Here is a 229582-nt window from a genome sequence, read left to right on the forward strand (position 1 = left end):
TCCTTCCACGCCATGTCGGCGATCTACGACACCCTGCGCTTCGTCACCTGCGAGGTGCAGACGGTCTGCCTGGGCCGGGCCGACGGAACGGCCGCGCTGCTTCTGGCCGCCGGGACGCCGGGCAAGCGGTACGTCCTGCCGGGGGCGCGGCTGGTGCTCCGTCAGCCGGCACCGCCGGAGCCGGCGGAGGGAAGCGCGAGCGACCTGGCCGTTCAGGCGGAGGAACTGTGGCGGATCCGGGACCGGATCGAGGACATGCTGGTCCGGCACACCCACCGCACCCCGGAACAGGTCCGGTCGGACGTCGAACGGGACACCGTCCTCGACGCGCGGGCGGCAGTGGAGTACGGCCTCGCCGACCGGATCCTGGCCGACCGCGAGAGCCCGCGCCCCACTCCCGGCGCGAGGTGAACCACCGATGCTGCCCCCCGAACTGCCGCCGCTGCCCGCGCTGACCCGCGCCGAGGCCGAGTTGATCGACTGTTATCTCGAGGCCGTCGACCTGCTCGGCCGGATCAACCCGGCCCGCGACGGCGACACCTATCGTGGGCTGCGCGCCGCACAGGCGCTGGTCGGTAAGGCCGTCGCACTGCGCGACGCGCTGACCCTGATGCACCGGCGCGGCGAGACCGAACTGCACGCCGCCACACTGACCCGGGCCCTGCGGGTGCTGGACGGCGACCGGCGCACGGCCCGGGTCACGCTGCCGCCGGGCTCCGACAGCTGACGCCTGTACCGGTCCGGCCGGGGACGGCGTCGGCGGCACGTCCGCACCGGAGTTGAAACGGACCAAAGGGGGTACCGCCAACCGGTGTATATGTCGACTCCTTTTCGGGCCGTCACAGTTGCGCACCACGCGTGGCCACTTACCGGAACAGGTCATTCCGATGCTGGTCCGGGACTCCTCGGCACTCCGGACGGCAGCCCGGACATGAGGCTGTCCACTCGAACGGATGAGTGGTGAGTAACAACACAAACCCCCGGTTCCATTGGGATTTCGGGCCGACGGTTGCCAAGATCGCTCACTGACGACAAGACCCCGCCGCCGCGGCGGGGCGATCCGGGCGGACGCCGAATCCTGCCGCCGCCCGGATGACCGGTCGACAGGAGTGGATCGGCAGGAGTGGAGGACCCGAGCAATACGGGCCGCCGGAACGGGAGTTCGATTCCCGCGCCGAGCAGCTCTTGGGGTGAAGCCGCACTCGTGCGGCCGGGCAACTTCGCCAGCCCGAATCCGACAGGTCATCCTTCACAGGCGGCTGACGAAGGGTTGCGCATGACCGCGCTCAATCGCGTCCCGTCTCTCATGGCCAGGGCCGGTACGGCCTCGGCCCTCACCCTCGCCGCCGTGGGCGGCTCGATCGTCCTCCCCGGCACCGCCTCGGAGGCGGCGGCCGCGACTCCGGCCGCCAAGGCCCTCAAGATCGCAGCGTCCAAGAAGGGCGCGCCCTACCGGTGGGGCGCCACCGGACCGAGCCGCTTCGACTGCTCCGGACTCACCCTCTACTCGTTCAAGAAGGCGGGCAAGCAGCTGCCCCGCACTGCGTCCCAGCAGTACAACAAGACCCGCCACATCTCCGCCTCGAACCGCAAGGCGGGGGACCTGGTCTTCTTCCACTCGGGCCAGAACGTGTACCACGTGGGCATCTACGCGGGCCAGGGCAAACTCTGGCACGCGCCCAAGACCGGGGACGTGGTACGCCTGCAGAAGATCTGGACCCGCAGCGTCTGGTACGGCCGGGTGAAGTGATCCGCGTGGGCGGCGGCACCCCTCTGCCGCCGCCCCGCCCAACGCGCCGAACGACGCCCGGGCAACACACCGGTGCGGCGGCTCGAGGATCTGCGTATCGCCCGAACGGGTGAGCAGGTCCTCTTTTCGCTTCTTCCACCTCCGCCCGCCCCTCTTCCCGCCCTCGCCCCGTTCCTGTCGCGACCCCCTACGGTTCCTGCTGTCCTGCCACTTCGACCGCCGTGGCCGGCTCGGCGGGAACGGCCCACGGGAGGACGACGGAGACGGTCTTCCCGCCCTCCCTGGTGGGGCGGACCCTCATCCTGCCGCCGCACTCCACGGCCAGCCAGCGGATGATGACCAGCCCTCGGCCGTTGTCCTGCTGGACCGCGGCGGGGAGCCGCTTGGGGAACCTCGGGTGGCTGTCGGTGACCCCGATGCACAGCTGGTCGTGCCGGTCGAGGACGAGGTCCACGGTGAACGTGGGTGACTGCCCCAGGGTGTGCTGCACGGCGTTGGTCGCGAGTTCGGACACGATCAGCCGGATGGTGTCGGACACTTCCGTGTCCTCCGGCATGCCCCACTCCGCCAGCGTGCCCACCACATGGGCGCGGGCCGCGGAGACCGAGGCGGGATCGCTCGGCAGAGTGATGGATGCTTCCAGATGGTCTGCCATGGCGATGTCGTCCCTTTCCACGGGACCGCAGTCCGACACGGAGCGGCTGATTCGAGTACGGTCCCGCACTGGTGCTTCGTCGCCAGACTGCCATCACCACAGGCCGTCGGCGACGATACGGCCAGGATATGCATATATCTGTCGCTCAAAGCGGTGAACTCTGCGACGGGAAACCGTATTTGGGTGGCCCCGAGGGAGTAAGAGGGGAAGCCATGCAGCACGGTCCCGCGGTACGCCGCCGGAAACTGGGCGCCGAACTGCGCTCGCTGCGCACGTCGGCAGGGTTCACCAGTGGGGAGGCGGCCCGGCTGGTGGGCTGGCACCAGTCGAAGGTGAGCCGCATCGAGACGGGCACGAGCGGAGTGAAACCGGCCGATGTGCGGTTACTGCTCGACGCCTACGGCCTGGCCGATGCCCAGTTGAGGGAGTTGCTGCTGGTGCTGGCGGGATCCGACGACAACGGCGGACGGCACCACTGGTGGCATGCGTACCGCGGGGTGCTGCCGCCCACCTACCGGGACTTCATCAGCCTGGAGTCCCAGGCCGGCGCCATGCGGACCCTGGAGACCACGGTGGTTCCCGGACTGCTGCAGACACCCGAGTACGCGCGGGCGGTGACCGAGGCCGCATTGGAGGGCGTCTCCGAGGAGCGGCTGGACACGCTGGTGGAGGTGCGGCTGGCCAGGCAGGACGTCCTGCGGGCGGATCCGCCGCTGGAGTTGAGCGCGGTCCTGGACGAGGCGGTGCTGCGACGGCAGGTCGGCGGTCCCGGCGTCATGACCCGTCAGCTGGAACGGCTGGTGGAAGCGGCGCGCCTCCCCCAAGTAAGGCTCCAGGTACTGCCGTTCACAGCCGGGGCGCACATCGGCGTCACCGGGCCTTTCGTAATCTTCTCATTTTCGCGCACTTCTGATCTGGATGTTGTAGTTCTCGACCACTTGACGAGTAGCCTCTATCTGGAGTGGAAAGAAGACCTCCGGGCGTACTCGGAGGCTTTCAACGCCCTCTCGGTCCACGCCCTTTCGCCAGAGGACTCGTTGGATTTCATCGCCGGGACAGCTGCCGGCGTGTAAGGAGGCACGATGCCCGCTCCGCCTCGGACCCTTCCCTCCAGCACCGATCTGCACGGTGTGCGGTGGCTGCGCAGCAGCTACAGCACGGGCGCGAACAACTGCGTGGAGACGGCCCGGCCGGCCTTCGGCCCCGGAGCCGGACTGCTCGCCGTGCGCGATTCCAAGAACCCGGCCGGACCCGCGCTGCTCATCTCCCCCGGGAGCTGGGCGGAGTTCGTGGCCGCGGTTCACTGACCCACCGGTCCGCCGGCACCCACCCGACCGTTCGTCATCGGGCGACTCACGGCCGTGTCCCGCCGACTCATGGCCGCGTGTCGCCGATCACCTGTACAGCGCGTTCGATCTCGGCCCCGGACAGGTCCGCGCGGGCGGTCAGTCTGAGCCGTGAGATGCCGTCGGGCACGGAAGGAGGGCGGAAGCAGCCCACGGACAGGCCGGCCGCCCGGCAGTCGGCCGCCCATCGCACGGCCTGCTCCGGGGACGGGGCACGCACCGAGACGACCGCGGCGTCGGGACGTACGGCTTCGAGGCCCGCGGCCGTCAGCCGGTGGTGCAGGTCGCGCGCCACCGCGCCCGCCCGCGCCGCACGTCCGGGTTCGCGGCGCAACAACCGCAGGGCCGCGAGCGCGGCTCCCGCGGCCGCCGGTGCCAGGCCCGTGTCGAAGATGAACGTCCGGGCCGTGTTGACCAGATGCTCGACGACCCGCGCCGGGCCGAGCACCGCTCCGCCCTGGCTGCCGAGCGACTTGGACAGCGTGAGCGTCACCACGACGTCCTCGGCGCCGGCGAGCCCCGCCGCGTGCGGGGCGCCGCGTCCGCCGTCACCGAGCACCCCGAGGCCGTGGGCGTCGTCGAGCACCAGTCCCGCGCCGTGCTCACGGCACGCCCCCGCCAGCGCGGCGAGCGGAGCGGCGTCCCCGTCGACCGAGAAGACCGTGTCGGACACGGCCACGGCGGCTCCGTCGTGCCCGCTCAGCGCCTTGCGCACAGCATCCGGTTCGGCGTGCGCCACGACCTGCGTCCTGCCCCGGGCCAGCCGGCAGCCGTCGATCAGGGAGGCGTGGTTGCCCGCGTCGGACACGATCAGGGCGCCGTGCGGGGCGAGCGCGGTGACGGCCGCGAGGTTGGCCGCGTATCCGGAGGAGAGGACGAGGGCCGCCTCGAAGCCGCAGAAGTCGGCCAGTTCGCGTTCCAGCTCGGTGTGCAGCTCGGTGGTGCCGGTGACGAGCCGGGACCCGGTGGCCCCGCCGCCCCAGGTCCGCGCGGCCCGCGCCGCGCCCTCGGCCACTTCCGGGTGACGGGCGAGGCCCAGGTAGTCGTTGCTCGCCAGGTCCAGGAGCGGCGCGTCGGCGGCCCGCGGGCGCAGCGTCCGTACGAGCCCGGCCCGGCGGCGCAGCTCCGCCTGCTCGTCGATCCAGCCGAACGCCATGGGTCCTCCGGTGATTTTGCAGGCAATGAACAGACAGTAGCGGGGCGGCCTCCGGACCACAGTGTGGCCATGCCCACAGCCGACAGCGCCTCTGTTGTACGAACCGTCCTTGGCCGGGGCGGCCGAATAGGACAGGATCGGCTTTCATGGACCTGCTGAACACGCTGGTGGACAAGGGGCTGCGGCGCGAGACGCCGACCCGTGAGGAAGCGCTGGCCGTCCTCGGGACGTCCGACGACGATCTGCTCGATGTGGTGGCCGCGGCCGGAAAGGTGCGGCGGCACTGGTTCGGGCGGCGGGTGAAACTCAACTATCTGGTCAACCTCAAGTCCGGCCTGTGCCCGGAGGACTGCTCCTACTGTTCCCAGCGGCTCGGTTCGAAGGCCGACATCCTGAAGTACACCTGGCTCAAACCCGGCCAGGCCTCGCAGGCGGCCGCGGCCGGACTGGCGGGCGGCGCCAAACGGGTGTGCCTGGTGGCCAGCGGCCGCGGTCCGACCGACCGTGACGTGGACCGTGTCTCCGACACGATCAGGGCGATCAAGGAGGGCAACGAGGGCGTCGAGGTGTGCGCCTGCCTCGGACTGCTCTCCGAGGGGCAGGCGGAGCGGCTGCGCGAGGCGGGCGCGGACGCCTACAACCACAACCTCAACACCTCCGAGGCCACCTACGGGGACATCACCACCACCCATACGTACGCCGACCGGGTGGACACCGTGCACAAGGCGCACGCGGCCGGTCTGTCCGCCTGTTCCGGTCTGATCGCCGGCATGGGTGAGAGCGACGCGGACCTGGTCGACGTGGTCTTCGCACTGCGCGAGCTGGACCCGGACTCGGTGCCGGTGAACTTCCTGATCCCGTTCGAGGGCACGCCGCTCGCGAAGGAATGGAACCTCAGCCCGCAGCGGTGCCTGAGGATCCTGGCGATGGTGCGGTTCGTGTGCCCGGACGTCGAGGTGCGGATCGCGGGTGGCCGGGAGGTGCATCTGCGTACCATGCAGCCGCTCGCGCTGCACCTGGCCAACTCGATCTTCCTCGGGGACTACCTCACCAGCGAGGGCCAGGCGGGCCGGGCCGACCTGGAGATGATCGCGGACGCCGGGTTCGAGGTGGAGGGCACCGACCGGGTGACACTGCCAAAACACCGGGCGGCGGGCACGGGCGGGTGCGGGTCCCACAAGAACGGCGGCGGGTGCGGGTCCCACGGGGACGGCGGCGGGTGCGGGTCGACGTCCTCCGGCGCGGGGGTGTGCGGGGGCGCGGAGGCGTCCTCGGGCGTGGGCGCAGGCGCAGAGACGGAGGGGTCCTCGGGCCCGGGGGCGGTCACAGAGAGGGCAGGCCCGGCCGACGGGCCGCGTACCGATCTCGTCGCCGTCCGCCGGCGGGGTACCGGAACGGATCTCGCGCCCAATGCCTGAGTGGTCCGTACCCGAACTGCTCGAGCTGGACCGGCGGCACGTCTGGCATCCGTACGGGCCCATGCCGGGCCGCGGGGAACCGCTCGTCGTGGAATCGGCGAGCGGGGTCCGGCTGAGGCTCGCCGACGGCTCGGGCGAGCTGGTCGACGGGATGTCGTCCTGGTGGTCGGCGATCCACGGCTACAACCACCCGGTGCTGAACGAGGCCGCGCGCGACCAGCTCGGGCGGATGAGCCATGTGATGTTCGGCGGGCTCACGCACGAGCCCGCCGTCCGGCTGGCGAAGCTCCTTGTCGACATGTCACCCGACGGCCTCGAGCATGTCTTCCTCGCCGACTCGGGCTCGGTGTCGGTCGAGGTGGCCGTCAAGATGTGCCTGCAGTACTGGCGTTCGCTCGGGCGGCCCGAGAAGCGGCGGTTGCTGACGTGGCGGGGCGGCTACCACGGCGACACCTGGCAGCCGATGTCGGTCTGCGATCCCGAGGGCGGGATGCACGAGCTGTGGGCCGGGGTGCTCCCGGAGCAGGTGTTCGCCGAGGCCCCGCCGGCCGCGTACGAGGAGTCGTACGCCGAGCACCTGTGGGAGCTGATCGGGCGGCATGCCGGGGAACTGGCGGCCGTGATCGTGGAGCCGGTGGTGCAGGGCGCGGGCGGCATGCGCTTCCACTCCCCCGCGTATCTGCGGGTGCTGCGCGAGGCGTGCGACGCGCACGGCGTGCTGCTGGTGTTCGACGAGATCGCGACCGGGTTCGGGCGTACGGGCGCGCTGTTCGCGGCCGGGCACGCGGCGGTGACGCCCGATGTGATGTGCGTGGGCAAGGCGCTGACCGGCGGCTATCTGACTCTGGCGGCGACGCTGTGCACCGCGCGCGTGGCCGACGGCATCTCGCGCGGCGAGGTACCGGTGCTGGCGCACGGTCCGACGTTCATGGGCAATCCGCTGGCGGCCGCCGTGGCCTGCGCCTCGATCGAACTGCTGCTCGGGCAGGACTGGCTCGCGGAGATCAAACGCATCGAGTCGGGCCTGCGGGAGGGACTGGCGCCGGCGGCCGGTCTGCCGGGCGTCCGTGACGTGCGGGTCCTCGGCGCCATCGGCGTCGTCCAGCTCGATCACGACGTGGACATGGAGGCGGCCACACGCGCGGCGGTGCGCCGGGGTGTGTGGCTGCGGCCGTTCCGCGACCTCGTCTACACCATGCCGCCGTACATCACCGGTGACCCGGACGTGGCCCGGATCGCGGACGCGGTGTGCGCGGCGGCCGAGGAGGGATGACATGCCGGTACTGGTGATCACGGGCACGGGCACCGAGGTCGGCAAAACGGTGGTGACGGCCGCGGTCGCCGCGACGGCGCTGGCGGCCGGACGGTCGGTGGCCGTGCTGAAGGCGGCGCAGACCGGGGTGCGGCCGGACGAACCCGGGGACGCCGAGGAGGTCGCACGGCTCGCCGGGGCCGTCACGACCGCCGAACTCGCCCGGTATCCGGACCCGCTGGCGCCCGCCACCGCCGCACGGCGGGCGGGCCGGGCGCCGGTGCGTCCGCACGAGGTGGCCGAGACCGCCGCCAAGCTGGCCGCCGAGCACGATCTGGTGCTCGTGGAGGGCGCGGGCGGGCTGCTCGTCCGGTTCGACGAGGACGGCGGAACGCTGGCGGACGCGGCGGCGCTGTTGTCGGCGCCGGTGCTCGTGGTGGCGGCGGCGGGCCTCGGCACCCTGAACGTGACGGAGCTGACGTCCCGTGAACTGCGCTCGCGCGGGCTCGACCCGGCGGGAGTGGTGATCGGCAGCTGGCCCGCCGAGGCGGGTCTGGCCGCGCGCTGCAACGTGCGGGATCTGCCGGAGGTGACGGGGGCGCCGCTACTGGGCGCGGTGCCGGCCGGTGCGGCAGGCCTGCCGCCGGCCTGCTTCCGCGCGTCGGCGCCACGATGGCTGGCGCCGCGGCTGGACGGCACGTGGGACGTGGCGGAGTTCCGGGGACGGGAGGCCGGCTGATCTCCCGCGCGGCCCCGGTGTTCCGGGCTCCGGCTGCTCAGGCAGCGGCAAGGGGGGCACCGGAGACGGACAAGGTGCCCCTTACACCGGACCCGCGTGATGGTGCCCATACGGGGGATGTCCGGCGTGGGAGCCCTCGCACTACCCTCGGGCTCGACAGGCTCGATCTGCACGGCCCGATGGCCACACGGAGGAGGCGGTCTTGTCCACACCCGCTACGGAGCACGCCCCCGGCCTCGCGTCGGCCGACTCGATCGCGGCCCGCGCCCGCGGGCTGACGAAGGCGTACGGATCCGGTGAGACGACCGTGCTCGCCCTGGACGCGGTGGACGTGGACATCGTCCGCGGCCGGTTCACGGCGGTGATGGGGCCGTCGGGATCGGGAAAGTCGACGCTGATGCACTGTCTGGCCGGGCTCGACACCGTTTCGGCCGGACAGGTGTGGCTCGGTGACACCGAGATCACGGGGCTGAAGGACCGCGAGCTGACGCGTCTGCGACGGGACCGGATCGGTTTCATGTTCCAGTCGTTCAATCTCATCCCGACGCTGAACGCGCTGGAGAACATCACGCTTCCCATGGACATCGCGGGCCGGAAGCCCGACGAGAAGTGGCTGGACCAGGTCATCGACACACTGGGGCTGCGGGACCGGCTCGGGCACCGGCCGGCGCAGCTGTCCGGCGGCCAGCAGCAGCGCGTGGCGTGTGCGCGGGCGCTGGCCTCCCGGCCCGAGCTGATCTTCGCGGACGAGCCGACCGGCAATCTCGACTCGCGCGCGGGGCTGGAGGTGCTCGGTTTTCTGCGCGAGGCCGTGGACCGACTGCACCAGACCGTGGTGATGGTCACCCACGACCCCGGCGCCGCCACCCACTCCGATCTGGTGCTGTTCCTGGCCGACGGGCGGATCGTCGACGAGATGGAGCAGCCCACGGCACAGGCGGTACTCGACCGGATGAAACGATTCGACGGGATCCGCGCCCAGCCCGCCGCCGGCGGCCCGGCGCCCGGCCGTGCTTCCGGCCCCACCCCCGACGGTGCCGTACCGGCCGGCGGGCCGGCCCCCGGCAAGGACTGAGATCATGCTGAGGGCGACGCTCAGGAGCTTCCTCGCCCACAAGGGACGACTGCTGCTGTCCGCGCTGGCTGTCGTCCTGTCCGTGGCGTTCGTCGCGGGCAGCCTGATCTTCTCCGACACCGTCGCACGCACCTTCGACCGGCTCTTCGCCTCCACCTCCGCCGACGTGACCGTGTCGCCCCCGAAGGAACTGGAGGCGGCCGTGCCCACCGGCCAGGTCCGGACCGTGCCCGCCTCACTCGCCGAGCGGCTGGCCGCAGTCGAGGGGGTCGGCTCCGCCCGACCGGAGGTCAGGGCCGGGAACATCACGGTCGTCGACAGCGACAACCGGCCGGTGGGGCCGACGACCGGCACACCGACGCGCGCGGTGGGCTGGTCCGCCGACGAACGCAGTGGCGTAGAGCTGGCCTCCGGCCGTGTCCCGCGCGGTGCCGGGGAGGCCGTGCTGGACGCGGACACCGCCGACGCCGAGGCCGTGAAGATCGGCGACACCCTGTCGGTGCAGGCGCAGCCGGGCACCTTCCACGTCGAGATCGTCGGGATCGCCTCCTTCACCACCCCCAACCCGGGCGCGGCCCTCGTCTTCCTCGATCCCCAGGTCGCCGGCGTCGAGCTGCTGGGATCGGCGGACCGGGCCACGAGCATCGCCGTCGAAGCGGGGCCGGGCGTGACCCCCGAGGAGCTCGACCGCCGTGTCACCGAGGCGCTCGGCGCCGGCACCTACCGGGTGGAGACGGCCGACGAACAGGCAGCGACGGCCACCGACGAGCTGGGCGAATTCCTCGTCGTGATCAAGTACGTGATGCTCGGCTTCGCCGGGATCGCCGTGCTCGTCGGCATCTTCCTGATCGTCAACACCTTCTCGATGCTGATCGCGCAGCGCACCCGCGAACTCGGGCTGCTGCGGGCGCTCGGCGCCGACCGGCGGCAGGTGCGCCGCTCGGTGCTCACCGAGGCGGTGCTGCTCGGCCTGTTCGGCTCGACATCGGGCATGGCGGCCGGTATCGGGCTCGCCTACGGGCTGATCCGGCTGATGAGCGTCTTCGGCATGAACCTGAACACCACGGAAATGGTCATCGGGTGGGTCACGCCCGTCACGGCGTATGTGGTCGGGGTCGGGGTCACCTTCGTGGCGGCGTACCTTCCGGCCCGCCGCGCGGCGGAGGTGTCCCCGATGGCTGCCCTCGCCGACGCCGAGATCGCCGGGACGGGCCGGCCGTTGCGGACCCGCGCGGTGGTGGGGTCCGTCGTCGGGGCGCTCGGCGCCGCTGCCCTGGCGGGCTGCGCCATCTCGACCGGGACGGGGCCGGCGGCGTCCCTGCTGGGACTGGGCGTCGTCCTGACCCTGATCGCGACCGTCGTCGCCGGCCCGTTGTTGGTGCGGCCGGTGATCCGGGTGCTGGGCGGGGCCTTCCCCGCCCTGTTCGGGCCGGTAGGGACGATGAGCCGGCGCAACGCCCTGCGCAATCCCCGCCGTACCGGTGCCACCGCCGCCGCGCTGATGGTGGGACTCGCCCTGGTCGGCGGCATGTCGGTGGCCGGCGCCTCCATGTCCCGCTCCTTCGACGAGCAGATCGACAGGACGCTGGGCGCCGATTTCGTCATCCAGAACGCCAACTTCCAGCCGTTCTCCCAGGAGGTCACCGACCGGGTGCGGGACACGGAGGGCGTGGGCGTCCTCGTACGGCAGCGGTTCGCTCCGGTGGCCGTGCGGCTGCCGGACGGGGAGCGGATCGAGACGACCGCCGCCGGGTACGACCACCGGGTCGACGACGTCGCCCGGCTCACCTACGCGAGCGGCGGCACGGCGGCGGCGCTGGCCGACGGCGGCATCGCCATGGACGCCGGATTCGCCGCGGGCCACGGTGTCCGGACGGGCGATGTCATCCCGGTCGAGTTCCCGGGCGGGCGGCGCACCGAGCTGACCGTGGGCGCCCTCACCGACATGGAAAACGGCGAGGGCTTCGGCGTCCAGGGCGGACTGTTCCTCGGTATCGCGGCGGTCGAGAAGTACGTGCCCGGTGGGCAGGACTCCGCGCTGTACGTGAACGCCGCCGACGGCACGAACGCGGATGAGCTCCGTGACCGGCTGGAGACGGCGCTCGACCCGTATCCGCAGGTCCAGGTACGTGACCAGGCCGACTACAAGGACCTCGTGCATGATCAGATCGCGGTCCTGCTGTACCTCGTCTACGCCCTCCTGGGGCTGGCGATCATCATCGCGGTGCTCGGCGTGGTCAACACCCTGACGCTGTCGGTGGTGGAGCGCACCCGGGAGATCGGGCTGCTGCGTGCCATCGGGCTGAGCCGGCGGCAGCTGCGGCGGATGATCCGGCTGGAGGCCGTGGTGATCGCGGTCTTCGGCGCGGTGCTGGGCCTCGTGCTGGGGCTGGTGTGGGGCATCTGCATACACCAGGTGCTGGCACTGCAGGGCATGACCGCGCTCGCGATCCCCTGGGGCACCGTCGTGGCGGTCGTCATCGGTGCGGCGGTGATCGGCATCGTGGCGGCACTCCTGCCGGCCCTGCGCGCGTCGCGGATGAACGTCCTTGAGGCGATCGCGCACGAGTGACACGCGCGGGCGGGCTCCCTGGGTGTGGCCACTCTTGCGGCGTACACGCCCGAACGGGTGGCGTGCCGTCCGGGCAGGACGGACAAAACGAACAGGACGGGCAAGCCGGGCAGGGTGCGGACGTGCGACGCGTCCGGCTCGTGGAATTCCGTGTCGCGGGCCGGGCCCCGTGCTGGGATCTGCGCATGACCGAGCTGCGTATACGGGCCGCGACGCCCGAGGATCTCGACACCGTGCTGGCCTTCTGGAAGGTTGCCGCAGAGGGCACGAGCATCAGCGACGACCGGGAGGTAGTGGAGCGGCTGGTCGCCCGCGATCCCGGGGCGCTGATCCTCGCCGAGCAGGACACGGAGCCGGTCGGCACCGTGATCGCCGGCTTCGACGGGTGAAGGCGGCACCTTCCAACTGCTCTACGACGGGGCGGACCGGAGCGGAAGGTGCGGTTGCTGTACTTCGAGCGGAGGCTGTTCACGAGCGGAGATCACTGCTGCGGAGCAGCGTCTGTCCCAACGTGGGCAGAGTCCTTGCCGCCGGCGAGGCGTTCAGCCGTCCCGCCCACCACAAGGTCGGCACGAAGCCGCGCCGAACTGGATAAATGACAAGCCGAGTGGGCCTTCATGCCGCCCGCGCTGCTCCCCGGGCACGGGCCGGCTGCCACAGCTCGGTGCGCGCCGCCGACACCGAGCGGGCAGTGTCCCAGTAGGGGTGCCACCACAGGCGCGACAACCGCCGCGAGCCGTGCCCCCGATGCGGCAATGTCCTCCGGGCCTGTGCTGCGCTACACGCGCGCGCCGTGCACGTGCCGCGGTTCGGCCAGCAGACCGTAGATGACCAGCACGGACACCGCCATCGTGAACAGAGACCAGAATGGGTAGACCGGAAGGAAGATCATCTGACCGACGAGACAGAGCGCTGCCAGACAGATGCCCGTCAGCCGCGCCGCTCTGGAACCCACGAGCACACCGAGACCCGCCAGGGCCATCACGATGCCGATGGCGACCCAGATCCAGCCCCAAGCCGTGTAGTTGAAGATGAGCAGCCGGTTGCCCTCGGAATAAACGGTCGAGTAGTAGCCATGATTGAAGATCGCCACAAATCCGTTGAGCAGGTTGAAGAGGGCGCTGACCAATAGCAGGATTCCGGCGAAGGCCACCCAGCGCGATCGCTCCATCGGAGGCACGGCACCGTCTGGTGGAGAGGTTTGTTGCTGCATGGGATCCATGAGATGCAGCACCACCGCAGGCCCGCAATCGGTAGGGGCCCGTGGGTGTTGCGCGGCCGCCTGTGCTCTCGGGCGACCGGCTCGTGGGTAACGCGGGCCGATGGCCCTGTCCGCGGCTCCGAGAGGCGCCCGTATATGGCCTGCCGCCCGCGAGCTGTCCGGCATTGCGCCGGACCGGGTGGTGGCCGGGCCTCTCATCAGCGTCTCCGACGGCACCTCCCGGGCCCGGTGACACCACCCCCCAGGTCATGCCTTCGACAGGGGGACACAGTCATGCCGGGCCCGGAGGCCAGCGGCCCTCTTGCAGGACCGCGAAGAAGTTAACGGGGGGCCACGCTGCCTGGGCAACCTGCTCGCTGAGACGGGCGTGCGGGTACGGCGAGCCGGGCGGCATATTGGGGCGGATCCAGGGGCCGCTCCTGACCTGCAATGGAGCGCCGATTGTGGCTCTGATCAGCTGATCTTGCGATGGCGGGCGTTGGCCTCCAGCGGGAGGTTACGAGCTGCGGACCGCACCCCCTGGCAGCTCAGCCGCTCGGCGGCCTGGCTGCGTCCTCCTCGGTGGCGGGTGCGGCGGTCGGCGGCGGGGTCAACCTGAGCGTGAGGACGTAGGAGCCCACGACCGCCACGATCACCAGCGGCATGACGGTAAGCCCTTCTGGGCCCAGAAGCAGTGTGGCCAGCAACAAGGAGGTCATGGGGAGCTTGAGCATCGCCGCCGACATCGCGCCCACGCCCATCGCGAGCCCAGCGGTCACGCCGAGCCCGGGCAGGTGGGAGAGTGCGATGCCTCCGGCTGCGCCCACGAACATGGCGGGGAACACCGGGCCACCTCGGAAAGCTGCCATGGACACGCAGTACGCCACTGCCTTGCAGGCGACGAGCACCACAAGGGCGCCTGCCGAATACTGCGCGTTCGCAGTGAGAAGGGGACCGAGGCCGCTCTGTCCCGAGTACAGGACTTCCGATGCCGGGTGGCCGGTCCACTCCGCGTAGAGCAGGGCGATCACACCGACGACGACGCCCGCGAGCACGGTGGCCGTCAGCCGTCGCGGTTCGACCAGTTTCAGCAGGCAGAGGGAGAGCCACCGAATCCCGACGCCGAGCAGAGCCGCCGCTACCCCGATCAGGAGCGCCCAGCCGAACCCGGCGGCGTCCGGCGCGGCGGCATGGGGGACGTTCGGCAGGGTCAGCGAGTAGGTGCCCAGGCCGGTCCACGAGCCCAAGCCAGTGAAGATGAGCGCACCGATGCCGGAGGCGAGCAATCCGGGCACCAGGACAACGCCGAGCATCGCTCCACCCAAGCCGGACATTTCCATGAGCAGGAACGCTCCGAGCAGCGGTGAGCCGAGCAGGGTGCTGATCGCGGCGAAGCTCCCGGAGGCTCCCACGACGGTGGTCGCCTGCTTCGGGAACGACTTTCGCGTCAGTCGCAGCACGGCCACGGCGAGGCCGCTGCCCAGGGCGATGAGCGGGGCCTCCGGCCCGATGACAGCCCCGAGGCCGAGTGAGGCCAGCGCGGCGAGCGCCACGCCAGGCAGATTGACTGTCGGGGTCGGGCCCGAGGCCACGAACCCGTGGGCCGGCTCGTGTCCACCGTTGCCGGGGAGGTATCGGACGATCGGACCGACGAGGAGCCCGGCCACGGCCAGCAGCGGCACCGGCCACCAGTTGGGCGTGTCATGGAAGCCCAGGGCCTTGGGCAGGTCCGTGTAGGTGAGCGACTGGAGCTTGTTGACGAGTGCGAGAAAGCCGAAAGCCGCCGCCGAGATCGGGACGCCGAGAACCGCCGCGATCAGGAGGAGAACCGCGTAACCGCGGCTGCGGACGAGTGAGAGCGGGTCCGTGGCGGCTGCAAGGGGCTTTCCGTCAGGCTCGCCCGGACGGCTCGGAGAGGTCACGCCGAGACCTCCGGCATGCGCGCGTCACAGCAGGATTGAGCCATGATTCCGGAGCTGGGGCAGCCGGCCATGATCGCCGCGGCGCCTCGGTAAAACCGGAATGAGGACTCACTGGGTCGAAAGGGAGCGGCACGAGTTCCAGGATCCGGTGGGCGGGCCACTCCTCCGGAATCCGCAAGGGGCCGGGCCGCTCCTCCTACGGTTCGTACTCTGCATGGCGGGGCCGAGAAACACAGCGACGAGTACCCCTGCCACCAGGCCGCCCGCTCCTCGAGAGCGGCGCGCCCCGCTGGGCGTGAGGCAGTGGCTTTCTCCTGTGACATCACTACCCTCCCGGCCGTAACATTGATCCGTGATCGCCCTGGGGTGGTGACTACTGCAGGGGACGATCAGGGCACACAGCGCGGACTCGGCTCCCGCCCACACGCTCACCCTCAAGACCGATCATGGTGGTCAGTGCCCGATTCGGCATCACGGCATATCCGTGCCGAGGATCGCCTGTCGGTAGGGCCGGGCGAGGTGAAGGCACGGGCGGTCTTGTTGTATCGCCTTGTGAGGTCGGACCACTCATAGCCCCCTTCCTTCCGATGGCCGACCGCCCGCCCTCGGCGGGAGTCAGGAGGACCAGGGGTCTCCCGGCTCAGGCAGTGGCGTGCTGCCCTCGGTGACCGGCTTGAGGCGGTCACCGAGGGCAGCACGCCAAAGAGAAGGTCGCTGTCGGGGGGGGGAAGCATCAGTTGATCTTTGCCCGTCTGTTCCTGTCCTTGTCTCCTCAACGCCTGCCTTGAGTGCGCGAACAAGCAGGGAAGGCCAGAACCGGCAGCTCGCGGACGGGATTCGAACCCGGCCGCAGCGGATTTACCTTCCAACGCGCAGAGGCTCGGCCCCCGGTACTTGGGGCGGAGCTTCGGACGGTCGACAGTCGACGCCGGCCTACGCCGGCGGGCTCTCGGTACCCCGCGCGCCCGGGACCAGCAGGACGGCCGTGTCCCCCGGCCGGGGCAGTGGTGTACTGCCTTCCGTGACCGGATCGAGGCGGCCGTCCCGGCGCACGAGGAACAGCAGATCGCTGCCTGGCCGCAGGGCGTCGGCGGCGGGCTGCCCCAGCACGGCTGCCCCGTCCTCGTACCTGCGGGAGAACGTCGGCCAGGTCAGATCCGGGCCGAACAGAACCTCGCCACCGATGAACGGCGCCACCACGCCGTGGCTGTCGGCCGGTGCGTTGAGACGGTGGACCGTACCCTCCACGCTGCCTCGCAGAAGCACCGCCGCCAGTGCGTTGAAGTCGTCCTCGGCGGTGAGGAAGTACACCGCCGTGATGCCCTCCAGCTCGGCGGCCTCGCCCGCGGCGGCGCCCAGCAGCTCACCGGGCGCAAGCTCGATCCCGGCCTGCCGGATACGTTCGCGCTGTTGCTCGCCCCCTGCCCACATCAGCACCTCCAGCCCCGCTGACTTCAGGGCCACGCCCAGGTCGACCACCCAGGGGTCGCCGCCGACCAGCAGGGGCCGCGAGCGGGACGGGCGCACCACGCCCAGGCGCCGGGCGACGGGAGAGGCGGTCAGGCCGTAGAGCGTCACGGTCGCGACGATGACCACGAACGTGGCCGGAAGGATCTTCGAAGCGCCGCCGATTCCCTTGGCCACCAGGTCCGCCGAGAACGTCGAAGCCGTGGCGGCCGCGACGATACCGCGCGGCGCCATCCAGCCGATGAAGCCCCGCTCGCCGCGTGTCAGTTCGGTGCCGAGGGTGGACACGACCGCGACCATCGGCCTGACGACCAGTACCAGAAAGGCGGCGAGCCCGAGCGCGGGCAGCCACACATGGCGCAGCGAGTGCGGGGTGACGGTGGCCGAGATCGAGATGAAGAGCAGGCCGAGGATCAGGCTGACCAGGGTCTCGAAGAAGGGCCGACGCGCGGGTACGTCCATGCTGGGGAGGTTGGCGACGGCCAGGCCCATCACCACGGCGGCGATGAGTCCCGTGTCGTCGCGCAGGACATCGCAGAACGCCGCCACACCGATCACCGCGGCAAGCTGCGCCGTGGTGCCGAGGACCTCGCCGGGCCGCAGCACCCGGAACAGCACCCACAGCAGAGCCGCCCCGACCGCTCCTCCGGCCACTCCGATGCCCATGCTGGCGAGGAAATGCTCCATCCCACTGCCGAGGTGGTGGCGCGAGCTGGCCACGACCGCGTGGAAGACCAGTGCTCCCAGGACGCCGCCGACCGGGTCGATGAGGGAGCCTTCCCAGGTCAGGAGGTGCTGGAGGCGGTCCTTCGGTCGCACGAAGCTGAGCAGCGGTCCGACGACCGTCGGCCCCGAGACCACGAGGATCGCGCCGATCATGACGGCCGCCCGTGAGGGCATCCCCAGCAGCGGCGCGGCGAGGAGCGTGCCGAGCAGCCCGGTGATCGGGACACCGATCCAGATCAGCCGGACGACGACGCGGCGGGTGTGGCCCTTCAGTCTCGCCAGGTCCAGCCCGAGTCCGGCGTCGTACAGGATCACGGCGACGGCCAGCGACACCAGCGGTGAGAACGCCGCCCCCAGCAGCTGCTCGGGGTCGACGTCGTCGATCAGCGCGCCGGCGGCGAAGCCGACCGGCAGCAGGACGATGAGGGCGGGGATGTGCAGGCGGCTGGCCAGGAGCTGCGATCCGACGGCCAGGACCAGGATCAGGCCCACGCCGATGAGAACCTGGTCCGTCGTCACGTGCGGCCCTTTCGGTGCGGGGTGGTGGGACGAGTGGGTGCTCTTGCCGACCGGCTGCGCGGCCGGCCGGGTCAGACCTCCGCCGAGTGCCGCGTGAATGTCGGGCGCCGTGACGGCGTCGTCACTCCCCCCACGGCGTGATCCCCCAGCGGACGGTGTGCTGCTCTCCGGGGCCGAGGCTGACGAGCCCGGTGCCGCTGCGGAAGGCGTCGGGTGGGCAGGTCATCGGCTCGATGGCGACCGCACGACGGCGCTCCCCCGGCGGGAGGGTGTCGCCGGTGTAGAGCTGCACGTAGTCGGCGCCTTCACCGAGCCACACGTCCGTGCCGAACGCACCCGACGGATGGGCCAGGCGCACCACGGCCCGACCGTCCGCGTCCCGGTCGAGGTCGCCGAAGGGGGTGTCCAGCTGGAGCGCACCGACAGCTCGTGGCGTTCGCAGGTCGTACTCGGTCCCGGCGACCGGCTCGGCGGCCACCGGCAGGCCTCGCTCATCGGTGCGCAACCGTGTGCGTGCGGGGACGGTCAGCACGGCCTGGTCGACGACGGCGGTGCCCGCGGTGACGTAGGGATGCTGACCGAAGCCGTAGGGTGCGGCGCTCGCGTCGAGATTGTGCGCGGTGACGGCGACGTCGAGCCCGCTCTCGCCCAGGGCGTACTCGGCGCGGACGTGGAGGTGGAACGGGTAGCCCGGCTGCGGCCACAGCGAAACCTCCAGGACGGCGCGGCTGTCGCTCGCCTCCACGACCTGCCACGCGACCCACCGGAGCAGCCCGTGGATGGCGTTGCCGCCGGTCGGCTCGGTGAGCGGCAGCTGCAGATTCTGCCCGTCCCAGGGGTAGCGGCCGTCGCGGATCCGGTTGGGCCACGGCACCAGGATCTGGCCGCGCCCGCCGGTGATCCGGTCCTGTTCGGCGAATCCGTCGATCACGGTGTGCTCACCGACCGCGTATGACCGAAGGGCCGCGCCGAGCTCGACGACGACGGCACTGTGCGTGCCGTGGCGGAGGGTCAGTTGCCGTCCGGTGCGGCTCTCCTGCATGCGTGACCTCCTCGGTCCGCCCGGCCGGTGTGCTCGGACGTCGGCGTAGTGGTGGCCTGTGGTGCCGGCCCTCCCGTCGGGAGCGTGCGGCCCCTCATGGACCCGGTCAAGCACGACACGTTCCTGTCGGCGCGATCGCCGGGCAGGTTCGCCCGCTGAGGCCACAGGAGCGGGCGGCGGTCGACGCACGGGCGCTCGTGCTGCCTCCTGGGCGGGGACGGCGGCGTCACCCGCTGCCCGCGCGCCCGTCACGACGGGCGATGCGCCGCCAGACAGCCCGTTGGAATCTGATCATCAGCGCGCCCACCAGGATCAGCAGCACGATGTTGAGCAGGAGTTGGACCAGGGATCCGCGCGCCTCGCTCCAGCTGGCGAACGCGCAGGAGACGCCGATGTCGGCGGCGGCCGGGATGGTGGTCACCGAGATGAAGACGCCGAGCAGCGCGCTCGTCCTGGCCTGGGTCAGGGACATGATGCCGACGATGCCGGCCAGCACCGCGACGACGACGGAGAAGGCGTTGGGGGCGTCGATCAGTGTGGAGACCGGCCTGATGCCCAGCTCGAATGCCTTGGGTTGGAGGTCGAGGCCCCGGATCGCCCACGAGAACAGGAAGGTCACGAGGATGGCCAGCAGGAATCCCACGGTCAGGGCGGACAGGCCCTGCCGGATCCTGGTGCCGTTGCCGCGGTCGATGCCCAGTGCGACGCTGGTGATGGCGCCGTACTCCGGTCCTACGACCATCGCCGCGACGATCAGGATCTGGGAGTTGGTGATGATTCCCACTGCCCCGATGACGCCTGCGATGACCAGGTAGATGTAGAAGCTCGGCAGATAGGTGCCCTCGGCGCGAATCCGCGCTTCGACCTCCTCCCAGACCGGCGCGTGCGCGAGCGCCCCGAGCTGCTGCTGCTCGGCTTCGGCCGCTGTACCGGAGAAGGCCATCTCGACCGGTTCGATGACGATGGATCCGCGGCGGTCGAGTTCCAGCTCGCGCAGACCGCGCAGCACGGCGTTGGCCGCACCCGCCAGGATGTCGCACTCGATCGCGTCGCCGTCGGGGTTGTGCGCCAGTTCGGCAAGGACGACCAGGTTGAAGACATAGCGGTCGTCGGTCAGCAGCCCGACCGCCCGAGGGGTGAGGTCAGGGGGGCTCACCAGCCGGACGTGGATCATCTCCATGCGCCACCTCCATCGCTCACCGACGGACCCACCGGGGCGCTACGGTGCCCGAGCGCCGGAGCTCTCCTGCTTGTGACCGACCGACTCCAGCAAGTAACGCCCGGTGGGTGGGGGTCGGCAAGCCGGGTGCGCTGCTCGGCTCCAGCGTCTCCGGTCACTTGGGTCGCTTCCGACGCGCAGAGACCACCCGAGTGGCCGATAGTGGACGTAGGGGGTTCTTTCCGAGACTTCGGAGCATCCATGGATCGCTACCCTCCCATCGCCGAACACGGCCTGGTGGGCGACCTGCAGACCGCCGCGCTCGTCTCGTCGCAGGGCGTCGTCGACTGGTTCGCAGCTCCCCGGTTCGACTCGCCCAGCATTTTCGCCGCCCTGCTCGACCACGACGGCGGCGGGTACATGCGGCTGGCCCCCGAACACCCCGACCTGACGTGCAAGCAGCTCTACTACCCCGACACGGCCATCCTGGTGACCCGGTTCATGTCACCGGACGGGGTGGGCGAGGTGGTCGACTTCATGCCTCCGGACCAGACCCGCACCGCTACCGACCGTCACACCCTGGTCCGCTTGGTGCGTGCCGTGCGGGGGACCGTCGACTTCACCCTCGAGTGCCGGCCGCGCTTCGACTACGGCCGGGCCGAACACCAGCTCGAACTGAGCGAGGACGGCGCTCTGTTCCGGGCCCCCGGGACCGACGGGCACCTGCGCTCCACCTTCCCGCTGGAGCGCGACGGTCAGGACGTGCGCGGAAAGGTGACGCTGAACGCCGGGGAGTCCGGCGGCGTCGTGTTCACCGTCTGCGCGTCCGGCGGCGAGGCGCCCGCACCCCCCACCATCGACGGGCTCAACGGGCAGTTCGAGGAGGTCGGCCGGTTCTGGCGGCACTGGCTGCGCCAGTCCCGCTACCGAGGGCGGTGGCCCGAGCTGGTGCACCGCTCGGCCATCACCCTCAAACTCCTCACCTACGCCCCCACCGGCGCCCTGGTCGCGGCAGCCACCATGGGCCTGCCCGAGCAGGTCGGCGGAGAGCGCAACTGGGACTACCGGTTCACCTGGGTACGCGACAGCGCGCTGTCGGTGCGGGCCATGCTGGACCTCGGCTTCGTCGAGGAGGCCACCGCCTTCGTCCACTGGCTGGTGGACAGGCTGCGGGAGCGCGAGGGCAAAAAGGAGGAGCCGCTCCAGACGATGTACCGGATCGACGGTGATCCCGACCTGCCGGAGCAGACACTCGATCACTTCGAGGGCTATCGCGGCTCCTCGCCCGTCCGTATCGGCAACGGCGCCGCCGACCAGCTCCAGCTGGACATCTACGGCGAGGCCCTCTACGCGGTGTCCCAGGGGGCCGAGATCGCGCAGCAGGCCAGCTTCGAGGGATGGCAGGCGCTCGCCAGGACGTTGGACTGGTTCGCCGATGCCTGGGACCGGCCGGACGAGGGCATCTGGGAGACCCGCGGCGGCCGCCAGGACTTCACCTACAGCCGGGTGATGTCGTGGGTCGCCTTCGACCACGGGCTGCGTCTGGCCGATTCCTTCCGCCGGCCCGCCGACGTGGAGCGGTGGCGCACGGCGCGGGACGCCGTCTTCGAGCAGATCATGGAGCGCGGCTGGAGCGAGAAGGAGCGCGCCTTCGTCCAGCACTACGACGGTGACGTCCTGGACGCCTCGCTGCTGCTCATGCCCAGGGTCGGGTTCATCGCTCCCCGGGCCACGGCGTGGCTCTCCACGCTTGACGCGATGGATCGCAAGCTCGTCTCCGACAGCCTCGTCTACCGCTACGACCCGGCGGCATCGCCGGACGGGCTGCGCGGCTCGGAGGGCACCTTCAGCCTGTGCACCTTCCTCTACGTCGACGCGCTGGCCCGGGCGGGGCGGCTGCCCCAGGCCCGCTACACCTTCGAGAAGATGCAGACCTACGCCAACCACGTCGGGCTGTTCGCCGAGGAAATCGGTCCGAGCGGGGAGCAACTGGGCAACTTTCCCCAGGCGTTCACCCATCTTTCGCTCATCATGGCGGCCACCACCCTCGACCAGGCGCTCGACGCGGAGAACGGGCGCTGACCCATGGTCACCCGTGCCCGTCCGGCAGGACCGCCACGGCTTACCGAGGACGAGTTCGGTGTGCTGTACCGGCGGCTGGTCTCGCGCACCGCCTGGGCCAAGGGTGACCGGGGTGCTCTGGACGCGCTCACTCCCGCCCGGGTGGTGGCCGCCACCCGCGAGGTGCGGACCGGCCGGACGGTGACACTGGCCTCGCCGGTGGAGACGTCACCCGGTCCGGACAATCCGGAGCCGGCGAGGCACCGAATGAGGGGGCATCCGAAGGACGGCGGCTCGGGCGGGCTGCGGTTCGCGATGGACAGCTTCGCGATGAACGTGCACGGTGACGCCGACAGCCACATCGACGCCCTCTGCCACGTGGTCTACGACGGCACGCTGCACGGCGGCGTGGCCGCGAGCACCGTCACGGCGGGCGGCGCCACGGCGCTCTCCATCGAGGCGGCGCGCGACGGGATCGTCGGACGCGGCGTGCTGCTGGACATCCCGCGGCTGCGCGGCGTGCCGTGGCTCGAACCGGGTGATCACGTGACCGCCGGCGACCTCGGCGCGGCCGAGACCGCCCAGCACGTCCGCGTGGGAGAGGGCGACCTCCTGTTCGTCCGGGTCGGCCATCGCCGGCGCCGTGCCGAGCTCGGACCGTGGCACGCGGCGGACGCGCGCGCGGGGCTCCATCCGTCCGCGCTGGAGTTCCTGGCGGACCGGCGGGTCGCCGTGCTCGGCGGCGACGGGAACAACGACACCGCCCCGAGTTCCACCGAGGGCGTCGACTTCCCCGTGCATGTGCTGGCGATCCACGCCATGGGCCTTCACCTGCTGGACTACCTGCAGTTCGAGGACCTGGCACCGGTCTGCGCGGCGGAGGGGCGCTGGTCGTTCCTGTGCGTGATCGCCCCGCTGAGGCTGCCGGACGCCACCGGCTCGCCGGTCAACCCGATCGCCGTCCTGTGACCCGGGTGCCCACGGTCGTGGTGGTCATGGGTGTCTCGGGATCGGGCAAGTCCACCGTGGGACTGCTGCTCGCGCGGCGGCTCGCGCTGCCCTTCCTGGATGCGGACGACCTGCACCCTGCCGCGAACCGCGCCAAGATGGCTGCGGGTCGCCCACTCGACGACGAGGATCGCCGGCCGTGGCTGATGTCGCTCGCCGACTGGATCCGGGAGGCGACCGACTCCGGCCGGGGCGGGGTGGTGGCGTGCTCGGCCCTCAAGCACGTATACCGGGACCTGCTCCGCAGGGCTGGCACAGGCGTGTGGTTCCTGCACCTGGCGCTCGACCGGGCGACCGCCGACCGGCGGGTCGCCGGACGCGTGGGCCATTTCATGCCGGCCCGGCTGGTGGACTCCCAGTACGCCGCCCTCGAACCGTTGCGACCGGACGAGCCCGGGCTGACCGTCGACGCGGCCACTGACCCGCAGGCCATCGTCGACGAGGCGGCGAACGCCGTGCGGGCGACCGGGTGAACCTGTTCGGCTCCCGTCGGGTCGCTGCTCCTGAGGGCGCCCGATAGCTTCGAAATCGGCGCAATATTCCGGTCGTGCGGGTGCACGGCCGGCACGGAGCAGCACCGCGGCCCTCCGGGCGGGCGCGACGGCCAGGACAGCCCACGACTCCGAGAACGGAATCTCCGCATGGTTGATGATCACCACTACGACGTCGTCATCATCGGTACGGGAGCGGGCGGCGGTACGCTCGCCCACCGGCTGGCCCCCACCGGCAAGCGGGTCCTGATCCTGGAACGCGGCGGCTACCTGCCGCGGGAGCGGGACAACTGGGACTCCACCGCCGTCTTCGTCAAGGGCAAGTACCGTGCCCCGGAGTTCTGGTACGACAAGCACGGCAACGAGTTCCCCCCGGAGGTGAACTACTACGTCGGGGGCAACACCAAGTTCTACGGCGCCGCGCTCTTCCGGCTCCGGCCCGAGGACTTCGGCGAGCTGCGCCACCACGACGGCATCTCACCGGCCTGGCCGATCCGCTACGAGGATCTGGAGCCGTACTACACGCAGGCCGAGCAGCTGTACCTGGTGCACGGCCGGCATGGCGAGGACCCCACCGAGGGTCCGGCGAGCGGCCAGTATCCACACCCCCCGGTGGAGCACGAGTCGCGCATCCAGCAGCTCAGCGACGACCTGGAGAGAAGGGGACTGCACCCTTTCCACCTGCCCATCGGCGTGAACCTCACCCAGGGCGAGAACGGCGGGGCCACCCATGACAGCGTCTGCATCCGCTGCGACCGCGTCGACGGCTTCCCCTGCCTGATGGGCGCCAAGTCCGACGCGCAGGTGATCTGCGTCGACCCGGCACTGAAGTACGACAACGTCACGATGGTGACCAACGCCAACGTGCGCCGCCTGGAGACCGACCCGACCGGACACACGGTCACCAAGGTCGTCGCCGAGCTCGGCGACGGAACGACGGAGGAATTCGGCGCCGACATCGTGGTGGTCGCGGCCGGCGCGGTCAACTCCGCGGTCCTGCTGCTGCGTTCGGCCAACGACAAGCATCCCGGCGGCCTGGCCAACAGCTCGGACGTGGTGGGGCGCCACTACATGCGGCACAACAACCTGGCGCTGATGGCGGTGTCGAAGGAACCGAACCCCACCAGGTTCCAGAAGACCCTGGCGCTGAACGACTGGTACCTGGGCGCGGACGACTGGGAGTATCCGCTCGGCGGCATCCAGATGCTCGGCAAGTCGGACGCCGACCAGATCCACGGCGAGGCGCCGCGCTGGGCCGGTGCCGTCATGCCCGACATGCCCTTCGAGGTACTGGCGCACCATGCCGTCGACTTCTGGCTGTGCGGGGAGGACCTCCCGCTGCCCGAGAGCCGGGTCACCCTCGACAAGGACGACCGCATCCACCTGGCTCTCGACGAGAAGAACAACATCGCCGGGCTGAAGCGCCTCCAGCACAAGCTGCGGAGCATGCTCGGGCACCTGGGCATGCACGAGCACCACCTGCTGGATCACAGCATCTACCTGCACAAGGGCATGCCGATCGGAGCCACCGCGCACCAGGCCGGCACCGTACGGTTCGGCGAGGACCCGAGGAGTTCGGCCCTCGACGTCGACTGCAAGGCCCACGACCTCGACAACCTGTACGTCGTGGACACCAGCTTCTTCCCCAGCATCGGCGCGGTGAACCCGTCACTGACCGCCATCGCCAACGCCCTGCGGGTGGGCGATCGCATCGCCGCCCGGCTGCGCTGACGAGAGCGTCGCACGTCCGCCGCACGACCCGGCGGAGCGCCGCTACGGGTTGTCCCCGGGTGCTCTGGCGGCCCGGGTGTCGGCGTCGGTGAGCTCCTCCAGCTCCCCCATGGTGTCGAGCCGGTAGAGCAGCACCAGCGCCGGGCCGACCAGCACGATCGCGATGACCGTGACGATCACCAGCCAGCGCAGGGTGTGCGCGGCGCCGGCCGCCTCGGTCACGGTCAGCGAGGTGGGCAGCAGGTAGGGCCGTTGCGCGAAGCCCCAGGCGCCGACGGTCAGGGCGACGCTCGCCACCGAGGTGTAGCGGGACCAGCCGTGGGAGCGGCGCAGCATGAGCAGCACCGTGGCCAGACCGCAGACCGCGGCCAGGACGACCAGCAGCAGGCCCCAGCCGCCGGTGAGGCCCTCCCAGACGTACCGGGCGTCGTCGTGGGTGACGGGCAGGGCGACGAGCGCGAGGACGACGACGGCGGCGAAGGCGAACAGAGCCCGCACACGAAAGTAGTCGACGAGGTCGTCCGCGCCGAAGCGTCGGGCGTCGGAGCAGAGGAACACCGCCCCGAGGAACGCGGTGGCGGCGATGGCCAGCAGCCCCGTGAGGACGGAGGTCGGATTGGCCCAGGCGTCCGCTGAGGCGGTCGTGCCCACCGCGACCCGACCGGAGGCGATGCCGCCGAGCACCGCTCCGAAGAAGAACGGCGTGAGCAGTGAGGGGATGGCGAACGCCGCGCCGTAGATCCGTCGTTGGGCCAGTCGGCGGGTCGGCTTGCGCAGGGCGAATCCGGCGCCGCGGAGCACCAGCCCGACGGCGGCGAGGGCGAGTGGCAGCCACATGGCCGCAAAAACGGCCTGGAACATCGTCGGGAAGCCTGTCCACATGACGATCAGGACGAAGATCAGCCAGACGTTGTTGGCCTCCCAGACCGGTGCCATGGCGTGGTCGATCAGCCGACGGGGTCGCTCGCCGCGCTCCGCCCCGCCGGCCATCAGGTCCCAGAAGCCGGCGCCGTAGTCGGTGCCCCCGGCGCAGGCGTAGGCGGCGATCGCGAGCACCATCACCCAAGCAATGAGATCGGCCATCAGAGTGCACCGCCGGGGGTGCGGTCGGACCCGCCACCTGGCGCGGCCCCGGTGGCCGTGGGCTCCGGCTCGCCTCTGGGCCCGTAGGGGGTGTCGGTCTCCGGGGCCATGCCGCCGTGCGCGGCGGCATGGCCCTCGTCGGCGATGCGCCAGCGAGTTCGCATCTTCAGGACGACCGCGAGGAACGCGCCGAAGACGGCCACGTACACGACGATGACGATGGCGAGCATCGCCCACAGCGATTCGGCGCGGGTGTCGGTCACTGCCTCCGAGACCCTCATGTGGTTGTAGACGATCCAGGGCTGGCGGCCGACCTCGGTGGTGATCCAGCCGCACTCGACGGTGACCAGGCAGGCGGCCCCCGCGAGCGCGGCGCAGCGGTAGAACCAGCGGCTGCGGGGGTTGTCCCGATGGCGCCACCAGGACCAGGCGTACCAGAGCGCGAGCAGGATCAGCAGGCTGCCGATGGTGACCATGATGTCGAAGGCCCAGTGGGCGATGGTGGCCTGAGTCGCCGTCGGGCGGTCGCTCGCGGCGACCGACGACAGGCCCGTCACCTTGGTGTCGGGCCTGAATCCGGCGAGGATCGAGTCCAGTTGGGGGATCTTGAGTCCGCCGGAGATCGTCCCGTCGGGGTGCAGTCGTCCGAACATGTACTCCGGTACGTGGGTGTCGGTCTCCCAGACGAGCTCCATGGCGGCGAACTTGATCGGCTGCTTGTGGAAGACGGCGCGAGCGGCGGAGTCGCCGAGCATGAACTGGACCGGTGTGAGGATCGCGGCCACGGTGAACGGCAGCGTGAAGCCGAGTCGGTGGTAGCGGTCGCGGCGCCCGCGCAGCCAGCCGACCGCGTACACGCCGGCGACCAGGTAGCCGGCGGTCAGGAACATCGCGACCACGAAGTGCCAGTACTCCGGGCCGAAGATCGGTGTGAAGATCGCCTGTCGCACATTGACGTTGACGGGATTGCCCTGGGCGTCCAGTTCGAACCCCTGCGGGGTGTTCATCCAGGAGTTGGCCGCGATGATGCCGAACGCCCCCATCAAAGCCGTCAGCGGCAGCGGTACGGCCAGCCAGAAGTGTGTCCACGGCTTGAGCCGGCGCCAGCCGTAGAGGTAGATCGCGATCAGGACGGCCTCGAGGAAGAACGCCCAGGCCTCGATGCCGAACCCGAGGCCGAAGACGTCGCCCCAGCGGCCCATCATGCCGGGCCACAGCAGGCCGAGTTCGAAGGACAGCACGGTGCCGGTGACGACGCCGACGGCGAACTGGACGGCCATCACCGCCGACCAGCGCCGGGCGAGCGTGAGGGCGACGGGATCGTTGCGGCGCAGCCCCCGGTGGTGCATGAGCAACGTGATGAACGGCAGTGCCACACCGAACGGGACCAGCAGGATGTGCGAGGCCAGGGTGAAGGCCATCAGCTCGCGAGCCGGCAAGAGCTGGGCCGGGGTGCTGTTCGCCAGAAGGGCAGCTGTGCTGAGCATGTGCACCTCGATGGTCTGCCCTGCGGGGGTGGCGGGGCTGAGGAGGGACAGGATTCGGAGGGGCGCCCGTAGAGGGCCGGCCGGGGCCGTCGTCAGGGAGGCGGCGGAGGCGCCTTCGGCCCGGGCGCCCGGGTGGCCGACGCGTCGGTGTCGGGCATGGTGAAGGCGCGTTCACGGCGCGAGCTGCTGGCGAAGGCGACGGACCAGCTGAGCACCGCTCCCAGCCTGCTGCGGAATCCGGTGAGGAAGGCCAGGTGGATGAAGAGCCAGGCGAGCCAGCCGGTGAAACCCGAAAGATGGAGCGGGCCGGCCTTGACGACGGCCCGGCCGCGGGCGATGTAGGCGGCGCTGCCGAGATCCACGTACTTGAAGGGCTTCGGTTTCTTCGTCCTGCCTTCCACGGCGTGGCGAACCATCCGGCCCGCGTACGCACCGGACTGCATGGCCACCTCGGCCAGGCCCGGCAGCCGGTTCAGGCTCATCACGTCGCCCGTGACGCGGATCTCCGGATGGCCGGGGACGGTGAGGTCGGGTTCGACCAGGATGCGTCCGGCCCGGTCCTGGTCGGCGCCGGTTGCCCGCGCCAGCGCGGCGGCGACGGGTGGCGCCTCGACCCCGGCCGTCCACAACACGGTGCGTGCGTCGAACCGGGTCGTCCTGCCGTCATGGTGACGTACCGTCAGGCCGTGCTCATCGATGTCGGTGACCATCGTGCCCAGGTGAAGCTCCACGCCGAGGTTCCGCAGGGTCCGGGCCGCACGGTGGGCCAGTGGGTGGCCGAATGCCCCCAGCACCTCGTCGGATCCCTCGAAGAGCAGCACCCGGGCCTGGGCGGAGTCGATCGTCTGGAACTCCCGGTCGAGCGTGTGGCCGGCGATCTCCCGGATCTGTCCGGCGAGTTCGACACCGGTCGGCCCGCCGCCGACGAGCGCGAAGGTGAGCCACTGCCGCCGTTCCCGGTCGTCTGCCGCCGTTTCGGCCATCTCGAACGCCCGGTAGATCCGTCGGCGGATGTCCAGCGCGTCGTCCAGCGTCTTCATGCCGGGCGCGTGCGCGGCGAACTCGTCGTGCCCGAAGTAGGACTGGCGCATGCCGACCGCGACGATCAGATCGTCGTAGGGCAACTCGACAGCTCCGCCGTCGGGCCGCCGGGCGTGGACCAGCCGGGCTTTGACATCCACGTCGGTGGCCTCGGCGAGCAGGCAGCTCACGTTGTGGTGACGACGCAGGACCCCGCGGAGCGGTTGCGCGATCTGCCCCTCGGACAGGATGCCGGAGGCGCACTGGTAGAGCAACGGTTGGAAAAGGTGGTGGGCGCGGCGGTCGACCACAGTCACCGCGACCGGTGACCGCCGCAGGGCGCGAGCGGCGAACAGCCCGGCGAACCCCCCGCCGAGGATCACCACCCGGCGGGGCGTGACGTGGTCCTGCATCGGGGATCAGCCTCCGGTGGCGAAGCCGGGGAAGAGCGTCATTCCGCCGTCGACGTAGAGGGTGGTGCCCACGACGTAGTCGAGCAGGTCGGATGCCATGGCGACGACGGCGTTGGCGATGTCGTCCGGGTCGCCCACGCGGCGGTACGGGATGAGGCGCAGCAGGTCGGCCTCAGCCTCGGGGGTGGACCAGGCGTCGCGGTTGATCGGGGTGCGGATGGCGCCGGGTGCGACCGCGTTGACCCTGATCCGCTGGGGGGCCAGCTCCTGGGCGAGGGTCTGCATCAGCATGCCCACACCGCCCTTGGAGGAGGCGTAGTTCACGTGCCCCGACCACGGGACGATCTGGTGGACCGAGCTCATGCAGATGATCTTCCCGGCCGACCGGGACACTTCCTCCACGACGCCGCGCCGGATGAACTCCTTGGCGGCCTCCCTTGCGCACAGGAACTGGCCGGTCAGGTTGACATCGATGACCTTCTGCCACTGGGCGAGCGTCATCTCCGTCACGGCCGCGTCCCGCTGGAGGCCCGCGTTGGCCACCATGATGTCGATGGTGCCGAACTCCTCGACCATCCGCGCGACCATGGCGGTCACCTGGTCCTCGTCGGACACGTCGGCCTCGTGAGCGTAGGCGCGGACCCCGAAGCCCTCGATCTCCGCCACGACCTTGTCGGCATCGTCCGCACCGACGACGTAGTTCACCACGACGTCCGCTCCGGCCCGGCCCAGGGCAACGGCGGTCGCCAGGCCGATGCCCGAGTTGGCACCGGTCACCAGCGCCTTCTGGCCCCTGAGAAGCTGCGCGGACACCACCCCGCGGCTCTCGCTGACGTTTCCTGCCACCACGATCTCTCCTTCTGCGTTGCGGACGGAAGCCCTCAGCAACCGGACGACGCGCAGGAGAATGGCTGGACGTCGGCCGGCCCGTCAGGACCGACACAGGAGCCGTCGCACACCCGGCCCCCCCGACGAAAGCACCCTGCGCCGCGGGTGGGACGGACCGGCGCGCAACGCAGCCGCACTTCGACCGGGCACGTCACACGGTCGGGCTACGAGCTGCTCCCGAACCCTGCCCAGGCTGGTGTCATGAGGGCCTCGTGATGGACACCGAGTTCTTCAGCCATGCGGCGGATCACGGGCTTCGGCTCCGCGGCGCGATACATCCGCACCGCACGCTCACGCAACTCCAGCGGGTACTTCCTCGGGGCAGGCATCAGCAGGGCTCCTCCCTGAGAGTCCTATCTGACCTACTGTCACCACTCCCCGCATCTCGGGGGAACCTCAGCCTGCCGAGTGAGCATGCTGCCCGCGCCGCTGCGGCCGAGCTTTCCGGGATGGGGCACCGTCTGACGGCAGTGCGGGTCCATGATCACTTCCGGTTTGTTCCATCCAGCTTCTGGTACGGCAAGCCGTCGATGGACCCGGAGCTGGAGGGGTGGTGGCAGGTCTTCTCGCTGGCCGTCTGCAGCGGGTACGAGCGCATGGCTCTCGAGCCGTTCCTCCGCGGCGAACGAATTCGGGTGGCCTCCATGGCCCACACCCACGGCGGCTTTCAGCAGGGGCACAGCGAGGGGCATGCTGCGACTCTCGAAGCAGTCTTCACCAGGGATGGCCTGGTCCATGACCAGCCCGGCGCCGAGGTCGCCCTTCCCATTCCTCTGCCCGAGGATCCCGCGCGACCTCCGGCTGGTCCGCCGTGGAATTGCGGCGGAGTCGGCGAGCCCGCAGCGGTGGTCCAGGCCGTGGTGGCGGCCGCAGAACGCATGTACGGCAGTGCGGAGAACGCGCCGGACGCCGTGGGGTGGCTGCTCGATGAGGAGTTCGCGTTCGGCGAGCCCTACGAGACGACGGGCGAGTTCCTCGGCGATCTCGCGGATGCCGTAGCCCACCAAGGCACCTGCACCGACACCACGGCCGAGGCTGTCCCCTTCCTTACGGAGCTGGTCTGTGACGACAGCGTCGCTCCCGGCAGCCGGTTGGCTCTGCTCGGCGACCTGTTGCGGCTCGCTGCCTCGGGGCCGGCGGCAGCAGTCTCCTCGGCCGACCGCGTCACAGCACTCGGGTGCGGCTGGGAGGAATCCGCAGCTGAGTACCTGACACGGCGGGCCATCGTCAGCGAGCTGCCGAGGCTGCTGTCCCGGTGGGAAGACGAGAGCGGTGCCGTCCGATTCGCTCTCGCCGCCCTCACAGCGGTCTGTAAGGCTCATGACCAGCACGCACCGTCGATGTTGGCCACGCTCCCGGCTCCAGCAGACAGCTCCCGCGCCGACGTCGTGTCGCTCATGGCAGCACTTCTCAGTGACGACCGGGAAGGCTTGGTATCGACACTGGACCGGCTGGCCGCCTGGCGTTACCGAGAAGGCCGCCGGCCCGAACGTGGATCTTCAGAATCTGGGACTGTCCATCCTTCCAGCCCTCATCCTCGAAGACGTGAGGCCAGGGATCACAGCGGGGGCGTGATCCATCGAAATCGTGTGTACCCCGTGCCCCTGCACGCAGCGAAACAGCTGGACCTCGACCACCCCCAATACCGGCGGTCGGCGCCGCCCGGGGAACAGGGAGACGAAGCCGCCGACGAGTAGCCGCAGGACGCACGCCATCGGCAGGGCCGGGAGGAGCTGTCCCTCCTCCCGGCCCTGCCTATGACGGGGAGCAGCCCGCGATGTCCACCCTCGGCACGGAAATCGTTCGCCGGACAGGCCGGCGCTCTGCTTGGCTCACCCCATGAGCGATCTTCACATCCGCTGCGCCGCCCTCTCGGACATCGACACCGTGCTGCGGTTCTGGCGCGACGCCGCGGAAGGAACCAGCATCAGCGACGACCACGACGGGGTGGCCCGACTCATCACACGAGACCCCGAAGCCCTGCTCCTCGCAGAACGCGACGGCATCCTCACCGGAACCGTCATAGCCGGCTTCGACGGATGGCGATGCTCCGCCTACCGACTCGCCGTACACCCCGACCACCGTCGGCAGGGCATCGCCACCGCCCTGCTGGAAGCCGCAGAACAACGCTTCGCCGCCCTGGGCGGGCGACGCGTCGACGCCATGGTCCTGGAAGCCAACGAACAGGCCCACCACACGTGGGCCGCGGGTGGCTACCATCGCGAGGACCGCTGGCGGCGCTGGGTCAAACCGTTGTAGGCGATGTTTGTGATCAGCCAGGATTCGACGGCTGGCGCTGCCACCTGTACCGCCTCGCGGTGCACCCGGACCACCGCAGGCAGGGCGTCGCCTCGGCGCTGCCGGCCGCTGCCGAGGAGCGGTTCGCGGGCCTCGGCGGGCGCCGCGCGGACGCCATGGTGCTGCGGCGCAACGAGACCGCGCACCGCGCGTGGGACGCCGCCGGGTACGCGCCCGAGGAACACCGGCGAAGCTGGGTCAAGCCGCTGCCGGGCCGCACCCCGGACGGCAGGCCCTGAACCTGCGGGCGGACGGCGGACGACCTCGCCGGAGACCTTTGCTGGTCCTTTACCCTGGGAGGGTAACTCGGTCCTTCATGAAAGGTTGTGTGCGTCCGCCCATGGGCGAGCCCCCCAGTAGAACGCGGCATCGAAGCACCCGACGTCGCCGCACATCACATCGCATACTCATCCGCTTCCGGTTCGGTCGTGGGGCGGGGGTGGCCCGATGACCGAGGTACTCCTTCTCCTGGTGGCGATCCTGCTCTCCCTCGCGTGCGGCGCGTTCGTCGCGGCCGAGTTCTCCCTCACCACGGTCGAGCGGTCCGACCTGGAACGGGCGGCGGAGCGCGGCGAGCGCGGCGCCCCCGGTGCGCTCAAGGCCGTACGGAACCTGACCTTCCAGCTCTCCGGCGCACAGCTCGGCATCACGGTCACCAACCTGGTGGTCGGCATGCTCTCCGAGCCGTCGATCGCCGCGCTGATCTCCGGCCCGCTGGAGAGCGTCGGTGCCTCCGAGTCGGTGGCGAGCTCCCTGGCCCTGGTGCTCGGCACCGCGCTGTCGACCGTCTTCCTGATGGTGGTCGGCGAACTGGTGCCCAAGAACTGGGCGATCTCGTCGCCGCTGGCCGTCGCCAAGAACGTGGGCAACGCGCAGCGCTGGTTCAGTGCCGCCTTCCGCCCCTTCATCTCGCACCTGAACAACACGGCCAACCGCATAGTGCGCCGCTTCGGTGTGGAGCCCGCGGAGGAACTGGCCTCCGCGCGCGGCCCCCAGGAGCTGGCGGCGCTGGCCCGGCACTCCGCCAAGGCGGGCGCCCTGGAGGCCGACACTGCGGAGCTGTTCGTCCGTACCCTGAACCTCGCCGATCTCACCGCGGAGAACGTGATGACCCCGCGCGTCCAGGTCGTCGCACTGGAGGTCCAGGCGACCTGCGAGGACGTGGCGAACGCGACCCGGGCGACGGGCCTGTCACGGTTCCCGGTGTACCGCGGCACCTTCGACTCGGTGGTCGGCACCGCGCACATCAAGGACGTACTGGCGGTGCCTGCCGAGCGCCGCACCCGGGTCCGCGTGTCGGAGATGATGCGCGAGCCGCTGCTGGTCCCGGAATCACTCACCGTCGACCGGCTGCTGGACCGGCTCTCCGGCCGGCGCACCATGGCCGTGGTGATCGACGAGTACGGCGGTACGGCGGGCGTGGCCACACTGGAGGACATCGTCGAGGAGGTCGTCGGAGAGGTCCGCGACGAGCACGACCCGCACGAGACCCCCGACCTGGCCCGGACGGGTTCGGACGAGGAGGGGCACGACCTGTTCTCGGCCGACGGCTCCGCGCGCGTGGACCAGCTCGCGCGGGTGGGCCTGCGCGCGCCGGACGGGCCGTACGAGACCCTGGCCGGGCTCGTGGCCACCGAGCTGGGCCGGATCCCCGCCGTCGGCGACACCCTGGAGGTAGCCGGCTGGCGGATGGAGGTACTGGACGCCACCGGCCGCCGCGCGGCACGCGTACTGCTGCACGCGCCGCTCGCCGACGCGCACCCGCAGGACGCTGCCGGCGAAAGCGTGGGCGCCAGGTCGAGCACGGGGTCGGACGGCGGGACGGACGGCAGGAGACACGGCACGACGCGTGAGAAGAGGGCCCGGCGATGATTGCCGTACAACTGCTGATCGGTCTGGCGACGCTGGTCGTCAACGCCTTCTTCGTGGGTGCCGAGTTCGCGCTGATCTCGGTGCGCCGCAGCCAGATCGAGCCGTATGCCGAACAGGGCGACCGGCGAGCCAAGAACGTGCTGTGGGGCCTCGAGCACGTGTCTGCCCTGATGGCGGCCGCGCAGCTCGGCATCACGCTGTGCACCCTGGTCCTCGGTGTGGTCGCGGAGCCGGCCATCGCGCACCTGTTGGAACCGGCGTTCCATTCGCTGGGCGTGCCGGCCGGCGCGGGGCACGCGGTGTCCTTCGTGATCGCCCTGTCGCTCGCGACGTATCTGCACATGCTGCTGGGCGAGATGGTGCCGAAGAACATCGCCCTCGCGGAACCCGTGCGCAGCGCGCTGCTGCTCGGTCCGCCGCTGGTGGCGCTGTCCCGGGCGCTGCGCCCGGTGATCTTCACGATCAATGCCTTCGCCAACACGCTGCTGCGGCTGCTGCGGGTCGAGGTGCGCGACGAGATCGTGGCCACCTTCTCCGACGCGGAGCTGGCGCAGATGGTGAAGGACTCCGGCGAGGCGGGCCTGATCGACGACCGCGCGCAGGAGCGTCTGAACGACGTGCTGGAACTCGGCCGCCGGCCGGTGCGGGACGTGGTGCTGCCGCTGGAGAGCGTGGTCTACGCGCGCGTGGGTGTCACTCCCGAGGGGCTGGAGCAGCTCTCGGCCGAGTCCGGGTACTCCCGCTTCCCGGTGGTGGACGAGGGCCGGCGGATCGTCGGCTACCTGCACGTGAAGGACGCTCTCAACGCCTCACCGCGCGACATGCCGTTCCTGCTGCGGGACATGCGCTCCATCGCACGGGTGCGGGAGAGCACGCCGATGGACGACGTCCTCACCGCGATGCGCGGCAGCCGTACGCACCTGGCGGCCGTGCTCGGGTCGGACGGGCGGCTGGCGGGGCTGGTGACGATGGAGGACGTGCTGCAGAAGCTGTTCGGCCAGCGGGCCTGAGCGATGCCCGGCCGGGAGGACCGGCGGGCCCGGACGAACCCGGCCGGGGACGGACGGAACCGGGCCGGGGACGGAGCACGAGGGCCGACATGCCTGGAGCAGGAAGGAAACCGACCGACCGACCGCCGGGTATGCGCACGGGATATCATCTCTGTCGCCATGCAGACGAACCCCACTCACACCAGCCTGGTCGCGGTCGGCGACTCCTTCACCGAGGGCATGTCGGACCTGCTGCCCGACGGCACGTACCGGGGGTGGGCCGACCTCCTCGCCTCACGGATGGCGGCCGTCGCTCCCGGGTTCCGGTATGCCAATCTCGCGGTGCGCGGCAAGCTGATCCGCCAGATCGTCGACGAGCAGGTGGAGGAGGCGGCGGCCATGCGGGCCGACGTGGTCACCCTGGTCGGCGGGCTGAACGACACGCTGCGGCCCAAGTGCGACATGGTCATGGTGCGGGACCTGCTGACCGAGGCGGTGGAGCGGCTGGCCCCGCACTGCGAGCAACTGGTGCTGATGCGCAGCCCGGCACGTCAGGGCCCCGTGCAGGAGCGCTTCCGGCCGCGCATGGAGGCGCTGTTCACCTGTGTCGACGAGCTGGCCGAACGACACGGCGCGCTGGTCGTGGACCTGTACGGGGCGCCCTCGCTCAGCGATCAGCGGCTGTGGGACGTGGACCGGCTGCACCTGACGGCCGACGGGCACCGCCGGGTCGCGGAGGCGGTGTGGCAGACACTGGGCTACCCGCCCGAGGACCCCGAGTGGCAGCTGCCCCCGGCGGCCACGCTGCCGCCGAACTGGTCTGCGCGCCGGGTCGCGGACGCCAGGTTCGCACGGCAGCACCTGCTCCCGTGGATCAGCCGCCGCCTCACCGGCCGCTCCTCGGGCGACGGTCTCCCGCCGAAGCGCCCCGAGCTACTGCCGTACGACGTGCGGTGACGGCGGGGGAGCGCTCCCTCGCCTCGTACCTTCCTCCGAATCACCCGTGGCGCCGACCTGCACGAATCACCAGTAAACTCCGTGCACGTGACTGCTGCGCCCGCCAAGCCCCGTATCCCGAACGTCCTCGCCGGACGTTACGCCTCCGCCGAGCTCGCCACGCTCTGGTCGCCCGAGCAGAAGGTGAGGCTGGAGCGACAGCTCTGGCTCGCCGTACTGCGGGCGCAGAAGGACCTCGGTGTCGAGGTGCCGGACGCCGCGATCGCCGACTACGAGCGGGTCCTCGACACCGTCGACCTGGCCTCGATCGCCGAGCGCGAGAAGGTCACCCGGCACGATGTGAAGGCACGGATCGAGGAGTTCAACGACCTCGCCGGGCACGAGCACGTGCACAAGGGGATGACCTCCCGCGACCTCACCGAGAACGTGGAGCAGTTGCAGGTCCGGCTGTCGCTGGAGCTGATGCGCGACCGTACGGTGGCGGTGCTGGCCCGGCTCGGCAGGCTGGCCGGTGAGTACGGCGAGCTGGTCATGGCCGGCCGCTCGCACAATGTGGCGGCCCAGGCCACCACGCTCGGCAAGCGCTTCGCCACCGCCGCCGACGAGCTTCTCGTCGCGTACGGCCGACTGGAGGAGCTGCTGGGCCGTTATCCGCTGCGGGGCATCAAGGGCCCGGTCGGTACGGCGCAGGACATGCTGGACCTGCTGGGCGGCGACGCGGACCGGCTCGCGGAGCTGGAGCGGCGGATCGCCGGGCACCTGGGGTTCGCCGAGGCGTTCACCTCGGTCGGCCAGGTATATCCGCGGTCGCTGGACTACGAGGTGGTGACCGCGCTGGTGCAGCTGGCGGCGGCGCCGTCGTCGCTGGCGAAGACGGTCCGGCTGATGGCCGGGCACGAGCTGGTCACCGAGGGCTTCAAGCCGGGCCAGGTCGGCTCGTCCGCGATGCCGCACAAGATGAACACCCGCTCCTGCGAGCGCGTCAACGGTCTGATGGTGATCCTGCGCGGCTACGCCTCGATGACCGGGGAGCTGGCGGGCGACCAGTGGAACGAGGGCGACGTGTCCTGTTCGGTGGTGCGCCGGGTGGCGCTTCCCGACGCGTTCTTCGCGCTCGACGGTCTGCTGGAGACGTTCCTGACGGTGCTCGACGAGTTCGGCGCGTTCCCGGCGGTCGTCGCCCGGGAGCTGGACCGCTATCTGCCGTTCCTCGCCACCACCAAGGTGCTGATGGGCGCGGTGCGCGCGGGTGTCGGCCGTGAGGTCGCGCACGAGGCGATCAAGGAGAACGCCGTCGCCACGGCCCTCGCGATGCGTGAGCGGGGCGCCGAGCGCAATGACCTGCTCGACAAGCTCGCGGCCGACGAGCGGATCCCCCTCGACAGGTCCGCACTGGACGCGCTGATGGCGGACAAGCTGTCGTTCACGGGTGCCGCGAGCGCCCAGGTCGCCGCCGTCGTGGGCCGTGTCGACGAGATCGTCAAGCAGCACCCGGAGGCCGCCGGCTACACGCCTGGGGCCATTCTCTGACCCGCTCGCCCGGGTCCTGCCGTCGGCTCGCGTCGTCCGTCGCGTGACGGACGGGAGCGTGACGGACGGGAGCGTGACGGACGGGAGCGTGACGGCAGGACCGGGGAAGGGCCGGGGCCTGATGCGTGCGGGCCCCGCCCTCGGAACCCCCGTGGGGTCCTGAGGACGGGGCCGGGCGCTGCGGCACGGGTCAGATCATGTCCTGGCCGTTGCGACGGGCTTCGAGCCACTCGCGGAAGAATCCACGGCTGATCACGAACAGGACGACGGCCACGACGACGGGCCACATCAGGACGTAGACGCTCAGGGCGACGGTCACGGTGCCTCCTCTTGTCTCACTTGGTGTGTGCGGCGGGCTCGAGGTCGCCCGCGTCCGGGGAGCCTCCGGGCTCCTTCCCCCGGCCCGGGATGCCGGGCGTTTCGACGGCCGCCGCGGCCGCGCCGCCGTCGTCGAAGTCGCCGGTGCGCTGTGCGATGACGGCGAAGTCGAATCCCTGCCGGTTGCGTACGGACATGCCCCAGCAGATGACGGTGCTCACCGAGTAGGCGACGAGCGAACCGCACAGCGTCGCGTACTCGTGCAGGGATCCGATGGCGAACGGCGCGGAGACCAGCACGGCCAGCACACCGACGATCTTGGCCGCCTTGGCGCCCAGGAAGCCGAACACCATCAGGCCGAGGACGACACCGATGCCGATGACCGCCAGCACGTCCACGACGATGCCGAAGGCACCGTCCACGGGGATCCAGCTGAAGCGCACGGGCAGGAACACCGCGAGGGCCGCGAGCACCGAGGTGGTGAAGGCCCTGCTGGTGACCTTCTCCCAGTAGAAACTGGCCAGCACCGGGAAAACGAGCGCGCCCCACAGCGCGCCGACGAAGACCAGCAGGTCGAGGATGCTCAGCTGGAGGCTGGCGAAGGTGACGGCCAGTGCGGTGGCCACCACCATGGTGATCCGGCCGACCAGCAGCATCGTCTTCGGGTCGGCCTTCTCCTTGCCGACACCCTGGCCGTAGACGTCGGCCATGGTGATCGACGCGAGGGCGGCGAGATCCGCGTCGGCGGTGGAGGACAGCGCGCCGACGATCATGATGAAGAACAGGGCCAGCAGCGCGGGCGGCAGGTATTCGGCGGCCATCTCGGGGATGAGGTTGTTGAGGTCGCCACCGGACGGTTCGAAGCCCAGGTAGAGAGCCAGTACGCCGAGCATGCCGATGCCGATCACCATGGCGCCGTATCCGATGGTCGCGGTGATGAAGGTCGGCTTGATCAGGCTCTCCTTCACCGCGAAAAGCCGCTGGGCGATGGTCTGGTTGCCGATCGCGTAGGCCAGCACCGCGGCGATGTAGGGGGCGCCCTGCCCCATGAAGGCCTCGCTGGAGAAGAAGTTGCCCTGCTGCGGGGTCAGGTTGTCCGCGCCGGTCTCGAACGCCGCGGGGAAGCCGGCCGCGAAGAAGATGAACGGGACGATCACGGCCACGGCACCGAGCATCGCGACGACCTGCACGAAGTCGGTCATGACGGAGGCGCGGAACCCGGACCACAGCGTGTAGAGGAGAACACCCGCGGCGACGCAGATGACGCCCTGGATGAAGTTGAACGGTGACAGGAGCGAGATCAGCACGCCGCCGGCGATGAAGTTGGACATCAGGCTGATGAGGCTGCCGACGACGTTGGAGCCCGCGAGCATCAGCTGGCTGGAGCGGCCGTGGCGGGCGTACATGACTTCCGCCAGGGTGTGCGCCTTGGGGGCGACCTTACGGATGCGCCTGCCGAAGGGGTAGATGAAAAGGATCATCAGGGCGCCCCAGAGCCCGTAGTGGATGGGGCCCGAGATGCCGTAGGTGTAACCCGACGTGGCGGACGCGTACATCGAAGCAGCCCAGATCCACGTCGCCGTCATGCTGGCGGCCGAGATACCGAATCCGATGTTGTTGCCGGCCGTCATGTACCCGTCGGCGTTCTCCTCCTTCTTGCCGATACGGGTCGAAATCAGAAAGGTCCCCCCGTAGAAGAGGACCAGCAGACCGACAACGACCAAGGCGCTGAACTGGGCTGTATCCGTTCCGCCCGACACACGCCACCTCCTTCGACTCGTACGAGCCCGGCGTCAGCGACCGCACCGAGGACTCGCCCAGAACACGCCAAACGCACCCCTGCGCCGGAGGCGCAGGGAGGTACTCCAGCCCGCCGCCCGACGTGTCGCCGCTGAAGCCGGGGGCGTTCGCAAAACAGCGGGCCCTTTGGGCCCGCAAACCGGCCGCAAGGCGTCGGCTTCTACCGACGGGGCGACCTTCAATCCAACCGGAGATCCACGGAGAGCTGCCCCGCAGGTATGCGAGGCAGCAACTTGATGTTTACACTTCAACACTGATTCTGTCTAGCTTCGCTGTCCCCGCGTCAGGCCCTTTGCATCTCCTTCTTTACAAGTCACAACTGCGATGTACAGGCCGATTTGACCCAGGATGACTCCCTGACGGCGTGGGGCGTACGCGGGTGACCGGGTGCCGTCGAGTCCCGTGGAAGGGTCCCTGAGGGACCGGCGGCCGAGTCGCCGCGTGCGGTCCGGACCGGGCGCCGGTACGGCGACACGGTGGCCCGGTCCCACGAAGCAGTCGTCCGACGGGCCGTGCTCCACCGGGAAAAGGGCGAAGCACAGCCCGTCGATGAGAGCGACGTGCTGTGCGATGCTCATGGATCCGGTGAACCCGACGGCGCCGGCACTTGACGCGGTATCAGGATCCCGTCCGTCAGGCGTCCCGGCGGCGCAGGCTCCAGACCCCCGCCAGCAGCGCCGCGGCGGTCCACAGGGCGGTCACTCCGAGCCCCGACCAGGGTCCGAGGGGGCCGTCGTACGTCTGCTGGAGGATCACCTGTCCGGCCCGGTCGGGCATGAACTCGATGGCGGTACCGGCCGCGTCCCCGATCACGAACGACACGATCAGGATGAACGGGATCAGCAGGGACAGCGTCGTCACGCCGCTGCGCAGCAGGGTCGCGAGTCCGGCCGCGAACAGGGCCATCAGCATGAGGTAGATGCCGCAGCCCACGACCGCGCGCACCTGCTCGCCCGTGGTGAGCCCGTCCGCCGCCGGGCCCAGCGTCGCCCTCGCCGCGAAGAGGGAGGCCAGGGCGGTCAGCAGGCCGACGGCGAGCGCAGGCAGGGCGATGGCGGTCATCTTGGCCGCGAACCAGTGCCCGCGCTGCGGGACGGCCGCCAGCGACAGTCTCAGCGCACCGTTGCGGAACTCGGCCGACACCGCCATGGCACCGAAGGAGATCGCGGCGATCTGCCCCAGGAAGACCCCGAACTGGGTCGTGAACAACGGGTCGAACTCAGGTTCCGACGTGCTCGACGTACCGGCGAGCGCGGAGAGCGCGGTGGTCGTCACGAACAGCACCGCCAGCGCGCCCAGAAGCGAGCGGAGCGTGCGGATCTTCAGCCACTCGGCGTGGAGTACGGGTGCGAACTGCATGGTCAGGCCTCCTGGGGCGGTGCGACGAACTCGGTCTCGGCTGCTGTGATGTCCAGGTAGGCCTGCTCCAGCGTGCCCTCGTCCGCGGCGAGTTCGAGGATCGGTACACCCGCGGCGGAGGCGAGGCGTCCGATGTCGTCCACCCGCGCGTCCGGCACGGTCCAGTGCCCGTCCGGGTGTTCCGCCATGGCGTGGCCCTCCCTGGCGAGCGCGTCCTTGAGGGCGGTGGGGTCGGAGGTGCGGACGCGGACGGTGGGCCGCACCCGTGCGCGGATGAACTCCCGCACCGGGGTGTCGGCCAGCAGCCGGCCCCGCCCGAGGACGACCAGGTGGTCGGCGAAGGAGGCGGTCTCGTTCATCAGGTGGCTGGAGACCAGGACGGTCCTCCCCTCGTCCGCGAGGCGGCGCAGCAGGGTGCGGATCCACACGATGCCTTCCGGGTCGAGCCCGTTGGAGGGCTCGTCGAGCATGACCACCTCCGGGTCACCGAGCAGCGCGGCGGCGATGCCCAACCGCTGGCGCATGCCCAGGGAGTACGTCCGCACCCTGCGCGTGGCCGCCGAGGCCAGGCCGGTCTCCGCCAGTACCTCGTCGACCCGGCGGTCCGGGACGCGGTTGCTCACGGCCAGGACACGCAGGTGGTCCCGGCCCGTGCGGGAGTCGTGCGCGGCCTGCGCGTCCAGCAGGGCACCGACGCGGCGCAGGGGTTCGCGCAGTGTGGCGTAGTCCTGGCCGCCGATGGTGGCGGAGCCGGATGTCGGCCGGTCGAGACCTAGCAGCAGCCGCATGGTGGTGGACTTTCCGGCGCCGTTGGGGCCGAGAAACCCGGTGACGCGGCCGGGCGGGACGTGGAAGGTGAGATGGTCGACGGCGCGCCGGCTGCCGTACTCCTTGGTCAGGTCGTGGACGTCGATGCTGGTCATGTGTGCCAGCCTGGCCGCCGACAGGAGGCGTGCGCCTCCCCCGGGAGGGGAGAGCGTCTCCCTCCTGCGGGGGAGGCCCGTTGTCGGTGGGGGATGCCACGATGTCCCCCATGGTTCGCATGCTGCGTCCGTTCACCCGGGCGGTGACGTACACCCGGTGGCTGCATCTGTTCGTCGCCTGCGTGTGGCCGACCGTCTGGGCTCTCATCGACAGCTCGCGCATGTACGTGGCGGTGATGGTCCTCGCACTCGCCGGGCTGGTGCCCGCGATGCGGACGATCGAGGGGATGCAGGCCGATGTGCTGCTCCTCGGCCGACGTCCCGGCGTGGACCTCCCTCGCGATCGCAGGAGCGCAGGGAGCCCCGAAGACCCCGGCGTCGCGGGAAGCGCGCGCTACACGGAGATCGTCTCGACGCCGGCCGCGAGCTGGGGCGACCGTGGGCGGACCGTCCTGTGGCTCCAGTGCCGTCTGTTCCTCGGCAGTGCGGTCGCCATCCTGACCATTCACCTCCCCATGCTCGCCACTGACTTGGCGGCGACGGCCCGTGGCGGCACACCGGATCCCTCGACGTTCGTGCAGGTTCCCGGACAGCACTGGTGGCACGCGCTGCTGATTCCCCTGCCGATAGTCCTGCTCGCCGGGGTGGTCGTCGGGGCGGGCAGGCTCATCACCGTGCTCGCCCTGCGGCTGCTGGGCCCCTCCCCCGCCGAGCGCCTGGCCGCGCTGGAGAGCCGTACCGAACAGCTTCTGGAACGGACCCGCATCGCCCGCGAGTTGCACGACACCATCGGACATGCCCTGACCGTCGCCGTGGTGCAGGCCGGTGCCGCGCGGACGGCGCGCGATCCCGCGTTCACCGACCGGGCCCTGGAGGCCATCGAGGAGACCGGCCGGACCGCTCTGGAGGACCTGGACCGGGTCCTCGGCATCCTGCGCGAGCCGGAGAGACCCGTGAGCAGCCGGCCGACGCTCGTGGACGCCGACCGTCTGCTGGAGTCCGCCCGTGCCTCCGGGGTGAAGCTCGAGGCCGAGGTGTCCGGCCCCCTGGAGACCGTGCCGGGCCCGGTCTCACGCGAGGGGTACCGCATCCTCCAGGAGTCCCTGACCAACGCGTTGCGGCATGCGGGGCCGGTTCCTGTGCAGGCGAGGGTGTGCGTCGCCGACGGCACACTGCTGCTGGAGATCCGCAATCCGCTGGCCGAGGCGGTACCGGGCCCCGGCCGCGGCAGCGGGCTGCGCGGCATACGCGAGCGCGCCGCGCTGCTGGGTGGCCGGGCGCGGACCGGCCCGGACGAGGGCGATTGGCGGGTCCGGGTCGAGCTGCCGCTGGGTTGAACAGGGGCGCGTTGATCTAGGCTGACCGGATGCCGATCACCGTTCTCCTCGTCGACGACGAACCCCTCGTACGTGCGGGCCTGCGGGCCGTGTTGGAGGCGCAGCCGGACATCGAGGTGGTCGGGGAAGCGGCCGATGGGGCGGCGGTGATTCCGCTGGTGCGGCGGCTGCGGCCGGATGTGGTCGCCATGGACGTGCGCATGCCGCTCATGGACGGCATCGAGGCCACCCGCGCCGTGCTGCGGACGGTCGAGGACCCGCCGAAGATCATCGTGGTGACGACGTTCGAGCAGGACGAGTACGTGTACGAGGCGCTGCGCGTGGGTGCCGACGGGTTCTTGCTGAAGCGGGCGCGGCCCGCCGAAATCGTGCACGCGGTGCGGCTGGTCGCCGAGGGCGAGTCGCTGCTGTTCCCCGCGTCGGTACGGCAGTTGGCCGCGGAGTACGGCGAGAGCAGCGGCAACCGCGCGGCGCGGGCCGTGCTGGAGCGGGCGCGGCTGACCGAGCGGGAGGCGGAGGTGCTGCGGCTGATGGCGCGGGGCCTGTCGAACGCGGAGATCGCCGGCCGGCTGGTGGTGGGGGTGGAGACGGTGAAGTCGCATGTGAGCGCGGTGCTGGCGAAGTTCGGGGCGCGCGACCGTACGCAGGCGGTGATCACGGCGTACGAGTCGGGGTTCGTGGCGCCCGGGTGAGACGGTCCCGTCGGGGCCGGGCCACGTGACGGAACGCGGGGGCGGATCGCGTGAGCGGTCGGCCGGTCGGTCGGTCGGTCGGGGCGGGATACGGCGGGTTCCGGTCGTGGCCCGGGGTGGTCGTGCCCGGTGGTCGCCGGGGTCCGCCGTGCCGAGTACGATCCGCCCCACACGCGCACGAGCGGGGAGGACGGACCGTGAGTCGGCTGACCGGCGGGGATCCCTCGCTGTTGCGAAGGATCAACTCCGCGGTGGTACTGCACGCGCTGCGGGCCACGCACTGCTCCACGCTGACCGAGGTCACGAGGGTGACAGGGCTGTCCCGGCCCACCGTCGAAGGCGTCGTGGAGGGTCTGATCGAGGCGGGCCTCGTCGTGGAGAAGGCGGCAGAGGAGGGTGCGGCGCGGCGCCAGGGGCGGCCGGCCCGGAGGTTCCGCTTCCGGGCGGAGGCCGGGCATCTGCTGGGCCTGGAGATCGGGCCGCACCGGGTGGCGGCGCTGCTGGCCGACCTCGACGGCCGGGTGATCGGCGCCCAGGCCAAGGACATCGGGGAGACGGCCGACGCCGACGAGCGGCTGGAACGGCTGCGCGCCGCCGTCGCCGAGCTGCTGCGCCGGGCCGGGGTGCCGCGCGACTCGCTGCGCGCCGTGGGCGTGGGGACGCCCGGGATCGTCGAGGCGGACGGCACCGTACGGCTGGGCACGGCGCTGCCCGGGTGGACGGGACTGGGGCTGGGCGAGCGGCTGAGCCGGTCCTTCAAGTGTCCGGTGCTGGTCGAGAACGACGCCAACGCTGCGGTCGTGGCCGAGCATTGGAAGGGTGTCGCCACCGGGACCGACGACGTGGTGTTCGTGCTGGCCGGGCTGAGTCCCGGTGCCGGTTCACTGATCGGGGGCCGGCTGCACCGGGGATACGGCGGGGCGGCCGGTGAGATAGGCGCGCTGCATCTGCTGGGTCGCGAGGCGACCCCGGAGAAGCTGCTGTCCACCACGGACGAGCCGCTGCACCCGCTCGACGAGCAGGCGGTGGCCGAGGTCTTCGCCCGGGCCCGCGAGGGCGACGAACGGGCCCTCGCGGCCATGGACCGCTTCATTCAGCGGCTGGTCCACGACGTGGCGGCGCTGGTGCTGGCCCTCGACCCGGAACTCGTCGTGATCGGCGGCTGGGCGGCCGGACTGGACGGCGTACTGGAGCCGTTGCGGCGCGAACTGGCCCGCTACTGCCTGCGCCCGCCGAAGGTCGCGCTGTCCCGCCTCGGGGAGGCGGCGGTGGCGACGGGCGCGGTGCGATTCGCCCTGGAGCATGTGGAGGAGCAGCTCTTCGCGGTGGAGGGCACGGTGACGGCCCGCCGGTAGGCGGCGCACCGCTCGCGCGGCACCCCGCGTCTTCGCGTGCCCGGCCCCGGCGGCGGTCGGTGTGCCCCGCGGCCGGTCTGCTCGGCTCTCCCGCAGTGCGCACTCCGCCGGTCGCGCACGTCCCGCTCACAGCGGACGGCGCCCGGACGTGCCGGTGCTCAGGAGGCACGGCGCTCGAGACCCCGGCGCTCAGGAGGCGCGGCGCTCGAGACCGTGATGGATCTCCACGCCTCCGAAGTCGCCGAAGGTCAGCCGGCAGGTGTCCGCGCGGTAGGTGGCGACGGACAGCGCGGCGACACGGCCCCGGGCGATGAAGGAGGTGGTGACGACGAGGACGGGCGCGCCCGGCAGCCGGTCCAGCTCCTTGGCGTCGTCCGCGCGGGCCGAGCCGAGTTCCACCGCGTTCTCGTGCCGCTCCAGTTCCAGGTGCTGCAGCTCGCGCAGTACCGCACGCGCGCGGGCCGCCCCCGACGGGGCGTCGATGGCGGAGAGGTCGGGCACCGAGGAAGCGGGGATGTACAGCAACTCGGCGGCGACGGGCCGGCCCTGCGAGACCCGGGACCGTCGTACGGTGTGCACGGGTTCGTCCCGGCCGGTCACCAGGGTCTCGGCGACGGTCGCGGGCGGCGCTTCGAGCGTGCAGTCCACGGCCTGCCAGGCGTCGTCGGGTCCGCCGGGCCAGGCGCGCTGCGCCGTGCCCACGGACACGCCCATGCGCGGCGGGGCCACCGTGGTGCCGACGCCCCGGCGGCGCTGCAGCCTGCCTTCCAGCTCCAGCTGATCCAGTGCCTGGCGGAGCGTGGCACGGGCGACGCCGAAGCGGGCGGCCAGATCACGCTCGTTGGGCAGGATCTCGCCCACCGAGAACTCCGAGTCCAGGGCCTCGCTGAGCACGGTCCTGAGATGCCAGTACTTCGGTTCCGGCACCGTTTCCAACTGCGTGGTCCCCACACTGTCCTCCGCGATCGCCGGGTCCGGTGGCGTTTCAGCGCCCTTGTTTATTAAAGGTTGTTTCACTTCTCTGCGACAATATGGCGGCCTTCACCCTTGGTCAATACCAATCGGACATGACGGCGGGGCCCGCGCCGGACGACACGGGCCCCGTGTGCGGGTGGCCGGCCCCTACCGGGCAGCCCCCAGTGAGCGCAGCTTGTCGGGGTTGCGGATGATGTAGACCGCCTGGACCCGCCCGTCGACGACGTCCAGTTGGAAGACGGTGTCGGGCCTGCCGCCGGTGAGGACCAGTGCCGCAGGGCCGCCGTTGAGCTCCAGGAGACGGACCGAGAAGTCGGGGAACCCCTTACGGGTGATACCGACAAGGAAGCGGCCCACCTTGTCGGCGCTCTCCAGGACACGCAGCGGGGCGCGCGACTTGCCGCCGCTGTCGCCGATGAGCCGTACGTCGGGGGCGAGCAGCTTCATGAGCCCTTCCAGATCACCGCCGGCCGCCGCCGCCAGGAACCGCTCGGTCAGCTCTCGGCGCTGTGCGGGGTCGACGTCATAGCGCGGACGGCGCTCCTCGACGTGCTTGCGGGCCCGCGCGGCGAGCTGGCGCACCGCCGGTTCGCCGCGGTCGAGCAGGGCGGCGATGCCGGAGTAGGGGTAACCGAACGCCTCCCGCAGGACGAACACCGCGCGCTCCAGCGGAGACAGCGACTCCATGACGACCAGGACGGCGAGCGAGACCGAGTCGGTGAGCATCACCTGCTCGGCGGTGTCCGGGGTGGTGTCGCCGAAGTCGGTGAGGTAGGGCTCGGGCAACCACGGGCCGACGTACGTCTCGCCCCGCGCCTTGATCTGACGCAGCCGGTCGATGGCGAGACGCGTGGTGACGCGCACCAGGTAGGCACGCGGCTCGCGGACCTCGGACCTGTTGCCGCCCGCCCAGCGCAGCCACGCCTCCTGGACCACGTCCTCGGCGTCGGCCACCCGACCGAGCATGCGGTAGGCCACCCCCAGGAGGACGGGGCGGTGCTCCTCGAAGGCGTCGGTCACGGTGTCGGTGCTCACCCCTTCATCCCAGCCGACCCGTGCGGCCGTGTCCAGGCGGATTCGGCGCGTCGCGGAACAAGGACGCCGGAGCCGGAGTCCAAGAACCGGGACCCGAGTGCCGAGCCCCGGAAGCCGAGCCCCCGAAGCCGAGCCCCCGAGGCCGAGCCCCGGAGGCAGGATCCGAGCCGGGAGCCCGGGCCAGGACCCGGCGCTCCGGGGCTACCCGCCGGTAGCGATTGCTGACAAGCTGTCTACGGCGTCGGGCGACGTCGACACCGGTGTCCCACCGGGCGTCCCGGCCGCCCCGTGCCCCGGCACCACGAACCCGGACACCCCGAGTCCCAGACGAGGAGCACCTCATGTCCGCGACCGTCTCCTTCGAGGTCACTTCCCCGCACGGCCCGCAGACCGTGACCCTGTCCTACACACGCGCGGGCCGCGGTGAACCGCTGCTTCTACTGCACGGCATCGGTCATCACCGTCAGGCCTGGGACCCGGTCGTGGACATCCTCGCCGCCGAACGCGAGGTGATCGCCGTGGACCTGCCCGGTTTCGGTGCCTCCCCGGCGCTTCCGGGCGGCCTCGTCCACGACCTGCCCACCATGAACGCCGCCCTCGCCGCCCTGTGCGGGAAACTGGAGCTCGACCGGCCCCACGTCGCGGGCAACTCGCTCGGTGGTCTGCTGGCCCTGGAGCTCGGCCGCGAGAACCTCGTACGGTCCGTCACCGCACTGTCCCCGGCCGGGTTCTGGACCCCGGCGGAGCGACGGTACGCCTTCGGCGTGCTGACCGGAATGCGACGGATCGCGGAGCGCATGCCGCTGCCCCTGGTCGAGCGGCTCGCCCGTTCGGCGGTCGGACGCGCGGTACTGACCAGCACCATCTACGCCCGGCCGGGCCGCCGTTCACCCGAGGCGGTGGTCGCCGAGACGCTCGCGCTCGCCGGTGCCGCCGGCTTCGCCGAGACACTGAGGGCGGGCGCCGCCGTGCGGTTCACCGACGACGTGCCCGGCATCCCGGTCACCGTCGCCTGGGGCGCCCGCGACCGGCTGCTCATCCCCCGTCAGGGGGTCCGCGCCAAACGGACGATCCCCGGGGCGCGGCTGATCCGGCTGCCCGGCTGCGGCCACGTCCCGATGAACGACGACCCCGCCCTGGTCGCCCGCGTTCTCCTCGACGGCAGCCGCTGAACGGGACCGCCCGGATCGGCGCGACGCGACCGGACACGGCACGACGGGACGTGACGTGACGTGAGGCGGAGGGAGTCTGAGGATTACGCCAGGAGGCGGTGAGCGGCACCGGCGGCGCGTCGTTCCCCTTGGGGGAGTGGCGAGTTGTTCACTCGGGGTTTGTGTGCGAGCCGTGCCGCCCGAGTACTTGTGGCAGCGCACACCGGCAGGATCTCCCACCCTCTGGAGGCGCATTCATGTCACCCCGTTCGTTCCCCGGCCGCCGCTCCGTCCTGCGCGGCTCGCTCGCGGCCTCGGCGGCCCTGGCCCTGCCCGCCGCCGGACCGACGCCCGCCTTCGCCCGGTCCGGGCGTCCGGAAGCGAAGTGGGGTGTGCAGACGGGCGACGTGACGCACGACTCCGGGCTGGTGTGGGTGCGCTCCGACCGCCCGGCCCGGATGATCGTCGAGACGTCGGCGACCGAGTCGTTCCACCGCCCGCAGCGCCGGCACGGCCCGCTGCTCGGCCCCGGCACGGACTTCACGGGAACCACTCGGCTGCACGGACTGCCGGCGGGCGAGCAGATCCACTACCGGGTGCGGCTCGCCGACCCGGACGATCCGCGCCGCTCGGGCGAGCCGGTCACCGGCACGTTCCGGACGGTGCCCGCGCGGCGGCGCGAGGGCGTGCGGTTCGTGTGGTCGGGCGACCTGGCGGGGCAGGGCTGGGGCATCAACCCCGACTTCGGCGGCTACCGGATCTTCGAGGCGATGGCCCGGACCGACCCCGACTTCTTCCTGTTCAGCGGCGACACCGTCTACGCCGACGGCCCGATCCCGGCGACCGCCGCGCTGCCGGACGGCAGCATCTGGCGGAACATCACCACGCAGGAGAAGTCCAAGGTCGCCGAGACCCTGGCCGAGTTCCGCGGCAACTTCCGGTACAACCTGCTCGACGAGCACTTCCGCCGGTTCAACGCCCAGGTGCCGTCGATCGTGCAGTGGGACGACCACGAGGTGCGCAACAACTGGTACCCGGGCCAGCGGATCGCGGACACGGACAGCCGGTACACGGAGAAGAGCGTCGATGTACTGGCGGCACGGGCGCGGCGTGCGTTCAGCGAGTACTTCCCGATGTCCACGCTGCGGCCGGGCGATCGCGAGGGCCGGGTCCACCGGGTGCTGCGGCAGGGGCCGTTGCTGGACGTGTTCGTACTGGACATGCGGACGTACCGCAACGCCAACTCCCCCGGTGACCAGGCCGTGGACCCGCAGGGAATCCTCGGGCGCGAGCAGTTGGAGTGGCTCAAGCGGGAACTGGCACGGTCCCGGGCGGTGTGGAAGGTGATCGCCGCGGACATGCCGCTCGGCCTGATCGTGTCCGACACCGGCGAGGGCGCCCAGCACGTCGAGGCGGTGGCCCAGGGCGACCCGGGCGCACCGCTGGGGCGCGAGCTGCAGATCGCCGAGCTGCTGCGGTTCATCAAGCACCGGCGGATCACCGGCACGGTGTGGCTGACGGCCGACGTACACCACACCTCGGCCCAGCACTACCAGCCCGCGCGGGCCGCGTTCGGCGATTTCGAGCCGTTCTGGGAGTTCGTCTCCGGGCCGTTGAACGCGGGTGCCTTCCCTGCGAGCGCGCTCGACGGCACCTTCGGCCCTGAGCGGGTGTTCGTGAAGGCGCCGACCGCGGCGAACGTCTCGCCCGCCGGCGGTCACCAGTTCTTCGGCGAGGTCGACATCGACGGCGACAGCGGAGAGCTGACCGTACGGTTGCGGGAGCAGGACGGCACCGTGCTGTACGCGAAGCGGTTGCAGCCGGGCCTGGTCGGTCAGTGACCGGTCGATGGACAACCCGCCGACCGGCGAAGCGACAAAAGGATCATACGCGCCATAGGAACTCTTTACTCGTCAGCCATGGCACGTTAGTGATCACGAAACACACTTCCTTCACAGTGGCTGCATGAGCCGAGACATGCCGGACGAGAAGCACGACCGCCGGGGCCGTTCCCCGCAGGGGCGGTCGGGGGGCGAACGGACCGCACGGTTCACGGCGGCGTTGCACAGTTGGTGGGCACGCCGCCACGGTCACGCGCCCCCCGCATCCGATACCGACGGCGGCCGGGCCCCGGCCGCCGGGTCGCGGGACGGGGTGCCGGCCGCGTCGTCCGCCGACGGGGCCGGGCGCAGCGCCCCGCTGGAGAGCGCCCTGTGGCGGATGCGGACGACGGTGCGGGACGAACCGGGCGCGCTGGCCGCGCTGTGCACGGCGCTGGCCGGGGAGAGCGTCGACATCCTGAGCCTGCAGACGCACCCGCTGGGCACGGCCACGGTCGACGAGTTCCTGCTGCGGGTCCCCGCCCGCCTGACCGGCACCGGCCTCATGGCGGCGGTGTCGGGAGCCGGGGGCACCGACACCTGGATCGAGCGGGCCGACGCCCACGACCTGGTGGACGCGCCGACCCGGATGCTGGGCCTCGCCGCGCGTGCGGCCCTGGACCCCGCGGAACTCCCTTTGGCGATACGGAAGTTGCTGGGGCGGTGCACGATCCGTTCGCTGCCCGCCGCGCCGGGTACCGGCCGGCGGGCGCCGGAGGATGTGCCGGTCGAGGGGGCCCTGGAGGACACCGTGATGCGGCTGCGCGCCCCCGAGGGCGGTGTGATCACCGTGGAGCGGCCGTATCTGCCGTTCACACCCACCGAGTTCGCCCGAGTCAGGGCCCTGGTGGAGCTGGACGCCCGGCTCGGCCCCCGGGTCCCCCGCGGCCAGGACGTCCTCACGCTGCCCGAGGGCAGCGACATCACCGTGAGCCGGGCCTGCACCGGCGACCTGGAGGCGGCACGGGCGATGCACGAGCGGTGCTCGCCCGAGACCCTGCGCCTGCGCTACCACGGGCCGGTCGGCGATGTGGACCGCTACCTGAACCACCTGCTCAGCCCGCGCTTCGGCCGCACGCTCGCCGTGCGGACGGCCTCGGGGCGCATCGTCGGCCTCGGCCACCTGCTGTGGGACGGCGACGAGACCGAGGTGGCTCTGCTCATCGAGGACGCCTGGCAGCGCCGGGGCATCGGCGGTGAGCTTCTCGCCCGGCTGGCGGCGATGGCCGGCGAGGCGGGCTGCGCCCATGTCTACGCCGTGACACAGGCGTCGAACACCGGCATGGTCGCCGCGATGCGCGGCCTGGAACTCCCCCTCGACTACCAGATCGAGGAGGGCACCCTGGTCATCACCGCCCGCCTGGACCGGGAACCGGCCCGCCGCACACCGGAGGAGCGCGGCGAGCAGGAGCACAGCGGCTCCCGCGTCGGTCGCCGACCGTAGGCCGTCGCACCACGGAACACGTAGAGGGGCCACGCAGAGGGGACGGACGCGCGGTCCGGACACGCACTTCGAGCGGACCGAACGCGCAGACGGCCCGGCGGATTCCGCCGGGCCGCTCCGCCGGCGTTCTGTGGCCGCTCCGCGTGCGCGCGTCTCGGCCCGGCCGCCCCGTCCGGTCAGCCCAGCGCTCCGTCCAGGTCGGCCCACAGGTCGTCGACGTCCTCCAGGCCGACGGAGAGTCGCAGCAGCCGGTCGCCGACTCCCGCGGCCCTGCGGTCGCCGGCGTCGACGATGCGGTGGCTGATGGACGCCGGGTGCTGGATGAGGGAGTCCACGCTGCCGAGGCTCACCGCCGGGGTGATCAGCCGTACGCCGCCGATCACCTCGTGCGGGTCCCCGTGCACCTCGAAGGAGACCATCGCCCCGCCGATGCGCGGGTAGTGCACCCGGGCCACACGTTCATCGGCAGTCAGTCTGCGGGCGAGTTCGGCGGCGCTCGCCGAGGCTGCCCGGACCCGGACCGGCAGCGTCGACAGTCCTCGCAGCAGCAGGTAGCCGGCCAGCGGATGCAATACGCCACCGGTGGCGAACCGTATCTGCCGCAGCCGCCCGGCGAACTCCTCGTCGCAGGCCACCACGCCGGCCAGGACGTCCCCGTGCCCGCCGAGGTACTTGGTGGCGCTGTGCAGCACCAGTCGCGCCCCGTGCTCGGCCGGGCGCTGGAGGACGGGTGTGGCGAAGGTGTTGTCGACGAGCAGCGGCACGGAGCCGCAGTCCCGGGCGAGTGCCCGCAGATCGACCTCGGTCAGGGTCGGGTTGGCCGGTGACTCCACCAGCACCAGCCCGGTGTCGGGACGCAGTGCGTCGGCGACCCCCGCCGGGTCGGTCCACGTCACCTCGGAGCCGAGCAGCCCGGCGGTCAGCAGGTGGTCGCTGCATCCGTACAGGGGGCGCACGGCGACGACATGGCGCAGGCCCATGGAGCCGCGCGCCAGCAGGACGGCGCTGAGCGCGGCCATGCCGCTGGCGAAGGCGACGGCGGACTCCGTGCCCTCCAGGCGGGCCAGGGCGGTCTCGAAACGGGCGACGGTCGGGTTGCCGAGCCGTCCGTAGACGGGCGGGCCGTCCGGCTGTACGCCGGTGGCGGCGAAGGCGTCGATCCGGGCGGCCTCACCGCGGCTGTCGTAGGCGGGGTAGGTGGTGGACAGGTCGATCGGTGGGGCGTGCAGGCCCTGCCGGGCCAGGTCGTCCCGGCCGGCGTGCACGGCCTCGGTGGCGAGTGCTCTCGTGGTGCTGCGCGTGCCCATGCGTGCGTCCATGACCGAAGGGTGAACACCGGCCGGGCCGTGAGGGCCGGTTCCCGTGTTACGTTCGGCCGGTGGCCGATTCTGTCGTACTGGATCCGGTGGATCTTCATCTGCTGCGGCTGTTGCAGAACGACGCCCGGACGACGTATCGGGACCTCGCCGCGCAGGTGGGGGTCGCGCCGTCGACCTGCCTGGACCGGGTGAGCCGGTTGCGGCGCTCCGGAGTGATCCTCGGCCATCGGCTGAAGCTGGACCCGGCCAAGCTGGGGCGAGGGCTCCAGGCGCTGCTGTCGGTTCAGGTCAGGCCGCACCGGCGGGAGCTGGTGGGGCCGTTCGTGGAGCGGATCCGGGCACTGCCGGAATCGCTGACCGTCTTCCATCTGACCGGACCGGACGACTATCTGATCCATGTCGCGGTCGCGGACATGGCGGATCTGCAACGGCTGGTGCTGGACGAGTTCACGTCGCGGCGGGAGGTGGCACGCGTGGAGACGCGGTTGATCTTCCAGCAGTGGGACTGCGGTCCGCTGCTGCCGTCTTCGCCCTCGGCTCAATCCGGGTGACGTCCGGCGGGCCTCGTACCAGGATGGTCGCCATGTCTGAGACCCACAGCCCGCTGCCCCGCGAGGTCGCCGACGCATACGTCGACGACCTCATCGCCCTCGACCCGGTCACCGGTACGTATCTCGGCGTGCGGGAGAGTTACCGCCGCCTGCCCGACCTCTCCCCCGCGGGCCAGGCCGCACTCGCGGAGCTTCAGCGGGCCACGCTCGCCCGGCTCGACGAGGCCGAGGCCCGGCCCGGCGCGGACAGCGGCATCGAGCGCCGCTGCGCCCGGCTGCTGCGCGAACGGCTCACCGCGGAGCTCGCCGTGCACGAGGCCGACGAAGGGCTGCGTTCGGTCGGCAACCTGGGCACCGTCGCCCACTCGGTGCGTGAGGTGTTCACCGTGACGCCGACGCAGACCGAGGAGGACTGGGCCGCGGTCGCCGAGCGGCTGCGCGCGGTACCGGCCGCGCTGGCGGGCTACCGGGAATCCCTCGCGCTCGGCCTGGAGCGCAAGCTGTACGCGGCGCCGCGGCCGACCACCACGTTCGTCGGACAGCTCACCGAGTGGGCGGACACCGGCGAGGGCCGGGGCTGGTTCGAGGACTTCGCCGCGCCGGGGCCGGACACGCTGCGCGCGGAGCTGGACGAGGCGGCACGTTCCGCGACCGCGGCCGTGGTGGAGCTGCGGGACTGGATGCGCGACGTGTACGCGCCGGCGATCGAGGGCGCCCCCGACACCGTGGGCCGGGAACGCTACGCCCGCTGGTCCCGCTACTACAACGGCACCGACCTCGACCTGGACGAGGCGTACGCCTACGGCTGGGCCGAGTACCACCGGCTCCTCGGCGAGATGAAGGAGGAGGCCGAGAAGGTCCTGCCGGGTGCCGGCACACCGTGGGTGGCACTGGCGCACCTCGACGAGCACGGCCGGCACATCGAGGGCGTCGACGAGGTCCGCGACTGGCTGCAGGGCCTGATGGACAAGGCGATCGACTCGCTCGACGGCACCCACTTCGAACTCGCCGAGCGGGTACGGAAGGTGGAGTCGCGGATCGCCCCGCCGGGCAGCGCGGCGGCGCCTTACTACACGCCCCCGTCGGAGGACTTCTCCCGGCCCGGCCGTACCTGGCTGCCGACCATGGGGCTGACCCGCTTCCCCGTCTACGACCTGGTGTCGACCTGGTACCACGAAGGTGTCCCCGGCCATCACCTCCAGTTGGCGCAGTGGGCGCACGTCGCCGAGGACCTGTCCCGCTACCAGGCCTCCGTCGGCATGGTCAGCGCCAACGCGGAGGGCTGGGCGCTGTACGCGGAGCGGCTGATGGACGAGCTCGGCTTCCTCGCGGACGCGGAGGAGCGGCTCGGCTACCTGGACGCGCAGATGATGCGGGCCGCCCGGGTCGTCGTGGACATCGGCATGCACCTGGAACTCGAGATTCCGGCGGACTCTCCGTTCCACCCGGGCGAGCGCTGGACGCCGGAGCTGGCCGAGGAGTTCTTCGGGGCACACAGCAGCCGTCCCGCGGACTTCGTGGAGAGCGAGCTGACCCGCTATCTGACGATCCCCGGCCAGGCCATCGGCTACAAGCTCGGCGAGCGGGCCTGGCTGCTGGGCCGGGAGAACGCCCGCAAGCGGCACGGCGACGCCTTCGACCCCAAGGCGTGGCACATGGCGGCCCTGTCCCAGGGTTCGCTGGGCCTGGACGACCTGGTGGACGAACTGTCGGCGCTGTGAGCCGGGCCGCCGTCGGCGGCCGGCCCCGGGACGGCTCCACCGGCGTCAGCGCCGGAAGCCTCCCTCGGAGTCGATGACCTGCCCCGTGATCCTTCCCCAAGCTCTCAACTCCGTTCGAGCAGGGGAGACCCCAATCGCCTCGTCCGTGGCCAGCCACGCGATGAGGCGGGCGGGGTCGTCGGGCACCCCCCACCGCCCGCCGGGGAAGCGTGCGGCGACGGCCTCGTAGGCGTCGCCGGTGAGGTAGCCGGTGTCCACCGGGCCGGGGTTGACGGTGTTCACCGTGACGGCGTGCTCGGCCAGCGTGGTGGCCAGGGAGCGGGTGATCGAGGCGAGCGCGCCCTTCTGGAGGGCGTAGGCGATCTCGCCCGGCATTCCGCCCGCGATGTCCTGCCCGGACGTCATCGTCATCACGCGCCCGCCCGGGGTGCGCGGGGGCAGAGCGGCCCGGTGCCGGGCATGGGCTTGGACGAGCAGGATCACCGAGCGGGTGTCGACGGCCCAGTGGGCGTCGAGCATCGCGGTGTCGATCGCGTCGAGGGTGCCGTCGGAGCCGTTGAGGGCGTGGTTGGCGACGAGGATGTCGAGCCGCCCGCCGAGTGCGGCGGTGGCCCGGTCGTGGAGTTCGGCGGGCACGGCCGGGTCGGAGAGGTCGCCCGGACCCGACACCACCCGGGCCGAGGGGTCTCCGAGGGTTTCCCGTACGGAGGCGGCCACGTCCTCGGGCCGGTCGGCACCCCAGGGCATCGCGGCGTCGTGCGGCACGTGGTGGTGCAGGTAGACGCCCGCTCCGTGGGCGGCGAGGCGTCGGGCGACCGCGTGTCCGATGCCGCCGCGTCGGCTGGCGCCGGTGACCAGTGCGGTCCGGCCACGCAGGGGCAGGGGGTCACGACGGAACGCTTCGGGTGCGGAGTGCGGAAGCCGGGGCATGGTCACCCATGGTGGGCGACCGGGGGACGCAGCGCACACGAATAACGCCGACGGTCCCGCGCGTGTCGGTGGTCTCAGCCCAGGTGACGCAGCTGGACGAGGTCGAGCCAGGTCTCCGGGCCCGGCCGGACCCGGGCCGCGCGGACCGCGTAGCGGCCCGGGGTCAGCGTGAGTCGTATGTGCTCGGTGTCCGCGGAGTGCGGGCCGGGCCAGGCCGCGTCGAACAGCAGGACCGTGCCCGGGACCTGCCAGTGCACCTCCGGCTGCCACGGCGCGGTCCGCAGCGCCTCGGGAACGCTTGCCAGGAGTTCCGCCTCGGATTCGGCGGCGACCCACCGGACGAGGGTGGCGTACTCGGGGAGGAAGGCGGTCGCCGCGGGTTCGCCGCCCAGGGCCAGGGCCGTGGAGTCGCCCACCGGGAGGAGCCCGACGGGGCCGTCCACCTCGCAGGCCCGGTCGTAGTCGGAGGCCGTCTCCTCGCCGTCGGCGCCCGTCCAGAGCGGCAGCACCGTCTCCGGCACCGCGATGAGGGGGCCACCGCCCGATTCCACCCACTCCACCGTGCCCGGCTCCGCATATCGCACCATGCGCGAAACCTGACAAGGCCAACTCCTTTGACGTACCCACGGGTTCGGCTCAGGTGGCCCCGCGCTGCCGCAGCGTCGAACCGGACCGGCCCTTCACGACGGCGAGCTGGGCGTGGATCCGTCGGCGCAGATCGGCGACATGGCTGACGATGCCCACGCTGCGGTCGCGTTCGCGCAGGGAGTCCAGGACGTCCAGTACCTCGTCGAGGGTCTGGTCGTCGAGGCTGCCGAAGCCCTCGTCGATGAAGAGGGTGTCCAGCCGGACCCCGCCGGCCTCGTCGGTGACGACGTCGGCGAGACCCAGGGCGAGGGCGAGCGAGGCGAAGAAGGTCTCGCCGCCCGAGAGGGTCGCGGTGTCCCGCTCCCGGCCGGTCCACGCGTCCACGACGTGCAGCCCGAGGCCGCTGCGGCCGCGCCCGGTGCGGTCGTCGGAGTGCACCAGGGTGTAGCGGCCGGACGACATGCGGTGCAGTCGCGCGGTCGCCGCGGCGGCGACCTGTTCCAGACGGGCGGCCAGGACGTAGGACTCCAGGCGCATCCTGCGTTCGTTGGCGGCCGAGGTGCCGGCGGTGAGGCCCGCCATGCGGGCCACCCGGTCGTACTCGTCGCGCAGTGGTGCCAGCCGGTGCACGGAGGCGGTGGCCCGCGTGGAGAGGCGGTCGAGTTCGGCGCAGCGGCGGGCGGCGGCGTCGCGCGCGGAGGCCGCTTCACGCACCCTGCGGTCCGCGTCCTCGGCGGTGCGCTGCGCGGCGGCGAGGCCGGCGGGTGGCTGCTGGGCGGCGGCCACGGTGTCGGACTCGGCGAGCACCGCGCGTACGGCTGCCTCCTCCTGCTGCCAGGCGTCCAGTCGGTGCTGCAGTGCGCGGCGGGTGGCCGCGTCGAGCAGTGCCTCGGCCGCCGCCCGCGGGGTGTCGAAGCCGGCCCTGAAGGCGGCGTCCGCGAGCCTGGCGTCGGCCTGCTTGAGCCGCTGCGCGGTGCCCTCGGCGAGCCGGACGGCGTCGGCGGCGTCGGCGAACCACGCGGTGTCGCGCTCCAGTTGGGCGGCGCGCGCGGTCACACTGTCCGCGGCGCCCCGCGCCTTGGACAACTCCTCCTCCAGCGAGGCCTGTTCCTGGTCGAGGCGCTCGCGGACACCCGCCCGCGCGGCGGTCCGGACCGCCGCCTCACGCTGTGCGGTCAGCCGCCGCTCGTGTTCGTGCTCCGCCTGCCGCAGCTGTTCCCGCGCGGAGTGCAGCACGGAGGCCGCATCCCGGGCCCGCGCGTACTGCTCCTCCAACTTCGCTACCTCGTGGACGAGTCGGCCGGTCGGCGTGTCCCCCGCCTCCGCTCCGGCGGCGGCCAGCGCCTCGCGGACGACGCCGAGGCGCCGTTCATGACCGGTACGGCGTTCCTCAGCGCTCTGGTGGGCGGCGAGGGCGCGCTCCTCCGCCTCGCGGTCGACGTGGCCGGCGTCCTTGCGGGCGGGTGCGGGGTGTTCGACGGCACCGCAGACCATGCAGGGTGTGCCGTCGGTGAGGTTAGCGGCGAGTTCGGCGGCGATGCCGGCCAGTCGCTGTTCCTTGAGGTCGAGCCAGTGCTGCTTGGCCGCGAGTGCCTGCTCCCGGGCCCGGCGGGCCTGCTCGGCGGCGCGGTCGGTGTCCCCGGCCAGTTGGTCCCGCAGCCGTGCGGCGTTCAGCCGCTTGTGCGCGGGGTCGCGCCGCACCGCGAGTTCACCGGCCGTGGTCGCGGCCTCCTGCGCGGACTCGATGCGGGCCTGGAGTCCGCTCCGGGTCTCCTCCCAGCCGGTGAGCCAGGTGTCCGACTCGTCCAGTACGTCGTCGTCGGCGCGCTCCTGGCGGTCCAGGCCGGCCCGTTCGTCAAGGAGTTCGGCGAGCCGGCGCTCGGCGCGGCGGGCCGACTCGAGGCCGCCCAGTTCCTCGGCGGCCCGGCGCGCGGCAGCCGTGAGCCCGGCCGCGCCCGCCTCCCTGTACGCCTCGGGGAGCACGGCACGCGTGCGCGCCTCGACGGCGGCCGCCTCCCGGTGTTCGGCGTCGGCGGACTCCCGCAGTTCCAGGGCGGGGGCCACCGCCTCGGCCCTGCGGGAGCGGTCCAGGAGCGTCTGCGCCTCCTGCCGGGCGCCGTCTCCCTCCGCCAGCCGCGCCGCGCGCTCCCGCGCCTCGGCGAACCGCCGTTGCAGCCGGTCCCGTTCGCGGGCCTCGTCCAGTGACCGGTCGGCGGCGGCCTGCGCGGATTCGGCGGCGACGAGACGGCAGCGGGCGACGGTGAGCTGTTCGCGGGCGGTGCTGCGGGCGACGGCGGCCGCGGTCAGCACACTCTCGGCCAGTCCCGGCTCGCCCGGCGCGAGGCCGTCGAGGGGCATGGCCTCGCCGGCGGCCTGCTGCATCCGGTGCGCGTCGGCGAGCAGCTCCGCGTCGCCGTCCCGTACCCGGGACTCGGTGGCGCGGCGGCGCTCCGCGAGGTGTTTCTCCACGTCGGCGAAGCGTCGGGTGTCGAAGAGCCGGCCGAGCAGCTTGCCGCGCGCCTCGGCGTCGGCGCGCAGGAACCGCGCGAAATCACCCTGGGGCAGGAGGACGACCTGGCAGAACTGCTCCCGGCTCATGCCCAGGAGCTGGGTGACCTCCTCGCCGACCTCCTGGTGGGAGCGGCTGAGATCCTTCCATGACCGGGCCGCCGGGTCGTACTCGCGCAGCCAGGTCTGCGCCTTGTCGAGGGTGGTGCCGGTGCCGCGCTTCTTCGGTCGCTGCCAGGGCGGTTGCCGGGTGACCTCGAGCCGGCGTCCGGCGACGGTGAGGTCGAGGGTGACCTCGGTGCGGACGGCGGGGGCGGCGTGGTCGCTGCGCAGCGTCATGCCCTGCCCGCTCTGCCGGGCGCCGGGGACGGATCCGTACAGGGCGTAGCAGACGGCGTCGAGTATCGAGGTCTTGCCGGCGCCGGTGGGGCCGTGCAGCAGGAAGAGGCCCGCGGCGGACAGTGCGTCGAAGTCGACGGTGAGCGAGCCGCCGAAGGGGCCGAAGGCGGTGAGGTCGAGCCGGTGCAGTCTCACCGCGCCACCTCCCGTACGGCCTCGTCGGCGCGGACCGCGTCGATGGCGTCCCGCAGGACGGCCCGCTCCCGTTCGTCGGGGCCGGCACCGCGCACATGGGCCACGAAGTCCTCCGCGATCTGCTGGTTGTCGCGGCCGGCGAGGCGGTGGGCGTAGGACACCGCGGGGTCGCCGGGCGCGCGTTCGGGTTCGAAGACGAGGCTGAGGGTGTGCGGGAAGCGTTCGGTGAGCCGGGCCATGGGGTCGGCCGGGCGGACCGGGTCGGTGAGGGTGGCCTCGACCCACGCCTCGCGGTGCGGCTCGAGCCCGGGGTCGGCGAGCAGCTCCTCCAGGGGGCCGCGGATCCGGGCGAGGGCGCGCGGCACCGGGCAGTCGATCCGCTCGGCGGTGACGTCGCCGTCGGCGGCCAGGTCAACGAGCCACATGCTCTTGCGGTGGTCCGCCTCGGAGAAGGAGTACGGGAGGGGGGAGCCGGAGTAGCGCACGCGCTCGGTGAGGGTCTGACAGCCGTGCAGATGCCCGAGCGCCACGTAGTCGATGCCGTCGAACACTGTGGCGGGTACGGCGGCGACCCCGCCGACGGTGATGTCCCGCTCGCTGTCGCTCGGTGCGCCGCCGGTGACGAAGGCGTGCGCGAGAACGACCGAGCGGGTACCGCGCGGGCGGGCGGCGAGGTCGGCGCGGACCCGGTCCATGGCGGCGGCGAGCACTGCCTCGTGGCCGGCCTTCTCCACCCCGAACTCGTCCTTGACCAGGGCCGGTTCCAGATAGGGCAGTCCGTAGAAGGCGACGTCCCCGTGGCTGTCGGACAGCATCACGGGGGTGCCGCTCGCCGAGGGGTCGGTCCGCAGATGGATGCCCGCGCGCCCGATGAGTCCGGCGCCGACGCCGAGACGGCGGGCCGAGTCGTGGTTGCCGGAGATCATCACCGTCGGCACGCCCAGGCCGGCGAGGCGGTGCAGGGCGTCGTCGAACAGCTCCACCGCGGCGAGTGGCGGCACGGCACGGTCGTACACGTCTCCCGACACGACCACCGCGTCGACGGCGTGCTCGCGCACGGTCGCCACGAGGTGGCCGATGAAATCGGCCTGGGCACCGAGCATGCCGACCCGGTGGAACGCCCGGCCCAGGTGCCAGTCGGAAGTGTGCAGCAGTCTCATGACCCCCGAGAGTAACGGCCGGGTCCGACAGCGCGGCTAAAAACTCCTGTATCACCCCGTCACAACCGAAGCCCCTTATGACCGTTATGCACCAGAAGCGAACGGTGTGACGTCGTGAGCCGATGGGGCGTGCGGTCGCGGTCACACGTCGCCGTATGTCTCGCCGCCCGGTTCGAAGCGGGCGGTACCGGCGGTCGCGTCCGCGAGCCAGGACCGGAAGCGGTCCACGTCGGTGTCCGGGAGGGCGATCTCGATCGTGACCTCTTCGCCGTAGCGCACGTCCCGCACCTCGCGCCCCGTCGAGCGCAGGTCGTTCTGGACCTTGCCGGCCCGCTGGTGGTCGACGGTCACCGTGGCCAGCCGGAACCGGCGCCGGGTGAGCGTGCCGACGCTGTCCAGCGCCTCGCCGACGGTCCCGCCGTACGCGCGGATGAGCCCGCCCGCGCCGAGTTTGATGCCGCCGTAGTAGCGGGTGACGACGGCGACGACGTAGCGCATGTCGCGGCGCAGCAGCATCTGCAGCATGGGGACGCCCGCGGTGCCCCCGGGTTCGCCGTCGTCGCTGGCCTTCTGGACGGAGGCGTCCGCGCCGATGACGTACGCCCAGCAGTTGTGGGTGGCGTCGGCGTGCTCCTTGCGGACGGCGGCGACGAACTCCCGCGCCTCCTGCTCGGTGGCCGCCGGGGCGAGCGCGCACCGGAAGCGGGAGCGGTTGATCTCGGTCTCGTGCACACCCGCGCGGGCGACGGTGCGGTACTCGTCCTGCATCCGGCCAGCCTATGCGCAGCCGTCCGGGCGGGCCGCCCCGGCCGGGAGGGTGCGGAAGGCGCCTACCGCGCGGGGCCCCGGGGCACGGTCATCGCGGTCAGCAGGGCGGTGCCGGGGGCGAGGTCCGGCCAGGCGGCGCCGCGCCAGGACAGCACGGCGACCGCCGAGGTCGGGAACTTCACGCGGACCCGGTCAAGGGTGCCGTCCGCGCCGTCGCCGGCCAGGGCCAGGACGAGGTCGGCCAGGCCCGGGTTGTGGCCGACCAGCAGCAGGGTGCCGACGTCGGCGGGCGCCTCGCGCACCACGGCCAGCAGTCCGGGGACCCCGGCGGCGTACAGCCGGGACTCGTACCGGACCGGCGGGGGCGTGTTCCACTCCGCCGCCGCCAGTTCCCAGGTCTGGTGGGCGCGTACGGCGGTGGAGCACAGGACGAGGTCGGGCGTGCCGACGGTGCCGGCGATCGCGCGTCCGGCGGCGGGCGCGTCGCGCTCGCCACGCGCGGCGAGCGGACGGTCCCGGTCGGGCACGCCCTCGGGCCAGGCCGACTTGGCGTGCCGCAGCACCACCAGCCGGCGCGAGGGAGCGGCCCCGCCCGGCCGGGTGAACCCAGGGCGTCCCACGGGCCCGGGTTCGCCGGGGAGCCCGGTCATGTCAGGGACCCCAGGTCCCGGGTGAGGTCGAGGCCGAGCAGCCGGTCGGCGTAGGCGTACGTCTCGAAACGGGCGCCGTCCGGCACCTCCGGATCCTGCTCCACCGCGCGGAGCACGCGGAGCATCCCGGCCGCGTCCAGGTCGTCCTCCCAGGCGGTGCGCAGGTCCACGCGCACCGTGTCGGGTACGGGCCGCGAGGGCCGGTGCGCCCAGGCGGCGACCGCGCCGCGCCAGCGCCCGAGGGTGTCCGCGGCCTCGTCCAGGGCGGCCGGGTCGAGCCTCAGCGGGCTGCTCCTGGGATGCGTGAGCAGGGCGAGCCGCAGGACGGCCGGCTCGGTGGGGCGGTTCGGGGCGACGGGGCCGGTGGCACCGGTGCCGTCCGGTGCGTCACCCAGCCCTTCCTGGTGGACGGGTGCGACGGCGACACGGACTCCGTCGGGTGTCGCGCCGCCCTCGCTCACCACGTGCAGGACCTGGGCCTCCCCCAGCCCTGCGCCGGCGGCATCCCGGCCGTTCTCGAAGGGCCGTACGCCGAGGGCGGCGCCCGCCGCGCGCAGTTCGGGCAGATCCCGTTCTCCGTCGAGCAGCGCCCACACCGGGGTGCCGCCGAGTTCCAGGGCGCGCACGAGCAGGTCGGCGACGAGCAGCACGCGCAGGTTCGTCGGATCGAACCCGCGCGTGTGGGCCTCGACGCGGGTGAGGCCCCGCCGGGCGGGGGTGGCGTCCACGAGTTCGCCGGTCCGGGCGTCGGTGATGCGCAGCACGAGGCGAGCGTAAGCGCACAAGCGGGCCCGCGCAGTCATCTCGCACGCTTTTCGGGAACACCGTGGCATTGGGCGTACCCGCGGCGCCGGGAATCACCCCGCGCTCCGGTTCGTTGCCCGCAGGACAGCTCCCTCACGACTACGACGCTCCAGGAGGCCCCGGTGTACGGCGACGAGGCAACGGTCCGCAAGATCCTCACCGGGCTCGACGACACCTGGGCCGTGGTGGGCCTGTCGTCGAACCGGCAGCGCGCGGCGTACGGCGTCGCCCAGGTACTGCAGCGTTTCGGCAAGCGAGTGGTGCCGGTGCATCCGAAGGCCGAGACGGTGCACGGCGAGCAGGGGTACGCCTCGCTCGCGGACATCCCCTTCGAGGTGGACGTCGTCGACGTGTTCGTGAACAGCGAACTGGCCGGAGCGGTCGCGGACGAGGCCGTCGCCAAGGGCGCGAAGGCGGTGTGGTTCCAGCTCGACGTCGTCGATGAGGCGGCCTACGAGCGGACCCGTGCGGCGGGCCTGGACATGGTGATGGATCGCTGCCCGGCGATCGAGATACCGCGCCTGGGTTAGGGTCAATGCCACTGACTTAACGGCGCGCGCGAGCCTTTGACCTGTGGCGATGTCCTCACTGGCGAGCTCTGGAAGGCTGCAAAGTCACCGGCATTGAGGTTAGGGCCGGCCGGGGGCCGTGTCGGTGACAGGCTTCAGGGCCGGGGTCCCGCGAGACCTGGGGCGCCCCACACCGGGAACCGGCGGGCCAGATCGGCCTCGATGCGCAGGTCGTCCTCGAGGAGCGCCCTGCTCTGAAGTTCCAACGCGTTGTCGCGCCGCTCCGTTCCATCGGGGAGCGGCGCGAAGGGGCAGAAGCTGCCGCGCTTGCGGAGAACCATCAGCCCTCCATGCCCGGCGCACCCCACACGGGGAACCAGCGCGACAGATCTTCCTCGATCCGAAGATCGTTCTTAAGCAGGGCAGCGACCTGTAGTTCAAGGGCGTTGTCTCGTTTCTCCTGACCGGGGCGTATACACACTGGATAAAAGGTGCCGCGCTTGTAGAGGTAAACCAGTGCCAGGGCCCGGTGGTCCGCTGTGGCCCGGAACCCGACCAGGGAGCAGAGGAGTTGCGGGCCGAAGCCCGCGTCCTGGAGGAGCGTGTTGACGGCATGCAGATCGTTGACCAGTGAGGCGGTGTCGTCGGCCGTGTGATGGACGAGGAGCCACGTGTACCCGTACGCGTCCTTGGTGTACTCGACGGGTGTGCCGCCCCGGCCGGTGTCGGCGTCGAGCAGTTCCCGTACCTCCTGCTGGAGCCGGTCGAACGCGCCGCCCTCCACGCTCGCGAAGCAGACCGATCCGGTCCCGGTCGGAGTGAACCCCGCCCCCGCCTGCACGGTGATCGCGGCCGAGGGCAGACTGAAGAGCTGGTCGAGGTCCGGGCGAACCGGCTTGCTGCGGCCGAGGATGGTGTCCAGGAGCCCCACGGCGCGGCACCTCCATGGATCGTCAGGCCCGGCCGAGCTGGGCCGAGATCCGGCCGAGCTGGTCGAGGCGCTGTTCGAGGGTGGGGTGGGAGGAGAGCAGCCGGCTCAGGCTCTCCCCGGAGGAGAAGGCCGGTGCGAACCAGAAGGCGTTGAACGGCTCTGCCCGGCGAAGATCCTTCGTCGGGATCCTCGCCATCTCGCCGGTCACCTTGGTGAGCGCGGACGCGAGTGCGGACGGACGGCCGGTGAGCAACGCCGCGGAACGGTCGGCGGACAGTTCGCGGTAGCGGGACAGCAGCCGGGTCAGCAGGAAGCTGATCACGTACACGACGGCACTGACCAGCGGAATCAGGAGTGCCACGACGGCGGTGGTGCTGTCGCGGCTGGTGCGGCCGAGCCCGGTGTAGAACGCGACGCGGGTCATGACACCGGCCAGCACACCCAGGAACGACGCGATGGTCATCACGGCGACGTCCCGATGGGCGACGTGCGACAGCTCATGGGCGAGGACGCCCTCCAGCTCCTCCGGTTCCAGGCGCCGGAGCAGACCCGTGGTGACGCATACAAGGGCCGTCCTCTCGTTGCGGCCGGTGGCGAAGGCGTTCGGCAGGTCACTGTCGGCGATCGCCACCCGCGGCTTGGGAATATCGGCGAGGGCACAGACGCGGTCCACGGTGCCGTGCAGCCCGGGAGCCTGCTCGGGGGTGACCTCGCGCGCCCCCATACTGAAGGCCGCGATCCGGTCACTGAACCAGAACTGCGCGATGAACAGGACGCCCGCGATCAGCAGGATGACGGGCCACGCGTTCTTCAGGAGGGCCAGCAGAACGCCGACGAAGACCACATAGAGCAGCCCGATCAAGAACATCGTCGTCACCATGCGGGTGGTGAGTCCTCGGTCCGGGGCGTACCGCGACTGCGACCGGGTCTTGGGCATCCGGATCACCTCCAGCGGACATGCACTGCCTCACTGCACATCCCTCTCCTGCAAGTGTGCTCCTTCCGAGCACGACTGGGACGGGCCCGGCCCAGGTCCGGCCGCCGGACGACCGCCGAACGACCGCCTGCCGGGCGACGACACGTACCGGCAGCGATGAGACGACAGGTACCGGGAGCGATGAGCGGCCCCCGAGGCGCTCATCGCTCCCGGGAGGCCAAGTGCCGCAGCCGACTGCTGCCGGTCCGAGGCATGCGTTGTGCCGGTCCCGCGGGGCGTGCCGGCCCTGCCGAGGAGGCCGTGTGGCGCTGCGGTGCCAGAAGGGCCGCCGTGCCGCCATACTGACCGGATGAAGCCGCCCTCTCCGCACTCCGACTCCGTTGCTCCGCAACGGTTTCCGGTCGTCGTCGTGGGTGCGGGTCCCGCCGGGCTCACGGTCGGCAGCATCCTGCGGGCGGCCGGTGTGGAGTGCCTGGTCCTGGAGACCGGGTCGCGGGAGTTCATCGAGAGGCGGCCCCGGGCCGGAGTGATCGAGGAATGGGCGGTGCGCGGCCTGGAGCGGCGCGGCCTGGCCCGGAATCTGCTGGACCGGGCCGAGTTGCACACCGCGTGCGAGTTCCGCTTCGCCGGGGAGCGGCACCGTTTCCCCTACCATGAACTGACGGGCAGTCATCATTGGGTCTACCCACAGCCGTTGCTGGTCACGGATCTGGTGCACGAGTACGCGGACGTACGGGGCGGGCAGATCCGGTTCGGGGTGCGGGACGTGCGCCTGCACGACGTGGACGGCGAGCGGCCGTCGGTGTCGTACACCTGCCCGGAGACCGGCGGGCGGCAGGTCGTGGAGTGCTCCTTCGTGGCCGGCTGCGACGGGGCCCGCGGGGTGACGCGATCCGCGCTGCCGCCGGAGCGGGCACGCGTGGCACGGCACGACTACGGCATCGGCTGGCTGGCGCTGCTCGCCGAGGCTCCGCCGGCCGGCGACAGCGTGTTGTTCGGCTGCCACCCGGACGGTTTCGCCGGTCAGATGCCGCGCAGCCCCGAGGTGACCCGCTACTACCTCCAGTGCTTACCCGGCGAAGACCCCGCCGACTGGCCGCACGAGCGCGTCTGGACGGAACTCCGGCAACGGCTCGGCGCGGCGGGGGCGCCCCCGCCGGTCGAGGGTCCGCTGATCGAGAAGCGTGTGCTGGACATGCACGACTACGTCACCGAGCCGATGGCGTTCGGGCGCCTCTTCCTGGCCGGGGACGCGGCACACCTGGTCGCGCCGATCGCCGCCAAGGGCATGAACCTCGCCCTGTACGACGCCTTCCTGCTCGGCGACGCGCTGACCGCGCATCTCACCAGCGGCAACGACAGCGGGCTGGCCTGCTACTCGCAGACCTGCCTGCGGCGTGTGTGGGACTACCAGGAGTTCTCGCAGTGGCTCTCCGAGCTCTACCACGGCACCGCGGCGGGCGAACCCTTCCGCGCGGGCACCACGCTCGCCCGGCTGCGGCGTCTGTTCACGTCCCGCGCCGCGGCTGTCGCCTTCGCCGAGCAGTACCTGGGCACGGCCGAGGAGTACTGAGAGGAGTACTGAGACGTGCGGACGCGGCACCGACCGGGTCACGGCACATTCGATTCCCGTTCCCGGCGGCGTGCGGCCCCCGTCCCCGGCGGCGTGCGGCTCAGGCCACTCCCAGTCCCTCCAGCACGACCGCGCCGGGCAGTTCGGCGAAGGCCTTGCCCGGCACCAGGAGTTTTCCCCGCCGGCGGCCGCTGCCGACGAGCACGTACGGCAGGTCGACGACGGCCGCGTCCACGAGCACCGGCCAGTCGGCGGGCAGTCCGATCGGGGTGATGCCGCCGTACTCCATGCCGGTCTCCCCCGTCGCCGTGTCCATCGGGGCGAACGACGCCTTGCGGGCGCCGAGCCGGCGGCGCACGAGGCCGTTGACGTCGGCCCGGGTGGTGGACAGGACGACACAGGCGGCGAGGGTGCTCCCGCCGCCCCGCTTGCCCGCCACGACCACGCAGTTCGCCGAGCGCTCGAGGAGGTCCCGGCCGTAGTGCTCGACGAAGACTGCGGTGTCGGCCCAGCGCGGGTCCGTGTCGACGTAGAGGATCTGCTCGGCGGGGACGCTGCCGCTCCAGGCGCGGACGGTCGCGGCGACCGGCGCGGTGAGTTCGTCGAGGCAGTCGGGGGCGGGAGTGGCGTGGTCGAAAGTGCCGATGGGTGCGCGCATGGCGGCAAGGTAACAGCCGGGCGGCGGCTGCCGACGGGGTGTCTCAGCGCACGGGCAGGACCAGAACCTTCATGATCATCTATTTCGGTCCGCCGCTCTCGCCCGCACGGGCCGCCGGTCCCGCGTCTCCCGCGGTCGGGGGCCCCGGCGCCCGCGAGCAGCCGGTGCCGGCTGTCGGCCCGCGGCGCGCCGAAGAAGGGCGTACGGCCCGGTGGGCGAGGATGATACGGGCCTTCGGTCCCTGCTCGTGGTCGAGCAGGGTTTCGACCGCGGTGCGGTGTGCACCCGATCGTTCACCGAACCGTACTGCGGGGCCGGGTCTCAGCTCCCGGGCTCCAGCTCGACCAGCCGATTCGCGCCCTCCCCGGCCGGCCGGTGCGGGTCTTCCCCGGCCGGCCGGTGCGGGTCTTCCCCGGCCGGCCGGTGCGGGTCTTCCCCGGCCGGCTCAGCGAGCCGGGCCACGGCCTCCTCGTCCAGCGCCGACAGCGCCCGCAGCTGCTCCGGTGTGACGCCCTCGGGGATCGGCACCGGCGCCGGCGTGCGCAGCGGCGGCTGCCATCCCCCGTCGGGGGTCCAGCGGCGTACGACCCGGGCCGGGGCTCCCGCGACCACGGCGTGGTCGGGAACCGCGCCCCGCACCACCGCGCCCGCGGCCACCACCACGTTCCGCCCGATCCGCGCGCCCGGGAGGATCACCGCCCCGGTGCCGATCCAGCAGCCGGGACCGATCTCCACCGGGTCCATTCGCGGCCACTGCTTGCCGATGGGCTCGTGCGGATCGTCGTAGGAGTGATTGGTGGAGGTGATGTAGACGTACGGCCCGAAGTAGCAGTCACTGCCGATCGTGACGGTGGTGTCGGCGATGACATGGCTGCCCCGGCCCAGGACGACGCCGTCGCCGAGGCGGAGGATCGGGTCGGGGCCCAGCTCGAGGCCGGGCATCAGACCGGCGGTCAGGGTGACCTGTTCGCCGATGATGCAGTGGGCGCCGAGGTGGATCCAGGGTTCGCCGAAGACGGTGCCGAGCGGGAAGGCCAGCCGGGTGCCCGTACCCATCGAGCCGAAGCGGAGGCGGCCGGGGCGCTCGGCGGTCACCGAGCCCGTGCGCTGCGCCCAGGCCCAGCCCGCGTGGACCGCGCGCTGCGCGAGGCGGCGCGGCCAGGACGAGAACGTGTTCCTGCTTTTCGGCACCCGCTCACCGTAGTCGCCGGGCGTGACGCCCATGCGTCGTGCGCCCTGTGATCTTCACCCCACCGCTCTGGCGTACGGTGCCTGTCATCACCCGACCAGGAGGCGACGATGACGCACAAGGCGCTGATCACCGGCATCGGCGGCAGGCAACCGCAGGTGGACCCGACCGCCTTCGTGGCACCCACGGCCACGGTGATCGGGGACGTGACACTGGGGGCGGGCGCGAGCGTCTGGTACGGCGCGGTCCTGCGCGGCGACGTGGAGGCGATCTCGGTCGGCGCGAGCAGCAACGTCCAGGACAACTGCACCCTGCACGCCGACCCCGGCTTCCCCGTCACGGTCGGCGAACGGGTCTCCGTCGGGCACAACGCCGTGGTGCACGGGGCGACGGTCGGGGACGACTGTCTGATCGGCATGGGTGCCACGGTGCTCAACGGCGCGGTGATCGGTGCCGGTTCCCTGGTGGCCGCGCAGGCACTGGTGCCGCAGGGCATGGAGGTGCCGCCGGGCTCGCTGGTCGCGGGGGTCCCGGCGAAGGTCCGGCGGGAGCTGACCGAGGAGGAGCGCACGGGGCTGACGCTCAACGGGACGATGTACGCGGAGCTGGCGAAGGCGCACCGCGATGTGCACGGTGCGCCTTAGGACCTCCGCGATGTGCACGGTGCGCCTTAGGACCTCCGCGATGTGCACGGTGCGCCTTAGGACCTGCCCGGAACAGTGGTGGGTGGGCCGGGGTGCTCAGGCGTTCCAGCTCCACTCGGCGACCTCGGGCAGGTCGGTGCCGTGGGCTCGGATCCAGTCGTGGTGCCGGGTGCGGACGTCGGCCATCCGCTGACGTACGGCGGCGGCCCGGACCGCGAGGCCCGGGACGCGGTCGATGACGTCCATGACCAGCCGGTAGCGGTCGAGGTCGTTGCGGACCACCATGTCGAACGGTGTGGTGGTCGTCCCGGACTCCTTGTACCCGCGGACGTGCAGGTTCTCGTGCCCGGCGCGCCGGTAGGCGAGGCGGTGGATCAGCCACGGGTATCCGTGGTAGGCGAAGATGACCGGCTTGTCGGTGGTGAACAGACCGTCGTACTCGAAGTCGGTCATGCCGTGGGGGTGTTCCCCACGGGGCAGCAGCCGGGTGAGGTCGACGACGTTGACGACGCGGACCGCCAGGTCCGGGAGGTGGCGGCGCAGCAGTTGGGCCGCGGCCAGCACCTCCTGGGTGGGCACGTCCCCCGCACAGCCCAGCACCACGTCGGGTGTGCCGCCGTTCTCGGTGCCGGCCCACTCCCAGACTCCGGCGCCGCGCGCGCAGTGGACGCGGGCCGCGTCCATGGACAGCCAGTCGAAGCAGGGCTGCTTGCCGGCCACGACGACGTTGACGTAGTCCCGGCTGCGCAGCGCGTGGTCCGCGACCGACAGCAGGGTGTTGGCGTCCGGCGGCAGGTAGACCCGGACGACCTCGGGGCTCTTGTTGAGCACGTGGTCGACGAAGCCGGGGTCCTGGTGGGAGAAGCCGTTGTGGTCCTGACGCCACACGTGCGAGGTGAGCAGGTAGTTGAGGGAGGCGATGGGTGCGCGCCAGGGCAGTTCGCGGGAGGTCTTCAGCCACTTGATGTGCTGGTTGACCATCGAGTCGACGATGTGCACGAACGCCTCGTAGCAGGAGAACAGGCCGTGCCGTCCAGTGAGCAGGTAGCCCTCGAGCCAGCCCTGGCAGAGGTGCTCGGAGAGGATCTCCATCACCCGGCCGTGCGGGTCGAGGTGCTCGTCGACGTCGAGGGTGCCGGCCTGCCAGGCCTTGCCGCTGACGTCGTAGACGGCCTGCAGCCGGTTGGACGCCGTCTCGTCGGGGCCGACGAGCCTGAAGTCCCGCCGGTCGGCGGTGTCCTTCATGATCTGCCTCAGGAGGTCGCCCAGGACGCGGGTGGGTTCGTGGAGGGTGGTGCCGGGTTTGTCGACGGGGACGGCGAAGTCGTCGAAGTCCGGCATCGGCAGTTCGCGGACGAGCAGCCCGCCGTTGGCGTACGGGGTGGCGCCGAGCCTGCGGGCGCCTTCGGGGACATGGGCGAGGACGTCCGCGACGGGCCGGCCCTCGGCGTCGAAGAGCTCCTCGGGCCGGTACGACCGCAGCCAGGCCTCCAGCTGGTGCAGGTGTTCCGGATTCTCGCGGACGCCCGGCAGCGGCACCTGGTGGGAGCGCCAGGTGTTCTCCACGGGTACGCCGTCCACCTCGGCCGGGCCGGTCCAGCCCTTCGGGGTGCGCAGCACGATCACCGGCCAGGACACCCGTTCGGTCGCGCCGCCCTCGCGGGCGGCGCGCTGCGCCGTCGCGATGCGGTCCAGGGCGGTGTCCATGGCCTCGGCCATCGCCCGGTGGACGAGGGCGGGGTCGTCGCCCGTCACGTGGAGGGGCTCGTGCCCGTAGCCGCGCAGCAGCGCGTCGAGCTCGGCCTCGGGAATGCGGGACAGCACGGTCGGATTGGCGATCTTGTAGCCGTTGAGGTGCAGGATCGGCAGGACGGCACCGTCGTGCACCGGGTCGAGGAACTTGTTGGAGTGCCAGGACGCGGCCAGCGGCCCGGTCTCGGCCTCGCCGTCACCGATCACGCAGGCGACCAGCAGGCCGGGGTTGTCGAAGGCGGCGCCGTAGGCGTGGGCGAGGGAGTAGCCGAGTTCGCCGCCCTCGTGGATCGAGCCCGGGACCTCGGGGGCGACGTGGCTGGGGACGCCGCCGGGGAAGGAGAACTGCCGGAAGAGCCGCGCCATGCCCGGGGCGTCCCGGCCGACGTCCGGGTACTTCTCGCTGTAGCTGCCTTCCAGCCAGGAGTTGGCCAGCACGGAGGGGCCGCCGTGGCCGGGCCCCCAGATGCACAGCGCGTCCAGCCCGCGTGCGCCGATCACCCTGTTCAGGTGGGTGTACACCAGGTTCAGCCCGGGCGAGGTGCCCCAGTGCCCGAGCAGTCTCGGCTTGATGTGCTCGGGCCTGAGGGGCTCGGTGAGCAGCGGGTTCGCCAGCAGGTAGATCTGCCCCGCCGACAGGTAGTTGGCAGCCCGCCAGTGGGCGTCCAGCGTGCGCAGCTCGTCGTCGGTCAGTGCGGTCCGGGTGTCCTGGTCCTCGGGCATGACTGGCTCCGTGGGTGATCGACGGGGAATCCGGGTGGTCCGGGTGGTCGAGGCGATCCGGCGCGTGGGACGAGTGGCGGTGGGAAGCGGGGACGACGGGAGAGAGGAACGCGCACGGGATCAGGGGCGGTGGCAGGGACGGGGGGAGTACCAGTTTCCGCCCGCCTCATTCCCCCGGGAGGCCTGACGACGGCATATGGCGCAATCGGAGCACGGGACATCCCTGTCCCTCTCCCCCGTCCCGTGCGCTTCCTCCGGAAGACCGGATCAGTCGTGCGCGACGACCGCGACCGGGGCCGCGGAGTGGTGCAGCACGGCGTGGGTGATCGGCCCGATGCGGATGCCGAACGGGTTGCGGCGGACCCGTCGCCCGACCACGACCAGTGAGGCCTCCCGTGACGCGTCGATGAGCCGGATGGAGGGGCTGCCGCCGAAGGACTCCTCCACGACGTCGACGTCCTCGAACTCCGCCCGCCAGGGGCTGAGCGCCTTCGCGAGCATCGCGGCCTGCTGGTCGGCGACCGCCCGGTACACCTCCGGGTCGGCCGGCAGTCCGTGGACGTAGTAGGGCGGCAGGTTCCAGCCGTGCAGGACGCGCAGTCCGGTGCCCCGCCGGGCGGCCTCGGCGAACGCGAAGCGGATCACCGCGTCGTCGGGCCGTTCGGCGTCCACGCCGAGCAGGACCGGCCGGTAGCGGGTCGCGGCGGACGGGATGCCCGTGGGGTCCGGCTCGTGTTCGTCGGCGGCCTGTTCCCCGGCGCGGACCAGGACGACGGGCCGCTCGGCACGGGCCACGACGGCGAGGCCGACGGAGCCGACCAGGAATCCGGCGAAGCCGCTCATCCCACGGGAGCCCAGCACGAGCAGTTCGGCGTCCTCCGCGGCCTTGACCAGCACCTCGTGGGGCCGGCCGGTGACCTGTTCCGCGGTGACCTCGACCCCGGGGTGGCGCAGCCGCAGTCCCGCCGCGGCCTCGTCCGGAGTCGTCCCCCAGCCGTCGGCCGAAGACGCCTTTGCCTCACCGTCCCCGCTTCCCCGCCGGTCGGTCTCCGCGCCGGGGAACGGGACCCGGGCAATCGGCTCCGGGAGAGGCTCCCGGACCTCGACCAGCCGGAGCGGCAGGCCGCGCAACTTCGCCTCGCGGGCCGCCCACTCGGCGGCGGCCCTGCTCTCGGCGGAACCGTCGAGGCCGATGGTGATGGTGCGGGGCATGGTGTGTACCTCCTGCTGCCAGAACTGCTGTCGCTGCGAACACCTCCAGTATCGGTGGCCCGGGCGGCCGGCCGGCAGGGGCCCCAGATCCCCACGGTGGCCGAAGGTCCCGCCCGGGACGGGGAGTCATGTCCGGGACGGGGAGTCATGTCCGGGTGCCGGCGGGCCCGTCCCGGGCCGGGTGCACCGGGGCAGTGCGGGAAACGTCCTCGATCAGGGCCGTACGGCCCATGGCTTCGGCCTGGGTTCCGCAGGAGGCTGGAACCACACCGGAACCACACCGGCAGTCCACCCGTCCCGTAAGGGAGGCCGCAATGTTCGCTCCCCCGTCCCCCAGCATGCCGCGCGCCCTGCCCGCCGAGCATCGGGCGAAACTCCTGGAGACCGCCCGGGAGGTGTCCTTCCCGCAAGGGACCCGACTGTTCGAGGAGGGAGGCCACGCGGACCGGTTCTGGGTCATCCGTACCGGCACCGTCGAACTCGACATGCACGTCCCCGGCCGCCGGGCCGCCGTCATCGAGCGTCTCGGGCACAACGAACTCGTCGGCTGGTCCTGGCTGTACAGCCCGCACGTCTGGCACCTGGGCGCCGAGGCGTCCACCCCGGTACGGGCCTACGAGTTCGACGCCTCGGCAGTCCGCGCTCTGAGCGAGGACGAGCCGGCCCTCGGGCGGGACCTCGCCCAGTGGGTGGGCAACGTGGTCGCCCACCGGCTGCACTCCGCCCGGGTCCGGCTGCTCGACCTGTACGGCCCCTACGGGGCGGGCAGCGGCGTCTGAAGCGGGCCGCCGGGTCCCGACGACCCGCGCCTCGGCCCGGCCAGGTCACCGCGGGCAGGTGTCAGCCGCCCGGACGCAGGGTCCAGACGACCGTCATCTCGCCGGTCACAGCACCGTCATCGCGCCGGATCTCGATCGACACCGGGAACTCGGGACGCCGGCCCTCGTCCAGTTCGGCCACGACCTCGGCGGCCGGACGGCCCAGGGTCGCGGTGGCGGTGACGGGGCCCATCGCCAGTTTCCGGTAGGCGATCTCGGCGCGGACCGCGAGCGGCACGGCCCGCGTGAGCTGCTCCCCGAACGCGGCGAGTACGACGGCGCCGCTCGCCGACTCACCCAGGGTGAACATCGCGCCGGCGTGCGGGCCGCCCACATGGTTGTGATAGTCGCCCTGGTCCGGCAGGGACACCACGGCCCGTTCCGCAGTAGTCTCCAGGAACTCGAGGTTGAGGGTGCGGGCCATGGGCACCGTGGCGGCGAGCATCTCGCCGATGGTCATCCGATCGTGGCTCATGACCGCATGTTACTCATGAGTAGGAGTCTCTGGCCAGGCCTTGAAGCCGGTGACCCGCCATGCGCCGCCACGCCCTCCTGCCGCACCCCTGCCGCGTTCCGGTCCATGCGGCCGAAACCGGACCGGCAAAGACCGGCGAGGGAGGCACAGCCGTACGGGGCCCGACGCGGTGCGGTCACTCAGGGTTGCCTCCGGAGCGCTTCCGACTCCGGGTTGCTACGTACCTGTCAACGGCCAGTGACCGAATCGTGTCACTGGCCCGGCTAGGGTGACTCACCATGTGGCCAGGAAACCAGCCGCCCGGGGGCGAGCAGAACCCGCAGTCGAACAATCCGCACCAGCAGCCGAATCCGTATCAGCAGCCCGGTGCCCAGCAGCCCAACCCCTACGCACAGCCGCAACAGCAGTGGGGGACGCCGGCCACGATGGGGATGCCTCAGCCGCCGCAGGGCGGGGGCGGCTGGAACCGGACGAAACTGGTGGCCGTCGGGACGGCGACGGCCGTCGTCGTGGCCTCCGGTGTCACCGGTTTCCTGGTGCTGGGCGGTGACAAGGACGACACGGCCGACAAGAAGCCCGGGAAGCCCTCCGCGAGCGCGTCCGAGGACCCGTCCGCGGAGCCGAGCACCTCCGAATCCGGCTCCGGCACCGAGAGGAACCCGCGAGGCGGTGAGGCGGAGAAGGCGACCATTCCGGGCTGGCAGGTCGTCACGAACACCCGTTTCGGCACCCAGTTCGACGTCCCGGCCGACTGGGAGCTCGAGACCCCCGGCACCAGCGTGGGCTTCGAATGGGAGGAGAAGGACGGTGAGCTGGACCGCACCACCGTCACCGCCCCCGCCTATCTGAAGTCCAAGTGGTGCACGAGCGACGACGACAAGGACGGCCGCGAGGACGACACCTCCCTCGTCACCGCCGGCACCCGGGGTGAGAACGGCGCCAAGACCACGGACCAGGCCGCGGAGACCCGTGTGCCGTGGTGGATCTACGGCGGCTACACGCAGCCCGACAAGAAGAGCGTGAAGACCGAGAAGCCGAAGGCGTACACGACCGCCTCGGGCATCAAGGGCAGCGTCGCCACGGCGCACTCGGAGAACACGCCCCAGAACGACAAGTGCGACAGCGAGGGCAAGGCGATCACCTTCGGGTTCAAGAACGGTGCCGGGGACTTCGTCACCTGGAACCTGTACGGCGCCAAGGGCGTCAAGGACGAAATCCCGGAGGAGACCGTGCAAAAGATCCTCAGCACGGTACGCCTCACCGAGGAAGCACCGAGCGAGTCGTAGCAGGCGGGAGAGAGCCGAGGACCACTCCGGCCGCTTCCGCCCCTGGACGAAGGGAATCAGCCGGAGGAGCCCTCGGCCCATGCGGCGGCACATTTGGCAAGTCGGCCCCGCCCCGGCGATAGTCACGAGGTGCCGACCACCATCTCCTCCTCACGCCGTCCCGCCTGGGCGGGCCGCAACTACACACTGCTGACCGCCTCCGCCGTGGCGACGAGCCTGGGCAGTCACGGCGCGCTGATCGCCTCCGCGTTCGCGGTGCTGGGCGCGGGCGGTGACGGCGGCGACGTGGGCCTGGTGGCCGCCGCCCGCACCCTGCCGCTGGTGCTGTTCCTGCTGATCGGCGGTGCCGTCGCGGACCGACTGCCGCGCCACCATGTGATGGTCGCGGCCAATGTCCTCAACTGTGTCTCGCAGGCCGCGTTCGCGGCACTGGTCCTGGCGGGCGAGGCCCGGCTGTGGCAGATGATGCTGCTCAGCGCGCTCGGCGGAGTCGGCCAGGCGTTCTTCGGTCCCGCCGCCGAGGGCATGCTGCTCTCCTCGGTCGAGGGCGAGCAGGCCGGCCGGGCGTTCGCGGTGTTCCGGATGGCGATGCAGGGCGCGACGCTCGGCGGCGTCGCCCTGGGCGGCCTCATGATCGCCGCGATGGGACCGGGCTGGGTACTCGCGGCGGACGCGGCCGCCTTCGCTGTCGCGGCGGCGCTGCGGGCCTTCCTCGACGTGAAGCACATCCCGCCGCGCGCGCCGGGCGGCGGTCTGCTCGCCGACCTCCGGGACGGCTGGCAGGAGTTCTCCAACCGGCCCTGGCTGTGGGGCATCGTCATCCAGTTCTCCATAGCCAACGCCGTGGTCGGCGCCGCCGACGCGGTCTACGGTCCGCTCGTCGCCCGGGACCATCTGGGCGGTGCGGCGCCCTGGGGTCTGGCCCTCGCCTTCTTCGGCGCGGGCACGGTGCTGGGCGCACTGGTGATGACCCGCTGGAAACCGCGCCGCCTGCTGTTCGTGGGCACCCTCTGTGTGTTCCCGCTGGCCCTGCCGTCCGCCGCGCTCGCCGTGCCGGTACCGGTGACGGTGCTGTGCGCGGTGATGTTCGTGACCGGCGTGAGTGTGGAGGTGTTCGGCGTCTCCTGGATGACGGCCCTGCACCAGGAGATACCGGAGGAGAAACTCTCTCGGGTGTCGGCCTACGACTGGTTCGGCTCGGTGGCGCTGGTGCCGGCCGCGATGGCGCTGGCGGGCCCCGTCGAGTCGGTGTTCGGCCGCACGGAGGCACTGTGGGGCTGCGCCGCACTGGTCGTCGTGGTCACGGCGGCGGTGCTGTGCGTACCGGACGTACGCAATCTGCGGCGCCGGACGGTGCCCGTCGCCGGGGCGGCCCCGGACCCCGGTGGCAAGGGATCAGCCGATGCCGAACGCCCCGTCGGGGGGCTCGGGTGACGGTACGGCGTCCGCGTCCCGCACCGGCCGCGCCCCGCCGGTGAAGTCCCGCAGGGCCGCGCCGTGCTCGACGCGGGCGGGGAAGGCGTCGGCGGCGGTGCGCCGGACCAGGGCCGCGATGTCGAGGGGACGGTGCGCGGCGGCGAGAACGGCGTTGCCGAAACGGCGCCCGCGCAGCACTCCCGGCTCGGCGATCAGCACCAGCTCCTCGAACACCGTGCCCAGCGTGGCCAGCTGGGAGCGCAGGAAGGCGAAGGGGGCCCCGTCGGCGAGGTTGCCGAGGTAGACGCCGTCGGGACGCAGGACCCGGGCGGCCTGACGGGCGTAAGCGACGGAGGTCAGGTGCGCCGGGACGCGGGAGCCGCCGAAGACGTCGGCGACCAGGACGTCCGCCGAGGCGTCGGGGGCGGCCTCCAGCCAGGCGCGGGCGTCCGCCGCGTGCAACGTGACGTCCGCCCCCTCCGGCAGCGGCAGCTGCTCGGCGACCAGGTCCAGCAGCTCCCGGTCGAACTCGACGACGTCCTGCCGGGAGCCGGGACGGGTCGCGGCCAGGTAGCGGGGCAGGGTGAGCGCCCCGCCGCCGAGGTGCAGCGCGTCCAGCGGGTGCCCCGGCTCGGCCAGGGTGTCCAGCACGTGCCCGAGCCGCCGGATGTACTCGAACTCCAGATGGGCCGGCTCGTCCAGGTCGACGTACGACTGCGGCGCCCCGTCGACCGTCAGCAGCCATGCCCGTTCGCGGTCGACGTCGGGCATCAGCTTCGCGGTGCCGTGGCCTACGGCACGGGTCACGGGTATCGGCTCGTTCACCGGAAATCTCCCCGAAAGCACAGACTCCCCCACATGGCCGGGTAGGCCGATTGTCGTGCGTTGCGAGAGCCGAGCACGCGCAACTCCTTTGTCCTGAAGGGCAACCGGGCAGGTTCCGTCCCGGCTGGTACTGAGAGCGTCGCGCTCGTTCGCTCGCTGAGCGAACGAGCGGCTTGAGCCAGGAATCCCCCTGCTCCAGCCGGGGGAGGGTCCAACGTCCCATTGTGCCGTCGTCGTGCGACTGTCCGGCCGCGCCCGCGGGTGCCCACCCTGTTTCCGGGGGACACCCGCGCGCACTCAGCCGACCGTCGTCACCGTCCCGGCCCCGACGGTCCGTCCGCCCTCACGGATGGCGAAGCCGAGCCCCGGCTCGAGCGGCATCTCGCGCCCCAGTTCCACGGTCACCGTGACCGTGTCGCCGGGGCGCGCGACCGCCGTCTCCCCGAGGTCGACATCACCGACGACGTCCGCGGTGCGGATGTAGAACTGCGGCCGGTAGCCGGTCGACACCGGAGTCGTACGGCCGCCCTCGCGGGCCGACAGCACGTACACCCGCGCCGTGAAACTCCGGCTCGGCACCACACTGCCCGGCGCGGCCACCACGTGCCCGCGTCGCACCGCGTCCCGCGGCACTCCGCGCAGCAGGAGCGCCACGTTGTCCCCGGCCTGCGCCTCCTCCATCGGCTTGCCGAAGGTCTCCAGGCCGGTCACCACCGACTCCGCCCCGGCACCGAGCACCTCGACGCGGTCGCCGACGCGGATCGTGCCGCGCTCCACCGCGCCGGTGACCACGGTGCCCCGGCCGGTGATGGTGAGCACGTTCTCCACCGGCAGCAGGAACGGCGCGTCCACGTACCTCTCGGGCAGGGGCACATAGGTGTCCACCGCGTCGAGCAACGCGTCGATCGACGCCGTCCAGCGCGGGTCGCCCTCCAGTGCCTTCAGCCCCGAGACCCGTACGACGGGTGCGGATTCGCCGCCGTAGCCGTGCGCGGAGAGCAGCTCGCGGATCTCCAGCTCGACCAGGTCGGTCAGTACAGCGTCCTCGCCGTCCTCGGCCGCGTCGGCCTTGTTGAGGGCGACGACGATGTGGTCGACGCCCACCTGCCGGGCGAGCAGCACGTGTTCGGTGGTCTGCGGCATGATCCCGTCGAGCGCGGAGACCACGAGGATCGCCCCGTCGAGCTGCGCGGCGCCGGCGACCATGTTCTTGACGTAGTCGGCGTGGCCGGGCATGTCGACGTGCGCGTAGTGCCGGGTGTCGGTCTCGTACTCGACGTGCGCGATGTTGATGGTGATGCCGCGCGCCGCCTCCTCGGGCGCCCGGTCGATGCGGTCGAACGGCACGAAGCCGGCGGATCCGCGCTCGGCGAGGACCTTGGTGATGGCGGCGGTGAGGGTGGTCTTGCCGTGGTCGACATGGCCCATCGTGCCGATGTTCAGATGCGGTTTGGTGCGGACGTACGTCGTCTTGGACATGGCGGTACCTCGAAGTCTCTCGGTGATGACGCGTGATCGGCCCCGGCGCGGTCGGACGGGCGCGCGGCCGGGACGGGGACCCCGAGGAACCTGCCGACCCTCCCCCTGGGGGGTCCGCCGGACGATCCGGGGAGGGTCAGCTTCGGGCGCCGTCGGCAGCGGCTGCGAGAGTGGCTGCCGCTGCGACTGCGATCGCGGCTGCGAGAACTGCGAGGACACGGACGGCAGCCTTCGGGGCATCCGCGGTGGCGGATGCTGCGAGGAGGAAGGCTGCGGGCCGGAACATGTAGTCGATCCTGACGGGCACGGAGCCCGGCGTCGAACGGTTTTCCGCGGTACGCGGCCGGGCCGTCGTACGCGGTGTGCCGCGCCCTGGGCGTTCCGGCCGCTGTGGCACGTCTGAGACGCACACTACGGCGGCCGGTCACATTCGTCGGTTATTGTCACCGAATGCTCGATGCCACCAACCGCTCTGGGGGCACCGCTACGGCCTCTCCCCGGGCCTCCGCCGCACAGCTCACCGCCACCGCCGTCGTCGTCCCCGCGGCAACACCCATGGCGACGCCCGCGGCGGGCCTCACCGCCCGTTGCGCCAGAATCCTGCTGTCCCCCTGGTCGCGCCTGTCCCTGCTGGTCGCGCTGCTCGCCTCCGCGGCCTCGGCCATGCTGCTCCTGGAGCCGCAGAAACTGCTGACCGACGGCCTGCCGTCGCAACTCGGCGGTGCCGCGGCGGTCGTCGCGTACGCGGTGGCCTACGGGGTGTGCACGGTGGCGTTCGTACCACGCCCGATCCTGAACCTCGCCGCGGGCGCGCTGTTCGGCAGCCAGTTGGGGCTCGGCGCCGCTCTGGGCGGCACGGTGCTCGGTGCCGGGTTCGCGTTCTGCCTCGGGCGGGCGCTCGGCCAGGACGCGCTGCGTCCGCTGCTGCGAGGGCGCTGGCTGAAGGCCGCGGACCAGCAGCTGAGCCGGCACGGCTTCCGCTCGATGCTGGCGGCGCGGCTGTTCCCGGGGGTCCCGTTCGCCGCGTCGAACTACTGCGCCGCCGTCTCCCGGATGGGTCTGCTGCCGTTCCTGCTGGCGACGGGGCTCGGCTCGATCCCGAACACCGCCGCCTACGTCGTCGCCGGTGCCCGCGCCTCCACGCCGACGTCCCCGGCCTTCCTGATCGCGCTGGCCTGCATCACCGTGCCGGGTCTGGTGGGCGCGGTGGTGGCCTGGCGCAAGCGGCACCGGTTGCGGGCCCGGTGATGCCGGGGCGCCGGGCCGACGACCGGCCCGGCGCCCCGGCATCCGGTGTTCATCTTGGGGCGCTACCCTTCCGACGCGGCACGCCTGATCATCGATCACCGCACATGGCGTTTCGGCGTGCCCGCGTCGTCCCCTCCCGCGATCGGCACTTGGACACCACTGCCTCATGTCTTGGTTCGAATCTCTCATCCTCGGACTCGTCCAGGGGCTGACCGAGTTCCTCCCCGTCTCCTCCAGCGCGCATCTGCGGCTGACCGCGGCCTTCTCCGGTTGGGAGGACCCGGGCGCGGCCTTCACCGCGATCACCCAGATCGGCACGGAAGCCGCCGTGCTGATCTATTTCCGCAAGGACATCGCGCGGATCCTGTCGGCCTGGACGCGCTCGCTCACCGACAAGGAGATGCGCCGGGACCCCGATGCCCGGATGGGCTGGCTCGTCATCGTCGGCTCGCTCCCGATCGGAATCCTCGGCCTGACGCTGAAGGACCAGATCGAGGGGCCGTTCCGCGACCTGCGGCTCACCGCGGCGATGCTGATCGGTATGGGCATCGTCCTCGGTGTCGCCGACCGGCTGGCGGCGCGGGACGAGCAGGGCGGCCGCCACCGCTCGCCGAAGCAGCTCAAGTCGCTCGACAACCTGACCGTCAAGGACGGCCTGGTCTACGGGTTCTGCCAGGCCCTGGCGCTCATCCCGGGTGTCTCCCGCTCCGGCGCGACCATCAGCGGCGGTCTGTTCATGGGGTACAGGCGCGAGGCAGCGGCCCGCTATTCCTTCCTGCTCGCGATTCCCGCCGTCCTCGCCTCCGGCCTCTTCGAGCTGAAGGACGCCACCGAGGGCGGCCATGTCACCTGGGGTCCGACCATCTTCGCGACGGTCGTGGCCTTCGTGGTCGGCTACGCGGTGATCGCGTGGTTCATGAAGTTCATCACCACCAAGAGCTTCATGCCGTTCGTCTGGTACCGCATCGCGCTCGGCGTCGTCATCCTCGTCCTGGTGGCCATGGGCGCCCTCAGCCCGCACGCGGCGGAGTCGGCGAGCTGACCCGACGTCCTCCACGGACGCCCGTGACCCGACGTCCGTGGAGGACGTGACCGAACCCACGGGTAACCGGTAGCCGTCCGGTAGCGCACTGTCAGTGCGTGGCCCTAGGCTGTTCGGCATGTCCCCCGATTGCGTGACCCCTGGTTCCGTGCGGTCGGCCGCCGAGGTCAACGAGCACATCCGAGCACTGTGGCTGCGCGCGGGCGGTTCCCTGTCGGCCCAGGAGCGTGCGGAGTACGAACTCCTGGTGGTCGAGTGGGCGGCGGCGATCCGCGACCAGGTCGTCAAGGCCGCCTGACCCCCCGTCGTCACGTCGGCCGCGCCCCCGCACCGGGGCGGGCATCCGCTCAGCGCCCGCCCGCCACCCGCAGCACCGCCCCCGTCGTGTACGAGGCGTCCGGCGACATCAGCCAGGCGACGGCCGCGGCGATCTCCTCCGGTTGCCCCGGGCGGCGCAGCGGCACCGCGGCGCCGGCCTGCCGGGCCCGGTCCGGGGCACCCATGGCGGCGTGCATCTCCGTGTCGATCACGCCCGGCGCGACCGCGTTGACGCGGATGCCGACCGGTCCGAGTTCCTTGGCGAGCCCCACCGTGAGGGTGTCGACGGCGGCTTTGGTCGCCGCGTAGTGGACGTACTCGCCGGGACTGCCGAGGGTGGCGGCCCCCGACGAGATGTTCACGATCGCTCCCTCGCCCCGGGGTGTCATGAGCTGTGCGGCGCGGCGCGAGCACAGCAGTGTCCCCATGAGGTTGACGTCGACGACCCGGCGCAGGGTCTCGGTGGCGGCATCGGTGAACCGTCCCAGCGGCCCGGTCACCGCCGCGTTGTTCACCAGCCCCGTCACCGGCCCCAGTTCCCGCTCCGCCACATCGAACAGGCGCTCGACATCCGCCTCGTCGGACGTGTCCCCCCGCACGGTGACGGCCCGCGCCCCGGCCGCACGCACTCCTTCCGCCACCCGCTCCGCCGCCGAGGTGTCCCGCACGTACCCCACCACCACGTCGTGCCCTCCCCCGCGAGTCGCAGGCAGACGGCGGCCCCGATCCCCCGACCGCCACCGGTCACCACAGTGACAAGCCTCTTCACACGAACCTCCGAACGCCCACCCGCCCCGACAACCGGAGATCCACAGCCTGGCACACGCACGGCCGCGCCCGTGTCTGCTGCCGGGTGGGTGGAAGCAGGCGTCCACGCCGGGTGAACAACTGCGCAGGGCTCTTGGTTCCGGGCCCGCGATGGCCAACACTGACCCGATGACGCAGCGTGTGGAGCTTGCGACCGTGCGGGACAGGCTGGCCGTGGACGAGGTCGTCACCGAGTACGCGGTGGCGGTCGACGACGGGGACTGGGAGACGTATCGAGGGCTGTTCACGCCGGCCGGGCGGGCCGACTACCGCTCGGCCGGCGGTATCGAGGGCGACGCCGGGAGGGTGGCGGCCTGGCTCGCGGAGAGTCTGCGGGCGTTTCCGATGCGGCAGCATCTGATCGTGAACCGGCGGGTGCGCTTCGGGGTCCGGGAGCAGGACACCGGTGACACGGCCCGGGTGCAGGCGGACTACGTGAACCCGATGGGCGCGGCTGCCGGTGGCGAGGACGAGCCGACCGCACCGGATTTCGTGTGCGGGGGGCGGTACGAGTTCGGGATGCTGCGCATGGACGAGGGCTGGCGGTTGAACGAGGTGATCGTGCGGGAGAAGTGGCGGCGCCTCCCCTCCCGGCCCGCGGCCCCCGTGACCCGCTGAGCCGACGCGCCCTGTCCCGGATCTTGTCCGGGGCGCACACTGGAGACACGCATGGGGCGGGAGGGGTGGGAAGGTGCTGTTGAAGACGTTCGGCCACTGGCTCGTCTCCCCGTGGCGGCGCTCGGCCGTCGCCGCGGTCGCGGGTGCCCTGCCCGTACTGGCCTTCCCGGCGCCGTCCCTGTGGTGGTTCGCCTACGTCGCGCTGGTGCCGTGGATCGCGCTGGCCCGCACCGCGCCCACCGGTCGGCGTGCCGCGTTCGACGGCTGGTGGGGCGGGTTCGGCTTCATGCTCGCGATGCACCACTGGCTGCTGCCGAACCTGCATGTTTTCACGTTCGTCCTCGCGGCCCTGCTCGGCGTGTTGTGGGCACCCTGGGGGTGGCTGGTGCGGCGGCTGCTGGGCGGGGTGCCGTCGCGGGGACGGGTCGCGGCCGCGCTGGTCGTGCTGCCGTCGGCCTGGCTGGCCGCCGAGCTGGTCCGTTCCTGGGAGGCGTTGGGCGGTCCGTGGGGCGTACTCGGTGCGAGCCAGTGGCAGGTGACGGCGGCGCTGCGGCTGGCGTCGGTCGGTGCGGTATGGCTGCTCAGCTTCCTGGTGGTGCTGCTGAACGTCGCCGTGACCGTGCTGTTCGTGGTGCGGCGGGCGAGGGTGCCGGCCGTGGCCGGCCTGGTCGCCGTGGGCGTGGTCACGTCCGTCGCCTGGGTGGGAGCGCCGGTCGCGCAGGCCGACGGACGGACGAGGATCGCGGTCGTCCAGCCGGGCGTCGTCTCCGGGCCGGACAGTGCGGACCGACGCTTCGACCGCGAGGAGAGGCTCACCCGCGGGCTCGCGGGCCAGGGCGTCGACCTGGTCGTCTGGGGCGAGAGCAGCGTCGGGTTCGACCTCGGCGCCCGGCCCGACCTGGCACGGCGGCTCGCCGCGCTGTCCCGCGCTACGGGCGCCGAGATCCTGGTCAACGTGGACGCGCGGCGCTCCGACCGGCCCGGCATTTACAAGAGTTCGGTGCTGGTCGGCCCCGACGGTCTCACCGGGGACCGGTACGACAAGATGCGCCTGGTTCCGTTCGGGGAGTACGTCCCGGCCCGCTCCCTGCTGGGCTGGGCGACGTCCGTGGGTGAGGCGGCGGGCGAGGACCGCAGGCGCGGTACCGAGCAGGTGGTGATGGACGCGGGCGACGGGTTGCGGATCGGCCCGATGGTGTGCTTCGAGTCCGCGTTCCCGGACATGAGCCGGAATCTGGCCAAGGACGGTGCCGATGTGCTGGTCGCCCAGTCGTCGACGTCGACGTTCCAGCAGAGCTGGGCGCCCGAGCAGCATGCCTCGCTCGCCGCGCTGCGCGCCGCCGAGACCGGGCGGCCGATGGTGCACGCGACGCTGACCGGTGTCTCCGCCGTCCACGGCCCGGACGGCGCGCGGATCGGCCCGTGGCTCGGCACGGACGCGAGCACCGCGCGGGTGTACGACGTCCCGCTCACTCACGGCACCACGCCCTACGTCCGCTTCGGCGACTGGCCGCTGCACGTGGCGCTGCTGGTCCTGGCCGTGTGGGGGGCCACCGAGGGTGTACAGGCCGTGCGGCTCAGGCGGCGGCCCGCTCCTGGACCTCACGCACCACACGCTCGCACAGCTCATGGGTCGCCAGCGCGTCCCGGGCACTGAGCGTCCTGCCCTCGCCGACCGCGTCGAGGAAGGCGAGCACCACCTGCTCGATTCCGCGCTGACGCGCCACCGGCACCCAGTCGCCCCGCCGGTGCACGCTGGGCCGGCCCTGGTGGTCGATCACCTCGGCGAGGTTGACCACCTGCCGCTTGGTGTCCTGGCCGGAGACCTCGAGGATCTCCTCGGCCGAGCCGCTGAGCCTGTTCATCACGCCGAGGGCGGTGAAGCCGTCCCCGGCGAGCTGGAGCACCACATGGTGCAGCAGCCCGCCCTCGGTACGGGCCCGCACGGTCACGTCGTCGACCGGGCCGGGAGCCAGGAAGCGCAGGGTGTCGACGACGTGGATGAAGTCGTCGAGGATCATCGTGCGCGGTTCCTCCGGCAGCCCGGTCCGGTTCTTCTGCAGCAGGATCAGCTCGCGCGGGTGGTCGGCGCACTGCGCGTAGCCGGGGGCGAAGCGCCGGTTGAAGCCGACGGCGAGGCTCGTTCCCCGCTCCTCGGCGAGAGTCACGAGGCGCGTGGAGTCGGCGAGTTCGTAGGCGAGCGGCTTGTCGACGTACGTCGGTACGCCCGCCTCGAGCAGCCGGGTCACGATCTCCGGGTGGACCTGGGTCGGGGCGTGCACGAAGGCGGCGTCGAGGCCTTGGGCGAGCAGGGCGTCGAGGTCGGCGTGCCGCTGCCCCGGCGGGAGGTGGAGGCCGTCGGCGACGCGGGTGAGCGTCGCGGGGGTGCGGGTCTGCAGGTGCAGTTCCACGCCGGGCCGGGTGGCGAGCACCGGAAGGTAGGCCTTCTGCGCGATGTCGCCGAGTCCGATGCAGCCGACCTTCACGGGGTGTTCTCCTCCAGGGGTTGCCTGTCACGGGCATGGGCACGGCCGCGGTCACCGGCTCCGTCACCGCCGTGATCGTCACCGCCGTGATCACTGTCGTGGTTCTGCCCCGAAGGATACGGCGTCCGACGTCGGCGGCCGCCAGGAGGCGACCTCGTCGAAGCTTCGCAGGAGCAGTGCCGGGACGGTCCTCGAGAGCACGCTGATCGCGGTGTCGCGTACGGCGATCCCGGCACGGTTGGTCATCAGGTTGAGGCGGGCCGCCTGCACTGCCCGACGGGCGATGCCGGTCGTGCGGGGCAGCCGGTCGGCGGTGTACGCGGCCAGGTCACCGGCGTGGTGTGCGAGGGTGACCGCGTCCTCGACGGCCTGGTTTCCACCCTGGCCGAGGGTGGGCGGCATCGCATGCGCGGCGTCACCGACCAGGGCGACCCGGCCGTGGTGGTAGGCGGGCAGGGGCTCGGTGATGTGGTGGACGTCGTGCCGCAGCACGTCCTCGGGCCGGGCGGCGGCCAGCACGGCGGGGATCGGGTCGTGCCAGTCCCCATAGCGACGCAGCAGTTCGGCACGCTCGTCGTCGGCGGCGCGTTCCCCGGCGGGAGCCAGGGCGGCGGCGTACGCGTAGACACGGCCGTCCTTGAGCGGGTGCGTGCCCCAGAGACGGCCCGGCCCCCAGGTCTCGTGCGAGGCGAACCGCACGCCGGGCAGCGGGACCACCGTCCGCCAGGTGGTGAAACCGGAGTACACCGGCCCGGGGTGGTGCGGGAAGAGCGCGTGGCGCACGGCGGAGTGGATGCCGTCGGCGGCCACCACCAGATCGGCCTCGAGTTCGCCGTCGGCGGTGCCCACTCGGGCGGGCCGGGCGGGGTCGTCGGGGTCTCCCGGATCGACGAGGTGCGCGGCGGCGGCCGTGCGGACGGTGTCCGCCGGGAGCCGTCCGGCCAAGTGGTCGATGAGGGTGGCGCGGTGGAGCAGGACGAGGGGTCCGCCGAAGCGCTCGGCCGTGGCGTCCGCGCCGGTCCGGGCGAGCCAGCGCCCGCCCGGTGCGCGCAGTCCCCCGTCACCCTGCCAGGCGGACAGGGCGCGGATGTCGTCGCCGAGCCCGATGACGTCCAGTGCGCGCAGCGCGTTGGGGGCGAGGGAGATGGCGGAGCCGACCGGCTCCAGGGAGCCGGACCGCTCCAGCACGGTCACCCTCGTCCCGCGCCGGTGCAGGGCGGCCGCCGCGGTCAGGCCGCCGATCCCCCCTCCGATCACGACGGCCCGCTTCACCTGTGCCTGTGCCTGTGCCATGGCTTCTCCTCGGTTCCCGGTCGGCCGGCTTCCGCGCACCCCGTCACTACATCTGTAGTGACCGCTGAGGCCGACTGTACTACAGCCGTAGTGAAGCGGGTAGTTTGACCATCATGTCCGTACGTACCGCACGCACCACAGGCGCTTCCCGCACCGACCTCGTCGCCGACGCCGCTCTCGCCCTGCTCGCCGGGCGCGGGATGCGCGGCCTCACCCACCGGGCGGTCGACGAGGCGGCCGGGCTCTCCCAGGGGTCCACCTCGAACGTGGCGCGTACCCGGCAGGCACTGCTGGAACTGGCGGTGCGGCGGCTCGCCGAGCGGGAAGCGCGGGTTCTCGGACTGCACGAGATGCCGGACCCGCGGGCCGGGGCGGGTTCGTTGACCGACGCGATGGCGCTGGCCGTCCACCGCGCCCTGTCCCGGAACCGCGAACTGACCCTCGCCCGCTACGAACTGGCCCTGGAGGCCACCCGCCGACCCGAGCTGCGGGCCCACTTCGACGCGGCCGGGGCCCAGTTCCGCGAGCTGCTCACCGGCCTGGTCACCGGGCTCGGCTCCACGGAACCGGACCGGCACTCGCTGTCGCTGATCGCCTGGGCGGACGGACTGATGTTCTCCTGTGTGGCCGGCTCGTTCAGCGCGCGTGTACCCACCCTGGAGGAGGTGCGAGCGAGTCTGCGGGAGCTGCTGGACGGAATGCTCGCCCCCCGCCAAGCGCCTGACGGCTGAAAAGCTCTGGCGGCGGGCCTCCGTGACCGGAAAGGATGCGGGCATGACGACTCAGCGCCACGAACCCGCCATGGACGCCGACGACCGCACCATGCTGGAGGGCTGGCTCGACTACCACCGCCAGACCCTCACCCAAAAGTGCGAGGGCCTGACCGACGAACAACTGCGCACCGCCTCGGTGCCGCCGTCCGAGCTGTCCCTGATGGGGCTGGTACGGCACATGGCGGACGTCGAGCGCGGCTGGTACCGCAGGGTACTCGCGGGCGAGGACGCCGCCCCGCTCCACTACGGCGAGGCCGACCCGGACGGCGAGTTCCACCTCACCGGGACGGAGACCTGGCAGGAGGTGTACACCACCTGGCAGGCCGAGATCGGCATCGCCCGGCGCAACGCGGCCGGCTTCGCTCTGGACGACCTGGCCAAGGGACGGCACCGGGCCGGCGAACGGATCAGCCTGCGCTGGATCCACACCCACATGATCGAGGAGTACGCGCGTCACAACGGCCACGCCGACCTGCTCCGCGAGCGGCTCGACGGTGCCACCGGCGACTGACGGCGGCACCGGACCGGCCGGGTGCGCCCCTGATCGCGGTGCACCCGCCCCCCTCCGTTCACCGGCCGGGGCCCGACCTGGGCCCGACCGCGCGTCACCCTCGGTACTCCCATGCCCCCCGTACGGGGTCGGAGATCACCCTTGCGGGGCATCCCTCCGCCCGTCCTCCGGCCCGCGGGCGGCCGGAGGGAGCAGAGTGACGTGGGTGCACCGAAAGACGACCAGAGCAGTGTTGCTGGTGACCGTGGCTGTCTCCGCTCTCGCGGGCTGTGTGACGGTTCAGCGTCCCCCCGTGCCCGGCCCGCCCGCGGGCGTGGCCCGGTTGCCGGAGCCGCGTCCGGACGCCCGGACGCGGCAGGTGGTCCAGGCACCTGCGCGCGAGGCCTTGGAGATGATCGCTCCGTCGCGTCCCACGAAGCCGCCCGCGTCCCCCTCGCCCCGTGCCACCCCTACCGTGCCCGCACCGCAGCGGACCGCGCCGCTGGACGGCCGGAAGCCGCGGTCGACCTCCGACAGCAGGGCCACCTCACCACGAACATCCGCCGCGGAGGTTTCCGAGGCCGCGGACGCGGTCCGCCGCGACCTGCGCGGGCGGGCGGAGGTCTGCGCCCTGGGAAGGGAGTACGGCCACTGGCCCGCGGACAGCCCAGAAGCGGCCATCTGCGAGGAGACGTACGGGCGTTGACCGCCGCGCCCCTGCTCTACGGGCGCCGCCTCGGCGGCCCCCACCACCCGGCCGGACCGCCCTCCTCCAGTCGGATCTCCATGCGCCGGATGGCGGCCCGGACCCTGTCGCCGTAGGTGTCGTCGGCGAGGACGCGGGCGGCCCCACGAGCCTGGTGGAGGTGGGTGCGGGCGGCGTCGGGGCGGGCGAGCCGGGCATAGTCGGCGGCGAGGTTGAGGTGCAAGGAGGGCACGAGGGCACGCACCGCGGGCATGCCCTCGTATCCGGCGGAGCGGTCGCCGGCGGCTTCGCCCTCGGCCTCGTTCGCTGCCGCCAACGCCCTCAGGTCCCAGGCGAGTTCGTCCTCGGGGTCGTCCTGGGTGTCGGCCAGGTAGTGGGCGAGGGTGCAGCGGTGCAGGGCGTCTCCGTGGACGCCGATCTCCGCCCACAGCCCGAGGAGGCGGTGCCTCGCCTCTTCCCGGTCCCCCGCGTGGTGCAGCATCACGACCTGTCCGATCCGCGTCAGCACGGAATCCAGCGCCGTCTGCCCCTGTCCGTCCGCCACCGCGTCCTCCGTACCGCTCGCCGGATCGTCGCTCCCGACGCTACGGCAGGCGAGGACGATCCGGGGCGAACCGCCCCACGACGCACCGGACCGCCCCTGCCACCGGGAAGCGGGCACACCCGGACCGGCGGGCGTCAGCCCAGGTTCGGGATCGTCCAGTCGATCGGCTCATGGCCCTGTGCCGCCACCGCCTCGTCGATCTGCGTGAACGGGCGGGAGCCGAAGAACTTCTTCGCCGACAGCGGCGACGGGTGTGCTCCCTTGACCACCGCATGACGACTCTCGTCGATCAGCGGCAGCTTCTTCTGCGCGTAGTTGCCCCACAGGACGAACACCGCCGGGTCGGGCCGGCCGGCCACGGCGCGGATGACCGCGTCGGTGAACCGCTCCCAGCCACGCCCCTTGTGCGAGTTGGCCTCGCCGCCGCGCACCGTGAGCACCGCGTTGAGCAGCAGCACCCCCTGTTCGGCCCACGGCATCAGATAGCCGTTGTCCGGGGCGGGTGTGCCCAGGTCCGCGTGCATCTCCTTGTAGATGTTCCGCAGCGACGGCGGGATCCGCACGCCGGGACGCACCGAGAAGCACAGCCCGTGCCCTTGGCCCTCGCCGTGGTAGGGGTCCTGACCGAGGATCAGGACCTTCACCTTGTCGTACGGCGTGGCCTCCAGTGCCGCGAAGACCTCCTCGCGGGGCGGGTGGACGGGGCCCTTCGCCCGCTCTTCCTCGACGAACTCGGTCAGCTCCTTGAAATAGGACTGCTGCAGCTCGTCGCCCAGAACCCCGCGCCAGGACTCGGGCAGCATGGCGGTGTCGGTCACGTCAACGTCCTCACGATTGCGGTCACTTCCAGGCCTCAGAACCTACAGGCGACCACTGACAATCAGCTCCCTGGACCGTCTACCAGCTGGTCTTGCGGGAGAGCAGCCACATCATCATGATCGTCGACGGGTCCAGCGCCCGCTCCACGCCCGAGATGTCGCGGCTCGACGCGACGTACTGCCGGCCCTGCCACAACGGCAGCAGCCGCGCGTCGTCCACGAGGATCTGCTGGGCGTCCTCGAAGTCCGCCACAACGTTGCCGCGGTCGCTCTCCCGGCGGGACCGGGGCAGCAGGACGTTGCTGATCTCACGCGCCTCGTAGGGCGTGCCGAGCGCGTTCTGCTTGCCGATGAACGGGGCGATGAAGTTGTCGGCGTCCGGGAAGTCGGGGGACCAGCCGCGCCCGAACACCGGGTACTCGCCCTTCTGGTAACCCTCGACGTACGTATTCCAGGGGCGGCTCTCGAGGGTGATCTCGAACAGCCCGGAGGCCTCCAGTTGGTGTTCCAGCTCCTGGAACTCCAGCTTGGTCTCGGAGCCGTAGCGGTCCGTGGTGTACCAGAGGGTGAGCGGTACCGGCTCGGTGATGCCCGCCTCGGTGAGGATCCGCCGGGCCTTGTCGACGCTGGGGTCGCCGTAGTCGTCGAAGAAGCCGGTGGTGTGACCGGTCAGCCCCTTGGGGACCATCGAGTACAGCGGATCGACGGTGTCCCGGTAGACCTTGTGCGCGATCGCGCTCCGGTCGACGACCTGGGCGATGGCCTGGCGCACCGGCTTCTTGCCCGCCCACGGGTCCTTCGGGTTGAACACCAGGTAGTTGATGCTGGTGCTGGTGCCCTCCACCAGCTTGATCTCCTCCTCCTTGGAGGCCTTGCCCTGGAATTCGACGACGTCGTCCGCGGCGAGGCCCCGGTAGGTGAGGTCGACCCCGCCCTCCCGCAGCGACTTGACCATCTCGGCGGATTCCTGGAAGTAGCGGATCGTCACGGCACTGTTCTGCCGCTCGGCGTAGCCCTTGTACTGCTCGTTGCGGACGAGCCGGGCCTCCTTGCCCTCGTCGTAGGACTGGAGGTCGTAGGGCCCGGAGCCGACGATGCCGGAGTCCTCGCGCAGGGCGTCGGCCGGGTAGGCCTTGGGGGAGACGATCGACAGAGCCGGCGTGGCGAGCACGAACGGGAACGTCGCGTCGGGCTTGTTGAGGTGGAAGACCACTTCGCGGCTGCTCGGCGCCTGCACCCGTTCGAGGCTGCCCAGCAGACCGGCCGGACCGCCGTTGACGTTGATCTTGCGGATACGGTCGACGGAGTACTTGACCGCCTTGGCGTCGAGCGTGCTGCCGTCGGAGAACTGCAGCCCCTCACGCAGTTCGCAGCGGAACACCTGGTGGGATTCGTCGGAGAACTCGCAGCCCTCGGCGGCGTCCGGCTGGGGTGTGCTCGCGCCGACCGGGTAGCTCAGCAACGTCTGGTAGACATTGCGGAACAGTTCCCAGGAGCTGTCCCAGGAGGCGGCGGGATCCAGGGTGCTCGGCGAGCTGGTGGTCCCCACGACGATCGGCTTCCCGTCGTCCGCAGTGTCGGACGTCAGCACACCGCAGCCGGTGGCCAAGGACGATATCGACGCGATGGACGCGATGGTCGCCACCCCTCGCAGGCATCGGTTCCGCTTGAACACGCGCACGCTCCTCGATCTGCCGTCCCAAGAGTCGGCAGACGATACCGCGGTATTTCGTTCTCGCACCCTCCTTCACATGCTTGTTGAGATCAACTCGTTGTAGATCATGTTGTCACTCTGCGTTGACTACGTTGTCATCGGTCCACTCGTCTTCGAAAACACCGGAACGGGCGCCGTTTCACCAACGGACGCCCGTACCGGAGTTCTTGTGCCCGCACCACAGCCGCTCAGCACACGCGTGTTTTACGCGGGCCGGCGCACCGCGTGCCGGGCTCAGCTCACGCCGGCGTTCAGGAGGATGCCGCCGTCGATCACCAGGGTCTGGCCGGTGACCCAGTCCGACTGGTCCGAGGTGAGGAACGCGGCGGCCCCGCCGATGTCGGACGGCACGCCGAGCCGGCCCAGCGGGTAGGACGCGACGACCTCCTCCTCCCGGCCCTCGTACAGCGCCTGGGCGAACTTGGTCTTCACCACCGCCGGGGCGATCGCGTTGACCCGTACCAGCGGCGCGAACTCGTGCGCCAACTGCCCGGTCAGGTTGATGAGCGCCGCCTTGCTCACGCCGTACGCGGCGATGAAGGGCGAGGGCGCGACGCCCGCGAGGGAGGCAATGTTGACGATCGCCCCGCCGTTGTCCTTCTGCCAGGCGTGCCAGGTCCGCTGGGCGAAGCCGAGCGCCGAGATCACGTTGGTCTCGAACACCTTGCGTGCCACGTTCAGGTCGAGGTCGGCGATCGGCCCGAACACGGGGTTGGTGCCGGCGTTGTTGACGAGGAAGTCGACCCGGCCGAAGGCCTCCATCGTGCGCTCGACGGCGACGGCCTGATGCTCCTCGTCGTGCGCCTTGCCGGCGACACCGATGACCCGGTCGGCGCCGAGCTTCTCGACGGCCTCCTTGAGGGTGTCCTCGTTGCGGCCGGTGATGCAGACGCGGTCACCGCGCGCCACCAGCGCCTCGGCGACGCCGAGCCCGATGCCGCGGCTGGCCCCGGTGACCAGGGCGACCTTGCCCGAGAGTTCCACTGAAGTCATGTTCCCTGTCCTCTGATCGTGCCTTGTCGTCCCCGGCCCGCCCATGAGCGGACCCTGGCCGTCCCGGGCCGCGCGGCGCGTCATGCGCGAGTGCGAGCGGTCCCGGGTCACGGCGTTCCTCAGTCGAGCGGTCCGCCCGCCACGTACAGCACCTGGCCGGAGACGAATCCGGCGGCCTCACCGGTGAAGAAGGCGATGGCGTTGGCGATGTCCTCCGGCTCGCCGACCCGGGCCACCGGGATCTGGGTGGCGGCGGCGGCCTTGAAGTCCTCGAAGCCCATGCCCACGCGGTCGGCGGTGGTCTTGGTCATCTCGGTGGCGATGAAGCCGGGGGCGACGGAGTTGGCGGTCACACCGAACTTGCCGAGTTCCTTGGCAAGGGTCTTGGTGAAGCCCTGCAGGCCCGCCTTGGCGGCGGAGTAGTTGACCTGGCCGCGGTTGCCGAGCGCGGAGGAGGAGGACAGGTTGACGATCCGGCCGAAGCCGGCGTCCACCATGTGCTTCTGACAGGCCTTCGACATCAGGAAGGCACCGCGCAGGTGCACGTTCATGACCGTGTCCCAGTCCGAGGCACTCATCTTGAAGAGCAGGTTGTCGCGCAGCACGCCCGCGTTGTTGACCAGGATGGTCGGCGCGCCGAGCTCCTCGGTGATCCTGGCGACGGCGGCCTCGACCTGCGCCTCGTCCGAGACGTCGCAGCCGACCGCCAGCGCCCTGCCCCCGGCGGTGGTGATCTTCTCGACGGTGTCCTTGCAGGCTCCCTCGTCGAGGTCGATCACGGCGACCGCACGACCCTCGGCGGCCAGTCGTACGGCGGTGGCGGCGCCGATACCGCGCGCGGCACCGGTGACGACGGCGACCCGCTGCTGCTCAGTGGTGGACATCGCTGCTTCTCCTCGACCTTGGGATGCGGCTCCTGCGGCCCGCCCGAATGGGGTGAGCGACCGCTTAGTACCTTCAGTAGACGTGACGCTAGAAGCCCTGGCACCCGGTGTCAACGGTCCACCCTGCTGTGTGATCCATTCCCCGGTCCGCCGGGCAGCGGACGGGCCACGTCCGCTCGGTGCCGTCCGCTGCCCGGGGTCCCGCGCCCATCACCCGATCGGCCCACAGTCGCGCGCCCCGGCACGGGGGCGCGCCTAGCGTCGGAGCGCGAGCCATTCGTGGCCGGAAAGGAGGCGCGTCATGCGCCGACGCACCGGTGTCCTCGGCATACTCGTCGCGCTCGCCGCGACACTGCCGGTGGCCCACACCGCTCACGCCCAGGACCTGGACTGCGCGGACTTCACCTACCAGGAGGAAGCGCAGGCCCTGTTCAACCTGGACCGCAGCGATCCCAACCGACTCGACGAGGACCAGGGCCCCGACGACAACATCGCCTGCGAGGCACTTCCCCGCCGGACCGGCTCCCTCACCTCCTCCACCAGCGCTCCCCGTCCGACGGCCACCACCTCTGCATCCGCGACTCCGACCGCACCCGCCACACCCGCGACTCCCCTCGCGCCGGCGACGCCCCCCGCCGTGGCCGCCCCCGCCACGATCGCCCCGACACGGGGTGTGGAGGGCGGGCTGGGCGGCTCGTCGGCCACCGGACCGAGCGACTGGGACACAGGAATCGGCCTGGCCTTCACGGCCGGTGCCCTCGCCACGACCGGTTACCTGGTGAAGCGCCGTCGCGGCTGACGGCCGGACCGGCCCCCGTACGTCCGTACACCGCCCCGCTCCCGCACACCTGTGAGCGGCGGGCCGCAGCAGCGGGAGGCCGCTGCGGCCCGCCGTGGTGGTGCGCCGCAGCGGCCCGTCGGGTCAGCGCACGAGCAGGTCGAGCAGCCGTTGCACCTCGGCCGCCGGATCGGCGGTGAGCCCGGTGTGCACGGGACCGGGCTGGACGATGGTGGAGCGCGGGGCGATCAGCCAGCGGAAACGCCGGCCGGCGTCGTCGAGGGCGGCCTGACCCGCCGCGTCCCCGCCCGCGCACACCCCTTCGGCGGCACGCAGCGCGGCCCGGACGCCGGCCAGGTCCACGTGCGCGTCGAGGGCCAGCAGCCGGGGCGCGTCGAGGTGAGTACCGGCCCCGACGAACGCCTCGTGACGGCAGTACACGATCACCCCGGCGTTGACGCACTCACCTCGCTCGATCCGCGGCACGACCCGCAGCAGCGCGTACTCGAAGACATGCCGCTCGGTCCGGTCGGTCCGGTCGGTCACTGGCTCTCCTTCTCCCCGATGCCGTGGACACGCTCGTGGATGGTGGCCGCGCGGGCGAGCAGGGCGCGCGCGTAGGCCTGCCGGAGCTCGTCCGGCGTGTCGAATCCGGGTTCACCGACCAGCCATACGTCGGGGATCTCCGCGGTGACCTCGGCGAGCAGGTCCGCGGTGACATGCGGCGCGAGTTCCGCCGCCGCGGCGGCCACGTCCGGTCCGAAGGTCTTCAGGACATGGTCGGAGGCGTCGTAGGGCCGGGCGACGGAGCGCTCCACGCCGGGCCAGTTGTGGTGCCAGATCATGGTCGCGCCGTGGTCGATGAGCCAGAGCTCGCCGCGCCGGTGGAGCAGGTTGGGGTTGCGCCAGGAACGGTCGACGTTGTTCACCAGCGCGTCGAACCAGACGACCCGCCCGGCCTCCCCGGGGCTCACCTCGAAAGCGAGCGGGTCGAAGCCGAGCGCGCCGGAGAGGAAGCCCATGCCCAGATTGGTGCCCCCGCTGGACTTGAGGAGTTCCTGGACCTGTTCGTCGGGCTCGCCCAGCCCCAGGACCGGGTCGAGTTCGACCGTCACCAGACGTGGCACCGAAAACCCCAGCCGCCGGGCGAGTTCCCCGCAGACGACCTCGGCGACGAGTGTCTTACGGCCCTGTCCCGCGCCGGTGAACTTCAGCACGTAGGTGCCGAGGTCGTCGGCCTCGATCAGTCCCGGCAGCGAACCGCCCTCGCGCAGGGGCGTGATGTAGCGGGTGGCGGTGACCTCGGTCAGCATTTCGCCAGGCTACGCGATCCCTTGACCTTGCAATCCATGACCTCCTCCAGACCGCCGTGGTGCGGGAAGTCGGCCACGGTCAGCCCTGGGGAGAATCCGGGGGGGGGCGGCCGGCACGCTGGTCTCCCGGCTCCCCGAGCAGTCCGTCGATCACGGTGCGCTCCTCACTCCCGGCCTCCGGCATGAAGTGAGCGCGGTAACCGAGCGTGACGGCCGGCGAGGAGCGCCCGCGCCATCGCGCCCACGTCACCACGGACTCCCCGCCTCCAGAACACGTACTCCTACGCCGCGCCCGCAGCCGCCGACCCTGTTGCCGGTGGGGTGCCGGGAGGGCGAAGCCTCCGGGGCCCGAGGAGGTTTCCAAGGCGTCAGAGCATGAGCAGCAGCCGCGTGTTCGGTACGAGCTTCCGGTTCACGCTGGTGCTCTGCACGAAGATCGTGAAGTCGTCGTTGTGGTCCGGTTTGATGCGAACTTCCACGTCCGGCAGGCCGAGCAGGGCTCGGGCCTCGGGCCCCGTGTACACCCGGTCCGTCTTCTTCTCCAGCACCGAAATCTGCTTCTTCGCCTGGATCTTCTCCGACTTGCTCAGCTGATAGAACGCACCACCGGTGCGGTAGGTGTGCCCGCATTCGACGACCCAGTCCCGGATCGCCGCGTCACGAGCCACCGAGATCAGCTGGTACTTCGACGGATCCACCGGGGTGAGGCCGGCCGCCTTGATCGTGTCCTTGTTGACCGCCTCCGCCCCCATGGAGAACACCGCCCGCGATCCCCGGATGCCCTGAGTGCGGCCCACCATGAACTTCTCGGTGGCCTCCTGGATGACCTGCCCGGCTTCCTGCAGACCCTGTGTGCTCGTGGCGTCCCAGATGGCGATGTTGTCCTTCGGGAACCCGTACTGCATGGCCTCGCGCTTGCCCATCTGGTCCGGCACAAGGACAGCCAGCGTCCAGTTGTCCTCCTGTATTTTGATCATCTCGGCCACGGCCGCAACCAGTTCACGCGGATCCCTGGCAGGAGCGTCCGGGCAGCGATGACTTGCGTTCTCCTGTCCGTCGGTGAGTACGAACGTCAGGAAGCTGTGGTCTCCGTAGAGTTGAGCTGTCTGCGCCAGCTCCCGCTGCGATGTGAGCGTGGCCGCCAGCAGCGCCGTCATCCCACCGACCCGGTACAGCTGCTTCAGCGACGGCATCCGCAGCACGTCCTTGTCGTAGATGACGCACTCCACCTTGTCCGCGAAGACGTACACCGTGACGCGGGTTTCCTGGTCCAGTTCCTGCGATCGGCGGGCCAGATAGGCAATCTGCTGGTCGGCGACTTCGACGACCTTGCCGCTCAGGCGGGACATGGACGAACTGGCATCCAGCACAAGAGCGACGTGATTGATGAAGTTCTGGTTTCCGGACATGACGGCTCCCCCTCTTTCCGACTCGATACTCCTACCGTCTCACCCACCACTGACAATCGGTCTTGGCTCCCGGACCGGATGAAAAGCCCACCCGTCCAGGGACGCGGCACGAGACCCTCGCGCCGGCAGCGGCGGCGCCGGCGAAAGCCGTGGACGACCGGTTGATCAACGAGTTGGTGGGCCGGACCCAGGCCGAGGGCCTTCGACCGACCGGAGGGGCGGGCTGCTGCAGCAGCCCGCCGAGCAACGGTTGGAGTCCGCCCTCGAGGGCGGGAGCACCGACCGCCTCGGTTGTCACAAGCACGACCCGGCGGGCAAGAACGGTGGCAACTCCCGCAACGGCAAACACGGCAAGACCGTGCTGACCCGACGTCGGGCCGGCGGAGGTGACCGTGCCCCGAGACCGAAATGATTCCTTCGAGCCGAAGACTGCCAAGAAGCGGCAGAGCTCGGCAGGTCCACACCGAGGACGTCAGCGGAGTGTGCGGCGACGGGCATCGCGCCGGATCCACGCCGCATGCCGGCCAGCAGGCTCCGCCGCTCCCGCCGCTCCCGCCGCTCCCGCGCTTCGCCCGTCAGATGATCCGGGATCGGCCTCGGCTCGCCGTCCGGTTCCAGCAGCGGGTCGGCTTTGAGGGGCAAGGGAATGCTCCCCGGCTCGCCGCGAGTGACGAGGCCATCGGCTTCTTCCGGCGCCGGGTCCAGCAGTCCCGTCCGTCGCCCTGACCCACGCGAGGGTGGTCAACGACCACTTCCCTGAGCGGCGGCCCAGGCTTCCGGTGCCGTATCACCGCATGTCAAGTCCCTGCCGGGAGGGGAGGGCGGGCCCCGACAGCGGAACGACAGCTGTGGCTTACGCCCGTCCGACCGTGCGCGGGCCAAGCTCGGTAGTGCCTGAACAACGCGGGCCCGCTGACCGTACCTCCCCCCAGATCACCCAACCTCCCGGAAGGGACACACCTGCATGACCAGCGCATCGCATCAGCTCGCATCGGGACCGGCCCGTCGAACCGTCGTGGCGGCGGCCGGAGCGGCGGGCCTCGCCGTCGCGCTGACCGCCTGCGGAGGCACTGACGAGTCCTCCGGCTCGTCCGCGGACTCCGCCGCCACTGGTGGCGGAACGGACAACAACGAAGCGAGCGGCAACGGTTCGGGGGGCGACAGCGGCGCGCCCGCCGGTGCCTCGCTCGCCTCGACCGCCGACATCCCCGAGGGCGGTGGGAAGGTCTTCGCCGACAGCAAAGTGGTGGTCACCCAGCCGTCGGCGGGCGAGTTCAAGGCGTTCTCGGCGACCTGCACCCACCAGGGGTGCGCGGTGAAGAGCGTTGCCGACGGGGTCATCAACTGCCCCTGCCACAACAGCAACTTCTCGATCGCCGACGGCAGCGTGCAGAGCGGTCCGGCGACCAAGCCGCTGCCAGCCATGGAGATCACCGTCAGCGGGGGCTCGATCACCCTCGCGTGAACCGTCGGCGCCGGACCGTACGGCGCCGACGGGCCCGTGCCGGCCGGCACACCGTCCGTGACCGCGTGGGTGGCGACCGGGGCGGAACGTGACGGGCCGTCGCGGGGGCGCAGTCGACGGGCGTCCCGCGATGGCGTCCGTCTGCGGTCGGCGGGTGGGGTCCGGTCACCCTTGCGCGGAGAAGGAGGACGGCTCATCCTTTTCTGACGCGATGTCAGAAGATCTCTCCAGCACGACGCGAGAGAGCACAATGTGAGAGAAGAGGAGGCCGCATGACTGCCACGCAGCGCCGGGGCCGGAAGATCATGATGACGCCGGGCGAACTGGACGACTTCCTCACCACCCAGCGCACCTGTCGGGTCGCCACGGTGTCGGCCGACGGCGCGCCGCATGTGAGCACACTCTGGTTCGCCTGGGACGGCACCTCGCTGTGGCTGTACTCCGTGGTGCGTTCCAAGCGCTGGGCGGACCTGCGCCGGGACCAGCGGGTGGCGATCGTGGTGGACACCGGCGAGGAGTACGACGAGTTGCGCGGCGCGGAACTGTCCGGGCGGATGGAGTTCGTGGGCGAGGTGCCGCGTACCGGCGAACTCCGCGCCGAACTCGACGTTCCCGAGACGCTGTTCGCGCGCAAGAATTTCGGCCTGGACGAGATGCCGCACGACGGCCAGCACGCCTGGATGCGGCTGACCCCGGAGAAGGTCGTGTCCTGGGACTTCCGGAAACTGGGCGCGCGGTAGCGGACGGGGCCGAGGGCCGGGCCCGGTCCTCGGCCCCGTCCGGAGCCTTCCCTCTCCCGGCTCGCTCCTCCCGGGACCACACTCATGGGGCCTGTCCTGCGGACCATGCCGAAGACGCGGGGGCCGGCACGCTCCCCTCGAGCTCTTCGAGCGGGGCCCCAGCGGCGTTGTCGTCGGTCGCCGACTCCCTCCGAGCTTTCGGCTCCTCCCCCACTCTCGGTTTCTCCCCCCAGCTACCGCTGGGAAGTGCCCCCAGAGCGGGGGACCACATGAACGGGAGGTGCACCCTCGCTCCGCGTCGATGCCATCCTCCGCCTTGCGGCTGAACGCTCCCCCGAGCTCTCGGCTCCGCTCGAACAGGGGGGACCCCCATGAACAGGGGACCCCATGAACAGGGAGGGGCCCCACGACCCCGCTCACCCCAGCCGGGCGGAAACCGTCGGCCGTCTCCGGCCTGATCCGCCGGACAGACCTCAGGCATACGTCCTGGGCTCCCCCGCCTCCGGTCCGATCGCCGCGCCGATCGCCTCGCTCAAGGGGCCGATGTCGTCCGCGGTGAGCGTCGACACGGTGACGCGGATGCCGGGTGGGGTGCCCGTCCGGAAGCGGGCACCGGGTGCCACCGCCCAACCCGCGTGCAGCAGCCGCGCGACGGCGCCGGTCTCGTCCCGCACGGGCACCCACACGTTCATGCCGCTGCGCCCGTGCGCCGTGATCCCCTGCCGGGCCAGCGCCCCGATCAGGGCGTCCCGGCGCCGCCCGTACTGCGCCGCCACCGCCGCCGGGTCCACCGCGCCGCCGGTCCAGAGCCGGAGCACCGCGCGCTGGACCGTGCGACTGACCCAGCCCGGCCCGAGCCGCTGCCGTCCCCGGACCCGGTCGAGGGTGACCGCGTCCCCGGTGAGCACGGCGAGCCGCAGGTCGGGACCGTACGCCTTGGCCGCCGAGCGGACGAAGGCCCAGCTTCGGGTGGGGCCGGCGAGGGGGTGCAGGGGGAGGTCGACGATGTGATGACCGTGGTCGTCCTCGATCAGCAGTGTCTCCGGGTGGTCCGCGAGCACCGCCCGCAAGGCCCGCGCGCGCGCCTCGCTCAGTGCGGCACCGGTCGGGTTCTGCGCCCGGTCCGTGACGATCAGCGCGCGTGCCCCGCCGGTCAGGGCCCGCCGTACGTCGTCGGGGAGCGGTCCCTCGTCGTCGACGCCGACCGGGACGACCCGCAGACCCAGTGCCGGGACGAGGTCCAGCACGCTGCCCCACCCGGGGTCCTCCACGGCCACCGCGTCGCCCTGTCTGAGGTGGGCCGCGAGCACCCGCTCCATCGCGTCGAGGGCGCCGGAGGTCACGGTGACGGGGCCGTCAGGGACGCCGTCGGCGTCCAGCGCGGCGCGGGCGAACCGGGCCAGTCCGGGCTCCACGGGTTCGTGCCCGTAGAGCACCGGTTCCCGGTCGCCCTGTTCGGCCGCGGCGGCGAAGGCCTCGGCCAGCGGGGGCAGCAGCGCGGGGTCGGGGTTGCTGTCGGAGAGGTCCCGTACGCCCCGCGGAACCTCCACCCGGACGGCGTCGCGTGCCGTGGTGGCCGGTTTGGGCCGCACCCGGCTCCCCCGGCGGCCCGCGGTCTCGATCACCCCTCGCTCGCGCAGGGTCCGGTACGCGGACGCGACGGTGTTGGGGTTCACCCCGAGCCGGTCCGCCAACTCCCGTATGGACGGGAGCAGTTCGCCCGGCCGGAGCGCGCCTTCACCCACCGCGCCCTCGATGCTCGCCGAAATCTCCGCAGCACGCCGCCCCGTGATCCGATAATCTTCTAGCACAAAGCCCATTATGCACTAGTGCAATGGAGAACACCGTGCCAGCGCCCCGTCCGCAGCAGCCCGCCGACACCGCCCCTTACCCGCCCACCGGGCGCACTGTCCCCACTCGCTCCCCGGAGCGTGCCGCGTACGACAGGGACCTGGTGCACGCCATACTCGACGAGGGCTACGTCTGCCACCTCGGTTTCGTCCGCGACGACGCACCGGTGGTGCTGCCCACGCTGTACGCCCGGGTCGCCGAGCGTCTCTACGTGCACGGTTCGACGGGCTCACGCCCGCTGCGCGCGGCGGGCCTGGCCGACCCCGGGCTCCCGGTCTGCCTGACCGTCACCCACGTGGACGGGCTGGTGCTGGCCCGCTCGGCGTTCCATCACTCCCTCAACTACCGCTCCGTGGTGGTGCACGGTCTCGCGTACGACGTGACCGACCCCGAGGAGAAGCGTCAGGCGCTGGACGCCCTCGTCGACCACGTCGTCCCCGGCCGCGCCGCCGACTCCCGCCCGGCGAACAAGAAGGAACTGGCCGCCACGGCGGTGATCCGCCTCGACCTGACCGAGGTCTCCGCCAAGCTCCGCACCGGCGGCGTGAACGACGAGCCGGAGGACCTCGCCCTCCCCCACTGGGCCGGCGTCGTCCCCTTGACCCGCACATACGGCACTCCGCTCGCGGACCCCTCCCTGCCCGCCGGCACGGAACCGCCGGACTACCTGGCGGCCCTGTGACGCGGCGCCGCCGCCCGGAGGGGGCGCGCCGGGCGTCGTCAAGGGCTACGACTGCCGAGGACAGGGGCATGCCCCTGTCCTCAGGAGAGGCCCGCCCTCGTGGAGGGCCTCTCCTGAGGGCCCGCGCCGTCACGCCCGCGCCGCGTCCCCCTCCACCCGCCCGGTCCGCGCGCTCCGTGCCTCGTCCAGCGCGAGCCCCACGACCGAGCCGAGCATCAGCAGGGTGCCGGCCAGCATGGCTGGGGTGAGCCGCTCGCCGAGCAGGGCCACGGCGAGCACCGCCGCGCTCACCGGCTCAAGAAGCATGATCACGGACACGGTTGCCGACCGCACGACTGCCGCGCCCGCGAAGTACAGGCCATAGGCGAGAGCCGTCGGGATCGCGGCGACGTACACCAGGAGGCACAGCAGCAGAGCGGGATCGCCGCTGTACGGCACCAGCCCTTCGACCGCGGCGAACGGCAGCAGCAGCACGCTGGTGACGGCGAACGCCCCGACGGTCGTACCGGAGGCGTCCAGCCCACCGCCCCGCCCCCACCACCGGGTGAGCAGTGTCATCACCGAGTAGCCGGCCGCGGCCAGGAGTGCGAGCAGGATGCCCCACCGGTCCACGGTCGTCTCCCCGCCGCCGAGGACGAGTACGGCGAGCCCGGCGAGCGCCCCCGCGACGGCGACGGCCCCGCCCCGGCCGAGCCGCTCCCCCAGGAACAGTCGCGCGCCGAGCGCGATCAGCACGGGTCCGGCACCGAGGGTGACGACGGTGGCCACGGCGAGTCCCGTGGCGGCGACGGCCGCGAAGTAGGCCGTCTGGAACACGGCGAGCCCCATTCCGGTGGCCACGGCCCGCCGCACCCGGGAACCCGGCGCCTCGGGCACGACGGTCCGGGCGCGCGGGACCAGCATCCGGGCGCCGAGCAGCAGCGCCAGGCCGGCCGCACAGCGCCAGAAGGAGAGGGCGACCGGTCCCATGTCACTGGTCCGGTAGACCAGTGACGCGGCGGCGCCCGCGGTGCCCCAGGCGGCGCCGGCGACGATCAGATAGAGCAGGCCTCGCCCGACGGGCAGGCCGGAGACGGTGTTCGACACGTGTTCTCTCCGCAGGTACACACAGATACGCGCGCGTACGCACCCCTCGCAGAGGTGCCTGCGCTGCGCGAAGGCCGAATGGGGACCCCGGGATCAGGGCCGGACGGAGCCGGTCCCGTGGGGCCCACGGACTGCGTCTGCGGGCAGCGCCACGACGCCCGGCGGCAACGCGCCGGGCGGGGGGAGCTCAGGGCCCGCCTCAGACCGCGGGCGGCGGAAGAACAAGTACGCGCGCATGCATGATCAGCACCCTAGGTCGGCGTTCCCCGTGTGGACAACTCCCTTTTCCGCGCCCCCGATCACCACCGGGCGGTCGGGGCTCCTGGCCGGTGCCGACGACTGGGCGATGAACGCCCCCGCCAGCACCACCGCGCCGCCGATGATCTGCGGCGCCGACAGGTGCTCGCCGAGCAGGACCCAGGCCAGCACAGTGGCGATGACCGCTTCGAGACAGGCCACCACCCCGGCGACCTGCGGCGAGAGCCTGCGTACCGAGAGCACTCCGGTGCCGTACGCGGCGACCGTGGCGACGAGGACGATCCAGGCGAGCAGCACGAAGGCCGCGACCGGGGTGCCGTCCATGCGCGCGCTGCCCGTGAGCACCGACCAGTCCATGGACCACGGGCGGGCGACGACGGTGAGGACGGCGGCGCCCACGAGCAGGCCGTAGGCGATCACACCGAGCGGGTCCGGCGCCCGGTCGCCGTGGTCGCTGCCCTGGTCGGAGAGGACGAAGTAGCCGACCTGGCAGCAGGCGGCGCCGAGCGCGAGCAGCAGCCCGACCACGTCGAAGCCGAGGCCTGACCACACCTCCACGACACAGGCCAGTCCGCCCACCGCCAGCACCACACCGACCGCCGCCGCCCGGGTCACCGGCCGCCGTTGCACGAACCGCACCCAGCCGAGGACGAGCGCGGGCGCCAGGTACTCGACGAGCAGCGCGACACCGACGGGGATACGGGAGATGGCGGCGAAGTAGAAGGCCTGGACACCGGCGACGGCGAACAGCCCGAACCCGGCCAGCAGCGCCGGATGGCTGCGCAGGAGCCCCCGATGACGTACGGCCAGCGGCAGCATGACCAGGGCCGCGCCCGCCACCCTCAGCCACACGACGTGCAGCGGGTCCAGGCCCGCCTCGATCAGCGGTTTGGCGGCGACTCCCGATCCGCCGAAGGCCACCGCGGACAGGAGCGCGAGGCCGAGCCCGACGCCCTTCCCACGGGTGCTCCGGACGTTCCGAGTACTGACAGAGGTAGGCACCGGCACATGATGCCAGGCACCGACAGGAGCGTCACCCCCCATGACACCTGTCTCACGGGCTGGACGGCGGGCATGATGCTCCGGTGACGGGAAGGAATCCCCTGACCGTCGGGGCCGCCCGCCCCGCGTCCCGCTCTCAGCCTCTCAGCGAGCGGGGTCGCCGGCCCCTGCCTCGAGTCGGGCGAACAGGTCGCGGGAGTCGATGGCGGCGTGTTCGAGCACCTCCACCGCCCGCGCCTGCGGGTCAGCGATGATCGCCGCGAGCAGGTCCACGCCGCTCACGGGCCCGCCATGACGTGCGGCGCGTTCCCGGGCGTACTCCAGGCCGGCCGCCGCCAGCGGCGAGAACCCGGCGGCCCGCGCCACCACCGGGACGGAGCCGGAGTCCTCGACGGCGCTCTGCCAGCGCAGGCCGTAACCGATGCTGCGCTGGACCAGGTAGCCGAGCAGCCGTGCGGTCCGCGGACCCTCGCCGAGGACCGCGCGCACCTCGGCGTCGGACTCCAGCAGCGAGTGCAGCAGATGGGCGGTGTCGATCTGGCGGTCCGCGTCCCTGACCGCCCTGCGGCGGGCACCGCTGACCACCACTGCCAGTTCAGCGCTGAGTCCGGCACCGTGTTCCGCGCGGTGAATTCCCTGTTCCTGGGCCTTGCCGGCCGACGGCCGGGGGATACGGTGTTGCACGTCTCCCACCACATCAGCCCCGCGGGCCCGGGACATCCCCGGCGGGGAGCATCTTCCTGTCCCACAGGAAGTGGACACGTCGGGCCGCGATCTCCTCCCTGGGAAGGAGAATCAGCCCCGCCCCTCGAGGGCCACCCGCCCCCACAGCCCGAGCCGAAGAGGTGGTCGCATGGCCGAAGCCGGCACGGGGCACGCATCGGGGCGCCCACCGGGAAGGTGTGGACACGCCTCACGGTCTGACCCGCGTACGGTGAGTGGAACGCCCTCACCCGGTCTTCCCCGCGGGCGGCCCGGCAACCCTCGTCGCGGGCGCGACCCTCCAGGAGAACGTGCGACTGACGGGCTTCCCGGCAGAGTTCGAATGGACCGCCGGTGAACCCGACCTGCCCTGCCTGCCCTGCCTGCCTGCCTGCCTGCCTGCCTGCCTGCCTGCCTGCCTGCCTGCCTGCCGCACGAAACCACCCACCACCGCACGCAGACGACGGTGCCCCGCGGACCGCTCCACGGGGCACCACGTTCGCGCCGGCCGGCTACCCGGCACCTCAGGCACCGGGCTTCGGAGCTCAGCCGTCGCCCTCAACCTCAGTCGTCGTCGTTGGCGAGGATGAGGTACAGCTTCTTGCGGGCTTCGTTGACGACGGCGAGAGCCTTCTCGCGCTGCTCCTTGCTGCCGGTCTTCCAGACCTGTCCGAAGGCCTCCATCAGGCCGAACCCTGCCTGCCGGATCTCGCTCAGCGCCTCCCAGTCGACCCCGCGGGAGGCCTCCTCCCACGGCACCTCGGGACCTTCCTCGGCCGCCGTGCGACCGGTTTCGGTGAGCGCGAACAGCTTCTTGCCGCCCTCGGACTCGCTGACGATCAGCCCCTCGTCCTCCAGCAGCTGGAGGGTGGGGTACACCGAGCCGGGGCTGGGCTTCCACACTCCGCCGCTGCGCTCGGCGATCTCCTGGATCATCTCGTAGCCGTGCATCGGCCGGTCCTTCAGCAGGGCGAGGATCGACGCCCGCACGTCACCGCGCCGCGCCCTCCCCCTGGGCCCGCCACGCCCTCGTCCGCCCCAGGGACCGTGTCCGAAGCCCGGGCCGAAGCCGGGGCCGCCCGGCCCGCCGGGGCCGAAGGGCCCGAAAGCGGCCCGCAGCCTGTCGAAGTCGCCCCGGCCGCCCCTCGGACCACCGTGACCATGTCCACGCTCGAAACCATGGGTACGCATTACAACCACTCTCCATTCCATCGCTGATCCGTCGCGATAACTCAACGATATATCGGAAGGATGGTGACGACAACCCCTGCCGTCACGACGACCGCTCTGTCTCGTAGCCACGCGGGGCGTGGGGCGCTGAGCGGGAACCGACGGCATCACCGCTGACAGCGCAGTGACCTCTGAGAGGATCGGCGCATGGCCGACTCCTCTCTGCGTATCAACACCCTCATCGTCGATGCCACTGACCCCGAGCGGCTCGCCGCGTTCTGGTCCGAGCTGCTCGGCCGCCCGGTCGTGGGCCGCACGGGGCCCTACGTGTGGATGCGACGCGAGAACGGTGTGGGTCTGGGTTTCCAGCGGGCCAGCGAGCCCAAGTCGGGCAAGAACCGCATGCACTTCGACATCACCTCACCCGACCCGGCCGCGGAGCAACAGCGGGTCGAGGCGCTCGGCGGGCGTCGGCTGAAGGAGTACGCGGACGGCGGTTTCCTGGTGATGGCCGACCCGGAGGGCAATGAGTTCTGCATCGTCCCCGAGGGTCCCTTCGAGCTCGACGACGAGGGGCGGACGGACTATCTCGTCCCCTCCACGCCGCCCTCCGGGCCCGAGGCGGCCTCGGCTCCTTGACCGTCGGCCACCGGATCAACGCCAGGAATCCGGTCCGGTGTCTTCGGATTGGCCTTGGCCTGCGGTTCCGCCCAAGCCCTACCGTCGGGGGATGCGCATTCGAATCGTCGACGCCTTCACCGACCGGCCCTTCGCCGGCAACCCCGCCGGAGTTCTGCTCCTGGACACGGACGCCTTCCCGGACGACGGCTGGCTCCAGGACGTCGCCCTGGAGGTCAACCACGCCGAGACCGCCTTCGCGCACCCGCTGCCCGGGAACGGGGACGCCGACTGGGCGCTGCGCTGGTTCACCCCCGCCGCCGAGGTCGCCATGTGCGGCCACGCGACCCTCGCCACCGCACACGTCCTGCACACCACGGGCTCCCACAAGGGCCCTGTCCGGTTCGCCACCCGCAGTGGCGTCCTCGTCGCAGCGCCGGCCGAGGACGGCTCCGTGACCCTGGACTTCCCCACGGCCCCGCTCACCCCGCTCCCCCTTCCCGAGGGGTTCGCCGAAACGCTGGGGGCCGAGCCGCTCGCGGCCTTCGACACCGGTCCGAACGTCGGCGACCTGCTGGTCGAGGTCTCCGACGAGCGGACGGTCCGTGCCCTGCGGCCCGACCTCAAGGCCCTCGGTGCCCATTCCCGGCGCGGCGTCATCGCCACCGCCCGCGCACAGGATCCGTCCCGGGGCTACGACTTCGTCTCCCGCTGTTTCTTTCCGAATGTCGGCATCGACGAGGACCCCGTGACCGGCAGCGCCCACACCGCGCTGGCCCCCTACTGGTCCGAGCGCCTGGGCCGCACCGCCCTCACCGGTCTCCAGGCCTCACCCCGCTCGGGCCGCGTCCGTACGGAACTGCGCGGCGAGCGCACCCTGCTGGGTGGACGGGCGGTGACCGTCATCGAAGGTGAGCTGCTGAGTGCCGCACTGCCGAGCGGCGGGGCCCTGAGCCGCGACTGACCGAGGGGCTGAGCCTGCTCCTGGGACGGACGAAGGGGGCGTACGGTGCCATCGCGCGCCCCCTTCCCGAATCGGTTCACGCCGTGGGCAGCCAGTCCACCTTGCCCGCGAGCAGCGCGTACCCCACGAACGCCCCGACGTCGAGCAGCGTATGCGCGACCACCAGGGGCCCCACCCGCCCCCAGCGGCGGTAGAGGTGGACGAAGACCACGCCCATGACCATGTTGCCGATGAACCCGCCGATGCCCTGGTAGAGGTGGTACGAGCCGCGCAGTACCGAACTGGTCGCCATCGCGGCACCCGGCGACCATCCCAACTGCTCCAGCCGGCGCAGCAGGTAGGCGAGGACGATGACCTCTTCGAGGATCGAGTTCTGCGTCGCCGAGAGGATCAGTACCGGGAACTTCCACCACACCTCGGGCAGCGCCTCGGGCACCACGGTGAGGTTGAAGTCCAGGCCGCGCATGGCCAGGTAGAAGGCGATGCCGCTGCTGCCGATGGCCGCCGCGACCGCCGCTCCGCGGCCGAGGTCGGACCAGGGCCGGGTCCGGTCGAAGCCGAGGGTGCGCAGCCCCACACCCTCGCGGATCAGGAAGTGGGCGACGAGCGCGACGGGTACCAGCGCGCTGGTGATCCCGAAGAGCTGCCAGGCCAGGTCGAGCCAGGGACGGCCCGGTGCCGCCGAGCCGTTGAGGGTGGCCGCCTGATCCTTCAGGCCGCCCGGCCGGGTGACCGAGCCGACGAAGCTGATCAGCGCGGACACCGCGCTCGCGCCGAGCGACACCGCCAGCACGAGCAGCGTCTCGTCGCGGAGCGTCTTTCGTGTGAACCGCCGCCGAGGATACACATCGGCCTCCGGGCCCGCCTCCGCCTGCACACCTGCCTCCAGATCACCGATCCGTCCGATCGGTTCAGTATGAAGGCACCGGCCGGGCACCCGGCGGGCGGTCCGTGCCGGCGGCTCCGCTCCCTCCCGCGGCCGACCGTGCCGTCGGCGGCCCCCGGGCGGCCGGCCCTCCGGCTGCCCGGGGCCGCCCGCTCGCCCGGAGGGTCAGCCCGTCGTGGGTACCGGCTCCGGCAGCCCGACGGGCCAGGCGTGCACCGGATCGCCCCGCAGCATCAGCTCACGGTAGCGCCGGGTGGTGGCTGCCAGTGCGGCCTCCCGGGACAGGCCTCCGTCCAGCGCCCGGTGGAAGGTCGCGGCCTGCCAGCTCGCGCCGTTCTGCCGGCGTCGGCAGCGCTCCTCGATCACGCCGAGGTACAGGTCCCGGTCCGCGGGTTCGATGCCCCACGCGTCCAGTCCCGCCTCGGCCAGCGGCAGCAGTTCGTCGCGTACGAGGGTGATCGCGTCCACCTCGGCCGTCCCCCCGTAGCGCCCACGCCGGGGCCAGGTGAAGCGGGCGTCGATGCCGTGCCTGCAGGCGGCGTCGAAGTTGGCGGCGGCGGCCTCGAAGGGCAGCCTGGTCCACACGGGGCGGCTGTCCTCCGCGAGGGCACGGACAAGGCCGTAGTAGAACGCCGCGTTGGCGACCACGTCGACGACGGTGGGCCCGGCGGGCAGAACCCGGTTCTCCACCCGTAGGTGGGGTACGCCGTCGGCGACGTCGTAGACCGGGCGGTTCCAGCGGTAGACCGTGCCGTTGTGCAGGACGAGTTCCGCGAGCGAGGGGGTGCCGCCCCGGTCCAGCACGTCGAGCGGGTCCTCGTCGTCGCAGATCGGCAGGAGTGCGGGGTAGTAGCGCAGATTCTCCTCGAAGAGGTCGAACGCCGAGCCGACCCAGCGCTCGCCGAACCAGGTGCGCGGCCGCACTCCCTGCGCCTGGAGCTCGGGCGGACGGGTATCGGTGGACTGCTGGAACAGGGGCGGCCTGGACTCGCGCCACAGTTCACGGCCGAACAGGAAGGGAGAGTTGGCGCCGACGGCGATCTGAGCGGCGGCGACCGCCTGGGCCGCGTTCCACACGTCGGCGAAGCGGGCCGGGGTGACCTGGAGATGCAGTTGCACCGAGGTGCAGGCAGCCTCCGGCGCGATGGACTTGGAGGTACAACTGAGGCGTTCCACACCCTCGATGTCGAGACTGAAGTCCTCCCCGCGAGCGGCCACGATCTGCTCGTTGAGCAGGGTGTAGCGGTCGACGGCAGAGAGATTCGAGGAGACCAGGTCGTCGCGGTCCAGCGTCGGCAGAATCCCGATCATCAAGATTCCGGCGTCCACCTCGGCGGCTTTCCGGTCCGCGTACGCAAGGGAGGTGCGCAGTTCCTCGGCGAGCCGGTCGAATACCCGGCCGTCCAAACGGTGTGGAGCTATGTTGACTTCCAGGTTGAACATGGCGAGTTCTGTTTGGAAGTCGCGGCTCGCAATCCGCTCGAGGACTTGCCCATTCAACATTTTGGGCATCCCGTCGGCGCCCGTGAGATTCAATTCGATCTCCAGCCCCATGAGGTTCCTGGGCCGGTCGAACCGCTTCTCCGCCAGAAGTCGCTCCAAACCCGTCAGACACCTGCGGAGCTTGTCGCGGTAGCGCTGGCGATCGGACAGTTCGAACCCGCCTGCCACGACCTTCTCCCCCATCGAAGCCTCCCTCCTCCTCGAATGGGCGGCCCGACGATCGGCCGCCGGGTCCCGGTCCACAGTGGAGGATGCCCAGCGGATGCGATCAATAACGCCCCGGAGCGACCTGTTGCCCGCTACGCTGAACGAAGGTGACCAGTGGCACATTCACGCGGCATGGCCGGCGCGTGGGCGACAACGCACGTTACAAGGCGACGGCGAACTCGTGAAAAACGCCGACGAAAATAGGCCTACCACTGTGCGGCCATTTATCGAGGTCATCGCCATATACGTGACTGGGAATCGGGATGATTCCCCCGTTTCGCCGTCCGGAAGTACCCTTGTTCCGCAGGCCGAAAACGGCTAGCCGAAACACACTCCGAACACGCGTCGTATAAACTCCGTGGACAAGGCAGAAGGTTGGCGCCCACGGTCGAGTGATCCAGCCGACGAGGTGACGTGCGGCATTCCTCACCCCCACCTCTCGTACTCAGACCCCCTGGCCCCTGCCTCCTGACCTTCGTGAGCTGACAGCGTCGTCCGCCCCGCCTTCGCGTCATTGTGCCTTCGAATGAGAGGCGACCCACCATGCCCCTGCATGTCCCCCCGGCTCCCGCGCCCGCGCTGCGTTCCGTCCTGACCGCGCTTTCCTCTCCCACCGCGGTCAGTGAGGCCCGAACCCCCTCCCTCCTCGGTGCCGAGGGAACTGCTTCGCCCGAACTGCCGCTGCCCGTACACGTCCTGGACCGGGTCACCGCCGAGGGCGTGTCCGCGACGCGACTGGCCGGCTGGCGCTTCCTGATCCGCTGCGGCGACCGGGCGGTGGCCGCAGCGGACACCGTACTCACCCCCGACGGCTGGGCCTTCTCCCGTTTCTTCGAGGGCCCTTACATCGCCTCCACCGAGCTGGCCCTGCGCCAGGCCGAGGCCCTGCCGCAGTCGTACCAGCCCCGCCTGCTGTCGGTCCCCGGCCTCTACATGCTGGCCCTCTGGCTGCACGGCGACCGCACCGCGGACGGCGCCACCGGCCACCCGGCAGCCACCGACCTGCTCGTCCCGCTCGCCCCGGCACCGCCCGGCATCGCGGCCCATCGCCCGCACCGGGCCGCCGAACTTCTCCCGGTGCTGACCCACCGGGTCATGCCGGACCGGCTGCTCGGCTCGCCCGCCTGACGCCCCGCACCCCGAGCCCCCCGCGAGCACCCTTTCCGCGCCCCTCTACCTCTCCCGCATCTCCCTCTTGCGTGTCCCGCCGCCGGACCGCCGGCGGCGGGACACGCCCTCACCGGCACCACCAGGAAGTCCGACGTGGCCCAGGACACCGGAGTGGCCAGGACCCCGGACCGGACTAGCCTCATTCGGCCATGCGGAACCACCCGAAGTGACAGGGCAGTTGAGCTGAACCGTCCACCAGGGTGACGCGTCATCAACCTGTGAGGTGCGGTGCCGCGAAATCCCTGCGGATTGCCGCCCGAGGGGCAACACTTGTTTCCGACCGGCCTGTCTCGACGGGCCCATCACAACGGGGGGCGGCCATGAACGAAGCTTCACGCCGCGGAACTGAAACGACAGCCAGCCCGCAGGTCACGCCAGAGCGAAAGATCCCATCCATGTGCCAGCACCAGTCACCCTGCTCCGCAGCCGATTCCGCCGACCGGGAGTCCGCCCGTCTGGTGGCGCACCACCCGGAGCAGGGTTGGAGCCTGCTGTGCAACGGTGTCGTGCTCTTCGAGGACACCGGTGAACTCCTGCCCGATGGCAGGTGCATCGCCCCGCAGCGTTCCCGGGGCACCATCCAGGCGATGACCACCGCCTAGCTTTGCCGGGCGGAGCAGAGCCCGCCCGCGGAACACCAGGAGCCGGGCCGCGGGACTCCCGCGAACCGGCCCCTATGCGCATCCAGGGTCTGCCACACACCGGACGCGTGTGCGTCACCCCTTGGTCGCGCCCGCGGTCGGGCCGCCGACGAGCCGGCGCTCGGCGACCGAGTGGAAGGCGAGCGCGGGAACCATCGCCAGGACGAGGTACGCGAAGACACGCGCGGTGTCCGCGGATACCGGCCCTGGAACTGCTGGACGCCCAGGGGGATGGTCCATCAGGTGTCGTCGGGGAACATCGGCAGCGGCAGCGGCAGGAAGAAGTTGTTCCAGTCGGTGACCACGGCGAGCACCGAGACGGTACCCAGCGCGGGCCGTGCCATCGGCAGCAGCGCCAGGACGCCGAACAGCACCAGCGCGGGCACCTGGAAGCCGACCGCGATGAATCTGCCTCCGACCCGCACCGCACGCACCGGCGCAGCCGTCGACCGGGTCCGGCCCGAACCCTTCCGCCACTCTCCAGAAGGCGGCGCCCCACCGGCTGGCCGGTCCGGTACCCTCCCGCCGCCACCATCGGCACCCCGGACCACGACCCTCCCTGAAGTCCGGTTCGAAGCGGCCGGTCGGTGCGCGGCGACGGCCCCGAACGCGCCGAGCGGCACCGCTTCACTTCCGCCGAGGCATGCGAAACTTTCGGATCATCCGGCGAACCTCATGATCGAAGACGCGGGAGCAACTCATTCCCACCACCCCCGCGCCGTCCGGCTCCGCCTCCCGCCCTATCGTGATCGGCATGCAGTCCTACACGATCGGCCAGGCGGCGCGGCTGCTCGGCGTCAGCCCGGACACCGCCCGCCGTTGGGCGGACGCCGGCCGGGTCACCACCCACCGCGACGAAGGCGGACGGCGACTCATCGACGGGCGGGATCTGGCCGCGTTCTCGGTGGACCTCGCGAAGGCCGGCACGGCCGAGGAGGGCACTCCGTACACCTCGGCGCGCAACGCCTTTCCCGGCATCGTCACCGCGATCAAGCTCGGCGACGTGGCCGCCCAGGTCGAGATCCAGGCAGGCCCGCACCGATTGGTCTCGCTGCTGACCCGCGAGGCCGTCGAGGAGCTCGGGCTGGAGGTCGGCATGGAGGCCACGGCCCGGGTGAAGTCGACAAACGTCCATATCGACCGCGTCTGACGCCCGGAAACGGCCCTGCTCAGGCCCTGGGCGCCCCGCAAGGCGGGTGGGGGGGTACGACGAAGGGCTCCGCCCCGGCCATGTGTCCGGGGCGGAGCCCTTCCGCTCCCCTGTACCTGTACCTGTGCAGGTACAGGGCGTTACTCCTCGGTCGCCGGTCCCGGCCTCGTAGGGGCGCCCGCCGCGTCAGTCCTCGTACGCCTCCAGCGGGGGGCAGGAGCACACCAGGTTGCGGTCACCGAAGGCCTGGTCGACGCGGCGCACCGGCGGCCAGTACTTGTCGGCGGCGCTCACGCCGGTCGGGAAGACGGCTTCCTGACGGCTGTACGCGTGCTCCCACTCCCCACCGAGCGCGGCGGCGGTGTGTGGGGCGTTGCGCAGAGGGTTGTCCTCCGCGGGCCACTCACCGGAGCCGACCTTCTCGATCTCCGCGCGAATCGCGATCATCGTCTCGCAGAACCGGTCGAGTTCAGCCAGGTCCTCGGACTCGGTCGGCTCGATCATCAGCGTCCCGGCCACCGGGAACGACATCGTGGGCGCGTGGAAGCCGTAATCGATCAGCCGCTTGGCCACGTCGTCCACACTCACACCGGTCGCCTTGGTCAAGGGGCGCAGGTCGATGATGCACTCGTGCGCGACCAGCCCGCCGGGACCGGTGTACAGCACCGGGTAGTGCGGTTCGAGGCGCTTGGCGATGTAGTTGGCGCTGAGTACCGCCACCTGAGTGGCCCGCTTGAGCCCTTCGCCGCCCATCAGCCGGACGTACGCCCACGAGATGGGCAGGATCCCCGCCGAGCCCCACGGAGCCGCCGAGATGGGCCCGATCCCGGTCTCCGGCCCGGCCTCGGGCTGCAGCGGGTGGTTCGGCAGGTACGGCGCCAGGTGCGCCCGCACGCCGACCGGGCCGACACCCGGACCGCCGCCCCCGTGCGGGATGCAGAAGGTCTTGTGCAGGTTCAGGTGCGAGACGTCCCCGCCGAAGTGTCCGGGCTTGGCCAGCCCGACCAGCGCGTTGAGGTTCGCGCCGTCCACGTAGACCTGGCCGCCGGCCTCGTGCACGGCCGCGCAGATGTCGGCGACGTGCTCCTCGAACACACCGTGCGTCGAGGGGTACGTGATCATCAGCACCGACAGCTCTTCGCGGTACCGCTCGATCTTCGCGCGCAGGTCGTCTATGTCGACCTCGCCGTCCTCGGCGGTCTTCACGACGACGACCTTCATGCCGGCCATGACGGCGCTGGCGGCGTTGGTGCCGTGCGCGGAGGACGGGATGAGGCAGACGGTGCGCTGCTCGTCGCCGTTGGCCCGGTGGTAGCCGCGGACGGCGAGCAGTCCGGCCAGTTCGCCCTGGGAGCCCGCGTTGGGCTGGAGGCTCACCTTGTCGTAGCCGGTGACCTCCGCGAGCCGGTCCTCCAGTTCGTGGATGAGCGCGAGGTAGCCCTGGGCCTGCCCGGCCGGCACGAAGGGATGCAGCTGCCCGAACTCGGGCCAGGTGATGGGCTCCATTTCCGCGGTCGCGTTGAGCTTCATGGTGCAGGAGCCCAGCGGGATCATGCCGCGGTCCAGCGCGTAGTCGCGGTCGGCGAGCCTGCGCAGGTAGCGCAGCATCGCGGTCTCGGAGCGGTGCTGGTGGAAGACGGGGTGCGTCAGGTACTCGTCGGTGCGCAGCAGGGCGTCCGGGAGGGCGTTCCGCGCGGCCGCGTCCAGGGATTCGACGTCTCCCCCGACACCGAAGGCGCTCCACACGGCGGTGAGCCGGTCGCGCGTGGTCGTCTCGTCGCAGGCGATCGAGACGTGGTCGGCGTCGACGAGGAGCAGGTTGACGCCGTTGTCCCGCGCGGTGGCGACGACCTCGGCGCCCCGCCCCGGGACCCGTACGGTCAGCGTGTCGAAGTAGGAACCGTGGACGATCTCCACGCCCCCGGCCCGGAGCCCTTCGGCGAGGACGGTCGCGTAGCGGTGGGTGCGCCACGCGATGGTCCTCAGCCCTTCGGGGCCGTGGTACACGGCGTACATACCCGCCATGACGGCGAGCAGTACCTGGGCGGTACAGATATTGCTGGTGGCCTTCTCGCGGCGGATGTGCTGCTCGCGGGTCTGGAGCGCGAGCCGGTAGGCCTGGTGCCCGTCCGCGTCGACGGAGACGCCGACGAGCCGTCCGGGCAGGCTGCGCGCCATCTTCTCCTGTACGGCCATGTATCCGGCGTGCGGTCCGCCGAAGCCCATCGGCACGCCGAAGCGCTGCGTCGTGCCGACCGCGATGTCCGCGCCGAGTTCGCCGGGGGACGTCAGCAGCGTGAGGGCGAGCAGATCGGCGGCGACGGTGACCAGCGCACCCAGTTCGTGCGCCCGGTCGATCACCGGCTTGATGTCGCGTACGGCACCGGAGGCACCCGGGTACTGGATCAGCACGCCGTTGATCTCACGCTCGGCGACCTCGGCGGGGATGCCCTCGCTCAGGTCGGCGACGACGACCTCGACGCCGGCCGGCTCGGCCCGGGTCCGGATGACGGCGACGGTCTGCGGCAGCGCGTCCGCGTCGACCAGGAACATGCCCTTCTTGTTCTTGCCCATACGCCGCGACAGCGCCATCGCCTCGGCGGCCGCGGTGCCCTCGTCGAGCAGGGAGGCACCGGAGGTCGGGAGGCCGGTGAGCTCGGCGACCATGGTCTGGAAGTTCAGCAGCGCCTCGAGCCGCCCCTGCGAGATCTCGGGCTGGTACGGCGTGTAGGCCGTGTACCAGGCGGGGTTCTCCATGACGTTGCGCAGGATGACGGGCGGCGTGAAGGTGCCGTAGTACCCCAGCCCGATCATGGAGCCGAGCACCTCGTTGCGGTCGGCCAGCGACTGCAGCTCGGCCAGCACCTCGGGCTCGGTCCGGGCACCCGGCAGGTCCAGCGCGTCGGCGTTCTTGATCACATCCGGGACGGCGGCGGCCGTCAGCTCATCGAGCGAGCCGTAGCCGACCTGCGCGAGCATCTTGGCCCGGGCCTCGTGGTCGGGGCCGATGTGACGCTGCTCGAAGGGCGTTCCCTGTTCGAGCTCGGAGAGGGGAATGCGATGGGCGGTCATGTGCGGAGGCCTCCTGGTCCGACGACCTTCGAGGGGCACCATGGCGGGTGCCCGGACGGCCTCCCCCTCTGTCATCTCAACCTGAGAGCTTCACCGGCCGCCCGGGGCGGCCGGCTTTCACCGTCGGTGAGAGCGGGAGCCGTCGACACCCGCTCTGCTTTCCAGAGTGACCTCGTCCATGCGGTACGTGGGCCTGAGAGATTCCGGGGAGGATTTGCTCCTTCGGCGCCCTCCGATGGTGCAGAGAGGGCTCTCCCGCACGGGGTCAGCAGCCGCTGCCAGGGTACCAGCGAGGGCAAGACCCACACTTTCGAGTGGCCGCCCCGCCGATTGTGCCGTTTTGTAGTGCTGACGAATCCTTGCGACCAGTGGAGGGCCCGTGCAGACCGACATCGATCCGCGCAACCTGATCGGCCGCAAGGCGTTCGACCGCAATGGCAACCGGATCGGCACGATCGACGAGGTCTATCTCGACGACGCCACCGGCGTGCCGGAGTGGGCGGCGATACGCACCGGCCTGTTCAGCAGGGATGCCTTCGTCCCCCTGGAGCCGAGCGAGCTGATCGACGGCGGCCTCCACATCCCCTTCGAACGCGCCCTGATCAAGGACGCTCCCGACTTCGGGGTGGGCCGCCATCTCTCCCCGGAGCAGGAACTCCAGCTCTACCACCACTACGGCTTGGACACAGCCGCCCCTCTCCCGCTCCCGGACCACGACTTCGGCAGGCTCGCCGGCAGGGACGACTCCGCCTGACGACATCACCCGTGGCGCACTCGAGCCATCGCGCCGGCAGTCGTCGGACCAGGAGGCCTCCGCACATGACCGCCCATCGCATTCCCCTCTCCGAGCTCGAACAGGGAACGCCCTTCGAGCAGCGTCACATCGGCCCCGACCACAAGGCCCGGGCTCTGCCCGTCCGTCCCCGAGACCTGCCTCCGGACTCACCCGGGGCAGCACCTCATTCGCCCGAAGCCCTCAGGCCCGCACCACCGGCCACCGCCCCCGCACCGGCCCTCGAACCCCGGCCGTCCTGGGTGCTCCGGCCGTCGCCGTCGGCCTGGATGCCCTCCCCGCCCTGACCGCTACCGTCGTCCCGACCGTTCTCACCGCTCGGGCCGTCCGCGCTCCCCCTGCCACCCCCAGGCCTTCGCTCCACCAACGGCAGCGGATCCGCGGGCTGCAGGGCCCGGTCGTCGGTCCGGAAGGTCCTCACCCGCCCCGGTGCCGATCCGGGCGTCTCGAATCGCACGGTGACCCGCCCGAGGCCGCTGCCCTGGACCCATCCGTGGCCGTACTCGCTGTGCCTTACATCGTGCCCGGCCGGCCAGCGCCGCTCGGCGCCCGGTTGTTGCCGTTCCTCCGCGGGCACTGCCGCCTCCGCCGCTTCCGCGCCCAGCAGTTCCCTGTCCCGCTCCTCCGCCGCCTGCGCGAACAGATCCTCCTGCGTGTAGTCGGCGAGCCCGCTGACCCCCACACCCAGCAGCCGCACGCCGCCCGTCGTGTCGACCGAGTCCAGCAGCCGCGTCGCCGCCTCACGCACCACCACCGGATCGTCCGTGGGACCTCGCAGGGTCTCGGAGCGGGTGAGTGTCGAGAAGTCGTACCGCCGCACCTTCAGCACGATGGTCCGTCCCGACAGCCCCGCCGCTCTCAGCCGGCGCACGCAGCGGTCGGCGAGGCGCTGTACCTCCACCCCGACCCGCACCCGGTCGTGGATGTCCACGTCGTAGGTGTCCTCGACCGACACCGACTTCGTCTCCCGCTCGGCCACCACGGACCGCTCGTCCCTCGCCAGGGACATGGCGTGCAGGGCGTGTCCGTGTGCTTTGCCGAGCAGACGTACCAGCTCGTCCTCCCCTGCCTCGGCGAGGTCCCCGACCGTGTGGATGCCTGCCCGCCGCAGGTGGTCGCCGGTGGCCGGCCCGACACCCGGCAGTGTCCGGACCGACAGGGGCGCCAGCAGGGCCCGCTCGGTCCCCGGCTCGATCAGCACCAGCCCGTCCGGCTTGGCCTGCTCCGAGGCGATCTTCGCCAGCATCTTGGAGGCAGCCAGCCCCACCGATCCGGTGAGCCCCGTGACCGCCCGTATGTCCGCGCGCAGCTTCGCGCCGGCCAGCCGGGCGGACCGCTCGTCCCGGGCCACCCCTCCGGCCTCCAGATCCACGAACGCCTCGTCCAGGCTCAACGGCTCCACCAGTGGCGACAGCGCCCGCAGCAGCTCCATCACCTGGTCGCTGATCGACCGGTACAGCGCGAAGCGGGGCACGAGATACGCCGCGTTCGGCGCGAGCCGCCGCGCCTGCGTCATGGGCAGCGCTGAACGGACACCGAAGACCCGGGCCTCGTACGAGGCGGTGGCGACCACACCGCGCGGCCCGAGCCCGCCCACGACCACGGCCTTCCCGCGCAGGCTCGGCTTGGACGCCTGCTCCACCGAGGCGAAGAAGGCATCCATGTCGAGATGCAGGACTGTCGGCGCGGATCTCACATCTCCGATGCTGCCCTACGCCACTGACAATGCCCCGTCGTGGGTGCCGCCGACCGCCCCGAGGGCCGCCCCGGCGGTACGGTCCCCATGGCCGGCGCAGAGCGCGGACAACCCAGACGGCACGGACCGCCCGTGTGGCGCAGCGGCTCAGACGGCGCGGTTGCGCCGCCTCGCCAGCTCATCCGCCGGGTTGGGGCCGATCAGTGTCTCCCCGGTGTCGATGCGTTCCCCGTGCAATTGCGACAGCGCGTTCTCGATGTCCCTCCACACCACGCCCACGGCGATCCCGAAGATCCCCTGGCCGCCCTGGAGCAGGGCATGGACCTCGTCCGGCGTGACGCACTCGTAGACCGTGGCGCCGTCGCTCATCAGCGTCATGCGCTCCAGATCGCGGAACCCCCCCTCCCGCAGGTGCTGGACGGTGGTACGGATGTTCTGCAGCGAGACACCGGTGTCCAGGAACCGCTTGACGATCTTCAGGACGACGACGTCCCGGAAGCTGTACAGCCGCTGGGTCCCCGAGCCATGGGCCGGTCGCACACTCGGCTCGACCAGTCCCGTGCGAGCCCAGTAGTCCAGTTGCCGGTAGGTGATACCGGCGGCCGCGCAGGCCGTCGGGCCGCGGTAGCCGATCTCCTCGGACACCATGGACGTCGCCGCCCCTCCGCCGCTCGGCACGGCCGCCGGTCGCTGCGGAGCAGGATCGGCCACACTGCCGTGATGGGCATACGCCCCGCTCGCGCGGAACTGAGAGCCTGGGGGAGGGTACAGACCGCTCACCCCGAGACCATGTCCGGGGGCACCCCCAGCCGTACCGTCGCCGGTGCTTCTCACGCCGACCTCCGTCCTTGACCTGCCTCCTCGACGGTAGGCAGTCACCAAGGGTGCGTCAACGATCGCCACACTCGGCACGCCGAGTGATAATCACCCTAAGAGTGGTTTCCCGTGCCCCACCGCGGGGAAAGGCTAGCCGAACGCCCCCGCGCGGGCCGTGCAAGGCCCTCACACACCGCGGTTACGAGCGGCATTCCGGCGGAACGGCCGCCGCCCCTCACTGGCTGCTGGAGCCGAAATCCTCCGGCGAGATCTGGTCGAGGAACTCGCGGAACTTCTCCACCTCGTCCTCCTGCTCGTCCGGGATGGCGATCCCGGCGTCGTCGAGCACCGTGTCGCTGCCGTAGATCGGCGTACCCGTGCGCAGCGCCAGCGCTATCGCGTCGGACGGCCGGGCGCTCACCTCGACACCGCTGGCGAAGACCAGCTCCGCGTAGAAGACACCCTCGCGCAGGTCTGTGATGCGCACTTCCGTGAGCTCCTGGCCGACGGCTTCCAGTACATCCTTGAAGAGGTCGTGGGTCAGCGGGCGCGCGGGAGCCATGCCCTGCTGGGCGAAGGCGATGGCCGTCGCCTCCCCCGGGCCGATCCAGATGGGGAGGTACCGGTCGCCTCCCACTTCACGCAGCAGCACGATCGGTTGGTTCGAGGGCATTTCGACCCGGACACCTACGACATCGAGCTCGTTCACACAGCAACCCTAGGCCGTGCCCGGGACGTTTGGGTAGTCGGGTCTGCATCGGACGGCCGATCCAGGCCCTCCTGGCCTCATGCCTGGCCTCATGGCAGCCGCACCCCGAGCGCCGCGCTCACCAGCGCGGCGTGCAACTTCACCGTGAGACCGGCGAGCTCCTTCGTACGCGCCTCCGCGTGCGCCCTGGTCTGCGGGTTGCGATGGCGTTTGAGCGGGGCGACGACCTGGTCGACCAGACCGGCCTCCCGGTCGGCGGCGGCCTTCATCGCCCTCAGATGCCGCGGCTCGATCCCGAACCGTCCCAGCTCGGTGATGAGGCCGGCGACGGTGACCGCCTCGGCGTCGTACACCTCGTCCTCAACCGGCGTGAGCAGCCCGTACGACTCCCACTCCGCGAGCCGCTGCTGGTCGACGCCGACCGCCGCCAGCAGCTGCGCCCTCCCGATCCGGGCCGCTGTCGCGGGCGGGTCGGCGAACGGCTCGGGGCCGGCTTCCCCGTCCCGCGGCCGGGACAGTGCCGGAAGCGGGACGGCCTCGCCGCGCTCCATCGCGTCCAAGTGCTCGCGGATCACCTTGAGCGGCAGATAGTGGTCCCGCTGCATCCTCAGGACATGGCCGAGACGCTCCACGTCCCCGGCGCTGAACTTGCGGTACCCCGAGGGGGTCCGCTGCGGCTCGATGAGCCCCTCCGACTCCAGGAAGCGGATCTTGGAGATGGTGACTTCGGGGAATTCCTCGCGCAGCACGTTCAGCACCGTGCCGATGCTCATCAGTCCAGTTTCCGCGGCGGCGGTACCGTGCCCGGTACCGCCGCTCGGTGTATGAAGCATGGACCTTCCCTGGGGTCAGGGTGCCCCGGACGGAGTCCGGGGGAGGGTCAGTAGCCCCGCTGGCTCGCGTAGAAGACCAGCCGGTACTTGCCGATCTGCACCTCGTCACCGTTCGAAAGACCGACCTGGTCGATCCGCTCACGGTTGACGTACGTACCGTTCAGGCTGCCCACGTCGGCCACTGTGAACGAACCGTCCTGGCTGCGGCGGAACTCCACGTGCCGACGGGAGACCGTCACGTCGTCCAGGAAGATATCGCTCTGCGGGTGGCGTCCGGCCGTGGTCAGATCACCGTCCAGCAGAAAGCGGCTGCCCGAGTTCGGACCGCGGCGCACGACCAGAAGCGCGGAACCCATCGGCAGCGCGTCGACGGCCGCCTGCGCTTCCGGGGACAGCGCCGGCACCTGCGTCTGGCCGGTGACCTCGGCGTCGTACGCCTCGAGACCGGAGATGGAGATGGTGGACGTCGTCTCGGAGGGACGCTCCGGGACGGCTCCGGGCCTGAGTGGAGCTCCACAGTTCGAACAGAAACGGCTGTTCTCCGCGTTGCGGTTACCGCACCTCGTACACACCAAGGCCGACATGGACGGATCCTCCTGCCCACCGGGGGCCTGGGACGCGTACGGGGCGGAGAACCCTCCACCCGTACCTGAGGTTGACGGTTGCCCGAAACCTATGCCGCTCGACTGCGCAGGGTCAACCGGCGGCGCGCCCTGACCTCCCGCAACGTCCTCGCCCGGACCGCCGACCTGATCCCGGTACAGCGGACGCGACGCCTCTGCGTCGGGCTGCGCGCGATGGCGAGCGGTCGCATTGTCGCGGCCTTCTCGCGCGCTCTTGCCGAACAACTTCCCAAACAACTTCACGGGCGATTCCCCTTGACCGAAACAGACCCGCCCGTGGGGCAGGACGAACCCTGACTGAACACACTGGCCGACCCGGACATCCTCACAACGTCCGTATCCACCAGACAGTTTCCACCACGCACCACCCATTCGGTGCGCCGACCCCCCGCAACCTCTTGCCCTCGCCGGTCGCCCTCCATCCACCCCCGGTTCACTGCGAGGACGACCGAGCGTAGTCAGGCTGCTTCGCCGGTCGCAAGGCATCCACGACGATCTCGGCCGACCGCTCCACCGAGGCGGTGGCCTGTTCCTTCTCGAGAGTCTGCACCACTCCTCCAGGGATGTTGAGCGCCGGCTCGAGGTCCTGCGGCTTGCCGATGACCTTGAAACGATAGGGAGCAGTGATCTTGTTCCCGTCGACGCTCACTCCGTCGCCGGAATCCGACAGGTAGGTGCCCGCCACGACCCGTACGCCGTTCACCTGAATGGCCTCGGCGCCGGCCGCACGCAGCTCCTGGACCGCATCGAGCAGCATGTTCGACTCGACCATCCCCTTCGGGTCCTCGATGACCAACGTGATACCGGGGCCCTGTGCAGCCACCGTGCCTGCCAGAATCCCGAGTTGGCGTTCCCTCTCGAGCGTCTGCCGGCGGGCCTCCTCTGCCTGGTCCGAGCTGTTCTCGAGCTCGTCACGCTGCTCCTCGAGTCCTTGCTTCTCATCCTCAAGACGTTCTGTGCGGTCGTCGAGTTCATCGAGGATTCGGACCAGATCCTCCTGGCGTGCGCCGCGCAGGGCGCTGTCGCCCTCGCTGTTCGAGGCCACCTGGACGGCCAGGCCGAATCCCAGGCCGAACAGCAGGAGAGCGACGATGAGCTGGGCCCGGGTGATCCGTGGCGGCCACAGGCCTTTCACCAGCCGCTGCCGTCCTGACAGATCAGATCCCGGCCGTTCCGGTGGCGCCGCCTCCTCCGTGGAGGCGCTCGCAAGTACCTCCTCGGGCAGTTCCTTCCGGAAGCCGCCACCGGCTGCCGCGGCGGGACGCTGTGCGGCGGCAGGGGGCGGTGCCGAGGCGGGCCGGGGCCGGGACGCCTGGTGGGCTCCGGGGGCCGTGTGCGGTCCGGTCGGCGGCTCGGGCGTTGTCATGCCGTCCTGACGGGGGTGCTTGTGCTCGTGCTCGTGGTCCTGATCGCTCATCGGTCTCACGCCCGGAACACGTGCCGGCGGATCGCCGCGGCATTGGAGAAGATCCGGATACCGAGAACGACCACCACGCCCGTGGACAGCTGGGCACCCACGCCCAGCTCATCGCCTAGGAAGACGATCAGCGCGGCAACGACCACATTGGACAGGAACGACACCACGAAGACCTTGTCGTCGAAGATGCCGTCGAGCATGGCCCGCAACCCGCCGAAGACGGCGTCGAGGGCCGCCACGACGGCGATCGGCAGGTACGGTTCGACGACCGCCGGAACCTCGGGCCGGACCAACAGTCCGGCCACGACTCCCACGACGAGGCCCAGTACGGCGATCACTATGTGCCTTTCTCAGGTGCAGTCTCGGTTATCGGTTGAGCAGTTCGGACGATCACGCTCGGTGCGGCGGGCAGCCGGAGGTCGTCCTCCACCGAAAGAGCGGTACGGATGTCGTAGCTCTCCTGCAGGGCATGCAGATACAGCCCGTCCGAGCTGTTCTGGAACCGGCTGCTCAACTGCCGGCCGTCCCCCACGGCGAAGACCGTGTACGGCGGCACCAGCGGCCTGTTGTCGACCAGTATCGCGTCCCCGGCGGCCCTGATCGCCGAAAGGGCGGTCAGCCGCTGCCCGTTGATGGAGATCGCCTCGGCGCCGGACTCCCACAGGCCGTTGACCACGCGCTGCATGTCCCGGTCGCGGACCCGCCCGGTGTCGGAGAACCCAGTGGTCGAACGAGCGTCGCCGTCCCCGCCGGTGCTCGTTTCCTTGGCATCGTTCACCACGAGCTTCACGCCGGGGCCGTGCACCGCGACAGCACCGGCCAGGACGCCCACCAGATCGGTGCGGTCGTTCTGGCCGCCGCGTCTGAGCGCCTCGCGCTGCCGCGCGCTCACATCGGCGCGGAGGGCCTCGATGCCGTCCTCGAGTTCGTCCGCCGCCTCGGTTTCCCGGTCGATCCTGTCGATCAGTTCCTCGCGCTCCTTGGCGACGACGGGAGCCTCCACTCTGGCCTGCGCGGCTCCGACGGTCACCACCAGGGCCGCGAGCACCAGACCGCCGGCGAGCCCCAGTTTCGCCCTGAGGGTCTTCGGCATGCCTCCACCGCCGTCGGCCTGCTTTCGCGCGGCCGCCTCGGCATATCCCTCGTCGAGGCTGTGGTCCATCACGTTGGTGATCAACGACATGGACGCGTCCGGACGCGGTGGCCGCTGTGGGGTGCTCCGAACGGGAGGTTGCTGCGGCATGCCGCACATCGTCGCATGCCGTGGGCACTACCTCCGAACGGGCCTGTGTGCGCGCCGGACAGGCCCCGTCGGGGGCACTTGTCCGGGCACGCGCGCAGGCCCGTTCGTCGGACGGTTCCGACTTACGACCTCACCCGCGATGGGGAGTGGATCGGCGAGCGGCGTCCTGCGGCTTCGCCTCCGGCGTTGTCGTCGGGCGCGATGGCTCCGCCATCACTCCCTCCTCCGCCTTGGATCCGAAGCCGCAGGGCGTCGGGAGCCCGCCCCCTATCGCGGGTGAGGTCGTTAGGGTCTGCCGGAGAACAACATGCGGGTGGGCGGCGCGCTGACCTGCGACATCAAGTCCAGAAACCCACAAGTTGTTTCTCTGCACGCCCTTACCGTCCGGCGCTGTCCACCACCACTGCCCACTCGTCGAGCAGAGCCTGGGCAGAGGCGTCGTCGGGGCCCTCGGCCCACAGGTGGGTGACCGCCTCGGCCGGGTCGGGCAGCACCATCACCCAGCGGCCGTCGGCTTCCACCACACGCACCCCGTCAGTGGTGTCCACGAAGCGGTCACCGGCCTCTTCGACGACCCGCCGCATCACAAGCCCCTTGACCGCCCACGGGGTCGCCAGGTCACGCTTGATCACGTGTGCACGCGGGATACGCGCATCGATCTGGCTGAGCGTGAGCTGCGTCCTGGCCACCAGACCGATGAGCCGGACAAAAGCCGCGGTGCCGTCGTAGACCCTGCTGAACTCCGGAACGATGAAACCGCCCTTGCCGTCACCGCCGAAGATCGTGCCCTCCTCACCACCCACGCGGGTGAGGTCGTCGGGCGAGGTGGTCGTCCACTCCACCTGGGTGCCGTGGTAGGCCGCCACCTGCTCGGCGATCCTGGTGGTGGTCACGGGAAGCGCAACTCGGCCGCTGCGCCGCTCGGCCGCGATGAGGTCGAGCAGGACGAGCAGTGCCCTGTCGTCCTCGATGATCTTCCCCTTCTCGTCGACGAGGGAGAGCCTCTCGCCGACCGGGTCGAACCGCACACCGAACGCGGCACCGGAGGATGCCACCATCTCGCCGAGCCGCACCAGTCCCGACCGCCGGACATCTGCCGTCTCGGTCGGCCTGGACTCGTTGAGCCCCGGGTTGATGGTCAGTGAGTCCACTCCGAGCTTGCCGAGCAGACTCGGCAGCACGAGCCCCGCGCTGCCGTTGGAGGCGTCCACGACCACTTTCAGCCCGGACTCCGCGATTCCCGTGATGTCGACGTTCCGCAACAGCGAGCCGGTGTACGAGTCGAAGACGCTCGCCGGGAAGTGCAGATCACCGATCTCGCCCGGGAACGCGCGCCGGTACTCCTGCCGCGCGAACACCCGGTCCAGTTTGCGCTGGCTGCCCTGCGAGAGGTCGGCGCCCTGCTCGTCGAAGAACATGATGTCGACGGAGTCCGGCACCCCGAGAGTGGTCCGGATCATGATGCCGCCCGCACTGCCCCGTGCGGTCTGCTGCCGGGCCACGGGCAGCGGTACGTTCTCCAGGTCCCGCACGTCGATGGCGCTGGCCTGCAACGCGGAGATGACAGCACGCTTCAGGGCACGGGCACCGCGGGAGTGGTCCCGGGCGGTGGTGACCGTCGACCCCTTCTTCAGCGTCGTCGCATAGGCGCCGGCCAGCCGAACGGCGAGTTCAGGCGTGATCTCGACGTTCAGGATTCCCGACACCCCACGGGCGCCAAAAAGGTGCGCCTGTCCTCTGGACTCCCAGATGACCGAGGTATTGACGAACGCGCCGGCCTCGATCGTCTTGAACGGGTAGACCCGTACATTGCCCTGGACAATGGACTCTTCACCGATCAGGCACTCGTCACCGATGACGGCGCCGTCCTCGATCCGCGCCGCGCGCATGACGTCGGTGTTCCTGCCGAGGACACAGCCCCTCAGGTTACTGTGCGGCCCGACGTACACATTGTCATGGACGACGGCCTTGTGCAGGAAGGCCCCGCTCTTCACCACGACGTTGGACCCCACGACCGTGTGCTCACGTATCTCGGCGCCGGCTTCGACCTTGGCGTAGTCGCCGATGTAGAGCGGTCCGCGCAGTACGGCGTCGGGATGCACTTCGGCGCCCTCCGCGACCCATACGCCCGGAGAGATCTCGAAGCCGTCGATGTCGACGTCGACCTTGCGCTCCAGGACATCGGCCTGAGCCTTCACATAGCTCTCGTGCGTGCCGACGTCCTCCCAGTAGCCCTCGGCGATGAAGCCGTAGACGGGCTTGCCTTCCTTCATCAGCTGCGGGAAGACGTCCCCGGACCAGTCGACGGGCACGTCGGCCTCGACATAGTCGAAGACCTCCGGCTCCATGACGTAGATACCGGTGTTCACCGTGTCGGAGAAGACCTGTCCCCAGGTCGGCTTCTCCAGGAAGCGCTCGACCTTGCCTTCCTCGTCCACGATGGTGATACCGAATTCCAGCGGATTGGGCACCCGGGTCAGACAGACCGTGACCAGCGCACCCTTCTCCTTGTGGAAGTTGATCAGCTCGGTCAGGTCGAAATCCGTCAGCGCATCGCCAGAGATGACGAGGAAGGTGTCATCCTTCAACGCCTCCTCGGCGTTCTTGACGCTCCCTGCGGTACCGAGTGGCTTCTCCTCATTGGCATAGGTGAGCTCCATTCCGAGCTCTTCGCCGTCACCGAAATAGTTCTTGACGAGCGACGCCAGGAACTGGACAGTCACAACGGTTTCATTGAGCCCATGCCTTTTGAGCAACCGCAGGACATGCTCCATGATCGGCTGGTTGGCCACCGGCAGGAGCGGCTTGGGCATGCTTGAGGTCATAGGGCGAAGGCGTGTGCCTTCGCCTCCGGCCATCACGACGGCCTTCATGTCGGAAGCGTCCTCCTCCAAGAGACGACGGTCTAGCCGACTTCACCTGCCAAGATTGTCCCGCACTTTTCCACCGCGGGCCATCGCGCGACGTTGCGCGTGCCAATCAGCGAGTTCAGCCGGCCATGGCGTCCGCACGAACCAGGCGGCGGACCTGCACCACGTAGAGGACTCCTGCCCACCAATAGAGGGTTGTACCCCATCCAGCGAACGCCCATCCGAAAATAGCAGCGAGTGACGAGATCCAGCCACTACCGTCACTGAGCAGGAGCAATGGAAAGGCGTACATCAGGTTGAAGGTGGCTGCCTTCCCAAGGAAGTTCACCTGCGGTGGCGGATAACCATGACGCCGGAGGATGCCCACCATCACCAGGAGGAGCAACTCACGGGCCAGTAGTACGGCCGTCAACCAAAGCGGAAGAATCTCGCGCCAGGTGAGACCGACCAGGGTCGAAAGGATGTAGAGCCGGTCCGCCGCTGGATCGAGGAGCCGGCCGAGGCTGCTGACCTGGTTCCATCGCCGCGCGAGCTTGCCGTCCAGATAATCACTGACACCGCTCAGAGCGAGCACCAGGAGAGCCCAGCCGTCACTCTTCGGGCCGCCGAACTCCGGCCGGAGGATCAGCCACAGGAAGAGGGGCACGCCGAGAAGTCGCGCCATGCTGAGGATGTTCGGGATGGTGAGGACACGGTCCGTCTGGACGCGAGTCTCCTGGACCTCCACCCGGGGACCTCCTGTGGGAAATGTGTTGATGATTTTCACTGAGCCTACCTCAAAGCAAAAAAGCTCTGGCTCTTGGGCTGCGTGCCCAAGAGCCAGAGCTCTAAAAGGAGTTCGGCGGCGTCCTACTCTCCCACAGGGTCCCCCCTGCAGTACCATCGGCGCAATAAGGCTTAGCTTCCGGGTTCGGAATGTAACCGGGCGTTTCCCCTACGCTATGACCACCGAAACACTATGAAACAGACAACAACCGCACCACGCCAAGTACGTGGGGTCGTTCGTGGTTTCAGAACCAACACAGTGGACGCGAGCAACTGAGGACAAGCCCTCGGCCTATTAGTACCGGTCAACTCCACACGTTACCGTGCTTCCATATCCGGCCTATCAACCCAGTCGTCTACTGGGAGCCTTACCCCATCAAGTGGGTGGGAGTCCTCATCTCGAAGCAGGCTTCCCGCTTAGATGCTTTCAGCGGTTATCCCTCCCGAACGTAGCCAACCAGCCATGCCCTTGGCAGGACAACTGGCACACCAGAGGTTCGTCCGTCCCGGTCCTCTCGTACTAGGGACAGCCCTTCTCAAGACTCCTGCGCGCGCAGCGGATAGGGACCGAACTGTCTCACGACGTTCTAAACCCAGCTCGCGTACCGCTTTAATGGGCGAACAGCCCAACCCTTGGGACCGACTCCAGCCCCAGGATGCGACGAGCCGACATCGAGGTGCCAAACCATCCCGTCGATATGGACTCTTGGGGAAGATCAGCCTGTTATCCCCGGGGTACCTTTTATCCGTTGAGCGACGGCGCTTCCACAAGCCACCGCCGGATCACTAGTCCCGACTTTCGTCCCTGCTCGACCCGTCGGTCTCACAGTCAAGCTCCCTTGTGCACTTACACTCAACACCTGATTACCAACCAGGCTGAGGGAACCTTTGGGCGCCTCCGTTACTCTTTAGGAGGCAACCGCCCCAGTTAAACTACCCATCAGACACTGTCCCTGATCCGGATCACGGACCCAGGTTAGACATCCAGCACGACCAGACTGGTATTTCAACGACGACTCCCCCACCACTGGCGTGATGGGTTCACAGTCTCCCAGCTATCCTACACAAGCCGAACCGAACACCAATATCAAACTGTAGTAAAGGTCCCGGGGTCTTTCCGTCCTGCTGCGCGAAACGAGCATCTTTACTCGTAGTGCAATTTCACCGGGCCTATGGTTGAGACAGTCGAGAAGTCGTTACGCCATTCGTGCAGGTCGGAACTTACCCGACAAGGAATTTCGCTACCTTAGGATGGTTATAGTTACCACCGCCGTTTACTGGCGCTTAAGTTCTCAGCCTCGCCACCCCGAAGAGTGACTAACCGGTCCCCTTAACGTTCCAGCACCGGGCAGGCGTCAGTCCGTATACATCGCCTTACGGCTTCGCACGGACCTGTGTTTTTAGTAAACAGTCGCTTCTCGCTGGTCTCTGCGGCCACACCCAGCTCACCGAGTAAATCGGATCACCGGACATGGCCCCCCTTCTCCCGAAGTTACGGGGGCATTTTGCCGAGTTCCTTAACCATAGTTCACCCGAACGCCTCGGTATTCTCTACCTGACTACCTGAGTCGGTTTAGGGTACGGGCCGCCATGAAACTCGCTAGAGGCTTTTCTCGACAGCATAGGATCATCCACTTCGCCACAATCGGCTCGGCATCGGGTCTCACCCCCATGTCATCCGGATTTACCTGGATGACGGGCTACACCCTTACCCCGGGACTACCACCGCCCGGGCTGGACTACCTTCCTGCGTCACCCCATCACTCACCTACTACAAGTCTGGTCCGCCGGCTCCACCACTTTCCTTTCCCCGAAGGGTCCGGAACGGCTTCACGGGCTTAGCATCGCCTGATTCAATGTTTGACGCTTCACAGCGGGTACCGGAATATCAACCGGTTATCCATCGACTACGCCTGTCGGCCTCGCCTTAGGTCCCGACTTACCCTGGGCAGATCAGCTTGACCCAGGAACCCTTAGTCAATCGGCGCACACGTTTCTCACGTGTGTATCGCTACTCATGCCTGCATTCTCACTCGTCAACCGTCCACCACTGCCTTCCGGCGCGGCTTCACCCGGCAGACGACGCTCCCCTACCCATCACAGCGGGCGTTGGCCCTATAGCTGCAATGACACGACTTCGGCGGTACGCTTGAGCCCCGCTACATTGTCGGCGCGGAATCACTAGACCAGTGAGCTATTACGCACTCTTTCAAGGGTGGCTGCTTCTAAGCCAACCTCCTGGTTGTCTGTGCGACTCCACATCCTTTTCCACTTAGCGTACGCTTGGGGGCCTTAGTCGATGCTCTGGGCTGTTTCCCTCTCGACCATGGAGCTTATCCCCCACAGTCTCACTGCCGCGCTCTCACTTACCGGCATTCGGAGTTTGGCTAAGGTCAGTAACCCGGTAGGGCCCATCGCCTATCCAGTGCTCTACCTCCGGCAAGAAACACGCGACGCTGCACCTAAATGCATTTCGGGGAGAACCAGCTATCACGGAGTTTGATTGGCCTTTCACCCCTAACCACAGGTCATCCCCCAGGTTTTCAACCCTGGTGGGTTCGGTCCTCCACGAAGTCTTACCTCCGCTTCAACCTGCCCATGGCTAGATCACTCCGCTTCGGGTCTTGAGCATGCTACTGAGACGCCCTGTTCGGACTCGCTTTCGCTACGGCTTCCCCACCCGGGTTAACCTCGCAACACACCGCAAACTCGCAGGCTCATTCTTCAAAAGGCACGCAGTCACGAGAATGAGGCAAGCCTCATTCCGACGCTCCCACGGCTTGTAGGCACACGGTTTCAGGTACTATTTCACTCCGCTCCCGCGGTACTTTTCACCATTCCCTCACGGTACTATCCGCTATCGGTCACCAGGGAATATTTAGGCTTGGCGGGTGGTCCCGCCGGATTCACACGGGATTTCTCGGGCCCCGTGCTACTTGGGTGTCTCTCAAACGAGCCGTTGACGTTTCGGCTACGGGGGTCTTACCCTCTGCGCCGGACCTTTCGCATGTCCTTCGCCTACATCAACGGTTTCTGACTCGTCTCATGGCCGGCAGACCATGAAAGAGAGATCCCACAACCCCGTAGGCGCAACCCCTGCCGGGTCTTGCACGCCTACGGTTTGGCCTCATCCGGTTTCGCTCGCCACTACTCCCGGAATCACGGTTGTTTTCTCTTCCTGCGGGTACTGAGATGTTTCACTTCCCCGCGTTCCCTCCGCATACCCTATGTGTTCAGGTATGGGTGACAGCCCATGACGACTGCCGGGTTTCCCCATTCGGACACCCCCGGATCAAAGTCTGGTTGACGACTCCCCGGGGACTATCGTGGCCTCCCACGTCCTTCATCGGTTCCTGGTGCCAAGGCATCCACCGTGCGCCCTTAAAAACTTGGCCACAGATGCTCGCGTCCACTGTGCAGTTCTCAAACAACGACCGACCACCCGTCACACACCGCTTGCGCGGTGCTGTACCGGGGTCGGCATCGAGGAGCGGGCCTTGCGGCCGTGCCCTCAGACACCCAACAGCGTGCCCGGCACCCCCTGGCGTCTCCTCCGCCGTTCCACGCCCCGAAGGGGCAGTACTGGAAGGAGAAGACGAGCGGGAGTGCCGAAATAATCAACGTTCCACCCATGAGCTGACCACCGCCGGACGGATGCCGGCGTAGTGGCTCTGGCCGCCTTGCGGCAGCTAGATGCTCCTTAGAAAGGAGGTGATCCAGCCGCACCTTCCGGTACGGCTACCTTGTTACGACTTCGTCCCAATCGCCAGTCCCACCTTCGACGGCTCCCTCCCCGCAAGGGGGTTGGGCCACCGGCTTCGGGTGTTACCGACTTTCGTGACGTGACGGGCGGTGTGTACAAGGCCCGGGAACGTATTCACCGCAGCAATGCTGATCTGCGATTACTAGCAACTCCGACTTCATGGGGTCGAGTTGCAGACCCCAATCCGAACTGAGACCGGCTTTTTGAGATTCGCTCCACCTTGCGGTATCGCAGCTCATTGTACCGGCCATTGTAGCACGTGTGCAGCCCAAGACATAAGGGGCATGATGACTTGACGTCGTCCCCACCTTCCTCCGAGTTGACCCCGGCGGTCTTCTGTGAGTCCCCATCACCCCCGAAGGGGCATGCTGGCAACACAGAACAAGGGTTGCGCTCGTTGCGGGACTTAACCCAACATCTCACGACACGAGCTGACGACAGCCATGCACCACCTGTACACCGACCACAAGGGGGCGCCTGTCTCCAGACGTTTCCGGTGTATGTCAAGCCTTGGTAAGGTTCTTCGCGTTGCGTCGAATTAAGCCACATGCTCCGCTGCTTGTGCGGGCCCCCGTCAATTCCTTTGAGTTTTAGCCTTGCGGCCGTACTCCCCAGGCGGGGAACTTAATGCGTTAGCTGCGGCACCGACGACGTGGAATGTCGCCAACACCTAGTTCCCACCGTTTACGGCGTGGACTACCAGGGTATCTAATCCTGTTCGCTCCCCACGCTTTCGCTCCTCAGCGTCAGTATCGGCCCAGAGATCCGCCTTCGCCACCGGTGTTCCTCCTGATATCTGCGCATTTCACCGCTACACCAGGAATTCCGATCTCCCCTACCGAACTCTAGCCTGCCCGTATCGACTGCAGACCCGGGGTTAAGCCCCGGGCTTTCACAACCGACGCGACAAGCCGCCTACGAGCTCTTTACGCCCAATAATTCCGGACAACGCTCGCGCCCTACGTATTACCGCGGCTGCTGGCACGTAGTTAGCCGGCGCTTCTTCTGCAGGTACCGTCACTTTCGCTTCTTCCCTGCTGAAAGAGGTTTACAACCCGAAGGCCGTCATCCCTCACGCGGCGTCGCTGCATCAGGCTTTCGCCCATTGTGCAATATTCCCCACTGCTGCCTCCCGTAGGAGTCTGGGCCGTGTCTCAGTCCCAGTGTGGCCGGTCGCCCTCTCAGGCCGGCTACCCGTCGTCGCCTTGGTGAGCCGTTACCTCACCAACAAGCTGATAGGCCGCGGGCTCATCCCTCACCGCCGGAGCTTTCAACCCCCGTCCATGCGGACGCGGGTATTATCCGGTATTAGACCCCGTTTCCAGGGCTTGTCCCGAAGTGAGGGGCAGATTGCCCACGTGTTACTCACCCGTTCGCCACTAATCCACCCCGAGGGGCTTCATCGTTCGACTTGCATGTGTTAAGCACGCCGCCAGCGTTCGTCCTGAGCCAGGATCAAACTCTCCGTGAATGCTTTCCCGTGATCGGGAAGGACACGCACGAGAGCGGAACGGTCGGGCGGAATAGGCCCGGCCGTTCACAGCGTCCTCGCTGTGTTTTTTTCAAAGGAACCTCGCCCCGGCCGTGGGCCGGGAACGGGGTATCAACATAATCTGGCGTTGATTTTTGGCACGCTGTTGAGTTCTCAAGGAACGGACGCTTCCTTTGTACTCACCCTCTCAGGCTTTCCTCCGGGCGCTTCCCTTCGGTCTTGCGTTTCCGACTCTATCAGATCTTTGTGATCCGGTTTCCTCGGGGTTTCGCCTTCCGGGTTTCCGCTTTTCGCGTTTCCCTTTCCGGCGGCTCCGACTTTATCAGTATTTCCCCTGCTCCCTGACCACCGTTCTGCGAGCATGCAGAAGTGGACCCGGGATAGGATCTGACAAGTTGGATTTGCTGCGGGACAGTGACGCAAGATCGCGTCGTCCAGCCCCAGGCAGGTCCCCGACTGTACATGGAGCCACGGAGTAGGCGCAAATCAATAGGAAGAAGTGGTCTAGACCTATAGCCGGTCCTCTCGTGCGGAACCGGTACTACCTATGACATACGCTGCATCTCAGTGCGCCGTCCGAGACCGACAGTGACGGGCCCCTATCGATCTCCACCCCCGGAGGCTTCCCATGACCACCGTGACATCCCCGCTCGCAGGACGGGCGATCGGACTCGGCTCCGTGCCCGATCCCGTCTTCTCCGGGGCCATGGTCGGCCCGGGTGTGGCGATCGACCCCATACGGGAGCCCTCCACGGCTGTCTCCCCCGTCGACGGTGTCGTCGTCTCTCTGCACCCGCACGCGTTCGTCGTGGTCGACGAGAGCGGTCACGGCGTACTCACCCATCTCGGCATCGACACCGTGCAGCTCAACGGTGACGGCTTCGAACTGCTCGTCAACAAGGGTGACACCGTGACCCGCGGTCAGGGTGTCGTGCGCTGGGACCCTGCCGCGGTCGAGGCCTCCGGCAAGTCCCCGGTGTGCCCGGTCGTGGCCTTGGACGCCACAGTGGAGGCGCTCTCCGAACTGCGTGACGAGGGTGAGGTCAAGGCCGGCGACTCCCTCTTCCTCTGGAAGTGACGCCGGTGCCGTCGCCCGACGGCAAGCAGGGCAACCCACACAGCGGCGGACACCGCCGCGCTATCGGAGACAGGTGAGATGGAGACAACGCTGCAAGGCGTCGGTGTAAGCCATGGTGTGGCGATCGGCGAGGTTCGGCATATGGGAACGGCGGTACTCGAGCCGCCGTCCAGGCAGATACCGGCTGAGGAGACGGAGCGTGAACAGGGGCGCGCCCGCAAGGCCGTGGAGGCGGTGGCGGCCGATCTGACAGCGCGCGGCACCCTGGCGGGCGGCGAAGCCCAGGCGGTACTCGAGGCTCAAGCCATGATGGCCCAGGATCCCGAGCTGATGACGGACGTGGAACGTCGTATCGCCGAGAGCAGCACTGCCGAGCGTGCCGTGTACGACGCGTTCGCCGCGTACCGCGAGCTGCTGGCCGCTGCCGGTGAGTATCTGGCGGGCCGCGTGGCCGACCTCGACGACGTACGGAACCGCATTGTCGCCCGGCTGCTCGGGGTTCCGATGCCGGGTGTCCCGGACAGCGACGAACCCTATGTCCTCGTGGCCCGTGATCTCGCACCGGCGGACACGGCCCTGCTGGACCCGACCCTGGTGCTCGGTTTCGTGACCGAGGAGGGAGGGCCCACCAGTCACAGCGCGATCCTGGCCCGGGCGCTCGGTGTGCCGGCTGTGGTGGCCCTGCCCGGTGCCGGTGAGCTCGCCGAAGGAACACTGATCGCCGTCGACGGCAGCACCGGTGAGATCTTCGTGAACCCGAGCGAGGAGAAGAAGGCGCAGCTCGAGGCCGCGGCGGCCGAGCACCGGGCGGCGCTGAGCACGTCGACCGGGCCCGGTACGACCGCCGACGGTCACACCGTGCCGTTGCTGGCGAACATCGGCGGTCCGGCGGATGTGCCGGCCGCGGTCGAGGCGGGCGCGGAGGGTGTCGGTCTCTTCCGTACCGAGTTCCTCTTCCTGGACGACAGCAAGAACGCTCCCTCCGAGGAGAAGCAGGTCGCGGCCTACCGTCAGGTGCTCGAGGCGTTCCCCGAAGGCCGTGTGGTCGTACGGGTGCTGGACGCGGGCGCGGACAAGCCGCTGGACTTCCTCACCCCGGCGGACGAGCCGAACCCGGCACTGGGTGTGCGCGGTCTCCGGTCTCTGCTCGACCACCCCGAGGTACTGCGTACCCAGCTGTCGGCGCTGGTCAAGGCATCGGAAGGGCTGTCCGTCCACCTTGAGGTGATGGCCCCGATGGTGGCGGACCGGGCCGATGCCAAGGCCTTCGCCGACGCGTGCCGTGAGGCGGGTCTGCACGCGAAGTTCGGTGCGATGGTCGAGATTCCGTCGGCCGCACTGCGGGCGCGCTCGATCCTGCAGGAGGTGGAGTTCCTGTCGCTGGGGACGAACGACCTCGCGCAGTACACGTTCGCCGCGGACCGTCAGGTGGGTGCGGTTTCCCGGCTGCAGGATCCGTGGCAGCCCGCGCTGCTCGACCTGGTGGCACTGTCGGCGGAGGCGGCGAAGGCCGAGGGCAAGAGCTGTGGTGTCTGCGGTGAGGCCGCGTCCGACCCGTTGCTCGCTCCGGTGCTGACCGGTCTGGGTGTCACCTCCCTCTCCATGGGTGCGGCGTCCATTCCCTACGTGCGGGCGGCGCTGGCGAAGTTCACTCTGGCGCAGTGCGAGCGGGCCGCGGCGGCGGCCCGTGCGACGGACAGCGCCGAGGAGGCCCGTAGGGCCGCTCAGGCAGTGCTGTCGGGCGAGTAGCAGGGCACGTAGGACACCGGCGGTGGGCGGGCTGATAACTGCCGCCGCGTTCCCGGAGGGGCGCTCCACTCGAGGGGCGCCCCTTCCTGGTTGCCGCTCTCCGTTTCCGTCTCCGTTCTGCGTTCCCCTTTCCGTTCGGGGTTCAGTGCTGGTGGGTCGGGTCCGGGCGCTCCCCGAGGTCGGGCGGCTCGCAGTAGTCGACGTTGGACTCGGGCGGGATGAGATCTCCCGATTCGACGTCGGTGCAGTAGGCGTCGAAGACCTCCCCGGCGGTGAGGGGCTCGAGACCGTGGGAGCGCAACCGCCAGCCGTGGATGCGGTCGGGGGTTTCGGGGGCGGTGGTCCGCATGACGAGCCCGCCCGGACTGTCGGTGGCGAGGCCTACGGCCAGCACCGTGGTGAATTCGAGGAGCTCGGCGTCGTCCAGTTCCAGGCGTCCGCCGTTGTCGTCGGCGTGGAGGACGGCGATCAGGGTCTCGGGTGGCCCGGAGACGCTGCAGACGAGGTGCCGGTTCCCGGGGCCCGCCGTGTCGAGGATGCGGACGATCAGCCGGGAGGTGCGGGTGAAGGCCTCGCGGCCCAGGTCTTCGCCGCACGTGGGGCAGGCGCCGAGACGGGCGAGGAGCATGGTTGCGTACTCCCAGGTCGCCCGGCGGACGCCCTCGTCGACGAGGGCGGGCAGAAGGTCGGTCAGTGGCTGCCCCTCATAGGGGACGGTGGCTCCGGTGGCCGCGAGTTCGGCCGTGAAGCGGGTGCGGCCGGCGTGACTGTCCGGGTCGAGGCCGCGTTGTGCGCAGAACTCCGCGTACTCCTCGGGGTCGAAGAGGGCCAGTGTGGTGTGGCTGCCCTGCAGGGCACGTGTCCTGAGGACGGCTTCCACGTGTTCGAGATATGTGCCGTGGTCGTCGAAGACGAAGCTTCGGTAATGACGCATGGCACGGAAGTCGTGCTCGTCGGTCAGCAGCCCGATGGTGCCCGCGATCTCACGGCGCAGAACGCGTCGCATGGTTCGGTGGTCGGTGTACGTCATGTCTCCCCCTGCGCAGTCGATCAATGCTCACTCACGGTAACCGGGGGCACTGACAACGGCGTCCGGGTCCGGCGGCTGCGGACCGGGCGGGGTGAGGTCAGCCGCGGTTGCGGGCCAGGTCCTCGTAGAACGTGAGCAGATCCAGATTGTCGACGGAGCCGGCGTTGACCGCCTTCTCCAGTGGTGTGCCCTGGAGAAGGCGCTTGACCGGGACCTCGATGCGTTTGCCGGTCAGGGTGTGCGGGACGCCGGGCACCTCGATGATCTCGTCGGGGACGTGGCGTGGGGACAGTTCCTCTCGGATGGTCCGCTGGATACGGCCCTTCAGCCCCTCGTCGAGCACGGCGCCCGGTGTCAGGTGGACGAACAGGGGCATCCAGTAGCCGCCGTCAGGCTGTTCGATGCCGATGACGAGGGATTCCTTGATCTCGGGAAGGCGCTCGACGGCCTCGTAGATGTCCGCCGATCCCATGCGGACGCCCTGGCGGTTGAGCGTGGAGTCGGAGCGGCCGTGAATGACGACGGAGCCCCGGGAGGTGAGGGTGATCCAGTCGCCGTGCCGCCAGACGCCGGGGTAGGTGTCGAAGTAGCTGTCGTGGTAACGGCTGCCATCGGGGTCGTTCCAGAAGCGGATCGGCATGGACGGCATGGGATTGGTGACCACGAGCTCGCCGACCTCGTCGGTCAAGGGTTTGCCGCTCGGGTCCCAGGACTGCAGGTCCGTGCCTAGGCAGGGTGCCTGCAGCTCGCCGACATGGACGGGGAGGGTGGGTACGGCGCCGGCAAAGCAGGAACACACATCCGTACCGCCGCTGACAGAAGCGATCCACAGGTCGTCGCGCACCTCGTCGTGCAGCCAGCGGAAGCCGTCGGGGGGCAGAGGGGAGCCGGTGGTGGCGACGCACTGCACCGCTGAGAGGTCGAAGTCGCGCGAGGGGTGCACGTCCGCCTTGCGACAGGCCATGACGTATGCGGCGGAGGTGCCGTAGAGGGTGGCGCCGGTGCGTTCGGCGATCCGCCACTGGGCACCTGTGTCCGGATAGCCGGGGCTGCCGTCGTACAGGACGATCGTCGTTCCGGTGAGCAGGCCGGAGACGAGGAAGTTCCACATCATCCAGCCGGTCGACGTGTACCAGAAGAAGCGGTCCTCCGGGCCCAGGTCGCAGTGGAGTCCGAGCTGCTTGAGGTGTTCGACCAGGATGCCGCCCTGGGACTGGACGATCGCCTTCGGCAGTCCGGTGGTGCCGGAGGAGTAGAGCACCCACAGGGGGTGCTCGAAGGGCACCTGCTCGAAGACCGGTTCGGTGTCCGCGGAGGTGAGGGCCTGCCAGTCGAGTGCCCCGTCCGGGGCGTCGGTGCCGAGCAGGGGGATGTGCACGACGGCGCGCAGGGTGGGCAGTTCACGGCGCAGTTCGGCGACGACGTCGCGGCGGTCGTGCTCCTTGCCGCCGTAGCGGTAACCGTCGACGGTGAACAGGACGACCGGTTCGACCTGCTGGAAGCGGTCGAGCACACTACGGGCGCCGAAGTCGGGCGCGCAGGAGGTCCACACGCCGCCCACGGCCGCGGTGGCCAGGAACGCGACGACGGCCTGCGGGACGTTGGGCAGGTAGCCGCTGACGCGGTCGCCGGGGCGTACCCCGAGGGCGCGCAGCTCGGCTGCCAGGGAGCCGACCTGGCGGCGCAGCTCGGCCCAGGTGACGGGCCTCGGGTCGTGGGTCTCGTCGACGTGCAGGAGCGCCGGCTCGTCCGCGCGGGTCGCGGCGGCACGCAGGGCGTGCTCGGCGTAGTTGAGGGTGCCACCGGGGAACCACTGGGCGCCGGGCATCGAACGGTCGCCCAGCACGCGCGCGTAGGGGGTCGAGAAGCGGACGTCGAACCACTGCGTGACGGCCTTCCAGAAGGCTTCCGGCTCGTCCACGGACCAGCGGTGCAGCTCCGCGTAGCCGCCCTCCGCGGGGGCGCCGTGGTGCTCGGCCGCCCACGCGTGGAACGTGGTGATCCGGGCACGCGCGATGCGTTCCGGATCTGGCTGCCAAAGCGGCTGGGGGTTCACGGTCGACATGGGCGGCTCCCGGACTGTGCGCGTCGTGTGCGTCCTGCGCGCACGGGCTGGGGTGTGCGCGTGACGCGGCTGACAGGGACGATGCCACGTGATCGTCTTCCGTACCAGGGCGCAACCCACATAGTCCCGGTCGTGAAGATGTGGTCCGATCATGGGTGAACGGCAGTTGAACAACACACATGCGAGGTGCGGGCAGTGGCAGGGTGAGCATCATGGACGGTCGTGACCTGGTGCGTTCGATGAGATCGGTCGGCTCGGTGGGGACGGCTCAGGGTGTACGTACCGTACGAGCAGCGTGGCGCAGGCGGCGGGCCGATGCCACCGGGCTGCCACCGCGCGGAGCGGAGCGCGCGCGCACTCCCGGGCCGGTACGGGAGGCGGAACCCGGGCCCGGGGGCGGTGTCGTCCGGTTCGGCCGTTCCGAGCTGCGCATTCGCGTCGCCGTGAACGGGGCCGTCTTCTGGGGCTGGGACGGGGCGGCGCCGGAGCCGTCGTACGCGCTGGCCGGGCGCTGTCCCGACCCGGATCCGCGTGCGGTGCTGGAGCCGGACACCAACGGCGGCTGGCGGGTGGTCGCCGAGCGGGTGACGGTCGCCGTCTCGTGGCACGGCGCGGTGGAGGTGCTCACTCCGGGGGGCGTGATGTTGCGCCGGGAGCTGCCGCCGCGGTGGTGGGAGCCGGTGGCGGGGGGCCCGGCGCGCTGGATGCAGCGGTCCGAGGTGCGTGCCGACGCCCGGTTCTTCGGGCTCGGGGGGCGGGCCTCCGGGCCGAGGCTGCGGGACGGCACCTACCGGCTGTGGAACACGGGCCCCGGTCGCGGTTCCGGGCCCGGCGACGATCCGCTTGCCCTCGCGATGCCGGTGCAACTGGTGGTGGCCGACGCGGGTACACATCTCGCGTTCCACGACTGTTCGTGGGACGGCACCGTCACGCTGCGGGAAGGCGCGGAGGGCGCCGGCTCCGGGCACGACCGGGTGGGGGCCAGCGAGTTGCGGATGGACGGGGGCCCGCTGCGCTGCTGGGTGATGGTGGGTACTCCAGCGCGGGTGCTGCTCGCCTGGGCATCACTGACCGGTGCGCCCGCGCTGCCGCCCGCCTGGGCCCTCGGCCATCATCACGTGCGGTGGGGCGACGGCGGTGAGCGGGAAGTGCGGCGGGTCGTCGCCGGTCATCAGGAGCACGGGCTGCCGCTCGACGCCGTCCACCTCGGTAGCGGCCATCACGACGCCCATCAGGGGTTCACCGTGGACCAGGAGCGGTTCCCCAAGCTGCCGGTTCTCGCCGACGAGCTACGACGGGACGGGGTCCGGCTGGTGTCGGCCGTCGGTCCGGCGGTCCCTGTCGGGGACGGCCACTCCGTGTACGACGCGGGGGCGGCCCGGGACGCGTTCGTACGGGATGCCTCGGGAGACGTCGTCCAGGGTGTGTCCTGGCCCGGGGACGTGGTCTTCCCCGACTTCACCCGCCTACGCGTGCGCGCGTGGTGGGGCGGTCTGTACGCGGAGCGGCTGGAGCAGGGTTTCGCGGGCTTCTGGCACGACATGAACGAGCCGACGTCGTTCACCGCGTTCGGGGAACCGACGCTCCCCCGTTCGGCCCGTCACGCCCTGGACGGGCGGGACGGCGATCATCGTGAGGCGCATAACGTGTACGCGTTGTGCATGGCCAGGGCGGCCCACGAGGGGCTGCGGGCGCTGCTGCCCGAGGAGCGGCCGTTCCTGTTCTCGCGCTCGGGGTGGGCCGGCATGCAGCGCTACGGCGGGGCCTTGCCGGGGGAAGTAGCCGCGGGCTGGCCCGGACTACGGGCGTCGTTGGCCCTGGTGCTGGGGCTCGGGCTGTGCGGTGTCCCGTACGCGGGGCCGGACGTCGGCGGCACCGGCCGGAATCCGTCTCCCGAGCTGTATCTGCGGTGGCTCCAGCTGGGCGCCCATCTGCCGCTGCTCCGCACCCGAGCGGGTGCGGGTCACAGGGAGCCGTGGGAATTCGGTGCCGAGGTGCTGGCGCACGCGCGCGCGGCTCTCGTCGAACGCCGGCGGCTGCGACCGTACCTCGTGACTCTGGCGCACCTGGCCCGGCGTACCGGTGCTCCCTGTGTGCGGCCGCTGTGGTGGTCGGCACCGGAGGAGCGTGCGCTGCGCGACTGCGAGGACGCCTTCCTTCTGGGCGACAGCCTGCTGGTGGCGCCGGTGCTGGTGGCGGGCGCGAAACGGCGGACGGTGCGGCTGCCCGGCGGGCGCTGGTACGAGACGGCGACGGGTCGGGCGTTCGACGGGCCTGCCCGGACAGTGGTCGACGCGCCCCTGGACCGTATCCCGGTGTTCGCCCGCGCGGGCGCCGTCATTCCCGTGCACGGGGAGGACGGTGGGCTGGAACTGGAGGTGTGGGCACCCGCCCGAGGGCGGGTCGGTGGCGGGGCGGTCGTCGCGGACGCCGGCGACGGCTGGGAGGAGCTGGGCATCGAGCGGTACACCGTCCGCTGGGCGGGGTCCCGGATCGTCGTCGAGCGGGAGGGTGAGCACGGCACCGGCGCTCCGCCCCACCCGGTGCGTGTCCGCGGGCTCGGACCGGACTGAGCGCGGACGGGGCGGGGAAGATGCCTGCCCCGTCCGCGCCCCTGCGGCCGGGCCGATCCGTGGAATCAGATGTACCGGCCCTCGAACCAGGCCCGCACGGCACGCGTGTGCAGCGGGAAAGCAAGTTCCTCCGCGCGGCGCAGCAGGTGCCAACCCTCCGTCTCGTCCGTGGCGTCCGACGGCGGCAGCCCTTCCGCGGGACGTTCCGGGAGCAGCCCGAACAGCAGCAGGTGTCCGTCGGGCGAGCTCATTGCCTCGGCGAGCCGTACGTCCCGGCTCGCCGCGTCGATGCCGGTCTCCTCCCGGAGTTCGCGGACGACGGCCTGGCGCCAGTCCTCCCGGTCGTCGATGTAACCGCCGGGCAGGGCCGTACCTCCGCGCGCGGGGGCGATGGTCCGGGTGATGACGACCAGGGCGGTGCCCTTCGGGTCGTACACGGGCTGGAGAGCGACCGCGACCGGCAGCGGGTTGCGGTAGGCGGTGGTGCCGCATGCCGGGCAGGTGCGGGGCCAACCGGAGGCGCCCTCGCCGAAGGGCGTGCCGCAGCTCGAGCAGTGGGAGTCCGGCACTGGATCGGGGCCGGGGGTCTGGGTTCTGGGCACGCGCGGACTGTAACCGATCGGGGCGGAGGCGTCTCCGGGGGGCCGGTCAGCGGTGGCCGGCGAGTGATCTCCTGGACACCGGGAAGTCGAAGTAGCTGTCCGGATGGGCCTCCGGTGTGAAGGTGTAGTGCCACCATTCCTCGGCCAGGTTCACGAAGCCGAGGTCCTCCAGGGTGCTTTTGAGGAGCGACCGGTTGGCCCGCTGTTCGCCCTGTATGCGGGGGTCAAGGGTGTGGCTGAGGGTGTCGAAGCAGTCGTAGCCGGTGCCCATGTCGACGGAGTTGTCGGGGAACCGCTCGTCCTGGTCCGCGAAGCAGGGTGTGAGAGGTTCTCCGGGCCGGTAGGGGCGGGTCGGCGTGGCGGGGAGCCGTACGACGGTGAGGTCCACGGTCGATCCGCGGCTGTGGCCGGACTTCTCGGCGATGTAACCGTCGGCGAACAGCCGGGACTTGTCGACGTTCGGGTGGAACTCGGCCTTCATCGCCTGGTCGTCGGGGTCCTTGGCCCAGCGTACGAAGTGGTCCACGGCGCGTTGGGGCCGGTAGCAGTCGTACACCTTGAGGGAGTAACCGCGGGGCAGCAGCTTCCGCTGGGCCTCGTGGAGGGCTCGGGCCGCGGGGCGGGTGAGGATGCACAGCGGCTCCCGGTAGCCGTCGATGCGCTCGCCCACGAAGTTGTGCGGGGTGAAGTAGCGGACCTCCTGGATGATCGTCGGATCCACGCTGCTCAGCGCCACGAAGTCCTTCGGGGCCCTGTGCTCCGGCGTCGCCGGGGCGGATGCTGCGGGGGCGGTCGCGGCGGTCGTCGCCGTCAGCGCGGCGAGTGCGGTGGCCAGAGCGCGTACCGCGGCGGAGAGTTGTGTCATGTCTCCTGCATCTATCAGGAGACGGGTTCAGCGGGGAAGCACCCTGACCTTGTCCGCTCACCCGTGGCACATTCATGACGGACCGTCAGGAATACTGGAGGAGGGTGACGGAGGTGTGCGCACCGGGCAGTGTGACGGATCACCGGCAGGCCGCCGTCCGTCCCGCCCCGCCGAGGAAGGCGGCGAAGCCCTTGGACGGGCGAGCCGGGTACTGGGCCGGGCAGGCGCGGACGGGCACGAGGTCCGCCTCGGTACCGGGAGGGCGCCGATACCGGCGGGAGGAGGCCCGGCCGGATCGCCTCGGGTTCAGGTGGCGACGGCCTGGCGGCACTGCGCTGCCTGTGCCATGGCGTGCTGGACGACCCCGATCAGGATCGCCTTGACCGACTCCCGGTCCCGGGCGTCGCCCATCAGGAGCGGTATGTCCGGGTCGAGATCGAGGGCCCGGCGAATGTCATCAGCCGGGTAACGCGCGGCTCCCTCGAAGCAGTTGACGCCTACAAGGAACGGTATGGAGCGCCGCTCGAAGTAGTCGATGGCCGCGAAGCAGTCCTCCAGCCGCCGGGTGTCGGCGAGGACGACGGCGCCGAGGGCCCCCTCGGCGAGCTCGTCCCACATGAACCAGAACCGCTCCTGGCCGGGCGTGCCGAAGAGGTACAGCACCAGGTCCTCGCGGAGCGTGATGCGGCCGAAGTCCATGGCCACCGTGGTGGTGCCCTTGGCCTCCACCCCGCTGAGGTCGTCGACCGGGCGCCCCGCCTCGGTGAGCAGTTCCTCGGTGCGCAGCGGCCTGATCTCGCTGACCGCGCCGACAAGCGTGGTCTTGCCCACGCCGAAGCCGCCGGCCACCAGGATCTTGAGCGTGACGGGCTCGACCGGGGGCTTCCCGCGCTCAGAACGCCCGAAAATCATCGTACTTTTCTCCTGCTCGATGGGGGTCGGGCGGCGGACCGTAGCCACCGCCGCCGGGGGTCTCGACGACCAGCACGTCGCCAGGGCGCACGTCCGCCGAGTCGTTGCCGTTCAGCGCGGTGACGGTGCCGTCCGCGCGGTCGATCCGGTTGGCTCCGAGCGCTCCGGGCGCGCCGCCCGCCATCCCGTACGGGGGGACCCTGCGGTGCTGGGACAGCGTGGAGACGGTCATGGGCTCCAGGAACCGGATCCGGCGGACCGCACCGTCTCCGCCATGCCACCGGCCGGCCCCGCCGCTGTTCGCGCGCACGGCGAACTCGTCGATGCGGACGGGCAGGCGCCACTCCAGGACCTCGGGGTCGGTGAGGCGCGAGTTGGTCATGTGGGTCTGTACGACGGACACGCCGGGAAAGCCCTCTCCCGCGCCCGAGCCGGAGGCGACGGTCTCGTAGTACTGATGGCGTGCGTTGCCGAAGGTGACGTTGTTCATGGTGCCGGAGCCCTCGGCCTGGATGCCGAGCGCCGCGTAGAGGGCGCCGGTGATGCTCTGGGAGGTCTCCACATTGCCCGCGACGACGGCGGCCGGCGGCCGGGGCGCCAGCATGGAGCCGGGTGGCACGATGATCCGCAGCGGCCGCAGGCAGCCGTCGTTGAGCGGGATGTCGTCGGCCACCAGGGTGCGGAAAACGTACAGGACGGCCGCGTTGACGACCGAGAAGGGGGCGTTGAAGTTGGTGGGCAACTGCGTTGCGGTGCCCGTGAAGTCGACGGTGGCGGAGCGGTCCGCGCGGTCCACGCGTACGCGCACGCGGATGACGGCCCCGGAGTCGGTCTCATAGGCGTACTCGCCGTCGTCGAGGGCGTCGATGACGCGGCGCACCGACTCCTCGGCGTTGTCCTGGACGTGCCGCATGTACGCCTGGACCACGTCGAGACCGAAGTTCCTGATCATCCGGCCGACCTCGTCGACGCCCTTCTGGTTGGCGGCGATCTGGGCACGCAGGTCGGCAAGGTTGGTCCGCGGGTTGCGGGAGGGGTACCGCGCGCCGGTCAGGAGGCGGCGGGTCTCCTCCTCGCGGAACCGTCCGCTCTCGGTGAGCAGCCAGTTGTCGAAGAGGATTCCTTCCTCGTCGATGGTGCGGCTGTCGGCGGGCATGGAACCCGGGGCGATGCCGCCGATCTCGGCGTGATGGCCGCGTGAGGCGACGTAGAAGAGAACACTTCGGTCACCCCGTGCGGTGTCGGCGGACCCGGTACCGAAGACCGGGGTGATCACGGTGACGTCGGGGAGATGGGTGCCGCCGTGGTAGGGGTCGTTCACGGCGTAGGCGTCACCCGGGCGCATGGTGGAGCCGCGCCGCCGGATGACCTCCTTGACGCCGATGCCCATCGAGCCCAGGTGGACGGGGATGTGAGGAGCGTTGGCCACCAGGTTTCCGTCCGGGTCGAAGAGGGCGCAGGAGAAGTCCAGTCGCTCCTTGATGTTGACGGACTGGGCGGTGGACTCGAGGCGGGCGCCCATCTGTTCGGCGATGGACATGAAGAGGTTGTTGAAGATCTCGAGCAGAACCGGGTCGGCCTCCGGGCGAGACTCCTGGTCGCTTTCGGTACCGGAATCGGAACTCTGCGTAATCGCGACACGTTCCATGACCAGATGCCCGTCATCGTTCGGAGCGGCCCGCCAGCCCTCGTCGACGACGGTCGTGGAGCCGTCCTCGGTGATGATCGCCGGTCCGGTGACCGTCCTGCCGGGGGGTAGGTCCTCGCGGTGGTGGAGGGGGACGTCGCGCCAGGTGCCGCCGGTGTGGAGGCGAACGCGGCGCGGGGCGGACGGGCGGCCTTCGTACGGGGCGAGGGCGGAGAGATCGGGGGGTTCGGTGATGCCGGTGGCTTCGACGGAGAGGGCTTCCACGACGATCGGGCGGTCGAGCGTGAAGGAGTACGTGGCGCGATGACGTTCTTCGAAGGCGCGGCGCATGGTGCTGGGGTCGGCCAGTTCGACGGTGAGGGCGGTGTCGGTGCCGTCGTAGCGGAGCTGTGCCCGGCGGGTGACCCCGATCCGGTCCTCGGGGACGTCTTCGGCGAGGAGTTCGGCGCGGGCCGCCGCTTCCAGGTCGTCGGCGATCCGGTGGATGCCGGGCATCGCGGCGGGTTCCAGGGGTGCTTCGGCGGAGCGTTCACGCATCGCCGTGGTGTCGGCGAGGCCCATACCGAGTGCGGAGAGGACGCCCGCCATGGGCGGCACGAGGACGGTGCGAATGCCGAGGGAGTCGGCGACCATGCACGCGTGTTGCCCGCCCGCGCCACCGAAGGTGGTGAGGGCGTAGCGGGTGATGTCGTGGCCCTTCTGGACGGAGATCCGCTTCACCGCGGCGGCGATGTTGGCGACGGCGATCCGCAGGTAGCCCTCGGCGACCTGCTCCGGGGTGCGGTCGTCGCCGGTTCGTTCGCGGATCTCGCGTGCGAGATCCGCGAAGCGGTCGCGGACGAGCCCGGCGTCGAGGGGCTGGTCGCCGTTGGGGCCGAACACCGCCGGGAAGTGGGCGGGCTGGATACGTCCGAGCATGACGTTGGCGTCGGTGACGGCGAGCGGTCCGCCGGCCCGGTAGCAGGCGGGGCCGGGGGCGGCGCCCGCCGAGTCCGGGCCCACGCGGTAGCGGGAGCCGTCGAAGTGGAGGACCGAGCCGCCGCCGGCGGCGACGGTGTGGATGTCCAGCATGGGCGCGCGCAGCCGTACGCCGGAGATCTGTGTGGTGAAGACGCGTTCGTAGTCCCCCGCGAAGTGGGACACGTCGGTGGAGGTACCTCCCATGTCGAAGCCGATGACCTGGTCGAAGCCGGCGAGTTGCGACATACGGGCCATCCCGACGATGCCGCCGGCCGGCCCGGACAGGACGGCGTCCTTGCCACGGAACTGCGCGGCTTCGGCGAGGCCGCCGTTGGACTGCATGAACATCAGCCGTACGCCGTCGAGGGCATCGGCCACCTGCCGGACGTAGCGGCGCAGTACGGGCGAGAGGTAGGCGTCGACGACGGCCGTGTCGCCGCGCGGAACGAGCCGCATCAGCGGACTGACCTCGCTGGACAGCGAGATCTGCGAGAAGCCGATGCGCGCGGCGAGTTCCCCGACCGCCTGTTCGTGGGCGGGGTGGAGGTGACTGTGCATGCAGACCACAGCAACGGCCCGGATGCCGTCGTCGTGAGCCCGGCGCAGCGGCTCGACGAGGGCGTCCAGGTCGGGGGTGCGCAGAACGGTGCCGTCGGCGGCGATGCGTTCGTCCACTTCGACGACCCGTTCGTACAGCAGCTCGGGCAGTTCGATGCGACGGGCGAAGATGGCGGGGCGGTTCTGGTAGGCGATGCGCAGGGCGTCGCGGAAGCCGCGGGTGATGACCAGGAGAGTGCGTTCGCCGGTGCGCTCCAGGAGGGCGTTGGTGGCGACCGTGGTTCCCATGCGTACGGACTCGACGGGATCGCGGGAGCCGGCCAGCAGTTCGCGGACACCCGCGACCGCCGCGTCGGCTGCGGGTTCCGCCCCGCCGGGAGCACGACCGGGCCGGTCGAGGGCCGGGTTGTCCGACAAAAGTTTGCGTGTGAGGAGCCGTCCGTCGGGCCGACGGGCGACGATGTCGGTGAAGGTGCCGCCCCGGTCGACCCAGAACTGCCAGCCTGTCATGTCAGTACCCCGCTTCCGCGCCGATCACAGCGCCCGGAGGCCGTTGATCACGTCGCGCAGAATACTCTCGTCCGGCAGTTCGGCAGGGGGAACGGGCCGGTTCACGTGGACGGATTCGAGGTCGACGAGATCGCCGACGAGGACGCGTACCACTCCGATCGGCAGGTCGAGTTCCGCCGCGAGTTCGGCGACCGTCTGCGGAGTGTCACGGCACAGTTCGACGATGTCCACGTGTTCCGGGGAGAGTGTGGGGTCCGTCTCCGGATCGTCCGCGTCGGGTTCGGTGACGACCACCGCGATCAGGTCGAGGCGGTGCTGGGCCGCACTCGAGGTGCGGCCCCGCGTCATGGCATACGGACGGACGACCGGTCCGGCCTCGTCGTCGAACCAGTGGCTTCTTCCCTCACCGTCAGCACTCATGCCATCCCACTACCCGCCCGGGGGCGGATCGGTACGCGGTTCGGTTCCCAGATGCGGGCCCACCCTCTTCACGAGGAGGGTCATCTCGTAGGCGACCTGCCCGACGTCCGAGTCGACGTCGGCGAGAACGGCGAGGCAGCTGCCGTCCCCGGCAGCCGTGACGAACAGGAACGCCTCGTCGAGTTCGACGATGGTCTGGCGGACGCTGCCCGCCTCGAAGTGACGGCCCACCCCCTTGGCGAGGCTGTGGAACCCGGAGGCGACGGCGGCCAGATGCTCGCTGTCCTCCCGGGTCAGCTCCTGGGAGGACCCCGTGGCGAGGCCGTCGCCGGAGAGCACGACGGCCTTTCGGATATTCGCGACGCGGGCCACCAGGTCGTCGAGGAGCCAGTTGAGCTCCCCCTTGCCGTCGCCGGCGTGGCCGGTCGTGTGCGGTGCGGTCATCGACCGTCCCCCCTTAGTCATTCCTGGTCGTTCCTTGTGGTGCTGCCCCGCCGGGGGCTTCGTCGCCCACGGCGTTCTCCTCGCGGCCCCGCTGCCAGCCACGCTGGAGCGAGGCCATGCGGCTGCGTACTTCCTCCGCGTCCCGTTCGACGGGCTGGGTTCTCTCCTCGTTCCGTCGTGGCACGCTCCGTTTGAGCTGGGGGGCGAGGCTGGCCTGTCGTACGCGTCGGGGCAGCGATGCGGCGTCGGCCGGGCCGGCGCCCGTGTCCTGCGGGGCGCTGCCGGAGCCCGGCTCGGCCGCCGGGTTCGCCGCGGAGTGCTCCTGGCGGGCGTCCGGCGCGCTCGGGGGGTGTCCGGAGCCGCCCGGAGGGCCACCGGCGGCAGGGGCGGGTGGGCCGTCCTCCCGGGCGGAGCCGTGGGACGCCTGCTCCGCGGGCCGGTCGTCGGCGCGTGCGCCGATCCGGGGACGGGAGGCCGCGCCCCGCCGACGGGCGGGCAGGGGCGGCGGTTTCCCCCCGTCGGGTGGCCCCGGGTCCGGGTCCGGGGAGGGTTGCCCACCGCGGCGGCGGGTCGGCAGCCCGGGCGCCGGTTCCTGTTCCGGGCGGGCGGACGACATACCGATGTCCTGGTCCGGCCGCTCCCGGCGGACGTGTTCGTCGCCGACAGGACGTCCGTGCGAGCTGACCAGTTTGGGCGTTCCCCTGCGGGGCGGCGGGGCCGGGGCACCCGCCTGGCCGCGCACGTCCAGAGCCGGCCCGTCATCGTTGGCCTTGCCGATGCCGGTGGCCTGTGGGTGGGGCTCGCCGCGGCGGCGGCCCGGCCGCTCGTCCTTGGTGCGGGACGGGGGGCGTCGGTGACCGAACAGGCCGCCGTGCTCGTCGTCCTCGTCCCCCGGCGCGCCCGGATAGTCGTCGAGGGCGTCCAGGTCGACAGGGGCCTCGAGTTCGACCGGACCGTTCAGGAGCGAGGCGGGCAGTCCGGGCAGCTGGACGGGCGCCTGGGAGAGCGCGAGACGCCGGTTGTCCTCCGATTCCCTGTCCTTGGTGCGCCGGGGCCGGTCGAGACGGAAACCGACGCCGTTGGTGTCCGGAACCTCGTCGCTGAGGAGCGCGTCCGGGATGAAGACGACCGCGGTGGTGCCGCCGTAGGGAGACGGCTGCAGGGAGACCCGGACGTTCTGCCGCTGTGCGAGACGGCTGACCACGAACAGTCCGAGCCGGTCGGTGTCGGAGAGTTCGAACTCCGGTGTCTCGGCGAGCCGCAGGTTGGCGTCGAGCAGCGCCTCGGCGGCCATGCCGAGACCTCGGTCGTGGATCTCCAGGGTGAAGCCGTTGGCGACGCGCTCCCCCAGGACCTGGACGGCGGTGTGCGGCGGGGAGAACACCGTGGCGTTCTCCAGGAGTTCGGCCACCAGGTGAGTCAGGTCGGCGACGGCGGGGCCGGTGACGGCGACCCGCGGCAGTCGGCGGACCTCGATGCGCTCGTAGTCCTCGACCTCGGCGACGGCCGCGCGCACGACATCCATGAGCTGAACGGGTTTGCGCCACTGCCGGGAGGGCGCGGCGCCGGAGAGGATCACCAGACCCTCGGCGTGCCTGCGCATGCGGGTGGTGAGGTGGTCGAGACGGAACAGGTCGGCGAGTTCTTCGGTGTCGTCGGTCCTGCGCTCCATCGTGTCCAGGAGGGTGAGCTGTTTGTGCAGCAGGACCTGACTGCGACGGGCGAGGTTGACGAAGACCTCCGAGACCCCGGAGCGCAGTTCGGACTGTTTGACGGCCGCCTCCACGGCGGCGCGCTGCAAGGTGTTGAGGGCCTGGCCGACCTCGCCGATCTCGTTCCTGTCGTACTCCAGGCGCGGGACTTCGGTCCCGACGTCCACCTGCTCGCCCGCCGAGAGGCGGCGCATCACGCTGGGCAGTCGCACACCGGACGCCTCGTGGGCCTCCAGGCGCAGCTGCCGCAGGTCACGGATGAGGCCGCGGCCGACGCGCACGGACAGGAAGAGCGAGACGAGCAGGGCGATCAGCCCGAGAAGACCGGCGACGACGGCCTGGGTGATGACGCCCATGGCGACGGGGCGGACGCGGTCCTGGTAGCGGTCGGTGGCCTGGTCGTTGAGGGTGCCGAGTTCCTCGAGCACATGGCCGGCTGCGGTGTCCCAGCTCCTCGCGGTGATCCCGTGGGGCGGTCCGGTGCCGGAGGAGATGGCCGCCTCCTCGGCGACCCGCAGCGGCGCGGACGCCGCGTTCTTCCAGAAACTCTCGTAGCGGTCCCGTTCCGGCGCGGGCAGCTGCGGCAGACCGGCGTCGTACAGCAGCGTGCGCTGGGCCACGAAGTCCGAGACGTCCCGGACCTCGGAGCGGGACAGCGCGCCGACGATGAGGGCGGAACCGAGCAGGGCGTCCTCGCGGGCGAGGAGTTCGCGGGCACGGGCGAGGCTGACGAGGGCGCGGTACTGCTTGTCCAGCCCGACGTCGTCGACCACGTGCAACCCGGCCAGCAGGGTGTAGCACGGGTCGATCAGTTGGTTGTAGAGGCCGAGGGCCTGAGAGCGGTCGACGGTGCCGTCCTCGACACTGCGGCGCAGGGGCTCGATGCCCTCGAAGGAGTCCAGTACCGCGCTCAGCGCTTCGGTGTCCTGGCCCATGGCGTCGCGCACATCGGGGTTCGCCACGTTCTCCCGGACGCTGCTGACGGCCTTGTCGGTGGCGGCACGGCTGCGGCGGAGCGCGGCGAGCCCGTTGGAGGCACGCGGGTCGGCGAGATGGACCAGAGTCTGGCGGCGCTCCTGCTGGAGGACACGGACGGTGTCCTCGACGGGGTAACCGACCTCTTCCATCACCGACGACACATCGAACAGATGGCTTGCCTCACGGCCCGTCAGCAGGGTGCTGAAGGCCCAGATCGTCGTCAGGGACACCAGCGGCACGAGAAGCAGCGCCACGATCTTCCGGCGGATGGACTTCCCGCGAAAGCGCATGGCCTCCCCCAGTTCGGCCCCGGGACAGCCGGGGGCACACATGTGCGTCAACAAACGGCGCGAGCCTACTACCGCGCCACGGCCAACTCGAAGAGCTCTCCGGAATCCGAACTTCCGTACCGACGGCGAGACATGGTGAGTTGTCCGGGCATTGGGTGAGATTGACTCCCGGTTCACGGGAGGGGTCGACGGAACGAGCCACAGCACCCGTGAGTAGGATTTGGCCGATTCCTTTCCTTACTCGGGAATCTTTGTGACGCGCCGTTCGTCCTTCTCTGTGGGTAATGGGTGCGGAATCGGCCACAGAAGTCCCGTCCCGTATCCGGTCGGCGTAAATCAGTGCAAGCCGGGCAGTCGTTGGGGAACCGGGTCCTGGGACCCGGGAAGGCGGTCTGCCGGCGGTGGGGAGTGACACATTGATGGGCACGGCGGAGCGGCACAGGTCGCCCGAGGGCGACGCGGTGGCGCAGGTGATGGAACGGCCGGACGGCAAGGCTCCGAACTGCGGCGCTCCCGTGGCAGGCAGAGGCGCGGCCGGCATCCGGGACCTTCCCACGACCAGGACTGACGAGGTGTCGGCGGGCGTGACCGGGACATGGGACGGCGAGGACCGGACCGGGGCTGCCGCGGGCATCGCCGGACCCGGGGCAGGCGCTGCCGGAAGGACCGGTGGGAGCCGCGGCACCGGGGACGAGGCCCGCCGGCAGCCGAACCATCGGCCGTTGTGGGTGGAGGAGCCCGCGCGGCGGCGCCGACTGCCGGATCCGGTGCGTACATCGGCCGTGCGTGCGGTCATCATCGTCGCGATCACGCTGATTCAGGCCATGGTGGCCTTCCTGTGCACGCTCGCCGGTTCCTGGCTCGCGTTCCCCATGGTCATCAGCAGCGTCGTCAGCACCATCCTGGCCACCTGGGGCGTCCTCGACGTGTGGGTGACCCGCCAGGTCTGGAACCAGCGCAACGGCGTGGTGTCCGCACCCAGCAGCACCGCGCGGGCCCTGCGGCGCGAGCGGCGCCGTGTCCGTCGCCAGGAGCGGTCCACGCAGCGTGCGCAGGCGCGAATACGGCGGCAGGGCGGCGGGTCCGGTCGGCTGTCCCATCCCTGAACCGGACGCTCTGCCGCCCTGCGGGACAGGCGGGCAGGCCCCGGACCCGCTCGGACGGGCCGGGGCCCGGGGCGTCGAGGAGGCGCTGCCTGGTCAGCCGTTCGCCGGAGCAGGCCTCTTGAACATCCGGGTGGCCGTGATCTCGCTGTGCACGGCTTGCTCGTCGGAGGTCTCCCTCGGCAGGCCCGGCCTCAAGTGCTCCTCGACACTGATGTACTTGAGGCCCGCCCGTAGGTCGGCATCGTTCCGCAGACGGATGACCAGGGGGAACTCCGCGAGTGCCGTCGTGTCGAACAGACCGGTGGTGTAGAGGAGCTGTACACCGAGCGCGTCGGCCACGGCCCTCTGAAGCTCCAGCAGGTAGGTGGCGTTGGCGCGGCCGATGGGGTTGTCGAGGAACAGGGTGCCGGCGTGCCGGTGCCGGTCGCGGCCCCGGTCGTTGGAGCGCAGCGCGGCCATCGTGCAGTACAGGGCGATGGCCGCGGTGAGCAGTTGCCCTCCGGAGAACACGTCGCCCATCTGTCCGACAGGGACCCGCTCGGCGCGCAGCACGGCGTCCGGTTTGAGGATCTCGACGGCGATGCCCTTCGGCCGGAGGGCGGCGGCGACTCCGCGCAACAGCAGGGACATGCCGTCACGGCGCAGGTCGGAGTTCTTGCGGACGGCTGCGCTGGTCGCCTCGTCGACGACCTCGCCGAGCCGCTCGGTGAGGGTCGCCTGGTCGGTTTCCTCGAAGCGGATACGCAGGAATTCCTGCCCTGACCACTCGCCGAGCCCTTCGGGCAGCCGCGACAGCCGCTGGGCGGAGCGCAGAGTGGCGAGGGCCGATTCGACGAGCCCTCTGAGCCGGTCCACGATCGAGTCGCGGTTGCGTTCCAGCTGTTCCAGTTCGTCGGTGAGGACCCGGAGCCGGGGTGCGAAGGCGTCCGCCCACTTCTGGGCGTGCTCGGGCAGCGCCGAGGCGGGCAGCTCGCGGATCTGCTGCCGGGCGGGGGTGCGGACCTGCTCGTAGCGTGTGGAGTTGGCGTGCCGGACCAGGATGTCGCTGGCCTCGCGCACCGTGGACTCGGCGGCGGACAGGTCGGCGGTGCACCCGCGGAGTGATCTGCGGGCCTCCCCGGCGGACCGGCGGGCCTCTTCCGGGCTGCCGGGATAGGGCTCGGGCTGCTCCGGCTCCTCCTCCGAGGTGTGTTCCCGGAGCAGGTCGCGGAGCATAGCGGCGATCTCGTCGAAGCCTTCGGCCGCGTCCTCGGCGCCGCGGTGCGCGTCGAGGAGATCGCCGTGGATCTCCCTGGCACTGTCCAGTCCCTCCGTCCGGGAGGCCAGTTCGGCCGTGGCGGTGCGCAGCAGCGCCTGTGCGTGCTCGGCGTCGCGCGGCACCATTTCCTCGGGGAGCGCGGTGTGCTGCCCGCCGTCCTCGGGTGCCAGCCGCTCGGTCTCGCCGCGCAGTCGCCCGAGCTGCTCGCTCGCGCTCGACATCCGGGTCTCCAGGAGCTGCACCAGTTCCTCGGCGCGGGCGGCGGCGGCCTGCCGGCTGGGACCGTCCGAGCCGTCGGGTGACTCGAGCAGCTGCTCCGCGCGGTTGCGGACCTTGTTGCTCAGCCGGTCCAGTTCCGCGCGGGCCGCGCTCTCGTCGCTCTCCGCGCGGGCCTGCTCGGCGCGCAGGTCGGCACCTACGCCGACCTTCTCGTACACCTGGGACGCGGCACGGTACGCCTCGCGCAGAGCGGGCAGGGAGATCCGCGACGGTTCGGTACCGACCCCGGCCGCGTCCTCGGGTACGTCCTCGAGGGCGCCCGCGATCTCGGCGCGCTCGGCGCGCAGCGCACGCGCGGTGCGCCGGGCATCGTCGGCTGCCCGCTGCGCGCCGCGCCGGTCCTCGTCGGCGGTCCGCGCGCGCTCCAGACAGGCCTGGGCGCGGGCCTCGGCCTCGGCGGCGTCGTCGGCCAGCTCGCGCAGTGTGGCCTGCCAGCCTGCCCGTTCGCGGAGCCGGAAGGCGAGTCCCGCGAGGGCGTCGGCGGCACGCCGGGCCTTCTGCGCGGTCTCCTGGAGCTCGTCACGCACCCGGACGGCCTCGGCGGCGGCCTCCTCGGCTTCCGCCCGCACGGTGCGTGCCTCGGCCAGCTCCGCCTCGGACTCCTCAGCGAAGACGCGGGCGTCATGCGCCGCGCGGGCCAGTTCGGTGAGCCGGCCGGGCGGGCAGCCGGTGCGCCAGGAGGTGAGCCGCGCGGTCAGCTCGCGGTCCTTGGCAAGCCGTGCCGCGAGCACCCGGATCTCCTCGTCGCGTGCGGTCGCACGGGCACGCAGTGTCTGCCGTTCCTCGTCGGCGGCGTGTTCGTCGTGCATGGCCGGGTTCGGCGGCACCAGGAAGACGTCGCCGGTGTCCGCGCCCGACGCCGGGGCCGGTGCGAGGAGGGCGGCAGCCGTGCCGACTGCGACCGCGGAGCGGGGCAGCAGTGCGGCGTCGCTCAGGGCCGCGCGGGCGCGGGTGTGGGAGTCCGGGTCGGTGATGACGACGCCGTCGACCAGTTCCGGGCGGGCGGCCAGCACGCGCGCGTGGTCGGCGGGGTCGACGGCCTGGGCGAGGTAGCGCCAGCCGGGCAGGGCGGGAATGCCGTGCTCGCCGAGGAACTCGACCGTGGCCAGCACGTCCGGTCCCGGCGGCAGCAGCCCGCCGTCGCCGAGGGCGCCGAGGATGCGGGCGTCGTCGGCGGCGACGGTACGCAGTTCGAACAGCTGGCGTTCGGCGGAGGAGACCGCCTCCTCGAGCAGTTCGCGCAGGTCGTCGGCGAATCGGTCCAGTTCCTTGGCGGTGAGGGCGCCTTCGGTGGCGGTGCCGTCGCCCGGCTCGGCGTCCGTGTCGGGGCGGGGCCATGGAACGCAGGGGCGGGCCTTCGCTACGGGCAGGCCGAGGAGCTCGGCCGGCCGTTCCTCCGCGGCAAGGGCCTCCGCGGTGCGCAGCTCGCTCTCGTGGGCGCGGCCGGCCGCTGTGACCGCATCCGCCGCGCGGGCGGCGGTGAGTTCCGCACGGGCCTCGACCGCGGCGGCTTCGCGCGCGTGCTCGGTCGCCCGGTGGGACGTCTCACGGGCCGTGTCCCAAGCGGTGACCGCGGTCTTCTCCGCGTCGCCGGCCGCGAGCGCGGCGCGGGCCGGGTCGGCGTCGGGGGCGCTGTCGTCGAGCCAGCCGGCCCGGACGGCCTCCGTGGTCTCCTGCTCGACCTCGGCGAGCCGCTGCCTGAGGTGACCGATCTCGCTGCGCGCTCGCTGTGTCTCGGTGGCGGCGGCCGTGGCGTCGCGGTGGGCGGTGTCGCTGACCTCCTGAAGGGCGGCGGACCGCTCCTCCTCCTCGTTGGCGAGATTCTCCGCGTTCTGCGCGGCCGTGTGCAGGACGCGTACGAGGTCGACGGCGGCCTTGGCCCGGGCGGCGAGCGCGGGCGCAGCGTCCCGTTCGGCCTCCTGGATCGCGGCGGAGACCCTGGCCGCCCTGTCGGCGGCGGCGCGGTGGCGCAGCGCCGCCTCGGCGGCCTGCCAGGCCGCGTACAGGGTACGGGCGTCCGCGAGTTCACGCTTCTGGGCGGCGGCGGACTTCTCCGCCGCCGTCAGTGCCAGGGAGGCGTGCCGGTAGGCGATCTCCGCGGAGATCAGCGCGCTGTGCTCACGGGCCGTCCCGGCACGGGTGACGGCGTCGGCGGCGGCGGTGACCCGGTGGGCGAGGTCCGCGGCGCGGACGCGTTCCTGGCGGCCGCGTGCGGAGAGCCTGCGGGCCAGGGTGCGGGTGCGACGCTCGGCCGCGGTGTTGATCTCCCGTGCCCGGCTACGGGCGCCGGTGGCTTCGACGATCCGGCCGAGCAGTTCGACGGACCCGGCGGTGAAGTCCCGCTCGGCGATCAGCTCGGCACGCCGGCCCAGCTTGTTGCCGAAGCCGCTGACCAGGTCGGCGAGTCCGTCGGTGTCACGGCCGTCGGTGACGGCGCGCAGCAGCAGGTCGGTGAAGTCGGAGTCCTTCTTGACCGCGAAGAGACCGGCGGCCTCGCCCTCGTCGGCGTTCATCTCCCGCTGGTAACGGAAGAGTTCGGGGTCGAGTCCCAGGTCACCGAGGTGCTCGGTCCAGCGCTCGTGGGTCTCTTCCCAGTGCACCTCCAGGTGCGGATACGTCTTGCCCGCCTCCGTGAGCGCGTCCCGGAAGCCCTTCATGGTGCGGCGGCGGCCCCGCGCGCCCGACTGGCCGTCGGCGGGCCGCCGTACGGCGGTGGCCTCGGCGACGGGAAGGTTGTCCAGGCTGAGCCCCGGGCCGGGTCGCAGCGAGTACCAGGCCTCGGCGAACTTCCTCGGGTCGTTGGAGACCTGGCGCCCACGCCATTCGCTGACCTTGCCGACGACGACGCACTCGCCGGTCAGCACGTGCTGCCACTCCAGGGCCACATGGCCGCAGTCGTCGGCCAGCAGGAACTTGCGCAGCACGCCGGAGCTGGCGCCGCCGAGCGTGTTGCGGTGGCCCGGGAGCATCACGGAGAAGATCAGTTTCAGCAGGACGGACTTGCCGCCGCCGTTCTCCAGGAAGAGCACCCCGGCGGGCGCGGGGCGACGTGGCGGGCCGACGGGCTCCTCCGCGAAGAACTCCGCCTGCGTCGGCGCGGGTTGCGGCACGGTCTCGCCGACACCGCGCAGGTCAAGCACGGTGTCGGCGTAGCGCGCACCGGCGGGCCCGATGGAGTAGAGGCGGACCCGGGACAGCTCGTACATGGCGGACTCTCGAAGTCTTCGGCAGGTGGGGGGGTTCGGGCAACGGAGAGTGAGGGCACAGGACGTGGTGACGAGAGGGCGGCTCAGGTGGAGTGGAACGGCAGGCCCGCGTCGGCCACCAGGTCCAGGTCGTCGCCGCTGTCCGCGGGCAGCAGCGTGGGGGTGCCGTCGGTGACCGGGACGACGCCCAGCTCCAGCAGTTCGGCCAGGGCCGCGCTGCCGGCCAGGTCGCGCACCTGGAGCTGGTAGCGGGCCGTTGTCCGGTAGGTGCCGCCGTTGTCGTCGCCGGTGCGTTGCAGGAAGCCGGATTCGGTGAGGAAGGTGACGGCCTTGGCGACGATGCCGGTGGTCGAGCCCGCGAGCCTGCGGGCGTCCTTGGTGGCACCGGTCGCGCTGCGTCTCGCCCAGATCCGCCAGGCCGTCTCCAGCCCGGGGGCGTCGCTGGCCGGGTCGGTGTTCTCGCCCTGTTCCGCGGCCCGCTCCTCGAGCCGGTGGCAGGTCTGGCGCACGAAGGCGTCGACGCCGTTGACGGTGACCCGTCCGATGTAGCCGTCGTCGGCGAGGTCCTCGGGGCGCGGGAACGCCATGACAGCGACGGCGAGGTGCGCGAGCCCGTGCAGGAACCTGTCTCCGCCGTCGGCGGAAGTGCGCCGCGCGTAGTCGCCCATACGGACGGCGAACACCGAGTCCTCGGCGGCGGTCACGGCCATTCCGGCACGCGGGGACACCTCCAGGACGATCAGCCCGAGGCCTGTGGCCACGGCGTCGGCGAGCCGCGCGAACAGCGGGTCCTCGCGGTAGCGGCGCAACAGATCCGCGTACTCCTGGTCGCGGGCCGGCTGGAGCTTGGGCTGGAGGCCGAAAGCGACGAGCCGCGCCGCGTCGGCGGCGTCGGCGGGGGTGACGGCGCCGATCGCCGGTGCGACGGCGGGCTCCGCCTCGCTCCACTCGGCATACTCGGTCACGGACACGGTTCCTCCTCGCACGGGACGACGACGGGTGCGGCAGGGACGGCGCCGCGGGCAGTACGGGCAGTGCAAATGGCTGTCACCGGGCCACCGGCCGCGGACGGCTCCCGGTCCCCGGGCGAAAGGCTCGTCACGCCGCCTCCGTCCGGTCCGCCGCCATCCCCGCCGCGTCCAACAGGGCCGTGCCGACGATGAGGTCGGCGCCGCCGAACTCGAAGTCGTCCAGCTCGACGCCGTCGTCCACCGCGAAGAGCAGCCGCCGCTCGCCCTGGCGGTAGGCGGTGCCCACCGGAGGGCTGGCCGCATGGACCGCCAGCAGCGCCACCAGGTACGGCAGTTCGGGGTCCTGACGGCGTGCCTCCGCGAGCAGTCCGGACAGCCGGCGGGGCGCGTCGGCAGGCAGTTCCAGCAGCGCGGTCGCGGCCGCCAGCTGCTTCTCGGTGAAGCGGCTGTCGTCCGGTGTGGCGATCAGGTCGGGTTCCGGCATCTCGGCGCCCAGGTGCTCCCGCTCCACCGGCGGGGTCAGCAGGATGCCGACGAGATCGGCGACCCGGACGGACACCGGTGTACGCAGTCCGGTGCCGCGGGCGAAGAAAGTGTCGGTCACCCGGACCGCCTGCTCCAGAGGAAGGGGGAGCAGCGGTGCCAGGAGGTGTCCGTAGAGGTCGGTGCCCGAGGACGAAGCGGGGGTGGCGAAGGCCTGCCGGTCCTGTTCGGCGCGGAACAGCGGGCCGGCCTCCAGCAGCCGGGACTGCAGCTGGGTGTGCCTGCGGATGCAGTCCTTGACGATGTCCACCAGCTCGGCGGCCCTGCGCTTGTGCTCCGGTTCCTCCGACTCGTCGCGGGCCCTGCGGATGTTGGTGAGGATCGCGTTCTCGTGGCGGTACCGGTCCGCGATGTGGTCCAGGGCCTCGGCGATCATGTCCGGGACGGCAGTGAGCCAGTCCACGGCACGCACATTGCGCCGGGTGGCGTCCAGGGCCCGGCGCAAGGATTCGGAGTACTGCACGGTCCGGTAGCGGGCCTGCTCGGCGGCGAGTTGGGCGTCGGCGAGCCTGCCCCGGCTGATGAGCACCTCGAGTTTGACCTCGGCGGCGATCTGGGCGCTGGTGACGTCGGTGTCCAGGGCGCCGACCAGGACGTTGACCGCCTCGTCCGTGGTGCGGAGGTAGACGGTGCCGCCGAGGCCGGGGACCTCCTCGATCAGCTTGAAGTCGTAGTCGCGGCGGACGTAGGCGCCGTCCGCGCCGAACACGCCGTACACCGCGCGGAAGCCGCGGTCGACGCTGCCGACGTTGATCAGGTTCTCCAGGACCCAGCGGGCCACCCGCTCATGCTCACCGGCGGGCCGGCGCGGGGCATGGGCGGCGATACGCGGGATGAGCCGGGCCACTATCTGGTCATGGTCGGCGCCTGTGTCGAAGTCCATGTTCAGTGTCACCAGGTCGATGGCCGCCAGGGCGATCTCCGCCATGCCGTACACCGAGTACTCGCCGGCCAGGTTGGCCTTGCGCGCGTCGAGGTCGTGCAACGGCGCGGTGCAGGCGAGCGCGCGCAGCCGCCGGGCCAGCCCCTCGTCGGCCGCCGGGCCCGGCGCGGGCCGCGGCCCCGTGCTGAGCTGGGGCGGAGCGCTGTCCGTCGATGCTGGTGAAGTCACGGTGCACAGACTAGGTCCTCGGTCTGACAACGACCCAAACGACGCAGATGCGTCACGGTGTCGCGGTTGTCACACGCCCCGTTCCTCCTCCCTCGTCCTGCGCCGATGCGCCTCCGCTTCACTGCGGCAGGGCGCCGCTGAACCGTTCCTCTTGACTGAGCGGGAGTGAGCCCGTTCAGCCGCACGCCCCGAACGGTCTTGGGCGCTCCCCCACTGCCTCAAGGGCGTGGGAGATACCCCCAGGTCCCCGGCGTACTCAACCCCGGGGCGGCGACACGCATCCCGTGCGTGGTCCGGTTCCAGGAGGCCGGTTCCCTGCACGACCTGCCACGCGGGTAGGGCCGGAGGCGACGGGGAGGCCCCGAACCATCGCTCCGGTGGAGCGGGGCCCCGCACGCCGACGCCGACACCGTCCCGGCGCCGCAGATCGCACGATCACGTCAGCCCGGCCGGCCCAGCATGCCGCAAGCCGTTGAGCACCCGACCACACGATCAAGCTGATTCAACCTCGTACACATTCCCGGCAAGCAGCTACAACCCCCTGGGAGGTGCCCGGTCTCTGCTCCCCCGCCGGCAGCCTCTGCTCCCACGCCGGCAGCGCGGCCAATGCCGCCGACACCGATGCGGAGGCCCGCAGGTCGAGCCGGATGCTCGTGCCACGCGCGCGGTGCCGCAGTTCGTCGACGGCGAGCACGAGGAGCTGGGGCAGCAGGTCGGTGCACCGGCGGGCCACCCATCCGGTGCCGGCGGTGGCCATCCACCACAGGCTCGCCCCCGGGGCGGGTGCCGCGGACTGCGGGTCGGGCGAGGGCGCCGGTCCGGCCTCGAGGCCGCGTTCCACCAGCAGCGCGTGGAACCTCACGGCCAGTTGGCGGTGCCCCCGCTCGCCGGGATGCATCCGGTCCACGCTCCACATCGCGCGGTCGGTGACCCAGTCGCCCTCGCCGGCGTGCAGGTGCACCGCGCCGTACCGGTCGGACAGCGCGTGGACGACGGCGTTGACCGCACTCTGCCGCCGGGCCAGCGGCCTGGCCAGTGCCCCGGGCAGGCCCATGACGCCGCCGGGGTCGGGCAGGCACGCGGTGAGCAGCACGGCACCCTGGGCGGTGCAGGCCGCGTACACCCGGTCCAGCCGTCCGGCCACGGCGTGGATGTCGAAGCTCCGGCGCAGGGTGTCGTTGACCCCGACGACGACCGAGACCAGGTCGGGTCCCAGGCCCAGTGCCACGGGCAGTTGTGCTTCGAGCACGTCGTGCGTCTGCGCCCCGCTCCTCGCGAGGTTGGTGAACCGCGCGGGCTGCTCGCCGAGCGACCCGGCGAGCAGCGCGGCCCAGCCCCGCCATCCGCCGTCGGCGCGATCCCCCACACCCTCGGTCAGCGAGTCCCCGAGAGCCACGAAGCGCACGGGTCTCCCGGCAGGTCTCACAGCGAACCTCCCGGCAGCACCGCGGGCGCCGTCCGGCCCGGTGCCACGCCCTCCCGCGCGTCGTCCCGTACGGCCGCCTGCCCCGGCGCCTCGTGGGCGTCGAGGAACGCCGCCACCGCCGCCGGCCACCCGAAGCGTTCCGCACGCGCGCGTGCCCCCTCCCGCCGCTCCGTCTCCGGCCTTCCCAGCAGGAGTTCGACGGCGTCCGCGAACGACTCCCCCCGGTCTGCCGCGGTCGCCCCGGAGGAGCCGATCACTTCCGGCAGCGCGGAGGAGGAGCTCGCCACCACGGGTGTGCCGCAGGCCATCGCCTCCAGTGCGGCGAGCCCGAAGGTCTCCGCGGGCCCCGGCGCCAGACACACGTCGGCGGAAGCCTGGAGGGCGCCGAGGAACGTCCGGTCCGGGACGTGTCCCAGGAAGACGACGGGCAGTCCGCGTTCCCGCGCGCGCTGTTCGAGCCGCGTCCGCAGTGGCCCGTCCCCGGCCATCACCAGCACCGCCTGGCGTCCGCGCCGCCGCAGCGTCTCCAGCGCGTCCAGCGCCGTACCGGGCCGCTTCTCCACGGACAGCCGGGTGCAGGCCACCAGCAGCGTCTCCGTCGCGCGCGCGTAGCGGGCCCGCACCGAGGGGTCGCGCAGCGCGGGACGCCGCTCCGCCAGGTCGACCCCGAGCGGTGCCCGTACGACGTTGCGAGCCCCGATCCGGGCAAACTCCCGCTCGGCGAACTCGGTGGTGCACACCACGCGCGCGTACGTGTGGGCGGTACGGATGTTGAGGGCGTCGGCGGTGCGCCGCGCGGCCCCCTCGGGCATCCCCCAGGTGCGCAGCACACCGTCGGCGGTCTCGTGGGAGACCATGATCGCCGGCACCCGGGCCCGCCGCGCCCATCTCCCGGTCCAGCGCAGGGTCGTCCGGTCGGACACCTCGAGCCGGTCGGGAGCCAGTTCCTCGAGCAGGGCGGTCAGCCGCCGCTTGTCGGTGAGGACGCGGTAGCCGCCGGTGCCGGGCAGCAGCTGCCCCGGCAGGGTGATCACCCGCCCCTGCTCGGTCTCCCGGTCGCTCGTCCGGTCGCCGGGGACGACGAGCACGGACTCGTGCCCCGCCGCCCGGTAGCCCTTGCCGAGCTCCCGCAGCGCGGTGCGCAGTCCGCCGGAGGCCGGTGCGACGAAGTTCGCGAGCCGTACGATCCGCAGCGGGTCTTCGGCCCCCTGGGCATCGTCCGCCGACGGCGTGGGGACCGCCCGGGCTGCGGCGGACGGGAATCCGGCGGACTGCGCACCGGTCGGCGGAGCCCCCGTTCCCGCGGTCCCGTTCATGCCGCCACCGCCGTCCGGCGCCCGGTCAGCACGTCCGTGTAGTAGCCGATCAGCTGGTCCCCGACGGCGGCCCAGGTACGTCCTTCGACCATCGCGCGCCCCGCCGCCCCGTAGGAGACCCGTAGTGCGGGGTCCGCGGCCAGGGACCGGACCGCGTCCCGTACGGCGACGGCGTCGCGCGGCGGCACCAGGAACCCGGTGCGTCCGTGGACGACCAGGTCCAGCGGGCCGCCCACGGCGGGCGCGACCACGGGTATGCCGCTCGCCATGGCCTCCTGCACGGTCTGGCAGAAGGTCTCGAAGGGGCCCGTGTGGGCGAAGACGTCCAGCGAGGCGAAGATGCGGGCGAGTTCGTCGCCGGTGCGGCGCCCCAGGAAGACCGCGCCGGGCATGGTCCGTTCCAGGTTCGGCCTGCTCGGTCCGTCGCCCACGACGAGTACCCGTACTCCGGGCAGGGTGCTCACCCCGGCCAGCAGCTCGACCTGCTTCTCGGGGGCGAGCCGGCCGACGTAACCGACGATCAGCTCGCCGTTCGGGGCGAGTTCCCGGCGTAGCGCCTCGTCGCGCAGGCCGGGCCGGAAGCGGACCGTGTCCACGCCGCGCGGCCACATCCTGACTCTGGGGATGCCGTGCGCCCGGAGGTCGTTCCGTGCGGCGCCGGACGGGGCCAGGGTGAGGTCGGCGGCCGAGTGGACGGACCTGATCCGGCGCCAGGCCGCGGCCTGACCGGCGCCCATGTACGTGCGGGCGTACCCGGCGAGGTCGGTCTGGTAAACGGCGACGGCGGGCAGTCCGAGGCGCGAGGCCGCCGCCATGCCCCGCACTCCGAGCACGAAGGGGCCGGCCAGGTGGACGAGGTCGGCCCGGTGCTCGGCGATCGCCGCGGCGACGCGTCGGCCGGGGAGGGCGACGCGGACCTGCGGGTAGCCCGGGAGCGGAAGGGAGGGGACCCGGACGACGGGGCACGGAGCCCGGTGGTCGAGCTCGTCACCCGCGGTGGCGGGGGCGACGACGACAGGGACATGACCGCGGTCGACGAGGTGCCGGGCGGTCTGGAGCGCGCAGTGAGCCACGCCGTTCACATCAGGGGGGAAGGATTCGGTCACGATGACGACTCGCATACGGATGTTCTCGTCGCGCCGGACGTGGCCACGTCAACGTGGATCTTTCCGGTGGGAGAACGTCCCGTGAGCGTTGCATCGCACACCTGCGCAGGCCGAACGCCATCCATGCGCACCTGACCCGCGGGGCGTCCCTTGTTCACACTGCGCGTGCCCGGGCGGTCACACGACGGTCTCCCCGGGACCGATCCGGCTGCGTACGGCGGTCTGCACCTCGGCCTCCTCCGCCGGGTCGGCGGCGAGCCTGCGCAGGCGCTCGACGACCCGGGTGTCGCCGGTCTCGGCGTGCCGGGCGGCGATCTCGCGGGTGGACTCCTCGCAGTCCCACAGGCACTCGACGGCGAAGCCGCTGCCGTAGGAGGGGTCGGTGGCGGCGAGGGCGCGGGCGGCCCGGCCGCGCAGGTGGGAGGAGGCGGTCTCGCGGTAGATGTGGCGGAGTACGGGAGCGGCGCAGGCGATGCCCAGGCGTCCGGCGCCGTCGACGAGGGTCCACAGGGTCGGCGCGTCGGGGCCTTCCCCCCGCACCGCCTCGCGCAGGGCGGCGAGGACCGGGTCGCGGTCCTGGAGACCGCCCCGGCAGGCGAGGACGCGGCCGGCGGCGGCGCCCAGGGCGTCGGGCCGGCGGGCCCAGCGGCGCGCGCGGTCGACGGCGGTGAGGCTCTGCATCCGTTCGAAGGCGTCGAGGGCGGCCTCCACGACGGGCGCCGGCCCGGTGGCCACGGCGTGCTCGATCAGGGTGAGGGCGTCCTGGTCATTGCTGTCGGCGAGGTAGCGCAGGGCGGTGCAGCGGGCGCCCTCCGTGCCGTCCTCGGCGGCACGGAGGATCTCGGGCCGGTCCTCGGGGCCGGCCACGGCGGTGAGGCAGCGGGCGGCCGGGACATGCAGGGCGGCGCCGCGCTCGATTCCTTGCTGGGCCCAGGCGAACACGGCCTGCACGCTCCACCCGGGGCGGGGCCCGGTGGGGCGCATCTGCCGCTGCCAGCGGTCGAAGCAGCCGGCTTCCTGGGCGGCCCGTACGCGGGTGGCGACGGATTCGCGCGGATCGTCGGCCCACAGACGCCAGGGGCGCGGTTCGAAGGCGTCACGGACGGTGGCGGCCAGTTCGCCCTCGCCCTCGGGGTCGGTGGCGAACCGCGCGAGCACGGGGGCGGCGAGGGCCCGCAGGCCGGCGTCGTCGTCCCGGAGGGCCAGTTCGTCCAGGGCCCAGGACCAGTTGGCACCTTGGGCGGCGTACCTGCGCAACAGGGCGAGCGCGTCCCGCCTGCCGTAGGAGGCCAGATGTCCGAGCACGGCGAGGGCGAGGCCGGTGCGTGACTCCTCGGTGTCGAGGATGTCCTCGGCATCGAAGAGGTGGGCCTCGATGGCGTCCAGTTCGCCGTGCAGGTCGAGGTAGAGGCGGGCGTAGTAGAGGGAGCGGTTCTCCACCTGCCAGTCGTGGCGCGGGTCGTGGAGCACGCAGTGGTTCAGCGCCTCGAGCGTTTCGGAGCGCGGGGCGGTGAGCGCGTGCAGCGTGCCGTCGCCGCGACCCCGCTGGAGCAGGCCGAGCAGCGTACCGCTGGGCGCTATGACCGGATCGAACATGGGAAACAGCCTCACATCAAGCGTCGACGCAACCGGGGACCTGCATTACCTGGCCGCGTGCCAACACGTCGGGGCGCCCGCCGTTTCCTGCTTGCTGTAGACCATCTTCCTCTGCCTCTCGTCGGGGGCCCACGCGGGCCGCGTCACGGCCCGCGCGGTGCGGCAACATCTGCCCAGCCATCGCGTCCGTGAATCACGTCGTCATGATGACCCGGCGGTCACATCTGCCGCGACCGAATTCCGGCGGCCTTGTACCGCCTCCCCCGTTTACTGTGGGTTTCCGCCGCTGTTCCCGTGTCTTCGCCGGTCGGAGCATGCGCGCCCGTGCGGTTCAGTGTCGTTCGGCACGTTTCGGCGGCACGTTTCGCCGGTGCGCTTCGCCGGTGCGCTTCAGTTCGCGCCGAACAGCTCGAGCAGTTCCGCGCGGGCGAACATCCGGGCCGTGTCGACGGCCGAGGGAGTGCCGGCGGCCGGATCGGCACCGCTCTGCAGGAGGGCCTTGACCACTTCGGTGTCGCCCTTGAAGGCGGCTCCCGCGAGCGGGGTCTGTCCCCGGTCGTTGATCCGGTCGACGTCGGCGCCGCGCTCCAGCAGCGCACGGACCGCGTCGGCGTGGCCGTGGTAGGCGGCGAGCATCACGAGCGAGTCGCCACGGTCGTTGGTGAGGTTGGCCGGCACGCCCGCGTCGACGTAGGCCACGAGCTCCTCGGTCCGGCCGCTCCGGGCCATGTCGAAGATCTTGGTCGCCAGTTCCACGACCTCGGGGTCGGGGGCTTCAGTCATATCGGCCGGACCACCTCTCGCCACGGATCATTCCGCATATCGGGGACAGGGCGTACGTCTGCGAGCGGTGCAGAGCCGTACAGGTGAATCGCCAGCGTACTGGCTCGTGCGGCACATGGGCCGACGTGCCCGAGGTAAAGATCACGGCAGGCCCGGCCGTACGCAACCGCCCACGTCGTTCAGGCCGGGAACAGTCCGCCGACCGGGCGAAATCAGTAGATCTTCACCCACTTGCACCTTTTATCGTATGGATACATTCTGTGATCCTGGAAGTACTCATGGTGACTGTCCCCCCGCGAACCAGGAGAACTCACATGATCCTCTCGATCTCAGGCGTCGTCCTGCTCGGCGTCGTCCTCTTCATCCTCTGCCGCAAGGACGGCCTGAAGCCGTTGCACGCCGTGGTGGCGATGCTGTTCGGCTTCTACCTGGCCAGTACGGCCATCGCGCCGAGCATCAAGGCCGGCGGCGAAAGCCTGGCCGGCCTCCTCGGCGGCATCAGGTTCTGACCCAAGTCCCCAAGCACCCAAGCCCCCGCCCACCCGTATCCACGCCCTGGAGGCAGCAGTGGCCCGGCGTCCCCTCCCCCGCATCCTGAGCAACCGCGGCGTTCACCTCGCCCGGAGCCGGGAGCTGGCCCGGACGGCGGCCGACAGCGCCACCGACGTCCTCCACCCACTGATCACGATCGTGCGCGGACTGCGCCGGCTGGCCTCGGCCGGGCGGCGCAGGCTGGCCGACACCCCCAAGGACCGGCGCGGCGCGCTGCTCTTCCTGGTGGCGTCGGTGATCCTGGTCGTGCTGCTGCTCCCGTACGGTCCGCTGCTCGCCGTCGTCACCCTGATGGCGGCGGCGGCCTGGCAGGGCCGGGACCGCTCCACGGCCGCGCCCGATGGCCCCGACGAGTCGCAGACCCAGCGTCTGAAATCGTTGTACGACGCCCTGGTGCCGTACTTCTCCTCGGCCGGTGACCCCGACCCCCTGTACACCCACGGCGGCTCCTGGGAGAAGGCCTTCCCGGCATACGAGTTCGACGGCACCGGCCGCATCACGCACCTGGTGCTCACCTACCCCGCGTACTACACCGACGGCGAGGCGGAGTCCCGTGCGCGGATCGAGCATCTGCTCGCCGCCAAGTCGGGGCGCGGTCGCGAATACCACTTCGCCTGGGACGAGGAGGGCAACCAGCTCACGGTCCAGGTCCTCGCCCCGCTGCCCGTCGACATCGCCGCCCAGCGCTTCGTCACGTCTCCCGGTGAGACGGTCCTCGGTTTCACCGACCCCACGCAGGTGCGCCGGACCCTGCCACTCGCCCACGGCGAGGAGCAGCGCGACGTCCCCCCTGTCGTCTGGCGCACCGGCGTCCGCTCCACCGAACCTCATCTGCTGGCGGCCGGGCAGCCCGGCAGCGGCACTTCCACCCTGCTGCGCTCCGTCGCCCTCCAGGCGCTGCGCCACGGTGACGTGGTGATCGTCGACGGTGGCGGCACCGGCGAGTACGCGTGCCTGACCGGCCGGGAGGGCGTGCTCGCCGTCGAGTGCGGCCTGGCGGGGGTGTCGGAAAGTCTCCGGTGGGCCGCGCACGAGACGGAGCGCCGCCTGATCGCAGCCAACCGTGCCCACCAGGCGGGCGATCCGCCGCCCGAGGACACCAAGCGTCCGCTGTGGATCCTGCTGGACCGCCCGAGCTCGTTCACGCACCTCGCCGCCGCCGACGGCCGGGAGGACCCCCAGTCCCTGCTCCAGGTCCCGCTGCGGCACGGCCGCCCGGCGAACGTCACGGTCGTCGTCGCCGATCAGCTCGACAGCCTGGAGACCCTCAGCGACGCGGTACGGCAGCACACACGCGCGCGCGTCGTCCTCGGGCCCGCGACTTCGGAGCAGGTGACGGCCGTCCTGGGCGCTCCCCCGCACACCACCCCCCTCGATCACATCCCCTCGGGACGCGGCTACGCCCGCCTGGGCACGGGTCCGGTGCACCGCCTCCAGGTCCCGGCCACACCGAACCCGTACGACGACACGACCAGCGCCGACCACCGGCAGGCGGTACTGGACCTGCTCCCGGCCCGGTCCGCTCAGGACGACGCACGGACGGAGCCGACGCAGCCGGAGCGGAAGGTCCCGGAGCCCGGCCCCGTGCGCAGAACTCCGGCGGACGCAACGTTCCTGGACAAGCACTCCATGGAGAAGAAGCCCGTGGACCCGACCGCCACGGGCAAGACCGCCACCGACACGGACGCGGCGGACGCGGACAAGGCGCCGCTGGAGCCGGTTCCCGCGAAGGCGGCGGCCACGGAATCCTCCTGAGGACCCGGTACGCGCCAGCGGACACGCTCCCGCCGCCGCCGGGCGCAGACACCGCTGCTCCGTCCGTTACGCCACGAAGATGCGCGGCGCCTCCGCCCCCGACGTCCCGCCGTTCTCGACCACCCGTGCCGCGGCGGCCAGCCGTACCGCCGCCTCCTCGGCCACCGCCCCGCCCACGGTGAAGGGCAGCCGCACATACCCCTCGAACGCCCCGTCGACGCCGAAGCGGGGCCCCGACGGTGCCCGTACTCCGACCCGTTCTCCGGCCTCGGCGATCCGCGATCCCGAGAGCCCACCGGTGCGCACCCACAGGGTGAGCCCGCCCCGCGGAACCTCGAACTGCCAGTCGGGCAGTTCCCGGCGCACCGCGCCGACCAGCGCGTCCCGGTTCTCCCGGGCCTGTGCGCGCCGGATCTCCACGGCCCGCTCCCAGCCGTCCGTGCCGAACAGCCAGTTCACCGCCAGCTGTTCCAGAACGGGCGTGCCCAGGTCGGCGTACGCGCGCGCGGCGACGAGGCTGCGGATCACCTCGGGGGCCGCGCGCACCCAGCCGATGCGCAGGCCGGCCCAGAAGGCCTTGCTCGCCGAGCCGACCGTGATCACGGTGGACCCGGCCGGGTCGAAGGCACACACGGGACGCGGCATCTCCACGTCCGGGTCGAGCCAGAGTTCGCTCATCGTCTCGTCGGCGACCAGCACCGTGCCCGCCGAGCGGGCCGCGTCCACGAGCCGGCGGCGCTGGTCCTCGTCGGCCAGCGCGCCGGTCGGGTTGTGGAAGTCGGCGACGACGTACGCGATGCGCGGTGCCGCCTCGCGGAGCACCTGGCGCCAGCGGTCCATGTCCCAGCCGGCCAGCCCCTCCGCCATGGCCACGGGGACCAGCCGGGCCCCGGCCTCCCGCATCAGCTGGAGGATGTTGGCGTAGGACGGCGACTCGACGGCGATGCGCTCGCCCCGCCCGCCGAAGAGGTGGCAGATGGCGTCGATGGCACCCATCGCCCCGGTCGTCACCATGATCTGCTCGGGCATGGTCGGAATGCCCCGCGCGGTGTACCGGTCGGCGATCGTCGCGCGCAGTGCGGGCAGTCCGGCCGGGTAGTCGCCGTGGGTGTGCGCGTAGGGCGGCAGTTCCTCCAGAGCGCCCTGCACGGCGCGGGTGAGCCAGGGCTCGGGCGCGGGCAGCGCGGCGCAGCCGAGATCGATCATCGAACCGAGGGCCTCGGGGGGCAGCGGTTCCAGCCCCCGCGCGGGGACCGGGTTTCCGGCCGGGACGGCGGTCCAGCTGCCGGCACCGCGCCGCGACTCCAGGAACCCCTCTCCCCGCAGCGTCTCGTAGGCGGCCGCCACGGTGGTGCGGCTGACGGACAGGGCCAGGGCCAGTTCCCGCTCGGCGGGCAGTCTGGCGGCCACGGGAACGCGCCCTTCGAGCACCAGGAGCCGGATGCCGTCGGCGAGGGCCCGGTAGGCGGGCGGGCGGCGGGTGCCGGGGCCCGCCGGGCGGTCCTGCTGGGAGCTGAGCAGCCGGGCGAGCTGCGTCGCACCCACCGCCGAGGTCCACTGCGCCACACTAATCAGTCCACCTTCCCCGAATTGGCCATGGATGAGATCTCCATCCACGCCACAGGGTGTCATGCGTCGGTCCACTTCCACCACAGGGGGACACCTTGTCCAGCCACCCGCCCCGGCAAGGACATCTCGTACGACGGCTGTTCCAGCTGTACTCCGGACTGGCGTTGTACGGCGCGAGCTCTGCGCTGCTGGTCAGGTCCGGACTCGGCCTGGAGCCGTGGAACGTGCTGCACCAGGGCCTGTCCGAGCGCACGGGCCTGTCGATGGGCGTGGTGCTGACCGTTCTGGGTGCGGCCGTGCTGCTGCTCTGGATCCCGCTGCGCCAGCGGCCGGGGCTCGGAACGGTCTCCAACGTCCTGTTGATCGGCGCGGCCATGGACGCGACCCTGATGGCAGTGCCCGAGGTGCACGGCACGGTCCCGCGCGTGGTGATGACGGCGGCCGGCATCGTACTGAACGGCGCGGCGACGGGGCTGTACATCGCGGCGCGCTTCGGTCCGGGGCCGCGCGACGGGCTGATGACGGGGCTTCACCGGCGTACAGGGGTGTCGATCCGGCTGGTGCGCACGGTGATCGAGGTCGCGGTGGTCACCACGGGCTTCGTTCTCGGGGGCACGGTGGGCGTGGCGACCCTGCTGTACGCGGTGACGATCGGCCCGCTCGCCCAGCTGTTCCTCCGGCTGTTCTCGGTCCCCCCGGCATCCGACGGCCGCACGGTCGTTGCCGCGCGTCAACCACCTGGAGCGATACTGCGTCCGTGACCCCACCGATACGCCACCCCTACCTCGACCATCCCGGCCCGATCGCCTTCGCCCACCGCGGCGGGGCGGCCGACGGCCTGGAGAACACCGCGCGCCAGTTCCGGTGCGCCGTCGAGGCGGGCTACCGCTACATCGAGACCGACATCCATGCCACCCGTGACGGCCGGCTCGTCGCGTTCCACGACGCGACCCTGGACCGGGTGACGGACGGAGCGGGCCTGATCGCCGACCTGCCGTGGCGGGACGTGGAGCAGGCGCGTGTGGCGGGCCGGGAGCCGGTGCCCCTGTTCGAGGAACTGCTCACCGCCTTCCCCGAGGTGCGGTGGAACGTCGACGTCAAGGCCGAGCCGGCCCTCCTGCCCTTCCTGGAACTGATCGGGCGAACGGACGCCTGGGACCGGGTCTGCCTCGGCTCGTTCTCCGAGGCCCGCGTGGTGCGCGCCCAGCGGCTGGCCGGGCCCCGTCTCGCGACGTCGTACGGCACCCGGGGAGTGCTGAACCTCCGGCTGCGCTCATGGGGGGTACCGGTGACGGTGCGCCGGTCGGCCGTCGCCGCCCAGGTGCCGGAGGCCCAGTCGGGCGTCCCGGTCGTGGACCGTCGCTTCGTGCGTACCGCCCATGCACGCGGGCTCCAGGTGCACGTGTGGACGGTCAACGAGCCCGAGCGGATGCACCGGCTCCTGGACCTGGGTGTGGATGGCATCATGACCGATCACATCGACACACTGCGCAAGGTCATGGAAGACCGCGGGATCTGGGTCTGACACCCCGCCCGGCCACCGAGCGCGTTCACGGGGAAGCGAGGGCACCGGTGGGCAACGACACCGTGCGGTCACCGGCGGCGGACGAGGCGGCCCGCCGCCGGTACGAGCAACGCGGCTGGTACGTCTACGACTGGGCGTGCTCCGTGTACTCGACGAGTGTGCTCACCGTCTTCCTCGGCCCCTATCTGACCTCGGTCGCCGAGGCCGCCGCGGACACGGACGGGTTCGTGCATCCGTTCGGCATTCCGGTGCGCGCGGGGTCCTTCTTCGCGTACGCGGTCTCCCTGTCGGTGATCCTGGCGGTGCTCGCGATGCCGCTGGTGGGCGCCGCCGCCGACCGTACCGGCCGCAAGAAGCCGCTGCTCGCGGCCGCCGCCTACACCGGGGCCGCCGCGACGGCGTGCATGTTCCTCCTCGACGGTGAGCGCTATCTGCTGGGCGGCGCGCTGCTGATCGTGGCGAACGCCGCTCAGTCCGTGGCGATGATGCTCTACAACTCCTACCTGCCGCAGATCGCCACACCGCAGGAGCGGGACGCGGTCTCCTCGCGGGGCTGGGCCCTCGGCTACGCCGCGGGCGCCCTGGTCCTCGTGGCCAACCTGGTCCTCTACACCGCTCATGACGCCTTCGGGCTCTCCGAGGGCATGGCGGTCCGTATCTGCCTGGCGTCGGCGGGCCTGTGGTGGGGCGCCTTCACCCTGGTGCCGCTGCGGCGGCTGCGCGACCGCCGCGCCCCCGCGCGGGAGGCGGGCACCCCGACCGGCTTCCGGCAGCTCGCGACGACCCTCCGCGACATGCGCCGTCGCCCGCTGACGCTCGCCTTCCTCCTGGCGTACCTGGTCTACAACGACGGCATCCAGACCGTGATCTCGCAAGCCTCGGTCTACGGCTCGAAGGAGCTGGGGCTCGGGCAGGCCACTCTCATCGTGGCCGTGCTGCTGGTCCAGGTACTGGCGGTGGTGGGCGCCCTGGCGCTGGGCCGGCTGGCCCGGATCCACGGAGCGAAGCGTACGATCCTCGGCTCACTGGTCGCCTGGACGGTGACACTGGCCGCCGGGTACTTCCTGCCCGCCGGGGAGCCGGTGTGGTTCTTCGTCCTGGCCGCGGGGATCGGCCTGGTCCTCGGCGGCAGCCAGGCGCTGTCCCGGTCGCTGTTCTCGCACCTCGTACCGCCCGGCAAGGAGGCCGAGTACTTCTCGGCGTACGAGCTGAGCGACCGCGGGATGAGCTGGCTCGGGCCGCTGCTGTTCGGGCTGACCTACCAGATCACGGGAAGCTACCGGGACGCGATCCTCTCGCTGGTGGCCTTCTTCATCCTCGGTTTCGCGCTGCTCGCGCGGGTACCCGTGCGCCGGGCCATCGCCGCCGCGGGGAATCCCGTTCCGGAGAGGATTTAGCGCTCGGCACGAAAGGGCGGTAGTGTACGCGTTTGGCCTGCCAGGTGTACCGTTACTGCGCGTCAAAGATGCCGAAACGCTGTGTCATATCTGTCATCAGATGTGACAAACCAGGCGCCGGTGGGTACTGCACTGGTTGAGAAGGCTGCGGCTACGACGGCGACACATGGCCCGGAACGGGAATCTTTACCGCCGACCGGACGTTGACCGGATGACGACGACAGCGACACCTGTCCTGTGGGCGACAAGCCCGGGAGGCACGATTCATGAGTGAGCGAGCTCTTCGCGGCACGCGCCTCGTGGTGACCAGCTACGAGACGGACCGCGGCATCGACCTGGCCCCGCGCCAGGCCGTGGAGTACGCATGCGAGAAGGGGCACCGCTTTGAGATGCCCTTCTCGGTCGAGGCGGAAATCCCGCCGGAGTGGGAGTGCAAGGTCTGCGGTGCCCAGGCACTCCTGGTTGACGGCGACGGCCCTGAGGAAAAGAAGGCCAAGCCCGCGCGTACGCATTGGGACATGCTGATGGAGCGACGTACCCGAGAGGAACTCGAAGAGGTTCTCGAGGAGCGTCTCGCCGTTCTGCGCTCCGGCGCGATGAACATCGCGGTTCATCCCCGGGACAGCCGAAAGTCGGCTTGATCCCGGCGAAGGATCCGGGCGGGAGAACTCAGCACAGCAGCACAGAGGGCCGCGGGCGCCGTACCAGTAGGTACGGCGCCCGCGGCCCTCTGTGCGTCCGGCCGACCTGTCGGCGCCCGGTCCTCTCGGCCCTCAGGACTCCGCTTCGGCTCCCGGTCCTCAGTGACTTTCAGCGGGAGAGCGGCGGGCGGGGTCCTTGCGGGAAGTCGCCCGGCGTGGCCCCGGTCTCGTCCCGGATCACCTCGCCCTGGACGACCTTGCCGTCGGGCCGGTGGATACGCGTCTGCTGGAAGGCATCACCCAGGGAGCCCTGGCCGGCCTCGCGGAGCTTGCGCTCGAGGGTGCGCTCGGCGTACCGGCTCACGGCCTTCTGGACCGGGGGCACGAGCAGCAGCAGACCGACCGCGTCGGAGACCAGGCCGGGGATGATCAGCAGCAGTCCGCCCAGCATCATCAGGCCGTTGCCCTCGCTGTTCGGCCGCGGCTCGGCCGGCCCGCCGTTCTGCTGCTGTTGCAGCGTCTCGGTGAGGTTTTTGAAGGCGCGCCGGCCGGCCCGCTTGATGACCACCGAGCCGAGCGCCAGACCGGCCAGCAGCACCAGGAGGACCACCAGCCCGTTCGACGCCCCGGCGACGACCGTGAGCAGCCAGATCTCCAGTACCAGCCACGCGGCGACGCCGAGCGGCAGGAAGGTGCGCAGCCTGGAGCGCCGGGGCCGGGCGGGGTTCGGGGTCTGAGCGCCAGTCGTCATACTCCCAGTGTGCCGAACACCGGCTCAGTACGGGATAAGCGGGGCCTCCGGAACAGCGGGCCCCAAGGGCGCGCGACGCCGGGGCGGTCCGAACGGCCAGGCCGGTCTACGGCTTGACCTGCTCCGTATGTCCGGACAGTTCCGCTTCCGTCGGCCCGGCGGCCGGCTCTGCCCGCTCGCTCGGCTTCGGCTGCCCGGCCCGCTTGTCGTCCTCGCGTCCGAGGACCTTGCCGACCCTCTCCCCCACACCCCACGCCGTGACCCGCCACAGCGCCTCGACGAGGATGTCGCGGCTCATCTTCGAATCGCCGAGTTCCCGCTCGACGAAGGTGATGGGCACCTCGACGACGTGGTAGCCGGCCTTGACCGCGCGACGGGCGAGGTCGACCTGGAAGCAGTAGCCCTGGGAGGCCACCTCGTCCAGGCCGAGACCTTCCAGGGTCTCGCTCCGGAACGCGCGGAAGCCGCCGGTGATGTCGCGCAACGGCAGATCGAGCGCCACGCGCGAGTAGAGGCTGCCGCCGCGCGAGATGTACTCACGGGACTTGGGCCAGTTGACCACCCGGCCACCGGGTACCCAGCGTGAACCGAGCACCAGGTCGGCGCCCTTGAGCGCGGTGAGCAGACGGGGCAGTTCCTCGGGCTGGTGGGAACCGTCGGCGTCCATCTCGACCAGTACGCCGTAGCCGTGCTCCGTGCCCCAGTGGAAGCCCGCGAGGTAGGCGGCGCCCAGGCCCTCCTTGCCCTTGCGGTGCAGCACCTGGACCTGGTCGTCCCCGGCGGCCAGTTCGTCGGCGAGCGCGCCGGTGCCGTCGGGGCTGTTGTCGTCGGCCACGAGAACGTCCGCCTCGGGAACGGCTTCGCGCACCCGGCCGACGATCGCCTTGATGTTCTTCGCCTCGTTGTAGGTCGGAATGATCACCAAAGTTCTGCCGAGCGGGCCGAAAGTCCTCCCCTGGGCATCCGCCGTGCGGGTCCCGTCGCCGTCGTTCACTGCAGCCCCTTCATCATCTGTGCGGGATCCCACCATAGTGGTCACAGCAACCTGCGATGACATGAAAGGACGTTCGTATGGTGCTGCGGATTTTCGAGGGACTTTTGGGGATCGGACAGCAGCGTGCCATCGCGCGTACGACAGCAGCGTGCCATCGCGCGTACGGCGGAGAGGGCCCGGCGCCCTTCGGGCCGACCTGGGACCCGCTGGCTGCGAGTCGACCTGAAGCCGTTGTCTACTGAGCGACCGGGCCCCGCCCGGGGTCACACCTTCCCGACCCGCCGGAACGTCCCCTCGGCGCCGCGCCGACGCTGAGCCGGCCCTCAGTGGCGACGGACCGTGCGGCACACCGTCCCTGACCCGGCCGCGCCGCCGCGAGTGAGCGGAAGTCCCCCGGTCGGGCGTCGGTGGCCCCGGCCGAATCTACCGGCCTCCCGCCGCTGTCTGTCAACAACCGTGCGACCCGCGCCACGTGGTTCTCGTGCCTGGTCACCAGGAGGACGCGCAGGTCGCGCGGCGGGACACGCTCCATGATCGCCGCCGGGCGGCCGGCGTGGATCACTCGCCCGGCCGTACGAAGACCGTGCGTCCGCCGACCACCGTGCGCCGGCAGACGGGCAGTTCGCCGCCCGGGGTCAGGTCCGGCAGACCGGGAGTGCCGGAGCGGGGGTCGGTGGACCAGCGTGCCACCCGGTCGTCGGGCGCCTGCACCACGAGAGCGCCGGTGTGCCAGACGGCGTAGTCGGCGGGCGCGCCCGGCACCAGGACGCCCGCGTCGTCGCGTCCGATCGCCCGCCAGCCGCCGCGCGTGTGCGCGGTGAACGCGGCGCGCACCGAGACGCGGTGTTCCGGCGTGCGGTGGAAGGCGGCGGCCCGGACGGTGCCCCACGGGTCGAGAGGGGTGACCGGGCTGTCGGAGCCGAAGGCGAGCGGGACACCGGCGCGCAGCAGGGCCGCGAAGGGGTTCAGGGTACGGGCCCGCTCCGCGCCCAGGCGCCGGGCGTACATGCCGTCCTCACCGCCCCACAGGGCGTCGAAGGCGGGCTGGACGGAGGCGGTCAGGCCGAGTTCGGCGAAGGCGGCGATGGTCGAGGGGGTGAGCATCTCGGCGTGTTCGACGCGGTGCCGGGAGGCGCGGACGCGGTCGAGGCCGACCTTCTCGGCGGCGGCGCGCACTCCCCCGGCCACCGCGGCGACAGCGGCGTCGCCGATGGCGTGGAAACCCGCCTGGAGGCCCGCCTCGGTGCAGTCGACGACGTGGGCGGCGATCGCGGCGGCGTCGAGGTGGGCGGCGCCCGTGTGGCCCGCGTCGGCGTACGGGACGTGCAGGCACGCGGTGTGCGAGCCGAGGGCGCCGTCGGCGAACAGGTCGCCCGCGGCGCCGGCCGCGCCCAGTTCGCGCGCCTTGGCTACGTTCCGCTCGGCCCAGTAGCCGACGACGCGCGGGCCGGGCCCTTCGGCGGCGAGCCGCAGCAGGCCGGTGAAGTCGTCCTCGGAGGAGATCTCCGGGCCGCCGCACTCGTGGACGGTGCCGATGCCGAGCGAGGCGGCGTGCGCCAGCGCGGCGCGTTGGGCCCCGGTGCGCTGGGCGTGTGTGACGGCGCCCAGGGCGGCGGCGCGTACGGCGTGATGGGCGTCGCCGGTGAGAGGGCCGTCCTCGCGGGTGATCTCGCCGGCGCCCTCGCGGGTGACGAGGTCGAGCAGCGCGGTGCTGACCACCGCGGAGTGGACGTCGATCCGGCTGAGGTACAGGGGCCGCCCGCCGGTGGCCGCGTCGAGTTCCGCGCGGGTCGGTGGACGGCCGCCGGGCCAGCGGGCGGCGTCCCAGCCGTGGCCGAGCAGGACCCTGTCGGCCGGTCGGGCGGCGGCGAACTCCCGCACCCTGTCCAGTGCGGCCTCCAGGGAGGGCGCCCCGGACAGGTCGAGGCCGGTGAGCGCCAGCCCGGTGGCCGTGGTGTGCACATGAGCGTCGGTGAACGCCGGGGTGACCAGCGCCCCGTCGAGGTCGATCACCTCGTCCACCCCGTCCGCGAAGGAGTCGGCGGCCCCCTCGGAACCGACCCAGGCGACCTGACCGCCCTCGACGACCATCGCGGTGGCGAAGGGGTCGGCGGGGCTGTGGACCTCTCCGCGGCGGAGCAGGACGGTGCGCGGCGGGTCTGTGTGCGGCGGGGCGGTGCGTTCGCTCATGGCCCCCAGTCTCACCCCTCGGAGGGCCCGGCCCGCACCCAGGGCCGCCGTTCACGCCCTGGGTGCGCCCTGTACGCCCGCGCGTGCCGACGTTCCCGCGCGGGTGACGGTCTCAGACGCGTGGCGGCCGGGCCTCGTACGGCGTGGACAGGACCACGGTCGTCCGGGTGGAGACACCCGCCAGCGAGCGCACCCGCGCGAGCAGTTCCTCCAGCTGGTGCGGGGTGGCCACGCGCACCTTGAGGATGTAGTTCTCGTCGCCCGCGACGCTGTGGCAGGCCTCGATCTCGGGCACGCCGGCGAGGCGGTCCGCGATGTCGTCGGGGGCGCTGGGGTCGAACGGTTTGACCGAGATGAAGGCGGTCATGGGCAGGCCGACGGCATCCGGGTCGACCACTGCGGCATAGCCGCGGATGACGCCGCGCTGTTCCAGTCTGCGCACCCGCTGGTGCACGGCCGACGTGGACAGGCCCGTGGCCTTGCCCAGGTCTGTGTAGCTCATCCGCCCGTCCTTGACGAGCAGCTGCACGATCTGTCGGTCCAGCTCCTCCATGGCGCAAGAACCTACAGTGCGGTTGATCCCGTCGGATACCTGAGCTGTCCAGGTCATGGCCGGTTCGTGATCTGCCGGGTGCCCTTCCCGTTCCGGGCGGGGGGACAAAGCCGTCGCAGGGGGCACCTGCGGTCGGCATGTGACGAACACCACAGCGTTCGAACGGTCTCCGTGACGGTCTCGTGATTACCCCCTATGGGGGACGGGAAGTGCTTGCTGTGGTCGAGGCCGCAGCGCCTTCACGGCCCAGCCCGAGGGGGAGAACCCATGCAGAGTCTTAAGCGCCCTGGTCGCAGCACGCCCAAGCGGCAGCAGCCGGTCGTCGAACTCGTCCCGGAGTACGTCGATCCCGACGCGCTCGACGACGAACTCGACGCATACGACACCTTCGAGATGTACCGGGTCGTGTGCCCGGACTGCGCGCAGCCGATCGCCCTGCTCGCGGACGAGGAGGTCCTGCCGGAGCACGCGCTGTGCGCCACGCCGTGGAACCCGTTCGGGCTGACGGTCTGCGCCGGTACGGGCCGCAGCGCCGACGACGCCCGGCCGGCGGACGAGTCCGCCACGCCCCAGGAGCAGGACACCGCCCTGCTGCTGACGCTCCCTCAGGGGCTCGACTGGCGCACCCAGCCGTTCTCGCACGTCGGGGGTCCGGCTTCGCGCCCGATGAGGATCCCCGTCATGCGGCGCCACGCGGCCTGAGCCACCCCTGCCCGTCCCTGACCTCCCCGCCCGGCGCCTGAACGGCCACGGACGGCCACGGACGCGCCGGGTGCACCCGGCGTACCGGCACGCGCGTCACACCCGCCGCGCGCACCGCGACCGGCACCACGCGGTGCGCCGCCGGGCGCCGGAAGGCCGGACCATCCGGCCGTCCCTCCATCCGGCCGTCCCTCCGTCCAGTCGGCTCTCCGTCCAGTCGGCCGTGAACGCACGCACTATTCGGACGGTCGGTGACCTGCCCGGCCGCTCACGCGTTGCCCGGGCATGACGGCCCCCACGCGCTCGACGACCGGGCGTCGACGACTCGTCCTCGCCCCGCCGCCCGGACCTCGGCCCGCACCGCAGCCCATGGCCCGCACCCCGGTCGCGCCACTGACCGTATCCGCTGCGCCGCCATCGCCACCCCCGCTGCCGGATCCGCCGATCTACCGGGAACTGATGCGGGCCTGGGCCGATCAGGGCCGCACCCTGCCCGGACGGCACGACCCGGAGTGGGCCCGGCTCGCGGCGCCCTGACGGGGACTCGGTCGGTTCAGCTCGTCTGCGGTCCCGCGAGATGGCGGGCGATGACCATGCGTTGGATCTGGTTCGTTCCCTCGACGATCTGCAGAACCTTGGCCTCGCGCATGTAGCGCTCGGCCGGGAAGTCCGCGGTGTAGCCGTAGCCCCCGAGGATCTGGACGGCGTCGGTGGTGACCCGCATCGCCGTGTCGGTGCAGTGCAGCTTCGCCATGGCCGCCTGTTTGGCGAACGGCCGTCCGGCGTCCCGCAGTCGGGCCGCCGCGAGATACAGCGCGCGCCCGGCCTCGATCTGCGTGGCCATGTCCGCGAGCATGAACCGCAGCCCCTGGAAGTCGGCGATCGGCCGCCCGAACTGCCGTCGCCCGGACGCGTAACCGAGCGCCTCGTCGAGCGCGGCCTGTGCCAGGCCGATCGCGCAGGCCGCGATGCCGAGCCGTCCGCCGTCCAGCGCCGACAGGGCGATCGCGAAGCCCTGCCCCTCCTCGCCGATCCGCCGGTCGTCGCGGACCCGTACGCCGTCGAGGTGAACCTGCGCGGTGGGCGAGCCCTTCATGCCCATCTTCTTCTCCGGTACGGCCGCACTCAGTCCTTCGGCGTCGCCGGGGACCAGGAACGCGGTGATTCCGCGCGGGCCCTCCTCACCGGTGCGGGCCATGACGGTGTAGAAGTCCGCGATGCCACCGTGCGTGATCCACGCCTTGGTGCCGGTGAGCGTCCAGTCTCCCCCGCCCTCACGCACCGCTCTGGTGCGCAGTGAGGCCGCGTCCGACCCGGAGGAGGGTTCGGAGAGGCAGTAGGCGCCGAGCAGGCCCCCGCCGAGCATCGCCGGCAGGTACTCGGCCTGCTGCTCCTTGGTGCCGTGGGCGGCGAGCGCGTAGCAGGCGAGGGTGTGCACGCTGACCCCGAGGCCCACGGTCAGGCGGGCCGCGGCGAGTTCCTCGAGGACCTGGAGGTAGACCTCGTACGGCTGGTCCCCTCCGCCGTACGCGGAGTCGTAGGGCAGTCCGAGCAGTCCGGACCCGGAGAGCAGGGTGAAGGCCTCTCGCGGGAAGCGGGCCGCGTCCTCCTCCTCTGCCGCCTTCGGGGCGATCTCGCGCTGTGCGATGTCACGGACGAGCGAGATCAGGTCCCGCGCCTCGTCCGTGGGCAATTGCCGGTCCACCGGCTGCGGGGCGTGGTCGGACATGGCGACGCTCTCCTCCCTGTTCGGGCACGTCGGCGGCTCTGCGCCTCGGGTTGAGGGCGGCTCCGCCGGGTCGTTCCGGCGCCTGGCCGAGGGTTCGGCCTCCGGGTCTCGGAGGCAGCCGGCCAGCCGCTGTGAGCTGTGAGTATGCCCGATCGAGCAGGGCACGTCACTTGTTAACGACCGCTTACTCCAAGAATTTCCGGACACCGAAATCGGTCCGCACCATTGACCACACTGGTCTAGTCCTCCTACTGTTTCGCCTCACCGAGTCGCCACGTTCATGCCAAGCGGCTCACGTTTCCCCTCCCCCACGAGGAGACACACCGGATGCCGTCCCCCACCGCCACCGCCCCCTGCGGGCGCTCGTGGTACCCGGCGGCGCCGCGCTCGGTGCCGGACTGCGCGCCGGCGCAGGCACCTCGACCGCCGCGGCGGCCCCGGCTCAGGAGGCCGCCGCAGGTTCCAAGGTCATCGGGCACTTCACCGAATGGGGCACCTACGACCGCGCGTACCACGTCAAGAACATCGAGACCTCGGGCTCCGCGGACAAGCTCACGCACATCGACTACGCCTTCGGCAACGTCACCGGCGGCAAGCGCGCGATGGGCGACACCTACGCGGCCACCGAGCGGGCCCACACCGCCGCCGAGTCCGTCGACGGCGTGGCGGACACCTGGGACCAGCCGCCGCGCGGCACCTTCCACCGGCTGCGCGAGCTGAAGCGGAAGCACCCCGATCCGAAGGTGCTGCGGTCGTTCGGCGGCTGGACCTGGTCCGGCGGCTTCGGCGAGGCCGCGAAGGACCCGGCCGCGTTCACCCGGCCGCGTTCGCCCGGTCCCGCTACGACCTGGTCGAGAACTCGAAGTGGGCCGACGTCTTCGACGGCATCGACATCGATGGGGAGTACCCGAACGCCTGCGGCGCCACCTGTGACACCAGCGGCCGGGAGTCCTTCACGGACCTGATGTCCGCGCTGCGCGCCACGTTCGGCTCCGGCGACCTGGTCACCGCGGCGATCACCGCCGACGCCACGGACGGCGGCAGGACCGACGCGGCGGACTACGCCGGCGCCGCCGGGTACCTCGACTGGTACAACCCGAGGACGTACGACTTCTTCGGCGCCTGGGACGCCGCCGGTCCACCGCCCCGCACTCGCCGCTGACCGCCTACGACGGCATCCCGAAGGCCGGCACGCACACCGCGACGACCATCGCGAAGCTCAAGGGCCTCGGCGTCCCGGCCTCCGAGCTATTGCTCTGCATCGGCTTCTACGGGCGCGGCTGGGCGGGCGTCACGCACTCCGAGCCCGGTGGCACCGCGACCGGTCCGGCGACGGGTACGTACGAGCCCGGCATCGACGACTACAAGGTGCTCAAGGAGAAGTGCCCGGCGACCGGCACGGTGGGCGGTACCGCCTACGCCAGGTGCGGCAAGGACTGGTGGAGTTACGACACCCCGGCCACCGTCGCGAGCAAGATGGACCGCAAGGAGCAGCAGGGTCTCGCCGACACGTTCTTCTGGGAACTGAGCGGCGACACCGCGAACGGTGAACTGATCGGCGCGATCAGGTAACCGCGGGCGGGCGTGCCGGGGGCGAAGGTTCCGCGGAGGGCCTCCGCCCCCGGCACGCCCGCCCGTCGTGTCAGACGTCGCGCCGGGCGGGCTCCGGGGCCGGGTGCGTGGGGTCCAGTTCCTCGATGGCGCGCATGGCTCCACCGAGCGTCTTCACCAGCAGCTCGCACATGGTCTCGCGGGGCAGCCCGGGGCGGTCGATCCAGTCGAGGGTGGCACCCTCGACGCTGCAGACCCAGGAGAGCAGGCCCATCCGTGCCACGGGTGTGATGTCCGCGGTTCCGTACGCGCCCTCGGCGATGGTCTCGACGATCGCCTCGCGCACCCCGTCCCGGACGGCGTGCACCTCGGTGTCGAAGCCGACGCCGCCGCTGACGATCGTGCGGTACGCGGCCTGGTTGTGCTCGGCGTAGCGCAGGTAGCTGTCGACGGTGCGGTGCACCCGCTGGGCGGGCGGCAGTTCGACACCGCCCGCGGCGAAGGCGACCAGGCCGGCGACCGAGTCCTGGATGATGGCGAGGTAGTAGCCCCGCTTGGAGTGGAAATAGTAGTAGATCAGCCCCTTGGCAACATGCGCCTGGCGCGCGATGTCGTCCATGGAGAGCGCGTCGTACGACGTGTCGGCGAACAGTTTCCGGCCGATGCCGATGAGTTCGGCACGACGTGCCAGCGAACGCTCGGTGCTGCGCGCTCCGGGGCGCACGGCGGATTGCTGACTGATATTCAATCCTGACCTGGCTTCCTGCGAAGGGCGGGACATCCGCAGTATGGCAGGTCGGCCCTCGCGGCAGGCCGGAGCGGTCCGGAGGTCAGAGAAGTCCGAGCTGCGTCACGAACATCGCGACGACCATGACGAGGGTCCATCCCATGATGTGCTCGAGGATCTTCGGGCCGTCCTCCCGGGGGCCGCCGGTGCGGACACCGGGGACGGCGGCGGCGGGGGCGGTGGCTGCGTTCGCGGTCATGGCTTCTCGCTGGTCTCGGGGACCGTGGACTCCCCCACGGCGCTGTCCACCTTGCCACCGCGAGCGGCTTTTGCGGCCGAGAGCTTGGTCACACGGTACGCGTCAGGGGTGCGGCGGACCCTCCGACGGCCGTCGGACGATCGGTGGGAGCCCGCCGCACGGTGGGAGCCCGCCGCACGGACTGGTTCAGCGCACGCCGACGGCCGCGAGCGCCCTGCGCATGCGCGGGGTGGGGCGCGCGGGGAAGAAGAGGTAGCAGACTCCGCCGGTGCCGGAGGCGATCTTGCCGGAGGCGTTGTACCGCTTGGTCCTGAGCCAGATGTTCTCCCATTCGCGACGCCGGTAGACGCGCCGGACGGACTCGTTGTCCGGGGAGGCGGGGTCGTTGGCGATGACGTCGCCGTCGGGCGTGAAGCCGATCACGGTCATCAGGTGTCCGGCGGTACCGTATCCCGCTCCGGTCAGCTCCTCCTCGAGGAAGGACTGGGACGTGATGGCCGGGATGCCCGCCGCGATCAGCTTCTCCAGGTCGGTCAGCGAACCGAGCCGGGTGACGACGCCCTGAAGGCCCTCGAAGGTGGCGGCGTAGGCGGCGTTGAACGGCCAGTTGCCGCAGCCCTCGTACTGGTGGTCGTAGGTGTGGCGGGCCGCGTGGCACACCTGCGGGTCGGCGTAGGACGGGTCGACCCAGGCCAGCTGTTCCCCGGTGAGCCGGCCGCCCCAGTACTCGATGATCATCTGTGAGGAGGTCGGGCTGCACCAGGCCTCGCCGCCGTTGTCGTACTCCGGGTACTGACCTTTGTGGATCTCCTGCGAGTAGCGCGGGACGATCAGTTCCCGGGCCGCGCCGGGCGGGGACGCCGGGACGGTGAAGCGGTCGGGCACGTCGGAGCCCATCGCGCCGATCCGCCACACGGTAGGGGTGAGTTTCGTGCCGGGACGGCGGTGAAGGGTCAGCCGCAGCCGGTACGAGACCAGGCGCAGGCCCGAGGCCGCGTCGTCGACGGCGAGGGTGTCGGTCCAGACCGTGCTCCGGCCGTCGCTCTGGTCGTCCACCGAGGTGCGAAGGATGTCCTGGTCGCCGGCCGCCCAACGGCCCATCACGTACCAGGGTGTGCCGGTGCCGTCCGTGTACGTGCCCTGCAACTCGGCCTGGATCCAGGTGCCGTCGGGGGTGCGCGCGTTCCAGGAGACGATGGCCTCCGTCGCCGGCACGGTGAGCCGGTGGACGGGCGAGGTCCAGGTCGCGTACTCCCAGGCGGCGGTGCGGCCGGTGTGCGGATCGGTGGAGGCGGTGGTGCCGGCCGCCTTCGCGATCACCAGGCCGGGGCGGACGCCCGCGACGGCACGGGTGCCCTCGGCGCGGCCGGTGCGCCAGTCGCCGTACGAGGTCCAGGCCCGGTTGTCGACGCGGCGGGCCGCGGCCGCTTCGGGGTCCGCGGAGCCGCCCGCCGAGCCGGCGGACCGGCCGGTCATGGCGTGGGCGGACGCCGGGCCCGCGCTCGACGCGACGGCGGTGACGACCGCCGCGGCCAGGAGGCTTCTGCGGGACGGCTGTTCGGCTCTGCTCATGGGTGAAGAACCCCCCAGGTGTCGGAGTCGGACTCGGCCTCGCTCCACCGGGTGGAGCGACGCCCGCCCACTATGGACGCACCGGGCGGGCCCCGCCAGCACCCGGGCCGTGCCGCGCCGACCGCCACCGGACTCGACCAATGGCACGCGCGGCGGCGGTTCGGCGGTTCGGCGGTTCGGCGGTTCGGCGGTTCGGCGGTTCGGCGGTTCGGCGGTTCGGCGGTTCAACGGATCAGCGGTTCGGCGGGGCCATCGGCCCGTCGGCCGTGCGGATCGTTCCGGGAGGGCGGGCAGGTCCTAGAGTGGGGCTCCGTCACCGTCTCTCCCCACCCCGTCCCGTCCCGTCTCACCCCGGAACCAGTCATGCACGATCTCGTCTCCCGCATTCACCGGCTCGCCCCCTCCTGCGGACCGGTCCGGCTGGTCGGTGTCGACGGACACGCCGGCTCCGGGAAGTCCACGTTCGCCGGGCGGCTGGCCGACGCGCTGGGCGGCGCTCCCGTACTGCGGCTCGACGACATCGCCAGCCACGAGGAGCTGTTCGGCTGGACCGGTCGGCTGCTGAGCCAGGTGATCGGTCCACTCGGTCGCGGCGATCAGGCGTCCTACACCCCTTACGACTGGCGGGCCCGCGCCTTCGGACCGCCGCGCCCGCTGCCGCCCGCCCCGGTGGTCGTCGTCGAGGGTGTCGGCGCGGGGCGACGGGCGCTGCGGCCGTATCTGGCGCTGCTGCTGTGGATGGATCTGCCCCCGGAGGAATCCTGGTCGCGGGGGCGAGCGCGGGACGGGGAGGAACAGCGGGGCTTCTGGGACGGCTGGGTCGGGGCGGAGCGGCGGCACTTCGCCGACGACCCGTCACGTCCCTTCGCACACCGGCTGGTTCGGGAGCGCGGGACGGGATACGAGGTGCTTTCCGGGCCTGCCGGGGCCGCTGATCCGAACCCGCCCCTCACGCACGGTGACGAGTCGTCCGCAGTGTGTTGAATTCGTGAAGACCCCCTCCCGGGCAAGTCGCCGGAGTGCTCCAACTCCGCTTGACCGTGGGGCCGTACAGGTCTTACGTTCTCAATGTGCGGCCATTCGGAGCCGCCCGCAGACGCGAAGCCCCCGGTTGTTCCCCCGTGATCGGGGGCTTCGTTCTGCCTCCTCCGCCCTTTTCGAACGCCGAGCGGCATATGACGATCACCCTCGGTCACAGCGCGGTGCGGACGTCCTCCTCCCCCTGTCGTCCCGCTGCGGGTACGGCCCTCTACGGAGGTCGCGGCGCCGCAGGTACGATGCCTTCGGTGCGACCTGCGGACGCCGCTTCGCGCACCGTGCAACTCCGGTCCGCGGCACAGCGGTTCGCTCCAGGGCAACCGGCGGGCGAGGGCCGGTGGGGTATACCGACGGGGCACGGTTTGTGGGGGACGTGATGGACTTCGGCACGCAGGGACCCCAGGCCCCTGCCGACCTCGCCTGGCTGCGGGGTGTGGACGCCTACACGATGGGCGCCTATCCACAGGCCGAGGAGGAGTTCCGGGCCGCGGTGCGGATCGACCCGGGGATGGCGGACGGCTGGCTCGGCCTGCACGCGCTGCGCGTCGACACGACGGCCTCGCTGCTGCGGATGTTCCGGCACCGGGACCGCTTCGGCGAACAACGTGCCCGGCACCGCCGCACCATCAACTCCTGGTACTGGCTCGGGTGGTGGGTGCAGCCGGTGCTGGAGAGCCCGCGCGATCTGCTGCTCGCGCACGCCTCCCACTGGCTGGACGGCCGCCATGTCCCCGAGCTGGACCGCGCCCTTGCCGGGCTCCCTCCGGTGGACACCGACCCGCAGGTCCGCTTCCTGCACGCCTGCCGCGCCTATCTGGTCAAGGACTGGGAGCAGCTGGTCCGGCACACCGACCCACTGCACGGTGATCCGCTGCTCGGGATCGAGACGGGTCTGTTCGGCGGGATGGCCCGGGTGCGTCTGGAGATGTACGGGCAGGCCGAACCGCTGCTGTCGGCGGCCCTGATGCGCTGCCGCAGCGAGCAGCCGCAACGCAAGGAGCTGCGCTACTGGCTGGCGCGCGCCCACGAGGGCACCGGTCGCAGCGCCGCCGCGCTCCCCCTGTACCGGGCCGTGCACCGGGTCGACCCCGCGTTCATGGACACGTCGGCCCGGCTCGCCGCCATCTCCGAGGGGGACGGCTACGACGACCCGGCCGACCTCGGCCCGGTCACGCTCGGCGGTGCGGGCGGGGACCTGCTGGACGGCCCGGACACCCTCGACCCGCTGTTCGACACCGAGGGCCGTGATCTGATGCTGTCCGAGCAGGAGCCGCCCGCGCCCGTGCCGCCGGTCACGGGCCCCTCGGTACGTGCGAGGACGGGCGACCCGGTGATGCCGCTGCCGACCGGCCCCACCGATCCCGCCCTACTGGAGGAAGCGCTCGCCGAGCTGGAGCGCATGGTCGGCCTGGAACCGGTGAAGCGCCAGGTCAAAGCATTGTCGGCGCAGCTGAACATGGCGCGGCTGCGGGCCGGGCAGGGGCTGCCGGTGCAGCCGCCGAAACGGCACTTCGTCTTCTCCGGGCCGTCCGGCACCGGCAAGACCACGGTGGCCCGCATCCTGGGCCGGGTCTTCTACGCCCTCGGGCTGCTCGGCGGCGACCATCTTGTGGAGGCCCAGCGGGCCGATCTGGTCGGCGAGTATCTGGGCCAGACTGCGGTGAAGGCCAACGAACTGATCGACTCCGCGCTCGGCGGGGTCCTCTTCGTCGACGAGGCCTACGCGCTCTCCAACTCCGGCTACGGCAAGGGCGACGCGTACGGCGACGAGGCGCTCCAGGTACTGCTGAAGCGGGCCGAGGACAACCGCGACCATCTGGTGGTCATACTGGCCGGCTATCCGGAGGGCATGGACCGTCTCCTGGGTGCCAACCCCGGTCTGTCCTCCCGTTTCACCACCCGCGTCGATTTCCCCTCCTACCGGCCCCTCGAACTCACCTCGATCGGCGAGGTACTGGCCGCCGAGAACGGCGACGTGTGGGACGAGGAGGCGCTGGACGAACTGCGGTCCATCGCCGGGCACGTGGTGGACCAGGGGTGGATCGACGAGCTGGGCAACGGGCGCTTCCTGCGGACCTTGTACGAGAAGAGCTGCGCGTACCGGGATCTGCGGCTGTCGGCGTATCCGGCGTATCCGGGCACGCTGACCCGGGAGGACCTGGCGACGCTGCGGCTGCCGGATCTGATGCAGGCGTACGGGGAGGTGCTGTCCGGGCGGAGGCCGCAGGACCCTCCGGCGGCATGAGACCGACGGGTCCCCGCGGCTCCTGCCCGGCGCACCCGCCGGTGCGCACTGTGGCACTTGCTCCCGGAGCACCGCGCCCCTGACGTCAGCCGGTGAGCACTCCCTTCCGGGCACTGCTCCCGGGTTCGGTCACCCCGGCAGCTGCCCCCGTGCCGGACAGCGTTCCGCCGGCCGGCGCCGATCCGGTGCCGGGACGCGTTCCGAGGTCCGGCCTCGAACCGGTGCCGGGCCGCGTCACGCCGTTCGCCCGCGTGCCCGGTCTCTCGCGGTGCGCCGGGTCCCGGACCTCGCCCACCAGCAGTTCCAGAACGTCCTCCAGGGCCACCAGGCCCCGTATCCGGCCGGACCCGTCGATCACCTGGGCAAGGTGGGTGGCGGCGCGGCGCATCACGGTGAGGGCGTCGCCGAGCGGGACGTCGGTCCCCAGGGCCGGCATGCGCCGCCAGAGCTGCTGCGGCACCGCCCGGTCGGGCTCCTCCAGGTCGAGTACGTCCTTGACGTGCAGGTAGCCCATGAAGGCGCCGTCGGGTGCGGCGACCGGGAACCGGGAGTACCCGGTGCGGGCGGTGAGTTCCACGATCCGGGCCGGGGTGGCCTCGGGGCCGACCGTCACCAGTGACTCGCGGGGCAGCAGTACGTCCGTCACTGGGCGGGAGCCCAGCTCCAGGGCGTCCTCCAGACGCTCTGTCTCCTCGGGGTCGAGGAGGCCCGCCTGGCCGGCGTCCTCGACGAGCCGGTTGAGCTGCTCGCTGGTGAAGACGGCCTCGATCTCGTCCTTCGGTTCGACGCGGAAGGCCCGCAGGACGGTCCGGGCGCAGGCGCCGAGGGCGACCGTGACGGGTCTGCACAGGCGGGCGAACCAGACCAGTCCGGGGCTCAGCCACAGCGCGGCCTTCTCGGGGGCCGCCATCGCGAGGTTCTTCGGAACCATCTCGCCGATGACGAGGTGGAAGAAGACCACGACGGCGAGCGCGATGACGTAACCGAGCGGATGAACCATGCTGTGCGGCAGACTCATCCATCCGAAGACCGGCTCCAACAGACGGGCGACCGTCGGTTCGGCGACCGCACCGAGGGTCAGCGAGCAGACGGTGATGCCGAACTGGGCCGCCGCCATCATCTGTGGCAGATGCTCGAGCCCGTGGAGAACCTGGCGGGCCCGTGCGGTGCCGAGCGGTTCGATCTGGCTGCGGCGCACGGAGACCAGCGCGAACTCGGCACCCACGAAGAAGCCGTTGGCGAGGACGAGCAGCGCGGCGAACAGGAGGTGCAGCAGATTCATCCGGTCGCCTCCACGAGCGGCGGGGCGGCCTCGGCCGCCCGGACCAGACGGACGCGCTCGGCGCGGTTGTGTCCGACGCGGCGCACCGAAAGCCGCCAGCCGGGCAGTTCCGCGCGGTCGCCGACGGCCGGGATCCGGCCGAGCAGATCGGCGACCAGACCGGCGACGGTCGCGTAGGGCCCCTCGGGCACGCCGAGGCCTGTGCGGAGCAGAACGTCGACGCGGACGCTGCCGTCGACGTCCCAGGCGGGGCTGCCGTCCTCCGGCGGGGCGGGGACGGGCTCGGAGGCCTCGCCGAGCAGGTCGTCGTGTTCGTCGAGGACCTCGCCGACGATCTCCTCGACGATGTCCTCCAGGGTGACCACACCGGCCGTGCCCCCGTACTCGTCGACGACGACCGCGATGGGCTGCCCACTGCGCAGCCGTGCCAGCAGCGGCCGTACGGGCAGGGATTCGGGGACGAGCAGCACGGGGCGGGCGATGCCGCCGACGGGGGTGCGCAGCCGGTCGGGCGGGGGCACCGCGAGGGCGTCCTTGAGGTGGACCATGCCGACGACGTCGTCGATCCGCTCCCGGTAGACGGGGAAGCGGGACAGGCCGGTGGCCCGGGTCAGGTTCACCACGTCCTCGGCGGTCGCGGAGTCCTGCAGGGCGCTGACCTTCACGCGCGGGGTCATGACGTGCTGCGCGGTCAGTCCGGCCAGGGACAGAGTCCGTACGAAGAGGTCCGCGGTGTCCTGTTCCAGGGTGCCGGCCCGCGCGGAGTGCCGGGCCAGGGAGACGAGTTCACCGGGGCTGCGAGCGGAGGCCAGTTCCGCGGTGGGCTCGATGCCCAGGGTGCGCACGAGCCGGTTGGCCACGGCGTTGAGTCCGGCGATGACCGGGCGGAACACGCGGGCGAAGGCATGCTGCGGGCCGGCGACGAACCGCGCGACCTGAAGAGGGCGGGACACCGCCCAGTTCTTGGGCACGAGTTCGCCGATGACCATCTGCACGGCGGAGGCCGGCAGCATGCCGATGACCACGGCGACGGTGGAGACCGCGCCGGTGGGGACGCCGATGCCGGTGACGGGGCCGTGCAGCAGTTCGGCGAGCGCGGGTTCGGCGAGCATGCCGACGACCAGGGAGGTGAGGGTGATACCGAGCTGGGTGCCGGAAAGCTGGAAGGACAGCTCCTTGAGTGACTCGACGACCCGGTGGGCCCGCCGGTCGCCGCCGGCGGCGGCCTGTTCGGCGTCCGGCCTCTCGACGGTGACCAGGCCGAACTCGGCGGCCACGAAGAACCCGTTGGCGAGAATCAGCAGGAATGCGGCTGCGAGGAGCAGCAGGGGAGTGGTCATGATGCCGCCGCTTGTGCACGGTCGCGGACCTCGGGGAGCGGGTCCGCGCTATGTCGACAGGGGGCGGCGCACGTACTGCAGGACGATCCGTCCATCGCCGGAGAGGGTCACTCCTCGGATAGCTGGAGCCCCTGGGGCACCGGGCGGGGCGGCAGGGGCGAGGGCGCGGTCACCGCGCCCGTGTCCGACAGATTAATCAAGACAGGGGCGACTGCGGCAGGGTGAACGACCCCGAGGTGTCCCTGACGTGTTCCCGGGTCAGCCCTGGGAGCTTCCGGGGTCGGTGGTCGTGGTCCGTGCCACGGTGAGCGCCCGCAGGGCCCGCGCGTCGGCGATGGCGCGCTCCCGGGCAATGCCCGGCTGGATGCCGAGCACCGGCAGGCTGGTCCCGTCACTGAGGTCGAGAAAGACCCAGGGATCACCCGGACGGAGGTTCACCTGAAGGATCTGGGCCCACTCCAGCCGGCGCCGGGTCACGATGTTGACAATGGTGACGCCCGTCTCGTCGGCGTCGACCCTGGGCCGGGACAGCAGGGCCAGGACCCCGGCCAGGAGCGCGGCGGTGAACACGAAGCTGAGGCGCTCGCCCGGGCTGAACTGCTTCAGCAGCAGCCCGATCAGGGAGATGGCCACGAAGATCGCGACGGCCGCGAAGAGCAGCACCGCGCGGGTGCGGCCCGGCCGGAAGGTGACGGGCAGGGCGGGCAGTCGGTCCGACGGGGCGCCCGGGGCGGAATCCGGGGTGGTGTCGGGGGTGGGGTCCGGCATGGTGCGGCTCCGGGATCGGTCCGGGTCAGAGACGGCAGGCGTGGATGGCCGTGGTGAGGATGGCGCGGGCGCCGATGTCGTAGAGGTCGTCCATGATCCGCTGGGCCTCCTTGGAGGGGACCATGGCGCGGACGGCGACCCAGCCCTCGTTGTGCAGCGGGGACACGGTCGGGGACTCCAGGCCGGGGGTCAGTGCGACGGCCTTCTCCAGCTGCTCGACCCGGCAGTCGTAGTCCATCATCACGTAGGTGCGGGCGACGAGGACGCCCTGGAGGCGCCGCAGGAACTGGCCCACCTTGGACTCGGCGGTGTCGTCGGCCCCGGTCTCGGCGCCGGTGCGGCGGATGACGATGGCCTCGGAGGTCATGATCGGTTCGCCGATGACCTCCAGGCCCGCGTTGCGCAGGGAGGTGCCGGTCTCGACCACGTCCGCGATGACCTCGGCGACGCCCAGTTCGATGGCGGTCTCGACGGCTCCGTCGAGGTGGACCACGGAGGCTTCGATGCCCTGCTCGGCGAGGTGCCGCGCGACGATGCCCTCGTAGGAGGTGGCGACCGTGCTGCCGTTCAGGTCCGCGATGCTCCTGGCGGCGCTGGGCTTGGCGGCGAAACGGAAGGTGGAGCGGGCGAAGCCGAGAGGCAGGATCTCCTCGGCTTCGGCGCCGGAGTCGATCAGGAGGTCGCGGCCGGTGATGCCGATGTCGAGACGGCCGGACGAGACGTAGATGGCGATGTCGCGGGGGCGGAGGTAGAAGAACTCGACCTCGTTGACCGGGTCGACGATCCTCAGTTCCTTCGACTCCCGGCGCTGCTGGTAGCCGGCCTCATGCAGCATCTCCGCCGCAGGGCCTGCCAGTGAACCCTTGTTGGGGAGTGCGATGCGCAGCATGAGGTCGGCTTCCTTTGCGGTCCGGCGTTGTCAGGGGTGGTAGGGGTTGTAGGGGTGCCCGCACTCACAGGTGGGCGTAGACGTCGTCGAGGGAAATGCCCCGGGCGACCATCATCACCTGGACGTGGTAGAGCAGCTGCGAGATCTCCTCGGCGGCCGCTTCCTTGCCCTCGTGCTCGGCGGCCATCCAGACCTCTGCGGCCTCTTCGACGACCTTCTTGCCGATGGCATGGACGCCCTTTTCCACCAGTTCGGCGGTGCGGGAGGTGGCGGGGTCGCCGTGTGCGGCCTTGTGCTGGAGCTCGGTGAAGAGCTCCTCGAACGTCTTCTTGGACATGGTGGTCCTTACCCTACGCGGTGTCGGGGGCTGCTCACCGCCAGGGTTCGGATACCGAACGCAGGGTGGCCGCGGTCGCCACCGCCGCCGTGACCGCCTCGTGTCCCTTGTCCTCGGTGGAGCCGGGCAGTCCGGCGCGGTCCAGCGCCTGTTCCTCGGTGTCGCAGGTGAGCAGGCCGAAGCCGACGGGCACGCCGGTGTCGGTGCTGACCTGGGTGAGCCCCTGGGTGACGCCCTGGCACACGTACTCGAAGTGGGGTGTGCCGCCACGGACGACGACGCCGAGGGCGACGACCGCGTCGTAGCCGCGTCCGGCGAGGACCTTGGCCACGACCGGGAGTTCCCAGCTGCCGGGGACCCGCAGCAGGGTCGGCTCGTCGATGCCGAGGTCGTGCAGGGCGCGCAGGGCGCCGTCGACCAGTCCGTCCATCACCTTCTCGTGCCACTGTGCCGCGACGACGGCGACACGGAGGTCCCCCACGTTGCGTACGGACAGTTCCGGTGCACCCTTGCCGCTCACGTCTCTCCTCGGTGGTTCTCTTGCCGGCCGCCGGGGGCAGGCTCTCCTGCCGGCTGCCGTGGTGGGTGGTTGTCCCGGGCGGGCGCTGTCACTGGTTGCCGCAGGTGGGCACGGTCGGCGTGTCCAGCCAGGGCAGGTCGTGGCCCATCCGGTCGCGCTTGGTGCGCAGGTAGCGGATGTTGTGCTCGCCGGCGGTGACGGGCATCGGCTCGCGGCCGGTGACCTCGATGCCGTACCGGACAAGTGCCTGGGACTTGTCGGGGTTGTTGGTCAGCAGGCGGACTCCGCGCACCCCGAGGTCGGCGAGTATCCGCGCGCCGGCGGCGTAGTCACGGGCGTCGGCGGGCAGGCCGAGTTCGAGGTTGGCGTCGAGGGTGTCGCGTCCGCGTTCCTGGAGTTCGTAGGCGCGCAGCTTGGACATCAGGCCGATGCCGCGCCCCTCGTGTCCGCGCAGGTAGACGACGACGCCCCGCCCCTCCGCCTGGATGCGGTCCAGGGAGGCGTCCAGCTGGGGGCCGCAGTCGCAGCGCTGGGAGCCGAAGATGTCGCCGGTGAGGCATTCGGAGTGGACGCGCACGAGGACGTCCCGGCCGTCGCCGATGTCGCCGTGGACGAGGGCCACGTGTTCGACGCCGTCGACGGTGGAGCGGTAGCCGTAGGCGGTGAACACGCCGTGGGAGGTGGGCAGCCGGACCTCCGCCTCGCGGCGGACGGTGGGCTCGCAGCTGCGACGGTGGGCGATCAGGTCCTTGATGGAGATGATCGTCAGGCCGTGCTTGCGGGCGAACGGAATCAGTTCGGGCAGGCGCAGCATCCGGCCGTCCTCGCCCGCGATCTCGACGATGGCTCCGGCCGGGCGCAGTCCCGCGAGGCGGGCGAGGTCGACGGCGGCCTCGGTGTGGCCGTCGCGTTCGAGTACGCCACCGGAGCGGGCGCGCAGCGGGAAGACGTGGCCGGGGCGGACGAGCTCGGAGGGCTCGGCGGTGCCGCTCGCGAGGAGCTGGAGTGTGGTGGCCCGGTCGGCGGCCGAGATGCCGGTGCTCACGCCGTGGGCGGCGGACGCGTCGACGGAGACGGTGAAGGCCGTCTTCATCGACTCGGTGTTGTCCTCGACCATTTGCGGGAGGCGGAGCCGGTCCAGCTCGTCGCTCTCCATGGGGGCGCAGATCAGTCCGCGGCATTCGCTCATCATGAAGGCGACGATCTCGGGGGTCGCCTTCTCGGCGGCGACGACGAGGTCGCCCTCGTTCTCGCGGTCCTCGTCGTCGACGACCACGACGGGGCGGCCGGCCGCGATGTCGGCGATGGCCTGTTCGACCGGGTCGAGCATGAGGTCCTCGGACTTCTCGGTGCTGTAGAGGATCGGTGCCGTGCTCATGCCGGCGCTCCTTCCAGTGCGGGGTGCGCGTCCTCGCGGGAGCGCAGCCACCAGTCGCGCAGTCCCCAGAGGACCAGCGCGCCGTAGATGACGTAGACGAAGCCGGAGAAGGCGAAGCCGTTGGCGAAGTTCAGCGGTACGCCGACGAGGTCGACCAGCAGCCAGGCGAACCAGAACTCGACCATGCCGCGGGCCTGGGCGTACATGGCGACGATGGTGCCGACGAAGATGTAAGCGTCCGGCCAGGGGTCCCAGGACAGGGACGGGAAGGCGGTGAACAGGCCGCCGACGGCGAGAGTGCCGACGGCCGCCAGGCCGATCAGCGCGCCGCGCTCACGCCAGGTGGCGAACCGCACCGCGAGGGAACCGTCCTGCGCCTGCTGCCGGCCGCGGTTCCACTGCCGGAAACCCCACACGGCGACGAGCATCACGACGATCTGCTTGCCCGCGCTGCCGGAGAGGTGGGCGGTGGCGAAGGCCGTGAAGAGGATGACGCCCGAGAGGAACTGGGCGGGCCAGGTCCAGATGGAGCGCCGCCAGCCGAGGGCCAGGGCGGCCAGACCGATCACGTTGCCGATCATGTCCGACCACTTGATGTGCTGGTCGAAGAGGGTGAACGCCTCGGAGTTCAGCCAGTTCACTTGGTGGCCCCCTCACCGGTCGCACGGTCGCCGATCAGCCGCTCGACGTATTTGGCGATGACGTCCACCTCGAGGTTGACCGGGTCGCCGCTCTGCTTGAGCCCGAGGGTGGTCAGGGCGAGGGTGGTGGGGATCAGACTGACGGTGAAGAAGTCCTGCCCGGCGTCGACGACGGTGAGGCTGATGCCGTCGACCGTGATGGAGCCCTTCTCCACGACGTAGCGGGAGAGTTCGGCGGGGAGCGAGATCCTGACGATCTCCCAGTTCTCGGACGGCTCGCGCCCGAGGATCCTGCCGGTGCCGTCGACGTGCCCCTGCACGATGTGGCCACCGAGGCGGGCGCCCAGGGCCATGGGGCGTTCGAGGTTGACGCGGGAGCCGACGGCGAGGGCGCCGAGGCTGGAGCGGTTCAGGGTCTCGGCCATCACGTCCGCGGTGAACTCGTCACCCTCGTGGTCCACGACGGTGAGGCAGACGCCGTTGACGGCGATCGAGTCGCCGTGCTTCGCGCCCTCGGTGACGGCGGGGCCGCGCAGCCGGAAACGACAGGCGTCGTCAAGGGTCTCGACGGCGGTGATCTCGCCCAGTTCTTCGACGATTCCGGTGAACACTTCCCGGGTCCTCCTGCCTCTTCGGGCACGGACTCCGGGGCTGCCGATGACGGCAGAAGTACGGACGAAGGCACCGTGGGCGACGCCGGACGGGGTCCGCCACGAGGACGAACCGGTACGGCGGCGCGCATGGATGCTCGCCCGCCGCGCACTGCCTCCCATCCGGACTTTAACCGTCGGTCCAGGAATTTCACCTGGTCAACCGGCCACTGGAAGCGGCCGGGTCGCGGACTGTAACCGCCGGTTCGGACTTTCACCGACCCCGGAGTGCGCTGCTGCTGGTACAGGGCCAGTGTGCCATGCCCGCCGACCGTCCATACGGGCGCGGGGTGTGGGCTGCCTCACAGAAAGTGACACCGCACGCCGTCACCGCAGGGCGATTCCTGGAGGACGGCCCGCGATCACCCGGCCGTCGCCCCCTTTCGCGCCCTTGGACGCCAACGGAGCACGCCTGAACACCCCTGGGCTGGTCCATACCTATTGACGAAATGGTCTAGTCCTCTTACCGTCTGCTTCAGCCTCCCCAGAGACCGGTCCGGCGGCGGTGACGACGGCCCTTGCCCGCCGCCGGGCCTCACCACCTCACCCTCCGGTCCCGCACTCCGGGCCCGCACTCCGGACCGGTTCGCGGTCCCATGTCACGTTCCCGGCGGCGGTTCCGTCCCTCTCCTGATGGACTTGACGAAGGTGCGCCGACAGGAGTGCCTTCGTCCGACAACAGGACCTGAGGAGCTGAACGGCATGACCACGATCCTGGTGACCGGCGGTACGGGAACCCTCGGCCGGCACGTCGTCGAGCGGTTGCGGACGGGCGCGCAGGAGGTGCGGGTGCTCAGCCGGCACTCCCAGCCGTACGCCGTCGACCTGCGCCGGGGCGGCAGTGCGCTGGACGCGGCCGTCACTGGGGTGGACACGATCGTCCACTGCGCGAGCGCACCGCGCGGCGGCGACGAGGAGGCCGCGAGGCACCTCGTGACGGCGGCGCGGCGGGCCGGGGTGGGGCACCTCGTCTACATCTCCATCGTCGGTGTCGACCAAGTGCCGTTCGGCTACTACAGGACCAAGTTCGCGGTGGAGCGGCTGATCGAGGAGTCGGGTCTCGGCTGGACCGTGCTCCGTGCGACCCAGTTCCACGACCTGGTGCTCACCCTCCTGCAGGGACTGGGCAAGGCTCCGGTGATGCTGCTGCCGGCCCGCGTGAAGGACCAGCCGATCGAGGTGACCGAGGTCGCGGACCGGCTGGCGGAGCTGGCCCGGGGCGGGCCCGCGGGGCGCGTCGCGGACATGGGCGGGCCGGAGGTGCGCACGCTGGAGTCCCTGGCGCGGTCCTACCTGGAGTCCACGGGCCGCCGCCGCGCGGTGCTCAAGGTGCCCCTCCGGGGCGCGGCATACCGCGCCTTCCGTGCCGGCGGACATCTCGCCCCGGAGCACGCGGTGGGCAAGGGCACCTTCGAGGAGTTCCTGGCGGCGCGGGCGGAGCGCGTACGCGCGGGCAGGTGAGCACCTGCCGGGCGAGTGAGCGCGCACCTGGTGAATGAGCCGCCGCGGGCGCAGAGGCGCGTACACGGCGCCGAGGGTGCGTGCGTGTCAGCGGGCGTGGCCCTGCGCGGCCGGGCCGAAGAGTTCGTCCTGGGCATGGCCGCGGGCCGTCAGGAGGGCGCCTCGCAGCACCGCTCCGCCGCCCAGGACGCTCGCCCGCACCTCGGTGGGCAGCGGTGACATCCGGGCCGTCCGGACCTGCACGCGGGCGGCGAGTTCCTCGCCGCCCGCCTGTCCGATCTCCCCGCCGAGCACCACGCACCCGGGATCCAGCAGCGCGGCCACCGACGCGACCCCCACGGCGACGCGGTCGGCGAGGGCGTCGAGGAAGCGCGCGTCCGCCGAGGCCGGTTCCTCGCACGCCCGTGTGGCGGCCGCCCGCACCGCTCCCGCCGCCGCCGGTTCCACTCCCGGCTCGGCCACGACCCCGTACTCCCCCGCCAGTTCCGCGACCGCCGCCGCCGACACGAGGGAGTGGAAGCCGCCGCCGCAGTCCGTGGCCGACGGCAGTCCGGGCGTGCCCGGTACCGGCAGGAAGCCGATCTCACCCGTGCCGCCGGAGGCGCCCCGGCGCAGGGCACCGTCAAGGATCACGGCCGCACCGGTGCCGTGGCCGAGCCACAGCAGGACGAAGGTGTCGCGGTCGCGGGCGGCTCCGTCGCGTTGCTCGGCCAGGGCGGCGAGGTTGGTCTCGTTCTCCAGTCTGACCCGCGCCTCGGGCAGCCGCTCCTGAAGCGCGGCGACCAGTCGGCGGTGCCATTTCGGCAGCCCTGTGGAGTCACGCAGTTCGCCGCTCGTGGGGTCGATCAGCCCGGGGGCGCCGACGCCGACGGTGTGCAGCCGGTCGGCGCCCGCCTCCTTCGAGGTCCGCTCCACCAGGGTCACCGCCCGCTCCACGGCCGGGCCCGTCCCGGCGGCCGGCACGATCGGCGCGTAGGCCTCGGCCAGGACCGTGCCGACGAGGTCGGACACGACCACGGCGACGCCCTCGGTCCGCACGTCCAGTGCGGCCAGATGTGCCCGGTCGGCGACGATTCCGTACACCTTCGCGTTCGGTCCGCGCCGCTGCCCTCCGGCCTCCCCCACCACCATGACCAGCCCGGCCGCGGTCAGCCGCTCCACCAGGTCGGCGACGGTCGGCCGGGACAACCCGGTCAGCTGCTTCAACTGCCCGGCCGTCAGCGGGCCTTCCTGCTGGAGCAACCGGAGGGCGAGCCGGTCGTTGATGGCTCGCGCAGTGCGCGGGGATGCGGCCATGGCGTGATCCTTCCAGATCGGCGGTCCGCCGACGGAGGGCGGTCGGCAACAGTGACGGCAGCAGGACCGGACCGGCTGGGTCGGCGGGTCGGCGGGTCGGCGGGTCGGCGGGTCGGCGGGTCGGCGGGTCGGCGGGTCGGCGGGGCGAACGGATAAGGGGCGAGGTGCGCCGGGCTGGGCCGGGCCGGAGAAAATCCCCTTATCTTTCAGGCAGGGTTCCTGATAGTTTACCCGGCGCGTCGTAGATGCCTTGGACGACCGGGAGGGGCGGGACCATGAGTGCAGAGGTGTACGGGCAGCGGGAGGTGCGGCGGGCGCGGTACGCCGTGGGGGCGGTGTTCGCCGTGCACGGCGCCGTCACGGGCTCGTTCGCCACCCGCGTGCCGTGGATCCAGGACCATGCCGGCGTGAGCCCCGGGCAGTTGGGGATCGCGCTGGCCTTCCCCGCGCTCGGCGCGTCCGTCGCGATGCCGCTGGCGGGACGTATCAGCCACCGTTTCGGCGCCCGGACCGCACTGCGCGGGCTGATCGCGTTGTGGACACTCGCGCTGGTCCTGCCGTCCGTCGCCCCGGACCTGCTCACCCTCTGCCTGGCCCTGTTCGTCTACGGCGCCACGGCCGGCATGTCCGACGTGGCGATGAACGCCCTCGGCGTGGAGGTGGAGAACCGGCTCGACCGGTCGATCATGTCCGGGCTGCACGGCATGTGGAGCGCCGGTGCCCTGATCGGTTCGGCGACCGGCACGCTCGCCGCGCACCTCGGTACGGACGCCCGACTGCACCACACGCTCGCGGCCGGCGTCCTGACCGCGATGGGCGTCCTCGCGGCCGGCCACGTCCTCGATCTGCGGTCCGCCGCCGACGAGGAGCCGCCGCCGAGGTTCGCGCTGCCGCCCCGCTCCGCGCTGCTGATCGGCGCGATCGGCTTCTGCGCCGTCTTCGCGGAGGGCGCGAGCCTCGACTGGTCGGCGGTCTATCTGCGTGACCAGATGGAGGCCTCGGCCGGTCTCGCGGCGGCCTGCACCACCGGTTTCACGCTCACCATGGCGGTCGCCCGGATCGCCGGGGACCGGGTGGTGGACCGCTACGGTGCGGTGCGCACGGTCCGCGCGAGCGGTGTCGTCGCCGTCGGCGGCGGACTGCTGATCGTCCTCGCGCAGCACCCCGCGGCGGCGATGGCCGGCTTCGCGCTGACGGGTCTCGGCATCGCGGTGGTGGTGCCACTGTGCTTCGCCGCGGCCGGCCGCAGCGGCAGCAACCCGAGCCTCGCCATCGCGGGCGTCGCGACCATCACGTACACCTCGGGGCTGATCGCTCCGAGCGCGATCGGGCTGCTGGCCCAGGCGACCAGCCTGGTGGTGTCGTTCGTCCTGGTCACGGTGTTGTCATGCGGTCTGGTCGGCTTCGCGGGCGTGCTGCGCGGCGGGGACCGGGTGAAGATCGCCCGGCCGGAGGCGGCCGTTTCCGGTCCGCGGGCCTGAAAGCCCCGCAAGCCGTCTCGCCGAACTCCCGCTCCGGCGCCGGGAATCGCACTCGGGGGTGGGCGGGCCCGGCCGCGCCCGCCCTGCCCGCGCGGACCCGGCCCCGCCCGCCCGCGTGAACGGAGCATGTCCGATCAGCCCTCACAATGGTCCGGACACGCTGCACGAACGACGAAAGCGACAGCCCATGGATCTCGGCGTCCGCTGGACACTGCACGGCGACGGACGCACACCGGCCCCGGGTGCGGTGGTCCGTCCCGACGAACGGCTCTCTTGGCCCCGCACCGCGGGACTGGGGGCCCAGCACGTCGTCGCGATGTTCGGGGCGTCGTTCGTCGCACCGGTCCTCATGGGTCTGGACCCCAATCTCGCGATCATGATGTCGGGTGTCGCGACCATCGTCTTCCTGCTGGCCACGCGCGGCCGGGTGCCCAGCTATCTGGGCTGCTCGCTGTCCTTCGTCGGCGTCGCCGCGGTCATCCGGGCCCAGGGCGGGTCCAGCGCCACCGTCACCGGCGCGGTGTTCGTGGTCGGGGCCGCGCTGTTCCTGGTGGGGCTCGCGGTGCGGCACTTCGGGGCGCGGATCATCCATGCCGCGATGCCGCCGATCGTCACCGGCGCGGTGGTGATGCTGATCGGCTTCAACCTGGCGCCGGTCACGGCCGCCACCTACTGGCCGCAGGACCAGTGGACCGCCCTGTTCGTGATGCTGTTCACCGGTCTGGCGGTGGTGTGCCTGCGCGGTTTCTGGTCCCGCATCGCGATCTTCCTCGGGCTGGTCTTCGGATACGTCCTGTCCTGGGGCCTCGACCGGGTCTTCGGGCAGATCCACTCCGCGGACGCGAGCGGTGAGGTCACCGATCACTGGCGCCTGGACCTGTCGGGCGTCGGCCAGGCCGACTGGATCGGCCTGCCGGCCCTGCACGGCCCGTCGTTCGAGTGGTCGGCGATCCTGGTCGCCCTGCCGGTCGTCATCGCGCTGATCGCCGAGAACGCCGGGCACGTCAAGGCCGTCGGCGAGATGACCGGCGACAACCTCGACGACAAGCTGGGCACGGCCATCTCCGCCGACGGCGTCGGTTCCATGCTGTCCACCGCCGTCGGCGGCCCGCCCAACACCACGTACTCCGAGAACATCGGCGTGATGGCGGCGACCCGCGTCTACTCGACCGCCGCGTACTGGGCGGCCGCGGGCTTCGCCCTGCTGTTCGGCCTCTGCCCGAAGTTCGGCGCGGTCGTGGCGGCCGTCCCCGGAGGTGTGCTCGGCGGCATCACCGTCATCCTGTACGGCATGATCGGCCTGCTCGGCGCCCAGATCTGGATCAACGCCAAGGTGGACCTGCGCAATCCGCTGAACCTGGTGCCGGCCGCCGCGGGCATCATCATCGGCGTCGGCAACGTCACGCTGGAGTTCACCGACACCTTCTCGCTCAGCGGCATCGCGCTCGGCACGCTCGTCGTCATCACGGGCTACCACGCGCTGCGCGCCTTCGCGCCCGCCCACCTCAAGACGCAGGAGCCGCTGCTCGACGAGGGCACCTCGTCCTACGACACGAGCGGCGAAGGTGCCGATGCCGACGGGAGCGGCGGGAAGGACAACGGCGAAGGCGGTCAGCGCGCCAAGTCGTAGGCGTACGACGGGGTGAAGGTGCCCGGCACCCCCTTGCAGCCGTCCGACTCCCCCGGCAGCTTGACCCACAGGTAGGCGTCGATCCCGGCCGCGTCGGTGCTGAGCGTCGGGGCCCGGCCGAGGGTGCGGCCCGCGGGGTCGCACCACTCGCCGTCGGCCGGGGCGCCGCTGCCGTTGCGGCCGGTGTCGATCACGGCGCCGAGGCCCGGCGGGCCGTTGAGGGCGTCGAGCACCCGCCGGTCGTAGGCGATCTCGTCGGCGGTGGCGTGGAAGTTGGAGACGTTACTGAAGATGCCGTCGGAGGAGGCCGCCGACGCGGCCCCGGCCTGCCGCAGCCAGCCGGCCTGTTTCGCGGGCGCGTTCCACCCGGAGTGCCCGGCGTCGTAGTAGACCCGCGCCCGGGGGTTGGCCTTCTTCAGCACCCGTCCGGCGCGGGCCAGCGAGGCGAAGCGGGCGGTGCGCTCGCCCGCGGAGAGGCATTCGACCTGGGCGAGGGAGTCCGGCTCCAGGATCACGACGACCTCGCCGGACCCCAGCCCGGCGGCGAACCGGTCGATCCAGCCGTCGTAGGCGTCCAGGTCGGGCGCGCCTCCCTGGGAGTGCCCGCCGCAGTCACGGTCGGGTATCGCGTACGGCACGACCACGGGCACCTGCCCCCTCCCGGCCCCGCCCGAGGTGACCGCGCGCACCCGCGCGGTCAGGATGTCCGGTGAGTAGTCCGCGAACCACACCGCCGCGGGCCGGTCGCCGATGCGGGACTCTATGACCGCCCGGCGCGGATCGCCGGAGTTGGCCCGTATCCAGTCCAGTACCTGGGAGTCGGGGTGGCGGTAGAGCCGGGTGGACACCGCGCCGGACCGCTGCTCCGGCCCGCCCCCGGACGCGGACGGCGTGGCACTCGTCCTCCCCCGCCTCTCCTCCTTCTCGTCCTTCTCGTCCTTCTCCGGAGCGGACTTCGGGGAGGCGGACGGGGAGGGTTCGGCGGGCGCCGGGGACGGCACGGCGGGCAGTGGTTCCAGCCGGGGCGACGCGGTCACCTCGGCCGGCCGTGCCTCGTCCGAGCCTCGGTCGTCACCGAGGGCCGAGATCATCCCGGTGGCGGTGCCGACGGCGACCACGACGGAGGCGGCCACGACCATGGTTCCGCGCCGGGCCACGCCTCTGCGCGCGGATCGCCGAGCGGCCAGGCGCTGGGCACGCGAGCCTGACACGTACTGCTCCCCCTCCCCCACGGCGGGCGTGTTCCCCCGTTCCGGGGAAACCTCGGGCCCGCCGCCACGGGCACCACACTAAAGGTGCGACTCTGCGCGCATGGCGCAATGCGAGCAAGTCCACACCCCCGTAGACACGGTCGTCTCCCGTATGCGCGCCCTCGACTCCGCCCTGCCCCGCCGGGACGGGATCGCGGTCTTCAACCGGGTCTACCTCACGGTGACGACGGAGGCCGACCGGCGCATCGACGCGGGTCCGCTCGGGGACACGCGGGCGGCGGTCACCCTGAACGTGGTGTTCGCCGAGCGCTATCTGGCCGCCGTCGAAGCGGTGTCCGAGGGACGCCGCCCGCCGGCCTGCTGGCGTCCGCTGTTCCAGTTCCGCCACCATCCCGGCGTACGTCCGCTGCAGTTCGCGCTGGCGGGCATCAATGCGCACATCGGTCATGATCTGGCGCTCGCCGTCGTGGACACCTGCCGTACGCTCGGCTGCGGACCCGCGCAGCTGGAGGACGAGTTCGAGCAGGTGGGCGACCTGCTGGTCGCGCTGGAGGAGCACATCCGCGAGGATCTGATGCCCGGTCCCGACCTCCTCCAGCTCGCCGATCCCCTCACCCATCTGGCCGGCGCGTGGAGCCTGGACCGCGCCCGGGACGCCGCGTGGACGACGGCCCGCGCGCTGTGGGCGCTGCGCGGGCTGCCGGACGTCACCGAGGAGTTCGCCGCACGCCTCGACATGGCCGTGGGATTCGCCGGGCGCATGCTGCTCACACCGCTGCCCGGCTGAGCGGAGGCCGGGGCCGACCGGTCACCGTGTCCATGATGCGACCGGGTTCAGTCGTCGGAGAGTTCCACCGGCGCGATCTCGTCGTACACGTCACCGGGCCCGGGGTTGGCCGCGTCGGTCCCGCCTCCGAAGTGGTGCATGACGCCCCAGACGGCGTTGAGCGCGGTCTGGACGGCGCCCTCGGCCCAGCCGGCCGTCCAGGAGATGTCGTCGCCGGCGAGGAAGACGCCCCGCTTGTCCTCGGGCAGCCGGTCCTGCATGAAGTGCGTGAACAGGCGCCGCTGGTAACGGTAGTGACCGGGCAGGTTGGCCTTGAACGCGCCCATGAAGTAGGGCTCGTCCTCCCAGGAGACGGTGACCGGGTTGCCGATGATGTGCTTCCTGATGTCGACCTTCGGGTAGATCTCGCCCAGCGACTTCAGCATGACCTCCATCCGCTCGTTCGGTGACAGCGGCAGCCACTTCAGGCTGTCGTCGCACCAGGTGTAGGACAGGCAGATGACGGCGGGCCGGTCCGGGCCGTCGTCCAGCAGATAGGTGCCCCGGGTCATGCGGTCGGTCAGCGTCATCGACATGACGTCCCGCCCCGTGTCCTCGTCCTTGTCGAGCCAGAAGGGCCGGTCGACGGGCACGAAGAGCTTGCTGGACTCCATGTAGTGGGTGCGTTCGATGGCGGTCCAGTGGTCGATCGGGAAAAGCGCGTCGTCGCAGGAGATCTTGGACAGCAGCATCCAGGACTGGGCGGTGAAGACGGCCGCCCTGTAGGTACGGACGTCTCCGTTCGCGTCCGTCACCGTGACGTGGTGGCCCGCGGTGCGGTGCAGCCGCGTCACCGCCGGGCGCGGCTCGCCGTCCACGTGCAGGGCCTTCAGCGAGGTGCCGTACGGCCAGTGGACGAGCTTCTCCGGTTCACGCTCCCACAGGCGCAGCGGCAGCCGCTGCGAGCCGCCGACGATCCCCCGGTGGTGGTCGTCGGCCTCGGTGTAGACGACGCGCAGGATCTCCAGGATGGAGTTGGGGAAGTCGGTGTCCCAGCCGCCGGTGCCGAAGCCGACCTGGCCGAATATCTCGCGGTGCCGGAAGGACTTGAAAGCCTCGGAGTCGCAGAGGAAGCCGTAGAAGGTCTGGTCGTCGAGCTTCTCGACGAGCCGGGACCAGATCTCGCGGATGCGCGGGACGTCGCGCTCGCGCAGGGCGCGGTTCATGTCGGAGAAGTCGGCGCCCTCCTCCAGGCACCGGGCCCAGGCGTCGGCCACGTCCCGGTAGACCTGCGGGAGGTCGTCGGGGGTCTCGGCGTAGTGGGACTCGCCCTTGAGGTCGACGACGGTCGACGGCGTCGACGCGGCGAGGGGGTTGGGGAACGGGCGGGTCTCGAGGCCCACCAGGTCGATGTAGTACTGGAGGGCCGTGGAGGACGGCGGGAAGCGCATCGCGCCCATCTCGGCGGTGAGCGCGGGGTCGCAGCCCTCGAATCCGACGGTGCGCAGCCGGCCGCCGATCCGGTCGGCCTCGTAGACGACGGGCTTGAGGCCCATCTTCATCAGCTCGTAGGCGGTGATGACGCCGGACAGGCCGCCGCCGATCACCGCGACCTCGGTGCCGTGTTCCGTCGCGGGGATCTGGCCGAGGCCCGCGGGGTGGGCGAGGAAGTCGTCGTACGCGTACGGGAAGTCCGGGCCGAACATGGTGATCGGCGGCTGCTGCTCGTCGGCGTGCTCGACGGCGTTGGGCACCGTGGACGTCATGGGGTACGGACTCCTTGCGCTGATGGTGTCGAAGGGTGTTGCGGAGGAGAAAGGTGTCGCGGGGAAGGCGGGTTCAGCCGAGGGATCCGTACAGGGCGGGGCGGCGGTGCCGCAGATACGGGTTGTGCTCGCGGGAGGCGGCGAGGAGCACGGGGTCCGCGTCGGCGAGGACCAGTTCCTCGCCGCGCCCCGCCCGGGTACGGGCGACCCCGTCGGGTCCGGCGAGGGTGGAGAGCCCCGCGAACTCCCACTCGCCCTCCTGGCCGACCCGGTTGACGTACGCGATGTACATCTGGTTCTCGAACGCCCGTACCGGCACGAGGGACTCGGCGACGAACTGGAACGGATGCATCAGCGCCGTGGGCACCAGCAGGAGGTCGGTGCCGGCCAGGGCGTGGGCGCGCGCGTTCTCGGGGAATTCGATGTCGTAGCAGGTCAGCAGACCGACGGTGAGGCCGTTCAGCTCGGCTTGGACGACCTGTTGGTCGCCGGCGGCGAAGTGGTCCCGCTCGAAGGGGCCGAAGAGGTGGGTCTTGCGGTAGTTCGCGAGGCGGGTGCCGTCCGCGGAGATGAGCTGGGTGGAGTTGTGGACCGTGCCGCCCGCGCGCTCCGGGTAGCTGTAGGCGATGGCGAGCCCGTGCCGGGTGGCGGTCCGGGCGATCGCCTCGGCCGCGTCGCCGTCGGCGGGCTCGGCGAGCACCGCGATGTCGTCGCCGATCGCGTACCCGGTCAGGAACAGTTCCGATGTGACGAGCAGCCCGGCGCCGGCCGTGGCGGCACGGCCCGCGGCCTCGTCGAGGACCTTGATGTTCTCGCTGACGGAACCGGGCCGTCCGGAGCTCTGGAGCAGGGCGGTGCGCATGCGTGTTCCTCGTCGGACGCGGGAGGGCAGGGGAGACGGGCGGAGGGCCGCCGGGAGGGATCGCATAGACGGTACGGTCGGCCGGCTCGGCCGGGCAAGAAGCGGCCGTTGCGCATCGGTGAGCGGATCATTGCGTCCGGTGCGGGATCAGCGGCGATTCGTTGCGTGCTCCCGACCGGGGCCTGCCTGCGACCGGAGCCGCAGGGGGCAGGCACGGCGTCGAGGCCTCGGCGACCTCCCTCGCCCTCGCGCAGAGGCCGCCCTCCACCGCTGTACGCGATACGCCACCGCGTGAAACCCCGCGGGGACGCTCTCCGTGATCCCCGTCGTCACCACCGCATCCGTGCGCCCGGCGCCCGGCGCACGGAGCCGGCGCACCGGCGTCACCGTCCGCGACCGGGGCCCCGACCGCGACGTCGCGTGGGCGTGCCGGTGAGCGGGATGGGGGGCACAGCTCCCGGAGCCGTGCCACGATCTCGCGCAGGAGTTCCGGGTCGGTCGCCGGCCCGCCCGTGCGGCGCGGTGCGCCGATCCACACCAGGCCGGCCCCGGCCAGGTCCGCGAGGAGCACCCGGACGACGGTCAGCGGCAGGTCGGCGACCGCCGCGAGTTCGACGACCGGCAGTGGGCCCCGGCGGCGCACCAGGTCGAGCAGGCGGGTGCGTGCGTGGTCGACACCGGGCTGTGCCAGGCCGGACTCCACGGCACTGACCTGGGACAGCAGGGTGATGGTGGGCCCGCCCGAGGGACGGGTCCGGCCCCGTGGGACGGCGTAGGGCCGCACCATCAGGCCGGTCTCGTCCTCGTACCAGTGGTCGTCGTGCGGGTGAGTGCGGTCGTGCGGGTGATCGTCGTCGTACCGGTGGTCGTCGTCGGTCACGGCAGCGAGGACACGCCCTCCGTCTCCTCCGTCTTCTCGGGCACCTCGGACTCCAGGTGCGCCAGTACTTCTCCGGGCAGCAGGACCGCGGCCGTCGTCCCGCCGTACGGGGACTCGTGCAGCGTCACCTCGATGGCATGCCGTGCGGCGAGCCGGCCCACCACGTACAGGCCGAGCCGGTCGTGGCGGGAGGGATCGAAGCCATCGGGGTGGCCGAGGGTGCGGTGAGCCTCGTGGAGCGGCCCGGAGTCGAGGCCGGGTCCCCGGTCGTCGATGCGCAGGACGTAGCCGCCGCGCTCCCGGCCGGTGCGCAGTGTCACCCGGGTGTGCGGGGGTGAGAACACCGTGGCGTTCTCCAGGAGTTCGGCGACCAGGTGGACGACGTCCGCGACGGCGTCCGCGGCGACGCCGACCCGGTCCATCGGCGGGACCTCCACGCGCACGTAGTCCTCGATCTCGCTCACCGCGGAGGAGACGACGTCGGCGATGGGCACGGGGCGGCGCCATCTGCGGCCCGGGGCGGCGCCGGAGAGGATGATCAGGTTCTCCGCGTGGCGCCGCATCCGGGTGGTGAGGTGGTCGATGCGGAACAATTGCTCCAGCATGTCGGGGTCGTCCGTGTGCCGTTCCAGCGTGTCGACGAGTTTCAGCTGCCGGTGCACCAGGGTCTGGTTGCGCCGGGCGATGCTGAGGAGGACCGCGAACAGCCCGCGGCGCAGAGTGGCCTGCCGGACGGCGGCCTCGACGGCGGCGAGGCGGGCGGCGTTGAAGGACCGGCCGACCTGGCCTATCTCGTCGGACTCCGCCTCCCCGTCGGCCAGCGGCGGTGCCTCGGCTGCCGCGTCCATCTCCTCCCCGGCGCTCAACCTGACCATGACATCGGGCAACTGGCGGGTGGTCAGCAGGTCGGCCGCGTCCCGCAGTTCCTCCAGCCGGCGGGAGATACGGCGGGCACCGCGCACCGCCCACCCCAGGGACAGGCCGATGGCCGCCAGCCCGAGCCCGCCCACGACGGTCGCCTTGACCAGCTCCTGATGGGCGAAGGTCCGGCCGCGTTCGGCGGAGTTGAGGGCCGCCTGGGTGCACAGCTCCATGTAGCGCTTGACGGCCCGGTCGGTGGTCGTGCGCCAGGATTCCGCCGCGACGGCCTCACCGGCGCGCTCCGGCCCCGCCCGCAGCAGCGCCTCCTCGCTCCGGGTCAACGCGCCGTGCAGCTCGCCGCGCTGGAATTCCTGGAACAACTCCCGTGAGTCGGCCGGCAGGTCGGCCACATACGTCCGCTCGAAGACCCGGCGGTGCCCGATCGCCGCGGTGAGCGTGTCGTACTGCCGGTCGGTCAGTCGGCCGGCCGCGCGCGCCCCGGCGACGAGGGCGTCCTCGCGGGAGACGAACTCCCGTACCCGGACGAGCTCGACGACGACCTGTGCCTCCCGCGCGAGCTGCCCGGCCTGCAGGGCGGTGAGGGCGGACTGGATGTCGAATCCGGGTTCCACAAGCGCACCGTACTCGTCGACGGCCCGGTCCCAGGAGATGTCGCGGGCCAGCACTCGATGGCGCAGTCCCTCCAGTTCCTCGACGGCGCCGACCATGACGTCGAGGGCCTCGCGCTGCGGGCCGGAGAGCCGGTCGCGGTCGCCGTCCCGGATCGCGTCGCGCATGGCGTTCACGGCGCGGTCGGTGCGGCGGTGCTGCTCCATGAGGTCCAGGGTCGCGGACTTGCGGTGGCCCGTCCCCAAGTAGGTGGCGGCCAGCCGCCGTTCGATCTGGATCTGCCCGATCGCCGTGTCGACGGGCGTACCGAAGTCCTCGTACACACCCTGCAGCCGGGTCAGTGCGCGCAGTTCTCCGGTGACCGACACCATGGCGAAGGTCCACAACGCCAGCAGGGCGAGCGCCGGTGCGAACGCAAGCGCGACGATGCGGGCGCGGACCGTGGCAGGACGGCCGATGAGCCGGCGCATAGCTCTCCCCAGGACGCTCGGATGACTGGGCGGCGAAGCAGATACCAACGGTTGTTACCCATCGGTAGCGAGTGGCGCACAACCTACGGGACGCCTCTCGGCGAGCGCAATGGCCTCGTGAGGATCAGGAGCGACGCCGTCACCAGATACGGCACCGCGAACACGGCGAAGGCCGTGCTGTGCGGGCTGTGCGAGGCGATCAGGGCGTAGCCGCCGAACACCGCGACCGTGGCCAGCTCGGTGCCCAGGCCCGCGAGCGAGGTCAGGGTCGCCCGTCCGGTGTCCCCGATGCGCCGCTGGAGCCGTGCGTCGGCCAGCACGGTCGACGCCTGGAAGCCTCCGAAGGCGAGGGCGACCAGACTCAGACCGGCCGGCGTGCCGGCGAGCGTGCCGAGGGCGAGAGCGAGTCCGGCGCCGGCGAGCAGCGCCGCGAGTCCGTTCGTGCCGAGGCGTTCGCCCTCGCCGGCGAGCAGGCTTCCGGCGGTGGCACCGGCCCAGATCAGCAGCAGGAGGTACGGGACGGTCCCGTCCGCCACTCCGGTGTCCCGCACCAGCAGCGGCGTGTACTCGTCGAGGGCGCCCCACACCGCGCCGACGGCCGGTACGAGCAGCAGCGCGCCGCGCACCGACCGGTCGGCGCGCGCCTCGACGAGCCCGGCGCGCAGAGGGGCGGTCCAGCGGCGGTGGCCTGTCGCCGGGGACCTGTGCTCCGGGAACCGGAGGGCGGTGGCCGCGGTCAGCAGACATGCCAGGATGCTCGCGGCGCCGACGGCGGTGTGGCCGCCCCGATCGAGCACCGGGCCGGCGAGTCCCATGGCCGCCATCACGGCCACCAGGCCGGCCGCGCGGGCCCGCCCCATGATCCGTGCGTAGCGGCCGGCCGCGCCGAGCCGCTCCAGTTCGTCGTGGACCAGGGCCTCCAGCGCCCCGGAGGCGAGTGCTCCGCCGGCGCCCCACAGGACGAAGCCGGCCGCGAAGGCGCCGTACGAGGGCACCAGTACCCACAGGGCGAAGCCGGCGGCGGTGAGCAGCGGGCCGAGCCACAGGAGCAGGCGGCGGGAGACTGCGTCGGCCCAGACGCCGGAGGGGACCTCCAGCAGGACGCCGGTGACCGACCAGAGGGCGAACAGGGAGGAGATCTGCCAGACGGTGAGACCGGTGTCGCTGAACAGCAGTGCGTACACCGGGTAGAGCAGCACGAAGTCTTCGAGGAACGCGTAGCCGTACAGCGTGGTCGTCAGCCGTCGGACGCGGGGGTCGGGCGCACGCGTGGGCGTGGAAGTCATGAGGCCTTCCCGTAAGGGCGGTTCGGACACCGGACGTGGAGGACGTACGGCATCCGGGGTGGCCCTCGGGAGGCGTTACCGGTGGATCAATGTCGCCAGGTCATGATCTCGAGGATAGTGCGGGCGGCCCTCAGGCGGGCGGTCCGGACGAGAATCGTCGCAGCAGCGGTGACAGCACCAGCACGGATTTGGTCCGCTCGACGAAGGGTTCCCCCGCGATCCTTTCCAGGACCCGTTCGAAGTGCCGCATGTCGGCGGCGAAGACCTGGGCGACCGCGTCCGCCTCCCCGGTGACGGTGGAGGCGGACACGACCTCCTGGTAGCGCTCCAGGCCCCGCTGGATGGTCTCCGGGGAGGTGTTGCCCCGGCAGTAGATCTCGACGAAGCCCTCGGTCTCCCAGCCGAGGGCGACGGGGTCCACCCGCACGGTGAAGCCGGTGATGGCGCCGGTGGCGCGCAGCCGGTCCACGCGTCGCTTGACGGCGGGCGCGGACAGGCCGACGAGCTTGCCGATGTCCGCGTAGGAGCGGCGGGCGTCCTCGGCGAGGGCGTGCACGATGCGTTCGTCGAGATCGTTCAGCACTGCGGGCGGTTCACTTCGCTTCTGGGAGGTCCGGGGCGGGACCGACGGGTTCGGCGGGGGCGGCGGGACCGGCGGGGTTCGCGAAGGCCGCCCGGGGAGCCGGGCGGCCGGAGAGCCGGGGCCCGGTCAGGTCCAGCTGGCGTGCAGCGGCTTGCCTTCGGCGTACCCGGCGGCGCTCTGGATGCCGACGACGGCCTTCTCCCCGAACTCCTCCAGGGAGCCGGCACCCGCGTAGGCGCAGGAGGAGCGGACACCCGCGATGACCGAGTCGATCAGGTCCTCGACGCCGGGCCGGGCCGGGTCGAGGAACATGCGGGAGGTGGAGATGCCCTCCTCGAACAGGGCCTTGCGGGCCCGGTCGTAGGCCGATTCCTCCGAGGTGCGGTTGCGGACGGCGCGCGCGGAGGCCATGCCGAAGGACTCCTTGTAGGGGCGGCCGTTCACGTCGTGCTGGAGGTCGCCCGGGGACTCGAAGGTCCCGGCGAACCAGGATCCGATCATCACGTTGGACGCGCCGGCCGCGAGGGCCATCGCCACGTCGCGCGGGTGGCGGATGCCGCCGTCGGCCCAGACGTGCTTGCCGTACTTCTTCGCCTCCGCCGCGCACTCCAGGACCGCGGAGAACTGCGGCCGGCCGACGCCGGTCATCATGCGGGTGGTGCACATGGCGCCGGGGCCGACGCCGACCTTGACGATGTCCGCGCCGGCCTCGATCAGGTCACGGACGCCCGCGGCGGAGACCACGTTGCCCGCTGCTACCGGGACCTGCGGGTCGAGGTCGCGGACCAGTTTGAGGGCGCTGATCATCGACTCCTGGTGCCCGTGCGCCGTGTCGATGACGAGCGTGTCGACACCCGCGTCCAGCAGCTGCCGGGCCTTGCCCGCGACGTCGCCGTTGATGCCGACGGCCGCGGCGATGCGCAGCCGTCCCCGGTCGTCGGTGGCCGGCGTGTACAGGGTGGCGCGCAGGGCGCCCCTGCGGGTGAGGATGCCGGCGAGACGGCCGTCCTTGTCCACGGCGGGCGCGTAGCGCCGGTTGGCACCGTCGAGGGTGTTGAAGGCCTCGCGCGGGTCCATGTCCGCGTCGACGAGCAGCAGGTCGCGGGACATGACCTCGCTGAGCTGCGTGAAGCGGTCCACCCCGGACAGGTCGGCGTCGGTGACCACGCCGACCGGCCGGTGCCCGTCGTCGACGACGACGCCCGCGTTGTGCGCGCGCTTGGGCAGCAGGGCGAGCGCGTCGGCGACGGTCTGGTGCGGGGCCAGCACGATGGGGGTGTCGAGGACCAGGTGCCGGCTCTTGACCCAGGCGACGACCTCGGTGACGACCTCGATCGGGATGTCCTGCGGGAGGACCACGAGCCCGCCTCGGCGGGCCACCGTCTCCGCCATGCGGCGGCCGGCGATGGCCGTCATGTTGGCGACGACGAGCGGGATGGTGGTGCCCGTACCGTCCGGGGAGCTGAGGTCCACGTCCTGACGCGATACGACGGCGGACCGGTTCGGCACCATGAAGACGTCGTCGTAGGTCAGGTCGTACGCGGGCCGGATGTCGTTGAGGAAACGCACGTGCTGCACATCCCAGTCGATCAGAGGTGGCCCCCGGACAGGTCAGCCAGGGGGAAGAGCACGTACTTCATTGTCCCACGACGACCGGATCGCCCGTGCCGGTGCGATCGTCCAGGCAGGCCGGCGCGTGGCTGGGAGGAACCTCCGAGGGTGAGGGGCCACGGTGAGCGCCGGGGTCCGCCGCACCGCTCCGGCGAACACCTCCCGTGCGGTCGCCCACTCCCCGGGGCGTGCCGTCGCACAGGGCAGCCGGCCGTCCACGACGATCAGCAGCCCGCGTTCGACGGCGCCTTCGGGCCGGACCGTGTGGTCGGCGGGGGAGTCCGCGAGGGCGTCCCGGTTGCGGCCGGACCAGCCCGGCAGGTCCAGGGCGCGGGCGCAGCGGTCCATCAGGCCGGTACGGTCCGCGGCCCCGTCGAGGTCGAGTGCGGCCACGCGCCGGCCCTCCGGTTCGTACGTCGTCCCAGTACCGTCCTGAACGATGCGCAGGGTGCGTCGGTGCAGTACCTCTCGCCGCCGCGTCCGGTGACGACGCGCCGGGCCCCGCGGTCGGCCGGGCCCCGCGGTCGGCCGAGCCCGGTATCCCGGCCGTGTACTCGTGGCAGCGGCCGCGTTCACGGCGGGGCGGCAGCCGCTCGAAGCCGCCGGGGACGACGTCCTCCCGGTCGTAAGGGAGGGGTCGCCCGCGTCGATGAGGTCCGGCGTGCGCCGCGCTTCCTCGGGGAGGCCGGCCTTCCCGACGGTGGCCATGCCGTCGGCCCGAACGGGCTGCGGGTCCTCGGTGCCGTCGGGCGAGCGGCCCGTGAGGAGCGGGCCCGCCGGCAGCACGAGGGGCAGGCCGGGAGACGAGGGAGGAGCCGCGGCACCGTACGGCCGGTGCTGCCACGCCCGCCCCCGCCCCTCGCCCGGTCAGGAACTGTCCGGGTCGGACCGGTTGAGGGCGGACCTCGGGGCGGGCCCCGCCGCCATCAGGTAGTCGGCGGCCGAGGTGTCCGTCACCAGGCTGGTGACCAGCCCGGAGCGCAGTACCGCGTCGATCGCGGGGCCCTTGCGCTGCCCGCCGGCGATCGCGACGACCTCGGGGACCCGGCGGAGCTGGTCGGTCTTGACCGTGATGCACCGCTCCCCGAGGTCGCGGCCGACCCGGCGCCCGTCGGTGTCGAAGAGGTGCGCGGACATCTCTGCGGCGACGCCGAGGGAGGCGTAGTGCTCCCGCTCCTTGTCCGTGAGCATGTCGTGCACCGTCGAGATGCCCGGCTCCCAGGAGCCGATGGAGACACAGGCGACCGTGACCTTGTCGAAGTACTCGAAGGCCCGTGCGATACCGGTCTGGTGGCGCAGTGCCTCGGCGGTCGCCTCGTCCGGCAGCAGCATCGGCGCGTAGATGGGGTGGGCGTCGCCGCCCGAGACCTGCGCGGCCCGCCGTACGGCCTCCACCGAGCCGCGCTCGGCGGTCCCGGCGTCGTACACGCCCGTCAGCTGCACGACCGTGCAGGGCGCCAGCCGGTCCAGGGCCGCCGCCATGTGGATGGTGGACCGGCCCCAGGCCAGCCCCAGTACGTCTCCTTCGTTGACCAGTTCGCCGAGCAGGTCGGCGGCCACCTCTCCCAGGTTCTCGGGGTCGGGTGTCTCCGCGGCCTCGGCCGGGGACTCCACCACGACTGCGTGCCTGAGGCCGTAGCGGGCACGCAGCGCGTCGGAGCGCTCCGCGTCCAGCTCGGCGGGCACGCGGATCTCGATGCGTACGAGATCCCGTTCGAGGGCTGTCTCCAGGACCCGTGCCACCTTGAAGCGGCTGACGCCGAACTCCTCGGCGATCTGGATCTTGGACTTGCCCTCTAGGTAGAAGCGGCGGGCCATGGCCGCCGCTTGCACCAGCTCAGCGGGTCCCATCCGCATGGCTGAACGGCCCGCCGCCGACATACCCGACACGGCGATCTCCTCACTGCTGTTCACACTCTGGATTCGCCGTTCATCCTTGCAGATCCGGCGCGGTCGAACGGCCTTGCTGGAGAGCCGTTCACGTTCCCGTGGCTCAGTGGTCGCACGCCCAGGATGCCTTGCCCGTGGCGGCCTCGGCCCGATTGCGCAGTGCACGTACCGCCTCAGCCGGGTCTTCCGCCCCGTACACGGCGGATCCCGCGACGAAGACATCGGCTCCGGCGTCGGCGCACTGCTCGATGGTGGACGCCGAGACACCGCCGTCGACCTGGAGCCAGAGGTCCAGGCCGTGCTTGCTGATCAACTCGCGGGTGCGGCGGATCTTCGGAAGCATGATGTCGAGGAAGGCCTGGCCCCCGAAGCCCGGCTCGACCGTCATGATCAGCAGCATGTCGAGCTCGGGGAGCAGGTCCTCGTACGGCTCGATCGGTGTCGCGGGCCGCAGCGCCATGGAGGCCTTGGCCCCCTTGGCCCGGATCTCCCGGGCCAGCCGCACGGGCGCGGCGGCCGCCTCTACGTGGAAGGTGACGGAACCTGCCCCTGCCTCCACGTACTGGGGCGCCCAGCGATCGGGGGCCTCGATCATCAGGTGGCAGTCCAGCGGGATGTCCGTCGCACGGGCCAGCGACTCCACGACCGGTACACCGAGCGTGAGGTTCGGGACGAAATGGTTGTCCATGACGTCGACATGGAGCCAGTCGGCTCCCGCGACCGCCTGCGCCTCGTCCGCGAGGCGGGCGAAGTCGGCGGAGAGAATACTGGGGTTGATCTGCGCGGCCATGCCCCAAGCCTGCCATGCCCCGCGGGGGGTGACGGCACCGGTCCGGGAAGGATGCGGGCATATCCGGCTCCCGCGTTCCGGGCCGGCCGGCTCCGGGTGCGGTCATGAGCTCGCCACGCGGCACACTCGGGGCGGCCGGCACACCGGGGGAACGCCGCACATCTGAGGCTCGTGGGGCACCTGAGGCGCGTGGGGCATCCGGGACACGTGGGAAGCAGGCCACGCGCGATGCGTCCGACACGGGCGGGGCACCTGTCGTGGGCGAGGCGTCCGGCACGGGCGGGCCGCACGGCTTCGGCGGGAAGTACGGGCAACGCGGTGTCGGGCATCTGGTCTGCTGACGCCGCGCCAAGTGGCTGGTCCTGGCGCTGTGGCTGGTGGTGCTGTTCCTGGCGGCGCCCCTCGCGCAGAAGCTGACCGACGTCCAGGACAACACCGCGGCGTCCTGGCTGCCGGGGTCCGCGGAGTCCGCGCAGGTCCTGGAGATCTCCGAGGACTTCCGGCCCGAGCAGATCCCCGCGATCGTGGTCTACGCGCGCGCGGTCTGACGGCCGCCGACCGGGAGCGGATCACCGCGGATCACCGAGGACTCGGCGCAGCTGAGGCAGCTGTCCGACCACGGCATCCGGTTCGCGGTCGCCCTCGGCGTGCTGCTGGAGACCTTCGTCGTGCGGTCGGTGCTGGTCACGTCCCTGTTCCTGGACGTGGGCCCCAAGGTGTGGTGGCCGCACCGGCTCGCCCGCGAGGACGGCGCCGGCGCGGTGCGCGAAGCGGAGGAGGCAGGCGTCAGCCGGTCCGGCGGATGAGCGCCAGGTACATGGCGTCGGTTCCGTGCACATGCGGCCATAGCTGGACGTCGGGGCCCTCGCCCAGCTCCGGGACGCCGGGCAGCAGCGGCCGGGCGTCGAGGAGCTCGGCCTCCGGGAACTGCTTGAGAAGGTCGGCGACCACGGCCCGGGTCTCCGCCAGGTGCGGCGAGCAGGTGGCATAGCCGACGACACCGCCGACCCGTACGGACTCCAGGGCGGTGCGCAGCAGCCCCCGCTGCAGCGGGGCGAAGCCCTCCAGGTCGCCCGGCCGACGTCGCCAGCGCGCCTCGGGACGCCGGCGCAGGGCGCCGAGGCCGGTGCAGGGCACGTCGACCAGCACCCGGTCGAAGGTGCCGGGCCGCCACGGCGGCCGAGTTCCGTCGGCGGTGACGACCTGGTACGGCCCGGGGTTTCCCGCCAGCGCCTTGGCGACCAGTCCGGCCCGGTGCGGCTGCTTCTCGGAGGCCAGCAGGACGGCGCCGCGCTCGGCGGCGAGCGCGGCGAGCAGCGCGGCCTTACCGCCGGGGCCCGCGCAGCCGTCCAGCCACATCCGGTCGGGTCCTTCGAGCGGGGCGGCGGCCAGGGCGAGCGCGACGAGCTGGCTGCCCTCGTCCTGCACACCGGCCCGGCCGTCCGCCACGGCCGGGATCGCACCCGGCTCGCCGCCCTCGCTCAGCCGCACCGCGTACGGCGACCAGCGGCCGGGCAGAGCGGCCTCCTCGTCGAGCAGTTCCCCGGTGGTGGCCCGGCCGGGACGGGCGACGAGCGTGACCTCGGGCCGCTCGTTGTCGGCCCGCAGCAGATCCTCGATGCCCGCGCGGCCGCCGCCGAGGGAGTCCCACAGGGCGGAGACGACCCAGCGCGGGTGCGAGTGCACCACGGCGAGATGGTCCTCGGGGTCTTCGTCGTACGGTGGCGCGACCCGCTCGATCCAGCCGTCGAGATCGTGCTGCGCGACCTTGCGCAGCACGGCGTTGACGAACTTGGCCCGTCCGTCGCCGAGCACCACGCGCGCGAGCTCGACGGAGGCGGACACGGCGGCGTGGGTCGGGATCCGGGTCCCCAGCAGCTGGTGCGCGCCGAGGCTCAGCACGTCGAGAACGGGCGGGTCCACCTCGCGCAGCGGCCGGTCCACACAGGCGGCGACGACCGCGTCGTACGTGCCCTGCCGGCGCAGCGTCCCGTACACCAGCTCGGTGGCGAGCGCCGCGTCCCGGGCGTCGAAGTCACCGCCCTCGCGCGCCTTGCGCAGCAGCGGCGGCAGAACGAGGTTGGCGTAGGCGTCCCGCTCGTCCACGGCCCGCAGGGCCTCGAAGGCGAGGAAGCGGACGGGGTCCTTCTGGGGCCGGCGGTAGGGCTTGCCGGGCTTACGGGGACGACGGGGTTGGTCACTCACGAAAAGGTGCTCCGGGTGTGGGGTGAAGTGCGCGGTCCAGCGTACGTCGTCGGGACGGACCGGGCTTCGCGTGGCGCCGGGCCGGGGTGCGGCAGCGCCGGGCACGGGACGCCGGGTCGGGACGAGGTGGCGCCGGGCGGGGGTTCCGCGGCGTCAGCCGCCGACGGTCTCCTCGGCGCCGATCCGTACACCGCGTGCCCAGTCGGCCGCACGCATCGGCTTCTTGCCCTGGGCCTGCACCCACAGCAGTTCCACGGCGTGCGAGCCGGTGCCGACGTACACGTTGTTCTTGCCCGCGGCCAGCCGGCCGGGCGTGAGATCCGCACGGTCGGGGGCGGGCGTGACCTGGACGAGCTTGAGCCGCTCGCCCCGGAAGGTGGTCCAGGCACCGGGCGCGGGAGTGCAGCCGCGCACGATGCGGTCGACGCGCAGGGCCGGGGCGCTCCAGTCGACGTGGGCGTCCTCCACCGAGACCTTCGGGGCGAGGGTGATCCCGTCGGTGGGCTGCGGTACGGCCTTCAGGGCACCGTCCTCGATGCCGTCCATGGTCGCGGCGAGCAGTCCGGCGCCGGCGAAGGCGAGCCGGGTGAGCAGGTCACCACTGGTGTCGGTGGGGCGGATCCCCTCGGTGACGGTGCCGTAGACCGGCCCCGAGTCGAGTCCTTCCTCGATGAGGAAGGTGGAAGCGCCGGTGATCTCGTCACCCGCCATGATCGCGTGCTGCACGGGCGCCGCCCCGCGCCAGGCGGGCAGCAGCGAGAAGTGCAGGTTGACCCAGCCACGGTCCGGGATGTCGAGGGCGGCCCGGGGCAGCAGGGCGCCGTAGGCCACGACGGGGCAGCAGTCGGGGGCGATCTCGCGCAGCCGCTCGAGGAACTCGGGGTCCCGTGGCTTCACGGGCCTGAGCACTTCGATCCCGGCCTCCTGCGCCCGCTCGGCGACCGGAGAGGCGACCAGCCTGCGGCCCCGCCCGGCCGGCGCGTCGGGCCGGGTGACGACGGCGGCCACCTCGTGGCGCTCCGAGGCGAGAAGAGCCTCCAGGGCGGGAACGGCGACCTCGGGGGTGCCGGCGAAGACGAGCTTCATGGGGTGGATCGGGCCTCTCGGGCGGGGACGTTGCGGGCAGCACACCAGTCTATGGGGGGGACGGCCGAGGGCGTACGGGCGGCGTACGGACGGCACGCGGGCGGAGGTTCGGACGCGGCGGGGGCGGCGGTTCGGACGCGGCACGGACGCGGCGGGGGCGGCGGTTCGGACGCGGCACGGACGCGGCACGGACGGCGGCACGGACGCGGCACGGACGCGGCACGGACGGCGGCACGGACGCGGCACGGACGGCGGCACGGACGGCACGCGGACGGCACGCGGACGGCACGCGGGCGGCACGCGGGCGGAGGTTCGGACGCGGCGGGGGCGGCGGCACGGACGCGGCACGGACGCGGCACGGACGGCGGCACGGACGCGGCACGGACGGCGGCACGGACGGCACGCGGGCGGCACGCGGGCGGCACGCGGGCGGAGGTTCGGACGCGGCGGGGGCGGCGGCACGGACGCGGCACGGACGGCGGCACGGGGAACGGGCCCGGGGACGGGCTCCGGATCAGGGCCTGATCCCGCGGTCACCCACAGGGGCGTGTGCGGGAATCGCCACGCCCCCAGCCCGTGACCCACGGAGCTGATCCGCGTTGGTCAAGAAAGAGTTGACCACACCGGGCCGCTCCGACGTGGCCCATTCCTTTCAACGCCGGTTCGAGAGGCTTGTTCATGGCCGACCACGCAACCCACGACGCCCAGGCTCGCGCCAGCCTGCACTTGCTGGTGCGGGACATCGAGCGGGTCCGCCGGCAGGTGGACGCACTGCGCACGCTCACCGCCCAGCTCGGCAACGTCTACCGCCCGCGCCGCTCCGGCCCCTCCACGGGCTTCGTCGTCTACGGACGCGCCCCCGCCCCGACGGTCCGTCTCGCCCAGGAACTGCGGGACAGCGTCGAGACCCTGGTCACCGCGGCCGTGGACTTCGACCGCTCGCTGGGCTTCTCGTGGGACGCGGTGGGCTCCGCGCTCGGCGTGACCAAGCAGGCGGTCCACCGTCGTTACGGCGCCCGCCGTGCCGCGGCCGCCCAGAACCAGGCCACGGAGACGGAGCACACCGCCGAGCCGTCGGAAACGCGCGCGGTCAACGTGGGTGCGGGGGTCACCGGTGTGCCGACGGTTCCCGCCGCCCGTTCCATGCCGACCCAGCCGACGGCCGGCAGTTCGTCCCTCCGCGACGACCCGCGCCCCACGGCCTTCCCCGGCCCCACCACCTTCCCGGGCCCCCGCAGCGGCTGACCGCCCGCCCTCAGCCCTTCCGGACACGACCGCACCCCGGGAGGGCAGCACCGCTTGCTCGCCCCGGCCGTTCCCCGACCCGTGCTCCTCAGCCGATGTCGGGCGGGTCGATCCGTACCCACACGGGTTCGTCGCCGGCGCGGGCCGTGCGGGCCGCCTGGGCGGACTTCAGGGCGGCGGTCAGCGCGGCGCCCCTGCCCGGGGGCACCCGGATCAGGGCCCGCTCCCAGTGGTCCCCGGGCGGCGGGCCACCGGGCCGCCGCGGGCGGCCCACGGGGGTGACGGGCAGCGGGACGGGCCCCAGTACCTCCGCCTCCCCGGGAAGTCCGGTCGCGCGGAGAAACCCGGCCACGGCCTCCCCCGGCCCGGAGACCGCCGCCATCCTCGACACCGGCGGGAAGCCCAGTTCGGCCCTCTCCCCCAGCTCCCGTACCGCGTGTCCGACGGGGTCCCACCGCACCAGCGCCTGCACGGGCCGCAGGGTCGGCTCGGCGACCACCACGACCGTGCCGCCCTCCGTCTGCGGACGCACCAGCGCCGCCGCGCCGATCCAGCGGCGCAGCGCGTCCTCCCCGGCCCGCAGATCGGGCCGGCTCAGCATCGCCCAGCCGTCCAGCAGCAGCGCCGCCGCGTATCCGCCCTCGGCGACCGGCTCGGCCCCCGGCGTGCTCACCACCAGCGCGGGCCCGGCCGGCACCGTGTCCAGCACATGCTCGCGCCCGGAAGTGCGCACCGGCACCGCGGGGAAGGCCCGGCCCAGCTCCTCGGCGGTCCGGCGCGCTCCCACCACCTGGGCCCGCAGCCGGAACCCGCCGCACTCCGGGCAGTGCCAGCCGCTCTCCTCGCGCCGCCCGCACCAGCCGCACCTCAGATCGCCGGCGCCGGGTGCCTCCATCGGCCCCGAGCAGTGCCGGCACCGCGCCGGGGTACGGCAGCCCGCACACGCCATCCGCGGGACATAGCCGCGCCGGGGCACCTGCACGAGCACCGGCCCCTGCCGCAGCCCCTCCCTGACGGCCTGCCAGGCGAGCGACGGCAGCCGGGCGGCGCGGGCTGCCTCGTCCCGAGCGAGATCCCCGTCCCCGACGGTCCGTACCAGCGGGGCGGTGGCCCGTACCCGGTCCCTTCCGGGGGCCAGGGGCCCGGCCCAGCCGGTCTCCACCAGCTGGGCGGCCTCCACCGTGCAGCTCCAGTTGCCCAGCAGGAAACCGCACTTGTCCTGTGCCGCCCGCAGCAGCAGCACCTCACGCGCGTGCGGCTGGGGGGCGTGCTGCTCACTGTGGCTGTCGTCGCCGTCGTCCCAGAGCGCGACCAGCCCGAGGTCCTGGACGGGCGCGAACATCGCCGCCCGGGTACCGATCACGGCGCGCACGGAGCCGCGGCGCACGGCGAGCCACTGCGCGTACCGCTTCTCGGGCCCGGCGTCGGCGGTCAGCACCGCGTGCCGCCCCTTGCCCAGAAGTTCGGTGAGCGCGGCGTCGACGCGGGCGACGGTCCGTCCGTCCGGCAGGACGACGAGGGCGCCGCGGCCGGAGGCCAGCGTCGCCGCGACCGCGCGGGCCAGTTCCTCGCTCCAGAGCGGTCCGGGCAGCGCGTTCCACACGGCGCGCGGAGCGCCGCCGGTGGCCAGCGACCGGAGGAAGGCCGGTCCTTGCTCGTAGCGGCCCCAGGAGCCCGGCTCGGGTGCCGGGGGCGGGGGCGCCGGGTCGGGCGAGGGCCGCCGCTCGGCGCGTGCGCTGCGCGGCGGTACGGCGAGCTGGAGCACGTCGGCGAGGCTGCCCGCGTACCGGTCGGCGACCGCCCGGGCCAGCCCCAGCAGTTCCTCGCTCAGGACCGGCTCGGGCGAGACCACCTGGGCGAGGGCGGCCAGCGGCCCCGCGTAGTCGGACTCGGCGAGCCGCTCGATCAGGAACCCGTCGATGAGCCCGCCGCCCTCGCGGCGCCCCTCACGCACCCGGTGCCGGCCGGCCCCGAACCGCACCCGCACCCGCACGCCCGGCTGCGCGTCGGCGTCGAGTTCCTCGGGCACGGCGTAGTCGAAGTACCGGTCGAGATGCAGTGCGCCCTTGTCGACGAGGACGCGCGCGACCGGCAGGTGCCCGGCGAGCGCGGCGCCCCGCCAGGTCCGCGGCTTGGCCCGGGGTGTGCCGGCCTTGCGCACGGTCTCCCGGATGAGCGCGAGCTGTTCGGGCGGCGCGCCCCGCGCACCGCCGTCCGTCTGTCCGCTCCCGCCGTTCTCGCTGCTCACGCCTGCATTCCTACCAAACACGACTGACACCCGGCCGACGGCGGCCACGGCTCGCCCCGCGCCGTACGCCCCGGGGGCGCCGCGCGCACGCCGAGGCCCGGCGCCCCTGGAGGAGCACCGGGCCTCGGTGAAGGCGCCGGAGTGTGGACTACAGTCCCGCCGCCTTGCGCAGCGCGTCCACGCGGTCGGTGCGCTCCCAGGTGAAGTCGGGCAGCTCACGGCCGAAGTGGCCGTAGGCGGCGGTCTGGGAGTAGATCGGGCGGAGCAGATTCAGGTCACGGATGATGGCGGCCGGACGGAGGTCGAACACGTCATCGATCGCCCGCTCGATCAGCTCGGTGTCGACCTTGGCGGTGCCGAAGGTCTCCACGAACAGACCCACCGGCTCGGCCTTGCCGATGGCGTACGCCACCTGGACCTCGCAGCGGGAGGCCAGGCCGGCCGCGACCACGTTCTTGGCGACCCAGCGCATCGCGTACGCCGCCGAGCGGTCCACCTTGGACGGGTCCTTGCCGGAGAAGGCGCCGCCGCCGTGCCGGGCCATGCCGCCGTACGTGTCGATGATGATCTTGCGGCCGGTGAGACCCGCGTCGCCCATCGGGCCACCGATCTCGAAGCGGCCGGTGGGGTTGACCAGCAGACGGTACTTCTCGGTGTCCAGCTTGATGCCCTCGTCCAGCAGCGCCCTCAGCTCCGGCTCCACGACGAACTCGCGGATGTCGGGGGCGAGCAGCGACTCGAGGTCGATGTCGGAGGCGTGCTGCGAGGAGACCACGACCGTGTCGAGACGGACGGCCTTGTCGCCGTCGTACTCGATGGTGACCTGGGTCTTTCCGTCCGGGCGCAGGTAGGGGATGGTGCCGTTCTTGCGCACCTCGGACAGGCGCTTGGACAGACGGTGCGCGAGGAAGACCGGCAGCGGCATCAGTGTCGGCGTCTCGTCCGTCGCGTAACCGAACATCAGGCCCTGGTCACCGGCGCCCTGTCGGTCCAGCTCGTCCTCTTCCTCACCTGCGGCGGCACCCCCGACCCGGCTCTCGTACGCCGTGTCGACGCCCTGGGCGATGTCCGGGGACTGGGAGCCGATGGACACCGACACGCCGCAGGAGGCACCGTCGAAGCCCTTCTTCGAGGAGTCGTAACCGATCTCCAGGATCTTGTCGCGCACCAGCTGCGGGATCGGCGCGTAGGCCTTGGTCGTGACCTCGCCGGCCACATGCACCAGGCCGGTGGTGATGAGGGTCTCGACGGCGACGCGGGAATGGGGGTCCTCGCGGAGCAGCGCGTCGAGGATGGTGTCGCTGATCTGGTCAGCGATCTTGTCGGGGTGACCCTCGGTCACGGACTCCGAGGTGAACAGACGACGGGACACAACGCTCCCTGTGGTTGCAGCGGCTGCTGGCTGATCATTGGCGGACGGCAGGGGCTGCACCGCACACCGTCCGTGAAACAGTTTATCGGTCGCGCTTCGTCACGGGTTCCCCTGTCTCGCCTCTCGGGAACCCCCATGACCTGCGGCATGGGCATTCTGCCCATGCCAGGGCGTGTTGGCCAGAGGCGCCACGCCCCGACGGCGAGGTTCAGTGGTCCTTGCGGACCCGGACCCCGCCGCGAATCTTTCAGCCCAGGCGTGCGGCCACCAGGTCCCAGACGGCATCCGCCAGGGCTTCCTTGGGACCGTGCGCCACGGGCGTCTCGCTGCCGTCGGCGCCCAGCACCACGGCCTCGTTCTCCTCGGAGCCGAACGTCCTGCGCTCGCCGACCTCGTTGACCACGAGCAGATCGCAGCCCTTGCGCTTCAGCTTGGCGCGTCCGTTGGCGAGCACGTCGTCCGTCTCCGCGGCGAAACCGACGACCACCTGTCCGGGGCGGGCCCGGTCGGCGGAGATCTCGGCGAGGACGTCCGGGTTGCGCACCAGGGCGACGGGCTCGGGTTCCCGGCCGTCCTGCTTCTTGATCTTCCCGGCCGCGTACGCCGCGGGGCGGAAGTCGGCGACCGCGGCGGCCATGACCACCGCGTCGGCGTCGGCGGCGGCCCGGAGCACTTCCTCGCGCAGTTGCACGGCGGTCCCGACGGGGACGACGTCCACCCCCGCCGGGTCGGGCAGCGCGGCGTTGGCGGCGATCAGGGTGACCCGTGCGCCCCGCGCGGCGGCGGTCCGGGCGAGGGCGTAGCCCTGTTTGCCGGAGGAGCGGTTGCCGAGGAAGCGGACGGGGTCGAGGGGCTCCCGGGTGCCGCCGGCGCTGACCACGACGTGCCGGCCCCGCAGGTCGGGCTCGGTGACGCCCCGGGCCAGTACCCGGCGGCAGACCTCGAAGATCTCGCCCGGGTCGGGCAGCCGGCCCTTGCCGGTGTCGACGCCGGTGAGCCGGCCCACCGCCGGTTCGACGACGACGGCACCGCGCCGGCGCAGGGTCGCCACGTTTTCCTGCGTGGCCGGGTGCTCCCACATCTCGGTGTGCATGGCGGGGGCGAAGACCACGGGGCAGCGGGCGGTGAGCAGGGTGTTGGTGAGGAGGTCGTCGGCCAGCCCGTGCGCCGCCTTCGCCAGCATGTCCGCGGTGGCCGGGGCGACCACGACCAGGTCGGCGTGCTGCCCGATGCGGACGTGCGGTACCTCGTGGACGTCGTCCCACACCTCGGTCGAGACCGGGTGGCCGGAGAGCGCCGACCAGGTGGCGGCGCCGACGAAGTGCAGCGCGGAGGCGGTGGGGACGACGTGGACGTCGTGCCCCGACTCCGTCAGCCGCCTGAGCAGCTCACAGGCCTTGTACGCGGCGATGCCGCCGCTGACGCCCAGAACGACCTTCGGCTTGTCCACGTCTCTCCCGTTCTCTTCCCGGAATATCGGCCCGGTGCGCGCCGGGGACGGCCCCGCACCCCCACCACACCACAGGCCCGGCAGACGTGCTGCCGGGCCTGTGGAAAACTCGACCGAGAGTCACTGATATGACTTTCGGCACCGTGCTGCTTACCGAACTGCGACTTACTGAACGGGGCCTTCGATGGCCTCGGAGGTCAGCAGTCCCGCGTTGATCTCGCGCAGGGCGATCGAGAGCGGCTTCTCGTGGACGTGGGTGTCGACGAGGGGACCGACGTATTCGAGGAGACCCTCGCCGAGCTGCGAGTAGTACGCGTTGATCTGGCGAGCCCGCTTGGCCGCGTAGATCACGAGGCTGTACTTCGAGTCCGTGGCCTCGAGAAGCTCGTCGATCGGCGGGTTGATGATGCCCTCGGGCGTGGAGATGGAAGAGGACACGCTCTACCTTCCGATGGATGGGAAAGAATCGGTCTGCATGACCGCTGAATGACCGTTGAGGAAACGCTGACGGTCACACGACATTCATCAAGGCTAGCAGCTCGCGGGCCACGGACTCGACGGAGGTGTTGACCAGGGTCGTATCGAACTCCGGCTCGGCCGCCAACTCGATCTTCGCGGCCTCCAGCCGGCGTTCGACCACCTCGGGCGACTCGGTGCCCCGCCCGGTGAGCCGGCGCACCAGTTCCTCCCAGGAGGGAGGGGCCAGGAAGACCAGCTGGGCCTCGGCCATGGACTCGCGGACCTGACGGGCACCCTGGAGGTCGATCTCCAGGAGGACGGGCAGGCCCGACTCCAGGTGCTCGAGCACCGCCGCACGCGGTGTGCCGTAGCGGTTGCCGGCGAACTCGGCCCACTCGAGCAGTTCACCGTTGGCGATCAGCTTGTCCATCTCGTCGTCGGTGACGAAGAAATAGTGGACTCCGTCCCGCTCACCGGGGCGCGGCTTGCGGGTCGTCGCCGAGACCGAGAGCCAGACCTCGGGGTGCGCCTTGCGCATATGCGCGACGACCGTGCTCTTGCCGACCCCCGAGGGGCCGGAGAGCACGGTCAGCCGCGGACGTACGTCCGGGGGTACGGGGGTTGTCCCCCGGGGTGTTGCAGCCATACGGCGATTATTCCAGCAATCCCGGTGTGCCCGGGACTCAGGAGCCGGTACTGCCGAACTCACGCTCCAGGGAGGCGATCTGGTTCGAGCCGAGACCACGCACACGGCGGCTCTCGGAGATACCCAGTCGCTCCATGATCTGCTTGGCGCGGACCTTGCCCACGCCCGGCAGGGACTCGAGCAGGGCGGAGACCTTCATCTTGCCGATGACGTCGTTCTCCTGACCCTGCTTGATGACCTCCTGCAGGGATGCGCCGGAGTGCTTGAGTCGATTCTTGACCTCGGCCCGCTCCCGGCGAGCCGCGGCGGCCTTTTCGAGCGCGGCTGCGCGCTGTTCAGGGGTAAGGGGCGGAAGAGCCACGCCTGCGTCACCTCGGATGTCGAACTGTCGGATACGGACCGGTGAGGAACCTAGTCGCCCCACACCAGGGGAGCCACGAGCAACACGCTTGCCCGTTCACTCTCCGTCGGAGACTAGCGGCCATCTCCGCCTGAGTCAGCGAGAACAGCGGAAAACTCCAGGTCAGGATTGATGATGGCGGACATTTAAGGGCATAGCGACCGAGTTTTTTTGTCGTACACGCTCCCGGCGCGCTCCTTCTTCCCTCGTCAAAGGCTCACACCGCCGCCACGGCCGCCCTGATCTCCTCCGCGAATCGCTCCGCGGCGTCACGCAGCGCGACCGTGTCGGCACCGTGAAGCAACACTCCCCGGCTGACGTTCGGCACGACGTTGCGCATCGCCGGGCCGAAGACCGCCGGGAGGTCCGCCGCCGTGGCTCCCTGGGCTCCGATGCCGGGCGCGAGCAGCGGACCGTTGATGTCCAGATCGTACGACGACAGGTCGCCGAGCGTCGCGCCGACGACCGCTCCGAAGGACCCCAGGGGCGTCTCCCCCGCGTTCTCGGCGGCCAGGTGCCCGAGCATGGTCGCGCCCACGCTGCGCCCGTCGGCCCGTACCGCGTGCTGCACCTCGCCGCCCTCCGGGTTGGAGGTCAGTGCCAGGACGAACAGTCCCGTGCCGCTCTCGCGGGCCAGCTTCACCGCCGGGCCCAGCGAGCCGTAGCCGAGGTACGGGGAGACGGTCAGCGCGTCCGAGAACAGCGGGGAGTCCGGGTGCAGGAAGGACTCGGCGTAGGCGGCCATGGTGGAGCCGATGTCGCCGCGTTTGGCGTCCATGACGACCAGCGCCCCGGCCGCCCGTGCCTGGGCGACCGACGTCTCCAGCACCGCGATGCCGCGCGAGCCGAAGCGCTCGAAGAACGCGCTCTGCGGCTTGAGCACGGCGACCCGGTCCGCGACCGCCTCGACGACCGTGCGGCTGAACCGCTCCAGGCCGGCCACGTCGTCGTTCAGGCCCCACTCGGCGAGCAGGGCGGGGTGCGGGTCGATGCCGACGCACAGCGGGCCGCGCGCGTCCATGGCCCGGCGCAGACGCGCGCCGAAGGGTTCCGGTCCACTCATGCCGTTGTCCTCACGTCGGCGCCCACCGCGTCGGTGAGCGTGGCGTACGGGCTGGTGCGCAGACGCGCGGCGAGCCCCTTGTGGAGGGTGCGGGCCCAGAAGGGGCCCTCGTAGACGAACGCGCTGTAGCCCTGGACCAGGGTGGCGCCGGCCAGGATGCGCTGCCAGGCGTCCTCGGCGTTCTCGATGCCCCCGACGCCGACCAGGGTGATCCGGTCGCCCACGCGCGCGTACAGGCGGCTCAGCACCTGGAGGGAGCGTGCCTTCAGGGGCGCGCCGGACAGGCCGCCGGTCTCCTGGACGGCGGCGGGGCCGGAGCGCAGACCGAGCCCCGCGCGCGCGATGGTGGTGTTCGTGGCGATGATCCCGTCCAGACCGAGCTCCACCGCCAGGTCGGCGACCGCGTCGATGTCCTCGTCGGCGAGGTCCGGGGCGATCTTCACCAGCAGCGGCACCCGGCGGGCGGGGACGGCGCGGTCGGCGGCCTCGCGGACGGCGGTGAGCAGCGGGCGCAGATGGCCGACGGCCTGGAGGTCGCGCAGGCCGGGGGTGTTCGGCGAGGAGACGTTGACCACCAGGTAGTCGGCGTACGGCGCCAGCCGCTCGGCGGACTTCACGTAGTCGCCGACGGCCTCGTCCTCGGGTACGGCCTTGGTCTTGCCGATGTTGACGCCGACGACCGTCCTGAAGACGGGCGTGCGGGAGGCCAGGCGGGCGGCGACGGCCAGCGAGCCCTCGTTGTTGAAGCCCATGCGGTTGATCAGCGCGCGGTCCGCCACCAGCCGGAACAGCCGCTTCTTCGGGTTG

At 71.4% G+C, this 229582-nt stretch carries 194 protein-coding genes, 3 rRNA genes, 6 pseudogenes and 3 riboswitches (2 of these 206 only partly in view); of the genes and pseudogenes, 76 read left to right on the top strand and 127 right to left on the bottom strand.

What is annotated here, in order from left to right; genetic code table 11:
- The 3 genes from V4Y04_RS04380 to V4Y04_RS04390 form a co-directional block, all read left to right on the top strand.
- Positions 1-411 carry the 3' portion of an ATP-dependent Clp protease proteolytic subunit gene (locus tag V4Y04_RS04380; RefSeq protein WP_332425981.1) on the top strand. Its footprint begins 225 nt before the window's first position, so only the last 411 of its 636 coding nucleotides appear in the window; the start codon falls outside the window, past its left edge; the stop codon is at positions 409-411.
- Positions 412-418: 7 nt separating this feature from the next.
- Positions 419-727 (top strand): hypothetical protein, encoded by a 309-nt coding sequence (locus V4Y04_RS04385; RefSeq protein WP_332425982.1) that lies wholly within the window; start codon positions 419-421, stop codon positions 725-727.
- Positions 728-1059: 332 nt separating this feature from the next.
- Positions 1060-1273: riboswitch (cyclic di-AMP (ydaO/yuaA leader) on the top strand.
- Positions 1274-1276: 3 nt separating this feature from the next.
- Positions 1277-1750, top strand: coding sequence for a C40 family peptidase (locus tag V4Y04_RS04390; RefSeq protein WP_332425983.1), 474 nt, complete (start codon positions 1277-1279; stop codon positions 1748-1750).
- 187 nt (positions 1751-1937) lie between these two features.
- Here the strand turns inward: V4Y04_RS04390 and V4Y04_RS04395 are convergent, their stop codons facing one another.
- Entirely contained in the window at positions 1938-2405 is a 468-nt protein-coding gene (locus V4Y04_RS04395; RefSeq protein WP_332425984.1) for an ATP-binding protein, read from the bottom strand.
- A gap of 212 nt (positions 2406-2617) precedes the next feature.
- On the opposite strand from V4Y04_RS04395, the gene V4Y04_RS04400 reads away from it, so the two are divergent.
- Both V4Y04_RS04400 and V4Y04_RS04405 read left to right on the top strand, forming a co-directional pair.
- A complete protein-coding gene (locus V4Y04_RS04400; protein WP_332425985.1) occupies positions 2618-3478 on the top strand; it encodes a helix-turn-helix domain-containing protein in 861 nt (286 codons plus the stop codon).
- Between the two features lie 9 nt (positions 3479-3487).
- Positions 3488-3712 (top strand): DUF397 domain-containing protein, encoded by a 225-nt coding sequence (locus tag V4Y04_RS04405; RefSeq protein ID WP_326751481.1) that lies wholly within the window; start codon positions 3488-3490, stop codon positions 3710-3712.
- 67 nt (positions 3713-3779) lie between these two features.
- Here the strand turns inward: V4Y04_RS04405 and V4Y04_RS04410 are convergent, their stop codons facing one another.
- Positions 3780-4907 carry an 8-amino-7-oxononanoate synthase gene (locus tag V4Y04_RS04410; RefSeq protein ID WP_332425986.1) on the bottom strand — a complete coding sequence of 376 codons (1128 nt, stop codon included), beginning with the start codon at positions 4905-4907 and terminating at the stop codon, positions 3780-3782.
- Positions 4908-5053: 146 nt separating this feature from the next.
- Between V4Y04_RS04410 and bioB the strand changes: the two genes are divergently transcribed.
- From bioB to V4Y04_RS04440, 6 genes and pseudogenes are all read left to right on the top strand, one after another.
- Positions 5054-6325, top strand: a complete 1272-nt coding sequence (bioB, locus tag V4Y04_RS04415) for a biotin synthase BioB (protein WP_332425987.1) — start codon at positions 5054-5056, stop codon at positions 6323-6325.
- Positions 6318-7598 carry an adenosylmethionine--8-amino-7-oxononanoate transaminase gene (locus tag V4Y04_RS04420; protein WP_332425988.1) on the top strand — a complete coding sequence of 427 codons (1281 nt, stop codon included), beginning with the start codon at positions 6318-6320 and terminating at the stop codon, positions 7596-7598. The genes bioB and V4Y04_RS04420 overlap by 8 nt, the downstream gene beginning before the upstream one ends.
- 1 nt (position 7599) lies before the next feature.
- Entirely contained in the window at positions 7600-8316 is a 717-nt protein-coding gene (bioD, locus tag V4Y04_RS04425) for a dethiobiotin synthase (RefSeq protein ID WP_332425989.1), read from the top strand.
- Positions 8317-8518: 202 nt separating this feature from the next.
- Positions 8519-9391, top strand: a complete 873-nt coding sequence (locus V4Y04_RS04430; RefSeq protein ID WP_332425990.1) for an ABC transporter ATP-binding protein — start codon at positions 8519-8521, stop codon at positions 9389-9391.
- A 4-nt stretch (positions 9392-9395) separates the two neighbouring features.
- Positions 9396-11963, top strand: a complete 2568-nt coding sequence (locus tag V4Y04_RS04435; RefSeq protein WP_332425991.1) for an ABC transporter permease — start codon at positions 9396-9398, stop codon at positions 11961-11963.
- Between the two features lie 185 nt (positions 11964-12148).
- Positions 12149-12349, top strand: a pseudogene (locus tag V4Y04_RS04440) (GNAT family N-acetyltransferase); the annotation flags it as partial.
- Positions 12350-12741: 392 nt separating this feature from the next.
- On the opposite strand, the gene V4Y04_RS04445 reads toward V4Y04_RS04440, so the two are convergent.
- The 5 genes from V4Y04_RS04445 to V4Y04_RS04465 all read right to left on the bottom strand — a co-directional run bounded on the left by V4Y04_RS04445 (position 12742) and on the right by V4Y04_RS04465 (position 20020).
- On the bottom strand, positions 12742-13176 hold the full coding sequence (locus V4Y04_RS04445) for a DUF7144 family membrane protein (protein WP_332425992.1): 435 nt from the start codon (positions 13174-13176) through the stop codon (positions 12742-12744).
- A 536-nt stretch (positions 13177-13712) separates the two neighbouring features.
- Positions 13713-15086 (bottom strand): chloride channel protein, encoded by a 1374-nt coding sequence (locus V4Y04_RS04450; RefSeq protein WP_332425993.1) that lies wholly within the window; start codon positions 15084-15086, stop codon positions 13713-13715.
- 933 nt (positions 15087-16019) lie between these two features.
- Positions 16020-17798, bottom strand: coding sequence for a cation:proton antiporter (locus tag V4Y04_RS04455; RefSeq protein ID WP_332425994.1), 1779 nt, complete (start codon positions 17796-17798; stop codon positions 16020-16022).
- Between the two features lie 121 nt (positions 17799-17919).
- Complete coding sequence (locus V4Y04_RS04460; RefSeq protein ID WP_332425995.1) at positions 17920-18840, bottom strand: aldose 1-epimerase family protein; 921 nt, start codon at positions 18838-18840, stop codon at positions 17920-17922.
- A gap of 226 nt (positions 18841-19066) precedes the next feature.
- Positions 19067-20020, bottom strand: a complete 954-nt coding sequence (locus tag V4Y04_RS04465) for a DUF389 domain-containing protein (protein ID WP_332425996.1) — start codon at positions 20018-20020, stop codon at positions 19067-19069.
- A gap of 240 nt (positions 20021-20260) precedes the next feature.
- Between V4Y04_RS04465 and V4Y04_RS04470 the strand changes: the two genes are divergently transcribed.
- The 4 genes from V4Y04_RS04470 to V4Y04_RS04485 all read left to right on the top strand — a co-directional run bounded on the left by V4Y04_RS04470 (position 20261) and on the right by V4Y04_RS04485 (position 25290).
- The gene (locus V4Y04_RS04470; protein ID WP_332425997.1) at positions 20261-22081 is read left to right on the top strand and encodes a glycoside hydrolase family 15 protein; all 1821 of its coding nucleotides are present in this window, start codon (positions 20261-20263) and stop codon (positions 22079-22081) included.
- Positions 22082-22084: 3 nt separating this feature from the next.
- Positions 22085-23029 carry a cyclase family protein gene (locus V4Y04_RS04475; protein ID WP_332425998.1) on the top strand — a complete coding sequence of 315 codons (945 nt, stop codon included), beginning with the start codon at positions 22085-22087 and terminating at the stop codon, positions 23027-23029.
- On the top strand, positions 23026-23541 hold the full coding sequence (locus tag V4Y04_RS04480) for a gluconokinase (RefSeq protein WP_332425999.1): 516 nt from the start codon (positions 23026-23028) through the stop codon (positions 23539-23541). The genes V4Y04_RS04475 and V4Y04_RS04480 overlap by 4 nt, the downstream gene beginning before the upstream one ends.
- Before the next feature lie 168 nt (positions 23542-23709).
- Positions 23710-25290 (top strand): GMC family oxidoreductase, encoded by a 1581-nt coding sequence (locus V4Y04_RS04485; RefSeq protein WP_332426000.1) that lies wholly within the window; start codon positions 23710-23712, stop codon positions 25288-25290.
- Positions 25291-25332: 42 nt separating this feature from the next.
- Here V4Y04_RS04485 and V4Y04_RS04490 read toward each other — a convergent pair whose 3' ends face one another.
- The 5 genes from V4Y04_RS04490 to V4Y04_RS37670 all read right to left on the bottom strand — a co-directional run bounded on the left by V4Y04_RS04490 (position 25333) and on the right by V4Y04_RS37670 (position 30510).
- Positions 25333-26373 (bottom strand): cytochrome d ubiquinol oxidase subunit II, encoded by a 1041-nt coding sequence (locus V4Y04_RS04490; RefSeq protein WP_332426001.1) that lies wholly within the window; start codon positions 26371-26373, stop codon positions 25333-25335.
- Positions 26373-27860 (bottom strand): cytochrome ubiquinol oxidase subunit I, encoded by a 1488-nt coding sequence (locus V4Y04_RS04495; protein ID WP_332426002.1) that lies wholly within the window; start codon positions 27858-27860, stop codon positions 26373-26375. Before V4Y04_RS04495 ends, V4Y04_RS04490 begins: the two co-directional genes overlap by 1 nt.
- Before the next feature lie 92 nt (positions 27861-27952).
- Positions 27953-29293 carry an NAD(P)/FAD-dependent oxidoreductase gene (locus V4Y04_RS04500; RefSeq protein ID WP_332426003.1) on the bottom strand — a complete coding sequence of 447 codons (1341 nt, stop codon included), beginning with the start codon at positions 29291-29293 and terminating at the stop codon, positions 27953-27955.
- A 6-nt stretch (positions 29294-29299) separates the two neighbouring features.
- Entirely contained in the window at positions 29300-30139 is an 840-nt protein-coding gene (locus V4Y04_RS04505; protein ID WP_332432707.1) for an SDR family oxidoreductase, read from the bottom strand.
- Between the two features lie 206 nt (positions 30140-30345).
- Complete coding sequence (locus tag V4Y04_RS37670) at positions 30346-30510, bottom strand: transposase (RefSeq protein WP_443079949.1); 165 nt, start codon at positions 30508-30510, stop codon at positions 30346-30348.
- Positions 30511-30630: 120 nt separating this feature from the next.
- On the opposite strand from V4Y04_RS37670, the gene V4Y04_RS04510 reads away from it, so the two are divergent.
- The 7 genes and pseudogenes from V4Y04_RS04510 to purB all read left to right on the top strand — a co-directional run bounded on the left by V4Y04_RS04510 (position 30631) and on the right by purB (position 37827).
- Positions 30631-31878 (top strand): hypothetical protein, encoded by a 1248-nt coding sequence (locus tag V4Y04_RS04510; RefSeq protein ID WP_332426004.1) that lies wholly within the window; start codon positions 30631-30633, stop codon positions 31876-31878.
- A 142-nt stretch (positions 31879-32020) separates the two neighbouring features.
- A complete protein-coding gene (locus V4Y04_RS04515) occupies positions 32021-32440 on the top strand; it encodes a GNAT family N-acetyltransferase (protein WP_332426005.1) in 420 nt (139 codons plus the stop codon).
- A 17-nt stretch (positions 32441-32457) separates the two neighbouring features.
- Positions 32458-32718, top strand: a pseudogene (locus V4Y04_RS04520) (GNAT family N-acetyltransferase); the annotation flags it as partial.
- Between the two features lie 208 nt (positions 32719-32926).
- Positions 32927-34351: a hemolysin family protein gene (locus V4Y04_RS04525; protein ID WP_332426006.1), complete on the top strand. Its 1425-nt coding sequence runs from the start codon at positions 32927-32929 to the stop codon at positions 34349-34351.
- Positions 34348-35361 (top strand): hemolysin family protein, encoded by a 1014-nt coding sequence (locus tag V4Y04_RS04530; RefSeq protein ID WP_332426007.1) that lies wholly within the window; start codon positions 34348-34350, stop codon positions 35359-35361. The genes V4Y04_RS04525 and V4Y04_RS04530 overlap by 4 nt, the downstream gene beginning before the upstream one ends.
- A 159-nt stretch (positions 35362-35520) precedes the next feature.
- Positions 35521-36297 carry an SGNH/GDSL hydrolase family protein gene (locus tag V4Y04_RS04535; protein ID WP_332426008.1) on the top strand — a complete coding sequence of 259 codons (777 nt, stop codon included), beginning with the start codon at positions 35521-35523 and terminating at the stop codon, positions 36295-36297.
- Positions 36298-36384: 87 nt separating this feature from the next.
- On the top strand, positions 36385-37827 hold the full coding sequence (gene purB, locus V4Y04_RS04540; RefSeq protein WP_332426009.1) for an adenylosuccinate lyase: 1443 nt from the start codon (positions 36385-36387) through the stop codon (positions 37825-37827).
- A gap of 190 nt (positions 37828-38017) precedes the next feature.
- On the opposite strand, the gene V4Y04_RS04545 is transcribed toward purB, so the two are convergent.
- The 4 genes from V4Y04_RS04545 to V4Y04_RS04560 all read right to left on the bottom strand — a co-directional run bounded on the left by V4Y04_RS04545 (position 38018) and on the right by V4Y04_RS04560 (position 42227).
- Positions 38018-38146: a putative transporter small subunit gene (locus V4Y04_RS04545; protein WP_332426010.1), complete on the bottom strand. Its 129-nt coding sequence runs from the start codon at positions 38144-38146 to the stop codon at positions 38018-38020.
- 16 nt (positions 38147-38162) lie between these two features.
- Positions 38163-39905 carry a sodium:solute symporter family transporter gene (locus V4Y04_RS04550; RefSeq protein ID WP_332426011.1) on the bottom strand — a complete coding sequence of 581 codons (1743 nt, stop codon included), beginning with the start codon at positions 39903-39905 and terminating at the stop codon, positions 38163-38165.
- A 673-nt stretch (positions 39906-40578) separates the two neighbouring features.
- A complete protein-coding gene (locus tag V4Y04_RS04555; RefSeq protein ID WP_332426012.1) occupies positions 40579-41304 on the bottom strand; it encodes an ABC transporter permease in 726 nt (241 codons plus the stop codon).
- A 2-nt stretch (positions 41305-41306) separates the two neighbouring features.
- Positions 41307-42227: an ABC transporter ATP-binding protein gene (locus V4Y04_RS04560; RefSeq protein WP_332426013.1), complete on the bottom strand. Its 921-nt coding sequence runs from the start codon at positions 42225-42227 to the stop codon at positions 41307-41309.
- A 110-nt stretch (positions 42228-42337) separates the two neighbouring features.
- Here V4Y04_RS04560 and V4Y04_RS04565 point away from each other — a divergent pair, with 110 nt between their 5' ends.
- The 3 genes from V4Y04_RS04565 (at position 42338) to V4Y04_RS04575 (ending at position 45611) form a co-directional block, all read left to right on the top strand.
- Positions 42338-43564 carry a sensor histidine kinase gene (locus tag V4Y04_RS04565; RefSeq protein WP_332426014.1) on the top strand — a complete coding sequence of 409 codons (1227 nt, stop codon included), beginning with the start codon at positions 42338-42340 and terminating at the stop codon, positions 43562-43564.
- A gap of 29 nt (positions 43565-43593) precedes the next feature.
- Entirely contained in the window at positions 43594-44256 is a 663-nt protein-coding gene (locus V4Y04_RS04570; protein ID WP_332426015.1) for a response regulator transcription factor, read from the top strand.
- 197 nt (positions 44257-44453) lie between these two features.
- The gene (locus tag V4Y04_RS04575) at positions 44454-45611 is read left to right on the top strand and encodes an ROK family protein (RefSeq protein WP_332426016.1); all 1158 of its coding nucleotides are present in this window, start codon (positions 44454-44456) and stop codon (positions 45609-45611) included.
- Positions 45612-45800: 189 nt separating this feature from the next.
- Here V4Y04_RS04575 and V4Y04_RS04580 read toward each other — a convergent pair whose 3' ends face one another.
- Both V4Y04_RS04580 and V4Y04_RS04585 read right to left on the bottom strand, forming a co-directional pair.
- Positions 45801-46562: a GntR family transcriptional regulator gene (locus V4Y04_RS04580; protein ID WP_332426017.1), complete on the bottom strand. Its 762-nt coding sequence runs from the start codon at positions 46560-46562 to the stop codon at positions 45801-45803.
- A 171-nt stretch (positions 46563-46733) separates the two neighbouring features.
- The gene (locus V4Y04_RS04585; protein WP_332426018.1) at positions 46734-47621 is read right to left on the bottom strand and encodes an RNA polymerase sigma-70 factor; all 888 of its coding nucleotides are present in this window, start codon (positions 47619-47621) and stop codon (positions 46734-46736) included.
- A 341-nt stretch (positions 47622-47962) separates the two neighbouring features.
- Between V4Y04_RS04585 and V4Y04_RS04590 the strand changes: the two genes are divergently transcribed.
- The 3 genes from V4Y04_RS04590 to V4Y04_RS04600 all read left to right on the top strand — a co-directional run bounded on the left by V4Y04_RS04590 (position 47963) and on the right by V4Y04_RS04600 (position 52096).
- The gene (locus V4Y04_RS04590; RefSeq protein ID WP_332426019.1) at positions 47963-48793 is read left to right on the top strand and encodes an alpha/beta fold hydrolase; all 831 of its coding nucleotides are present in this window, start codon (positions 47963-47965) and stop codon (positions 48791-48793) included.
- A 236-nt stretch (positions 48794-49029) separates the two neighbouring features.
- The gene (locus V4Y04_RS04595) at positions 49030-50613 is read left to right on the top strand and encodes an alkaline phosphatase D family protein (protein WP_332426020.1); all 1584 of its coding nucleotides are present in this window, start codon (positions 49030-49032) and stop codon (positions 50611-50613) included.
- Positions 50614-50737: 124 nt separating this feature from the next.
- Positions 50738-52096 carry a GNAT family N-acetyltransferase gene (locus V4Y04_RS04600; RefSeq protein WP_332426021.1) on the top strand — a complete coding sequence of 453 codons (1359 nt, stop codon included), beginning with the start codon at positions 50738-50740 and terminating at the stop codon, positions 52094-52096.
- 176 nt (positions 52097-52272) lie between these two features.
- Here the strand turns inward: V4Y04_RS04600 and V4Y04_RS04605 are convergent, their stop codons facing one another.
- Complete coding sequence (locus tag V4Y04_RS04605) at positions 52273-53415, bottom strand: trans-sulfuration enzyme family protein (RefSeq protein WP_332426022.1); 1143 nt, start codon at positions 53413-53415, stop codon at positions 52273-52275.
- 59 nt (positions 53416-53474) lie between these two features.
- Here V4Y04_RS04605 and V4Y04_RS04610 point away from each other — a divergent pair, with 59 nt between their 5' ends.
- Positions 53475-53966, top strand: a complete 492-nt coding sequence (locus tag V4Y04_RS04610) for an Lrp/AsnC family transcriptional regulator (protein ID WP_332426023.1) — start codon at positions 53475-53477, stop codon at positions 53964-53966.
- A 32-nt stretch (positions 53967-53998) separates the two neighbouring features.
- Positions 53999-55687, top strand: a complete 1689-nt coding sequence (locus tag V4Y04_RS04615) for a DUF885 domain-containing protein (protein WP_332426024.1) — start codon at positions 53999-54001, stop codon at positions 55685-55687.
- A 45-nt stretch (positions 55688-55732) separates the two neighbouring features.
- Here V4Y04_RS04615 and V4Y04_RS04620 read toward each other — a convergent pair whose 3' ends face one another.
- The 7 genes from V4Y04_RS04620 to V4Y04_RS04650 all read right to left on the bottom strand — a co-directional run bounded on the left by V4Y04_RS04620 (position 55733) and on the right by V4Y04_RS04650 (position 63628).
- Entirely contained in the window at positions 55733-56617 is an 885-nt protein-coding gene (locus V4Y04_RS04620; protein ID WP_332426025.1) for an SDR family oxidoreductase, read from the bottom strand.
- 74 nt (positions 56618-56691) lie between these two features.
- Positions 56692-57204, bottom strand: coding sequence for an immunity 21 family protein (locus V4Y04_RS04625; protein ID WP_332426026.1), 513 nt, complete (start codon positions 57202-57204; stop codon positions 56692-56694).
- Between the two features lie 49 nt (positions 57205-57253).
- Positions 57254-60247 carry an SMC family ATPase gene (locus tag V4Y04_RS04630; protein ID WP_332426027.1) on the bottom strand — a complete coding sequence of 998 codons (2994 nt, stop codon included), beginning with the start codon at positions 60245-60247 and terminating at the stop codon, positions 57254-57256.
- On the bottom strand, positions 60244-61407 hold the full coding sequence (locus V4Y04_RS04635) for an exonuclease SbcCD subunit D (RefSeq protein WP_332426028.1): 1164 nt from the start codon (positions 61405-61407) through the stop codon (positions 60244-60246). Before V4Y04_RS04635 ends, V4Y04_RS04630 begins: the two co-directional genes overlap by 4 nt.
- A 141-nt stretch (positions 61408-61548) precedes the next feature.
- Positions 61549-62175 carry a YigZ family protein gene (locus V4Y04_RS04640; RefSeq protein WP_332426029.1) on the bottom strand — a complete coding sequence of 209 codons (627 nt, stop codon included), beginning with the start codon at positions 62173-62175 and terminating at the stop codon, positions 61549-61551.
- A gap of 62 nt (positions 62176-62237) precedes the next feature.
- Complete coding sequence (locus V4Y04_RS04645; protein ID WP_332426030.1) at positions 62238-62795, bottom strand: SixA phosphatase family protein; 558 nt, start codon at positions 62793-62795, stop codon at positions 62238-62240.
- 26 nt (positions 62796-62821) lie between these two features.
- Positions 62822-63628: a hypothetical protein gene (locus tag V4Y04_RS04650; protein WP_332426031.1), complete on the bottom strand. Its 807-nt coding sequence runs from the start codon at positions 63626-63628 to the stop codon at positions 62822-62824.
- Positions 63629-63751: 123 nt separating this feature from the next.
- Between V4Y04_RS04650 and V4Y04_RS04655 the strand changes: the two genes are divergently transcribed.
- Entirely contained in the window at positions 63752-64159 is a 408-nt protein-coding gene (locus V4Y04_RS04655) for a CoA-binding protein (protein WP_332426032.1), read from the top strand.
- Between the two features lie 134 nt (positions 64160-64293).
- On the opposite strand, the gene pspAB (V4Y04_RS04660) is transcribed toward V4Y04_RS04655, so the two are convergent.
- From pspAB (V4Y04_RS04660) to htpX, 3 genes are read right to left on the bottom strand one after another with little or no spacing between them, the layout of a single operon-like run.
- Positions 64294-64479 carry a PspA-associated protein PspAB gene (pspAB, locus tag V4Y04_RS04660; RefSeq protein ID WP_443079950.1) on the bottom strand — a complete coding sequence of 62 codons (186 nt, stop codon included), beginning with the start codon at positions 64477-64479 and terminating at the stop codon, positions 64294-64296.
- The gene (gene pspAB / locus V4Y04_RS04665; protein WP_332426033.1) at positions 64479-65069 is read right to left on the bottom strand and encodes a PspA-associated protein PspAB; all 591 of its coding nucleotides are present in this window, start codon (positions 65067-65069) and stop codon (positions 64479-64481) included. Before pspAB (V4Y04_RS04665) ends, pspAB (V4Y04_RS04660) begins: the two co-directional genes overlap by 1 nt.
- A gap of 22 nt (positions 65070-65091) precedes the next feature.
- The gene (gene htpX / locus V4Y04_RS04670; RefSeq protein ID WP_332426034.1) at positions 65092-66006 is read right to left on the bottom strand and encodes a zinc metalloprotease HtpX; all 915 of its coding nucleotides are present in this window, start codon (positions 66004-66006) and stop codon (positions 65092-65094) included.
- A 349-nt stretch (positions 66007-66355) separates the two neighbouring features.
- Between htpX and V4Y04_RS04675 the strand changes: the two genes are divergently transcribed.
- Positions 66356-67579 carry a 4-hydroxybenzoate 3-monooxygenase gene (locus V4Y04_RS04675; RefSeq protein WP_332426035.1) on the top strand — a complete coding sequence of 408 codons (1224 nt, stop codon included), beginning with the start codon at positions 66356-66358 and terminating at the stop codon, positions 67577-67579.
- A 100-nt stretch (positions 67580-67679) separates the two neighbouring features.
- On the opposite strand, the gene V4Y04_RS04680 is transcribed toward V4Y04_RS04675, so the two are convergent.
- A complete protein-coding gene (locus tag V4Y04_RS04680) occupies positions 67680-68237 on the bottom strand; it encodes a YbaK/EbsC family protein (protein ID WP_332426036.1) in 558 nt (185 codons plus the stop codon).
- A gap of 321 nt (positions 68238-68558) precedes the next feature.
- Positions 68559-69428 (bottom strand): acyltransferase, encoded by an 870-nt coding sequence (locus tag V4Y04_RS04685; RefSeq protein WP_332426037.1) that lies wholly within the window; start codon positions 69426-69428, stop codon positions 68559-68561.
- 108 nt (positions 69429-69536) lie between these two features.
- Here V4Y04_RS04685 and V4Y04_RS04690 point away from each other — a divergent pair, with 108 nt between their 5' ends.
- Complete coding sequence (locus V4Y04_RS04690) at positions 69537-70070, top strand: gamma carbonic anhydrase family protein (protein ID WP_332426038.1); 534 nt, start codon at positions 69537-69539, stop codon at positions 70068-70070.
- Between the two features lie 96 nt (positions 70071-70166).
- Here the strand turns inward: V4Y04_RS04690 and V4Y04_RS04695 are convergent, their stop codons facing one another.
- Both V4Y04_RS04695 and V4Y04_RS04700 read right to left on the bottom strand, forming a co-directional pair.
- Positions 70167-72545: a phosphoketolase family protein gene (locus V4Y04_RS04695; RefSeq protein WP_332426039.1), complete on the bottom strand. Its 2379-nt coding sequence runs from the start codon at positions 72543-72545 to the stop codon at positions 70167-70169.
- Between the two features lie 267 nt (positions 72546-72812).
- A complete protein-coding gene (locus V4Y04_RS04700; RefSeq protein WP_332426040.1) occupies positions 72813-73757 on the bottom strand; it encodes a universal stress protein in 945 nt (314 codons plus the stop codon).
- A gap of 314 nt (positions 73758-74071) precedes the next feature.
- Between V4Y04_RS04700 and V4Y04_RS04705 the strand changes: the two genes are divergently transcribed.
- Positions 74072-74536 (top strand): cyclic nucleotide-binding domain-containing protein, encoded by a 465-nt coding sequence (locus V4Y04_RS04705; RefSeq protein ID WP_332426041.1) that lies wholly within the window; start codon positions 74072-74074, stop codon positions 74534-74536.
- 61 nt (positions 74537-74597) lie between these two features.
- Here V4Y04_RS04705 and V4Y04_RS04710 read toward each other — a convergent pair whose 3' ends face one another.
- Positions 74598-75035 carry a DUF4442 domain-containing protein gene (locus tag V4Y04_RS04710; RefSeq protein WP_332432708.1) on the bottom strand — a complete coding sequence of 146 codons (438 nt, stop codon included), beginning with the start codon at positions 75033-75035 and terminating at the stop codon, positions 74598-74600.
- A gap of 293 nt (positions 75036-75328) precedes the next feature.
- On the opposite strand from V4Y04_RS04710, the gene V4Y04_RS04715 reads away from it, so the two are divergent.
- A complete protein-coding gene (locus V4Y04_RS04715) occupies positions 75329-76336 on the top strand; it encodes a hypothetical protein (RefSeq protein WP_332426042.1) in 1008 nt (335 codons plus the stop codon).
- A 129-nt stretch (positions 76337-76465) separates the two neighbouring features.
- The gene (locus V4Y04_RS04720) at positions 76466-77770 is read left to right on the top strand and encodes an MFS transporter (protein WP_332426043.1); all 1305 of its coding nucleotides are present in this window, start codon (positions 76466-76468) and stop codon (positions 77768-77770) included.
- On the opposite strand, the gene V4Y04_RS04725 is transcribed toward V4Y04_RS04720, so the two are convergent.
- Together V4Y04_RS04725 and tuf are read right to left on the bottom strand one after the other, a co-directional pair.
- The gene (locus tag V4Y04_RS04725) at positions 77732-78577 is read right to left on the bottom strand and encodes a spermidine synthase (protein WP_332426044.1); all 846 of its coding nucleotides are present in this window, start codon (positions 78575-78577) and stop codon (positions 77732-77734) included. The two genes, V4Y04_RS04720 and V4Y04_RS04725, sit on opposite strands and share 39 nt — an antisense overlap.
- Positions 78578-78874: 297 nt before the next feature.
- Positions 78875-80056, bottom strand: coding sequence for an elongation factor Tu (gene tuf / locus V4Y04_RS04730; protein WP_332426045.1), 1182 nt, complete (start codon positions 80054-80056; stop codon positions 78875-78877).
- A gap of 450 nt (positions 80057-80506) precedes the next feature.
- Here tuf and V4Y04_RS04735 point away from each other — a divergent pair, with 450 nt between their 5' ends.
- The 3 genes from V4Y04_RS04735 (at position 80507) to V4Y04_RS04745 (ending at position 82644) form a co-directional block, all read left to right on the top strand.
- Positions 80507-81304 (top strand): TVP38/TMEM64 family protein, encoded by a 798-nt coding sequence (locus tag V4Y04_RS04735; protein WP_332426046.1) that lies wholly within the window; start codon positions 80507-80509, stop codon positions 81302-81304.
- 166 nt (positions 81305-81470) lie between these two features.
- Complete coding sequence (locus V4Y04_RS04740; protein ID WP_332426047.1) at positions 81471-82346, top strand: undecaprenyl-diphosphate phosphatase; 876 nt, start codon at positions 81471-81473, stop codon at positions 82344-82346.
- 118 nt (positions 82347-82464) lie between these two features.
- The gene (locus tag V4Y04_RS04745) at positions 82465-82644 is read left to right on the top strand and encodes a hypothetical protein (protein ID WP_055595367.1); all 180 of its coding nucleotides are present in this window, start codon (positions 82465-82467) and stop codon (positions 82642-82644) included.
- 49 nt (positions 82645-82693) lie between these two features.
- Here the strand turns inward: V4Y04_RS04745 and V4Y04_RS04750 are convergent.
- Positions 82694-83433, bottom strand: a pseudogene (locus V4Y04_RS04750) (SDR family NAD(P)-dependent oxidoreductase).
- Between the two features lie 167 nt (positions 83434-83600).
- On the opposite strand from V4Y04_RS04750, the gene V4Y04_RS04755 reads away from it, so the two are divergent.
- Together V4Y04_RS04755 and lnt are read left to right on the top strand one after the other, a co-directional pair.
- Complete coding sequence (locus tag V4Y04_RS04755) at positions 83601-84089, top strand: nuclear transport factor 2 family protein (RefSeq protein WP_332426048.1); 489 nt, start codon at positions 83601-83603, stop codon at positions 84087-84089.
- A 79-nt stretch (positions 84090-84168) separates the two neighbouring features.
- A complete protein-coding gene (gene lnt, locus V4Y04_RS04760; RefSeq protein WP_332432709.1) occupies positions 84169-85746 on the top strand; it encodes an apolipoprotein N-acyltransferase in 1578 nt (525 codons plus the stop codon).
- On the opposite strand, the gene V4Y04_RS04765 is transcribed toward lnt, so the two are convergent.
- Both V4Y04_RS04765 and V4Y04_RS04770 read right to left on the bottom strand, forming a co-directional pair.
- Entirely contained in the window at positions 85667-86575 is a 909-nt protein-coding gene (locus tag V4Y04_RS04765) for a Gfo/Idh/MocA family protein (protein ID WP_332426049.1), read from the bottom strand. The two genes, lnt and V4Y04_RS04765, sit on opposite strands and share 80 nt — an antisense overlap.
- A 90-nt stretch (positions 86576-86665) precedes the next feature.
- Positions 86666-87868: an FAD-dependent monooxygenase gene (locus V4Y04_RS04770; protein WP_332426050.1), complete on the bottom strand. Its 1203-nt coding sequence runs from the start codon at positions 87866-87868 to the stop codon at positions 86666-86668.
- A 113-nt stretch (positions 87869-87981) separates the two neighbouring features.
- On the opposite strand from V4Y04_RS04770, the gene V4Y04_RS04775 reads away from it, so the two are divergent.
- Positions 87982-88599: a TetR/AcrR family transcriptional regulator gene (locus V4Y04_RS04775; RefSeq protein WP_332426051.1), complete on the top strand. Its 618-nt coding sequence runs from the start codon at positions 87982-87984 to the stop codon at positions 88597-88599.
- Between the two features lie 43 nt (positions 88600-88642).
- Positions 88643-89152, top strand: coding sequence for a DinB family protein (locus tag V4Y04_RS04780; protein ID WP_332426052.1), 510 nt, complete (start codon positions 88643-88645; stop codon positions 89150-89152).
- Between the two features lie 279 nt (positions 89153-89431).
- Here the strand turns inward: V4Y04_RS04780 and V4Y04_RS04785 are convergent, their stop codons facing one another.
- From V4Y04_RS04785 to fabG, 6 genes are all read right to left on the bottom strand, one after another.
- Entirely contained in the window at positions 89432-89884 is a 453-nt protein-coding gene (locus V4Y04_RS04785) for a hypothetical protein (protein WP_332433149.1), read from the bottom strand.
- Positions 89854-90381: a hypothetical protein gene (locus V4Y04_RS04790; RefSeq protein ID WP_332432710.1), complete on the bottom strand. Its 528-nt coding sequence runs from the start codon at positions 90379-90381 to the stop codon at positions 89854-89856. The genes V4Y04_RS04785 and V4Y04_RS04790 overlap by 31 nt, the downstream gene beginning before the upstream one ends.
- Positions 90382-90515: 134 nt before the next feature.
- On the bottom strand, positions 90516-91199 hold the full coding sequence (locus V4Y04_RS04795; protein ID WP_332426053.1) for a uracil-DNA glycosylase: 684 nt from the start codon (positions 91197-91199) through the stop codon (positions 90516-90518).
- A gap of 79 nt (positions 91200-91278) precedes the next feature.
- The gene (locus tag V4Y04_RS04800) at positions 91279-92874 is read right to left on the bottom strand and encodes an ABC transporter substrate-binding protein (protein ID WP_332426054.1); all 1596 of its coding nucleotides are present in this window, start codon (positions 92872-92874) and stop codon (positions 91279-91281) included.
- 273 nt (positions 92875-93147) lie between these two features.
- Positions 93148-93906 (bottom strand): SDR family oxidoreductase, encoded by a 759-nt coding sequence (locus V4Y04_RS04805; protein WP_332426055.1) that lies wholly within the window; start codon positions 93904-93906, stop codon positions 93148-93150.
- Between the two features lie 119 nt (positions 93907-94025).
- Entirely contained in the window at positions 94026-94790 is a 765-nt protein-coding gene (gene fabG, locus V4Y04_RS04810) for a 3-oxoacyl-ACP reductase FabG (RefSeq protein ID WP_332426056.1), read from the bottom strand.
- A gap of 301 nt (positions 94791-95091) precedes the next feature.
- Between fabG and V4Y04_RS04815 the strand changes: the two genes are divergently transcribed.
- Positions 95092-95589: an excalibur calcium-binding protein gene (locus V4Y04_RS04815; protein ID WP_332426057.1), complete on the top strand. Its 498-nt coding sequence runs from the start codon at positions 95092-95094 to the stop codon at positions 95587-95589.
- A gap of 123 nt (positions 95590-95712) precedes the next feature.
- Here the strand turns inward: V4Y04_RS04815 and V4Y04_RS04820 are convergent, their stop codons facing one another.
- The 3 genes from V4Y04_RS04820 to V4Y04_RS04830 all read right to left on the bottom strand — a co-directional run bounded on the left by V4Y04_RS04820 (position 95713) and on the right by V4Y04_RS04830 (position 98290).
- Complete coding sequence (locus V4Y04_RS04820; protein ID WP_332426058.1) at positions 95713-96114, bottom strand: DUF3037 domain-containing protein; 402 nt, start codon at positions 96112-96114, stop codon at positions 95713-95715.
- Positions 96111-96881, bottom strand: coding sequence for a HipA family kinase (locus V4Y04_RS04825; RefSeq protein ID WP_332426059.1), 771 nt, complete (start codon positions 96879-96881; stop codon positions 96111-96113). Before V4Y04_RS04825 ends, V4Y04_RS04820 begins: the two co-directional genes overlap by 4 nt.
- 368 nt (positions 96882-97249) lie before the next feature.
- Positions 97250-98290, bottom strand: a complete 1041-nt coding sequence (locus V4Y04_RS04830) for a vWA domain-containing protein (RefSeq protein ID WP_332426060.1) — start codon at positions 98288-98290, stop codon at positions 97250-97252.
- Positions 98291-98439: 149 nt separating this feature from the next.
- Here V4Y04_RS04830 and V4Y04_RS04835 point away from each other — a divergent pair.
- From V4Y04_RS04835 to V4Y04_RS04845, 3 genes and pseudogenes are all read left to right on the top strand, one after another.
- Positions 98440-98736 (top strand): annotated as a pseudogene (locus V4Y04_RS04835) (transposase); the annotation flags it as partial.
- A gap of 518 nt (positions 98737-99254) precedes the next feature.
- The gene (locus V4Y04_RS04840) at positions 99255-99755 is read left to right on the top strand and encodes a Rieske (2Fe-2S) protein (RefSeq protein ID WP_332426061.1); all 501 of its coding nucleotides are present in this window, start codon (positions 99255-99257) and stop codon (positions 99753-99755) included.
- A gap of 272 nt (positions 99756-100027) precedes the next feature.
- Positions 100028-100495 (top strand): pyridoxamine 5'-phosphate oxidase family protein, encoded by a 468-nt coding sequence (locus V4Y04_RS04845; protein WP_332426062.1) that lies wholly within the window; start codon positions 100028-100030, stop codon positions 100493-100495.
- A 473-nt stretch (positions 100496-100968) separates the two neighbouring features.
- On the opposite strand, the gene V4Y04_RS04850 is transcribed toward V4Y04_RS04845, so the two are convergent.
- On the bottom strand, positions 100969-102306 hold the full coding sequence (locus V4Y04_RS04850) for an aminotransferase class I/II-fold pyridoxal phosphate-dependent enzyme (protein WP_332426063.1): 1338 nt from the start codon (positions 102304-102306) through the stop codon (positions 100969-100971).
- A 35-nt stretch (positions 102307-102341) separates the two neighbouring features.
- Here V4Y04_RS04850 and V4Y04_RS04855 point away from each other — a divergent pair, with 35 nt between their 5' ends.
- Positions 102342-103028 carry a pyridoxamine 5'-phosphate oxidase family protein gene (locus tag V4Y04_RS04855; protein WP_443079951.1) on the top strand — a complete coding sequence of 229 codons (687 nt, stop codon included), beginning with the start codon at positions 102342-102344 and terminating at the stop codon, positions 103026-103028.
- 129 nt (positions 103029-103157) lie between these two features.
- On the opposite strand, the gene V4Y04_RS04860 is transcribed toward V4Y04_RS04855, so the two are convergent.
- The 4 genes from V4Y04_RS04860 to V4Y04_RS04875 form a co-directional block, all read right to left on the bottom strand.
- The gene (locus V4Y04_RS04860) at positions 103158-104114 is read right to left on the bottom strand and encodes a DMT family transporter (protein WP_332426065.1); all 957 of its coding nucleotides are present in this window, start codon (positions 104112-104114) and stop codon (positions 103158-103160) included.
- Positions 104115-104357: 243 nt separating this feature from the next.
- Positions 104358-105380: an EamA family transporter gene (locus V4Y04_RS04865; protein WP_332432711.1), complete on the bottom strand. Its 1023-nt coding sequence runs from the start codon at positions 105378-105380 to the stop codon at positions 104358-104360.
- 138 nt (positions 105381-105518) lie between these two features.
- A complete protein-coding gene (locus tag V4Y04_RS04870) occupies positions 105519-106058 on the bottom strand; it encodes a Clp protease N-terminal domain-containing protein (protein ID WP_332426066.1) in 540 nt (179 codons plus the stop codon).
- Between the two features lie 582 nt (positions 106059-106640).
- On the bottom strand, positions 106641-107267 hold the full coding sequence (locus V4Y04_RS04875; protein ID WP_332426067.1) for a PadR family transcriptional regulator: 627 nt from the start codon (positions 107265-107267) through the stop codon (positions 106641-106643).
- Positions 107268-107453: 186 nt separating this feature from the next.
- Here V4Y04_RS04875 and V4Y04_RS04880 point away from each other — a divergent pair, with 186 nt between their 5' ends.
- Both V4Y04_RS04880 and V4Y04_RS04885 read left to right on the top strand, forming a co-directional pair.
- Positions 107454-107885 (top strand): VOC family protein, encoded by a 432-nt coding sequence (locus tag V4Y04_RS04880; protein WP_332426068.1) that lies wholly within the window; start codon positions 107454-107456, stop codon positions 107883-107885.
- Between the two features lie 91 nt (positions 107886-107976).
- On the top strand, positions 107977-108828 hold the full coding sequence (locus tag V4Y04_RS04885; protein WP_332426069.1) for a PhzF family phenazine biosynthesis protein: 852 nt from the start codon (positions 107977-107979) through the stop codon (positions 108826-108828).
- A 76-nt stretch (positions 108829-108904) separates the two neighbouring features.
- Here the strand turns inward: V4Y04_RS04885 and V4Y04_RS04890 are convergent, their stop codons facing one another.
- Both V4Y04_RS04890 and V4Y04_RS04895 read right to left on the bottom strand, forming a co-directional pair.
- Entirely contained in the window at positions 108905-109705 is an 801-nt protein-coding gene (locus V4Y04_RS04890) for a CPBP family intramembrane glutamic endopeptidase (RefSeq protein ID WP_332426070.1), read from the bottom strand.
- Positions 109706-109879: 174 nt separating this feature from the next.
- Positions 109880-111400: a glutamate--cysteine ligase gene (locus V4Y04_RS04895; protein ID WP_332426071.1), complete on the bottom strand. Its 1521-nt coding sequence runs from the start codon at positions 111398-111400 to the stop codon at positions 109880-109882.
- Positions 111401-111967: 567 nt separating this feature from the next.
- Here V4Y04_RS04895 and V4Y04_RS04900 point away from each other — a divergent pair.
- The gene (locus tag V4Y04_RS04900; RefSeq protein WP_332426072.1) at positions 111968-112552 is read left to right on the top strand and encodes a hypothetical protein; all 585 of its coding nucleotides are present in this window, start codon (positions 111968-111970) and stop codon (positions 112550-112552) included.
- A 437-nt stretch (positions 112553-112989) separates the two neighbouring features.
- On the top strand, positions 112990-113196 hold the full coding sequence (locus V4Y04_RS04905; RefSeq protein WP_332426073.1) for a DUF5999 family protein: 207 nt from the start codon (positions 112990-112992) through the stop codon (positions 113194-113196).
- Positions 113197-113310: 114 nt separating this feature from the next.
- Here V4Y04_RS04905 and V4Y04_RS04910 read toward each other — a convergent pair.
- Positions 113311-113588, bottom strand: a pseudogene (locus tag V4Y04_RS04910) (carbohydrate ABC transporter permease); the annotation flags it as partial.
- A 401-nt stretch (positions 113589-113989) separates the two neighbouring features.
- On the opposite strand from V4Y04_RS04910, the gene V4Y04_RS04915 reads away from it, so the two are divergent.
- Positions 113990-114385 carry a TOBE domain-containing protein gene (locus tag V4Y04_RS04915; protein ID WP_055596962.1) on the top strand — a complete coding sequence of 132 codons (396 nt, stop codon included), beginning with the start codon at positions 113990-113992 and terminating at the stop codon, positions 114383-114385.
- Positions 114386-114571: 186 nt separating this feature from the next.
- Here V4Y04_RS04915 and gcvP read toward each other — a convergent pair whose 3' ends face one another.
- On the bottom strand, positions 114572-117457 hold the full coding sequence (gcvP, locus tag V4Y04_RS04920) for an aminomethyl-transferring glycine dehydrogenase (RefSeq protein WP_332426074.1): 2886 nt from the start codon (positions 117455-117457) through the stop codon (positions 114572-114574).
- Between the two features lie 171 nt (positions 117458-117628).
- Positions 117629-117725: riboswitch (glycine riboswitch) on the bottom strand.
- Between the two features lie 111 nt (positions 117726-117836).
- Here gcvP and V4Y04_RS04925 point away from each other — a divergent pair.
- The gene (locus V4Y04_RS04925) at positions 117837-118211 is read left to right on the top strand and encodes a PRC-barrel domain-containing protein (protein WP_332426075.1); all 375 of its coding nucleotides are present in this window, start codon (positions 117837-117839) and stop codon (positions 118209-118211) included.
- A 205-nt stretch (positions 118212-118416) separates the two neighbouring features.
- Here V4Y04_RS04925 and V4Y04_RS04930 read toward each other — a convergent pair whose 3' ends face one another.
- From V4Y04_RS04930 to V4Y04_RS04990, 13 genes are all read right to left on the bottom strand, one after another.
- Positions 118417-119946 carry a DNA polymerase IV gene (locus V4Y04_RS04930; protein WP_332426076.1) on the bottom strand — a complete coding sequence of 510 codons (1530 nt, stop codon included), beginning with the start codon at positions 119944-119946 and terminating at the stop codon, positions 118417-118419.
- 147 nt (positions 119947-120093) lie between these two features.
- Positions 120094-120780, bottom strand: coding sequence for a MerR family transcriptional regulator (locus V4Y04_RS04935; RefSeq protein ID WP_332426077.1), 687 nt, complete (start codon positions 120778-120780; stop codon positions 120094-120096).
- Between the two features lie 217 nt (positions 120781-120997).
- A complete protein-coding gene (locus tag V4Y04_RS04940) occupies positions 120998-121471 on the bottom strand; it encodes a bifunctional nuclease family protein (RefSeq protein WP_003988851.1) in 474 nt (157 codons plus the stop codon).
- 89 nt (positions 121472-121560) lie between these two features.
- Positions 121561-122304 carry a transcriptional regulator FtsR gene (gene ftsR, locus V4Y04_RS04945; protein WP_332426078.1) on the bottom strand — a complete coding sequence of 248 codons (744 nt, stop codon included), beginning with the start codon at positions 122302-122304 and terminating at the stop codon, positions 121561-121563.
- A gap of 47 nt (positions 122305-122351) precedes the next feature.
- Positions 122352-123299, bottom strand: coding sequence for an FHA domain-containing protein (locus tag V4Y04_RS04950; protein WP_332426079.1), 948 nt, complete (start codon positions 123297-123299; stop codon positions 122352-122354).
- A gap of 61 nt (positions 123300-123360) precedes the next feature.
- Positions 123361-124293, bottom strand: coding sequence for a DUF881 domain-containing protein (locus V4Y04_RS04955; RefSeq protein WP_332432712.1), 933 nt, complete (start codon positions 124291-124293; stop codon positions 123361-123363).
- A gap of 56 nt (positions 124294-124349) precedes the next feature.
- Positions 124350-124682 (bottom strand): small basic family protein, encoded by a 333-nt coding sequence (locus V4Y04_RS04960; RefSeq protein ID WP_030808725.1) that lies wholly within the window; start codon positions 124680-124682, stop codon positions 124350-124352.
- Positions 124682-125596: a DUF881 domain-containing protein gene (locus V4Y04_RS04965; RefSeq protein WP_332426080.1), complete on the bottom strand. Its 915-nt coding sequence runs from the start codon at positions 125594-125596 to the stop codon at positions 124682-124684. Before V4Y04_RS04965 ends, V4Y04_RS04960 begins: the two co-directional genes overlap by 1 nt.
- A 368-nt stretch (positions 125597-125964) precedes the next feature.
- Complete coding sequence (locus V4Y04_RS04970; RefSeq protein ID WP_332426081.1) at positions 125965-128460, bottom strand: mannose-1-phosphate guanyltransferase; 2496 nt, start codon at positions 128458-128460, stop codon at positions 125965-125967.
- A gap of 115 nt (positions 128461-128575) precedes the next feature.
- On the bottom strand, positions 128576-129184 hold the full coding sequence (locus V4Y04_RS04975; RefSeq protein WP_332426082.1) for a CDP-alcohol phosphatidyltransferase family protein: 609 nt from the start codon (positions 129182-129184) through the stop codon (positions 128576-128578).
- 109 nt (positions 129185-129293) lie between these two features.
- Positions 129294-129410, bottom strand: a 5S ribosomal RNA gene (gene rrf / locus V4Y04_RS04980).
- An 87-nt stretch (positions 129411-129497) separates the two neighbouring features.
- A 23S ribosomal RNA gene (locus V4Y04_RS04985) occupies positions 129498-132617 on the bottom strand.
- Between the two features lie 309 nt (positions 132618-132926).
- Positions 132927-134456: ribosomal RNA gene (locus V4Y04_RS04990) — 16S ribosomal RNA — on the bottom strand.
- The 16S, 23S and 5S rRNA genes sit together here, the layout of an rRNA operon.
- 649 nt (positions 134457-135105) lie before the next feature.
- Here V4Y04_RS04990 and V4Y04_RS04995 point away from each other — a divergent pair.
- Both V4Y04_RS04995 and ptsP read left to right on the top strand, forming a co-directional pair.
- A complete protein-coding gene (locus V4Y04_RS04995) occupies positions 135106-135555 on the top strand; it encodes a PTS sugar transporter subunit IIA (protein WP_332426083.1) in 450 nt (149 codons plus the stop codon).
- Between the two features lie 78 nt (positions 135556-135633).
- Entirely contained in the window at positions 135634-137304 is a 1671-nt protein-coding gene (gene ptsP / locus V4Y04_RS05000; protein WP_332426084.1) for a phosphoenolpyruvate--protein phosphotransferase, read from the top strand.
- Between the two features lie 142 nt (positions 137305-137446).
- Here ptsP and V4Y04_RS05005 read toward each other — a convergent pair whose 3' ends face one another.
- Both V4Y04_RS05005 and V4Y04_RS05010 read right to left on the bottom strand, forming a co-directional pair.
- Complete coding sequence (locus V4Y04_RS05005; protein WP_332426085.1) at positions 137447-138334, bottom strand: hypothetical protein; 888 nt, start codon at positions 138332-138334, stop codon at positions 137447-137449.
- Between the two features lie 97 nt (positions 138335-138431).
- Entirely contained in the window at positions 138432-140399 is a 1968-nt protein-coding gene (locus V4Y04_RS05010) for an acetoacetate--CoA ligase (RefSeq protein WP_332426086.1), read from the bottom strand.
- 212 nt (positions 140400-140611) lie between these two features.
- On the opposite strand from V4Y04_RS05010, the gene V4Y04_RS05015 reads away from it, so the two are divergent.
- Positions 140612-142972: a glycoside hydrolase family 31 protein gene (locus V4Y04_RS05015; protein WP_332426087.1), complete on the top strand. Its 2361-nt coding sequence runs from the start codon at positions 140612-140614 to the stop codon at positions 142970-142972.
- 65 nt (positions 142973-143037) lie between these two features.
- Here the strand turns inward: V4Y04_RS05015 and V4Y04_RS05020 are convergent, their stop codons facing one another.
- The 7 genes from V4Y04_RS05020 to V4Y04_RS05050 all read right to left on the bottom strand — a co-directional run bounded on the left by V4Y04_RS05020 (position 143038) and on the right by V4Y04_RS05050 (position 152871).
- Positions 143038-143574 carry an NUDIX domain-containing protein gene (locus V4Y04_RS05020; protein WP_332426088.1) on the bottom strand — a complete coding sequence of 179 codons (537 nt, stop codon included), beginning with the start codon at positions 143572-143574 and terminating at the stop codon, positions 143038-143040.
- A gap of 46 nt (positions 143575-143620) precedes the next feature.
- Positions 143621-144439 carry a M15 family metallopeptidase gene (locus tag V4Y04_RS05025; protein ID WP_332426089.1) on the bottom strand — a complete coding sequence of 273 codons (819 nt, stop codon included), beginning with the start codon at positions 144437-144439 and terminating at the stop codon, positions 143621-143623.
- A 306-nt stretch (positions 144440-144745) separates the two neighbouring features.
- Entirely contained in the window at positions 144746-145351 is a 606-nt protein-coding gene (locus V4Y04_RS05030; protein ID WP_332426090.1) for a GTP-binding protein, read from the bottom strand.
- Positions 145332-149027 (bottom strand): hydantoinase B/oxoprolinase family protein, encoded by a 3696-nt coding sequence (locus V4Y04_RS05035; RefSeq protein WP_332426091.1) that lies wholly within the window; start codon positions 149025-149027, stop codon positions 145332-145334. The genes V4Y04_RS05030 and V4Y04_RS05035 overlap by 20 nt, the downstream gene beginning before the upstream one ends.
- Before the next feature lie 24 nt (positions 149028-149051).
- Positions 149052-149447 carry a DUF742 domain-containing protein gene (locus tag V4Y04_RS05040; protein WP_332426092.1) on the bottom strand — a complete coding sequence of 132 codons (396 nt, stop codon included), beginning with the start codon at positions 149445-149447 and terminating at the stop codon, positions 149052-149054.
- A 9-nt stretch (positions 149448-149456) separates the two neighbouring features.
- Positions 149457-149891: a roadblock/LC7 domain-containing protein gene (locus tag V4Y04_RS05045; protein WP_332426093.1), complete on the bottom strand. Its 435-nt coding sequence runs from the start codon at positions 149889-149891 to the stop codon at positions 149457-149459.
- A 13-nt stretch (positions 149892-149904) separates the two neighbouring features.
- Positions 149905-152871: a nitrate- and nitrite sensing domain-containing protein gene (locus tag V4Y04_RS05050; RefSeq protein ID WP_332426094.1), complete on the bottom strand. Its 2967-nt coding sequence runs from the start codon at positions 152869-152871 to the stop codon at positions 149905-149907.
- Positions 152872-153290: 419 nt separating this feature from the next.
- On the opposite strand from V4Y04_RS05050, the gene V4Y04_RS05055 reads away from it, so the two are divergent.
- Positions 153291-153977 carry a hypothetical protein gene (locus V4Y04_RS05055; RefSeq protein ID WP_332426095.1) on the top strand — a complete coding sequence of 229 codons (687 nt, stop codon included), beginning with the start codon at positions 153291-153293 and terminating at the stop codon, positions 153975-153977.
- A gap of 93 nt (positions 153978-154070) precedes the next feature.
- Here the strand turns inward: V4Y04_RS05055 and V4Y04_RS05060 are convergent, their stop codons facing one another.
- From V4Y04_RS05060 to V4Y04_RS05095, 8 genes are all read right to left on the bottom strand, one after another.
- Positions 154071-158720: a hypothetical protein gene (locus V4Y04_RS05060; protein WP_332426096.1), complete on the bottom strand. Its 4650-nt coding sequence runs from the start codon at positions 158718-158720 to the stop codon at positions 154071-154073.
- 83 nt (positions 158721-158803) lie between these two features.
- Complete coding sequence (locus V4Y04_RS05065) at positions 158804-159685, bottom strand: hypothetical protein (protein ID WP_332426097.1); 882 nt, start codon at positions 159683-159685, stop codon at positions 158804-158806.
- Between the two features lie 133 nt (positions 159686-159818).
- On the bottom strand, positions 159819-161345 hold the full coding sequence (locus tag V4Y04_RS05070) for a hypothetical protein (protein ID WP_332426098.1): 1527 nt from the start codon (positions 161343-161345) through the stop codon (positions 159819-159821).
- 502 nt (positions 161346-161847) lie between these two features.
- Positions 161848-162750, bottom strand: coding sequence for an SGNH/GDSL hydrolase family protein (locus V4Y04_RS05075; RefSeq protein WP_332426099.1), 903 nt, complete (start codon positions 162748-162750; stop codon positions 161848-161850).
- A gap of 17 nt (positions 162751-162767) precedes the next feature.
- The gene (locus V4Y04_RS05080; protein WP_332426100.1) at positions 162768-164087 is read right to left on the bottom strand and encodes a glycosyltransferase; all 1320 of its coding nucleotides are present in this window, start codon (positions 164085-164087) and stop codon (positions 162768-162770) included.
- Complete coding sequence (locus V4Y04_RS05085; protein ID WP_332426101.1) at positions 164084-165208, bottom strand: glycosyltransferase family 4 protein; 1125 nt, start codon at positions 165206-165208, stop codon at positions 164084-164086. Before V4Y04_RS05085 ends, V4Y04_RS05080 begins: the two co-directional genes overlap by 4 nt.
- 162 nt (positions 165209-165370) lie before the next feature.
- Positions 165371-166789, bottom strand: a complete 1419-nt coding sequence (locus V4Y04_RS05090; RefSeq protein WP_332426102.1) for a HEAT repeat domain-containing protein — start codon at positions 166787-166789, stop codon at positions 165371-165373.
- Positions 166790-167179: 390 nt separating this feature from the next.
- Positions 167180-167572: an ankyrin repeat domain-containing protein gene (locus V4Y04_RS05095; RefSeq protein WP_332426103.1), complete on the bottom strand. Its 393-nt coding sequence runs from the start codon at positions 167570-167572 to the stop codon at positions 167180-167182.
- Between the two features lie 314 nt (positions 167573-167886).
- Here V4Y04_RS05095 and V4Y04_RS05100 point away from each other — a divergent pair, with 314 nt between their 5' ends.
- A complete protein-coding gene (locus V4Y04_RS05100; RefSeq protein WP_332426104.1) occupies positions 167887-168081 on the top strand; it encodes a hypothetical protein in 195 nt (64 codons plus the stop codon).
- Positions 168082-168139: 58 nt separating this feature from the next.
- Entirely contained in the window at positions 168140-169879 is a 1740-nt protein-coding gene (locus V4Y04_RS05105) for an ATP-binding protein (protein ID WP_332426105.1), read from the top strand.
- Positions 169880-169945: 66 nt separating this feature from the next.
- On the opposite strand, the gene V4Y04_RS05110 is transcribed toward V4Y04_RS05105, so the two are convergent.
- Positions 169946-171445 carry an SCO1417 family MocR-like transcription factor gene (locus V4Y04_RS05110; RefSeq protein WP_332426106.1) on the bottom strand — a complete coding sequence of 500 codons (1500 nt, stop codon included), beginning with the start codon at positions 171443-171445 and terminating at the stop codon, positions 169946-169948.
- Positions 171446-171543: 98 nt separating this feature from the next.
- Between V4Y04_RS05110 and yczE the strand changes: the two genes are divergently transcribed.
- The 4 genes from yczE to V4Y04_RS05130 all read left to right on the top strand — a co-directional run bounded on the left by yczE (position 171544) and on the right by V4Y04_RS05130 (position 175011).
- On the top strand, positions 171544-172209 hold the full coding sequence (yczE, locus tag V4Y04_RS05115) for a membrane protein YczE (RefSeq protein WP_332426107.1): 666 nt from the start codon (positions 171544-171546) through the stop codon (positions 172207-172209).
- The gene (locus V4Y04_RS05120; RefSeq protein WP_332426108.1) at positions 172206-172973 is read left to right on the top strand and encodes a glycerophosphodiester phosphodiesterase; all 768 of its coding nucleotides are present in this window, start codon (positions 172206-172208) and stop codon (positions 172971-172973) included. The genes yczE and V4Y04_RS05120 overlap by 4 nt, the downstream gene beginning before the upstream one ends.
- 47 nt (positions 172974-173020) lie before the next feature.
- Positions 173021-174370, top strand: coding sequence for an MFS transporter (locus V4Y04_RS05125; RefSeq protein WP_332426109.1), 1350 nt, complete (start codon positions 173021-173023; stop codon positions 174368-174370).
- 266 nt (positions 174371-174636) lie between these two features.
- A complete protein-coding gene (locus tag V4Y04_RS05130) occupies positions 174637-175011 on the top strand; it encodes an RNA polymerase-binding protein RbpA (RefSeq protein ID WP_003977404.1) in 375 nt (124 codons plus the stop codon).
- A gap of 169 nt (positions 175012-175180) precedes the next feature.
- Here V4Y04_RS05130 and fxsA read toward each other — a convergent pair whose 3' ends face one another.
- From fxsA to V4Y04_RS05150, 4 genes are all read right to left on the bottom strand, one after another.
- On the bottom strand, positions 175181-175762 hold the full coding sequence (gene fxsA, locus V4Y04_RS05135; RefSeq protein ID WP_332426110.1) for an FxsA family membrane protein: 582 nt from the start codon (positions 175760-175762) through the stop codon (positions 175181-175183).
- Positions 175763-175868: 106 nt separating this feature from the next.
- On the bottom strand, positions 175869-176756 hold the full coding sequence (locus V4Y04_RS05140; RefSeq protein ID WP_332426111.1) for a polyprenol monophosphomannose synthase: 888 nt from the start codon (positions 176754-176756) through the stop codon (positions 175869-175871).
- Between the two features lie 558 nt (positions 176757-177314).
- Positions 177315-178946, bottom strand: a complete 1632-nt coding sequence (locus V4Y04_RS05145) for an amidohydrolase (RefSeq protein ID WP_332426112.1) — start codon at positions 178944-178946, stop codon at positions 177315-177317.
- A 112-nt stretch (positions 178947-179058) separates the two neighbouring features.
- Positions 179059-179499: an Lrp/AsnC family transcriptional regulator gene (locus V4Y04_RS05150; RefSeq protein WP_042173992.1), complete on the bottom strand. Its 441-nt coding sequence runs from the start codon at positions 179497-179499 to the stop codon at positions 179059-179061.
- A gap of 267 nt (positions 179500-179766) precedes the next feature.
- Between V4Y04_RS05150 and V4Y04_RS05155 the strand changes: the two genes are divergently transcribed.
- Positions 179767-180201, top strand: a complete 435-nt coding sequence (locus tag V4Y04_RS05155) for a hypothetical protein (RefSeq protein WP_332426113.1) — start codon at positions 179767-179769, stop codon at positions 180199-180201.
- Between the two features lie 369 nt (positions 180202-180570).
- Positions 180571-180738 (top strand): hypothetical protein, encoded by a 168-nt coding sequence (locus tag V4Y04_RS05160; protein WP_443079952.1) that lies wholly within the window; start codon positions 180571-180573, stop codon positions 180736-180738.
- 16 nt (positions 180739-180754) lie between these two features.
- Here V4Y04_RS05160 and V4Y04_RS05165 read toward each other — a convergent pair whose 3' ends face one another.
- Positions 180755-181930: an acyl-CoA dehydrogenase family protein gene (locus V4Y04_RS05165; protein WP_332426115.1), complete on the bottom strand. Its 1176-nt coding sequence runs from the start codon at positions 181928-181930 to the stop codon at positions 180755-180757.
- Positions 181931-182283: 353 nt separating this feature from the next.
- On the opposite strand from V4Y04_RS05165, the pseudogene V4Y04_RS05170 reads away from it, so the two are divergent.
- Positions 182284-183502 (top strand): annotated as a pseudogene (locus V4Y04_RS05170) (glycoside hydrolase family 18 protein).
- A gap of 70 nt (positions 183503-183572) precedes the next feature.
- On the opposite strand, the gene V4Y04_RS05175 reads toward V4Y04_RS05170, so the two are convergent.
- The 3 genes from V4Y04_RS05175 to V4Y04_RS05185 all read right to left on the bottom strand — a co-directional run bounded on the left by V4Y04_RS05175 (position 183573) and on the right by V4Y04_RS05185 (position 186039).
- The gene (locus V4Y04_RS05175; protein WP_332426116.1) at positions 183573-184229 is read right to left on the bottom strand and encodes a TetR/AcrR family transcriptional regulator; all 657 of its coding nucleotides are present in this window, start codon (positions 184227-184229) and stop codon (positions 183573-183575) included.
- Positions 184230-184311: 82 nt separating this feature from the next.
- Complete coding sequence (locus V4Y04_RS05180; protein WP_332426117.1) at positions 184312-184467, bottom strand: SCO1431 family membrane protein; 156 nt, start codon at positions 184465-184467, stop codon at positions 184312-184314.
- Positions 184468-184653: 186 nt separating this feature from the next.
- Positions 184654-186039: a peptidase C39 family protein gene (locus V4Y04_RS05185; protein ID WP_332426118.1), complete on the bottom strand. Its 1386-nt coding sequence runs from the start codon at positions 186037-186039 to the stop codon at positions 184654-184656.
- Positions 186040-186402: 363 nt separating this feature from the next.
- On the opposite strand from V4Y04_RS05185, the gene V4Y04_RS05190 reads away from it, so the two are divergent.
- Both V4Y04_RS05190 and V4Y04_RS05195 read left to right on the top strand, forming a co-directional pair.
- Positions 186403-187023, top strand: a complete 621-nt coding sequence (locus tag V4Y04_RS05190; RefSeq protein ID WP_332426119.1) for a hypothetical protein — start codon at positions 186403-186405, stop codon at positions 187021-187023.
- 430 nt (positions 187024-187453) lie between these two features.
- Positions 187454-189322: an AAA family ATPase gene (locus V4Y04_RS05195; protein ID WP_332426120.1), complete on the top strand. Its 1869-nt coding sequence runs from the start codon at positions 187454-187456 to the stop codon at positions 189320-189322.
- 85 nt (positions 189323-189407) lie between these two features.
- Here V4Y04_RS05195 and V4Y04_RS05200 read toward each other — a convergent pair whose 3' ends face one another.
- The 9 genes from V4Y04_RS05200 to V4Y04_RS05240 all read right to left on the bottom strand — a co-directional run bounded on the left by V4Y04_RS05200 (position 189408) and on the right by V4Y04_RS05240 (position 197088).
- Positions 189408-190604 carry a hemolysin family protein gene (locus V4Y04_RS05200; protein ID WP_332426121.1) on the bottom strand — a complete coding sequence of 399 codons (1197 nt, stop codon included), beginning with the start codon at positions 190602-190604 and terminating at the stop codon, positions 189408-189410.
- Positions 190601-191944: a hemolysin family protein gene (locus V4Y04_RS05205; protein ID WP_332426122.1), complete on the bottom strand. Its 1344-nt coding sequence runs from the start codon at positions 191942-191944 to the stop codon at positions 190601-190603. The genes V4Y04_RS05200 and V4Y04_RS05205 overlap by 4 nt, the downstream gene beginning before the upstream one ends.
- A 258-nt stretch (positions 191945-192202) precedes the next feature.
- A complete protein-coding gene (locus tag V4Y04_RS05210; RefSeq protein WP_332426123.1) occupies positions 192203-192712 on the bottom strand; it encodes a PH domain-containing protein in 510 nt (169 codons plus the stop codon).
- 25 nt (positions 192713-192737) lie between these two features.
- A complete protein-coding gene (gene hisG / locus V4Y04_RS05215; RefSeq protein WP_332426124.1) occupies positions 192738-193601 on the bottom strand; it encodes an ATP phosphoribosyltransferase in 864 nt (287 codons plus the stop codon).
- Positions 193602-193665: 64 nt separating this feature from the next.
- Entirely contained in the window at positions 193666-193938 is a 273-nt protein-coding gene (locus V4Y04_RS05220; protein WP_010046365.1) for a phosphoribosyl-ATP diphosphatase, read from the bottom strand.
- Positions 193939-193972: 34 nt separating this feature from the next.
- A complete protein-coding gene (gene ribH / locus V4Y04_RS05225; RefSeq protein ID WP_332426125.1) occupies positions 193973-194458 on the bottom strand; it encodes a 6,7-dimethyl-8-ribityllumazine synthase in 486 nt (161 codons plus the stop codon).
- An 88-nt stretch (positions 194459-194546) separates the two neighbouring features.
- Entirely contained in the window at positions 194547-195836 is a 1290-nt protein-coding gene (locus V4Y04_RS05230) for a bifunctional 3,4-dihydroxy-2-butanone-4-phosphate synthase/GTP cyclohydrolase II (RefSeq protein ID WP_332426126.1), read from the bottom strand.
- The gene (locus tag V4Y04_RS05235) at positions 195833-196477 is read right to left on the bottom strand and encodes a nicotinamide mononucleotide transporter family protein (RefSeq protein ID WP_332426127.1); all 645 of its coding nucleotides are present in this window, start codon (positions 196475-196477) and stop codon (positions 195833-195835) included. The genes V4Y04_RS05230 and V4Y04_RS05235 overlap by 4 nt, the downstream gene beginning before the upstream one ends.
- Complete coding sequence (locus V4Y04_RS05240) at positions 196474-197088, bottom strand: riboflavin synthase (RefSeq protein WP_332426128.1); 615 nt, start codon at positions 197086-197088, stop codon at positions 196474-196476. Before V4Y04_RS05240 ends, V4Y04_RS05235 begins: the two co-directional genes overlap by 4 nt.
- A 144-nt stretch (positions 197089-197232) precedes the next feature.
- A riboswitch (FMN riboswitch) is annotated at positions 197233-197363 on the bottom strand.
- Between the two features lie 466 nt (positions 197364-197829).
- On the opposite strand from V4Y04_RS05240, the gene V4Y04_RS05245 reads away from it, so the two are divergent.
- The gene (locus V4Y04_RS05245; RefSeq protein WP_332426129.1) at positions 197830-198588 is read left to right on the top strand and encodes an SDR family oxidoreductase; all 759 of its coding nucleotides are present in this window, start codon (positions 197830-197832) and stop codon (positions 198586-198588) included.
- Positions 198589-198675: 87 nt separating this feature from the next.
- Here the strand turns inward: V4Y04_RS05245 and V4Y04_RS05250 are convergent, their stop codons facing one another.
- Positions 198676-199884, bottom strand: coding sequence for an ROK family transcriptional regulator (locus tag V4Y04_RS05250; RefSeq protein ID WP_332426130.1), 1209 nt, complete (start codon positions 199882-199884; stop codon positions 198676-198678).
- A 275-nt stretch (positions 199885-200159) separates the two neighbouring features.
- Between V4Y04_RS05250 and V4Y04_RS05255 the strand changes: the two genes are divergently transcribed.
- Together V4Y04_RS05255 and V4Y04_RS05260 are read left to right on the top strand one after the other, a co-directional pair.
- Positions 200160-201365, top strand: a complete 1206-nt coding sequence (locus tag V4Y04_RS05255) for an MFS transporter (protein ID WP_332426131.1) — start codon at positions 200160-200162, stop codon at positions 201363-201365.
- Between the two features lie 187 nt (positions 201366-201552).
- Entirely contained in the window at positions 201553-202995 is a 1443-nt protein-coding gene (locus V4Y04_RS05260; protein WP_332426132.1) for a uracil-xanthine permease family protein, read from the top strand.
- Here the strand turns inward: V4Y04_RS05260 and V4Y04_RS05265 are convergent.
- Positions 202977-204134: a glycoside hydrolase family 6 protein gene (locus tag V4Y04_RS05265; protein WP_332432713.1), complete on the bottom strand. Its 1158-nt coding sequence runs from the start codon at positions 204132-204134 to the stop codon at positions 202977-202979. The genes V4Y04_RS05260 and V4Y04_RS05265 overlap by 19 nt on opposite strands.
- 172 nt (positions 204135-204306) lie before the next feature.
- Between V4Y04_RS05265 and V4Y04_RS05270 the strand changes: the two genes are divergently transcribed.
- Complete coding sequence (locus V4Y04_RS05270) at positions 204307-204993, top strand: DUF5995 family protein (protein WP_332426133.1); 687 nt, start codon at positions 204307-204309, stop codon at positions 204991-204993.
- 47 nt (positions 204994-205040) lie between these two features.
- Here V4Y04_RS05270 and V4Y04_RS05275 read toward each other — a convergent pair whose 3' ends face one another.
- The 10 genes from V4Y04_RS05275 to rpe form a co-directional block, all read right to left on the bottom strand.
- Positions 205041-206738, bottom strand: a complete 1698-nt coding sequence (locus tag V4Y04_RS05275) for a flavin monoamine oxidase family protein (RefSeq protein ID WP_332426134.1) — start codon at positions 206736-206738, stop codon at positions 205041-205043.
- 73 nt (positions 206739-206811) lie between these two features.
- On the bottom strand, positions 206812-207600 hold the full coding sequence (locus tag V4Y04_RS05280) for a carbon-nitrogen hydrolase family protein (protein ID WP_332426135.1): 789 nt from the start codon (positions 207598-207600) through the stop codon (positions 206812-206814).
- A gap of 127 nt (positions 207601-207727) precedes the next feature.
- Positions 207728-208480 (bottom strand): DUF742 domain-containing protein, encoded by a 753-nt coding sequence (locus V4Y04_RS05285; RefSeq protein WP_332426136.1) that lies wholly within the window; start codon positions 208478-208480, stop codon positions 207728-207730.
- Positions 208477-210441: a sensor histidine kinase gene (locus V4Y04_RS05290; protein ID WP_332426137.1), complete on the bottom strand. Its 1965-nt coding sequence runs from the start codon at positions 210439-210441 to the stop codon at positions 208477-208479. The genes V4Y04_RS05285 and V4Y04_RS05290 overlap by 4 nt, the downstream gene beginning before the upstream one ends.
- An 83-nt stretch (positions 210442-210524) precedes the next feature.
- A complete protein-coding gene (locus V4Y04_RS05295) occupies positions 210525-211727 on the bottom strand; it encodes an MFS transporter (RefSeq protein ID WP_332426138.1) in 1203 nt (400 codons plus the stop codon).
- A gap of 130 nt (positions 211728-211857) precedes the next feature.
- Complete coding sequence (locus tag V4Y04_RS05300) at positions 211858-212310, bottom strand: Lrp/AsnC family transcriptional regulator (RefSeq protein ID WP_332426139.1); 453 nt, start codon at positions 212308-212310, stop codon at positions 211858-211860.
- A gap of 126 nt (positions 212311-212436) precedes the next feature.
- Complete coding sequence (locus tag V4Y04_RS05305; RefSeq protein WP_332432714.1) at positions 212437-213879, bottom strand: GuaB1 family IMP dehydrogenase-related protein; 1443 nt, start codon at positions 213877-213879, stop codon at positions 212437-212439.
- 42 nt (positions 213880-213921) lie between these two features.
- Positions 213922-214314 (bottom strand): barstar family protein, encoded by a 393-nt coding sequence (locus tag V4Y04_RS05310; RefSeq protein ID WP_443079953.1) that lies wholly within the window; start codon positions 214312-214314, stop codon positions 213922-213924.
- A gap of 474 nt (positions 214315-214788) precedes the next feature.
- Positions 214789-215835, bottom strand: a complete 1047-nt coding sequence (locus V4Y04_RS05315; protein WP_332426140.1) for a sugar-binding transcriptional regulator — start codon at positions 215833-215835, stop codon at positions 214789-214791.
- A 79-nt stretch (positions 215836-215914) separates the two neighbouring features.
- Positions 215915-216601 (bottom strand): ribulose-phosphate 3-epimerase, encoded by a 687-nt coding sequence (gene rpe, locus V4Y04_RS05320; protein WP_055598108.1) that lies wholly within the window; start codon positions 216599-216601, stop codon positions 215915-215917.
- 377 nt (positions 216602-216978) lie between these two features.
- Between rpe and V4Y04_RS37675 the strand changes: the two genes are divergently transcribed.
- Positions 216979-217149 carry a hypothetical protein gene (locus tag V4Y04_RS37675; RefSeq protein WP_443079954.1) on the top strand — a complete coding sequence of 57 codons (171 nt, stop codon included), beginning with the start codon at positions 216979-216981 and terminating at the stop codon, positions 217147-217149.
- A 99-nt stretch (positions 217150-217248) separates the two neighbouring features.
- A complete protein-coding gene (locus V4Y04_RS05330) occupies positions 217249-217407 on the top strand; it encodes a hypothetical protein (RefSeq protein ID WP_332433150.1) in 159 nt (52 codons plus the stop codon).
- On the opposite strand, the gene V4Y04_RS05335 is transcribed toward V4Y04_RS05330, so the two are convergent.
- Entirely contained in the window at positions 217388-218806 is a 1419-nt protein-coding gene (locus tag V4Y04_RS05335) for an RsmB/NOP family class I SAM-dependent RNA methyltransferase (RefSeq protein WP_332426141.1), read from the bottom strand. The genes V4Y04_RS05330 and V4Y04_RS05335 overlap by 20 nt on opposite strands.
- 153 nt (positions 218807-218959) lie before the next feature.
- Entirely contained in the window at positions 218960-219892 is a 933-nt protein-coding gene (gene fmt, locus V4Y04_RS05340; protein WP_332426142.1) for a methionyl-tRNA formyltransferase, read from the bottom strand.
- A gap of 678 nt (positions 219893-220570) precedes the next feature.
- On the opposite strand from fmt, the gene V4Y04_RS05345 reads away from it, so the two are divergent.
- On the top strand, positions 220571-221137 hold the full coding sequence (locus tag V4Y04_RS05345; RefSeq protein ID WP_332426143.1) for a hypothetical protein: 567 nt from the start codon (positions 220571-220573) through the stop codon (positions 221135-221137).
- Positions 221138-221225: 88 nt separating this feature from the next.
- Here V4Y04_RS05345 and V4Y04_RS05350 read toward each other — a convergent pair whose 3' ends face one another.
- The 8 genes from V4Y04_RS05350 to V4Y04_RS05385 all read right to left on the bottom strand — a co-directional run.
- The gene (locus V4Y04_RS05350) at positions 221226-223385 is read right to left on the bottom strand and encodes a primosomal protein N' (protein WP_332426144.1); all 2160 of its coding nucleotides are present in this window, start codon (positions 223383-223385) and stop codon (positions 221226-221228) included.
- Between the two features lie 148 nt (positions 223386-223533).
- Positions 223534-224757 (bottom strand): methionine adenosyltransferase, encoded by a 1224-nt coding sequence (metK, locus tag V4Y04_RS05355; RefSeq protein WP_332426145.1) that lies wholly within the window; start codon positions 224755-224757, stop codon positions 223534-223536.
- 247 nt (positions 224758-225004) lie between these two features.
- Positions 225005-226207: a bifunctional phosphopantothenoylcysteine decarboxylase/phosphopantothenate--cysteine ligase CoaBC gene (gene coaBC / locus V4Y04_RS05360; RefSeq protein WP_332426146.1), complete on the bottom strand. Its 1203-nt coding sequence runs from the start codon at positions 226205-226207 to the stop codon at positions 225005-225007.
- Positions 226208-226372: 165 nt separating this feature from the next.
- Positions 226373-226645, bottom strand: a complete 273-nt coding sequence (rpoZ, locus tag V4Y04_RS05365) for a DNA-directed RNA polymerase subunit omega (RefSeq protein ID WP_055570801.1) — start codon at positions 226643-226645, stop codon at positions 226373-226375.
- Positions 226646-226718: 73 nt separating this feature from the next.
- Positions 226719-227312, bottom strand: a complete 594-nt coding sequence (gmk, locus tag V4Y04_RS05370) for a guanylate kinase (protein WP_332426147.1) — start codon at positions 227310-227312, stop codon at positions 226719-226721.
- Between the two features lie 37 nt (positions 227313-227349).
- Complete coding sequence (locus V4Y04_RS05375; protein ID WP_234766072.1) at positions 227350-227673, bottom strand: integration host factor, actinobacterial type; 324 nt, start codon at positions 227671-227673, stop codon at positions 227350-227352.
- Between the two features lie 256 nt (positions 227674-227929).
- The gene (gene pyrF / locus V4Y04_RS05380; protein ID WP_332426148.1) at positions 227930-228775 is read right to left on the bottom strand and encodes an orotidine-5'-phosphate decarboxylase; all 846 of its coding nucleotides are present in this window, start codon (positions 228773-228775) and stop codon (positions 227930-227932) included.
- Positions 228772-229582 carry the 3' portion of a quinone-dependent dihydroorotate dehydrogenase gene (locus V4Y04_RS05385; RefSeq protein ID WP_332426149.1) on the bottom strand. Its footprint extends 296 nt past the window's final position, so 811 of the gene's 1107 nt are visible here — the last part of the coding sequence; the start codon falls outside the window, past its right edge; its stop codon occupies positions 228772-228774. Before V4Y04_RS05385 ends, pyrF begins: the two co-directional genes overlap by 4 nt.

Source organism: Streptomyces sp. P9-A2 (assembly GCF_036634175.1).
Classification (GTDB): Bacteria; Actinomycetota; Actinomycetes; order Streptomycetales; family Streptomycetaceae; genus Streptomyces; species Streptomyces pratens.

What these genes read in the sequence shown, in the direction of transcription:
- V4Y04_RS04640 (WP_332426029.1), bottom strand. Translation starts at nt 62,175, where the DNA reads ATGCAGGACGAGTACCGCACCGTCGCCCGCGCGGGTGTGCACGAGACC.
- V4Y04_RS04915 (WP_055596962.1), top strand. Translation starts at nt 113,990, where the DNA reads ATGCAGTCCTACACGATCGGCCAGGCGGCGCGGCTGCTCGGCGTCAGC.
- V4Y04_RS05180 (WP_332426117.1), bottom strand. Translation starts at nt 184,467, where the DNA reads ATGACCGCGAACGCAGCCACCGCCCCCGCCGCCGCCGTCCCCGGTGTC.
- V4Y04_RS05155 (WP_332426113.1), top strand. Translation starts at nt 179,767, where the DNA reads ATGCAGAGTCTTAAGCGCCCTGGTCGCAGCACGCCCAAGCGGCAGCAG.
- V4Y04_RS04740 (WP_332426047.1), top strand. Translation starts at nt 81,471, where the DNA reads ATGTCTTGGTTCGAATCTCTCATCCTCGGACTCGTCCAGGGGCTGACC.
- V4Y04_RS04515 (WP_332426005.1), top strand. Translation starts at nt 32,021, where the DNA reads ATGAGCGATCTTCACATCCGCTGCGCCGCCCTCTCGGACATCGACACC.
- V4Y04_RS04490 (WP_332426001.1), bottom strand. Translation starts at nt 26,373, where the DNA reads ATGGCCGATCTCATTGCTTGGGTGATGGTGCTCGCGATCGCCGCCTAC.
- V4Y04_RS04650 (WP_332426031.1), bottom strand. Translation starts at nt 63,628, where the DNA reads ATGACTGCGCGGGCCCGCTTGTGCGCTTACGCTCGCCTCGTGCTGCGC.
- V4Y04_RS04565 (WP_332426014.1), top strand. Translation starts at nt 42,338, where the DNA reads ATGGTTCGCATGCTGCGTCCGTTCACCCGGGCGGTGACGTACACCCGG.
- pspAB (WP_443079950.1), bottom strand. Translation starts at nt 64,479, where the DNA reads ATGGTTCTCCGCAAGCGCGGCAGCTTCTGCCCCTTCGCGCCGCTCCCC.
- V4Y04_RS37670 (WP_443079949.1), bottom strand. Translation starts at nt 30,510, where the DNA reads ATGCCTGCCCCGAGGAAGTACCCGCTGGAGTTGCGTGAGCGTGCGGTG.
- V4Y04_RS04460 (WP_332425995.1), bottom strand. Translation starts at nt 18,840, where the DNA reads ATGCAGGAGAGCCGCACCGGACGGCAACTGACCCTCCGCCACGGCACG.
- V4Y04_RS04815 (WP_332426057.1), top strand. Translation starts at nt 95,092, where the DNA reads ATGCGCCGACGCACCGGTGTCCTCGGCATACTCGTCGCGCTCGCCGCG.
- V4Y04_RS05030 (WP_332426090.1), bottom strand. Translation starts at nt 145,351, where the DNA reads ATGATTTTCGGGCGTTCTGAGCGCGGGAAGCCCCCGGTCGAGCCCGTC.
- V4Y04_RS04405 (WP_326751481.1), top strand. Translation starts at nt 3,488, where the DNA reads ATGCCCGCTCCGCCTCGGACCCTTCCCTCCAGCACCGATCTGCACGGT.
- V4Y04_RS04555 (WP_332426012.1), bottom strand. Translation starts at nt 41,304, where the DNA reads ATGCAGTTCGCACCCGTACTCCACGCCGAGTGGCTGAAGATCCGCACG.
- V4Y04_RS04825 (WP_332426059.1), bottom strand. Translation starts at nt 96,881, where the DNA reads ATGCTGACCGAGGTCACCGCCACCCGCTACATCACGCCCCTGCGCGAG.
- V4Y04_RS04700 (WP_332426040.1), bottom strand. Translation starts at nt 73,757, where the DNA reads ATGCCCCGCACCATCACCATCGGCCTCGACGGTTCCGCCGAGAGCAGG.
- V4Y04_RS04615 (WP_332426024.1), top strand. Translation starts at nt 53,999, where the DNA reads ATGTCTGAGACCCACAGCCCGCTGCCCCGCGAGGTCGCCGACGCATAC.
- V4Y04_RS04710 (WP_332432708.1), bottom strand. Translation starts at nt 75,035, where the DNA reads ATGACCATCGGCGAGATGCTCGCCGCCACGGTGCCCATGGCCCGCACC.
- V4Y04_RS05160 (WP_443079952.1), top strand. Translation starts at nt 180,571, where the DNA reads ATGGCCCGCACCCCGGTCGCGCCACTGACCGTATCCGCTGCGCCGCCA.
- V4Y04_RS04840 (WP_332426061.1), top strand. Translation starts at nt 99,255, where the DNA reads ATGACCAGCGCATCGCATCAGCTCGCATCGGGACCGGCCCGTCGAACC.
- V4Y04_RS04590 (WP_332426019.1), top strand. Translation starts at nt 47,963, where the DNA reads ATGTCCGCGACCGTCTCCTTCGAGGTCACTTCCCCGCACGGCCCGCAG.
- V4Y04_RS05280 (WP_332426135.1), bottom strand. Translation starts at nt 207,600, where the DNA reads ATGCGCACCGCCCTGCTCCAGAGCTCCGGACGGCCCGGTTCCGTCAGC.
- V4Y04_RS04530 (WP_332426007.1), top strand. Translation starts at nt 34,348, where the DNA reads ATGATTGCCGTACAACTGCTGATCGGTCTGGCGACGCTGGTCGTCAAC.
- V4Y04_RS05050 (WP_332426094.1), bottom strand. Translation starts at nt 152,871, where the DNA reads ATGCGCTTTCGCGGGAAGTCCATCCGCCGGAAGATCGTGGCGCTGCTT.
- V4Y04_RS05190 (WP_332426119.1), top strand. Translation starts at nt 186,403, where the DNA reads ATGCACGATCTCGTCTCCCGCATTCACCGGCTCGCCCCCTCCTGCGGA.
- V4Y04_RS04485 (WP_332426000.1), top strand. Translation starts at nt 23,710, where the DNA reads ATGGTTGATGATCACCACTACGACGTCGTCATCATCGGTACGGGAGCG.
- V4Y04_RS04390 (WP_332425983.1), top strand. Translation starts at nt 1,277, where the DNA reads ATGACCGCGCTCAATCGCGTCCCGTCTCTCATGGCCAGGGCCGGTACG.
- V4Y04_RS04695 (WP_332426039.1), bottom strand. Translation starts at nt 72,545, where the DNA reads ATGCCCGAGGACCAGGACACCCGGACCGCACTGACCGACGACGAGCTG.
- V4Y04_RS04900 (WP_332426072.1), top strand. Translation starts at nt 111,968, where the DNA reads ATGCCCCTGCATGTCCCCCCGGCTCCCGCGCCCGCGCTGCGTTCCGTC.
- V4Y04_RS05260 (WP_332426132.1), top strand. Translation starts at nt 201,553, where the DNA reads ATGGATCTCGGCGTCCGCTGGACACTGCACGGCGACGGACGCACACCG.
- V4Y04_RS04690 (WP_332426038.1), top strand. Translation starts at nt 69,537, where the DNA reads ATGACGCACAAGGCGCTGATCACCGGCATCGGCGGCAGGCAACCGCAG.
- V4Y04_RS04635 (WP_332426028.1), bottom strand. Translation starts at nt 61,407, where the DNA reads ATGAGACTGCTGCACACTTCCGACTGGCACCTGGGCCGGGCGTTCCAC.
- V4Y04_RS05165 (WP_332426115.1), bottom strand. Translation starts at nt 181,930, where the DNA reads ATGTCCGACCACGCCCCGCAGCCGGTGGACCGGCAATTGCCCACGGAC.
- V4Y04_RS04435 (WP_332425991.1), top strand. Translation starts at nt 9,396, where the DNA reads ATGCTGAGGGCGACGCTCAGGAGCTTCCTCGCCCACAAGGGACGACTG.
- V4Y04_RS05230 (WP_332426126.1), bottom strand. Translation starts at nt 195,836, where the DNA reads ATGAGCACGGCACCGATCCTCTACAGCACCGAGAAGTCCGAGGACCTC.
- bioD (WP_332425989.1), top strand. Translation starts at nt 7,600, where the DNA reads ATGCCGGTACTGGTGATCACGGGCACGGGCACCGAGGTCGGCAAAACG.
- V4Y04_RS05040 (WP_332426092.1), bottom strand. Translation starts at nt 149,447, where the DNA reads ATGAGTGCTGACGGTGAGGGAAGAAGCCACTGGTTCGACGACGAGGCC.
- V4Y04_RS05250 (WP_332426130.1), bottom strand. Translation starts at nt 199,884, where the DNA reads ATGGCCGCATCCCCGCGCACTGCGCGAGCCATCAACGACCGGCTCGCC.
- V4Y04_RS04420 (WP_332425988.1), top strand. Translation starts at nt 6,318, where the DNA reads ATGCCTGAGTGGTCCGTACCCGAACTGCTCGAGCTGGACCGGCGGCAC.
- V4Y04_RS04775 (WP_332426051.1), top strand. Translation starts at nt 87,982, where the DNA reads ATGTCCGTACGTACCGCACGCACCACAGGCGCTTCCCGCACCGACCTC.
- V4Y04_RS05145 (WP_332426112.1), bottom strand. Translation starts at nt 178,946, where the DNA reads ATGAGCGAACGCACCGCCCCGCCGCACACAGACCCGCCGCGCACCGTC.
- ftsR (WP_332426078.1), bottom strand. Translation starts at nt 122,304, where the DNA reads ATGCTTCATACACCGAGCGGCGGTACCGGGCACGGTACCGCCGCCGCG.
- V4Y04_RS05200 (WP_332426121.1), bottom strand. Translation starts at nt 190,604, where the DNA reads ATGAATCTGCTGCACCTCCTGTTCGCCGCGCTGCTCGTCCTCGCCAAC.
- V4Y04_RS04755 (WP_332426048.1), top strand. Translation starts at nt 83,601, where the DNA reads ATGACGCAGCGTGTGGAGCTTGCGACCGTGCGGGACAGGCTGGCCGTG.
- V4Y04_RS05185 (WP_332426118.1), bottom strand. Translation starts at nt 186,039, where the DNA reads ATGAGCAGAGCCGAACAGCCGTCCCGCAGAAGCCTCCTGGCCGCGGCG.
- V4Y04_RS04705 (WP_332426041.1), top strand. Translation starts at nt 74,072, where the DNA reads ATGTTCGCTCCCCCGTCCCCCAGCATGCCGCGCGCCCTGCCCGCCGAG.
- V4Y04_RS05220 (WP_010046365.1), bottom strand. Translation starts at nt 193,938, where the DNA reads ATGTCCAAGAAGACGTTCGAGGAGCTCTTCACCGAGCTCCAGCACAAG.
- rpe (WP_055598108.1), bottom strand. Translation starts at nt 216,601, where the DNA reads ATGGCCGCGCAGATCAACCCCAGTATTCTCTCCGCCGACTTCGCCCGC.
- V4Y04_RS05055 (WP_332426095.1), top strand. Translation starts at nt 153,291, where the DNA reads ATGGGCACGGCGGAGCGGCACAGGTCGCCCGAGGGCGACGCGGTGGCG.
- V4Y04_RS04410 (WP_332425986.1), bottom strand. Translation starts at nt 4,907, where the DNA reads ATGGCGTTCGGCTGGATCGACGAGCAGGCGGAGCTGCGCCGCCGGGCC.
- V4Y04_RS05255 (WP_332426131.1), top strand. Translation starts at nt 200,160, where the DNA reads ATGAGTGCAGAGGTGTACGGGCAGCGGGAGGTGCGGCGGGCGCGGTAC.
- V4Y04_RS04770 (WP_332426050.1), bottom strand. Translation starts at nt 87,868, where the DNA reads ATGGCACAGGCACAGGCACAGGTGAAGCGGGCCGTCGTGATCGGAGGG.
- V4Y04_RS05100 (WP_332426104.1), top strand. Translation starts at nt 167,887, where the DNA reads ATGATCCTCTCGATCTCAGGCGTCGTCCTGCTCGGCGTCGTCCTCTTC.
- V4Y04_RS04965 (WP_332426080.1), bottom strand. Translation starts at nt 125,596, where the DNA reads ATGTGCGGCATGCCGCAGCAACCTCCCGTTCGGAGCACCCCACAGCGG.
- fabG (WP_332426056.1), bottom strand. Translation starts at nt 94,790, where the DNA reads ATGTCCACCACTGAGCAGCAGCGGGTCGCCGTCGTCACCGGTGCCGCG.
- V4Y04_RS05045 (WP_332426093.1), bottom strand. Translation starts at nt 149,891, where the DNA reads ATGACCGCACCGCACACGACCGGCCACGCCGGCGACGGCAAGGGGGAG.
- gmk (WP_332426147.1), bottom strand. Translation starts at nt 227,312, where the DNA reads ATGGCTGCAACACCCCGGGGGACAACCCCCGTACCCCCGGACGTACGT.
- V4Y04_RS04620 (WP_332426025.1), bottom strand. Translation starts at nt 56,617, where the DNA reads ATGCCCCGGCTTCCGCACTCCGCACCCGAAGCGTTCCGTCGTGACCCC.
- V4Y04_RS04605 (WP_332426022.1), bottom strand. Translation starts at nt 53,415, where the DNA reads ATGGACGCACGCATGGGCACGCGCAGCACCACGAGAGCACTCGCCACC.
- V4Y04_RS04880 (WP_332426068.1), top strand. Translation starts at nt 107,454, where the DNA reads ATGGCCGACTCCTCTCTGCGTATCAACACCCTCATCGTCGATGCCACT.
- V4Y04_RS04445 (WP_332425992.1), bottom strand. Translation starts at nt 13,176, where the DNA reads ATGCAGCAACAAACCTCTCCACCAGACGGTGCCGTGCCTCCGATGGAG.
- V4Y04_RS04950 (WP_332426079.1), bottom strand. Translation starts at nt 123,299, where the DNA reads ATGGGTGGTGCGTGGTGGAAACTGTCTGGTGGATACGGACGTTGTGAG.
- V4Y04_RS05205 (WP_332426122.1), bottom strand. Translation starts at nt 191,944, where the DNA reads ATGACCACTCCCCTGCTGCTCCTCGCAGCCGCATTCCTGCTGATTCTC.
- hisG (WP_332426124.1), bottom strand. Translation starts at nt 193,601, where the DNA reads ATGCTGCGCATCGCACTCCCCAACAAGGGTTCACTGGCAGGCCCTGCG.
- V4Y04_RS04570 (WP_332426015.1), top strand. Translation starts at nt 43,594, where the DNA reads ATGCCGATCACCGTTCTCCTCGTCGACGACGAACCCCTCGTACGTGCG.
- V4Y04_RS04465 (WP_332425996.1), bottom strand. Translation starts at nt 20,020, where the DNA reads ATGGAGATGATCCACGTCCGGCTGGTGAGCCCCCCTGACCTCACCCCT.
- V4Y04_RS05210 (WP_332426123.1), bottom strand. Translation starts at nt 192,712, where the DNA reads ATGCCGGACCCCACCCCCGACACCACCCCGGATTCCGCCCCGGGCGCC.
- V4Y04_RS04995 (WP_332426083.1), top strand. Translation starts at nt 135,106, where the DNA reads ATGACCACCGTGACATCCCCGCTCGCAGGACGGGCGATCGGACTCGGC.
- V4Y04_RS04845 (WP_332426062.1), top strand. Translation starts at nt 100,028, where the DNA reads ATGACTGCCACGCAGCGCCGGGGCCGGAAGATCATGATGACGCCGGGC.
- V4Y04_RS04525 (WP_332426006.1), top strand. Translation starts at nt 32,927, where the DNA reads ATGACCGAGGTACTCCTTCTCCTGGTGGCGATCCTGCTCTCCCTCGCG.
- bioB (WP_332425987.1), top strand. Translation starts at nt 5,054, where the DNA reads ATGGACCTGCTGAACACGCTGGTGGACAAGGGGCTGCGGCGCGAGACG.
- V4Y04_RS04780 (WP_332426052.1), top strand. Translation starts at nt 88,643, where the DNA reads ATGACGACTCAGCGCCACGAACCCGCCATGGACGCCGACGACCGCACC.
- V4Y04_RS04495 (WP_332426002.1), bottom strand. Translation starts at nt 27,860, where the DNA reads ATGCTCAGCACAGCTGCCCTTCTGGCGAACAGCACCCCGGCCCAGCTC.
- V4Y04_RS05035 (WP_332426091.1), bottom strand. Translation starts at nt 149,027, where the DNA reads ATGACAGGCTGGCAGTTCTGGGTCGACCGGGGCGGCACCTTCACCGAC.
- V4Y04_RS05010 (WP_332426086.1), bottom strand. Translation starts at nt 140,399, where the DNA reads ATGTCGACCGTGAACCCCCAGCCGCTTTGGCAGCCAGATCCGGAACGC.
- V4Y04_RS05025 (WP_332426089.1), bottom strand. Translation starts at nt 144,439, where the DNA reads ATGACACAACTCTCCGCCGCGGTACGCGCTCTGGCCACCGCACTCGCC.
- V4Y04_RS05265 (WP_332432713.1), bottom strand. Translation starts at nt 204,134, where the DNA reads ATGGTCGTGGCCGCCTCCGTCGTGGTCGCCGTCGGCACCGCCACCGGG.
- V4Y04_RS04500 (WP_332426003.1), bottom strand. Translation starts at nt 29,293, where the DNA reads ATGCAGGACCACGTCACGCCCCGCCGGGTGGTGATCCTCGGCGGGGGG.
- V4Y04_RS05195 (WP_332426120.1), top strand. Translation starts at nt 187,454, where the DNA reads ATGGACTTCGGCACGCAGGGACCCCAGGCCCCTGCCGACCTCGCCTGG.
- V4Y04_RS04625 (WP_332426026.1), bottom strand. Translation starts at nt 57,204, where the DNA reads ATGGTGCGATATGCGGAGCCGGGCACGGTGGAGTGGGTGGAATCGGGC.
- htpX (WP_332426034.1), bottom strand. Translation starts at nt 66,006, where the DNA reads ATGCCCAAGACCCGGTCGCAGTCGCGGTACGCCCCGGACCGAGGACTC.
- V4Y04_RS04395 (WP_332425984.1), bottom strand. Translation starts at nt 2,405, where the DNA reads ATGGCAGACCATCTGGAAGCATCCATCACTCTGCCGAGCGATCCCGCC.
- V4Y04_RS04830 (WP_332426060.1), bottom strand. Translation starts at nt 98,290, where the DNA reads ATGTCCGGAAACCAGAACTTCATCAATCACGTCGCTCTTGTGCTGGAT.
- V4Y04_RS04560 (WP_332426013.1), bottom strand. Translation starts at nt 42,227, where the DNA reads ATGACCAGCATCGACGTCCACGACCTGACCAAGGAGTACGGCAGCCGG.
- V4Y04_RS05005 (WP_332426085.1), bottom strand. Translation starts at nt 138,334, where the DNA reads ATGACGTACACCGACCACCGAACCATGCGACGCGTTCTGCGCCGTGAG.
- V4Y04_RS04745 (WP_055595367.1), top strand. Translation starts at nt 82,465, where the DNA reads ATGTCCCCCGATTGCGTGACCCCTGGTTCCGTGCGGTCGGCCGCCGAG.
- V4Y04_RS05245 (WP_332426129.1), top strand. Translation starts at nt 197,830, where the DNA reads ATGACCACGATCCTGGTGACCGGCGGTACGGGAACCCTCGGCCGGCAC.
- V4Y04_RS04970 (WP_332426081.1), bottom strand. Translation starts at nt 128,460, where the DNA reads ATGAAGGCCGTCGTGATGGCCGGAGGCGAAGGCACACGCCTTCGCCCT.
- V4Y04_RS04535 (WP_332426008.1), top strand. Translation starts at nt 35,521, where the DNA reads ATGCAGACGAACCCCACTCACACCAGCCTGGTCGCGGTCGGCGACTCC.
- V4Y04_RS05275 (WP_332426134.1), bottom strand. Translation starts at nt 206,738, where the DNA reads ATGACGTCCACGGTGCCCAACGCCGTCGAGCACGCCGACGAGCAGCAG.
- V4Y04_RS04400 (WP_332425985.1), top strand. Translation starts at nt 2,618, where the DNA reads ATGCAGCACGGTCCCGCGGTACGCCGCCGGAAACTGGGCGCCGAACTG.
- tuf (WP_332426045.1), bottom strand. Translation starts at nt 80,056, where the DNA reads ATGTCCAAGACGACGTACGTCCGCACCAAACCGCATCTGAACATCGGC.
- gcvP (WP_332426074.1), bottom strand. Translation starts at nt 117,457, where the DNA reads ATGACCGCCCATCGCATTCCCCTCTCCGAGCTCGAACAGGGAACGCCC.
- fmt (WP_332426142.1), bottom strand. Translation starts at nt 219,892, where the DNA reads ATGAAGCTCGTCTTCGCCGGCACCCCCGAGGTCGCCGTTCCCGCCCTG.
- V4Y04_RS04805 (WP_332426055.1), bottom strand. Translation starts at nt 93,906, where the DNA reads ATGACTTCAGTGGAACTCTCGGGCAAGGTCGCCCTGGTCACCGGGGCC.
- fxsA (WP_332426110.1), bottom strand. Translation starts at nt 175,762, where the DNA reads ATGACGACTGGCGCTCAGACCCCGAACCCCGCCCGGCCCCGGCGCTCC.
- V4Y04_RS05270 (WP_332426133.1), top strand. Translation starts at nt 204,307, where the DNA reads ATGGCGCAATGCGAGCAAGTCCACACCCCCGTAGACACGGTCGTCTCC.
- V4Y04_RS04905 (WP_332426073.1), top strand. Translation starts at nt 112,990, where the DNA reads ATGTGCCAGCACCAGTCACCCTGCTCCGCAGCCGATTCCGCCGACCGG.
- V4Y04_RS05090 (WP_332426102.1), bottom strand. Translation starts at nt 166,789, where the DNA reads ATGTTCGATCCGGTCATAGCGCCCAGCGGTACGCTGCTCGGCCTGCTC.
- V4Y04_RS05290 (WP_332426137.1), bottom strand. Translation starts at nt 210,441, where the DNA reads ATGCGCCGGCTCATCGGCCGTCCTGCCACGGTCCGCGCCCGCATCGTC.
- V4Y04_RS04470 (WP_332425997.1), top strand. Translation starts at nt 20,261, where the DNA reads ATGGATCGCTACCCTCCCATCGCCGAACACGGCCTGGTGGGCGACCTG.
- V4Y04_RS05015 (WP_332426087.1), top strand. Translation starts at nt 140,612, where the DNA reads ATGGACGGTCGTGACCTGGTGCGTTCGATGAGATCGGTCGGCTCGGTG.
- V4Y04_RS04675 (WP_332426035.1), top strand. Translation starts at nt 66,356, where the DNA reads ATGAAGCCGCCCTCTCCGCACTCCGACTCCGTTGCTCCGCAACGGTTT.
- V4Y04_RS04595 (WP_332426020.1), top strand. Translation starts at nt 49,030, where the DNA reads ATGTCACCCCGTTCGTTCCCCGGCCGCCGCTCCGTCCTGCGCGGCTCG.
- V4Y04_RS04735 (WP_332426046.1), top strand. Translation starts at nt 80,507, where the DNA reads ATGCTCGATGCCACCAACCGCTCTGGGGGCACCGCTACGGCCTCTCCC.
- V4Y04_RS05060 (WP_332426096.1), bottom strand. Translation starts at nt 158,720, where the DNA reads ATGTACGAGCTGTCCCGGGTCCGCCTCTACTCCATCGGGCCCGCCGGT.
- ptsP (WP_332426084.1), top strand. Translation starts at nt 135,634, where the DNA reads ATGGAGACAACGCTGCAAGGCGTCGGTGTAAGCCATGGTGTGGCGATC.
- V4Y04_RS04510 (WP_332426004.1), top strand. Translation starts at nt 30,631, where the DNA reads ATGGGGCACCGTCTGACGGCAGTGCGGGTCCATGATCACTTCCGGTTT.
- V4Y04_RS04715 (WP_332426042.1), top strand. Translation starts at nt 75,329, where the DNA reads ATGTGGCCAGGAAACCAGCCGCCCGGGGGCGAGCAGAACCCGCAGTCG.
- V4Y04_RS05295 (WP_332426138.1), bottom strand. Translation starts at nt 211,727, where the DNA reads ATGACTTCCACGCCCACGCGTGCGCCCGACCCCCGCGTCCGACGGCTG.
- V4Y04_RS05080 (WP_332426100.1), bottom strand. Translation starts at nt 164,087, where the DNA reads ATGAACGGGACCGCGGGAACGGGGGCTCCGCCGACCGGTGCGCAGTCC.
- V4Y04_RS04895 (WP_332426071.1), bottom strand. Translation starts at nt 111,400, where the DNA reads ATGGGGGAGAAGGTCGTGGCAGGCGGGTTCGAACTGTCCGATCGCCAG.
- V4Y04_RS05130 (WP_003977404.1), top strand. Translation starts at nt 174,637, where the DNA reads ATGAGTGAGCGAGCTCTTCGCGGCACGCGCCTCGTGGTGACCAGCTAC.
- V4Y04_RS05345 (WP_332426143.1), top strand. Translation starts at nt 220,571, where the DNA reads ATGGCCGACCACGCAACCCACGACGCCCAGGCTCGCGCCAGCCTGCAC.
- V4Y04_RS05150 (WP_042173992.1), bottom strand. Translation starts at nt 179,499, where the DNA reads ATGGAGGAGCTGGACCGACAGATCGTGCAGCTGCTCGTCAAGGACGGG.
- V4Y04_RS05085 (WP_332426101.1), bottom strand. Translation starts at nt 165,208, where the DNA reads ATGCGAGTCGTCATCGTGACCGAATCCTTCCCCCCTGATGTGAACGGC.
- V4Y04_RS04385 (WP_332425982.1), top strand. Translation starts at nt 419, where the DNA reads ATGCTGCCCCCCGAACTGCCGCCGCTGCCCGCGCTGACCCGCGCCGAG.
- V4Y04_RS04885 (WP_332426069.1), top strand. Translation starts at nt 107,977, where the DNA reads ATGCGCATTCGAATCGTCGACGCCTTCACCGACCGGCCCTTCGCCGGC.
- V4Y04_RS05095 (WP_332426103.1), bottom strand. Translation starts at nt 167,572, where the DNA reads ATGACTGAAGCCCCCGACCCCGAGGTCGTGGAACTGGCGACCAAGATC.
- V4Y04_RS04955 (WP_332432712.1), bottom strand. Translation starts at nt 124,293, where the DNA reads ATGACAACGCCCGAGCCGCCGACCGGACCGCACACGGCCCCCGGAGCC.
- V4Y04_RS04680 (WP_332426036.1), bottom strand. Translation starts at nt 68,237, where the DNA reads ATGCGCGCACCCATCGGCACTTTCGACCACGCCACTCCCGCCCCCGAC.
- V4Y04_RS04875 (WP_332426067.1), bottom strand. Translation starts at nt 107,267, where the DNA reads ATGCGTACCCATGGTTTCGAGCGTGGACATGGTCACGGTGGTCCGAGG.
- V4Y04_RS04600 (WP_332426021.1), top strand. Translation starts at nt 50,738, where the DNA reads ATGAGCCGAGACATGCCGGACGAGAAGCACGACCGCCGGGGCCGTTCC.
- V4Y04_RS04475 (WP_332425998.1), top strand. Translation starts at nt 22,085, where the DNA reads ATGGTCACCCGTGCCCGTCCGGCAGGACCGCCACGGCTTACCGAGGAC.
- pyrF (WP_332426148.1), bottom strand. Translation starts at nt 228,775, where the DNA reads ATGAGTGGACCGGAACCCTTCGGCGCGCGTCTGCGCCGGGCCATGGAC.